This is a genomic window from Microbacterium sp. NPDC056736 (assembly GCF_042790415.1).
In the GTDB taxonomy this organism is placed as follows: domain Bacteria; phylum Actinomycetota; class Actinomycetes; order Actinomycetales; family Microbacteriaceae; genus Microbacterium.
This window is the reverse complement of sequence record NZ_JBHTZE010000002.1, coordinates 57,237-282,932: the sequence shown is the minus strand read 5'-3', so window position 1 is coordinate 282,932 and position 225,696 is coordinate 57,237. Positions and strand designations below refer to the sequence as shown.

The 225,696-nt window shown below is 70.9% G+C and carries 222 protein-coding genes and 2 tRNA genes (2 of these 224 running past the window's edge); 74 read left to right on the top strand and 150 right to left on the bottom strand.

Annotated elements, in window-relative coordinates; genetic code table 11:
• The 5 genes from ACFRAL_RS05885 to ACFRAL_RS05865 form a co-directional block, all read right to left on the bottom strand.
• Positions 1-685, bottom strand: partial view of an ABC transporter permease gene (locus ACFRAL_RS05885; protein WP_336397953.1) — the 5' portion only. Its footprint begins 83 nt before the window's first position; the window shows 685 of its 768 coding nt (coding positions 1-685); the start codon lies at positions 683-685; its stop codon lies off the left edge, out of view.
• Complete coding sequence (locus tag ACFRAL_RS05880) at positions 682-1,497, bottom strand: ATP-binding cassette domain-containing protein (RefSeq protein ID WP_336397952.1); 816 nt, start codon at positions 1,495-1,497, stop codon at positions 682-684. The genes ACFRAL_RS05885 and ACFRAL_RS05880 overlap by 4 nt, the downstream gene beginning before the upstream one ends.
• Positions 1,494-1,862 carry a DUF1048 domain-containing protein gene (locus ACFRAL_RS05875; protein WP_336397951.1) on the bottom strand — a complete coding sequence of 123 codons (369 nt, stop codon included), beginning with the start codon at positions 1,860-1,862 and terminating at the stop codon, positions 1,494-1,496. Before ACFRAL_RS05875 ends, ACFRAL_RS05880 begins: the two co-directional genes overlap by 4 nt.
• 2 nt (positions 1,863-1,864) lie before the next feature.
• Positions 1,865-2,218: a PadR family transcriptional regulator gene (locus tag ACFRAL_RS05870; RefSeq protein WP_336397950.1), complete on the bottom strand. Its 354-nt coding sequence runs from the start codon at positions 2,216-2,218 to the stop codon at positions 1,865-1,867.
• A 161-nt stretch (positions 2,219-2,379) separates the two neighbouring features.
• Positions 2,380-2,462 (bottom strand) — tRNA-Leu (locus tag ACFRAL_RS05865).
• 46 nt (positions 2,463-2,508) lie between these two features.
• Between ACFRAL_RS05865 and ACFRAL_RS05860 the strand changes: the two genes are divergently transcribed.
• Positions 2,509-3,132 (top strand): response regulator, encoded by a 624-nt coding sequence (locus ACFRAL_RS05860; protein WP_336397949.1) that lies wholly within the window; start codon positions 2,509-2,511, stop codon positions 3,130-3,132.
• Between the two features lie 59 nt (positions 3,133-3,191).
• Here the strand turns inward: ACFRAL_RS05860 and ACFRAL_RS05855 are convergent, their stop codons facing one another.
• Positions 3,192-3,623, bottom strand: a complete 432-nt coding sequence (locus ACFRAL_RS05855; RefSeq protein ID WP_336397948.1) for a hotdog fold thioesterase — start codon at positions 3,621-3,623, stop codon at positions 3,192-3,194.
• A gap of 79 nt (positions 3,624-3,702) precedes the next feature.
• On the opposite strand from ACFRAL_RS05855, the gene polA reads away from it, so the two are divergent.
• The gene (gene polA / locus ACFRAL_RS05850) at positions 3,703-6,360 is read left to right on the top strand and encodes a DNA polymerase I (protein WP_378880747.1); all 2,658 of its coding nucleotides are present in this window, start codon (positions 3,703-3,705) and stop codon (positions 6,358-6,360) included.
• 74 nt (positions 6,361-6,434) lie between these two features.
• Complete coding sequence (locus ACFRAL_RS05845) at positions 6,435-8,108, top strand: DUF885 domain-containing protein (protein WP_378880746.1); 1,674 nt, start codon at positions 6,435-6,437, stop codon at positions 8,106-8,108.
• A gap of 13 nt (positions 8,109-8,121) precedes the next feature.
• On the opposite strand, the gene ACFRAL_RS05840 is transcribed toward ACFRAL_RS05845, so the two are convergent.
• A complete protein-coding gene (locus tag ACFRAL_RS05840; RefSeq protein WP_378880744.1) occupies positions 8,122-8,778 on the bottom strand; it encodes a phosphoribosyltransferase in 657 nt (218 codons plus the stop codon).
• Positions 8,779-8,867: 89 nt separating this feature from the next.
• On the opposite strand from ACFRAL_RS05840, the gene ACFRAL_RS05835 reads away from it, so the two are divergent.
• From ACFRAL_RS05835 to ACFRAL_RS05825, 3 genes are read left to right on the top strand one after another with little or no spacing between them, the layout of a single operon-like run.
• Positions 8,868-9,911: an LLM class flavin-dependent oxidoreductase gene (locus ACFRAL_RS05835; RefSeq protein WP_378880741.1), complete on the top strand. Its 1,044-nt coding sequence runs from the start codon at positions 8,868-8,870 to the stop codon at positions 9,909-9,911.
• A gap of 36 nt (positions 9,912-9,947) precedes the next feature.
• On the top strand, positions 9,948-11,300 hold the full coding sequence (locus ACFRAL_RS05830) for an MFS transporter (protein ID WP_336397943.1): 1,353 nt from the start codon (positions 9,948-9,950) through the stop codon (positions 11,298-11,300).
• A gap of 25 nt (positions 11,301-11,325) precedes the next feature.
• Positions 11,326-12,087 carry an SGNH/GDSL hydrolase family protein gene (locus tag ACFRAL_RS05825; RefSeq protein ID WP_378880738.1) on the top strand — a complete coding sequence of 254 codons (762 nt, stop codon included), beginning with the start codon at positions 11,326-11,328 and terminating at the stop codon, positions 12,085-12,087.
• A 30-nt stretch (positions 12,088-12,117) separates the two neighbouring features.
• Here ACFRAL_RS05825 and ACFRAL_RS05820 read toward each other — a convergent pair whose 3' ends face one another.
• Positions 12,118-12,687, bottom strand: a complete 570-nt coding sequence (locus tag ACFRAL_RS05820; RefSeq protein ID WP_336397941.1) for a dihydrofolate reductase family protein — start codon at positions 12,685-12,687, stop codon at positions 12,118-12,120.
• Positions 12,688-12,780: 93 nt separating this feature from the next.
• Here ACFRAL_RS05820 and ACFRAL_RS05815 point away from each other — a divergent pair, with 93 nt between their 5' ends.
• Both ACFRAL_RS05815 and ACFRAL_RS05810 read left to right on the top strand, forming a co-directional pair.
• Positions 12,781-13,158, top strand: coding sequence for a metalloregulator ArsR/SmtB family transcription factor (locus tag ACFRAL_RS05815; RefSeq protein WP_336397940.1), 378 nt, complete (start codon positions 12,781-12,783; stop codon positions 13,156-13,158).
• Entirely contained in the window at positions 13,151-13,597 is a 447-nt protein-coding gene (locus ACFRAL_RS05810) for an SRPBCC domain-containing protein (RefSeq protein ID WP_336397939.1), read from the top strand. Before ACFRAL_RS05815 ends, ACFRAL_RS05810 begins: the two co-directional genes overlap by 8 nt.
• A 30-nt stretch (positions 13,598-13,627) precedes the next feature.
• On the opposite strand, the gene ACFRAL_RS05805 is transcribed toward ACFRAL_RS05810, so the two are convergent.
• On the bottom strand, positions 13,628-14,917 hold the full coding sequence (locus ACFRAL_RS05805; RefSeq protein ID WP_378881298.1) for a nitrate/nitrite transporter: 1,290 nt from the start codon (positions 14,915-14,917) through the stop codon (positions 13,628-13,630).
• Positions 14,918-15,128: 211 nt separating this feature from the next.
• On the opposite strand from ACFRAL_RS05805, the gene ACFRAL_RS05800 reads away from it, so the two are divergent.
• Positions 15,129-15,392, top strand: a complete 264-nt coding sequence (locus ACFRAL_RS05800; protein WP_336397938.1) for a DUF6458 family protein — start codon at positions 15,129-15,131, stop codon at positions 15,390-15,392.
• A gap of 108 nt (positions 15,393-15,500) precedes the next feature.
• Here ACFRAL_RS05800 and ACFRAL_RS05795 read toward each other — a convergent pair whose 3' ends face one another.
• Positions 15,501-15,998 (bottom strand): hypothetical protein, encoded by a 498-nt coding sequence (locus ACFRAL_RS05795; RefSeq protein ID WP_378880733.1) that lies wholly within the window; start codon positions 15,996-15,998, stop codon positions 15,501-15,503.
• Between the two features lie 227 nt (positions 15,999-16,225).
• Between ACFRAL_RS05795 and ACFRAL_RS05790 the strand changes: the two genes are divergently transcribed.
• The 3 genes from ACFRAL_RS05790 to ACFRAL_RS05780 all read left to right on the top strand — a co-directional run bounded on the left by ACFRAL_RS05790 (position 16,226) and on the right by ACFRAL_RS05780 (position 17,902).
• Positions 16,226-16,453, top strand: a complete 228-nt coding sequence (locus tag ACFRAL_RS05790; protein WP_378880730.1) for a hypothetical protein — start codon at positions 16,226-16,228, stop codon at positions 16,451-16,453.
• Positions 16,454-17,076: 623 nt separating this feature from the next.
• A complete protein-coding gene (locus tag ACFRAL_RS05785) occupies positions 17,077-17,406 on the top strand; it encodes a hypothetical protein (protein WP_378880727.1) in 330 nt (109 codons plus the stop codon).
• A gap of 115 nt (positions 17,407-17,521) precedes the next feature.
• Complete coding sequence (locus ACFRAL_RS05780) at positions 17,522-17,902, top strand: nitroreductase family deazaflavin-dependent oxidoreductase (RefSeq protein WP_378880724.1); 381 nt, start codon at positions 17,522-17,524, stop codon at positions 17,900-17,902.
• Between the two features lie 284 nt (positions 17,903-18,186).
• Here ACFRAL_RS05780 and ACFRAL_RS05775 read toward each other — a convergent pair whose 3' ends face one another.
• Positions 18,187-18,636: a pyridoxamine 5'-phosphate oxidase family protein gene (locus ACFRAL_RS05775; RefSeq protein ID WP_378880721.1), complete on the bottom strand. Its 450-nt coding sequence runs from the start codon at positions 18,634-18,636 to the stop codon at positions 18,187-18,189.
• Positions 18,637-18,724: 88 nt separating this feature from the next.
• On the opposite strand from ACFRAL_RS05775, the gene ACFRAL_RS05770 reads away from it, so the two are divergent.
• Entirely contained in the window at positions 18,725-19,645 is a 921-nt protein-coding gene (locus tag ACFRAL_RS05770; RefSeq protein ID WP_336397931.1) for an AEC family transporter, read from the top strand.
• 11 nt (positions 19,646-19,656) lie between these two features.
• Here the strand turns inward: ACFRAL_RS05770 and ACFRAL_RS05765 are convergent, their stop codons facing one another.
• The 3 genes from ACFRAL_RS05765 to ACFRAL_RS05755 are packed head-to-tail and all read right to left on the bottom strand — an operon-like array spanning position 19,657 to position 21,241.
• Positions 19,657-19,926 carry a DUF6510 family protein gene (locus ACFRAL_RS05765; protein ID WP_378881296.1) on the bottom strand — a complete coding sequence of 90 codons (270 nt, stop codon included), beginning with the start codon at positions 19,924-19,926 and terminating at the stop codon, positions 19,657-19,659.
• On the bottom strand, positions 19,926-20,651 hold the full coding sequence (locus tag ACFRAL_RS05760; protein WP_336398059.1) for a ferredoxin reductase: 726 nt from the start codon (positions 20,649-20,651) through the stop codon (positions 19,926-19,928). Before ACFRAL_RS05760 ends, ACFRAL_RS05765 begins: the two co-directional genes overlap by 1 nt.
• The gene (locus ACFRAL_RS05755) at positions 20,648-21,241 is read right to left on the bottom strand and encodes a sulfite oxidase-like oxidoreductase (protein WP_336397929.1); all 594 of its coding nucleotides are present in this window, start codon (positions 21,239-21,241) and stop codon (positions 20,648-20,650) included. Before ACFRAL_RS05755 ends, ACFRAL_RS05760 begins: the two co-directional genes overlap by 4 nt.
• A 184-nt stretch (positions 21,242-21,425) precedes the next feature.
• Between ACFRAL_RS05755 and ACFRAL_RS05750 the strand changes: the two genes are divergently transcribed.
• Positions 21,426-21,983 carry a DUF308 domain-containing protein gene (locus tag ACFRAL_RS05750; protein ID WP_336397928.1) on the top strand — a complete coding sequence of 186 codons (558 nt, stop codon included), beginning with the start codon at positions 21,426-21,428 and terminating at the stop codon, positions 21,981-21,983.
• A gap of 57 nt (positions 21,984-22,040) precedes the next feature.
• Here ACFRAL_RS05750 and ACFRAL_RS05745 read toward each other — a convergent pair whose 3' ends face one another.
• On the bottom strand, positions 22,041-24,017 hold the full coding sequence (locus ACFRAL_RS05745; protein ID WP_378880716.1) for a S9 family peptidase: 1,977 nt from the start codon (positions 24,015-24,017) through the stop codon (positions 22,041-22,043).
• 3 nt (positions 24,018-24,020) lie between these two features.
• Positions 24,021-24,794, bottom strand: a complete 774-nt coding sequence (locus tag ACFRAL_RS05740; protein ID WP_336397926.1) for an SDR family oxidoreductase — start codon at positions 24,792-24,794, stop codon at positions 24,021-24,023.
• Between the two features lie 44 nt (positions 24,795-24,838).
• Between ACFRAL_RS05740 and ACFRAL_RS05735 the strand changes: the two genes are divergently transcribed.
• The 4 genes from ACFRAL_RS05735 (at position 24,839) to ACFRAL_RS05720 (ending at position 27,593) form a co-directional block, all read left to right on the top strand.
• Positions 24,839-25,333 carry an NfeD family protein gene (locus ACFRAL_RS05735; RefSeq protein WP_378880713.1) on the top strand — a complete coding sequence of 165 codons (495 nt, stop codon included), beginning with the start codon at positions 24,839-24,841 and terminating at the stop codon, positions 25,331-25,333.
• Positions 25,330-26,313, top strand: coding sequence for an SPFH domain-containing protein (locus tag ACFRAL_RS05730; RefSeq protein ID WP_336397924.1), 984 nt, complete (start codon positions 25,330-25,332; stop codon positions 26,311-26,313). The genes ACFRAL_RS05735 and ACFRAL_RS05730 overlap by 4 nt, the downstream gene beginning before the upstream one ends.
• Positions 26,310-27,086: a glycerophosphodiester phosphodiesterase family protein gene (locus ACFRAL_RS05725; protein WP_336397923.1), complete on the top strand. Its 777-nt coding sequence runs from the start codon at positions 26,310-26,312 to the stop codon at positions 27,084-27,086. Before ACFRAL_RS05730 ends, ACFRAL_RS05725 begins: the two co-directional genes overlap by 4 nt.
• Positions 27,087-27,212: 126 nt before the next feature.
• On the top strand, positions 27,213-27,593 hold the full coding sequence (locus ACFRAL_RS05720; protein ID WP_336397922.1) for an RNA polymerase-binding protein RbpA: 381 nt from the start codon (positions 27,213-27,215) through the stop codon (positions 27,591-27,593).
• 23 nt (positions 27,594-27,616) lie between these two features.
• Here the strand turns inward: ACFRAL_RS05720 and lnt are convergent, their stop codons facing one another.
• The 9 genes from lnt to ACFRAL_RS05675 form a co-directional block, all read right to left on the bottom strand.
• The gene (gene lnt / locus ACFRAL_RS05715; RefSeq protein WP_378880708.1) at positions 27,617-29,173 is read right to left on the bottom strand and encodes an apolipoprotein N-acyltransferase; all 1,557 of its coding nucleotides are present in this window, start codon (positions 29,171-29,173) and stop codon (positions 27,617-27,619) included.
• Between the two features lie 58 nt (positions 29,174-29,231).
• The gene (locus ACFRAL_RS05710; RefSeq protein ID WP_336397920.1) at positions 29,232-31,730 is read right to left on the bottom strand and encodes a DEAD/DEAH box helicase; all 2,499 of its coding nucleotides are present in this window, start codon (positions 31,728-31,730) and stop codon (positions 29,232-29,234) included.
• Positions 31,727-32,485 carry a twin-arginine translocase subunit TatC gene (tatC, locus tag ACFRAL_RS05705; RefSeq protein WP_336398058.1) on the bottom strand — a complete coding sequence of 253 codons (759 nt, stop codon included), beginning with the start codon at positions 32,483-32,485 and terminating at the stop codon, positions 31,727-31,729. The genes ACFRAL_RS05710 and tatC overlap by 4 nt, the downstream gene beginning before the upstream one ends.
• 66 nt (positions 32,486-32,551) lie before the next feature.
• Positions 32,552-32,812, bottom strand: coding sequence for a Sec-independent protein translocase subunit TatA (tatA, locus tag ACFRAL_RS05700; protein ID WP_336397919.1), 261 nt, complete (start codon positions 32,810-32,812; stop codon positions 32,552-32,554).
• Positions 32,813-32,884: 72 nt separating this feature from the next.
• A complete protein-coding gene (locus ACFRAL_RS05695) occupies positions 32,885-33,847 on the bottom strand; it encodes a WYL domain-containing protein (protein WP_336397918.1) in 963 nt (320 codons plus the stop codon).
• The gene (locus tag ACFRAL_RS05690; protein ID WP_336397917.1) at positions 33,844-34,836 is read right to left on the bottom strand and encodes a WYL domain-containing protein; all 993 of its coding nucleotides are present in this window, start codon (positions 34,834-34,836) and stop codon (positions 33,844-33,846) included. Before ACFRAL_RS05690 ends, ACFRAL_RS05695 begins: the two co-directional genes overlap by 4 nt.
• A gap of 44 nt (positions 34,837-34,880) precedes the next feature.
• Positions 34,881-35,846, bottom strand: coding sequence for an FKBP-type peptidyl-prolyl cis-trans isomerase (locus ACFRAL_RS05685; protein WP_336397916.1), 966 nt, complete (start codon positions 35,844-35,846; stop codon positions 34,881-34,883).
• A 44-nt stretch (positions 35,847-35,890) separates the two neighbouring features.
• Positions 35,891-36,904, bottom strand: a complete 1,014-nt coding sequence (locus ACFRAL_RS05680; protein ID WP_378880703.1) for a tRNA (adenine-N1)-methyltransferase — start codon at positions 36,902-36,904, stop codon at positions 35,891-35,893.
• Positions 36,901-37,578, bottom strand: a complete 678-nt coding sequence (locus ACFRAL_RS05675) for an HAD family phosphatase (RefSeq protein WP_336398057.1) — start codon at positions 37,576-37,578, stop codon at positions 36,901-36,903. Before ACFRAL_RS05675 ends, ACFRAL_RS05680 begins: the two co-directional genes overlap by 4 nt.
• 130 nt (positions 37,579-37,708) lie before the next feature.
• Here ACFRAL_RS05675 and ACFRAL_RS05670 point away from each other — a divergent pair, with 130 nt between their 5' ends.
• Positions 37,709-38,584, top strand: coding sequence for a PAC2 family protein (locus tag ACFRAL_RS05670; protein ID WP_336397914.1), 876 nt, complete (start codon positions 37,709-37,711; stop codon positions 38,582-38,584).
• A 37-nt stretch (positions 38,585-38,621) separates the two neighbouring features.
• Here ACFRAL_RS05670 and ACFRAL_RS05665 read toward each other — a convergent pair whose 3' ends face one another.
• The 5 genes from ACFRAL_RS05665 to ACFRAL_RS05645 form a co-directional block, all read right to left on the bottom strand.
• A complete protein-coding gene (locus ACFRAL_RS05665; RefSeq protein ID WP_336397913.1) occupies positions 38,622-39,443 on the bottom strand; it encodes an undecaprenyl-diphosphate phosphatase in 822 nt (273 codons plus the stop codon).
• Positions 39,444-39,499: 56 nt separating this feature from the next.
• A complete protein-coding gene (locus ACFRAL_RS05660; RefSeq protein ID WP_378880698.1) occupies positions 39,500-40,801 on the bottom strand; it encodes a M20/M25/M40 family metallo-hydrolase in 1,302 nt (433 codons plus the stop codon).
• 140 nt (positions 40,802-40,941) lie between these two features.
• Positions 40,942-41,026: transfer RNA gene (locus tag ACFRAL_RS05655), tRNA-Leu, on the bottom strand.
• Positions 41,027-41,109: 83 nt separating this feature from the next.
• On the bottom strand, positions 41,110-42,198 hold the full coding sequence (locus ACFRAL_RS05650) for a VIT1/CCC1 family protein (protein WP_336397911.1): 1,089 nt from the start codon (positions 42,196-42,198) through the stop codon (positions 41,110-41,112).
• 195 nt (positions 42,199-42,393) lie between these two features.
• Entirely contained in the window at positions 42,394-44,211 is a 1,818-nt protein-coding gene (locus tag ACFRAL_RS05645; RefSeq protein ID WP_336398056.1) for a DEAD/DEAH box helicase, read from the bottom strand.
• A 237-nt stretch (positions 44,212-44,448) separates the two neighbouring features.
• Between ACFRAL_RS05645 and ACFRAL_RS05640 the strand changes: the two genes are divergently transcribed.
• Complete coding sequence (locus ACFRAL_RS05640; protein WP_378880694.1) at positions 44,449-45,339, top strand: SGNH/GDSL hydrolase family protein; 891 nt, start codon at positions 44,449-44,451, stop codon at positions 45,337-45,339.
• Between the two features lies 1 nt (position 45,340).
• Positions 45,341-46,030: an SDR family oxidoreductase gene (locus tag ACFRAL_RS05635; protein WP_378880691.1), complete on the top strand. Its 690-nt coding sequence runs from the start codon at positions 45,341-45,343 to the stop codon at positions 46,028-46,030.
• Positions 46,031-46,057: 27 nt separating this feature from the next.
• On the opposite strand, the gene ACFRAL_RS05630 is transcribed toward ACFRAL_RS05635, so the two are convergent.
• Both ACFRAL_RS05630 and ACFRAL_RS05625 read right to left on the bottom strand, forming a co-directional pair.
• Positions 46,058-46,861, bottom strand: coding sequence for a TrmH family RNA methyltransferase (locus ACFRAL_RS05630; RefSeq protein ID WP_378880688.1), 804 nt, complete (start codon positions 46,859-46,861; stop codon positions 46,058-46,060).
• A 30-nt stretch (positions 46,862-46,891) separates the two neighbouring features.
• Positions 46,892-47,665: a class I SAM-dependent methyltransferase gene (locus ACFRAL_RS05625; protein WP_378880685.1), complete on the bottom strand. Its 774-nt coding sequence runs from the start codon at positions 47,663-47,665 to the stop codon at positions 46,892-46,894.
• A 91-nt stretch (positions 47,666-47,756) separates the two neighbouring features.
• Here ACFRAL_RS05625 and ACFRAL_RS05620 point away from each other — a divergent pair, with 91 nt between their 5' ends.
• Positions 47,757-48,602, top strand: a complete 846-nt coding sequence (locus ACFRAL_RS05620; protein ID WP_378881292.1) for a Sir2 family NAD-dependent protein deacetylase — start codon at positions 47,757-47,759, stop codon at positions 48,600-48,602.
• A 23-nt stretch (positions 48,603-48,625) separates the two neighbouring features.
• Positions 48,626-49,231 (top strand): histidine phosphatase family protein, encoded by a 606-nt coding sequence (locus tag ACFRAL_RS05615; protein WP_378880683.1) that lies wholly within the window; start codon positions 48,626-48,628, stop codon positions 49,229-49,231.
• Positions 49,232-49,245: 14 nt separating this feature from the next.
• Here ACFRAL_RS05615 and ACFRAL_RS05610 read toward each other — a convergent pair whose 3' ends face one another.
• From ACFRAL_RS05610 to ACFRAL_RS05590, 5 genes are read right to left on the bottom strand one after another with little or no spacing between them, the layout of a single operon-like run.
• Positions 49,246-50,055, bottom strand: coding sequence for an HpcH/HpaI aldolase/citrate lyase family protein (locus tag ACFRAL_RS05610; protein WP_378880681.1), 810 nt, complete (start codon positions 50,053-50,055; stop codon positions 49,246-49,248).
• Positions 50,052-50,597, bottom strand: coding sequence for a MaoC family dehydratase (locus ACFRAL_RS05605; RefSeq protein WP_378880678.1), 546 nt, complete (start codon positions 50,595-50,597; stop codon positions 50,052-50,054). Before ACFRAL_RS05605 ends, ACFRAL_RS05610 begins: the two co-directional genes overlap by 4 nt.
• Positions 50,598-50,613: 16 nt before the next feature.
• Positions 50,614-51,774, bottom strand: coding sequence for an acyl-CoA dehydrogenase family protein (locus tag ACFRAL_RS05600; RefSeq protein ID WP_336397902.1), 1,161 nt, complete (start codon positions 51,772-51,774; stop codon positions 50,614-50,616).
• Between the two features lie 17 nt (positions 51,775-51,791).
• Complete coding sequence (locus tag ACFRAL_RS05595) at positions 51,792-53,888, bottom strand: biotin carboxylase N-terminal domain-containing protein (protein ID WP_378880673.1); 2,097 nt, start codon at positions 53,886-53,888, stop codon at positions 51,792-51,794.
• A 5-nt stretch (positions 53,889-53,893) separates the two neighbouring features.
• Complete coding sequence (locus ACFRAL_RS05590; protein ID WP_378880671.1) at positions 53,894-55,498, bottom strand: carboxyl transferase domain-containing protein; 1,605 nt, start codon at positions 55,496-55,498, stop codon at positions 53,894-53,896.
• 136 nt (positions 55,499-55,634) lie between these two features.
• Between ACFRAL_RS05590 and ACFRAL_RS05585 the strand changes: the two genes are divergently transcribed.
• Both ACFRAL_RS05585 and ACFRAL_RS05580 read left to right on the top strand, forming a co-directional pair.
• Positions 55,635-56,231, top strand: a complete 597-nt coding sequence (locus tag ACFRAL_RS05585) for a TetR/AcrR family transcriptional regulator (protein WP_336397899.1) — start codon at positions 55,635-55,637, stop codon at positions 56,229-56,231.
• 29 nt (positions 56,232-56,260) lie between these two features.
• Positions 56,261-58,081: an alkaline phosphatase family protein gene (locus tag ACFRAL_RS05580; protein ID WP_378880666.1), complete on the top strand. Its 1,821-nt coding sequence runs from the start codon at positions 56,261-56,263 to the stop codon at positions 58,079-58,081.
• Between the two features lie 58 nt (positions 58,082-58,139).
• On the opposite strand, the gene ACFRAL_RS05575 is transcribed toward ACFRAL_RS05580, so the two are convergent.
• Genes ACFRAL_RS05575 through pdhA form a run of 3 tightly spaced genes read right to left on the bottom strand, consistent with a single transcriptional unit; the run spans position 58,140 to position 61,707 of the window.
• Complete coding sequence (locus tag ACFRAL_RS05575; RefSeq protein WP_378880663.1) at positions 58,140-59,564, bottom strand: dihydrolipoamide acetyltransferase family protein; 1,425 nt, start codon at positions 59,562-59,564, stop codon at positions 58,140-58,142.
• Positions 59,561-60,574, bottom strand: coding sequence for an alpha-ketoacid dehydrogenase subunit beta (locus ACFRAL_RS05570; protein WP_336397896.1), 1,014 nt, complete (start codon positions 60,572-60,574; stop codon positions 59,561-59,563). The genes ACFRAL_RS05575 and ACFRAL_RS05570 overlap by 4 nt, the downstream gene beginning before the upstream one ends.
• Positions 60,575-60,576: 2 nt before the next feature.
• Entirely contained in the window at positions 60,577-61,707 is a 1,131-nt protein-coding gene (gene pdhA, locus ACFRAL_RS05565; RefSeq protein ID WP_378880661.1) for a pyruvate dehydrogenase (acetyl-transferring) E1 component subunit alpha, read from the bottom strand.
• A 165-nt stretch (positions 61,708-61,872) separates the two neighbouring features.
• Between pdhA and ACFRAL_RS05560 the strand changes: the two genes are divergently transcribed.
• Positions 61,873-62,343 carry an Lrp/AsnC family transcriptional regulator gene (locus tag ACFRAL_RS05560; protein WP_336397894.1) on the top strand — a complete coding sequence of 157 codons (471 nt, stop codon included), beginning with the start codon at positions 61,873-61,875 and terminating at the stop codon, positions 62,341-62,343.
• Between the two features lie 18 nt (positions 62,344-62,361).
• Here ACFRAL_RS05560 and ACFRAL_RS05555 read toward each other — a convergent pair whose 3' ends face one another.
• Positions 62,362-63,357 carry a DMT family transporter gene (locus tag ACFRAL_RS05555; protein WP_336397893.1) on the bottom strand — a complete coding sequence of 332 codons (996 nt, stop codon included), beginning with the start codon at positions 63,355-63,357 and terminating at the stop codon, positions 62,362-62,364.
• A 75-nt stretch (positions 63,358-63,432) separates the two neighbouring features.
• Between ACFRAL_RS05555 and ACFRAL_RS05550 the strand changes: the two genes are divergently transcribed.
• Positions 63,433-63,987 (top strand): CGNR zinc finger domain-containing protein, encoded by a 555-nt coding sequence (locus ACFRAL_RS05550; protein WP_336397892.1) that lies wholly within the window; start codon positions 63,433-63,435, stop codon positions 63,985-63,987.
• Here ACFRAL_RS05550 and ACFRAL_RS05545 read toward each other — a convergent pair.
• Positions 63,947-64,846, bottom strand: coding sequence for an alpha/beta hydrolase (locus ACFRAL_RS05545; RefSeq protein WP_336397891.1), 900 nt, complete (start codon positions 64,844-64,846; stop codon positions 63,947-63,949). The genes ACFRAL_RS05550 and ACFRAL_RS05545 overlap by 41 nt on opposite strands.
• Before the next feature lie 86 nt (positions 64,847-64,932).
• Between ACFRAL_RS05545 and ACFRAL_RS05540 the strand changes: the two genes are divergently transcribed.
• A complete protein-coding gene (locus tag ACFRAL_RS05540) occupies positions 64,933-65,664 on the top strand; it encodes a 3'-5' exonuclease (RefSeq protein ID WP_378880656.1) in 732 nt (243 codons plus the stop codon).
• A gap of 76 nt (positions 65,665-65,740) precedes the next feature.
• Here ACFRAL_RS05540 and ACFRAL_RS05535 read toward each other — a convergent pair whose 3' ends face one another.
• The 3 genes from ACFRAL_RS05535 to glgA all read right to left on the bottom strand — a co-directional run bounded on the left by ACFRAL_RS05535 (position 65,741) and on the right by glgA (position 68,117).
• Positions 65,741-65,992: a type B 50S ribosomal protein L31 gene (locus ACFRAL_RS05535; protein WP_336397889.1), complete on the bottom strand. Its 252-nt coding sequence runs from the start codon at positions 65,990-65,992 to the stop codon at positions 65,741-65,743.
• Between the two features lie 136 nt (positions 65,993-66,128).
• Positions 66,129-66,914 carry an ABC transporter ATP-binding protein gene (locus tag ACFRAL_RS05530; protein WP_336397888.1) on the bottom strand — a complete coding sequence of 262 codons (786 nt, stop codon included), beginning with the start codon at positions 66,912-66,914 and terminating at the stop codon, positions 66,129-66,131.
• 9 nt (positions 66,915-66,923) lie between these two features.
• Positions 66,924-68,117, bottom strand: coding sequence for a glycogen synthase (glgA, locus tag ACFRAL_RS05525; protein WP_336397887.1), 1,194 nt, complete (start codon positions 68,115-68,117; stop codon positions 66,924-66,926).
• A gap of 77 nt (positions 68,118-68,194) precedes the next feature.
• Here glgA and ACFRAL_RS05520 point away from each other — a divergent pair, with 77 nt between their 5' ends.
• From ACFRAL_RS05520 to ACFRAL_RS05510, 3 genes are read left to right on the top strand one after another with little or no spacing between them, the layout of a single operon-like run.
• Positions 68,195-69,439 carry a glucose-1-phosphate adenylyltransferase gene (locus tag ACFRAL_RS05520; RefSeq protein ID WP_336397886.1) on the top strand — a complete coding sequence of 415 codons (1,245 nt, stop codon included), beginning with the start codon at positions 68,195-68,197 and terminating at the stop codon, positions 69,437-69,439.
• 43 nt (positions 69,440-69,482) lie between these two features.
• On the top strand, positions 69,483-70,124 hold the full coding sequence (gene serB, locus ACFRAL_RS05515; RefSeq protein ID WP_336397885.1) for a phosphoserine phosphatase SerB: 642 nt from the start codon (positions 69,483-69,485) through the stop codon (positions 70,122-70,124).
• 43 nt (positions 70,125-70,167) lie between these two features.
• Entirely contained in the window at positions 70,168-70,875 is a 708-nt protein-coding gene (locus tag ACFRAL_RS05510) for an alpha/beta fold hydrolase (protein ID WP_378880649.1), read from the top strand.
• 22 nt (positions 70,876-70,897) lie between these two features.
• Here the strand turns inward: ACFRAL_RS05510 and fabG are convergent, their stop codons facing one another.
• Positions 70,898-71,608, bottom strand: a complete 711-nt coding sequence (fabG, locus tag ACFRAL_RS05505; RefSeq protein WP_336397883.1) for a 3-oxoacyl-ACP reductase FabG — start codon at positions 71,606-71,608, stop codon at positions 70,898-70,900.
• 130 nt (positions 71,609-71,738) lie between these two features.
• On the opposite strand from fabG, the gene ACFRAL_RS05500 reads away from it, so the two are divergent.
• The 4 genes from ACFRAL_RS05500 (at position 71,739) to ACFRAL_RS05485 (ending at position 73,800) form a co-directional block, all read left to right on the top strand.
• Positions 71,739-72,242: a DUF4190 domain-containing protein gene (locus ACFRAL_RS05500; protein WP_336397882.1), complete on the top strand. Its 504-nt coding sequence runs from the start codon at positions 71,739-71,741 to the stop codon at positions 72,240-72,242.
• A 66-nt stretch (positions 72,243-72,308) separates the two neighbouring features.
• Positions 72,309-72,677: a DUF3099 domain-containing protein gene (locus tag ACFRAL_RS05495; protein ID WP_336397881.1), complete on the top strand. Its 369-nt coding sequence runs from the start codon at positions 72,309-72,311 to the stop codon at positions 72,675-72,677.
• Positions 72,674-72,904, top strand: a complete 231-nt coding sequence (locus tag ACFRAL_RS05490) for a hypothetical protein (protein ID WP_378880644.1) — start codon at positions 72,674-72,676, stop codon at positions 72,902-72,904. The genes ACFRAL_RS05495 and ACFRAL_RS05490 overlap by 4 nt, the downstream gene beginning before the upstream one ends.
• A 17-nt stretch (positions 72,905-72,921) precedes the next feature.
• On the top strand, positions 72,922-73,800 hold the full coding sequence (locus ACFRAL_RS05485; RefSeq protein WP_378881289.1) for an SURF1 family protein: 879 nt from the start codon (positions 72,922-72,924) through the stop codon (positions 73,798-73,800).
• 27 nt (positions 73,801-73,827) lie between these two features.
• Here the strand turns inward: ACFRAL_RS05485 and ACFRAL_RS05480 are convergent, their stop codons facing one another.
• Positions 73,828-75,426, bottom strand: a complete 1,599-nt coding sequence (locus tag ACFRAL_RS05480; RefSeq protein WP_378880642.1) for an ABC-F family ATP-binding cassette domain-containing protein — start codon at positions 75,424-75,426, stop codon at positions 73,828-73,830.
• 202 nt (positions 75,427-75,628) lie between these two features.
• Here ACFRAL_RS05480 and ACFRAL_RS05475 point away from each other — a divergent pair, with 202 nt between their 5' ends.
• Positions 75,629-76,276 (top strand): biotin transporter BioY, encoded by a 648-nt coding sequence (locus ACFRAL_RS05475; RefSeq protein ID WP_336397877.1) that lies wholly within the window; start codon positions 75,629-75,631, stop codon positions 76,274-76,276.
• Between the two features lie 62 nt (positions 76,277-76,338).
• On the opposite strand, the gene ACFRAL_RS05470 is transcribed toward ACFRAL_RS05475, so the two are convergent.
• The 12 genes from ACFRAL_RS05470 to sufB all read right to left on the bottom strand — a co-directional run bounded on the left by ACFRAL_RS05470 (position 76,339) and on the right by sufB (position 87,927).
• A complete protein-coding gene (locus ACFRAL_RS05470; RefSeq protein ID WP_378880639.1) occupies positions 76,339-77,370 on the bottom strand; it encodes an ABC transporter substrate-binding protein in 1,032 nt (343 codons plus the stop codon).
• 21 nt (positions 77,371-77,391) lie between these two features.
• Entirely contained in the window at positions 77,392-78,216 is an 825-nt protein-coding gene (locus ACFRAL_RS05465; RefSeq protein WP_336397875.1) for an ABC transporter ATP-binding protein, read from the bottom strand.
• Positions 78,213-79,229, bottom strand: a complete 1,017-nt coding sequence (locus ACFRAL_RS05460; RefSeq protein ID WP_336397874.1) for an iron ABC transporter permease — start codon at positions 79,227-79,229, stop codon at positions 78,213-78,215. Before ACFRAL_RS05460 ends, ACFRAL_RS05465 begins: the two co-directional genes overlap by 4 nt.
• On the bottom strand, positions 79,226-80,236 hold the full coding sequence (locus ACFRAL_RS05455) for an iron ABC transporter permease (RefSeq protein ID WP_336397873.1): 1,011 nt from the start codon (positions 80,234-80,236) through the stop codon (positions 79,226-79,228). Before ACFRAL_RS05455 ends, ACFRAL_RS05460 begins: the two co-directional genes overlap by 4 nt.
• A complete protein-coding gene (locus ACFRAL_RS05450) occupies positions 80,233-81,177 on the bottom strand; it encodes a siderophore-interacting protein (RefSeq protein WP_378880634.1) in 945 nt (314 codons plus the stop codon). The genes ACFRAL_RS05455 and ACFRAL_RS05450 overlap by 4 nt, the downstream gene beginning before the upstream one ends.
• A gap of 57 nt (positions 81,178-81,234) precedes the next feature.
• Positions 81,235-82,596 carry an MFS transporter gene (locus tag ACFRAL_RS05445; protein ID WP_378880631.1) on the bottom strand — a complete coding sequence of 454 codons (1,362 nt, stop codon included), beginning with the start codon at positions 82,594-82,596 and terminating at the stop codon, positions 81,235-81,237.
• Positions 82,593-83,747 carry a MalY/PatB family protein gene (locus tag ACFRAL_RS05440; RefSeq protein WP_378881286.1) on the bottom strand — a complete coding sequence of 385 codons (1,155 nt, stop codon included), beginning with the start codon at positions 83,745-83,747 and terminating at the stop codon, positions 82,593-82,595. Before ACFRAL_RS05440 ends, ACFRAL_RS05445 begins: the two co-directional genes overlap by 4 nt.
• Positions 83,748-83,842: 95 nt before the next feature.
• On the bottom strand, positions 83,843-84,172 hold the full coding sequence (locus ACFRAL_RS05435) for a metal-sulfur cluster assembly factor (protein ID WP_019179282.1): 330 nt from the start codon (positions 84,170-84,172) through the stop codon (positions 83,843-83,845).
• 9 nt (positions 84,173-84,181) lie between these two features.
• On the bottom strand, positions 84,182-84,979 hold the full coding sequence (gene sufC, locus ACFRAL_RS05430) for a Fe-S cluster assembly ATPase SufC (RefSeq protein ID WP_378880626.1): 798 nt from the start codon (positions 84,977-84,979) through the stop codon (positions 84,182-84,184).
• A gap of 15 nt (positions 84,980-84,994) precedes the next feature.
• The gene (locus ACFRAL_RS05425) at positions 84,995-85,324 is read right to left on the bottom strand and encodes a non-heme iron oxygenase ferredoxin subunit (protein WP_336397869.1); all 330 of its coding nucleotides are present in this window, start codon (positions 85,322-85,324) and stop codon (positions 84,995-84,997) included.
• On the bottom strand, positions 85,321-86,508 hold the full coding sequence (sufD, locus tag ACFRAL_RS05420) for a Fe-S cluster assembly protein SufD (protein ID WP_336397868.1): 1,188 nt from the start codon (positions 86,506-86,508) through the stop codon (positions 85,321-85,323). Before sufD ends, ACFRAL_RS05425 begins: the two co-directional genes overlap by 4 nt.
• On the bottom strand, positions 86,509-87,927 hold the full coding sequence (sufB, locus tag ACFRAL_RS05415; RefSeq protein WP_336397867.1) for a Fe-S cluster assembly protein SufB: 1,419 nt from the start codon (positions 87,925-87,927) through the stop codon (positions 86,509-86,511).
• Positions 87,928-88,182: 255 nt separating this feature from the next.
• Between sufB and ACFRAL_RS05410 the strand changes: the two genes are divergently transcribed.
• Together ACFRAL_RS05410 and ACFRAL_RS05405 are read left to right on the top strand one after the other, a co-directional pair.
• On the top strand, positions 88,183-89,157 hold the full coding sequence (locus ACFRAL_RS05410; protein ID WP_336397866.1) for a COX15/CtaA family protein: 975 nt from the start codon (positions 88,183-88,185) through the stop codon (positions 89,155-89,157).
• A gap of 94 nt (positions 89,158-89,251) precedes the next feature.
• Positions 89,252-89,623, top strand: coding sequence for a dinucleotide-utilizing enzyme (locus tag ACFRAL_RS05405; protein WP_336397865.1), 372 nt, complete (start codon positions 89,252-89,254; stop codon positions 89,621-89,623).
• Between the two features lie 55 nt (positions 89,624-89,678).
• Here ACFRAL_RS05405 and ACFRAL_RS05400 read toward each other — a convergent pair whose 3' ends face one another.
• Positions 89,679-90,620 (bottom strand): heme o synthase, encoded by a 942-nt coding sequence (locus ACFRAL_RS05400; RefSeq protein ID WP_336397864.1) that lies wholly within the window; start codon positions 90,618-90,620, stop codon positions 89,679-89,681.
• Between the two features lie 336 nt (positions 90,621-90,956).
• On the opposite strand from ACFRAL_RS05400, the gene tkt reads away from it, so the two are divergent.
• From tkt to pgl, 6 genes are read left to right on the top strand one after another with little or no spacing between them, the layout of a single operon-like run.
• Positions 90,957-93,059 carry a transketolase gene (tkt, locus tag ACFRAL_RS05395; protein ID WP_378880619.1) on the top strand — a complete coding sequence of 701 codons (2,103 nt, stop codon included), beginning with the start codon at positions 90,957-90,959 and terminating at the stop codon, positions 93,057-93,059.
• 18 nt (positions 93,060-93,077) lie between these two features.
• Positions 93,078-94,199 (top strand): transaldolase, encoded by a 1,122-nt coding sequence (gene tal / locus ACFRAL_RS05390; RefSeq protein ID WP_336397862.1) that lies wholly within the window; start codon positions 93,078-93,080, stop codon positions 94,197-94,199.
• The gene (locus tag ACFRAL_RS05385) at positions 94,196-95,818 is read left to right on the top strand and encodes a glucose-6-phosphate isomerase (RefSeq protein ID WP_378880616.1); all 1,623 of its coding nucleotides are present in this window, start codon (positions 94,196-94,198) and stop codon (positions 95,816-95,818) included. The genes tal and ACFRAL_RS05385 overlap by 4 nt, the downstream gene beginning before the upstream one ends.
• A gap of 14 nt (positions 95,819-95,832) precedes the next feature.
• Entirely contained in the window at positions 95,833-97,383 is a 1,551-nt protein-coding gene (gene zwf / locus ACFRAL_RS05380; RefSeq protein ID WP_378880613.1) for a glucose-6-phosphate dehydrogenase, read from the top strand.
• Positions 97,380-98,339 carry a glucose-6-phosphate dehydrogenase assembly protein OpcA gene (locus ACFRAL_RS05375; protein WP_336397859.1) on the top strand — a complete coding sequence of 320 codons (960 nt, stop codon included), beginning with the start codon at positions 97,380-97,382 and terminating at the stop codon, positions 98,337-98,339. The genes zwf and ACFRAL_RS05375 overlap by 4 nt, the downstream gene beginning before the upstream one ends.
• A 30-nt stretch (positions 98,340-98,369) precedes the next feature.
• Positions 98,370-99,149: a 6-phosphogluconolactonase gene (pgl, locus tag ACFRAL_RS05370; protein WP_336397858.1), complete on the top strand. Its 780-nt coding sequence runs from the start codon at positions 98,370-98,372 to the stop codon at positions 99,147-99,149.
• Between the two features lie 80 nt (positions 99,150-99,229).
• On the opposite strand, the gene ACFRAL_RS05365 is transcribed toward pgl, so the two are convergent.
• The 12 genes from ACFRAL_RS05365 to ACFRAL_RS05310 form a co-directional block, all read right to left on the bottom strand.
• Positions 99,230-99,586 (bottom strand): RNA polymerase-binding protein RbpA, encoded by a 357-nt coding sequence (locus ACFRAL_RS05365; RefSeq protein WP_378880608.1) that lies wholly within the window; start codon positions 99,584-99,586, stop codon positions 99,230-99,232.
• Positions 99,586-99,834 (bottom strand): preprotein translocase subunit SecG, encoded by a 249-nt coding sequence (gene secG / locus ACFRAL_RS05360; protein WP_336397856.1) that lies wholly within the window; start codon positions 99,832-99,834, stop codon positions 99,586-99,588. The genes ACFRAL_RS05365 and secG overlap by 1 nt, the downstream gene beginning before the upstream one ends.
• A gap of 105 nt (positions 99,835-99,939) precedes the next feature.
• Positions 99,940-100,731, bottom strand: a complete 792-nt coding sequence (gene tpiA / locus ACFRAL_RS05355) for a triose-phosphate isomerase (RefSeq protein WP_336397855.1) — start codon at positions 100,729-100,731, stop codon at positions 99,940-99,942.
• Positions 100,722-101,936, bottom strand: coding sequence for a phosphoglycerate kinase (locus tag ACFRAL_RS05350; protein ID WP_378880604.1), 1,215 nt, complete (start codon positions 101,934-101,936; stop codon positions 100,722-100,724). Before ACFRAL_RS05350 ends, tpiA begins: the two co-directional genes overlap by 10 nt.
• 9 nt (positions 101,937-101,945) lie before the next feature.
• Positions 101,946-102,956 (bottom strand): type I glyceraldehyde-3-phosphate dehydrogenase, encoded by a 1,011-nt coding sequence (gene gap, locus ACFRAL_RS05345; protein WP_378880601.1) that lies wholly within the window; start codon positions 102,954-102,956, stop codon positions 101,946-101,948.
• Between the two features lie 104 nt (positions 102,957-103,060).
• Positions 103,061-103,687, bottom strand: coding sequence for a Fe-Mn family superoxide dismutase (locus tag ACFRAL_RS05340; RefSeq protein WP_336397852.1), 627 nt, complete (start codon positions 103,685-103,687; stop codon positions 103,061-103,063).
• Between the two features lie 140 nt (positions 103,688-103,827).
• Positions 103,828-104,805 carry a DNA-binding protein WhiA gene (whiA, locus tag ACFRAL_RS05335; RefSeq protein ID WP_378880598.1) on the bottom strand — a complete coding sequence of 326 codons (978 nt, stop codon included), beginning with the start codon at positions 104,803-104,805 and terminating at the stop codon, positions 103,828-103,830.
• Between the two features lie 73 nt (positions 104,806-104,878).
• A complete protein-coding gene (gene rapZ / locus ACFRAL_RS05330; protein ID WP_336398054.1) occupies positions 104,879-105,760 on the bottom strand; it encodes an RNase adapter RapZ in 882 nt (293 codons plus the stop codon).
• A gap of 22 nt (positions 105,761-105,782) precedes the next feature.
• On the bottom strand, positions 105,783-107,765 hold the full coding sequence (uvrC, locus tag ACFRAL_RS05325) for an excinuclease ABC subunit UvrC (protein ID WP_336397850.1): 1,983 nt from the start codon (positions 107,763-107,765) through the stop codon (positions 105,783-105,785).
• A 20-nt stretch (positions 107,766-107,785) separates the two neighbouring features.
• Positions 107,786-110,749, bottom strand: coding sequence for an excinuclease ABC subunit UvrA (uvrA, locus tag ACFRAL_RS05320; protein ID WP_378880594.1), 2,964 nt, complete (start codon positions 110,747-110,749; stop codon positions 107,786-107,788).
• 116 nt (positions 110,750-110,865) lie between these two features.
• The gene (locus tag ACFRAL_RS05315; protein WP_378880592.1) at positions 110,866-113,157 is read right to left on the bottom strand and encodes a 5'-nucleotidase C-terminal domain-containing protein; all 2,292 of its coding nucleotides are present in this window, start codon (positions 113,155-113,157) and stop codon (positions 110,866-110,868) included.
• Positions 113,158-113,372: 215 nt separating this feature from the next.
• Positions 113,373-113,846: a MarR family winged helix-turn-helix transcriptional regulator gene (locus tag ACFRAL_RS05310; protein ID WP_378880589.1), complete on the bottom strand. Its 474-nt coding sequence runs from the start codon at positions 113,844-113,846 to the stop codon at positions 113,373-113,375.
• A 38-nt stretch (positions 113,847-113,884) separates the two neighbouring features.
• Between ACFRAL_RS05310 and ACFRAL_RS05305 the strand changes: the two genes are divergently transcribed.
• On the top strand, positions 113,885-114,145 hold the full coding sequence (locus ACFRAL_RS05305; RefSeq protein WP_378880586.1) for a hypothetical protein: 261 nt from the start codon (positions 113,885-113,887) through the stop codon (positions 114,143-114,145).
• Between the two features lie 66 nt (positions 114,146-114,211).
• On the opposite strand, the gene uvrB is transcribed toward ACFRAL_RS05305, so the two are convergent.
• Both uvrB and ACFRAL_RS05295 read right to left on the bottom strand, forming a co-directional pair.
• Positions 114,212-116,293: an excinuclease ABC subunit UvrB gene (gene uvrB / locus ACFRAL_RS05300; RefSeq protein ID WP_378880583.1), complete on the bottom strand. Its 2,082-nt coding sequence runs from the start codon at positions 116,291-116,293 to the stop codon at positions 114,212-114,214.
• Between the two features lie 89 nt (positions 116,294-116,382).
• A complete protein-coding gene (locus ACFRAL_RS05295) occupies positions 116,383-117,054 on the bottom strand; it encodes a hypothetical protein (protein ID WP_336397845.1) in 672 nt (223 codons plus the stop codon).
• 102 nt (positions 117,055-117,156) lie between these two features.
• Here ACFRAL_RS05295 and ACFRAL_RS05290 point away from each other — a divergent pair, with 102 nt between their 5' ends.
• Positions 117,157-117,792 (top strand): DUF4126 domain-containing protein, encoded by a 636-nt coding sequence (locus ACFRAL_RS05290; protein ID WP_336397844.1) that lies wholly within the window; start codon positions 117,157-117,159, stop codon positions 117,790-117,792.
• Here the strand turns inward: ACFRAL_RS05290 and coaE are convergent.
• Positions 117,789-118,412 carry a dephospho-CoA kinase gene (gene coaE, locus ACFRAL_RS05285; protein WP_336397843.1) on the bottom strand — a complete coding sequence of 208 codons (624 nt, stop codon included), beginning with the start codon at positions 118,410-118,412 and terminating at the stop codon, positions 117,789-117,791. The genes ACFRAL_RS05290 and coaE overlap by 4 nt on opposite strands.
• 526 nt (positions 118,413-118,938) lie before the next feature.
• On the opposite strand from coaE, the gene ACFRAL_RS05280 reads away from it, so the two are divergent.
• Positions 118,939-119,682 (top strand): response regulator transcription factor, encoded by a 744-nt coding sequence (locus ACFRAL_RS05280; RefSeq protein WP_378880578.1) that lies wholly within the window; start codon positions 118,939-118,941, stop codon positions 119,680-119,682.
• A gap of 20 nt (positions 119,683-119,702) precedes the next feature.
• On the opposite strand, the gene ACFRAL_RS05275 is transcribed toward ACFRAL_RS05280, so the two are convergent.
• The 8 genes from ACFRAL_RS05275 to ACFRAL_RS05240 form a co-directional block, all read right to left on the bottom strand.
• Entirely contained in the window at positions 119,703-120,869 is a 1,167-nt protein-coding gene (locus tag ACFRAL_RS05275; RefSeq protein WP_378880576.1) for a hypothetical protein, read from the bottom strand.
• A complete protein-coding gene (locus ACFRAL_RS05270; protein WP_378880574.1) occupies positions 120,866-122,536 on the bottom strand; it encodes a sensor histidine kinase in 1,671 nt (556 codons plus the stop codon). The genes ACFRAL_RS05275 and ACFRAL_RS05270 overlap by 4 nt, the downstream gene beginning before the upstream one ends.
• A 91-nt stretch (positions 122,537-122,627) precedes the next feature.
• On the bottom strand, positions 122,628-123,341 hold the full coding sequence (locus tag ACFRAL_RS05265) for a hypothetical protein (RefSeq protein WP_378880571.1): 714 nt from the start codon (positions 123,339-123,341) through the stop codon (positions 122,628-122,630).
• Positions 123,342-123,445: 104 nt separating this feature from the next.
• Positions 123,446-124,015 (bottom strand): GIY-YIG nuclease family protein, encoded by a 570-nt coding sequence (locus tag ACFRAL_RS05260; protein WP_378880568.1) that lies wholly within the window; start codon positions 124,013-124,015, stop codon positions 123,446-123,448.
• A 137-nt stretch (positions 124,016-124,152) separates the two neighbouring features.
• A complete protein-coding gene (gene rpsA / locus ACFRAL_RS05255; RefSeq protein WP_336397837.1) occupies positions 124,153-125,601 on the bottom strand; it encodes a 30S ribosomal protein S1 in 1,449 nt (482 codons plus the stop codon).
• 269 nt (positions 125,602-125,870) lie between these two features.
• On the bottom strand, positions 125,871-126,641 hold the full coding sequence (locus ACFRAL_RS05250) for a PH domain-containing protein (protein ID WP_378880564.1): 771 nt from the start codon (positions 126,639-126,641) through the stop codon (positions 125,871-125,873).
• 2 nt (positions 126,642-126,643) lie between these two features.
• Positions 126,644-126,811 carry a hypothetical protein gene (locus tag ACFRAL_RS05245; RefSeq protein WP_336397835.1) on the bottom strand — a complete coding sequence of 56 codons (168 nt, stop codon included), beginning with the start codon at positions 126,809-126,811 and terminating at the stop codon, positions 126,644-126,646.
• Between the two features lie 118 nt (positions 126,812-126,929).
• Complete coding sequence (locus ACFRAL_RS05240; protein WP_378880561.1) at positions 126,930-127,979, bottom strand: zinc-dependent alcohol dehydrogenase family protein; 1,050 nt, start codon at positions 127,977-127,979, stop codon at positions 126,930-126,932.
• A 121-nt stretch (positions 127,980-128,100) separates the two neighbouring features.
• On the opposite strand from ACFRAL_RS05240, the gene ACFRAL_RS05235 reads away from it, so the two are divergent.
• Positions 128,101-128,394 (top strand): DUF503 domain-containing protein, encoded by a 294-nt coding sequence (locus ACFRAL_RS05235; RefSeq protein ID WP_378880558.1) that lies wholly within the window; start codon positions 128,101-128,103, stop codon positions 128,392-128,394.
• 2 nt (positions 128,395-128,396) lie between these two features.
• On the opposite strand, the gene ACFRAL_RS05230 is transcribed toward ACFRAL_RS05235, so the two are convergent.
• Both ACFRAL_RS05230 and ACFRAL_RS05225 read right to left on the bottom strand, forming a co-directional pair.
• A complete protein-coding gene (locus tag ACFRAL_RS05230; protein ID WP_336397832.1) occupies positions 128,397-129,041 on the bottom strand; it encodes an SDR family oxidoreductase in 645 nt (214 codons plus the stop codon).
• A gap of 114 nt (positions 129,042-129,155) precedes the next feature.
• On the bottom strand, positions 129,156-129,560 hold the full coding sequence (locus tag ACFRAL_RS05225; RefSeq protein ID WP_378880555.1) for a VOC family protein: 405 nt from the start codon (positions 129,558-129,560) through the stop codon (positions 129,156-129,158).
• A gap of 68 nt (positions 129,561-129,628) precedes the next feature.
• On the opposite strand from ACFRAL_RS05225, the gene ACFRAL_RS05220 reads away from it, so the two are divergent.
• Positions 129,629-130,210: a TetR family transcriptional regulator gene (locus ACFRAL_RS05220; protein ID WP_336397830.1), complete on the top strand. Its 582-nt coding sequence runs from the start codon at positions 129,629-129,631 to the stop codon at positions 130,208-130,210.
• A 3-nt stretch (positions 130,211-130,213) separates the two neighbouring features.
• Here the strand turns inward: ACFRAL_RS05220 and ACFRAL_RS05215 are convergent, their stop codons facing one another.
• Genes ACFRAL_RS05215 through ACFRAL_RS05200 form a run of 4 tightly spaced genes read right to left on the bottom strand, consistent with a single transcriptional unit; the run spans position 130,214 to position 132,974 of the window.
• Entirely contained in the window at positions 130,214-131,302 is a 1,089-nt protein-coding gene (locus ACFRAL_RS05215) for an NAD(P)-binding domain-containing protein (RefSeq protein ID WP_378880551.1), read from the bottom strand.
• Between the two features lie 50 nt (positions 131,303-131,352).
• Positions 131,353-132,129: an isocitrate lyase/phosphoenolpyruvate mutase family protein gene (locus ACFRAL_RS05210; protein ID WP_378880548.1), complete on the bottom strand. Its 777-nt coding sequence runs from the start codon at positions 132,127-132,129 to the stop codon at positions 131,353-131,355.
• Between the two features lie 40 nt (positions 132,130-132,169).
• A complete protein-coding gene (locus ACFRAL_RS05205) occupies positions 132,170-132,607 on the bottom strand; it encodes a YchJ family protein (RefSeq protein ID WP_378881283.1) in 438 nt (145 codons plus the stop codon).
• A gap of 1 nt (position 132,608) precedes the next feature.
• Positions 132,609-132,974, bottom strand: coding sequence for a TraR/DksA family transcriptional regulator (locus tag ACFRAL_RS05200; protein WP_378880546.1), 366 nt, complete (start codon positions 132,972-132,974; stop codon positions 132,609-132,611).
• A gap of 364 nt (positions 132,975-133,338) precedes the next feature.
• Between ACFRAL_RS05200 and ACFRAL_RS05195 the strand changes: the two genes are divergently transcribed.
• Entirely contained in the window at positions 133,339-133,866 is a 528-nt protein-coding gene (locus tag ACFRAL_RS05195) for a hypothetical protein (RefSeq protein WP_378880543.1), read from the top strand.
• A 287-nt stretch (positions 133,867-134,153) separates the two neighbouring features.
• Positions 134,154-134,633 (top strand): hypothetical protein, encoded by a 480-nt coding sequence (locus ACFRAL_RS05190; protein ID WP_378880540.1) that lies wholly within the window; start codon positions 134,154-134,156, stop codon positions 134,631-134,633.
• Here ACFRAL_RS05190 and ACFRAL_RS05185 read toward each other — a convergent pair.
• From ACFRAL_RS05185 to ACFRAL_RS05170, 4 genes are read right to left on the bottom strand one after another with little or no spacing between them, the layout of a single operon-like run.
• Positions 134,552-135,913, bottom strand: coding sequence for a DUF6716 putative glycosyltransferase (locus tag ACFRAL_RS05185; protein WP_378880538.1), 1,362 nt, complete (start codon positions 135,911-135,913; stop codon positions 134,552-134,554). The two genes, ACFRAL_RS05190 and ACFRAL_RS05185, sit on opposite strands and share 82 nt — an antisense overlap.
• The gene (locus tag ACFRAL_RS05180) at positions 135,910-136,782 is read right to left on the bottom strand and encodes an N-acetylneuraminate synthase family protein (RefSeq protein ID WP_336397823.1); all 873 of its coding nucleotides are present in this window, start codon (positions 136,780-136,782) and stop codon (positions 135,910-135,912) included. Before ACFRAL_RS05180 ends, ACFRAL_RS05185 begins: the two co-directional genes overlap by 4 nt.
• Positions 136,779-138,038 carry a cytidylyltransferase domain-containing protein gene (locus ACFRAL_RS05175; protein ID WP_378880535.1) on the bottom strand — a complete coding sequence of 420 codons (1,260 nt, stop codon included), beginning with the start codon at positions 138,036-138,038 and terminating at the stop codon, positions 136,779-136,781. The genes ACFRAL_RS05180 and ACFRAL_RS05175 overlap by 4 nt, the downstream gene beginning before the upstream one ends.
• On the bottom strand, positions 138,035-138,946 hold the full coding sequence (locus tag ACFRAL_RS05170) for a hypothetical protein (protein WP_378880533.1): 912 nt from the start codon (positions 138,944-138,946) through the stop codon (positions 138,035-138,037). The genes ACFRAL_RS05175 and ACFRAL_RS05170 overlap by 4 nt, the downstream gene beginning before the upstream one ends.
• Positions 138,947-139,097: 151 nt before the next feature.
• Between ACFRAL_RS05170 and ACFRAL_RS05165 the strand changes: the two genes are divergently transcribed.
• Entirely contained in the window at positions 139,098-140,021 is a 924-nt protein-coding gene (locus ACFRAL_RS05165; protein WP_378880530.1) for a 5'-3' exonuclease H3TH domain-containing protein, read from the top strand.
• A gap of 54 nt (positions 140,022-140,075) precedes the next feature.
• Here the strand turns inward: ACFRAL_RS05165 and ACFRAL_RS05160 are convergent, their stop codons facing one another.
• The 3 genes from ACFRAL_RS05160 to trpD all read right to left on the bottom strand — a co-directional run bounded on the left by ACFRAL_RS05160 (position 140,076) and on the right by trpD (position 142,734).
• Positions 140,076-141,071, bottom strand: coding sequence for a PHP domain-containing protein (locus ACFRAL_RS05160; RefSeq protein WP_378880527.1), 996 nt, complete (start codon positions 141,069-141,071; stop codon positions 140,076-140,078).
• An 18-nt stretch (positions 141,072-141,089) separates the two neighbouring features.
• The gene (locus ACFRAL_RS05155) at positions 141,090-141,578 is read right to left on the bottom strand and encodes an aromatic ring-opening dioxygenase LigA (protein ID WP_336397817.1); all 489 of its coding nucleotides are present in this window, start codon (positions 141,576-141,578) and stop codon (positions 141,090-141,092) included.
• Between the two features lie 94 nt (positions 141,579-141,672).
• Positions 141,673-142,734 carry an anthranilate phosphoribosyltransferase gene (gene trpD / locus ACFRAL_RS05150; protein WP_336397816.1) on the bottom strand — a complete coding sequence of 354 codons (1,062 nt, stop codon included), beginning with the start codon at positions 142,732-142,734 and terminating at the stop codon, positions 141,673-141,675.
• Between the two features lie 187 nt (positions 142,735-142,921).
• Here trpD and ACFRAL_RS05145 point away from each other — a divergent pair, with 187 nt between their 5' ends.
• The 5 genes from ACFRAL_RS05145 (at position 142,922) to ACFRAL_RS05125 (ending at position 147,948) form a co-directional block, all read left to right on the top strand.
• Positions 142,922-143,563, top strand: coding sequence for a heme-copper oxidase subunit III (locus ACFRAL_RS05145; RefSeq protein WP_336397815.1), 642 nt, complete (start codon positions 142,922-142,924; stop codon positions 143,561-143,563).
• A gap of 20 nt (positions 143,564-143,583) precedes the next feature.
• Positions 143,584-144,387: a cytochrome c gene (locus tag ACFRAL_RS05140; RefSeq protein ID WP_336397814.1), complete on the top strand. Its 804-nt coding sequence runs from the start codon at positions 143,584-143,586 to the stop codon at positions 144,385-144,387.
• Positions 144,388-144,424: 37 nt separating this feature from the next.
• Positions 144,425-145,504, top strand: coding sequence for a Rieske 2Fe-2S domain-containing protein (locus ACFRAL_RS05135; protein WP_336397813.1), 1,080 nt, complete (start codon positions 144,425-144,427; stop codon positions 145,502-145,504).
• Positions 145,501-147,351, top strand: a complete 1,851-nt coding sequence (locus ACFRAL_RS05130; protein ID WP_378880524.1) for a cytochrome bc complex cytochrome b subunit — start codon at positions 145,501-145,503, stop codon at positions 147,349-147,351. Before ACFRAL_RS05135 ends, ACFRAL_RS05130 begins: the two co-directional genes overlap by 4 nt.
• A 177-nt stretch (positions 147,352-147,528) precedes the next feature.
• Complete coding sequence (locus ACFRAL_RS05125) at positions 147,529-147,948, top strand: rhodanese-like domain-containing protein (RefSeq protein WP_378880521.1); 420 nt, start codon at positions 147,529-147,531, stop codon at positions 147,946-147,948.
• Positions 147,949-147,977: 29 nt separating this feature from the next.
• Here ACFRAL_RS05125 and ACFRAL_RS05120 read toward each other — a convergent pair whose 3' ends face one another.
• From ACFRAL_RS05120 to ACFRAL_RS05095, 6 genes are all read right to left on the bottom strand, one after another.
• Positions 147,978-148,715, bottom strand: a complete 738-nt coding sequence (locus ACFRAL_RS05120) for a PP2C family protein-serine/threonine phosphatase (RefSeq protein WP_378880518.1) — start codon at positions 148,713-148,715, stop codon at positions 147,978-147,980.
• A 118-nt stretch (positions 148,716-148,833) separates the two neighbouring features.
• A complete protein-coding gene (locus tag ACFRAL_RS05115) occupies positions 148,834-149,298 on the bottom strand; it encodes a cytochrome c oxidase subunit 4 (protein WP_336397810.1) in 465 nt (154 codons plus the stop codon).
• On the bottom strand, positions 149,299-151,062 hold the full coding sequence (ctaD, locus tag ACFRAL_RS05110; protein WP_336397809.1) for a cytochrome c oxidase subunit I: 1,764 nt from the start codon (positions 151,060-151,062) through the stop codon (positions 149,299-149,301).
• A gap of 2 nt (positions 151,063-151,064) precedes the next feature.
• On the bottom strand, positions 151,065-151,961 hold the full coding sequence (coxB, locus tag ACFRAL_RS05105) for a cytochrome c oxidase subunit II (protein WP_336397808.1): 897 nt from the start codon (positions 151,959-151,961) through the stop codon (positions 151,065-151,067).
• 187 nt (positions 151,962-152,148) lie between these two features.
• Positions 152,149-152,514, bottom strand: coding sequence for an iron-sulfur cluster insertion protein ErpA (gene erpA, locus ACFRAL_RS05100; protein ID WP_336397807.1), 366 nt, complete (start codon positions 152,512-152,514; stop codon positions 152,149-152,151).
• A 113-nt stretch (positions 152,515-152,627) separates the two neighbouring features.
• Positions 152,628-154,031 (bottom strand): dipeptidase, encoded by a 1,404-nt coding sequence (locus tag ACFRAL_RS05095; protein ID WP_378880513.1) that lies wholly within the window; start codon positions 154,029-154,031, stop codon positions 152,628-152,630.
• 46 nt (positions 154,032-154,077) lie between these two features.
• Between ACFRAL_RS05095 and ACFRAL_RS05090 the strand changes: the two genes are divergently transcribed.
• Complete coding sequence (locus ACFRAL_RS05090; RefSeq protein ID WP_378880511.1) at positions 154,078-154,659, top strand: DUF3043 domain-containing protein; 582 nt, start codon at positions 154,078-154,080, stop codon at positions 154,657-154,659.
• A 36-nt stretch (positions 154,660-154,695) separates the two neighbouring features.
• On the opposite strand, the gene ACFRAL_RS05085 is transcribed toward ACFRAL_RS05090, so the two are convergent.
• The 7 genes from ACFRAL_RS05085 to ACFRAL_RS05055 all read right to left on the bottom strand — a co-directional run bounded on the left by ACFRAL_RS05085 (position 154,696) and on the right by ACFRAL_RS05055 (position 163,531).
• Complete coding sequence (locus ACFRAL_RS05085) at positions 154,696-155,721, bottom strand: quinone-dependent dihydroorotate dehydrogenase (RefSeq protein WP_378880509.1); 1,026 nt, start codon at positions 155,719-155,721, stop codon at positions 154,696-154,698.
• 40 nt (positions 155,722-155,761) lie between these two features.
• Positions 155,762-156,247 (bottom strand): transcriptional regulator NrdR, encoded by a 486-nt coding sequence (gene nrdR / locus ACFRAL_RS05080; RefSeq protein ID WP_336397803.1) that lies wholly within the window; start codon positions 156,245-156,247, stop codon positions 155,762-155,764.
• Positions 156,248-156,259: 12 nt separating this feature from the next.
• A complete protein-coding gene (hisD, locus tag ACFRAL_RS05075; RefSeq protein WP_378880506.1) occupies positions 156,260-157,597 on the bottom strand; it encodes a histidinol dehydrogenase in 1,338 nt (445 codons plus the stop codon).
• 46 nt (positions 157,598-157,643) lie between these two features.
• Entirely contained in the window at positions 157,644-158,747 is a 1,104-nt protein-coding gene (locus ACFRAL_RS05070) for a hypothetical protein (RefSeq protein WP_378880503.1), read from the bottom strand.
• 126 nt (positions 158,748-158,873) lie between these two features.
• Positions 158,874-162,344 (bottom strand): DNA polymerase III subunit alpha, encoded by a 3,471-nt coding sequence (dnaE, locus tag ACFRAL_RS05065; RefSeq protein ID WP_378881281.1) that lies wholly within the window; start codon positions 162,342-162,344, stop codon positions 158,874-158,876.
• Positions 162,345-162,502: 158 nt separating this feature from the next.
• The gene (locus tag ACFRAL_RS05060; RefSeq protein ID WP_378880500.1) at positions 162,503-162,952 is read right to left on the bottom strand and encodes a DinB family protein; all 450 of its coding nucleotides are present in this window, start codon (positions 162,950-162,952) and stop codon (positions 162,503-162,505) included.
• A gap of 9 nt (positions 162,953-162,961) precedes the next feature.
• On the bottom strand, positions 162,962-163,531 hold the full coding sequence (locus ACFRAL_RS05055) for a GNAT family N-acetyltransferase (RefSeq protein ID WP_378880497.1): 570 nt from the start codon (positions 163,529-163,531) through the stop codon (positions 162,962-162,964).
• Positions 163,532-163,579: 48 nt separating this feature from the next.
• Between ACFRAL_RS05055 and ACFRAL_RS05050 the strand changes: the two genes are divergently transcribed.
• Positions 163,580-164,056 carry an NUDIX domain-containing protein gene (locus ACFRAL_RS05050; RefSeq protein WP_378880494.1) on the top strand — a complete coding sequence of 159 codons (477 nt, stop codon included), beginning with the start codon at positions 163,580-163,582 and terminating at the stop codon, positions 164,054-164,056.
• A gap of 96 nt (positions 164,057-164,152) precedes the next feature.
• Here the strand turns inward: ACFRAL_RS05050 and ACFRAL_RS05045 are convergent, their stop codons facing one another.
• The 19 genes from ACFRAL_RS05045 to ACFRAL_RS04955 form a co-directional block, all read right to left on the bottom strand.
• Positions 164,153-165,073: an RluA family pseudouridine synthase gene (locus ACFRAL_RS05045; RefSeq protein WP_336397796.1), complete on the bottom strand. Its 921-nt coding sequence runs from the start codon at positions 165,071-165,073 to the stop codon at positions 164,153-164,155.
• A 1-nt stretch (position 165,074) separates the two neighbouring features.
• Positions 165,075-165,674: a signal peptidase II gene (gene lspA, locus ACFRAL_RS05040; protein ID WP_336397795.1), complete on the bottom strand. Its 600-nt coding sequence runs from the start codon at positions 165,672-165,674 to the stop codon at positions 165,075-165,077.
• 9 nt (positions 165,675-165,683) lie between these two features.
• On the bottom strand, positions 165,684-166,262 hold the full coding sequence (locus tag ACFRAL_RS05035; RefSeq protein ID WP_336397794.1) for a DivIVA domain-containing protein: 579 nt from the start codon (positions 166,260-166,262) through the stop codon (positions 165,684-165,686).
• A gap of 141 nt (positions 166,263-166,403) precedes the next feature.
• Positions 166,404-166,703, bottom strand: a complete 300-nt coding sequence (locus ACFRAL_RS05030) for a YggT family protein (RefSeq protein ID WP_378880489.1) — start codon at positions 166,701-166,703, stop codon at positions 166,404-166,406.
• A 9-nt stretch (positions 166,704-166,712) separates the two neighbouring features.
• Complete coding sequence (locus ACFRAL_RS05025) at positions 166,713-167,177, bottom strand: cell division protein SepF (RefSeq protein ID WP_336398050.1); 465 nt, start codon at positions 167,175-167,177, stop codon at positions 166,713-166,715.
• 32 nt (positions 167,178-167,209) lie between these two features.
• Positions 167,210-167,896: a YggS family pyridoxal phosphate-dependent enzyme gene (locus ACFRAL_RS05020; protein ID WP_378881279.1), complete on the bottom strand. Its 687-nt coding sequence runs from the start codon at positions 167,894-167,896 to the stop codon at positions 167,210-167,212.
• A 35-nt stretch (positions 167,897-167,931) separates the two neighbouring features.
• Positions 167,932-169,086 (bottom strand): cell division protein FtsZ, encoded by a 1,155-nt coding sequence (ftsZ, locus tag ACFRAL_RS05015; RefSeq protein ID WP_336397791.1) that lies wholly within the window; start codon positions 169,084-169,086, stop codon positions 167,932-167,934.
• A 171-nt stretch (positions 169,087-169,257) separates the two neighbouring features.
• Entirely contained in the window at positions 169,258-170,274 is a 1,017-nt protein-coding gene (locus ACFRAL_RS05010) for an FtsQ-type POTRA domain-containing protein (protein WP_378880486.1), read from the bottom strand.
• Positions 170,275-170,280: 6 nt separating this feature from the next.
• The gene (murC, locus tag ACFRAL_RS05005; RefSeq protein ID WP_378880484.1) at positions 170,281-171,687 is read right to left on the bottom strand and encodes a UDP-N-acetylmuramate--L-alanine ligase; all 1,407 of its coding nucleotides are present in this window, start codon (positions 171,685-171,687) and stop codon (positions 170,281-170,283) included.
• 75 nt (positions 171,688-171,762) lie between these two features.
• Positions 171,763-172,848, bottom strand: coding sequence for a glycosyltransferase (locus ACFRAL_RS05000; protein WP_378880481.1), 1,086 nt, complete (start codon positions 172,846-172,848; stop codon positions 171,763-171,765).
• 148 nt (positions 172,849-172,996) lie between these two features.
• Positions 172,997-174,292, bottom strand: a complete 1,296-nt coding sequence (gene ftsW, locus ACFRAL_RS04995) for a putative lipid II flippase FtsW (RefSeq protein WP_336397789.1) — start codon at positions 174,290-174,292, stop codon at positions 172,997-172,999.
• On the bottom strand, positions 174,219-175,796 hold the full coding sequence (murD, locus tag ACFRAL_RS04990) for a UDP-N-acetylmuramoyl-L-alanine--D-glutamate ligase (RefSeq protein ID WP_378880477.1): 1,578 nt from the start codon (positions 175,794-175,796) through the stop codon (positions 174,219-174,221). Before murD ends, ftsW begins: the two co-directional genes overlap by 74 nt.
• A complete protein-coding gene (mraY, locus tag ACFRAL_RS04985) occupies positions 175,793-176,905 on the bottom strand; it encodes a phospho-N-acetylmuramoyl-pentapeptide-transferase (protein ID WP_336397787.1) in 1,113 nt (370 codons plus the stop codon). Before mraY ends, murD begins: the two co-directional genes overlap by 4 nt.
• Positions 176,902-178,317 carry a UDP-N-acetylmuramoyl-tripeptide--D-alanyl-D-alanine ligase gene (gene murF / locus ACFRAL_RS04980; protein WP_378880473.1) on the bottom strand — a complete coding sequence of 472 codons (1,416 nt, stop codon included), beginning with the start codon at positions 178,315-178,317 and terminating at the stop codon, positions 176,902-176,904. Before murF ends, mraY begins: the two co-directional genes overlap by 4 nt.
• Before the next feature lie 41 nt (positions 178,318-178,358).
• Positions 178,359-180,146, bottom strand: a complete 1,788-nt coding sequence (locus ACFRAL_RS04975) for a peptidoglycan D,D-transpeptidase FtsI family protein (protein WP_378880469.1) — start codon at positions 180,144-180,146, stop codon at positions 178,359-178,361.
• 49 nt (positions 180,147-180,195) lie between these two features.
• A complete protein-coding gene (locus tag ACFRAL_RS04970) occupies positions 180,196-180,798 on the bottom strand; it encodes a hypothetical protein (RefSeq protein ID WP_336397784.1) in 603 nt (200 codons plus the stop codon).
• Positions 180,795-181,748 (bottom strand): 16S rRNA (cytosine(1402)-N(4))-methyltransferase RsmH, encoded by a 954-nt coding sequence (rsmH, locus tag ACFRAL_RS04965; RefSeq protein WP_336398048.1) that lies wholly within the window; start codon positions 181,746-181,748, stop codon positions 180,795-180,797. The genes ACFRAL_RS04970 and rsmH overlap by 4 nt, the downstream gene beginning before the upstream one ends.
• 123 nt (positions 181,749-181,871) lie before the next feature.
• Complete coding sequence (gene mraZ / locus ACFRAL_RS04960) at positions 181,872-182,303, bottom strand: division/cell wall cluster transcriptional repressor MraZ (RefSeq protein ID WP_336397783.1); 432 nt, start codon at positions 182,301-182,303, stop codon at positions 181,872-181,874.
• Between the two features lie 197 nt (positions 182,304-182,500).
• Positions 182,501-182,866, bottom strand: a complete 366-nt coding sequence (locus ACFRAL_RS04955) for a DUF3040 domain-containing protein (RefSeq protein WP_336397782.1) — start codon at positions 182,864-182,866, stop codon at positions 182,501-182,503.
• Positions 182,867-182,929: 63 nt separating this feature from the next.
• On the opposite strand from ACFRAL_RS04955, the gene ACFRAL_RS04950 reads away from it, so the two are divergent.
• Complete coding sequence (locus ACFRAL_RS04950; RefSeq protein ID WP_378880464.1) at positions 182,930-184,024, top strand: polyprenyl synthetase family protein; 1,095 nt, start codon at positions 182,930-182,932, stop codon at positions 184,022-184,024.
• 33 nt (positions 184,025-184,057) lie between these two features.
• On the opposite strand, the gene ACFRAL_RS04945 is transcribed toward ACFRAL_RS04950, so the two are convergent.
• The gene (locus ACFRAL_RS04945; RefSeq protein ID WP_378880461.1) at positions 184,058-184,408 is read right to left on the bottom strand and encodes an Rv2175c family DNA-binding protein; all 351 of its coding nucleotides are present in this window, start codon (positions 184,406-184,408) and stop codon (positions 184,058-184,060) included.
• 140 nt (positions 184,409-184,548) lie between these two features.
• On the opposite strand from ACFRAL_RS04945, the gene ACFRAL_RS04940 reads away from it, so the two are divergent.
• Positions 184,549-185,790 carry a LysM peptidoglycan-binding domain-containing protein gene (locus ACFRAL_RS04940; RefSeq protein WP_378880458.1) on the top strand — a complete coding sequence of 414 codons (1,242 nt, stop codon included), beginning with the start codon at positions 184,549-184,551 and terminating at the stop codon, positions 185,788-185,790.
• A gap of 89 nt (positions 185,791-185,879) precedes the next feature.
• Entirely contained in the window at positions 185,880-187,832 is a 1,953-nt protein-coding gene (gene pknB / locus ACFRAL_RS04935; RefSeq protein WP_378880455.1) for a Stk1 family PASTA domain-containing Ser/Thr kinase, read from the top strand.
• Positions 187,833-187,923: 91 nt separating this feature from the next.
• On the opposite strand, the gene ACFRAL_RS04930 is transcribed toward pknB, so the two are convergent.
• The 3 genes from ACFRAL_RS04930 to ACFRAL_RS04920 form a co-directional block, all read right to left on the bottom strand.
• Positions 187,924-189,261 (bottom strand): class II 3-deoxy-7-phosphoheptulonate synthase, encoded by a 1,338-nt coding sequence (locus ACFRAL_RS04930; RefSeq protein WP_336397777.1) that lies wholly within the window; start codon positions 189,259-189,261, stop codon positions 187,924-187,926.
• A 75-nt stretch (positions 189,262-189,336) separates the two neighbouring features.
• The gene (locus tag ACFRAL_RS04925; protein WP_336397776.1) at positions 189,337-190,038 is read right to left on the bottom strand and encodes a lysophospholipid acyltransferase family protein; all 702 of its coding nucleotides are present in this window, start codon (positions 190,036-190,038) and stop codon (positions 189,337-189,339) included.
• Positions 190,039-190,045: 7 nt separating this feature from the next.
• Entirely contained in the window at positions 190,046-190,981 is a 936-nt protein-coding gene (locus ACFRAL_RS04920; protein ID WP_378880450.1) for an ROK family glucokinase, read from the bottom strand.
• A 153-nt stretch (positions 190,982-191,134) separates the two neighbouring features.
• Between ACFRAL_RS04920 and ACFRAL_RS04915 the strand changes: the two genes are divergently transcribed.
• On the top strand, positions 191,135-192,961 hold the full coding sequence (locus ACFRAL_RS04915; protein WP_378880447.1) for an AMP-dependent synthetase/ligase: 1,827 nt from the start codon (positions 191,135-191,137) through the stop codon (positions 192,959-192,961).
• 169 nt (positions 192,962-193,130) lie between these two features.
• Entirely contained in the window at positions 193,131-194,186 is a 1,056-nt protein-coding gene (locus ACFRAL_RS04910; RefSeq protein WP_378880444.1) for a zinc-dependent alcohol dehydrogenase family protein, read from the top strand.
• A gap of 23 nt (positions 194,187-194,209) precedes the next feature.
• On the opposite strand, the gene ACFRAL_RS04905 is transcribed toward ACFRAL_RS04910, so the two are convergent.
• Genes ACFRAL_RS04905 through ACFRAL_RS04895 form a run of 3 tightly spaced genes read right to left on the bottom strand, consistent with a single transcriptional unit; the run spans position 194,210 to position 200,240 of the window.
• Positions 194,210-194,701, bottom strand: coding sequence for a peptide deformylase (locus ACFRAL_RS04905; RefSeq protein WP_336397772.1), 492 nt, complete (start codon positions 194,699-194,701; stop codon positions 194,210-194,212).
• Between the two features lie 6 nt (positions 194,702-194,707).
• The gene (locus tag ACFRAL_RS04900; RefSeq protein ID WP_378880441.1) at positions 194,708-196,774 is read right to left on the bottom strand and encodes an AAA family ATPase; all 2,067 of its coding nucleotides are present in this window, start codon (positions 196,772-196,774) and stop codon (positions 194,708-194,710) included.
• A 58-nt stretch (positions 196,775-196,832) separates the two neighbouring features.
• On the bottom strand, positions 196,833-200,240 hold the full coding sequence (locus tag ACFRAL_RS04895) for a pyruvate carboxylase (RefSeq protein ID WP_378880438.1): 3,408 nt from the start codon (positions 200,238-200,240) through the stop codon (positions 196,833-196,835).
• 88 nt (positions 200,241-200,328) lie between these two features.
• Here ACFRAL_RS04895 and ACFRAL_RS04890 point away from each other — a divergent pair, with 88 nt between their 5' ends.
• Both ACFRAL_RS04890 and ACFRAL_RS04885 read left to right on the top strand, forming a co-directional pair.
• On the top strand, positions 200,329-201,138 hold the full coding sequence (locus tag ACFRAL_RS04890) for a ParA family protein (protein WP_336397769.1): 810 nt from the start codon (positions 200,329-200,331) through the stop codon (positions 201,136-201,138).
• A 139-nt stretch (positions 201,139-201,277) separates the two neighbouring features.
• Positions 201,278-202,492: a trans-sulfuration enzyme family protein gene (locus tag ACFRAL_RS04885; RefSeq protein ID WP_378880434.1), complete on the top strand. Its 1,215-nt coding sequence runs from the start codon at positions 201,278-201,280 to the stop codon at positions 202,490-202,492.
• 16 nt (positions 202,493-202,508) lie between these two features.
• Here the strand turns inward: ACFRAL_RS04885 and ACFRAL_RS04880 are convergent, their stop codons facing one another.
• The 3 genes from ACFRAL_RS04880 to ACFRAL_RS04870 form a co-directional block, all read right to left on the bottom strand.
• Positions 202,509-203,051, bottom strand: coding sequence for a MerR family transcriptional regulator (locus tag ACFRAL_RS04880; RefSeq protein ID WP_336397768.1), 543 nt, complete (start codon positions 203,049-203,051; stop codon positions 202,509-202,511).
• 126 nt (positions 203,052-203,177) lie between these two features.
• Positions 203,178-203,870 carry a MerR family transcriptional regulator gene (locus ACFRAL_RS04875; protein ID WP_336397767.1) on the bottom strand — a complete coding sequence of 231 codons (693 nt, stop codon included), beginning with the start codon at positions 203,868-203,870 and terminating at the stop codon, positions 203,178-203,180.
• Positions 203,870-204,373, bottom strand: a complete 504-nt coding sequence (locus ACFRAL_RS04870) for an FHA domain-containing protein (RefSeq protein WP_336397766.1) — start codon at positions 204,371-204,373, stop codon at positions 203,870-203,872. The genes ACFRAL_RS04875 and ACFRAL_RS04870 overlap by 1 nt, the downstream gene beginning before the upstream one ends.
• A 206-nt stretch (positions 204,374-204,579) precedes the next feature.
• On the opposite strand from ACFRAL_RS04870, the gene ACFRAL_RS04865 reads away from it, so the two are divergent.
• Complete coding sequence (locus ACFRAL_RS04865; protein WP_378880429.1) at positions 204,580-204,930, top strand: hypothetical protein; 351 nt, start codon at positions 204,580-204,582, stop codon at positions 204,928-204,930.
• Positions 204,931-205,003: 73 nt separating this feature from the next.
• Here the strand turns inward: ACFRAL_RS04865 and ACFRAL_RS04860 are convergent, their stop codons facing one another.
• Entirely contained in the window at positions 205,004-205,405 is a 402-nt protein-coding gene (locus ACFRAL_RS04860; protein ID WP_336397764.1) for a hypothetical protein, read from the bottom strand.
• A gap of 105 nt (positions 205,406-205,510) precedes the next feature.
• On the opposite strand from ACFRAL_RS04860, the gene ACFRAL_RS04855 reads away from it, so the two are divergent.
• Together ACFRAL_RS04855 and lpdA are read left to right on the top strand one after the other, a co-directional pair.
• Entirely contained in the window at positions 205,511-206,200 is a 690-nt protein-coding gene (locus tag ACFRAL_RS04855) for a copper resistance protein CopC (protein WP_378880426.1), read from the top strand.
• Positions 206,201-206,209: 9 nt separating this feature from the next.
• Entirely contained in the window at positions 206,210-207,610 is a 1,401-nt protein-coding gene (lpdA, locus tag ACFRAL_RS04850; protein ID WP_336397762.1) for a dihydrolipoyl dehydrogenase, read from the top strand.
• A gap of 89 nt (positions 207,611-207,699) precedes the next feature.
• On the opposite strand, the gene ACFRAL_RS04845 is transcribed toward lpdA, so the two are convergent.
• On the bottom strand, positions 207,700-208,353 hold the full coding sequence (locus ACFRAL_RS04845; RefSeq protein ID WP_378880421.1) for a CYTH domain-containing protein: 654 nt from the start codon (positions 208,351-208,353) through the stop codon (positions 207,700-207,702).
• A complete protein-coding gene (locus ACFRAL_RS04840; protein ID WP_336397760.1) occupies positions 208,340-208,573 on the bottom strand; it encodes a response regulator in 234 nt (77 codons plus the stop codon). Before ACFRAL_RS04840 ends, ACFRAL_RS04845 begins: the two co-directional genes overlap by 14 nt.
• A gap of 150 nt (positions 208,574-208,723) precedes the next feature.
• Here ACFRAL_RS04840 and glgP point away from each other — a divergent pair, with 150 nt between their 5' ends.
• Positions 208,724-211,279 (top strand): alpha-glucan family phosphorylase, encoded by a 2,556-nt coding sequence (gene glgP, locus ACFRAL_RS04835; protein ID WP_378880418.1) that lies wholly within the window; start codon positions 208,724-208,726, stop codon positions 211,277-211,279.
• 136 nt (positions 211,280-211,415) lie between these two features.
• Here the strand turns inward: glgP and ACFRAL_RS04830 are convergent, their stop codons facing one another.
• Positions 211,416-212,246: a DUF559 domain-containing protein gene (locus ACFRAL_RS04830; protein WP_378880415.1), complete on the bottom strand. Its 831-nt coding sequence runs from the start codon at positions 212,244-212,246 to the stop codon at positions 211,416-211,418.
• Between the two features lie 364 nt (positions 212,247-212,610).
• Between ACFRAL_RS04830 and ACFRAL_RS04825 the strand changes: the two genes are divergently transcribed.
• The 3 genes from ACFRAL_RS04825 (at position 212,611) to ACFRAL_RS04815 (ending at position 216,437) form a co-directional block, all read left to right on the top strand.
• Positions 212,611-215,136 (top strand): rhamnogalacturonan lyase, encoded by a 2,526-nt coding sequence (locus ACFRAL_RS04825; protein ID WP_378880412.1) that lies wholly within the window; start codon positions 212,611-212,613, stop codon positions 215,134-215,136.
• Between the two features lie 89 nt (positions 215,137-215,225).
• On the top strand, positions 215,226-215,957 hold the full coding sequence (locus tag ACFRAL_RS04820; protein WP_378880409.1) for a glutamine amidotransferase: 732 nt from the start codon (positions 215,226-215,228) through the stop codon (positions 215,955-215,957).
• A gap of 99 nt (positions 215,958-216,056) precedes the next feature.
• Positions 216,057-216,437 carry a hypothetical protein gene (locus tag ACFRAL_RS04815; protein ID WP_336397755.1) on the top strand — a complete coding sequence of 127 codons (381 nt, stop codon included), beginning with the start codon at positions 216,057-216,059 and terminating at the stop codon, positions 216,435-216,437.
• Positions 216,438-216,475: 38 nt separating this feature from the next.
• Here ACFRAL_RS04815 and ACFRAL_RS04810 read toward each other — a convergent pair whose 3' ends face one another.
• Complete coding sequence (locus ACFRAL_RS04810; RefSeq protein WP_336397754.1) at positions 216,476-217,243, bottom strand: NAD(P)H-hydrate epimerase; 768 nt, start codon at positions 217,241-217,243, stop codon at positions 216,476-216,478.
• A complete protein-coding gene (locus ACFRAL_RS04805; protein WP_378880405.1) occupies positions 217,240-218,352 on the bottom strand; it encodes a YhjD/YihY/BrkB family envelope integrity protein in 1,113 nt (370 codons plus the stop codon). Before ACFRAL_RS04805 ends, ACFRAL_RS04810 begins: the two co-directional genes overlap by 4 nt.
• A 259-nt stretch (positions 218,353-218,611) precedes the next feature.
• On the opposite strand from ACFRAL_RS04805, the gene ACFRAL_RS04800 reads away from it, so the two are divergent.
• Positions 218,612-220,279, top strand: coding sequence for a GspE/PulE family protein (locus ACFRAL_RS04800; RefSeq protein ID WP_378880402.1), 1,668 nt, complete (start codon positions 218,612-218,614; stop codon positions 220,277-220,279).
• 20 nt (positions 220,280-220,299) lie between these two features.
• On the opposite strand, the gene ACFRAL_RS04795 is transcribed toward ACFRAL_RS04800, so the two are convergent.
• The 6 genes in view from ACFRAL_RS04795 to ACFRAL_RS04770 are tightly spaced (at most 14 nt apart) and all read right to left on the bottom strand, a layout consistent with a single transcriptional unit that may run on beyond the window.
• The gene (locus tag ACFRAL_RS04795; protein ID WP_378880399.1) at positions 220,300-221,535 is read right to left on the bottom strand and encodes a type II secretion system F family protein; all 1,236 of its coding nucleotides are present in this window, start codon (positions 221,533-221,535) and stop codon (positions 220,300-220,302) included.
• Position 221,536: 1 nt separating this feature from the next.
• Positions 221,537-222,829: a type IV pilus twitching motility protein PilT gene (locus ACFRAL_RS04790; RefSeq protein ID WP_378880396.1), complete on the bottom strand. Its 1,293-nt coding sequence runs from the start codon at positions 222,827-222,829 to the stop codon at positions 221,537-221,539.
• Between the two features lie 5 nt (positions 222,830-222,834).
• Positions 222,835-223,497: a type 4a pilus biogenesis protein PilO gene (gene pilO / locus ACFRAL_RS04785; RefSeq protein ID WP_378880393.1), complete on the bottom strand. Its 663-nt coding sequence runs from the start codon at positions 223,495-223,497 to the stop codon at positions 222,835-222,837.
• A complete protein-coding gene (locus ACFRAL_RS04780) occupies positions 223,497-224,147 on the bottom strand; it encodes a hypothetical protein (RefSeq protein ID WP_378880390.1) in 651 nt (216 codons plus the stop codon). Before ACFRAL_RS04780 ends, pilO begins: the two co-directional genes overlap by 1 nt.
• Positions 224,144-225,175 (bottom strand): pilus assembly protein PilM, encoded by a 1,032-nt coding sequence (gene pilM / locus ACFRAL_RS04775; protein ID WP_378880387.1) that lies wholly within the window; start codon positions 225,173-225,175, stop codon positions 224,144-224,146. Before pilM ends, ACFRAL_RS04780 begins: the two co-directional genes overlap by 4 nt.
• Positions 225,176-225,189: 14 nt before the next feature.
• On the bottom strand, positions 225,190-225,696 hold the 3' portion of the coding sequence (locus ACFRAL_RS04770; RefSeq protein ID WP_378880384.1) for a prepilin peptidase. The gene runs 348 nt beyond the window's last position; 507 of the gene's 855 nt are visible here — the last part of the coding sequence; its start codon lies beyond the right edge, outside the window; the stop codon is at positions 225,190-225,192.

Here is a 225,696-nt window from a genome sequence, read left to right as displayed (position 1 = left end):
AGATCTCGCTGCCCACGGGCTCGCCGGCGAACAGTGCCCGCATCGAGTCGACGATCGACGTCACCGGTTGGTTCTCGGCGAACCACTGCACCGGGGCCGGCATGCTCTCAGTCGGCACGAAGGCCGAGCTGATGAACGGCAGGAAGATCAGCGGGTACGAGAACGCGCTCGCGCCGTCGACGGTCTTCGCGGTCAGTCCGGGGATCACCGCGAGCCACGTGAGCGCCAGGGTGAACAGCACGAGCATGCCCGCCACGCCGAGCCAGGCGCCGAGGCTCGCCCCGGTGCGGAAGCCCATGAGCAGCGCGACGCCGATGACGATCGCGAGCGAGACGACGATCGACACGAGCGACGTCAGCACGTGCGCCCACAGCACCCCCGACCGCGAGATCGGCAGCGACTGGAACCGCTCGAAGATGCCGCTCTTCATGTCGAGGAACAGCCGATAGGCGGTGTATGCGATGCCCGAGGCGATGGTGATGAGCAGGATGCCGGGCAGCATGTAGTCGATGTACGACCCGCGGTCGGCACCGGTGTCGATCGCGCCGCCGAAGACGTAGACGAACAGCAGCATCAGGGCGATCGGTGTGACCGCCGTGGTGATGATGGTGTCGGGGCTGCGCAGGATGTGGCGCAGCGACCGACCGGTGAGTACGGCGGTGTCGCCGATGGCGTGAGAGGTCATCGCCCTTCCTTCCGTGTCGTGGCGGTGCCGGTCCCGGCCTCGCCGGCTTCCGCGGCGCCGTCCTCGCCCGTCAGGGCGAAGAAGACGTCCTCCAGGCTCGGCTGCTTCTCGACGTACTCGACCTTCGCCGCGGGGAGCAGCTGCTTGAGCTCGCTCAGGGAGCCGTTCACGATGATCCGGCCCTTGTGGAGGATCGCGATCCGGTCCGCGAGCTGCTCGGCCTCTTCGAGGTACTGGGTGGTGAGCAGGACGGTCGTGCCGCCCCGCGCGAGCTCTCTGACGGCATCCCACACCTCCAGGCGGGCCGCCGGGTCGAGGCCCGTGGTGGGCTCGTCCAGGAAGATCACCGGCGGGTCGCCGATGAGGCTCATGGCGATGTCGAGCCGCCGGCGCATACCGCCGGAGTAGGTCGCGACCTTGCGCGAACCCGCGTCGGTGAGCGAGAAGCGCGCGAGGAGGTCGTCGGCCACGGCGCCCGGATCGGGCAGGTGGCGCAGCTGCGCGATGAGCATCAGGTTCTCGCGCCCGCTGAGGACCTCGTCGACCGCCGCGAACTGCCCCGTGAGGCTGATCGTCTCCCGGACCTTCTGGGACTGCGCGACCACATCGAAGCCGGCGACCGCGGCCTTGCCGGCGTCGGCCTTCAGCAGCGTCGACAGGATTCGCACGACGGTGGTCTTGCCTGCTCCGTTGGAGCCGAGAAGGGCGAAGATGCTGCCCCTCTTCACATCGAAGTCGACGCCTCGCAGCACGTGCAGGTCCTTGTACGACTTCTCCAGGCCGGCGACCTGGATGACGGTGGCGGCGGTCATCGGTTCTCTCCTCGCTCTGCGTCGTCGATCGCCTTGTTGAGGCGCTCGCGCTCCTTGTCGATCCACTGCCTGCCCGAGTAGGCGGCGGTGAACTCCTGCGCGAACGCCGACGGGTCCTCGCCCACGATGTCGCGCACGGGGGTGTGGTCGGCGGCGGCGCGCTCCCACATGTCGGCGGAGTCGCTGAGCATCTGGACCATGGATTCGCCGTCGGTCATGCCGCCGACGGTCATGAAGTACCGCTCCACGGCCTTCGCCGCGGCACGGTAGGGCTCCGGCAGGGCCTCGATGCGTGCCTTGTACTGCTTGTACTGCTTCTTCTGCTCGAGCGAGCCGGTGACGACCTCGTACCACTTGGCGGCCATGATCAGACCTCTTCCTTCCTGTTGTTGTCTTCGTGCTGGCGGTGGAGCTGTTCGATGCGCTCTGCGAGGAAGCTCCACGTCCGCCAGAACTCCGTGAGCTGTTCGCGCCCCTGCGCATTGAGGGAGTACACCTTGCGCGGCGGCCCCTTCTCGGACGGCACCTTCTCGACGTCGACGAGACCGCGCTGCTCGACCCGCACGAGCAGGGCGTAGACCGTGCCCTCGGCGATGTCGCTGAAGCCCTGGTCGCGCAGCCACGTGGTGATCTCATATCCGTAGGCCGGGCGGCCCGAGAGGATCGCGAGCACGATGCCCTCCAGCGTGCCCTTGAGCATCTCGGTCTCCTGCTTGCCCATCACGCGCCTCCTCTGACTACTCAGTGTTGCTGACTACCAGTACAAAGTAACACTAGGTACCAGTACCTAGCAACACCGAATACCGAGAAGTCTCGGGTGCCGGAAACGCCGAAGAGCGGATGCCTCGAATCCGAGGCATCCGCTCTCCGCGACAGATGGGGTGCCGGTGGTGGGAGTCGAACCCACACGCCCTTGCGGGCAACCGAGTTTGAGTCGGTCGCGTCTGCCATTCCGCCACACCGGCCCGCGGGCATGCCGCGCGTCCGCGATTGACCATACCGTAGGATTCAATGGTGACTGAGCAGGAGCAGAACGCCGCCCCCACGGCCTCCACACCCCGTCGTGTCGTCGTCGCGGAGGATGAGTCGCTCATCCGCCTCGACATCGTCGAGATCCTCCGCGACAACGGGTTCGACGTCGTCGGCGAGGCAGGCGACGGCGAGACGGCCGTCCAGCTGGCGACCGAGCTGCGGCCGGACCTGGTGATCATGGACGTCAAGATGCCGCAACTCGACGGCATCTCCGCCGCCGAGAAGCTCAGCAAGAACCACATCGCCCCCGTGGTGCTGCTGACGGCCTTCAGCCAGAAGGAACTGGTCGAGCGCGCCAGCGAGGCCGGCGCGCTGGCGTACGTGGTGAAGCCGTTCACGCCGAACGACCTGCTTCCCGCCATCGAGATCGCCCTCGCCCGCTACGAGCAGATCATCACGCTCGAGGCTGAGGTCGCCGACATGGTCGAGCGCTTCGAGACCCGCAAGCTCGTCGATCGCGCCAAGGGCCTCCTCAACGAGAAGATGGGCCTGAGCGAGCCCGAGGCCTTCCGGTGGATCCAGAAGGCGTCGATGGACCGCCGCCTCACGATGCAGGACGTCGCCAAGGCGATCATCGAGCAGCTCGCGCCGAAGAAGGGCTGACCGCGCACGCTTTGCAGGAGCGGATGCCTCGATCGGGGCATCCGCTCTTCGCGTGAGGATCAGCGCTGCGGCCGCTGCGTGATGTGGTTCGTGATGCGCACCGTCGAGCAGCGGCGCCCCTGGTCGTCCGTGACCACGATCTCGTGGACAGTGATGCCGCGCCCGAGGTGGACGGGCGTGCACACTCCCGTGACGACCCCGGACGTGGCCGAGCGCGTGTGCGTGGCGTTGATGTCCACGCCGACGGCCAGACGTCCGGGCCCGGCATAGAGGTTCGCCGCCATCGAGCCGAGGGACTCGCCCAGCACCACATACGCACCGCCGTGCAGGAGCCCGACGGGCTGCGTGTTGCCCTCGACGGGCATGGTCGCCACCGCGCGCTCCACCGAGAACTCGGTGAAGACGATCCCCATCTTCTCGGCCAGCGCGCCCATGCCGCGATTCGCCGCCCACGCGAGTCCGTCGACGGCGGAGGGGGAGTGCTCGGGCATGGCAGGACTCTCGGTTCGGGCGGCGGGACGGGCGTTCCGCGCGGGAGGGACTGTCGCCGCCCCTGGCTAGGCTTGCAGGGTGACGGACACCGCAAAGCCTACCCTTCTCGTCGTCGACGGCCATTCGCTGGCGTACCGGGCCTTCTACGCCCTCCCGGTCGACAACTTCTCGACGAAGGACGGCCAGCACACCAACGGGATCTACGGATTCCTGGCGATGCTGATCAATCTCATCAAGGCGGAGAAGCCCACCCACCTCGCCGTCGCGTTCGACACGTCCCGGCAATCCTTCCGCACGCGGGAGTACAGCGAGTACAAGGCCAACCGCTCCGAAACGCCCAGCGAGTTCAAGGGCCAGATCCCGCTCCTGCAGGACTGCCTGGCGGCGATGAGCATCCGCACGCTCTCGCAGGAGGACATCGAAGCCGACGACATCCTGGCGACTCTCGCCACCCAGGGTGCGGCGCAGGGCTTCCAGGTCCTCGTCTGCTCCGGCGACCGGGACACCATCCAGTTGGTGAACGACGACATCACACTGCTGTACCCGAACGTGCAGGGCGTCTCGCAGCTCAAGCGCTACGACCGGGAGGCCGTCATCGAGCGCTACGGCGTGCCGCCCGAGCAGTATCCCGACATCGCCGCCCTCGTCGGCGAGACCAGCGACAACCTCCCCGGCGTTCCGAAGGTGGGCGAGAAGACCGCGGTGAAGTGGCTGACCCAGTTCGGCTCGCTCGACGCCCTGCTCGAGGGCGCGGATTCCATCAAGGGCGTCGTCGGCGGCAACCTGCGCGAGCACCTCGACGACGTGCGCCGCAACCGGCGCCTCAATCGCCTGCTGACAGACGTCGAGCTTCCGTTCGGTCCCGACGACCTCGAGGTGCAGCCGATGGACGCCCAGGCGGTGCGCGACATCTTCTCCCGGCTCGAGTTCAAGACGCTCATCCCGCGCGTCGCCGAGCTGGCCGGCATCGAGCAGCAGATGGCCGCGGTCACGTCGGCAGCGGCCGAGCTCGCCCCCGTCGCACAGGAGCTCTCGCCGACGGACTTCGCCGCCTGGCTCGCGGCCACCACGAGCGAGGTCGGCGTGACGGTCGTCGTCGAGGGCGGGCAGCCGGCGCGCATCGGGGCGGCGATCAGCGATGCCGCCGCCGAAGCGGCATGGACGCCCGAGCTGCAGGAGGCGCTGACCCCCTGGCTGACGTCCGACGAGCCGAAGGTCCTCGCCGACGCCAAGCCGCAGGTCAAGGCGCTCCGCCGCGCCGGACTGCGGCTGGGCGGGCTCGTCTTCGACGTCATCCTCGGCGGCTGGCTGCAGCGGCCCAGCCTCCCCGACAAGAACCTCGCCGACCTCGTCGACCGCTACCTCGACGAGCGACTGCCCGAGTCCGATCCCGCACAGCTCGTACCCGAGACGGAGGGCGCGACCACCGGGCAGCTGTCGTGGTACACGCTGCGCGTGGCCCGCGCCCTGCAGTCCGAGATGCCCCCGAGCGTCACGAAGGTGCTCACCGACATCGAGCTTCCGACCCTGCACACGCTCGCCGACATGGAGCTGGCAGGCGTCGCGGTCTCGCACGAGCGCCTCTCGGCCTTCTCCGGAGAGCTCGGCGCGCGCGCCGACGCCTTGGCTGCGCAGGCGTATGCGGCGATCGGCCGCGAGGTGAACCTCGGCTCGCCGAAGCAGCTGCAGGAGGTGCTCTTCGAAGAGCTGCAGCTGCCGAAGACCCGCAAGACGAAGACCGGATACTCCACGGACGCCGCGGTCCTCGCCGACCTGCAGGAGACCAACCCGCACCCGTTCCTGGACCTGCTGCTCCAGCACCGCGAGGCGACGAAGCTGCGCCAGATCATCGAGTCGCTCGACACGGCGATCGGCGCAGACCGCTCGGCGGGCGCCGACGGGCGCATCCACACCACGTACGTGCAGACCGGCAGCCAGACCGGCCGGCTGTCGAGCACCGACCCCAACCTGCAGAACATCCCGATCCGCACCGAAGAGAGCAGGCGCATCCGCTCCGCCTTCACGGTGGGCGAGGGATACGAGACGCTGCTGACCGCCGACTACTCGCAGATCGAGATGCGCATCATGGCGCACCTGTCGGAGGACCCCGGTCTGATCGAGGCCTTCAACTCGGGGGAGGACACCCACCGCTTCGTGGGCTCCCGGGTGTTCGGCGTCGCGCCCGAGGACGTCACCCCCGCCATGCGCACCAAGGTCAAGGCGATGTCGTACGGTCTCGTCTACGGCCTGTCCGCCTTCGGGCTCTCCAAGCAGCTGCGCATCGAACAGGCCGAGGCGAAGCAGCTGATGATGGAGTACTTCGCCCGTTTCGGCGCGGTGCGCGACTACCTGCGCTCGTCGGTCGAGCAGGCCCGGATCGACGGGTACACCGAGACGATCTTCGGCCGCCGTCGCCCGTTCCCCGATCTCTCCAGCCCCAACCGCGTGCTGCGCGAGAACGCCGAACGGGCGGCGCTCAACGCGCCCATCCAGGGCAGCGCCGCCGACATCATGAAGATCGCGCTGTTCCACATCCACGACGACTTCGCCGCCGAGGGTCTCACCTCACGGGTGCTGCTCCAGATCCACGACGAGCTCGTGATCGAGGTGGCGCCGGGGGAGTGGGAGGCGGCGGAGCGCATCGTCCGCTCGCGCATGGGCGACGCCGCGCAGCTCTCGGTGCCGCTCGACGTGCAGATCGGCCGCGGAGACGACTGGAACGCCGCCGGCCACTGAGCCTGCGCCGGGCGCGGGGAAGAGACTCGAAGTCCCGTTTGGCGGCACCACGTCTCGTCCCTAGGCTCGGAGCCATGACTGACGAAACCCGCACACCCACGCAGATCGACAAGATCGCAGATGCGTGGGTCGACACCCTCGCCGAGCTCGAACCGACGCTCGCGACGTACATCGGCCGCTCGGAGTACAACGACCGGTTCGGCGACTACAGCCCGCAGGGGCACGAGCGCCTGGTCGAAGAGGGCCGCAAGACCCTGACCGCGCTGCAGGCCGCCACACCGGCCGATGATGTGGACGCCGTCACCCAGGACGACCTCGCGCGCGAGATCCAGCTCGGACTGGACCTCCACGACGCGAAGTGGCACCTGCGCGACCTCAACGTCATCGCATCGCACGCGCAGAACATCCGCTCGGCGTTCGACCTCATGCCCACGGCGACGGCCGACGACTGGTCCGTCGTCGCCACGCGCCTCGGCGCGGTGCCCGGCGCCATCGACGGCTACGTCGCATCGCTGCGCGAGGGCATCGCCCAGGGCGTCGTGCCGGCCCGCCGCCAGGTGGTGGAGGTCGCGACGCAGATCGCCCGCTACACCGCCGACGGCGGCTTCTTCGCCACATTCGCGGCCGAAGCGGCCCCGGCGGAGGGCCAGCTGCCCGCGTCGCTCGCGCGAGAGGTCGCCGACAACGCCAACGCCGCCCGCGTCGCCTACGACGAACTCGCGTCGTTCCTCACCGCCGAGCTGGCGCCCGCGGCGACGGAGAAGGACGCCGTCGGCCGCGAGCTGTACGCGCTGCACTCCCGCCGGTTCCTGGGAGCGACCGTCGATCTCGACGAGACGTACGAGTGGGGCATCGAGGAGCTGGCCCGCATGGTCGCGGAGCAGGAGTCGATCGCGAACGAAATCAAGCCCGGGGCATCCGTCGAGGAGGCGGTGGCCTTCCTCGAGCAGGACGCCAGCCGCAAGCTCCACGGCACCGATGCGCTCCAGAAGTGGATGCAGGAGACCAGCGACCGCGCCGTCGCCGAGCTGGGCAGGACCCACTTCGACATCCCCGAGCCGATCCGCACGCTGGAGTGCATGATCGCGCCGACGAAGGAAGGCGGGATCTACTACACCGGCCCAACCGACGACTTCTCGCGGCCCGGCCGTATGTGGTGGTCGGTGCCGGAGGGCGTGGAGGAGTTCGACACCTGGCGCGAGCTCACGACGGTCTATCACGAGGGCGTCCCCGGTCACCACCTGCAGATCGCCCAAGCGGTCCACAACCGCGCGCAGCTCAACACGTATCGCCGGCTCCTGGCGGGGACGTCGGGCCACGCCGAGGGATGGGCGCTGTACGCCGAGCGCCTCATGGAGCAGCTGGGCTACCTCTCCGACCCCGCGGACCGGCTGGGCATGCTCGACGGCCAGCGCATGCGCGCCGCGCGCGTGGTGCTCGACATCGGCGTGCACCTCGAGAAGCAGCGCCCCGACGAGCAGGGACCGTGGGACGCGGACTTCGCGCTGGACTTCATGCTGCGCAACGTCAACATGCCCGAGGAGTTCGTGAAGTTCGAGGTCAACCGCTACCTCGGCTGGCCCGGCCAGGCGCCGTCCTACAAGGTCGGCCAGCGCATCTGGGAGCAGCTGCGCGACGACGTGGCCGAGCGCGAGGGCGACGCGTTCTCGATCAAGCAGTTCCACAAGCGGGCGCTCGACATCGGAGGCGTCGGACTCGACACGCTTCGCGCCGCGCTGTCCCGCTGACGTGCGACGAGGCTCAGCGATCGTCCTCAGCGCCGGTCGCTGAGCCTCCTCCGTCGCCGGCGAGCAGGGCGACGACCTCGGCGTCGGTCGTCTGGCCGAAGTCGTCGTAGTACTGACCCACGGCCCAGAAGTCCGCCTCGCGGTGCGGGCACACGAACTCGTCGACGGCATCCGCGGGCGCCCGCCACCGGTGCGGCGCGACGGGCACCGCGAGGACCACGCGCGCCGCGCCGCGCGCCCTGACCGCCCGGCAGGCGGCGACCGCGCTCGCGCCCGTCGCCACGCCGTCGTCCACGACGAGCGCCGTGCGGCCGGTCAGATCGACCGGACGCGAGCCGTAGGCATCCGTCCGCCGTTGCAGCTCCTCGCGTTCGGCCTCCTCGACGCGCTCGACGTCGCCCTCGGACATCCCCGCCCACCGGACCGCCCCGGGGGTGACGATCCTGACGCCCTCGGCGATGGCCCCGACGGCGAACTCCTCATGGCCGGCCGCCCCGAGCTTGCGCACCACGACGGCGTCGAGGGGGAGGCCGAGCTCCTGTGCCACGGCGGCGGCGACCACGACACCGCCGCGGGCGATGCCGAGCACGACGGCATCCGTTCCCCGCCACCGGCTGAGCGCGCCCGCCAGCTCCCGCCCGGCTGCCCGTCGATCCGCGAAGAGGGCCATGCCCCACACGCTACGCCCATGCGGTCTGCACGTCTCGGGAATGCCGCGCCGACCGGCAAGGTTCATGCAATCGCATAGAAGGAGACGCAATGACCTATGTCGACCCTGCCACCATCGAGCTCGGACTGGACACGTTCGGCGACGTGACCCGCGATGCGTCGGGCGAGCTGCTCAGCGACGCGCAGACCATCCGCAACGTCGTGGAGCAGGCCGTGCTCGCCGACCGCGTCGGACTGTCGTTCTTCGGGGTGGGGGAGCACCACCGCCGGGAGTTCGCCATCTCGAGCCCCGAGATCGTCCTGGCGGCAGCCGCCGCGCGCACGGAGCGGATCCACCTCGGCACCGCCGTCACCGTGCTCTCCAGCGACGACCCCGTGCGGGTCTTCGAGCGCTTCGCCACGCTCGATGCCGTCTCCCACGGCCGCGCCGAGGTGATCCTCGGCCGCGGGTCGTTCATCGAGTCGTTCCCGCTGTTCGGGTTCGACCTGCGCGACTACGAGGCCCTCTTCGACGAGAAGCTCGACCTCTTCTCGCAGCTGCTGACGGAGAAGCCGGTCACCTGGAGCGGCACGATGCGCGCTCCACTGGAGGGCGCCGACGTGTTCCCGAAGACCGAGAACGGGCTCCGGGCGTGGGTGGGCGTCGGCGGCACACCCGAGTCGGCGGTCCGCGCCGCGCGGTACGGCTACGGGCTCATGCTTGCGATCATCGGCGGCCCCGCCGCCCGCTTCCGGCCGTTCGCCGACCTGTACCGCCGGTCGCTCGAGACGTTCGATCAGCCGCAGCTGCCCGTGGGCGTGCACTCGCCCGGCCACATCGCCGAGACCGACCAGCAGGCCTGGGACGAGGCCTACGAGGGCTTCGAGGCGATGAACAACTCGATCGGACGGGAGCGCGGCTGGCCCACGTACAACCGGCTCCGCTTCCAGCACGATGTCGGGCCCGACGGCGCACTGTACGTCGGTTCGCCCGAGACGGTGGCCCGCAAGATCGCCGACACGGTGCGAACGCTCGGCGCGTCGCGGTTCGACATGAAGTTCTCCACCGGCATGCTGTCGCACGAGAAGATGATGCGCTCGATCGAGCTCTTCGGCACCGAGGTGGCCCCGCTCGTGCGCGACATGCTGTCGTGAGCCCCGCCGGGTGCGCGGCATCCGTAGCATGACGCTATGACGGATGCCGGAACCCGTATGTCGTCGACGCTCTCGCAGCGTCTCGACCGCCTCCCGTTCACCCGCGCGCACCTGCGCGTGCTCACCGGCTCGGGGGTCGGCTGGGCACTGGACGCGATGGACGTCGGTCTCATCTCGTTCGTGATCGCGGCCCTCGCCGCCCAGTGGAGCCTCCAGCCGAGCGAGACCGCGTGGATCGCGTCGATCGGGTTCGTGGGCATGGCCATCGGCGCGAGCGTCGGCGGCCTGCTGGCCGACCGCTTCGGCCGGCGGCAGGTGTTCGCCCTGACTCTGCTCGTCTACGGCGTGGCGACCGGCGCGAGCGCGCTCGTCGGCGGGCTGGCGGCTCTGCTCGTGCTGAGGTTCCTCGTCGGCCTCGGCCTCGGCGCCGAGCTCCCGGTGGCCAGCACCTACGTGAGCGAGTTCGCTCCCGCGCGCATCCGCGGGCGCCTGATCGTCATCCTGGAGGCGTTCTGGGCCGTCGGGTGGACGCTCGCTGCGCTGATCGGCTACTTCGTGATCCCGTCCTCCGAGAACGGCTGGCGCTGGGCGTTCGCACTGGGCGCCATCCCGGCCGTCTACGCGCTCGTCGTGCGCTGGGGGCTGCCGGAATCGGCGCGGTGGCTGGAGCGGCGCGGGAGGTTCACGCAGGCGGAGTCGGTCGTGCGCACCTTCGAGGAGGCGGCGGGCGTCACGGCGGCTCCGGCCGCCGGCAGGCCTGTCGCGTCACCGGCGAAGGCGACCTCCCTCGGGGAGCGGCTCGGTGCGCTGTGGTCGGCCGAGTTCCGCGTGCGCACGGCGTGCCTGTGGCTGGTGTGGTTCTGCGTCAACTTCTCGTACTACGGCGCGTTCATCTGGATCCCGTCGATCCTCGTCGCGCAGGGATACGACCTGGTGCGCTCGTTCGGCTTCACGCTCATCATCACGCTGGCGCAGCTGCCCGGCTACGCCGTCGCGGCCTGGCTGATCGAGGTCTGGGGCCGGCGGGCGACGCTCTCTGTGTTCCTCATCGGCTCCGCAGCATCGGCGGTCTTCTTCGGCACGGCCGGATCGCCGGGCGTGATCATCGCGGCCGGCATGGCGCTGTCGTTCTTCAATCTCGGGGCGTGGGGCGCGCTCTACGCGGTGAGCCCGGAGATGTACCCCACGTCGCTGCGCGCCACCGGCACGGGCTGGGCGGCCGGCGCCGGCCGCATCGCGTCCATCGTCGCGCCGCTCGTCGTGCCGCCGCTGCTGATGGCGGGCGGGGCGCCGACGCTGTTCGTGGTGTTCGCGGTGTTCTTCGCCGTCGCGGCCGCCGCGGCGTGGGGCCTCGTCGACCGGCGGGGGGCGGCGCTCGACGACCGGTGACCGGTGGCGGTCGTAGGCTGGGGTCGTGGCATCCGTTCGATACGTCGCCATCGGCGACTCCTTCACCGAGGGCGTGGGCGACGAGCTTCCCGACGGACGCGTGCGCGGCTGGGCGGACCTCGTGGCGCAGGGGTGGGCGGATGCCGCCGGCGAGGCGATCGACTACGCCAATCTGGCCATCCGGGGCAAGCTCGTGTGGCCGATCGTCGAGGAGCAGCTCGAGCCTGCTCTGGCTCTCAAGCCGACGCACCTGTCGTTCAACGGGGGCGGCAACGACATGCTGCGCCCGCGCACGAGCGTGGCACGGGTCGTGGAGGCGTTCGACACCGTCCTGCGTCGCTGCGACGAGGAGGGCGTGCAGCTCATCGTCCTGTCGGGCGCGAACCCGACGCGCCAGCTGCCGCTGCGACGCGTCATCCAGCGCCGGGGGGACCTGCTCTCGCACGCGGTCGAGGCGCGGCTGTCGACTCGGTCCGACATCGTCCGGGCTTACAACTGGTTCGACGAGGAGCTCGCGAGCCCGCCGTACTGGTCGGAGGACCGCCTCCACATGAACTCGCGCGGGCATCACCGCGTCGCGGCACGCGTGCTCGACGCCCTCGGACTCGAGGTGCCTGCCTCATGGTGGTCGCTCGATCCGCTGCCGGGCGCCGGCGCGCGCGGAGCGGCCTACTACCGTGACCACGTCGGGCCTTGGGTGCGGCGCCGGCTCACCGGAACCTCGTCGGGCGACGGCCGGACCGCCAAATTCGCTCAGTGGACCGCGTTCGCCCCCTCAGCCGCCTGACGCGGCCCCCGACCGGGCCGACTGCAGCCCTCAGCCCGGTTCGCCCTTCAGCCGGTAGGTGAGCTCGGCGAAGGCGCCGGCCTGGCGCGCGGAGAGCAGCTCGAGCCGATCGGCGCCGAGGCGGCGGGGGAGGAGCGGCTTGCCCGATGGGAGCGTGGCCGGCGCGACGGACACGCGGATCTCGTCGAGGAGCCCGGCATCGGCGAACTGTCCGGCGAGATCGCCCCCTCCCACGACCCACACATCGCGGTCGCCGGCGGCGTCGCGGATCTGCGGCCAGGCGTCACGCACGTCTCCGGCCGCGAAGCGGACGTCTGCCCCCGGGACCACCGGCAGCTCCCGCGTGGTGAAGACCCACGTGGGCCGCTCGCCGTAGTACGCCGGCCATTTCTCCGGATGCGCGACGAGGTCCTCGTGCTCGAGCACCCACCGGTAGGTCGACGACCCCTGCACGAGTACGCCGATGCCCGCGAGGAACCGCTGGAAGTCGGCGTCGCCGCCCTCGCCGCCCGGGGCGGCGAACAGCCACTCGAGCGAGTCGTCGTCGTCGGCCAGGAACCCGTTGAGGGTGGTCGCAGTGTAGAAGATGACGCGAGGCATGTCGTGACGGTATCGCGGGGGTACGACACCGGGTCTTGACGTTTGTTCAACCGATCGGTATTGTACCTACCGGTTGAACAAAGGAGGAGTCCCGTGGCCGACACCCTGAGCCGCACGTTCGCGGCTCTCGCCGACCCCACGCGTCGTGCCATCCTGGCGCGGCTCGCCGACGGGGAGGCGACGGTGGGCGAGCTCGCAGAGCCGTTCGACATGACGTTCGCCGCGATCTCGAAGCACCTCCGGGTGCTCGAGGGGGCGGGCCTCGTCACGCGGGGCCGTAACGCCCAGTACCGGCCCGCGCGGCTCGATGCACGACCCCTGGCCGCGGCATCCGACTGGATCGGCGGTTACGCGCGGTTCTGGGAGGACAGTCTGGGCGCACTCGACCACTACCTCAACGCCCTGCAGCAGCTGGGCGCCGCAGACGGCAGGGCCGTCGCATCCACCGAGAAGGAGAACGACCATGACTGAGTACTTCACCGTGACCCGCACCCTGCAGGCGCCGCGCGACCTCGTCTTCGAGGCCCTCACCAGGCCCGAGCACTTCGCCGTGTGGTTCGGCACCGCGGCGGTGGAGGTCCCGCAGGAGACGCTGACCATGGACGTGCGACCGGGTGGGGCCTTCCGCGCCGTCATGCATCTGCCGGACGGTGGTCTCATCCATTGGGCGGGCGAGTACCGGGTGGTCGAGCCGCCGTCGCACCTGGCCATGACGCTCACCGATCAGCCCGGCGACGACGCAGGCCTGCCCGTGCTGTTCGACCTGGAGGAGAGCGACGGCGCCACGGTCCTCACGATCCGCCAGGACCGGTCGGACTTCACCGACGAGCAGGTCGCGGCGACGATCGCCGGCTACAACGCGTTCGTCGACGACATCGAGCGCGTGCTGGAGCGCCTGCAGACCGCGTGACCACGCCGCGGTGTCGATCCGGATGCCGCGTCAGCGGCGCGGCCCGCGTGGCCGGCGGGGCGGATCCAGGCCGAGCCGGATGCGGGTGCGCTTGCGCTCGATCACGATGAACACGGCTCCGAGCAGCCACAGCGGCATCTGCGTCAGGAACGCGACGCGGAAGGCGTCCAAGCTGTAGGTGTCGGGCGTGCCGGCACCCTGCAGGTCGAGGGCGAGACCGATGAGGAGGATGGCGATCAGTGCCGCCAGGAACCCGCCGGCGTTCGTCACGCCCGTCGCGGTGCTGAGCCGGTGCGACGGGTTGTGGGTGCGGGCGTGGTCGAACGCGATCATCGAGGCGGGGCCGCCGGTCGCGAGCGCGACCGCGAGCACCAGGAGCAGCCACAGCGGCGCCGGCCCGGGGTAGGCGATGACCGCGAGCCACGCGAGCGCCTGCACGGCGACCGTGGGCAGCACGAGGGCCTGCGACCGCAGATGCGGGACGCGGCGGGACAGTTCGCCCATCACCGGCCCGAGCAGCATGCCGACCACGACGTAGAGCGACATGACCGAGGCCGCCTGGGCGGTGGTGAGGCCTTCGCCGGCGGTGAGGAAGGGCATTCCCCACAGCAGGACGAAAGCCGTCCCGGCGAACGGGGTGGTGAAGTGGGACCAGAACGCCAGCCGCGTGCCGGGGTGCGCCCACGCCGCGCGGATCCCGACGCCGGTGTCGACGGCGGAGGTCACGACCCGGATCGCTCCGGTGTCGGTGTCCACCGACACGTCGTCGTCGCGGTCGGGCGGATGGTTGCGGATGAGCAGGAACACCAGCACCGCGAACAGGATGCCGAGCCCGGCGATGCTGCCGAACGTGATGGTCCAGCTCGTCGCGTGGAGGAGAGCCGCCAGCGGCACCAGCGACACGAGCTGCCCGGACTGGCCGACGATACCGGTGAACTGCACCATGAGCGGTCCCCGCTGAGCGGGGAACCAGGTGGCGATGAGACGCAGCACCCCGGGGAAGATCGCCGCGTCGCCGGCTCCCAGAAGCATCCGCGCGAGGATCGCGATGCCGACGCTGGGGGAGAGGGCCATGGTGAGCTGCCCCACCGCCATCAGGATCATGCCGACCGTCATGATGGGCCGAGCGCCGTATCGGTCCAGCAGCACCCCGATGGGGATCTGCATCCCGCCGTACACCGCCAGCTGGACGACCGCGAACATCGACAGCGTCGCCGCGTCGGCGTCGAACCGGGCGGCCGCGTCGACGCCGACGGCGCTGAGGGAGGACCGGTTCGTGATCGCGAGCACATAGGCGGCCACCCCGACGGTCCAGATCACCCACGCGCGCAGCCCGGGCCCCGCCGCGGGAGGACGCGAGAGGCTGGGCACGATTCCACAGTAGCCGCCGGCATCCGCGGCTCTTTGAGTGCTCACGCGTCGTTTGTCAAGACCCTCCTCGCGCGGTGGCGACTGCGTCACGGTTGTCGAGGGACAACTCGTCCCACAGCAGGGGAGGGCCCATCGCCGCGCCCCGGAAAGGACACCTCGCATGAGTATCGGAGCTGGCATCGCCCTCTTCGCCATCGGAGCGATCCTCGCGTTCGCGGTGAACGTGGAGGTCGAATGGGTGAACCTCGACATGATCGGCTACATCCTGATGGCCGCAGGAGCCGTCATCTTCATCATCGGCCTCGTCCTCATGGCGCGCCGCCGCCGCTCGGACACCGTGACGCGCACCGCGGTGGACCCCGTCGCGAACGAGCGCGTGACGCGCCAGAGCACGGCTTCCACCGACGACGCCGCCGGACTCTGACGAACACACCTGACCGCGGGCGCTACGGCGCGCCCGCGGTCAGTGCCCTCCGCCCTCCGCGAGGACGACCTCTCGTAGTGCCCGGAGGCCCGCGACGCTCGAGAACGGCTATCCGCCCGGCATGCCGACGGCTGTGATGGTGTCGGGAAGGGTATCGCCGCTGTCCGGAACGACCCGCCGGAACTCGTCGTCCTGCCGGATATAGAGACCTGCGACTGCTCCGGTGACGAAGTACTGACCGCCGGCCTCTCCTGGCAGCATCGTCGGAGTCAGGAACAGCAAGTACTCCTCGCCCAGGCCGAGCGCCGGCGGAAGATCCTGTCGAACCTCGACGGTGTCGCCCACCGCGGCGGGCTCCGGGCGGTCAACGAGAGCGGCGCCCAGCTGCGGGTTGCTGGGCGCGTTGGTGACCTCGACGGAGGAGATGGTCGCACCGCCTTCCGTCGTCTGCGTCGACACTGTGCCCACGACGATCGACGAACTGTCAGCCGCGAGCGATTCGACGCTGTCGTACAGCGTGTGCCGGCTGCCCGAGCTCGTCTGGGAGCAACCGGCCAGAAGGCCGGCCACGACGATGCCGACCGCGAACAACCCGGCCGTCGTCAACCGCGGTCGCGTACCAGGCAATGCCACTCCTCTGTTCAGCTAAGGGTTGATCTGCAGAATTTCGCGACGTTGAACGTGACCGCGGCGAGACTCATAACGACGAACGTAATGGGACGAGGTGTTCCAAAGCCAGCGGGTCGCAGGACGAGGAGCGGCTGGAGCGTCGGCGTCCGACGCGGGGGAGGGACCGGCTTTCGGTCGGGTTCATCCGGTGCAATGGTGGCCGCATGGGAACCATCGAGTGGTGGGCGAAGGTGGACTCCGACGCCAAGGCGTGGCTCATTGCCCATAACGGCGAAGCGGTATCGTCCGAAGTGCTGAGCAAGATAGCGGCGGCAGGCGGCGCCGACACCTCGAGCGCATGGTGGGTCGGCGAGTCAGGACCTGACGGCATCTTTCTCTCGGATGAAGCCGTCGACTGGATCGAAGCAGCAGCGAACGACGAGTCCGGCTGAATCCCGCGCGGCGGAGGACCGGCGCGCGAACGCACGAGAGCGAGCTTCGAGAACGGGCAGCGATTGCACGCTGGCTGATGCGTGGGCGTCGACGCGATGACCGTCAGCATGTCGGCGACGCTGTGGCGGAACCCGGTGAACAAGTCCGACCCGGTGAACCTCGCGGACCTCGACGAGGCCACGCGCCGCGCGCTCGACGAGGTGCCGCCCTGGCCGCGCCCGGCCTGGTTGGTCGAGTCCGTCGAGCGGATGCGGTATCCGATGCTCTGGGAGGCGGTGCAGACGACCTGGCATCGTGAGGAGACCGAGCGCAGCACCCTCGATTCGTTGCTGGTGCAGCACACGAATCACATCCTCATGAACCAGTTCCGTGAGCAACTCGGGCTTCGTCTATGCAGTGGGTGCAAAGCTCCCCGGCGGCGGCGCCCTTACCGCCGTCGTTCCGCGAGATCACCTTCCGTTTCTCACGCTGGCGTTCGTGCGGCGCCCCCGCTGACATACACGTCCCGCACAGCGCCGCCCGCAGGGCGATCCGCTGCGTACCGCGCGACTGAAGGCAGGCGAGGACCGTCTAACGCCCGTCGTGATTGAATCCTCTTCATCCCAGAGTGTTGGATGGTCTCATGAATTCGGCGGAGATGGACCGGCACATTCCGTTTCCATTCCCCGGAGGCGCGTTCCCGGCAACGTTGGGTGCCGTCGTTCAACTTACGGTGTTGCATCAGGTTGAACCCGCGCGGCTTGTCGTCCATGACATCGACGGGGACTGGGCGATCGGCGATGGCGTGAACGACCCCAACCTCCCTGACGCTTGCGTTGCCACACACATCGCGCACGCGCTGACACTCGATCCCACGTTGGCCGCCCTGGCCACGCTTCCGCCCGGACATATGGCTGAACGCGCGAGCCCCGCTGATGAATGGCAGATTTCCGCCCACAGTTACGACCTGTAATGCCCGTGCCGACTCACGTGGCTTTGCTGCAGGGAACGTTGGCCATCAGCGTTGCGCGCGGAATATCTCACCGGTCGTGTGGAATGTGTGCAGCAGCGAGATTGCTTCACCAGGTGTGGACAACGACGTCAGCACCGCTCTGCACCGAAGTCAGCTCATCGACTTGACGACGACCGGTCGCCGTAGCGGGCTACCGCGCCGCATCGAGATCTTCCTGCACGACGAGGACGGCGTGCTGTTCATCACCGGGATGCCGCGTCGAGACCGCGCAAGGGACTGGATACACAACGTCACCGCAGACCCCAACGTCATCGTGCATCTGAAGACAGACATCGAGGCCGACGTTCCTGCCACGGCGCGGGTGATCACCGATCCCCGCGAAGCACGGCCGCTCATCGAGGCCGCCGCACGCCGATGGCGCAGAGACGATGTCGACGAGATGATCGCGCACAGTCCGCTCATCGTGCTGACTCCGGCTGCCGCGCCCGCCGTCTGACCGCATCCCGAGGCACTGGCCGCGGCCCCCGGCGCGAAGGGGAGATGCGGCGATCACCGTGACGCTCGAAACTGCCGGAGCCGAGATGGGCAGTGACATCGCCGTCACGCCTGACAGCGACATGGACGCACTCCGCGACCATCGCCGACGCACCGACGAGTGGGCTCGTCCGGCGCCAACCAAACGAGGTCGAGGGGAGAGGCCAATTCGAATCAGACGCGATGAGGTCGTCCTGAACTGACATAATGTGCATTATCGGCGCTCAGTCGACCAGCGCGCCGGCCTCAGACGAGCCACTCGCCATTCCGCATCAGCAGGCGGCCTGCGAGCTCATTCGACTCGCGCCAGGCCTGGATGCGGACAGGACGCAGCACGAGGAAGACGTAGGCGGCCAGTCCGCGCGGATCCCAGTCGGCCTGCGCGGCGTACGCCGCGCCGATGCGCGCGTCGTCGTCGACGCCGAGCGACCGCTCGAGCGCGACGTCGATGATCGCGACGTCACGCGTCGGCCCCAGGGCGAGCCGTGCGACGTTCGACGCGGCGAGGTTCCGCGCCGTCACGGATGCGCCCTCGAGGGCGATGACGGCGCGCTCGTCGATCCACGCGAGCGACAGCGGCACCAGATACGGCGTCGCGTCCGCGGACGCAGTGGCCACCCAGACGTCGGCGGCCGGAGCGGTCAGCGCGGCGAGCAGGTCGGCCTTGCGCGCGGCACGGTCGCGGGGCTGCGGCATCCATCGCTCCTTCGTCTCGGCGGGTGCCAGTCTGACAGACCGTGACGAGCGATTCGGAGCGACAGAACGTTGTCCCTAAGCTCGGAGCGTGCTGGAATCGCTCACCGGGTTCGTCGTGGTGGGCGTCGCGATCCTCGTCGGGTGGATCCTTGGACGCATCGACCTCCTCGGCGAGCACGCCCGGCCGGTGCTGGCGCGCCTGACGTTCTTCGTGCTGTCGCCCTTCCTGCTGTTCGTCGTGCTCGCCCAGGCGGACGTGCGAACGCTGTTCTCGGCGCTGCTGCCGGTGTCCGCGATCGCCGCGGTCGCCGTGATCCTGGTGTACGCCGTGGTCGCCCGCCTCGCCTGGAGGCGCTCGGTCGGCGAGACGGTCATCGGCGCCCTGAGCGCCGGGCAGGTGAACTCCAACAACATCGGCATCCCGCTGTCGCTGTACCTGCTGGGCAGCGCCGCGTATCCCGCCCCCGTGATCCTCATGCAGCTGCTGGTGTTCACGCCCATCACGATGGCGATCCTGGATGCCGTCACCACCGCCCGCGCCTCGCTCTGGCGGGCCGTCGCCCGCGTGGTCACCAACCCCATCGTCGTGGGATCGGTGCTCGGCACGCTCGTGTCGGTGCTGGGGGTCGACCTGCCGCCGATCGTCATGGAGCCGGCGGTGCTCATCGCGAACGCCTGCGTCCCGATCCTCCTGATCGCGTACGGCATCTCGCTGCACGGCCAGCGCGTCCTCGGTCCGTCCGGACGCCGCCAGGACATCGTGCTGGCGACCGTGCTCAAGCTCGTGGCGATGCCGATCGTCGCGTGGGCCGTGGCGGAGTTCGTGTTCGGCCTCAGTGCCCACGACGTGCTCGTGGTGACGGTGCTGGCCGCTCTCCCGACCGCGCAGAACGTGTTCAACTACTCGCAGCGATACGACGTCGGCGAGACCATCTCGCGCGACACGGTGTTCCTCACCACGATCGGGTGCGTCCCCGTCCTGATCCTGGTGACGCTGCTGCTCGGGTGAACGGTCGCCGGCTACACCCGCATGAGTTCGCGCAGCGCACCGATCACGACTCTGGCGCCGTGCTCGTCGCGCAGCACCGTGATGAGGGTGTGCGTGCATCCGCGGCACCGCACGATCGCGGCCGTCTCGTCGAGCTCCACGATCGCCTCGGCCATCGGCGCGGCCGCGCCGCACCCTCCGCAGACTCCGATGAGCGCGGTGACGTCAGCGCCGAACACGTCCCACAGCATCCCCGCGGCGGCATTGCCGTCCACGGTGCTCGTGGCGATATCTGCCCGCATCACGCACCTCCGAAGCGCTCGGTCCTGATCCGCGCCGGCGGATGACCCAGCTCGACCAGCGCGTCGGCGACGTGCTCGACGAAACCCGTCGGACCGCAGACGTACACGATCGGCTCCCGTCCAGGGTCCCACGTCGACTCGCGCAGCGCATCGAGGTCGACCCGTCCCACCGCCGCGCCCCACCCGGGCGGCGCGGAGCGGGTGTAGCGCCAGGCGACCGCCACTCCCCCGTCCGCCGCGCCGCGCTCCAGCTCATCGCGATATATCGCGTCCTCGGCACGGCGCACGGAGTACAGCAGGCGAACGGATGCCGCGGCTCCGGCATCCGTCGCCGCCCTCGCGATCGCCATCAGCGGCACGATGCCCGAGCCGCCGGCGATCAGCTGCACGAGCCCCTCTCCCCCGGGCCGCCAGACGAAATAGCCGCCCAGCGGTCCCTTCACCTCGAGCTCGTCGCCGGGGAGCACATCGCGCACCAGATAGGGCGAGACCTCGCCGTCGGGGATCTCGTCGACCGCCAGCTCGATGGTGTCCGAGGCGCCGTACGACCCCAGCGAGTACGAGCGCTCGGCCTGATAGCCGTCCTCGGCGGTCAGGCGGACGTCCACGTGCTGGCCGGCCACGCTCCCCGGCCAGCCGGGCACCGCGAGCCGGAGGATCCGCGCCGAGCGTGTCACCGGAACGGCGTCGACGACCCGTGCCGGACGCCAGTCCCCGACCGTCACCAATACCGCTCCTCGGTCCACGGGTCGCCGTGCATGTTGTAGCCGTTCTGCTCCCAGAAGCCGGGCGCGTCGTCGTCCATGAGCGTCAGCCCGCGCACCCACTTCGCGCTCTTCCAGAAGTACAGATGGGGAACCAGCAGACGCGCCGGACCCCCATGCTCCGGATCCAGCGGCTCACCCTCGAACTCGAACGCGACCCACGCCCGGCCGTCGCGCAGCTCGTCGAGCGGGATGTTCGTGGTGTACCCGCCATACGAGTGCGCCATCGCGTAGCCGGCGTCCGTGTCGACGCCCTCGAGCAGCGTGTCGAGCGAGACGCCCCGCCACGAGGTGCCGAGCTTGGACCAGCGGGTGACGCAGTGGATGTCGGTGTGCACATCCTCGATCGGGAGGGCCAGGAACTCCTCCCACGTCCAGGAGACCACGCCGCCGGCCTCGTCGCGGATGCCGAAGCGCCACTCCCCCGTGTCGACGCGCGGTGTCGGCCCCGCCGACAGCACCGGGAAGTCCTCCGTCAGATACTGCCCCGGCGGAAGGCGCGGATCGCTCTCGCGACGGCGTGCGCCGAAGCCCCTCGAGATGACGGCCATTCCAGCTCCCTCCGACGGCTCGCCCGGCGCATCGCCATCGCGGGGCGACGCACGCTCACGGTAGCGCGGAGAGCTGCCGCCGGGCGAGCACTGTCACGACACACGAACGATGTTGCGCCGGAGTTCGACATGAGGTCTAAGCTTTAGCCGCACCACGTACAGGAAACTTTCAGAAAGGCCGCACATGTCCACTGCATCCGAGGCCGAGAAGTCGGCCGTCAACGGGATCCGCACGGCGCTCGGGATCGGCGGTGTCCTCGCCGTCATCGTCGGCATCCTGGTCCTGGTCTGGCCGGGCAAGACCGCCGCCGTCGTCACCGCGATCATCGCGATCTACGCGATCGCCGCCGGCCTCGTCTACGCCGGTCTGGGGATCTTCTCCAAGACCAAGGGCGGTTGGGCGCGCGTCGGGCACATCGTGCTCGGCATCCTGTTCATCATCGCGGGCATCGTCGCGCTGCTGAACCTCGGACAGGCCACCGCCTGGCTCGCCCTGTTCCTCGGCATCCTCGTCGGCATCATGTGGATCGTCGAGGGCATCGTCGCACTGTCCACCCTCGGCGACGCCGCATCCAAGGTGTGGTCGGTCATCTTCGCCATCCTGAGCATCATCGCGGGCATCATCCTGCTCTTCTCGCCCATCTGGGGCGCCGCCGTGCTGTGGTGGCTGCTCGGGATCGCGCTGATCGTGCTCGGCATCATCAACATCGTCCGCGCCTTCACCTTCAAGGGCGACCTCTGATCAGGCACTGACGACGACGGCCCCGGGAGCGATCGCTCCCGGGGCCGTCCGCGACGATCAGGTCACCGGCAGGTGACGCCGCCACCAGTCCAGCACGGCATCGAAGCGCTCGACCCGGTGGCGCGGCTGACCCGAGCGGGTGAGCTCGTGATCCTCACCGGGGAAAACCAGCAGCTCAGCCTCGGTGCCCTGGCGCTTGAGCGCGGAGTAGTAGCGGGTGGCCTGCTCGAGCGGGCAGCGGAAGTCCAGCTCCGAATGCATCACCAGCGTCGGGGTGGTGACCTGGCCGACCACCGCCATCGGGCTCTGCCGGGCGATGTCGTCGGGCGAGACGCCGACGTACTCGTCGCCGAAGAACGACCCGATGTCGCTCGTGCCCTGGAAGGAGACCGGCTCGAGGAACCCGCGCTCGACGATGGCCCCGGCGAACCGGTGGTCGTGCGCGATCACCCACGCCGTGAGATAGCCGCCGTACGAGCCGCCCTGCACGCCGACGCGGCCGCCGTCCAGGCGATCGTCATCGGCGATCGCTCCCTCGAGGAAGTCGATCACGTCGGCGAAGTCCACCGTCCCCATCTGCTGACGGATGCTTCGCCCGTGCGCGCGCCCGTAGCCCGCCGAGCCGCGGGGGTTGCAGTAGACCACCGCGTAGCCGGCGTCGACGAGCACCTGCGTCTCGTCGAACAGGTGCACCCCGTACGCCGCGAACGGCCCGCCGTGGATCTGGAGGATCACCGGGAACGGACCCTCGCCCTCGGGCGTCGCCACCCAGCCGTGCACGGGGTAGCCGTCGCGGCCGGTCACGGTGAGCTCCCGGGGCAGGACGATGCCGGATGCCGCAGCCGCTGCACCGAATGCCGTGAGCGTCCGCGGCTCGTCGCCGACGAGCACCAGCTCGCCGAAGGAATCGGGCCGCGACACCGCGGCGACCACCTGGCCGCCGACGGCGGCGTGCCCGCCGACCTCGACGTCGCCGCCGAGCACCTCGGCGATGACCCCCTCGCGGGAGATGCGCAGCAGCCGGACGCGGCCGCGCGTGGTGTCCTGGGCGAGGAAGTCGGCGTCGACGGCGGTGAGATGCCCCTCGCCGAGGTGGATCGTCTCCGCGTCGGTGAGGCGCCGCGGACCGGTGTCCTCGAGGAGGAAGACCCCGACGCCGGGGGCGACGAAGTCGAGACCATCGCCGACCTCGTGGGCGAGGATGCCGATGGCGCCGTCTCCGGCGACCGCGACGTCGAGCACCGAGAGCCCCGCGTCTGCGCCGAGCACCTCGCGGACGCCCGATCCGTCGAGCGCGACGGCGACGAGACGGCTGCGCAGATCGCGGCGCTCCGTCTCGATCTCATCGGGCACCGTGAGCAGCTCGCGGCCGTCCGCCGTGAACACGATCCTGCTGTGCGACGTCGGCCCCGAGGTGAGCGCCCGTGCCTCGGCCGCGAGGACCCGCTTGCGGACAGGCTCGGCGTCGTCGGCGCGCACGGCTGCCGCAGGCTCATAGAACGGTTCGCTGTCGGGCTGCGGCGCCGCGACCACGAACAGGTGCGCGGGGCGGTCGGCGGCGTAGCCCAGGCCGTTCGCGTGCCAGCGGACGCCGGTGATCCGGCGCGGCGCCTCGGCGTGGGGCTCCAGACCCTCGACGCTCCCGTACCGCCCCTTCTCGGGCACGCGCGCGAGGAACGCGATCGTGGCGCCGTCCGGCGACCACGCGAACTGCTCCACCCCGAGAGGGGCGTCGGTCGCCTGCACGGGCTCCCCGCCGCTCGCCGCGACGACGTGCACCTGCGGCTTGCGCGCGCCGTCCGCGCGCAGGAACGCCAGCTGAGAGCCGTCCGGCGAGAGCCGGGGCGCGGTGTCGGCGGTGCCCCGGGTCAGCCGACGCGGTGTGCCGCCCGGCAGCTCGACGCGCCACACCTGGCCGACGGTCCGGTTGGCGTCGAGGTCGGGCCGCGAGGTCGCGAAGACGGCGAAGGAGCCGTCAGCGGCGACATCCGGACGCCCGACCGAGATGAGGGTCTCGATGTCGCGAGCCTGCACCGATCACTCCCCCGCGAACGACGACGTGTCGCCGATGAGACGCGTGTTGCCTGACGGCACCGGCTCGACGGCCGCGGCGGCGACCTCGGCGGCGAACTCCGACACGTTGTAGAGCTTGCCCGCGTCCTCGCGGCGCGCCGCGATGGCGCCGGGGTTGGCCCGTTCGAGCAGCGTGGCCGTGATGGTGCCCTCGATCATGTCGCCGGAGACGACGACGAACTCCACCCCGCGTTCCGTGAGGGCAGGGATGCGCTCGCGCAGGGCGTCCTCGCCGGCCCGCTTGGACAGCGCGACGGGCTCGTACTCGGGCATCGTCGGCGTGGTGCGGATGAAGTGCGCCTGGTGGCTGGTGACGAAGACCACCCGCGAGCCTTCGCGCAGCACCGGCAGCGCGGTCTCGAGCACGCGCACCTGCGCGTCCCGGTTGAGCTGCAGGGCGTAGTCCTCTGCCATGCCGGACTCCATGCCGCCCGATGCGTTGAGCACGAGGATGTCGAGGCCTCCGAACGCGGCGGCGACCTCGTCGAACATCGCCTGCACCGACTCCGCGTCGGTCAGGTCGGCGCCCACGACGAGCACCTCGACGCCGAGCTCGCGCAGCTCCGTCGCGAGCTTCTCGGCCCGCGGGGCCTTGTTGCGGTAGTTGATGACGACGTTCGCGCCGCCCTGCGCGAGGTACCGCGCGGTGTCGGCGCCGATGCCGCGCGACGAGCCGGTCACGAGCGCGGTCCTGCCGCTCAGGGCACCGGCGGGAATCGGGGTGGGTGTCTCAGTCACACAGCGACCCTACCTGCTAGGTTCGAGGCAAGAGGAGGCGCACCGTGGAGCTCATCCAGACCGTCGAGCAGTGGGCGTGGATCGGCTGGCTCGTCTTGATCCTCGTCTTCCTCGTCATCGAGATGCTCACGCTCGATTTCACCTTCCTGATGCTCGGCATCGGCGGCCTGGCAGGGCTGGTCGCCGACATCCTCGGAGCACCGATCTGGCTCCAGGTCATCATCGCCGCCGGCGTCGCCGCCGTCCTCGTGCTGCTCCTGCGGCCGCCGCTGCTGCGGCGCCTGCGACGCGGCGAGGACCCCACGCCGTCCAACGTCGACGCCCTCATCGGCATCGGCGGCACCGTCGTCTCGTCGGTCGGCGCCCACGGCGGCCAGGTGAAGCTCGCGAACGGCGACGTCTGGACCGCACGCACCGAGGCGGGCGACCTCGACCCGGGCACGCGGGTCCGCGTCAGCCGCATCGACGGCGCCACCGCGGTCGTCCGCTCCGACTCCCCCGAACCTCTCGCCCCCGCTCAGGAAGACCCCTACGCATGAACGACTTCGCCGCGGCCGTCCCCGCCGCGATCGGCTGGCTCCTCGCGATCGCGGTCTTCATCTTCGTGCTGGTCGTGATCGTCCGGTCGATCCGGATAATCCCGCAGGCCAACGCCGGGATCGTCGAGCGCCTGGGCCGGTACCACAAGACCCTCATGCCCGGCCTGAACCTCCTGGTGCCGTTCATCGACCGGCTGCGTCCGCTCATCGACATGCGCGAGCAGGTCGTGTCGTTCCCGCCGCAGCCCGTGATCACCGAGGACAACCTGGTGGTGTCCATCGACACCGTGGTCTACTTCCAGGTCACCGACGCCCGCGCCGCGACGTACGAGATCGCGAACTATCTCGGCGCCGTCGAGCAGCTGACGACGACCACCCTGCGCAACGTCGTCGGCGGGCTCAACCTCGAAGAAGCGCTCACCAGCCGCGACAACATCAACGGACAGCTGCGCGTGGTGCTCGACGAGGCGACCGGCAAGTGGGGCATCCGCGTCTCCCGTGTCGAGCTGAAGGCCATCGACCCGCCGCACTCGATCCAGGACTCGATGGAGAAGCAGATGCGCGCCGAGCGGGAGCGTCGCGCGACGATCCTCACCGCCGAGGGCTCGAAGCAGTCCCAGATCCTCGAGGCCGAGGGCCGCCGGCAGGCCGAGATCCTCAAGGCCGAGGGCGACAAGCAGGCGGCGGTCCTGCGCGCGCAGGGCGAGGCCGAGGCGATCCAGACGGTCTTCGACGCCATCCACTCCGGCAACCCCGACGACAAGCTGCTGGCCTACCAGTACCTGCAGACGCTGCCAAAGATCGCCGACAGCGCCTCGAGCAAGCTGTGGATCATCCCGAGCGAGTTCACCGATGCCCTCAAGGGGCTGAGCGGCTCCTTCGCCGGTGCGGTGACGGATGCCTCGGCCCGCGGCCGTGCGCAGTCCTCGGGTCCCGCCCTCGGCGGCCACACCACGCCGGGCGCCCCTCCGGCTCCGTGACCCACCCGTGGTTCCAGGGCGTCGCCCGACCCCGGGTGCTCGCCCACCGCGGACTGGTGACCTCGTCCGATGCCCGCGACGGCATCGTCGAGAACTCGTTCGCCGCCGTCGCCCACGCCCACTCCGCCGGGATCCGGTACGTCGAATCGGACTGCCATCGCACCGCCGACGGTGTCGTCGTGCTGTTCCACGACGACGACCTGTCGCGCGTGACCGGCGATCCGCGGAAGATCGCCGACGTCACGGTTCACGAGCTGGAGCAGCTCATGACCGGGCGCGGCGGCCTCGTCACGCTCGCACAGGCGCTCGACGCCTTCCCCACCCTCCGGTTCAACCTCGACGTGAAGGCGGCGGATGCCGCGGCCGACGTCGGCGCGACGGTGGCGGTGCATGGCGGGCGGGTGCTCGTGACGAGCTTCTCGGATCAGCGCCGGACCGCGGCGCTGGAGGCCGCGGCGACCGCGAGACGCGGCATCCGTCCTGCCACCTCCGCCGGCAGGAGCACGATCGCGAAAGTGCTCGCGGCCGCCTCGGCCCGCTCGGATCGCCTGCTGGCCAGGGCCCTCGCCGGCGTCGACGCACTGCAGGTGCCCGAGCGGCAGGGACGCCTGCGCGTCGTCACGCCGCGCCTGATCGCCGCCGCCCACCGGCACGGGGTCGAAGTGCACGTGTGGACGGTGAACGACCCTGAGGAGATGCGCAGGCTGGTCGCGATGGGCGTCGACGGCATCGTCACCGACCGCGCCGACGTCGCGCTCGAGGTTCTCGGATAGCACGCCCCGACGAAGGCAGGCAGACGCCCCTGTGCATCGACTGTGAAAGGTCGATGAACAGCCCCCCTTCGGATGATCCGCACAGGTCGTTTCGTTATACCTGTACAGCGACGAGAGGACCACACAATGGCAGACCGCAGTCTGCGCGGCATCCGACTCGGCGCCCAGAGCCTACAGAGCGAAGAGGGCGTCGTGTTCCATGAGCGCGCACAGCACATCTACACCTGCACCGCCTGCGGGCGTGACACCACCCTGACCTTCGCGGCCGACGCCGAGGTGCCCCCGGCCTGGGAGTGCCGCACGTGCGGCGCCGAGGCTCTCCTCCGCGTCGGAGAGGGCACCGCGACCGTCGACCACTCGGGCGACAAGACGCCGCGGAGCCACTGGGACATGCTGCTGGAGCGTCGCACCATCCCGGAGCTCGAAGAGCTCCTCGAGGAGCGCCTCGCCTACCTCCGCGCCCGCCGCGGCGGAGACCAGGCGAACTCCGACAAGCTCAGCGCCTGACGCACGTCCGCGCGACGCCGGCCCTACGGGGCCGGCGTTTTCGCGTTCCGGCGCCGACGCGCGACGACTCCGATGCCCGCCAGCAGCGCCACGCTGCCCCATGACAGCAGCGCGTTCACCCAGCCGCCCGCGATCACCGCCGGCGTCAGGCCGGTGCGCAGCGGGACGTCGGTGAGCATGTGGCCGGGCTCGTCTGCGGGCAGACCCTCGATCGTCGACCCGTCCGGCGCGATCACCTGGCTGGTTCCGACGGTCGAGAGGTTCACCACGGAGCGGCCGGTCTCGATCGCGCGCAGCCGCGCGACCGCCAGCTGCTGCAGGTTCTCGTCGGTCCCCCGGAAGTCGGCGTTGTTCGTCTGGAAGAGGTACACGCGCGCCCCTTCGCGCGCACCCTCCCACACCAGCGCGTCGTAGATGACGTCGAAGCAGATCGCGAGCCCCGCCAGGGTCCCGTCGATGTCGAACACCGGCGGAGTCGTGCCGGGGGTGTAGTCCCGGCCGATCATGCCGATGAGGTCGGGAGCGATCGCCGCGTAGAACGCCCGATCCGGCACGTACTCGCCGAACGGGACCGGGTTGCGCTTGTCGTACGTCTGCTCGATGCCGTCTCGCCACAGGAACGACATGTTGAAGTACTCGTCGCCCCGCTGATCGATCCGGTTCGCGACGAGCGGCGCCCCGACCTCGCGGACGACGCGGTCCAACGCCGCCGCCGCGGCCGGTGAGCCGTCCGGGTCGACGTCCACACTGCCCTCGGGCCAAAGCACGACGTCGACGTCCTCGGCGCCGAAGAGCGGGAGGGTGGCCTCGTACTGCGACTCGAGCACATCCCCGGCCTGCCGGTCGTCGAAGTACCCCGCCGGCCCGTTGCCCTGCACGCCGGCGACGCGGAGGGAGCCGGCGGGCGTCGTCGCCCACGCCGGCACCAGCAGGAGCGCCGTCGCGACGACGGCGAGGACGGCGACGGGGAGGAGACCGCGAACGCCGTTTCCGCGATCGCGGCGCGGGGCGCGCACCAGTTCGATGCCGACCGCGACCAGTCCCACCACGATGAAGGTCACGCCCGCGGTGCCGATCCACGAGACCAGCTCTGCGAAGGGGCCGCTCACCTGGGACGTCCCCACGCGACCCCACGGGAAGCCGCCGTACGGGAACCCGCCGTTGACGGCCTCGCGCGCCGTCCACAGGCCCGCCACGAGCCCCGACGTGAGCATCACGCGCCCCCTCCGGGACGTCGCCCGCGGCACCCACCGGTACGCCAGCGCGATGAGCGCGGCACCCCCGGCGACGAAGGCGGCCTCGAGCACCGAGAGCGCGATCCACGGCAGGGGTCCCACCCACTCGGCGGTGAAGTCCACGTTCAGCAGGTAGAACGCGAGCCCGAACGCCATCCCGACGACGAGCGCACTGCCGACCCGCCTGCCGATGAGGCTGACCAGCGCCAGCGCGACGGCGGCGAAGGCCATGGGCCACCACCCGACGGACGGGAACGACACGTCCAGCAGCACGCCGCCGAGCACCGAGGCCGGGATCGCGGCCCACAGCGGCAGCAGCGGGCGTGTCGCGGGGGCAGGTGGCACGCCATCAGCCTAAGCGAGCGCGCGGACGCCACAGGCGCGGCATCCGTCATCCCCGAGTTCAGACGCCGGAGTACGCGACGATGCCGCGGCGCACCGCATCCAGCGCCTTGCGGGCGGTGCCCGCGACGGGCTGATCGGCCACGAGGGACAGCTGGTCGAGAAGGTCGATCGTCTGCTTCGCCCACCGCACGAAGTCGCCGGCGGCCATGTCCGCCTCGAGCAGCACCCGATCCAGCATCCCGCCGCGCGCCCACGTGTGCATGGCCTGCGCGAGGCCGGCCGAGATCGGCTCCGTGCCCGGCAGCCGGTTCTCCTGCTCGAGATCGTCGAGCTCTTGCCACAGCGTCAGCGTCGCCTCGAATGCCGGGCGGAAGGCGCCCCGGGGAAGCCCGCGCTCGCCCGGCCCGGCATCGTCGCGCCGTGGCTCGTACACCAGCGAGCAGGCGAGCGCGGCGAGCGAGGGGGCATCCAGGTCCTTCCAGATGTCGCGCCGCAGCGACTCCGCCACGAGGAGGTCCCGCTCGCCGTAGATGCGCCGCATCGTCCGCCCCGACGGGGTCAGCGTCGTACGGCCGTCCTCGTCCAGCGAGACGTACTCCAGGGCGGCCAGGACGTCCACGACGCGGTCGAAGATGCGCGCGACCGTGCCGGTGCGGGTATCGATCTGGCGGCGCAGCTTGTCGATCTGGCGCTTGAGCTTCCAGTACCGCTCCGCCCAGCGCGCGTGATGCTCGCGGTCGGGGCACTGATGGCACGGATGCCGCTGCATGCGCCTGCGCAGGCTCGCGATCTGCCGCTGCCGCTCGTCGCGGGTTCGCCGCGAGGCGCCGGCGTCCTTGCGGTTGATCTTCTCCAAGTCGCTGAGCTCGCGGCGGATGCCGGAGTACTCGGCGAAGTCCCCCCGGTCGCACGTCATGGCGCTGCGGTAGCCGGCGAGAGATTCCTCCTGCTCGCGCACCTCGCGTGCGATGCCCACCACGGCGCGATCGGCCTGGAACTGCGCGAACGACGACTCGAGGATCTCGCGCGCCCTGGCGCGCCCGAACTGGTCGATGAGGTTGACGGCCATGTTGTACGTCGGCCGGAAGCTGGAGTTGAGCGGGTAGGTGCGCCGAGAGGCGAGGGCCGCGACCGCCTGGGGATCGAGGCCCTCCGTCCACTGGATGACGGCATGGCCCTCGACGTCGATGCCGCGGCGGCCGGCGCGGCCGGTGAGCTGCGTGTACTCCCCCGACGTGATGGCCACGCGCGCCTCGCCGTTGAACTTCTCGAGCTTCTCGAGCACCACGGTCCGTGCGGGCATGTTGATGCCGAGGGCGAGCGTCTCGGTCGCGAACACGGCCTTCACCAGCTTGCGCTGGAAGAGCTCCTCGACCACTTCCTTGAACGCGGGCAACAGGCCCGCATGATGGGCGGCGACGCCGCGTTCGAGGTTGTCGCGCCACTCCCAGTAGCCCAGGACGGCCAGGTCCTCCTCGAGGAGCGTGCGCGTGCGCTCCTCGACGACCGCGCGGATCTCGCGCCGCTCCTCCTGGGATGTCAGCCGAAGCCCCGAGCGACGCACCTGCTGGACGGCGCCGTCGCACCCTGCACGGCTGAAGATGAAGAAGATCGCCGGCAGCAGGTTGGAGCGCGAGAGCAGCTCGACGACCTCGGGCCGGTCGAGCCGCTCGATGCGCTGCACGTTGGCCGACCGCACCGGCCGTCTGCCGCCCCGCTGGGGACGACGGCGGGATGCCTCGTAGCCGGCGTGGCGGGCACTGCTCGACGCCTGTGCGCGACGGTTGTTCTCGTAGTTCGAGCCCTTGAAGGACCGGATGCGCATGAGCTCCTGGTTCACCTGCGCCGTCGCGATGCCGGCACGGTCGTCGAACAGCGGCAGCAGGTCACCGCGCACCAGGACGTGCTGCTCCAGCGGCACCGGGCGGGTCTCGGAAACGATCACCTCGGTGTCGCCGCGGACCGTGTCGAGCCAGTCGCCGAACTCCTCGGCGTTGGACACGGTCGCCGACAGCGACACGAGCCGGACGCTGGGCGCGAGGTGGATGATGACCTCCTCCCACACCGCGCCGCGGAACCGGTCGGCGAGGTAGTGCACTTCGTCCATGACGACGTAACGCAGGCCGCGGAGGGCGGGTGAGTCGGCGTACAGCATGTTGCGCAGCACCTCGGTGGTCATGACGACCACCCGTGCGTTGCCGTTGATGTTCGTGTCGCCGGTGAGCAGGCCCACCTCGTCCGGACCGTAGACGTCCTGCAGCTCGCGGAACTTCTGGTTCGACAGCGCCTTCATCGGCGTGGTGTAGAAGGCCTTGTCCCCGGGCTCGCGCATCGCCAGGTGCACGGCGAACTCGCCGACGATCGTCTTGCCCGCTCCGGTGGGCGCCGCGACGAGGACGCTGCGGCCGTCCTCGAGGGCGCGGCATCCCTCGAGCTGGAACGGATCCAGGGTGAAGCGCTGTGCCGCGGCGAAGGCAGCCGTGAGGGGATGTGACCGGTCGAGCTGGGCGGACTCGCGTGCTCTCGCGTACCGCTCGGCGGGGCCCGGATCGGTCACGGAGTCGGCTCCGGCGGGAGCAGGGCGGCGTTGCGCTTGGCCTTGCGCCTGTCGAACAGCATCGACAGGCCGGCGGCCGCGAAGAACAGCACGACCAGGATGCCCGCCAGCATGAGCATGCTCACCACGTCGGCGGCCGGCGTGGCCAGCGCCGCGAAGGCGGTGGCGATGAGGACGGCGACGCGCCATCCCTTCACGATCGCCCGGCCGGACATGATCCCCGCCATGTTGAGGGCGACCAGGAAGACGGGCAGCACGAACGAGACGCCGATGACGATCATCAGCTTGAACACGAAGTCGTAGTACTCCGCGGCGGCGTAGAAGTTCACGGCACCCTCGGGCGTGAAGCTCCACATGAGCTCGATGACGTGCGGCACGATGAGCAGGCCCACCCAGCAGCCGATGAAGAACAGCGGCACGGCCGCGGCGACGAAGCCGATCGTGTACTTGATCTCTTTGCGGGTGAGACCCGGCATGATGAACGCCCAGATCTGCCACAGCCAGATCGGCGCAGACAGGAAGAGCCCGATCGTGAACGCGATCCGCATCCGCAGGTCGAAGGACGATGTGACGGTGCCGAAGTTCAGAGCCGAGAAGTCGTCGCCGCGTCTCTCGGAGATGATGCGGATCGGCTCGGTGATCCAGTGGATGATCGGGTCGGTGATGATGAACGCCACGACCATGCCGACGAGCAGGCCGATGGCCGCGAAGACGAGGCGCCGGCGCAGCTCCAGCAGGTGCTGGCCGAGCGACATCCTCTTGTCGCGCTTCGGCAGCTCCGGGCCGTCGATCGGCGCGGAGCCGGTTGCGGCCACCATCCGCTACGGCTTTTTGTCGGGCGCGCTGTCGGTGGCGGGAGTGGCGGGGGTCGTGGCATCCGCGACCGTGGAGTCCGCGACGGTCGACGTCGTCGACGCGTCGGCGGTCTTGTCCTCTTCCTTCATGGCCTTCATCTCGCCCTTGAACACGCGGGCGGACTGCCCCATGCTCTTGGCGAGCGCCGGCAGCTTCGCCGCGCCGAACAGCAGCAGGATGACGACGAGCAGGATCAGCAGGTGCCAGCCGTTCAGATTGCCCAACATGAGTTGCTCCGTCGTTCGCGTCAGCGGGGATCGGCCTAAGTCTAATATGCCGGGGCGGGAGGATGCGGCCGATCAGCGATACTGCGCGAGACCGGCCTCCGCCCACTCGGCTACCGCCCGGCGCGCTCCGGCGGGCTCCAGCACCTCCACGAGCCCGCCGCGCCGCGCCGCGAGCCTGCGCAGGCTCAGCTCGTCGGCGACGCGCATGGTCGCGATCGTCATGCCGTCCCTCGTCTCCACCGTCGCCCGATCGAGGTAGTCGCCCAGGAGCGGCGCGACGCCTTCGGCGAAGCGGACGCGGGCGACCACGTCGCCGGCATCCGTGTCGAACCAGTCGGGGGCCTGGTCGCCCGCGTGCGTGCTGGCGATGTCCGTCAGCTCGAGATCGCTCACCCGATCCAGGTGGAAGGTGCGCATCGCCTCCCGCAGATGGCACCAGCCCTGCAGGTACCACTGTCCGCTCGCGATGTGGACTTTCACCGGATCCACCGTGCGCGTGGTGGGCGCGGCATCCGGCGCCTTGTAGGTGAACGAGACGGCCACCCCGCGGCGCAGCGCATCGGCGACGAGGTCGCGCGCCGTGTCGACGGGCTCGGGGGCGAGGATGACCTCGGCGGGCGTCCCCGACGCGCCGCGGGCGAGCTTGGCGAGCAGGCCCGCGTAGAGCTCGGTGTCGCCGATACCCGGAATCGAGCGCGCGAGCTGGAGGCCGGCCAGCAGCGCCGCCGCCTCGCGTGCGGTGAGCTTGGGCGCCCGCTCGAGTCCGACGGAGTTCGTGATGACGATGAGGTCCCGCTCGTCGAGAAGATCCCAGTCGATGTCGAACAGGTCGTTGGCCATCTGCCAGTAGCCCCGATCGCCGGGGAGACCGATGACGGTGAGCTTCTCGACCATCGAGCGCATCTGCTCGGGCGAGACGTCGAACTCGTCCGCCGCTTCGGCGAGCGAGACCTCGCCCTTGCCCATGAGGTAGGGCACGAGCTGGAGCATGAGGGCCGCGCGGTCCGTCGCGACGAGGGGCCGACGGGCGGTCATGAGGCGCCTCCGTGCAGGTCGCGGGTGGCCGCAAGGCGGTCGATCACCCGGTCGCGCAGGTCGGCGGGCTCCACCACCCGCACTTCCGGACCGTAGGAGGCCAGTTCGTCGGCGAAGATGTGCACGTCCACGTACGGTACGCGGATGCCCTGCTCCGCAGGCCGTGCGCGGCGCGCGAGGCGGAGGGCCGCCTCGGTGCCGGGGTTCACCTCCAGCAGGGCGGAGCTGCGGGCGGCGACCTCCTCGAGCCCGGCCAGCGCCCGCTCCCCCGCGCCCTCGCGCAGCGCGGGATCGAACGGGACGCGGGTGACCGAGACAGGCCCCACGATGCGGGAGAGGAGGAAGGTGCGGTCGGCGCTGACGTCGAGGTCGATGCCGAACACGTGCCAACGCCCCTCGTACTCGACGAGCGCCAGGGGCTGCACGCGGCGCATGCGCGGCGCGCCCTCGCCCGGCTTCAGGTACGGGAAGCCGACCACGCGGCTCTGCTCGATCGCCTGCTGCAACGGGAGGAACGCCGGGTCGTGCATGCTGAGCCGCGGCGAGAAGCCGATGATGGGCTCGTCGACGAGGTCGCCGAGCGCGCGGATCTTGCGCAGGCCGCTGCGGGCGTCGTCCGATATCGAGCTCTCGCTCCACACGCCGCCGGCGAGCGTCAGCAGCGCCAGCTCCGCGGGTGTGAACTCGATGTCCTCGGGCAGCTCGTACTCCGCCGTCGGCACCCGGTACCGCGCCTCGCGCAGGTCGTCCGGGTCGGCCCAGTCCCCGATCGTCTCGATCGGAACCCCGAGGCCGCGCAGCGACTCCTTGTCGCGCTCGAACATCTTCTCGAGCGCGTCCTTCGACGCCCCCGCCTCGCTCTGCTCGCGGTAGCCGGCGACCGAGCTGAGGATGGTGTCCTTGGTCAGCCCCTGATCGGTCGCGATGAGGGCCACCACGAGGTTGACCAGGCGCTCCTCGGGCGGGATCTTGGCGGCGACGGCAGGCACCCGCCCATCTTAGAGCCGGCCGCGCCGCCGCAGCCGATCCTCGATCACTCCGGGGCCGGCGCGTCCACCCCGAGGATGTCGATGACGAAGACGAGCGTCGATCCGCCGGGGATCGCACCCTGGCCCTCGTCGCCGTAGCCCTGCTCCGGCGGGATGACGACCATGACCTGGGAGCCGACGGTCTGCCCCTCGAGCGCCTGGGCGAACCCGGGCACGACGGCGTCGAGCGTGAGCGACGCGGCCTCGGAGTCCCACGTGGTATCGAACGGCTCGTCCTCGCCCCAGACCACGCCGGTGTAGTGCACGCGCACGGGCTGCTCGCCGGTGACCTCCTCGCCGGAGCCCTTCTTCAGGGTCTGGACGACGACGTCCGCGGGAGGGGCGCCCTCGGGGATGATGAGGCCCGGACGGCCGTCGGGCGCACGGACGACGCTGGGAAGCCCGAAGCCGCTGTTGAACTGGTTCTGCCCGTTCGCGGCGGCGAGGTAGACCTTGCGCACGTCGACGACGGTGACGATGCTGTCGCCCTCCTCCAGCTCGAAGCTGCTCGCGACGCCGTCGCCGAGGTCGTCCGGCGACATCGCGATGGCGATGCGGGACCCCTCGGTGGCGCAGTCGAGCGCCTCCTGGAAGCCCGGGAAGGTGGTCGCCCACTGCGCCGGCGACGACACCCGCGAGAGGTCGCCGTCGTAGGCGGTCGAGACGATCGGCTGGCCGGTCGCGCCGTTGACGACCGCGACGTCGACGACCATCAGCTGGTTGTCCGTCGTGATCGCGGTGCCCTCGCCGGTGACGACGTCCTCGAAGGCGAGCTGCTGCACGCTCAGCGGCGTGTAGACCTCCACGTCGGGCTCGTCCGCGACGTCGCCGGTGACCGTGATGAGCTCCATCACGTCGGGGTCGGACACCGCCGGCCGCGAGCAGTCGGAGGCGCCGGGCAGCAGTGAGCAGCCGGCGAGGCCGAGCGTCGTCAGACCGAGGACGGCGAGGGCAGCGGGGATCTTGCGCACCGGAACAGTTTAGATGCGTGCGGGGCGGATACCGTGCATGAGGGTCAGGGGGCGTCCGGCTCGCTCGCGCGTGCCGCGGCCTGCCGCGCGCCCTCGGCCGCCCGCTCCGCCTCCCGCACGCGCTTGCGCAGGTTCTTGTCGGTGATCTGGCGGTCTCCGACGGCACCGGGGGTCCACAGCTCCACGTCCTCGTCGCCGTAGCTGGTCTTCGACGCGCGGCGCTTCACCTCGGGCGGGATCGCCCCCGGCGCGAGTCGCCGCGCCCACACAAGGAAACCGGTGTGCGCGACCATCCGGTGATCCGGCCGCACGGCGAGCCCCTCCACGTGCCAGCCGCGGACCATGGTCTCGTTCGCGTCCGGCTCGGTGAACAGGCCGGTCACGCGGATGTACTCCGCGACGCGGCTGAGCTGCGTCGCGGTGGCCACGTAGCAGACCACGACGCCGCCGGGGGTGAGCGCGTCGGCGACGGCGTCGATGCAGTCCCAGGGCGCGAGCATGTCCAGGACGACGCGATCGACGGATGCCGGTGCCACGGCGTCCCCCAGCTGCTCGGCGAGGTCCCCCACGACCACGTCCCAGTTCTCGGGCACGGCGCCGATGAACGTCTCGACGTTCGCACGGGCGACGGCGGCGAAGTCGTCGCGGCGCTCGAACGACACCAGGCGGCCTTCTGTGCCGATGGCCCGCAGGAGCCACAGCGACAGCGCGCCCGATCCCACGCCCGCCTCCACGACGGTCGCCCCCGGGAAGATGTCGGCCTCGGCGAGGATCTGCGCGGCGTCCTTCGGATAGACGATCGCGGCGCCCCGTGGCATCGACATGACGAAGTCCCGCAGCAGCGGGCGCAGCGCGAGGTACTCGTGACCGCCGCTGTTGGCGACGACCGAGCCATCGGGCTGCCCCACCAGGTCGGCGTGGCGGAGCACGCCGTGATGGGTGTGCAGCTCGCCCCCCTCCCGCAGGGTGATCGTGTGCAGACGGCCCTTCGGCCCGGTGAGCTGAACGCGATCGCCGAGCCGGAACGGCCCGCTCGGTCGCTCGATCGCCCCGGTCATCGCGCGACCTCCTCGGCGTGGTGCACCGCGCCGGCGGCGATCCGGGCGCGATGGGCGGCGTGGAACGCCGCGACGTCGTCGGCCGTCCGGCCGTCCAGGGTGTCCCACAGCGCGTGTGCGCCCGCACCGGTGAGCGACACCATCAGCGGAACGCCGATGACGGATGCCCCGGAGGCGACCGCGGATCGCAGTCCGTTGGGCGAGTCCTCGATGGCCACCGTCTCTTCGGGCGCGACCCCGAGCGCCTCGCACGCCTGCAGGTACGGGTCGGGGAAGGGCTTGGGGCGGGTGGCGTCGTCGCCGGCGATGACGACGTCGAAGGCCTCGAAGTCGATCAGGTCGACCACCGTCTCGGCCATGCGCCGCATCGACATCGTCACCAGGGCCGTCTTGATGCCCGCCGCCCGCAGGCCCGCGAGGAGCTCGCGCGCGCCGGGGCGGAACGGCACACCGGTCCGGGACAGGCTGCTCATGACCTCCGTGGTGAGGTGGTCGACGATGGCGTCGGTGCTCATCCGCACGCCGGTCTCCTGCAGGATCCGGGCCGAGTCCTCGAGCCCGAGCCCGACGAGGCCGAGCGCCTGCTCATGCGACCACGAGCCTCCGAAGCTCTCGACCAGCGGCGTCTCGGCTGCCATCCAATAGGGCTCGGTGTCGACGAGTGTGCCGTCCATGTCCCACAGGACGGCGGCGAGTCGGGGCTGGTTCACCGTCCAATCCTACCGACGGGCCTCGGGCCCCCCGCTGGGAGGGGGCCTATCCTGGAAGAAGCTCGCACCGCCGGATGCGGGCGGAGGAGGTTTCGTGGACGGACTGGGTCGCCGGGTTCTCGTCGCCGCGTTCGACGGGTGGAACGACGCGGGCGAAGCCGCGTCGTCCGCGCTCACGCAGCTGCGCGAGGGCGGCTCGTACGAGACCGTGTTCTCCGTCGATCCCGAGCTGTACTTCGACTACCAGTACACCCGGCCCCATATCTCCGCCGACGGCGACGGCGGCCGGTCGCTGCGCTGGCCCGAGGCGACGCTGCTCCGCCCGGCCCACGCGACGCGCGGCACGCAGCTGTGGCTGCTGACCGGCGTGGAGCCGGCGCGCGCCTGGCAGGCGTTCTCGTCGGAGTTCATCGACGTCGCCCTCCGCGAGGACATCACCGGGTTCGTGTCCATCGGCTCGATGATGTCGGACGTCCCCCACACGCGCCCCATCTCGGTCTTCGCCGGCAGCGAGAACGAGGCGCTCCGCGGCGCGCTGAGCCTCGAGCGCTCCACCTACGAGGGCCCGGTCGGCATCCTCAGCGTGCTGGGCGATGCCGCCGAGCGCGCCGGGATCCCGTCGGCGAGCCTGTGGGCGAGCGTCCCCCACTACGTCGCCGGCCACACGCCGTCGCCCAAGGCCACGCTGGCCCTGCTCGACCGCCTCGAGGACCTCACCGGCGCGTCGGTGTCGCGCGGCGAGCTCGCCACCGAGGCGGCCGCATGGGAGGCCTCGATCGACGCGGCCGCGGCCGACGACGAGGAGATGACGGAGTACATCCGCCAGCTCGAGCGCACCCGCGACACATGGGACTCCCCCGAGGCCTCCGGAGACGCGATCGCGCAGGAGTTCGAGCGCTACCTGCGCCGCACGGACGGCAAGCCGGGCGACGGGCCGAACAAGCCCGGCCGCGACGATCCGCGCCGCTGAGCGGCATCCGTCTGCCGATGCTGCGGCGCGTGCGCCGCTACGGCTGGATGACGCCCATGCTCAGGAGCACGAGCAGGAGCGATCCGAGCGCGACGCGGTAGACCACGAACGGCAGGAAGCTGTGCTTGGAGATCCAGCTCATGAAGAACGCGATCACTCCGAGCGCGACGATGAACGCGACGCCCGTCGCGACCGCGGTCTCGCCGAGCGTGAACACGCCCGGCTCGCCGAGGTTCTTGAACAGCTGGAAGAACCCGCTGCCGAAGACCGCCGGGATCGCGAGCAGGAACGCGTAGCGGGCCGCCGCGGCGCGCTCGTACCCCATGAAGAGGCCGGCGGTGATCGTCCCGCCTGACCGCGACACGCCCGGGATGAGTGCGAGCGACTGCGCGAAGCCGTAGATGACGCCGTGTCCGACCGTCATGTCCTGGAGCTTGCGCTTCTTCGCGCCGACATGGTCGGCGATGCCCAGCAGCACGCCGAAGAAGATGAGCATGCCGGCGGTGATCCACAGCGACCGCAGCACCGTCTCGATCTGGTCCTGGAAGAGCAGTCCGAGCACGACGATCGGGATCGAGCCGATGATGATGAGCCAGCCGAGCCGCGCGTCGGGGTCGTTGCGCGGCACGCGTCCGCCGAGCGACCGGAACCACTGCCCGATGATGCGCACGATGTCGCGCCAGAAGAACACGACGACCGCCGTCTCCGTGCCGATCTGGGTGATCGCGGTGAATGCGGCCCCCGGATCCTGCGCGGAGGGCAGGAACTCCCCGAGGATCCGCAGATGCGCGCTGGAGGAGATCGGCAGGAACTCGGTCAATCCCTGGACGAAGCCGAGGATGATCGCTTCGAGAAGCATGGGCGCCTTTCAGCCGTACAGGGCGGATGCCGCCGGTCGCGGCATCCGCTCGGGTCTCAGTAGGTGCGGAGCAGGTCGGTGAGCACGGCCTGGCCGAACACGAGCGCGTCGATCGGCACGCGCTCGTCGACGCCGTGGAACATGCCCGTGAAGTCGAGGTCCGCCGGCAGCCGCAGCGGCGCGAAGCCGTAGCCGGCGATGCCGAGGGCCGCCAGCGCCTTGTTGTCGGTGCCGCCGCCCATGAGGTACGGCACGACAGGCGCCCCCGGGTCGTGACGGCCGAGGGCCGCCACCATCGCATCGACGAGGTCGCCGGAGAACGGCACCTCGAGGCCGATGTCCTGATGCACGACCTCGACCGCGACGTCGTCGCCGACGATCCGGCGGATGTCGGCGAGAGCGGCGTCCTCGGTGCCGGGGAGCACCCGCACGTCCACGAGCGCCTCGGCGCGATCGGGGATCACATTGTGCTTGTACCCGGCGACCAGGCCGGTCGGATTCGTCGTCGTGCGGAGCGTCGAGCGGAGGAATCCGGATGCCGCGCCCGTCGCGGCGGCGACGGCGTCGGGGTCGGCTGCGGAGCGTCCCATGATCTCGGCGAGCCGGTCGGTCATCTCGCGCGTGGTGTCGGTGAGGGTCACCGGCCACGCGGTGCGTCCCAGCGCCGCGACGGCCTCGGCCAGGCGCGTGACGGCGTTGTCGGCGTGCACGCTCGATCCGTGCGCCGCGCGGCCGCGGGCGACGAGGCGGATCCACACCAGCGCCTTCTCCCCCACCTGGAGGAGGTAGGCGTGCCGGTCGCCGACCGGGATCGAGTACCCGCCGACCTCGCTGATCGCCTCCGTCGCGCCGGCGAACCACTCCGGATGGTCCTGCACCACCAGCGCCGAGCCTTCGATGCCGCCGTTCTCCTCGTCGGCGAAGAACGCCAGCACCAGGTCGCGCTCGGGCTGCTCCCCCGCGCGGAGGAGATCGGCGACGGACGTGAGGATCATGGCGTCCATGTCCTTCATGTCTACGGCGCCGCGGCCCCACAGCAGCCCGTCCTTGACGACGCCTTCGAACGGGTCGACGCTCCAATCCTCCGCGATCGCGGGGACGACGTCGAGGTGACCGTGCAGCACGAGCGCCGGCTTGTCGCGGTCGCGTCCGGGAACCCGCGCCATCACGTTGGTGCGCCGCGGGACGGGCTCGTAGTACTCCGCCTGCAGGCCCAGGCCCTCGAGGTACGCGCCGACGTACTCCGCCGCCTCCCGTTCGCCCGCCGCCCGGCCCCCGCCGTGATTGGTGGTGTCGAAGCGGATGAGGTCTCGCGCCACGGCGGCGACTTCGGGGAGTCCGAGATCGGGTGAGGGCATGCGCTCCAACCTACCTGTCACTCGTTTCCCCTCCGTTTCCAGGCCGGCCGCCGGACCCCTCGTCCGCGACACGCGGATGAGCCGGCGAGGCGCCTGTCGGCGCACGAAAGAAGGCCCCCTTCCGGGGGCCTTCTTCACTGTGCGCGAGGGGGGACTTGAACCCCCACGCCCTATACGGGCACTAGCACCTCAAGCTAGCGCGTCTACCTATTCCGCCACCCGCGCAGGTGGTTTCCGGTTTCGCAACCGAGGAATGACATTACCACGTCACCGACCGTTCAACGAATCGCCGAGAGCTGCCGGGCGCGTCATCCGAGCGACACTCCGAACAGCAGTCCGAGGAGGTAGGTGATGCCGGCGGCGCCGAATCCGATGGCGAGCTGGCGCAGTGCGCGGCGCAGCGGCGGGGCCCCCGACAGGAGCCCGACCGCGGCCCCCGTCGACATCAGCGCGATGCCGACGAGCACCAGTGCGACGACGATCGCCGGGGTGCCCGTGAGCCCGAGGATCCACGGCAGCACCGGGATGATCGCCCCCGACGCGAAGAACAGGAAGCTCGACAGCGCGGCCCCCCACGCGGTGCCCACCACTTCGCCGTCGTCGGCGAGGGCGATGGGGCCGGTCTCGGCCCTCCCCTGCCCGAGGGCGCGAGCCGCCTCGACGGCGCGGCGGGCACGTGCGGACGCCTCGGCCTCCGGCATCCCGCGCGTGCGGTACACCAGCGCGAGCTCGTTGGCGTCGATGTCCAGGTGAGGGATGGCACCGTCGGCGTAGTCGCTGGGCTCGGTGGCGGCGAGCAGCTCCCGCTGGGAGCGCACCGAGACGAACTCCCCGGCCCCCATCGACAGCGCTCCGGCGAGGAGGCCGGCGATTCCGCTGAACAGCACGAACTGTCCCGCGACGCCCGTCGCGCCGATGCCCATCACGAGTGCCAGGTTGGACACCAGGCCGTCGTTCGCACCGAAGACGGCCGCGCGGAACGTGCCCGACAGGCGCCGGCGGCCGCGGGCCGCGAGACCGCGGACGACCTCGTGGTGCACCTTCTCGTCGGCGGCCATCCGCGACGTCGCGAACGGCTCGTCGTCGTACGGCGATCGCGCCTCGGCGCTCTGCGCGAGCGCGAGGACGAAGATCGATCCGAAACTGCGGGCCATCCACCCCAGCAGGCGGGTGCGGACGTCCGGCTGCGGCAGCCGTTGGGGCTCGGCGCCCAGCAGCTCCAGCCAGTGCGCCTCGTGCCTGCCCTCGGCCTCGGCGAGCGCGAGGAGGATCTCTCGCTCCTCGCCGCTGCGCCGCCCGGCGAGCTCGCGGTACACGCGCGCCTCGGCGCGCTCGTTGACGAGGTACCGCGCCCAGCGGCGTCGATCGCGGTCGGTCGGTGCGGCGGGCGCGCTCACTCGTGCCTCCAGTCGGCGGTTCGGGACTCGTCAACGGTAGCCAGCGGCCCGGCCGCGAACCGGCGGAAACCGAGGATTGCCAGCATTTCGGGGATCCGAACGGCATAGGCCTTCAGCGGCCGGCGCCGCCTCCGCTCCGCGCAGCGCCTGACGTGGGGTGGCGCGCAGCGTCTGACGTGCGGGTGGGCGGGCGCGTCAGGAGTGGACGCGCTTGCGGAGCACGTCGATGCGCGCCTGCAGCTGCGCCACCGTCGCGTGCGAGACCGCCGGTCCGCCGCAGATGCGCCGCAGCTCGGCGTGCACGAGCCCGTGGGCCTCGCCGGACTGCCGGGCGTAGAGGCCGACGAGGCTGTTGAGCAGCTGCCGCTGCTCCTTGAGCGTGCGGTGCAGCGCCTGCGGGAGCGCGGGCTCCTCGTCGGCGGTCTCCGAGCCGGGTTCGGCCCGGGCGGCGCGGGCCTCGCGGGCGGCGCGGTGGCGGGACTGCCGCGAGACACGGGACATCAGCACCTCGTGCACCTGGTCGGGCTCCAGAAGACCGGGGATGCCGAGGAACTCCTCCTCCTCGGGGGTGCCCGGAACGGCGAGCTGGCCGAACTCCTTGCCGTCGAACAGCACGCGGTCGAAGTGCGCGAGCGAGCCGAGCGCCTGATACGCGAACTCCTCGGTGAGCGCGTCGGACGCCTTGTCCTCGCGCTCCGCCGCGTCCATGAGGTCTTCTTCGGCGTTCCACTCGTCGTCGCCGTCGGAGTCGCGGTCGAGCGCGTGGTCGCGCTGTCGCTCCATCTCGCCCGCGAGGGCCAGCAGCTGCGGCACGTTGGGCAGGAACACGCTCGCCGTCTCGCCGCGGCGGCGCGCGCGCACGAAGCGTCCGATCGCCTGGGCGAAGAACAGCGGTGTGGAGGCGCTGGTGGCGTACACGCCGACGGCCAGGCGCGGCACGTCGACGCCCTCCGACACCATGCGCACCGCCACCATCCAGCGGCTGGTGCTCTGGGAGAACGCCTCGATGCGGCCCGACGCCTCCGCCTCGTCCGACAGGACCACCGTCGGCGGCTCGCCGGTCAGCTGGTGCAGGATCGCGGCGTAGGCGCGCGCGGCCGTCTGGTCGGTCGCGATGACCAGTCCGCCGGCGTCGGGCACGTGCTCGCGCACCTCGGTGAGCCTGCGGTCGGCCGAGCGCAGGACCGCGGGGATCCAGTCGCCCTCCGGGTCCAGCGCCGTGCGCCACGCCTGCGCGGTGATGTCCTTGGTGTTGTCCTGGCCGAGATGCGCCTCCATCTCGTCGCCGGTCTTCGTGCGCCACCGCATGTGCCCGGCGTAGACCATGAACATCACGGGGCGGACGACCCCGTCCTCGAGCGCGCGGCCATAGCCGTACGCGTAGTCGGTCCGCGAGACACGGATGCCCTTGGCGTCGGGGTGGTACTCCACGAACGGGATGGGCGCGGTGTCGCTGCGGAACGGCGTGCCCGACAGCAGCAGGCGTCGCGTGGCGCGGCCGTACGCCTCGCGCAGGGCGTCGCCCCAGCTCAGCGCGTCGCCGCCGTGATGCACCTCGTCGAGGATCACGAGCGTCTGCGCGTCCATCGTGAGCCGCTGATGGACGGATGCCTTCACCGCGACCTGCGCGTAGGTCACGGCGACGCCGTGGTACTGGCGGGCCGGTGCCACGTGGCGGTTGCTGAACGCCGGGTCGAGCCGGATGCCCACGCGGGCCGCGGCATCCGCCCACTGCGTCTTCAGGTGCTCGGTCGGCGCGACGACGACGACGCGGTTCACGATGCGCCGGCGCAGCAGCTCGCTGGCAAGGCGGAGGGCGAACGTCGTCTTGCCGGCGCCGGGGGTCGCCGCGGCGAGGAAATCGCGCGGTCCGCCCCCGGGGCCGTCGGGGCCGTCCAGCCCGAAGTACAGGTCGAGGGCCTCGGCCTGCCACGCGCGCAGCCGCTGGGCCGTTCCCCATGGCGCGCGCTGCGGATAGGTCGGCGACAGGTGCTCGGCGGCGAAGCTGCCGATGTGCGGCTCGCCGTCGCGCGCGGCGCGCGGGTCGTGGTGCGGTTCGGTGAGTTCGGGCGGCGATTCGATCGTCGTTTCGTCCGTCACCGAATGCACCTCCCCCGTAGACAACGAGTCACCACGATAGACGACCGGGCCGACATCGTGGGTGCCACCTCACCGGATCCGAGGCATCCGTCCGCGTCCGCGGTGCGCGGTAGCCTGTGTGTCGGTCACGAGCCGAGGAACGGAACAGGGATGTCCACGACAGAAGACCCCCGCACTCCCCACGTCGCGAACGCCGGGCCCCACCCCTGGCGTCGCTATGTCGCGATCGGGGACTCGTTCACCGAGGGCGTGGGCGACCCGGAGCCGACCGCGCCCAACGGGTTCCGCGGGTGGGCCGACCGCGTCGCCGAGGTGCTGTCCGAGCAGGTGGAGGACTTCGCGTACGCGAACCTCGCGATCCGCGGGCGCCTCATCGGCCAGATCGTCGCGGAGCAGGTGGAGCCGGCGATCGCGCTCAAGCCCGACCTCGTGACGTTCTCGGCCGGCGGCAATGACGTCATCCGGCCGAACGGCGATCCCGATGCGATCGCGCAGCTCTTCGAGGACGCCGTCGTGCGCCTCTCACGCGACGGCGCGACGGTGGTCGTGTTCACGGGCATCGACACCGCCTTCACGCCTGTGTTCCGCGGCATCCGCGGGAAGGTCGCCATCTACAACGAGAACATCCGCGCGATCGCCGACAGGTACGACTGCGTCGTCGCCGATCAGTGGGCGCTGAAGGAGGTGCAGGACATGCGCTTCTTCGACGACGACCGCCTGCACTACAACGCGCTGGGGCATCACGAGGTCGCCCGCATGGTGCTGCGCGCCCTCGCCGTGCCGAACGACCTCCAGCCGATGCAGCCCGACCCCCTGCCCGTGCGCACGTGGCGCGAGGCCCGCGCGGTCGACTTCGTGTGGGCGCGGGAGTACCTCGTGCCGTGGGTGCTCCGGCGGGTCCGCCACCAGTCCTCGGGCGACACCGTCACGGCCAAGCGCCCTGACCCGCTGCCGATGATCGCGTCGGCGCCCCCGGGCGAGACGTCGGCGCTGCCGGCGCTGAGTCCGGATGCCGCCGCCGCGCGCGAAGACGAGGCCTGACGTGGCGACGCACCTCATCACCGGCGCGGGATCGGGAATCGGGGCCGCCCTGGCCGAGCGGCTCGCCGAGCGGGGCGACGAGCTCTGGCTGCTCGCACGCGACGCGGGCCGGGCCGCGCAGCTGCGTGAGCGCTTCCCCGGGGCGCGGACGCTGGTCGGCGACCTCGCCGATCCGGGGCGCCTGTCGTGGGCCTTCAGCCACCAGAGCGTGCCGGGACGTCTGGACTCGCTGCTGCACGTCGCGGGCGTCGTCGAGCTCGGCGCGGTGGCCGACACCCCGGTGACGACCTGGCAGCACCAGCTCAACGTGAACGCCGTCGCACCGGCCGAGCTGACGCGCCTCCTGCTTCCGGGTCTGCGCATCGCGCGCGGGCACGTGGTCTTCGTCAACTCCGGCGCCGGACTGCGGGTGAGCCCCGAGTGGGGCTCGTACGCGGCGAGCAAGTTCGCGGTCCGCGCGGTCGCCGACGCCCTTCGCGAGGAGGAGCGCGCTCACGGCCTGCGGGTCACGACGGTGTATCCCGGACGGACGGCGACGGCCATGCAGGAGAAGGTGCATCAGCAGGAGGGCGCCGACTACGACGCGACGAAGTGGATCGACCCCGCCTCGGTCGCGACGACGATCCTGGCGGCGCTCGACCTGCCGCGCGACGCCGACCTCACCGAGCTCACCGTCCGCCCCGGCGGCTGAGCCCGGTCTGCCGCGCGGGTGCTCCGCTCAGGGCCGGCGCAGCTCCCACAGCGCCACGGCGCTGGCCGCCGCGACGTTGAGCGAGTCCACGCCGCCGGCCATGGGGATGGTCACCACCGTGTCGGCGGCCTGCAGCGCGGCGCGCGACAGGCCGTCGCCCTCGGCGCCCAGCATCAGCGCCACCCGCTCGGGGCGCCGTGCGCTGTATGCGTCCAGCGGCACCGCGTCGTCGGACAGCGCGAGCGCGGCGAGCTCGAAGCCGACGTCGTGCAGCGCGGCGCGCGCCTCGCTCCACTCGGGCAGCCGCGTCCAGGGGACCTGGAACACCGTGCCCATGCTCACCCGGACGCTCCGCCGGTAGAGCGGATCGGCGCAGCGCGGACTGATCAGCACGGCGTCGGCTCCGAGTCCCGCGGCCGCCCGGAAGATCGCGCCCACGTTGGTGTGATCGACGATGTCCTCCAGCACGACGATCAGACGCGCCCCCGAGATCACGTCGGCGACCGGCGGCAGCGCGGGTCGATGCATCGACGCGAGCACCCCGCGGTGCACGGCATACCCGGTCAGCGACTGCGCGACCTCCGCGGTCACGACGTGGATCGGCACATCGGCGTCGCCCACCAGGGCCTCGGCGTCGGACAGCCACTTGTCCTGCACGAGCACGGAGCGCGGCCGGTGTCCGGCCGCGAGCGCGCGCGAGATCACCTTGGCCGACTCGGCGATGTACAGACCGCCCTCGGGCTCGATGACGCGGCGCAGCGCGACGTCCGTGAGGTCGCGGTAGTCGGCGAGCCGCACGTCGGCGGCGTCGGAGATCCAGGTCGCACCCATCGCGTCCCATCGTCGCACGGGCCCGGCGCTTCACCGGGCGACGCCGACCGCCGCCCAGGCGCGCGCGGTGATCGTGAACGCCCCCTCCCCGAGCTCGTCCCGCAGGGACCGCTCGAGCCGCCTGATCGCCGTCGCGTCGAGACCGGCGATGTAGCGGCCTGCCGGCCCGACGCCGAGGAGGAACGGCTGCCACCAGTCGTCGAAGCCGTCGAACGAGAGGGTGCTCTCGACGACCTGCTGGGTGACGTCGGCGAGCCCGGCACGCTCGAAGATCTCGACGAGCTGCCCCTCGGAGGCGCCGCTGAGCCCGCCCTCGCCGCGGGTGTCGGGGTCGAGCCGCTGCGCGACCCGCCAGAAGTCCGAGAGGGGCCCCCCTCCCCCGCCGTGGTCCCACACGCATGCCGAGACCAGTCCGCCCGTCGTCGTCACCCGCGCCATCTCCGCGACCCCGCGCACGGGATCCGTCATGAAGTGCACGACCAGCTGGGCGAGGGCCGCCCCGAACTCGCCGTCGTCGAACGGCAGCTCCTCGGCGCGGGCGACCCGGGCGTCCACGCCGCGGCACGCCTCGGCCGTGGCCGCCACGAACGCCGGCTCCGGGTCGACCGCGACGACGGCGTCCGCGCCGCGGCGCCGCACGAGCTCCGCCGTGAGCATGCCTGGGCCGCAGCCGACGTCGAGCACCCGCGCATCGGGCGAGACGCCCACGAGCCCGGCGTCGGCGAAGGAGACCGCGAGCGGAGTCGAGAACCGGCCCATGAAGCGCGCGTAGGCATCCGCGCTGACACCTCCGAAGCTGCCCACGCGCTCATCCTGGCACGGCGGCCGACGCCGTAACATCCCGGTAAAGCCCGGACCGTACACTCGACCGCGAAGGGGGTGCACCGTGACCTCGATGGCGACCGGACTGGACGCCCGCGCGACGGATGCCGTGGCGCAGGCGATCGCGACGCTCGCCGGGCGCCGCATCGCGGTGCTCACCGGTGCGGGCGTGTCGACCGACTCCGGCATCCCGGACTACCGCGGTGCGGGCGCGCCCGTGCGCACGCCCATGACCGCGGACCAGTTCCTCGCCAGCGACGCGTCCCGCCGCCGCTACTGGGTGGGCAGCCACCTCGGCTGGAAGGCGTTCGCGGCGGCCGAGCCCAACCCGGGCCACCGCGCGATCGCCGACCTCGAGGCGCGGGGGCTCGCCACCGGCGTCGTCACGCAGAACGTCGACGGCCTGCACGTGCGGGCGGGCAGCCGGCGGGTCGTCGAGCTTCACGGCACGATGCGGCGGGTCTTCTGCACCCACTGCGGCCAGGTCTTCGACCGGCGGGACCTCGCGGCGCGCGTCGAGGACGACAACCCGTGGATCCGCGTGCCCGAGAACGTCCCGCTCGGGCCGGACGGAGACGTGCTCCCCGAGAGCACCGACGGCTTCCGCGTGCCCGATTGCAGCGTGTGCGGCGGCATGCTCAAGCCCGACGTGGTGTTCTTCGGCGAGTTCATCCCGGCCGGGAAGTTCCGCGAGGCCGAGCAGCTCGTGCACGCCAGTGAGGCGCTCGTCATCGCCGGCTCCTCGCTCGTCGTGAACTCCGGCATCCGGCTCCTCGAGCGCGCGCGGCGGCGCCGCCTGCCCGTGGTGATCGTGAACCGGGGGCAGACCAGGGCCGACAGCCGCGCCACGGTGAAGATCGACGCCGGCACCAGCGAGGTGCTGCGTCTCCTCGCGGACGGGCTGCCGGCGCTCGCCTGATGCCGCGCGGGTAGGCTCGAAGCGTGACCGCGCTGATCCTCATCCGCCACGGCGAGACCGATTGGAACCGCGACCGGCGCATCCAGGGGTCGACGGACATCCCCCTCAACGACAACGGACGTGCGCAGGCGCGCGCGACCGCCGCCCTCCTCCGCGAGCGCCTGTCCGGAGCCGACCAGCCGACGATCGTGTCGAGCGACCTCGCCCGCGCCCGCGAGACGGCCGAGATCATCGCCGGCGAGCTGGGTCTCGCCGCGCCGCGGACCTACCGCGGTCTTCGCGAGCGCGCGTACGGGGAGGCGGAGGGCCTCGGCGTCGACGAGTTCCGTGCCCGGTGGGGCGACTGGTACACCGCCGAGGTGCCCGGCGCCGAACCGTGGCCGGACCTGCGCGAGCGGGGCATCGCCGCCCTCGGCCGTGCGGTGCGCGACCATCGCCGCGCGACGGCCCCCGTCGCGGCATCCCTCATCGTCGTGAGCCACGGCGCGCTCATCCGCGAGATCATCCGCCACGCGACGGCGGGCGAGCTGCCGCCGGAAGGCGAGCGCCTGCTCAACGGTTCGGCGCACGACTTCGTCTACGAGCGCGATCACCTGCGGCTCATCGCGTACGCGGGCCTCGTGGCCTAGCCTCGATCCACCGCTCAGCCGTCTGCGCGCACCAGGATCCCGCGCGCGTGCCGCAGGACCGGCTCGTCCACCATGCGGCCCTCGTACGAGAACACCCCGCGCTCGCCGCGCGCCGCCTCCAGCACGCCGCGCGCCCACGCCACGGTCTTGTCGTCGGGGCGGTACGCATCGCGGATGATCGCCACCTGGCTCGGGTGGATGCAGGCCGTGGCGCGGAAGCCGGATGCCGCGGCATCCGCCGCCTCGATCGCCAGGCGCTTCACGTCGGCGATGTCGAGGTGCACGGCGTCGATCGCCGCCTTGCCGCGCGCGCCCGCCGCGAGCAGCACCTGTGCCCGCGCGTGGCGCGCGATGTCGCGGTAGCGGCCGTTCGGCTTGCGGCTGGACGTGCCGCCGATGCTCGCGACGAGGTCTTCCGCCCCCCACATGAGCGCGGCGACGTTGCCGAGCGCCGCGATGCGATCGGCCTGCGCGACCCCCTTGGCCGTCTCGCACAGCGCGACGACCTCGAACCGGGCGTCGATCTTGGCGATCCGCTTGGGGGACTCGGCCTTGGCGACCATGATCCGCCGGTAGTCCGTCTGCGACAGCGTCGCGAGATCGGCGGCGAAGTCTCCCGTCTCGGGCGGGTTCACCCGCACGATGACGCGCGCCGGGTCCAGCTCCGACTCGATGAGGTGTCCGCGCGCAGCGGTCTTGTCGGCCGGCGCGACCGCGTCCTCGAGGTCGAGGATGACCCCGTCCGCGCGCTGCATGGCCTTGGCGTACCGCTCGGGCCGGTCGGCGGGGCAGAACAGCAGCGCGGGCCCCAGCTCGAAGGTCATGACGTCTCCCCCTCCGCCGGCACGGCGCCGGGCGGCTCGGCTGCGGATGGCGGAGCGCACCACATCAGCGCGGTCCGGGTCGCCTCCGCCACGATCTCGCCGCGCTGGTTGCGGCCGGTGTGGCGAAGCGTCACGATGCCCTGCCCGGGCCGCGAGGCCGAGAGCCGCTTGTCGACGACCTCCGACTCGGTGTACAGCGTGTCGCCGTGGAACAGCGGGGCCGGGAAGCGGACGTCGGTCAGTCCGAGCTGCGCCACGAGGGTGCCCTGCGTGATCTGGGTCACCGATGCGCCCACCATCGTCGCCAGCGTCCACATCGAGTTCATGAGACGCTGCCCGAACGGCTGCGCGTCCGCGTACGCGGCATCCAGGTGCAGCGCCTGCGTGTTCATCGTCAGCGACGAGAACAGCACGTTGTCGGCCTCCGTCGCGGTGCGGCCGGGACGATGCAGGTACCGCGCGCCGACCTCGAGCTCGTCGTAGTACAGCCCGCGCTGCACGATCGCGCGGGCGGCGCCGGCGTCGTGGGGGTCGGGGGTCACCTGTGCCACGCTACCCTCACGCGATGCCGAGCGCCCGGGCGATCACGAGGAGCTGCACCTCGTTGGTGCCCTCGCCGATCTCGAGGATCTTCGAGTCGCGGTAGTGCCGGGCCACCGGGTACTCGTTCATGAACCCGTTGCCTCCGAAGACCTGGGTGGCGTCGCGCGCGTTGTCCATGGCCGCATCGCTCGCGGTGAGCTTCGCGATCGCCGCCTGGGTCTTGAACGGCCTGCCGGCGTCGCGCAGCCGCGCCGCGTGGTGCCACGCGAGCCGGGCGAGGTGCACTCGCTGCTGCATCCGGGCGAGGAGGAACTGGATGCCCTGCCGCGTGGCGAGGGCCTCGCCGAACACCGTGCGCTTGCGCGCGTAGTCGACGGCGGCCTCGAGGCATCCCTCCGCCGCTCCCGTGGAGAGCGCGGCGATCGCGATGCGGCCCTCGTCGAGGATGTGCAGGAAGTTCGCGAAGCCGCGCCCGCGCTCGCCGAGGAGGTTCCCCTCGGGCACCCGCGCGTCCTGGAAGGTGAGCGGATGGGTGTCGGAGGCCCGCCAGCCCACCTTGTCGTAGCCCGGCTCCACCGTGAAGCCCGGCGTGCCGTTCGGCACGATGATGGTCGATATCTCCTTGCGCCCGTCCGTCTCGCCGGTGACCGCGGTGACGGTGACGAATCGGGTGATGTCGGTGCCGGAGTTCGTGATGAACTGCTTCGACCCGTTGATCACCCACTCGCCGCCCTCCAGCCGCGCGGTCGTGCGGGTGGCGCCGGCGTCCGATCCCGCCTCCGGCTCGGTGAGGCCGAAGCCCGCCAGCGCACGGCCGGCGAGGAGGTCCGGAAGCAGCTGCTGCTTCTGCTCCTCGGTGCCGAACCGGAACACCGGCATCGCGCCGAGGCTCACCCCGGCCTCGAGCGTGATCGCGAGGGATTGATCGACCCTGCCCAGCGCCTCGATCGCGAGGCACAGCGCGAAGTAGTCGCCGCCCTGTCCGCCGTACTCCTCGGGGAACGGCAGGCCGAACAGCCCCAGCTCGCCCATCTGGGCGACGACGTCCATCGGCAGCGTGTGCGTGCGGTCGGCCTCGTACGAGCGGGGCGCGACCACCTCCTCGGCGAACTGCCGGGCCATCGCGGCGAGCTCGCGCTCGTCGTCGGTGATGTCGTAGGTGTCGTAGCCGTCCATGGTGCTCCTCGGGGGTGTCAGGGGGCGGTCGCAGGCGCCTCGTGGGCGTCCGCGTCGGGCTGTGCGGGATGGTCGGATGCCGCGCCCGCCGCATCAGGGGCTGTCACGTGCGCGAGCACCTGGTCGCGGCGCACCTGGTCGCCGACGCCCACGTCGACGCGCACTACGCCGTCGTGGGGCGCGAGGACGGGGTGCTCCATCTTCATGGCCTCGATGGTGACGATGCGGTCGCCCGTGACGACGTCCGCGCCGTCGGCGACGTGGACGGCGACGACGGCACCCGGCATCGGCGCGCGCAGTTCGGGATCGGATGCCGCGGCCTCGCGTCGGCGGGCCGCCAGGCGGCGCTCCATCGCGGCGCGCCGGGTGAGCGGGCGGAGCGCCGTGGTGACCCCGTCGACGTGGACCCACAGCAGTTCGTCGGCGGCTGTCGCGAGCTCGACCCCCGGCGCAGCCGCGTGGCCGATGCGGAGGGCGCCGCGCGGGTCCGCTCCCGCGCCCACGACCGGTCCGGGCGCATCGGCCTCGGTGACGACGACCCCACCGTCGGAGGTCTCGAACGCGGCCGTCGCCGGCGCCGGCGGAGCGCCCATCCGCCACCCCGACAGCTCGTGCCACACCGCCCCGCTGCGTCGAGATCGCGCGTTCTCGCCGAACGACCACGTCCTCGGCGCCGAGGACGTGCTGTCTCGACGAGATGGTGCGATCTCGGCATGAGCCCGGACGAACGACGCGGCGGCGCGGAGCGCGGTCGGGCCGGGCTGCGGAGCGACGAAGGCGGGCATGCGGTCGATGAGCCCGGTGTCCATGTCGCCGGTGCGCACCCCGTCGTCGGCGAGCAGCGTGCGGAGGAACCCGATGTTGGTGTCGAGCCCGAGCACGACGGTGTCGGCGAGCGCGGCGTCCAGGCACGCGAGGGCGGTCGCACGATCCTCGCCGTGCGAGATGACCTTCGCGATCATCGGGTCGTAGTCGGCCGTGACGACGCTGCCCGTCTCGACGGCGGCATCCGTCCTCACCCCGGCGGCGGGCCGCCACGCGAGCACCTCGCCGGTCGCGGGCAGGAAGCCACGCTCCGGCGACTCGGCGTACACCCGCGCCTCGATCGCGTGGCCGTCGAGGCGCACGTCGTCCTGCGCGAACGACAGGGGCTCCCCCGCCGCGATCCGCAGCTGCTGCTCGACGAGGTCGAAGCCGGTCACGAGCTCGGTCACCGGGTGCTCGACCTGCAGCCGCGTGTTCATCTCGATGAAGAAGAACTCGTCCGGCCGGTCGGCGGCGACGAGGAACTCCACCGTCCCGGCGCCGACATAGTCGACGGATGCCGCGGCGGCGCAGGCCGCGGCGCCGAGGCGTGCGCGCGTCGCCGCGTCGACGGCGGGCGACGGCGCCTCCTCGATCACCTTCTGGTGTCGGCGCTGCAGCGTGCATTCGCGCTCGCCGAGGTGGACCACACCGCCGTGCCCATCGGCGAGCACCTGCACCTCGATGTGCCGGGGCCGCTCGATCAGGCGTTCGAGCAGCAGCGTGTCGTCGCCGAATGCGGCGAGCGCCACCCGTCTCGCGGTCGCGAGGGCGTCGGGCAGCTCTCCGGGAGAGCGCACGACCTGCATGCCCTTGCCGCCGCCGCCCGCGGACGGCTTGACCAGCAGCGGGTAGCCGGACCGTTCGGCGGCGACGGCGATCTCGGCATCCGTCATCTCCGCCGCGCTGAACCCGGGCACGGTCGGCACGCCGTGGGCCGCGACATGCTCCTTCGCGCGGATCTTGTCGCCCATGACTTCGAGGGCTCGCTCGCCCGGGCCGATGAAGACGATGCCGGCCGCGGCGCAGGCCCGCGCGAACGCGACGTTCTCCGACAGGAACCCGTAGCCCGGGTGCACGGCCTGTGCGCCGGCGACGATCGCCGCCTGCACGACGGCGTCGACGTCGAGGTACGAGCGCGCCGCCGCCGCGGGCCCGATGCGCACCGCGGCATCGGCCTCGCGCACGTGCGGCGCCCCGGCATCGGCGTCACTGAAGACGGCCACCGAGCGGATGCCGAGGCGGTGGAGCGTGCGGATCACCCGGCGCGCGATCTCGCCGCGGTTGGCGACCAGGACTGTTTCGAACATGGGTCTCACATCCGGAAGACGCCGAAGCGCGGTTCGGGAAGCGGCGTGCGCGACACGACGTCCAGGGCGAGGCCGAGGAGGTCGCGGGTGTCCAGCGGGTCGACGACGCCGTCGTCCCACAGGCGGGCCGTCGCATAGTAGGGATCGCCCTGCTGCTCGTACTGCGCGCGGATGGGAGCCTCGAACGCGGCCTGGTCCTCGGCCGGCCACTCCTCGCCGTGCGCCTCGATCTGATCGCGCTTGACGGTCGAGAGCACGGACGCGGCCTGGTTGCCGCCCATCACCGAGATGCGGCTCGCCGGCCAGGTCCACAGGAACCGCGGCGAGTACGCGCGACCGCACATCGAGTAGTTGCCCGCGCCGAAGGACCCGCCGATGACGACGGTGAGCTTGGGAACGCGGGTGGTCGCCACCGCGGTCACCATCTTCGCGCCGTCCTTCGCGATGCCCCCGGCCTCGGCATCCCGGCCCACCATGAAGCCCGAGATGTTCTGCAGGAACAGCAGCGGCACCCCGCGCTGGTCGCACAGCTCGATGAAGTGGGCGCCCTTCTGGGCCGACTCGCTGAACAGGACGCCGTTGTTCGCGACGACGCCGACGGGATGCCCGTGGACGCGGGCGAACCCGGTGACCAGCGTGTCGCCGTACTCGCGCTTGAACTCGTGGAACTCGCTGGCATCGACGAGGCGCGCGATGACCTCGCGCACGTCGTAGGGCTGGTTCACGTCGACCGGGACGACGCCGTACAGATCGGATGCCGCCACCGCCGGCTCCCGCGACGGCGCGACGTCCCACGCCGGCTCGGCGGGCCCGGGCAGCGTGGCGACGATGTCGCGCACGATCTCCAGCGCGTGCTCGTCGTCTTCGGCGAGGTGGTCCACGACGCCCGAGCGGCGGGCGTGCAACTCTCCCCCGCCGAGCTCCTCCGCCGTGACGACCTCGCCGATGGCCGCCTTCACCAGCGGCGGTCCGCCGAGGAAGATCGTGCCCTGATCCCGGACGATCACCGTCTCGTCGCTCATCGCGGGCACGTAGGCGCCCCCGGCCGTGCACGAGCCGAGCACGGCGGCGATCTGCGGGATGCCGGCGGCCGACAGCCGTGCCTGGTTGAAGAAGATGCGCCCGAAGTGATCGCGGTCAGGGAACACCTCGTCCTGCATCGGCAGATACGCCCCGCCGGAGTCGACGAGGTAGATGCACGGGAGCCGGTTCTCGAGCGCGATCTCCTGCGCGCGCAGGTGCTTCTTGACCGTGAGCGGGTAGTAGGTGCCGCCCTTCACCGTCGCGTCGTTGCACACCACCATGACGTGGCGCCCCTGCACCAGCCCGATGCCGGCGATCACCCCGGCGGCGGGGGCGTCGCCGTCGTAGAGGCCCTCGGCGGCGAGGGGCGCGACCTCGACGAAGGGACTCCCCTCGTCGAGCAGGCGCGCGACCCGGTCGCGCGGCAGCAGCTTGCCGCGGGCGACGTGGCGCTCCCGCGAGGCGGGAGGTCCGCCGAGGGATGCCGCCGCCAGCCGCTCGCGCAGCTGCTCCGCCAGCTCCCGCTGGGCGTCTCGCGTGCGCGTGAACGCCTCGTCGTGCACCGCGGCGGTGGTCAGCACGCTCATCTCGCCCTCCGTGTCATCCCCGTCGACGTCACGATCGGATCACGCCGGTTGTCCGGACGCGATCGCATTGGTTAGTGTTCACTAACTGAGCTTTAGGTTAGCGGTTGTTAACTCGAACGACAAGCGGAGTGCGGAGATGACGAGCGGCGCCACCGACCGCGAACGCGCGAAGGCAGACCGGCACGCGGCGATCCTCCACGAGGCCGCCGCCCTCTTCGCCGAGCGCGGGTTCAGCGGCGTGAGCCTCGAGGACATCGGCGGCGCCGTCGGCGTGAGCGGCCCCGCGCTGTATCGGCACTTCGCCAACAAGCAGGCGCTGCTGGGCGCCATCCTCGTCGAGGTGAGCGAGCGCCTGCTCGCCGGCGGGCGGGAGGTCCTCGCCGCGCACGACGAACCCGTCGCCCAGCTCGACGCGATCATCGACTTCCACGTCGAGTTCGCCCTCCGCGACGCCGACGTCATCCGCGTGCAGGACCGCGATCTGGCGAGCCTCAGCGACGCCGATCGCCACACCGTGCGGCGACTGCAGCGCGAGTACGTCGAGGTGTGGATCGGCATCCTCGCCGCCGTGCATCCCGATCGCGACGAGGACGACCTCCGCGTCCGCGCCCACGCCTGCTTCGGCCTCATCAACTCGACGCCGCACACCGTGCGCGCGACCCGCTCACGGCCCGGCGCCGGGGACGTGCGCGGCATCCTCCGCACGATGGCGCAGGCCTCCCTCACGGCCTGAGCCGCGGAAGGCCCTAGTCTGGACCCACCATGGCGGGGCATGGGCACGACGACGACGACGGCGGGGCGGGCCGCGTCGAGGCCACCGAGACGCCCGCGACTCCGCCTGCGCCCGAAGCGCTCGATCAGAGCTCCCGGCGCGACTTCCTGAAGCTCGGCGGCATCGCCGCCGCGGGACTCGTCGTCGGCGGCGGCGTCGGAGCGGCCGCCGGCGCCGCGATCGGACACGCGGTCGGCTACCGGGAGGGCTCGCTCGACCTCGGCGCCGTCGCGCCGCGATCCGAGCCGGGCTTCGACCACATCGTCGTCCTGATGGGCGAGAACCGGTCTTTCGACAATCTCCTCGGCTGGCTCTACACGCCCGATACGCTGCCGGACGGCGAGACGTTCGACGGGCTGGCGTTCGGCGACTACGCCAACATCGCGCCCTCCGGCGAGCGCGTGAGCGTGCACGCGTACTCGGGCCCGACCGACGACGTCATGGCGCGCCCCGACCCGGACCCCGGCGAGGAGTTCCCGCACGTCAACACGCAGCTGTTCGGCACGGTGCACCCCGCGGGCAATGCCGCCAGCCAGGTCGGCGACATGGTGGCGCCGTTCAACGCGCCGTCCTCGGGCACGGCCGCGACCATGGAGGGCTTCCTCCGCGACTACTGGAACAACCTGATGCGGCTGCGGCACGGCAAGGCGCCGACCCTCGACGAGGCGTCGCACATCATGGGCGGCTTCTCGCCCGAGCAGCTCCCGGTGCTGTCGACGCTGGCCAGGGGCTTCGCCGTCTTCGATGCGTGGTTCGCCGCCGTGCCGTCGCAGACGTACTGCAACCGGTCGTTCTTCCACGCCTCCACCTCGCACGGGTACGTCACCAACAAGCACGGCGGCGGCTACGACAAGTGGCTCGACGCCGATGCGGCGCCGACGATCTTCAACCGGCTCGAGGACGCCGGGGTGTCCTGGAAGGTGTACTTCGACGAGATGCAGCTCGTCTCGCTCACCGGCATCCTCCACGCTCCGGTGCTGGAGGAGTACTGGCGGACCGGGCGGTTCGGGCACATGTCGGAGTTCTACGACGATGCCGCCGCCGGCCGCCTCCCGGCGTACTCCTTCATCGAGCCCCGGCTGGTCTACAACCACAACGACTTCCACCCGCCGTTCGGGACGCTTCGCGAGAGCGACGTCGAGGGCGAGGACGTCATCGACTCCGCCGTGTCCGACGTGCGCAACGGCGAGAAGCTCGTCGCCGACGTCTACAACGCCGTGAAGACGTCCGCAGCGCCGGACGGATCGAACGCGATGAACACGCTCCTGCTCATCACCTTCGACGAGCACGGCGGCACGTACGACCACGTCCCTCCTCCCCCCGCCACGCCGCCGGTCGCCGACGACGCTCCGGGCGAGATGGGCTTCGCCTTCGACCGGCTCGGGGTGCGCGTCCCGGCGATCGCCGTGTCGGCCTACACGCGCGCGGGGACCGTCGTCCACGACGAGATGCACCACGCCGCCGTGATCGCGACGCTCGCACGCCTGCACGGGCTCCGCCCGCTCACGCGCCGCGACGCCGAGGCGAACGACCTCTTCTCGATCGTCAACCTCGACGCGCCGCGCGACCCGGCGACCTGGCCCGTCGTGCACGCGATGTACGTGCCGCCGAACCCGCACGAGGACGAGGCATCCGACCTGAAGGACGGCCCCCACGGGCACAAGCCGCTCAGCCCGCCGGGCCGCGGCCTCCTCGGCCTGCTGCTCGCGAAGTACGGACCCCCCGGCGCCCCGGAGCCGCAGAGCTACGCGGAGGCGTTCGACGTGCTGCAGAAGCACGGCCTCGGGCTGTTCTATCCCAAGACGTCGTGAACGGATGCCGCCACCGGCGACGCCGCTGCGCGGCAGGCCTCCGGCGGCGGCAGACCGCTCACTGCAGGAGCATCGCCCTCCCCGGCTCACGGAGGATGTCGGCGACCTCCACGAGGAACCGGGATCCCTGCTCCCCGTCGACGAGACGGTGGTCGAACGACAGCGCCAGCGTCATCACGTCGCGCAGCGCGATCTCACCGCGGTGCTCCCACGGCTGGCGCCTCACCGCACCCAGCGCGAGGATTCCGGCCTCGCCCGGGTTGATGATCGGAGTGCCCGCATCCACCCCGAACACGCCGACGTTCGTGATCGAGAAGGTGCCGCCCATCATGTCGGCGGGTGCCGTCTTGCCGGCGCGCGCGGTCTCGGCGAGAGCCCGGATCGCGTCGGCGAGCTCGGCCAGATTCAGCTGCTGCGCGTCGCGGATGTTCGGCACCACCAGGCCGCGGCCGGTGGCGGCCGCGATGCCGAGGTTGACGTAGTGGTGCTCGACGATCTCGCCGGCCTGCTCGTCCCAGCGGGAGTTCAGTCCCGGGTGCCGCGCGAGTGCCAGGCATACGGCCTTGGCGGCGACGGCCATGATGCCGATCCGGTGCTCCTGCAGTGCCCGGTCCGCCTTCAGCGAGGCGATGAGCTCGCTCGTCGCGGTCACGTCGGCGGTGAGGAACGTCGTGACGTGCGGCGCGGTGAAGGCGCTGCGCACCATGGCGTCGGCGGTGAGCCGGCGCACCCCGCGGATCGGGGTGCGCGTGGTCCGTTCGCCGGCGGCGACGGGCCGCGGCGGCTCGGACGCCTCGACCGGCTCGGCGGCGGCCGGCTCCGTGGCGACCGCCCCGACCCGCGTCGCATACGCCTCGACGTCGGCCCGCGTGATCACGCCCGACGCCCCCGTGGCCTCCACGAGGGCCAGGTCGATGCCCAGCTGCTTGGCGTACTTGCGCACCGGCGGCGTCGAGCGCGGCCGCTCGATCGGGCGCTCGACGTCGCCGAGCTGGATGGCGTCGTGCGGCGCCGCCTCGAGCACCGCCGTGTCGGACGCCGCGGCGGCCGAGGCGGCGACGCGCGCACGGCGCTGCGGGCGGGCGGAGCCTCGCGGGGCCGCGCCGTACCCGACGAGGTTCGGCTGGCCCTGCTCGGCCGCCTCAACCGGCTCCGGCCGCCGTGACGCCTCGACCGCGGGGGCCGAGGTGTCGGCGTGCACGACGCCGGCCTCCTGGGCGGGCGCCGAGGGCGAGGCATCCGTCGCCGCGGTGTCGAAGGAGATGAGCACCGATCCGACGGCGATGACGTCGCCGGGCTCGGCGTGGAGCGCCGTGACGGTGCCGGCGTGCGGCGACGGCAGCTCGACGACCGCCTTCGCGGTCTCGACCTCGGCGATCGTCTGGTTGAGCGTCACGGTGTCACCCACCGCGACCATCCACTGCACCAGCTCGGCCTCGGGCAGGCCTTCGCCCAGATCGGGGAGTCGGAAGTCCTGGGTCATGAGTCCAGCACCCCCGAGAGGCTGTTCGGGCGGTCCATCACGCGATCGACGGCGTCGAGGATGCGGTCGAGGTCGGGAAGGTGGTGCTTCTCCAGCTTCGCGGGCGGGTAGGGGATGTCGTGCCCGGTGACGCGCTGCGGCGCTGCCTCGAGGTAGTTGAAGCAGCGCTCGGTCACGCTCGCGATCAGCTCGGCGCCCACGCCCGCCTCGCGCGCGGCCTCGTGCGTGACGACGACCCGGCCGGTCTTGCGGACGGATGCCGTCACGGTGCGGTAGTCCACCGGCGAGATCGATCGCAGGTCGATCACCTCGATCGAGACGCCGTCGTCCTCGGCCGCGGTGGCGGCGTCGAGGGCGGTCCCGACCTGCGAGCCGTACGTCAGCAGCGTCACATCGCTCCCCTCCCGCGCGACGCGCGCGAGGCCCATCGGCGGCGCATCGGCGAGCTGCACGTCCAGATCGACCTCGCCCTTGGAGTGGTACAGGCGCTTCGGCTCGAAGTAGACCACGGGGTCGTCGGAGGCGATCGCCTGGCGCAGCATGACGTACGCGTCCTGCGGATTGGACACGGCGATCACCCGGAGGCCGGAGGTGTGGACGAAGTAGGCCTCGGGGGACTCGGAGTGATGCTCGGCTGCGCCGACGCCCCCCGCCCAGGGGATGCGGATCGTGATCGGCATCGTCACGTTGCCGCGGGTGCGGTAGTGGAGCTTGGCCACCTGGCACACGATCTGGTCGAACGCCGGATACACGAACCCGTCGAACTGGATCTCGACGACCGGACGGTAGCCACGGAACGCGAGGCCGACGGCGGTGCCCATGATGCCCGCCTCGGCCAGCGGCGTGTCGACCACGCGCTGCGCGCCGAACTCGGCCTGCAGACCGTCGGTGATGCGGAACACGCCGCCGAGCTTCCCGATGTCCTCGCCCATCACGAGCACCTTCGGGTCGTCGGCCATCGCACGGCGGAGCCCTTCGTTGATGGCCTTGGCCATCGTCAGCTGCACCATCGTCACGCCCCCTCTGCCGCCGGGGCGAACCCGTCGAGGTAGGCGCCGAACCACTCGCGCTGCTCGTCGATGCCCGAATGGGGCTCGGCGTAGACGTCGTCCAGGACGGTGATCGGCGCGCGCGTCGTGGCGGTCATGGCGGCCTCGCGCACCGAGGCGGCCAGGGCGTCGGCGTCGGCCTCGACGCTCGCGACGAAGGCCTCGTCGAACTCGCCCTGCGTCCGAAGCAGCGCCTCGACGCGGGAGATCGGGTCGCGGCGGCGCCACTTCTCGACCTCCTCCTTGTCGCGGTAGCGCGTGGGGTCGTCCGACGTGGTGTGCGGTCCCATGCGATATGTGACGGCCTCGATGAAGGCCGGTCCGTTCCCGCGGCGCGCGTTGTCGATCGCCCAGCGCATGGCGGCGAGGCACGCGAGGACGTCATTGCCGTCGATGCGCATGCTCGGGATGCCGAAGCCCGGCGCGCGGCCGGCGATCGGGAACTTCGCCTGCACGGTGACGGGCTCGGAGATCGCCCACTGGTTGTTGGTGCAGACGAAGACGACCGGTGCGCCGAAGGACGACGCGAAGACCATCGCCTCGTTGACGTCGCCCTGGCTGGACGCGCCGTCGCCGAAGTACGCGACGGAGACCTGGTCGGTGCCGTCGCGCTGGATGCCCATCGCGTACCCGACGGCGTGGAGCGCCTGCGCGCCGATGATGATCTGCTGGGTCGCCGTGTTGAGCTCGTACGGGTTGTAGGTGGAGTGCTCCTCGCCGCGCCAGGCGAGGACGAAGTCGGAGGGCTTTCCGCCGCGCGCGTACACCACGCCCGTCTCGCGGTAGCTCGGGAAGGCGAAGTCGTCGGCGCGGAGCGCTCTGGCGGTGCCGATCTGCGTGGCCTCCTGGCCCTGGCACGGCGGCCAGAGAGCCAGCTGGCCCTGGCGCTGCAGGGCCACGCCCTCCGTGTCGATGCGCCGGAGCAGGACCATGTCCCGGTACAGGCCGCGCAGCGCGGCCGCGTCGACGTCGGCCACCCAGCGGTCCAGTTCGGGGTCGGCGATGCGCTCGCCGTCGGGGGTGAGCAGCCGCGCGACATCGTCGATGTCGGTGGCGAGATCCGCTGTCGGGGTCAGGGTGTGCGTCATCGTCATCACTCCTCGTTGCGGGCCCCCTCGTGAGGAGCCGCTTCGCGTGCGCCGGCTTCGTCGCCGACTGATTCGAGGCTACGTCCGCCAGGCACCTCGCTCAAGCATCTGCGTTCGACTTGAGCATGTTGACAACTATCACCCCCCGGAGGCGTGCTAACGTTTCGCACTATGGGTGCCCTCGATCACGTCGACCTGGAGCTTCTCGCCGCGCTCTCCGCGGACCCCCGCGCGACCGTCGTCGCCCTCGCGGAGCGGCTCGGACTGTCGCGCAACACCGTGCAGGCGAGGATGGCCCGGCTCGAGCGCGCGGGCGTCTTCCTCTCGTACGAGCGCGCCATCTCCTCCGCCTCGCTCGGCTTTCCCATCGAGGCGTTCATCAGCGTCATCGTGCGCCAGGCGGATCTGCCCCGCATCGCGGTGGAGCTCGCGCGCGTGCCGGAGGTCGTCCAGGCGCACGGCCTGTCGGGTCAGGTCGACCTGCTGGTGCGGGTCGCGTGCCGCGACACGCAGCACCTCTTCGACACCGACGCCCGCATCCTCGCGATCGAGGGCGTCGAGCGCACCGAGACCTCGCTCGTCATGGGCGAGGTCATCCCCCACCGCGTCACGCCGCTGATGGAGCTCGCGCGACGCGAGTGATCGCCGGCGAATACGCGGTCAGGAGATGACCGCGGCCTCGCCCCTCGGATTCCCGCTCGAGGACGCATCGGCGCGCACGAGCACCACGCCCGCGAGGAGAAGCGCACCGCCCACGAACTGGATGGGCGCGGGCACCTCCGCGAGGAAGATCCAGGCGAACGCGAGCGCGAACAGCACCTCCGACAGCCCGACGAAGGACGCCACCCGTGAGCCGATGCGCGGGACAGCCATGACGCCGAACGCGTAGCCGAGCGTCGTGGCGACGCCGGCGACCCAGAGGATCGGCATCCACCACGGCACTTCCACGCCGGCGAGGACGACGTCGACGGCGGGCGCCCGGAACGGCATGAGGCCGGTGAGGCACAGCAGGCCCATCACCAGCGCGCCCGTCAGCAGACCGCTCGCCGCCAGCGCGAGGGGCGGAAGGTCGTCGCCGGTCCGCTCCGAGATCACGAAGTACGCGCACACGCACACGGCCGCCGCGAGCGCGAACAACGTGCCCAGCAGGTCGAACGACGCCCCGGAGATGTCGACGACGAGCACCAGGCCGGCGATCGCGACGACGGACCCCCACAGCACGAGGCCGGACGGGCGCCGGCGGGTGCGCAGCCAGACGGCGGCGACGAGCATGACCGGCGCGAGGTACTGGATCAGCAGCGCGACGGCCACGGGCATCCGCTGCATGGCGGAGAAGAAGAACAGCTGGCAGCCGAGCACCGGCATCAGGCCGAATCCCACGATGAGCCGCCAGTGCCGCCGCAGGAATCCCGGCTGCCGCCTCATCGCGAGCAGCAGCGCCGGCGACAGGACGAGCCCTGCGACCCCCATGCGCACGAGCAGCGCCGCCCCGAGCGACCAGCCCGCCTCGAGCAGGGGTTTGACGAACGGACCGCTCGACGAGAACGCGAGTGCGGACGCGATGCCGAGCAGCAGCCCGGTCGTGCGCAGCCGAGCGCCGGAGGCGACGGCCGCGCCGGGGGCGATGACGGGGAGGGGCGCGGTCGAGGCGGTCATGGGCGGCATCCGACTGTCAGGAGTGAAACGTGCTTACACTGGTGACGGTACTCGCGTCGGACGTCAGGAGTCAACATGGTTTTCATCCATGACACGCAGCAGAGCCTGCGCGCCGCCGCGTATCTGGTCAACACGATGCCCGGACGCGACGGCGACGACACCCTCACCACCGCCGACGACTTCGAGGAGTACCTGCGGGTGAACCCCTACACGGGAGCGATCCGGCGCGACGAGACCGAGCTGTCGGCCCTGCGCGCCATCCGGCCGCGGCTGCGCCGGCTCTGGGAGGTCGACCGCGACGGCGCGGTGCCGCTCGTGAACGGGATGCTCCGCGACGGGCACGCCCTCCCCCGCCTCGTCATCCACGACGGGTTCGACTGGCATGTCCACGCCACGAGCGACGACGCACCGCTGGCCACGCGGGTCCTCGTCGAGGCGGCGATGGCCTTCGTCGACGTCATCCGTGCCGACGAGTACGACCGCGTGCGGATCTGCGCGGCCGACGACTGCGACGGCGTCTACGTGGACTACTCGAAGAACGGCTCGAAGCGCTACTGCGACACCGGCAACTGCGGCAACCGGATGAACGTCAACGCGTACCGGCGTCGGAAGGCGCGAGAAACCGCGTGATGGCGCCGGCCGCGGTCGCCGGCGTCTCGTAGTGGATGAGGTGCCCCACGTCGGCGATCTCGACGAGCTCCGCCGCCGGGAACATGGTCGCCAGGCGCCGCTCCGCCTCGATGGGGGTGATGTCGTCGCGCTGCGCCGCGACCAGCAGCGTCGGCTGCGCGATGCGCGGGGCGAACGCGCGCACGTCGTGCGAGACCGACGCGACGAACGCGTCGCGCAGCACGTCGCGATCGGCGAAGCGCGAGAAGTAGGTGTCGTGCTGATCGTGCACGAAGCGACGGATGCCGCGATCCCTGGTCTTGGCCATCGACTCGCTCATCACGCGCACGATCAGGCCGTTGCGCAGCAGCGCCTCGCCCAGCCGCCGGGGAAGCCGCGCTCCTGCCCAGTAGTAGAACACCGCGAGCCGCGTGAGGATGCCCCGCGGCCCCTCCAGCGCGGGGGCGCCGATGGGGTTGACGAGGATCACCCGCGGGGTGTCCAGCCCGCCCGCCACGGCGGCCGCCACCACGATCGAGCCGAACGAGTGACCGAGGATCACGGCGCCGGGGGCGACGGCACGCGCGAACTCCTCCAGCCACTGCGCATACAGCTCGAGGTCGTGCGTGCGGCCGGGGACGGGCGGCGTCTCGCCGAACCCGGGCAGATCGGGTGAGATGACGCGGATACCGGGAAGGTGCGCCACCACCGGTTCGAGACCGTGGTGCTCGCCGCGGAACCCGTGAACCGCGACGATCGTGGTCGGCGCGTCGGCCGGCCCGTAGACCCAGTACGCGGTGGTCCCTCCCAGCACGCTCGCCTCGTGCCGCTCGACGGGGATCTCATCGAGCAGACGCGCGTACGGGTTGACGGAGGTCACCCGTCGAGTCTACGAGCCCGCCGCGTGCCCGCATCGCGCGGAGCGCCTGACCCGGGATGTCGGAGCCGGCGCATACCGTGAGCGGCATGAGCCACCGGCATCCCGATCAGCTGGCGTTGTGGGATGTCCCGGAGTGGCTCCAGGTGGTCGGGGTCTTCGACCTCGAGACCACGGGGGTCGACGTCACGGCCGACCGCATCGTCACCGCGCACGTCGGGCTCCTCGACGCCGAGGGCGGGGTGATCCGCGCCCGCGACTGGCTCGCCGATCCGGGGGTCGAGATCCCCGACGGGGCCAGCGCCATCCACGGCATCTCCACGGCGCACGCCCGCCGCCACGGGCGCGGCGCGCGCGAGGTCGTCGACGAGGTCGTCACGGCGCTGCGCGCCCTGCTCGACGCCGGCATCCCGGTGGTCGCCTACAACGCGCCCTTCGATTTCTCGATGCTGAAGTACGAGGCGCTGCGCCACGGCGTCCCGCCCATCGAGAGCCCGTCGCCGGTGATCGACCCGCTCGTCGTCGACAAGGCGTACGACCGCTGGCGCCGGGGCAAGCGCACGCTCGAGGTCGTCGCCGCCCACTACGCGGTGCGCCTCGACGCCGCCCACGAGGCCTCGGCGGACGCCGTGGCGGCGGGCCGCGTCGCGCAGGCCCTCGCCGAGCGCTTCGCGCCCTGGCTCCCCACGACCGTGCACGAGCTCCACACCCGGCAGATCGGGTGGGCCCGCGCGCAGGCCGAGAGCCTGACGGAGTACTTCATCCGCGTCGGGCGTATCGACCCCGACGACCGGCTCGATGGCCGCTGGCCGATCCGCTGACGCCGCACACGCAGAAGACCCCGCGGGGCGGGGTCTTCCGGGGCGGCGGACCGTCGACGGTCCGATGCGCGGCGGCTTACTTGGTGCCGAAGTTCTTGAAGCGCTGGTTGAACTTCTCGACGCGGCCGGCCGAGTCCATGATGCGCTGCTTGCCCGTGTAGAACGGGTGCGAGGCCGACGAGATCTCGACGTCGATGACGGGGTACTCGACGCCGTCGAGCTCGATCGTCTTGTCGCTCGACACCGTCGAGCGGGTGAGGAAGGTCTCGCCCGAGCCGAGGTCACGGAACACGACGGCCTGGTAGTCCGGGTGGATGTCAGTCTTCATGATGGTCCTTTGAGGATGGTGCCCTGGATTTTGCCAGGGCGGTCAAAGTCTGCGGTGCTTGCGCACCAAAGAGCGAGTCTACCAGCCCCGGGCCCGCTCGCCGAACCGCCGTTCCACGGCGCGCGAGCCGGACGGGTCAGTGTGCGGCACGGGCGGCGTAGCGGCCGCCGTCCTCGCTCAGCCGGATGGGCACGCCGAAGGTCTCGGTGAGCGCGTCCGCGGTGAGGGTCTCGCCGACGGGGCCGGATGCCACCGCCTGGCCGTCGCGCAGCAGCAGGACGTGCGTGAACCCGACCGGGATCTCCTCGACGTGGTGCGTGACCATGATCATCGCCGGCGTCGTCGGCGCCTGCGCGTACCCGCCCAGCAGGATGAGCAGCTCCTCGCGGGCGCCGAGGTCGAGGCTCGCCGTGGGCTCGTCGAGGAGCAGCAGCTCGGGGTCGGTCATGACGGCCCGCGCGATCTGCACTCGCTTCTGCTCGCCGTCGCTGAGCGTTCCGAACGTGCGATCGGCGAGATGGTCGAGCTTCCACTCGGCGAGCACGCGCAGGGCGCGCCGCTCGTCGATGTCCTCGTAGTCCTCGCGCCAGCGTCCGAGCACCGAGTACGCCGCGGTGAGCACGACGTTCAGCACCGTCTCCTCCGGGGGCACCCGACGGGCCATCGCGGAAGAGGCGAAGCCGATGCGGGGGCGCAGGTCGAAGACGTCGGTGCGGCCGAGCCGCTCCCCCAGGATCGTCACGGTGCCGGACGTCGGGTGCAGCAGCGTGTCGGCCATCTGCAGCAGCGTCGTCTTGCCGGCGCCGTTCGGCCCGAGGATCACCCAGCGCTCGTCGTCGGAGACCGTCCAGTTCAGGTGATCGACGATGTTCCGAGCGTTTCGGCGGACGACGACGTCGGAGAACTCGAGCACCTCAGGCATGCCGACAGCCTATCGGCCGCCGGCGGCCACCTCCGCGTACAGCGCCGCCGTCTGCTCGGCGATGCGCCGCCAGCTGAACTCCTCGGTCGCCCTCCGGCGCCCTGCCGCGCCGTACTCGCGGGCACGCTCGGGATCGCTGACGACCTCGGTCAGCACGCGGGCGAGATCCGCGACGAAGCGCTCGGGATCGGTGGGGGTGCCGGTGCCGTCCTGCACCTGCTCGATGGGCACGAGGCGCCCCGTCACGCCGTCGACCACGACCTCCGGGATGCCGCCGGTCGCCGTGCCGACCACCGCGGCGCCGCACGCCATCGCCTCGAGGTTGACGATGCCGAGCGGCTCGTACACCGACGGGCAGACGAATGTCGTCGCGGCGCTCAGGATCGTGCACAGCTCGTGGCGTGACAGCATGCGGTCCAGCCACACGACGCCGTCGCGGCTCTGCTGCAGGCCGCGCACGAGACCCTCGACCTCGGCCATGATCTGCGGAGTGTCGGGGGCGCCGGCCGCGAGGATCACCTGCACGTCGGCGGGAAGGCGCTCGGCCGCACGGAGGAAGTACGGCAGGCCCTTCTGGCGCGTGATGCGCCCGACGAAGACCACCGACGGCCTCGCCGGATCGATCCCGAGCTCCTCCAGCAGAGCCGGGTCCTCGACCGGATGCCACGCCTCGACGTCGATGCCGTTGTAGATGACGTGCACGCGGTCGGGGTCCAGCGCCGGGTAGCTGCGCAGGATGTCGGCGCGCATGCCGCCGCTCACGGCGACGATCGCGGCCGCGCCCTCGTAGGACGTCTTCTCGATCCAGCTGGAGACCGCGTACCCGCCGCCCAGCTGCTCGGCCTTCCAGGGGCGCAGCGGCTCGAGGCTGTGGGCGGTGACGATGTGCGGGATGCCGTGCAGCAGCGAGGCGAGGTGCCCCGCGAAGTTCGCGTACCAGGTGTGGCTGTGGACGACGTCGGCGCCGGCGACGTCCGACACGATCTCGAGGTCGGTGCCGAGCGTCTGCACGGCGGCGTTGGCGGCCGCCAGCTCGGACGGCACCCCGTAGGACGTCGTCCCCTCCTCGTCGCGGTCGGCGCCGAAGGCGCGCACCCGGACGTCGATCATGTCGCGCAGCGCTTTGACGAGCTCGGTGGCGTGGACGCCGGCTCCCCCGTAGATCTCCGGCGGGTACTCCTTGGTCACGATGTCGACGCGCATGGCACGAAACCTATTACACCGGCGTGCCCGGGTGTAACGGGTACCCCCGAATCACCCGCCGGGCCTAGGGTGGTGCCATGCCAGCAGCGCCCAAGGTCTTCGGAATCATCCTCGCCGGCGGCGAAGGGAAGCGGCTGATGCCGTTGACCGCGGATCGCGCCAAGCCGGCGGTGCCGTTCGGTGGGCAGTACCGGCTCATCGACTTCGCGATCTCGAACCTGATCAACTCGGGGCTGCGCCAGGTCGTGGTGCTCACCCAGTACAAGTCCCACAGTCTCGACCGCCACATCTCCCAGACCTGGCGGATGTCGGCGCTCCTGGACTCGTACGTCGCGTCGGTGCCCGCCCAGCAGCGCCTCGGCAAGCGCTGGTTCTCCGGCTCGGCCGACGCGATCCTGCAGAGCCTCAACCTGATCAACGACGAGCAGCCCGACATCGTCGTCGTGATCGGCGCCGACCACGTCTACCGCATGGACTTCCGGCAGATGCTCGCGGCCCACATCGAGTCCGGCGCGCGCGCCACGGTCGCCGGCATCCGGCAGCCGATCGCACTGGCGAACCAGTTCGGCGTCATCGACGTCGACCCGGAGGACCCGGGCCGGATCCGCGACTTCCTCGAGAAGCCGCAGAGTCCCGTGGGGCTGGCCGACGCGCCTCACGAGGTGCTCGCGTCGATGGGCAACTACATCTTCAACACCGACGCGCTCATCGAGGCGGTCGAGCACGACGGCGAGCTGGCGACCTCCAACCACGACATGGGCGGAGACATCGTCCCCTACTTCGTGCAGCGCGGCGAGGCGGGCGTCTACGACATGAACCGCAACGAGGTGCCGGGGTCCACCGACCGCGACCGGTACTACTGGCGGGACGTGGGAACGATCGACTCGTTCTTCGACGCGCACCGCGACCTCATCTCGACGCTGCCGATCTTCAACCTCTACAACACCGACTGGCCGATCCACTCGCAGGCGGTCAACTCCCCGCCGGCGAAGTTCGTGCGCGACTCGGTGGGCCGCATCGGCAACGCGATCGACTCGATCGTCTCGCTCGGATCGGTGCTGTCGGGCACGCACCTCGAGCGCAGCGTGGTGGGGCCGTGGACGCTCGCCGGCGGCGGTTCCACGATCACCGACTCCGTCCTGTTCGACTACGTGCACGTCGGCGCCGGGGCGCGCGTGCACCGCGCGATCCTCGACAAGAACGTCTGGCTCGAGGACGGCGCGACCGTCGGGGTCGACCGGGAGAAGGACCTGGCCCGCGGCTTCACGGTGACCGACAGCGGCATCACGGTGGTCGGCAAGGGCGTGCGCGTCGAACGATGACGGGCGGTCGGGAGCGGCATCCGCGTCCCGCTAGCGTGGAGTCATGCCCGCAGCGCCCGCCCGCTTCCTGGTCGTCCTCGACGCCGATTCGACGCTCATCCGCAACGAGGTCATCGAGCTGATCGCCGACGAGGCGGGCCGCGGACCGGAGGTCGCCGCGGCGACCGAGGCCGCGATGCGCGGCGAGGTCGACTTCGCGACCAGCCTGCGCTCGCGCGTGCGCGTGCTGGAGGGCGTGCCGCTCGCGGCGTTCGCCCGGGTGCGGGCCCGCATCGAGCCGACGCCGGGCGTCGTCGAGCTGATCGAGGCGGTGCACGACCGGGGCGGGGCCGTCGGGGTGGTGTCGGGAGGCTTCCACGAGATCCTCGACACCGTGGCGCCGCAGCTCGGCGTCGACGTGTGGCGCGCGAATCGTCTCGCCACGCGCGACGGGGTTCTCAGCGGCGTCGTCGACGGGGAGATCGTGGATGCCCCGGGCAAGGCCGCCGCCCTGCGGGAGTGGGCGGCCGAGCGCACCGTCCCGCTGGCACGCACCATCGCGATCGGCGACGGCGCGAACGACCTCGAGATGATGGCGGTCGCGGGCCTGGGCGTCGCGTTCAACGCGAAGCCGGCGGTGCGCGCCCGCGCCGATGTCGTCGTCGGACCGGTGGACCTCGCCGAGGTCATCCCGCTGCTGCCCTGACGGTCCTCGCGCGATGTCGGCGGCGAGGCGTAGCGTCGGCGCCATGCACATCATCCTCATACCCGGACTGTGGCTCGACGCGGCGTCGTGGGGCGACGTCGCCCCGGCGCTCGAGTCGGCAGGCCATCGCACGCACCCGCTCACCATGCCCGGAGTCGGCGCGCCGGCCGACGAGTCCGCCGGGATCGGCATCGCCGACTGGGTCGAGGCGGCGGTCGCGGCGGTCGGCCGGCTCGACGGCGAGATCGTGCTGGTCGGGCATTCCGGCGGGGGCAATGTCGCCTACGGCGCAGTGGATGCCCGCCCCGAGCGTGTCGCGCGCGTGGTCTTCCTCGACACCTTCCCTCCCTCCGACGGCGGGTCCGTGTCGGAGTTCCCCGTCGTCGACGGGGTGATCCCGTTCCCCGGGTGGGACTTCTTCGACGAGCTCGACGTCGCCGACCTCGACCCGCAGACGAGGGCGGATGCCGCGGCCCGCACCCGCTCGGTTCCCGCGCGCGTGCCCACCGACCCGATCCACCTGTCCGATGAGCGCCGGCGCTCCGTGCCCGCGACGATCATCACCGGAACAGTGAGCGAGGCGCAGATCCGCGAGATCATCGCGGCCGCCCCGCAGTGGGCGGCAGAACTCGCGGCGCTGCGGCAGCTCGACATCATCCAGCTCGGAGCAGACGGCGACCCGACCGGTCACTGGCCGCAGTTCTCACGTCCCGGCGCGGTGGCAGAGGCGATCCTGCGGGCCATCGGCTGACCCGTCGACCGGCTCGCGGAGGTCAGTGCCCCATGCCGAGGCCGCCGTCGACCGGGATGACGGCGCCGGAGATGTACGCGGCGTCGTCCGACGCGATCCACGCCACGACGCCCGCCACCTCCTCGGCCGAGGCGAAGCGGCCGGCGGGGATGTTCTTCTTGTACTCGGCCTGCGTCTCGTCGGAGAGCTCGGCCGTCATGTCGGTCTCGATGAAGCCCGGCGCCACGACGTTCGCGGTGATGCCGCGGCCCCCGAGCTCGCGCGTGAGCGACCGGGCGAAGCCGACGAGGGCGCTCTTGGAGGCGGCGTAGTTGATCTGCCCGGCGGAGCCGTAGAGGCCGACGACGCTCGAGATCAGCACGACGCGGCCCCAGCGGGCGCGGAGCATCCCCTTGGAGGCCCGCTTGACCACACGGAAGGTGCCGCCGAGGTTGGTGGCGATGACGCTGTCGAAGTCGTCCTCGGTCATGCGCAGCAGCAGCGTGTCCTTGGTGATGCCGGCGTTGGCGACGACGATCTCCACCGGTCCGAGCGCCTTCTCGACCTCGGTGAAGGCGGCGTCGACGGCTGCGGCATCCGTCACATCCGCGCGCACCGTGAGGGTGCCTTCGGGGCCCTCACCTGACCGCGCCGTGACGGCGACGCGGTAGCCCTCCGCGACGAAGCGCTCGGCGATGGCGCGGCCGATGCCGCGGTTGCCGCCGGTGACGAGGACGACGCGATCGCTGGACATGGTGGTACTCCCAGGGGTGAGCGGGCGGATCCGCACCAGCCTATCGGCGCGCGAGGGCCCCGCCCGGTCGCGTTTGACACCCCCGACCGCCGCTGGGACGCTGGAGCCAGACATCGAGAAAGGCCTCGCCGTGAGCGACAGCACCCCGCAGAGCCCCCAGAACCCCGAGCCCGGTTCCTACCCGCCGGTCCCGCCCCCGCCGTCCCCGGCGCAGGCGTCGCCCGGCGCGTACCCTCCCGCCTCGCAGGGTGCGTACCCGCCGGCCTACGGCTCGGACCCGGCCGCCGCCCCCGGAGCCGCGTACGGCTCGACGCAGGCCTACGGATCGGCTCCGTCGTACGGCTACGGCTACGGCGCGCCGGCGAAGACCAACACGCTGGCGATCGTCTCCCTCATTTCGTCGATCGCGAGCTTCGTCATCCTCCCCTTCATCGGGTCGATCGTCGGAGTGATCACGGGCCACATGTCGCTCAACCAGCTCAAGACGAGCGGCGAGCAGGGCCGCGGCATGGCGCTGGCGGGCACCATCGTCGGGTGGGTCGGCCTGGGCCTCACCATCCTCGGCATCATCGCCGCCATCGTGTTCTTCTCGTTCTTCGCGGCGATCTACCAGCAGTCCGGCGGAAGCGTCTGACGGAGGCGCCCGGGGAGCCGCTCCCCGGGCGCCCGCACGGTGCAACCGGCGTACGCTGGAAGTACCGTGAAGAGCTCAGGCAACGCCCCGTCTGCGACATCCCTGCCGCGCGCACCGCGCGACGAGGTCGGCGCGCGGTCGGCGCGGTATCTCGTGATGATGGGCATCCGCGTCGCGTGCTTCATCCTGATGGTCGTCATCACGCCGTACGGCTGGTACACGTGGGTGTTCGCCGCCGGCGCGATCTTCCTGCCCTATATCGCCGTCGTCTCGGCCAACGTCGGACAGGAGAGCCGTCGCAACCGCCGAGAGGACCCCGAGCCCGCGCTGCCGGCGCCGTCCTCCGCGCCGCCCGCGGAGCCCTCGCCGCCGCGGGTCATCCGCATCGAGGAGTCGCGTCCGGCGGCCGACGACACGACGGACCGGAGCGCATGAGCCTCCCCGAGCCCGATCAGGTCGCCGACGCGATGTGCTCGCGGACAGGATGCCGCGCCGCTGCGCGCTGGCGGATCGACTGGCGCAACCCGCGCATCCACGCCGCCGATCGCCGCAAGACGTGGGTCGCGTGCGACGAGCACGTCGGCTACCTCCGGGAGTTCCTCGCCGCACGGGATTTCCCGCTCTCGGTGGACCCCCTTCTTCCCACGGAGGCCGCGCGATGAGCGGGCGCTCGGTGAGCATGCAGAATCTCCCGCGCGCGGGGCGGTGGGCGATCTACATCACCCTGGCCGTCGTCTTCGCGATCGCGTGCGCGTTCCTGTCCAACTGGCAGTTCTCGCGCAACCAGGAGCGATCCGCCCAGCTCCAGCTGGTGGAGCGCAACTACGACGCCGACGCGGTCCCGCTGGCAGAGCTCATCGCCGACGGCGACGGGCTCGACCCGGCGGACGAGTGGCGTCCGGTCGTCCTTCGCGGGACGTACCTCGCCGACGACGCGCTGCTGGTGCGCAACCGTCCGCACGGCGGCACGTCGGCGTTCGAGGTGCTCGTGCCGTTCCGGCTCGATGACGGCCGCGTGCTCCTGGTGGATCGCGGGTGGGTGCCGCCCGGGCAGGATCAGCCCGTGCCGGACGCCGTGCCCGCTCCACCCGACGGTCCCGCGACGGTCGTCGCCCGGCTCCGGCCGGGCGAGCCTCTCCCGGCGTCGGGCCGCGGCGCGCCCGACGGACAGGTGCCGACGATCAACCTCGGCCTCGTCGCCGAGAGCCTCTCCCCCGCGGCCGGTGACGCCCTCGAGCGCAGTGCCTACGGCGTGATGGTCTCGGAGGAGCCCGCGCCGGCGAGTACGCCCAACGCACTGGAGGCGCCGTCGGACGACCCCGGTCCGCACCTGTCGTACGCCATCCAGTGGATCCTGTTCGCGATCATGGGCTTCGTCTTCATCGGCTACGTCATCCGCACGGAACGCCGCCACCGCCGCGAGGACGCGGAGGACGCGTTGGACGCAGCCGCTGAGAGGGCGGAGGCGACGGATGCCGCGGCCGCGGCGCCATCGCGCCGCCGGCGTGATCGCGATGCGGAGGACGAGGACGCCCTGCTGGACGCCGCCGGGCGCTGACGTCGCCGGCATGCGGCGGCGCGGACGCTACGCGAGGGTGACCAGGTCGGCGTAGTCGCGGCCCCAGATGTCCTCGACGCCGTCGGGCAGGATGAGCACGCGCTCGGGGTTGAGCGCCTCGACAGCGCCCTCGTCGTGCGACACCAGCACCACGGCGCCCTCGTAGTGCGCGAGCGCACCGAGGATCTCTTCGCGCGAGGCGGGATCGAGGTTGTTCGTGGGCTCGTCGAGCAGCAGCATGTTCGCGGACGACACCACGAGCGTCGCGAGCGAAAGGCGCGTCTTCTCGCCGCCGGACAGCACGCCGGCCGGCTTGAGCACGTCGTCGCCGGTGAACAGGAACGATCCGAGCACCTTGCGCGCGTCGGTGGCGGTGATGTCGGGCGCGGCGGACATCATGTTCTCGAGCACCGACCGCGAGACGTCCAGGTTCTCGTGCTCCTGCGCGTAGTAGCCGATCTTGAGCCCGTGGCCCGGCTCGAGCTGCCCCGTGTCGGGCTGGTCGACACCGGCGAGGATGCGCAGCAGCGTCGTCTTGCCGGCGCCGTTGAGACCGAGGATGACGACCTTCGAGCCGCGGTCGATCGCGAGGTCGACGTCGGTGAAGATCTCGAGCGAGCCGTACGACTTCGACAGGCCCGACGCCATGAGCGGCGTCTTGCCGCAGGGCGCAGGCTTCGGGAAGCGCAGCTTGGCCACGCGCTCCTCCTGACGCACCTCGTCGAGCCCGGCGAGCATCTTCTCGGCGCGGGCCACCATCTGGTGGGCCGCCGCGGCCTTGGACGCCTTCGCACCGAACCGCGCCGCCTGCTGCTGGAGCACGGTGGCCTTCTTCTCCACGTTGGCGCGCTCCTTCTTGCGGCGCTCCTCGTCGGCCACCCGTTGGCGCAGGTAGTTCTTCCAGTTCATGTTGTAGACGTCGATGACCTGGCGGTTCGCGTCGAGGTAGAACACGCGGTTGACCGTCTCGCCGACCAGCTCGACGTCGTGGCTGATGACGATGAGCCCGCCCTTGTAGCCCTTGAGGAACTCCCGCAGCCAGACGACGCTGTCGGCGTCGAGGTGGTTGGTGGGCTCGTCGAGGATCATCGTCTGCGCGTCCGAGAAGAGGATGCGCGCGAGCTCGATGCGCCGCCGCTGACCGCCCGAGAGGGTCTTCAGCGGCTGGTCGAGGATGCGGTCGGGCAGCGACAGGTTGTGCGCGATCGAGGCCGCCTCGGCCTCGGCGGCATAGCCGCCCAGCGCCTCGAAGCGCTCGGTGAGGTTCGCGTACCGGCGCATCGCCTTCGCGGCGACGGCCTCGTCGCCGTCGCCCATGGCGAGGGATGCCTCGTGCATGCCGATCGCGAGCGTGCCGAGGCCGCGGGCGTCGAGGATGCGCGTTCGCGCGAGCATCTCGGGGTCGCCGGAGCGCGGGTCCTGCGGCAGGTAGCCCAGCTCGCCGGAGCGCTCGACCTTGCCGTCCGCGGGGATGAGGTCGCCCGCGAGCACCTTCGTGAGCGTCGTCTTGCCGGCGCCGTTGCGCCCGACGAGGCCGATCTTGTCGCCATCGGAGACGCGGAAGGAGACGTCCGACATGAGCACGCGCGCGCCCACGCGGATCTCGAGGTCGTGCACGGCGAGCACAGCGGATGTCCGTTCCGTCGGTGGGTGGTGGGGCGGCCGAGTGGCCAGCCATCCAGTATACGGGCCTTCGTCGGCCGGCGATCGTCCCGCCCTCGCACCGCAGCCCTCACCTCGGCGGGTGTGGAAGCCGGACAGCGGATCGGCCGATCATTGGTGGACTGCGTCCAACTAGCGGCATCCGTCGCCCCCTAGGCTGAGTCCCATGTCATCCATCGCCGCCGTCCCGACCGCCGCCGCAGGCGCGCGCCGCGTGCTCGCAGACGTCATCGCCCGCCCGTCCTCCCGCGCCCGCGCCTTCGCCCTCGACGCCGGGCTCGTCATCGCCGGCGCCGCCGTCGTCGCCCTCCTCGCCCAGGTCGAGATCCCCCTCTGGCCCGTCCCCATCACCGGACAGACGCTGGGCGTCATCGTCGTCGGCGCCGCACTCGGCGCCTGGCGCGGCGCGGCGGCCCTCACGACCTACATGCTCGTGGGCCTCGCGGGCCTCCCCGTGTTCGCCGGCTTCACCGGGACCCTTGCCGCCGTCGGCAAGCCCAGCTTCGGCTTCGTCATCGGGTTCATCGTCTCGGCGTTCGTCGCCGGCTGGTTCGCCGAGCGCGCATGGGATCGGCGACCCGCCCTCGCCTTCATCGGCTTCGCCGCCGCGAGTATCGTGCCCTTCCTCTTCGGCATCCCCTACATGGCGTTCATCCTCAACGTCGTGATGGGGCTGGACTACTCCTTCGCCGGCCTGCTCGAGGTGGGGCTGCTGCCCTTCATCCTCGGCGGCCTGATCAAGGCGGCCCTCGCCGCCGCGATCATCCCCGGCGCGTGGGCGCTGGTGCGCAAGGCCGACGCCTCCAAGGAGTGATCCCGCGCTCGGACGACGAGGGAGCCCCGGCCGATCGGCCGGGGCTCCCCTTGTTCCAGGCGTCAGCCCTGCGCGACGGCGGTCGCCGTGGCGAGCTTCTCCACGAGGGCGTCCAGCCCCCACGGCAGCGTCAGCGGCGTGGGCGACAGCGCCGAGACGTCTTCGGCGCCCACGAGCGAGGCGACCGCGCCGCTCTGCACGGCGGGGATGAGCTTGCCCGCATCTGAGCCCAGGAACGCGTCGAGCGCGTCCTGCGTCTCCGCGAACGTCAGGATGACGTCGGCATCGATCCGGTCGAGGTTCTCCGGGCTGACCGTGGTGTAGAACGTGCTCTCCCCCGTGTCGAGGTCGGCGACGCTCGCGGGCGTCTGGAATCCGAGGTCCTCGAGGATCTCGACGCGCGGGTCGGAGGCCAGGTACAGGTAGTAGGTGCCCGCCGACTCCGTGGGAACGGCGATCGTCGACTCGGCGAACTCGGGATGCGCCGCAGCCGCCTCGGCGACCATCGCGTCGAGGTCCTCGAGCACCTGCTCGGCCTCGTCCTCCTTGCCCAGCGCCTCACCGACGATCGTGACGACATCGCGCCACGGGGTGGTCCACGGACCGTCGGGGTACGCGACGACCGGCACGCCCGCCTCGGTCACGGCGTCGAACTCGTCCTGCGTGAGACCCGAGTAGGGCGCCAGGAGCACGTCCGGGTCGGTGGCGAGCAGCTCCTCGACCGAGAGCTCGTAGGTCGAGTTGTCGAGGATCGCCGGCGCCTCCCCGCCGAGCTCCTCCAGCCCGTCCGCCACCCACGGAGCCATGCGGTCGTCGCCGCCGGAGTAGTCGTCGGACGGGATCGCGACAGGGACGACTCCCAGCGCCAGGACCGCGTCGGTCGCGCCCCATCCCCACGTCGCGACGCGGGTCGGCGCGGATTCGATCACGGCGTCGCCGAGCGCGCTCGGGATCGTCAGCGGGTAGGCGCCGGTCTCGGACCCCTCCTCGGCCGACGTCTCGGCGGCGGGCGCGCCCGCGCACGCGGCGAGGGTCAGGGCCAGCGCCGTGACCGCAGCCGCGCCGGCGGCGCCACGGGTGAGCTTGCGTGACATGTGGTGTTCCTTTCGATGGTGTCAGGCGTGGTCGGCGGCGCTGTGGGCGCCGCCGGGGACGGGGACGATCAGCGGGGTGCCGGTGAGCGGGTCCGGCATGACCAGGGCGTCGAGCGAGAAGGCCTCGGCGACCACCTCCGCCGTCAGCACATCGGCGGGCGCGCCATGCGCCACAACACGGCCGTGCGACATGACGACGAGCTCGTCGGCGTATCGCGCCGCCAGGTTGAGCTCGTGCAGCACCACCACGATCGTCGTGCCCTGCGTGCGGTTGAGCTCTCGGAGCAGATCGAGCACCTCGATCTGGTGGCTGAGGTCGAGGAACGTGGTCGGCTCGTCCAGCAGCAGGATCCGCGGGTCCTGCGCGAGCGCCATCGCGATCCACGCGCGCTGCCGCTGGCCGCCGGAGAGGTCGCCGACGGGGCGGTCGGCGAGCTCGGTCATCCCCGTGCTCGCCAGCGCCGAGTCCACGATCGCGGAGTCCTCCGGGCTCCACCGTTGGAACACGCCTCGGTGCGGATGCCGACCGCGCGAGACGAGCTCTGCCACGGTGAGCCCCTCGGGCGCCGACGGCTGCTGAGGCAGCAGGCCGACCGCTCGCGCGAACCGCCGCCGCGACAGGGTCGTCGCGTCGACGCCGTCCAGCTCGACGGTGCCCGCCATCGGGGGGCGGAGACGGGCGAGCACGCCCAGCAGCGTCGACTTCCCGCAGGCGTTCGCGCCGATGATCATCGTGACGCGACCCGGGGCGATCGTGAGGTCGAGATCCTCGATCACCCGTCGACCCGGGTAGCCGGCCGACAGTCCGCGCGCCACCAGCCGCGGAGAAAGAGTGTCGGTGCTCACAGGTTGCGTCCTTTCGACGTGCCGAGAAGCCACAGGAGGAAGACGGCGCCGAGCGCACCCGTCACGACCCCGACCGGCAGCTGCAGGCCGGGGATGGCGAACTGCGCGACGAGGTCGGCGGCGGCGAGCAGCGTCGCACCGACGACCGCGCTCGAGCCGACGCCGATGGCCCCGTGCCCGAGCAGCGGTCGTGCGATCGCCGGCGCGCACAGCGCGATGAAGCCGACGGGGCCGATGAACGCGCAGGTCGCAGCGGTCAGGAGCACGGCCGCCCCGACCGCCACCAGCTGCACCCGGGAGGGATGGATGCCGAGTCCCGCCGCCGTCGCGGGTCCCATCTGGTTGATCGGGAGCCAGCGGGCGGACGCGATGACGGCGGGGACGGCGGCGACCCCGACCAGCACGAGCGTCACGACCTGCCACCACGGGGTGGAGGACAGGCTTCCCGTGAGCCACAGCAGCGCGGTCTGCGTCTGCTCCACCTGCGCGCGCACCATGAGGAAGTTCGTGATCGCCGTGCACAGGAACGCCACCCCGATGCCGGCGAGGATCAGCCGGTAGCCGCCGGCGCGCTGGCCCCGCCCCGCGAACAGCAGGAGGACCGCGACGGTGAGGCCGCCCGCGAACGCGAAGACCGTCAGGACGGGCCCGGTCGTCCCCAGCACCAGCAGGGCGAACACCGCCGCCACGCCGCTGCCGCCCGAGATCCCGAGGAGATCGGGGCTGGCCAGCGGATTGCGCAGCAGCGCCTGGAGCAGCGCACCCGCGGTGCCGAGCGCGGCGCCGGCGGTGAGGGCCATCGTCAAGCGCGGAGCCCGCACCTGGAACACCACGTAGGCCTCGACGCGCTCGCCACCGCCCCACAGCGTCCGCCAGACCTGATCGGGCGAGAGCGGGTAGTCCCCGAGCGAGAGCGAGAGCGCGGCGATGAGGACGAGCACCGCGCTCAGCGCCAGCACGACCCAGCGGCGACGGGTTCGCGTCCTCGTGCGGACGGCCTCGACGACGCTCACAGCGTGACCTGCTTCCGCCGCAGGACGAGGGCGATGAGCATCGGCGCCCCGAGGAAGGCGACCACGATGCCCGCCTGGACCTCCCCCGGTGGCGCGATGACGCGTCCGATGACGTCCGCCAGCACCAGCACCGCGGCGCCGAGCGGGATGCCGATCAGCACGAGGTCGCGGTAGCTGTCTCCGACGAATGCGCGCAGCACGTGCGGGACCAGCAGGCCGAGGAACACGATCGGCCCGGCGATCGCGGTCGCCCCGCCGCAGAGCAGCACCGTCGCGAGGATCCCCACCACCCGGGTGCGCGTCACATCATGGCCGAGGCCGCGCGCCGTGTCCTCACCGAGCGCCATCAGGTCCAGTCCGCGGATCGAGACGACCGCCAGCGCGAGCCCGACGACGACCGGCCCGGCCACCGCGGCGACGGCGTCGAGGCCGCGAGCGGTGAGGGCTCCGACCGACCAGTAGCGGTAGACCTCCAGCGCGACGATGTCCGTCGTCAGGATGAGGATCGACACCGAGGTCAGACCGGCGGTGACGGCGGCGCCCGTGAGCGCGAGCTTGGCCGGGTTCGAGCCGTCCGCCCCGCGTGAGCCGATCGCGGCGACGAGGACGGCGGCGGCGGCCGCTCCGGCGAAGGCGAACCACACGAACCCGGCGGGGGTGGTGATGCCGAGGAGGGTGATGGCCGCGAGGACGGCGAGCGAAGCCCCCGCGTTGATGCCCAGCAGTCCGGGATCGGCGAGCGGGTTGCGCGTGAGCCCCTGCATCACCGCCCCGGCCGCGGCGAGCGCCGCTCCGGCGAGGATCCCGATCACGGTGCGAGGGATGCGCTGCGTCAGCACGACGGAGTGGTCCGCCATCGTCAGGTCCGGCGCGGTCAGCGCGTCCCAGACCACCCACGGCGGTATCGGCCGCGCCCCGACTGCCAGGCTCAGGAGCACGGCGATCGCGAGCACGACGAGGGCCGCCGCGAAGATGGCCCGCGCGCGCCGCGTGCGGGCGCCGGTCATTCCTGCCGCTCGGACTGACCCAGGCGCCAGTACCCCATGAACGCGACGCGCTTGCGGTCGACGCCGCACCCCTGGACGAGGTGACGGCGCAGTCCCTTGACCATCGCCGCCTCGCCCGCGATCCATGCGTAGAAGTCGCCGTCGGCGTCGGCAGGGCTGTCCCACAGCAGGTCGGTGTCCACGTCGACGTCGACGAGGTCCTGCGTCCGCGGCGCCGCGGCCTTGGCGAGGACGTCCGGCGAGGCATCCGTCCAGGCCGACACCGCGGACATCAGGCTCTCGCCGTGCGGCCGGGCGTCGCGGGCGAGCCACGTGACACGGAAGTGGCCGGGCACGTCGAGGTCCAGGCGATCCGCCGCCGTGGGGACCTCGAGGAAGGCGTCCACGTCGTAGGAGTCGTCCAGCGACTCGAGGATGGCGCAGATCGCCGGCGTCGCCGTCTCGTCGCCGGCGAGCAGCACGCGCTGTGCGGTACCGGGATGCCAGTCCAGACCGGAGCGGCGGTCCTCGCTGCGCTCGTCGGGTCCGACGATGACGAGCTCCTGTCCGGCGGCGGCGGATTCCGCCCACGAACCGGCCGGCCCGGCGTCGTGGTGGACGACGAAGTCCACCACCAGCCGGCGCTCGACGGGGTCGATGCGCCGGACGGTGTACGTGCGGAGGGGGCTGCGGGACGCGCCCGGCACCGAGCGCCAGCGGAGGTACCAGCTCCCGTCGTCGACCGCGGCGGGGTCGTCCTGCCCGATGTCGCTGAGGGAGCCGTCGGGCAGCGGGAGGATGAGCTTGATCCGCTGGTCGAGACCGGCGGTTCCGAAGACGTCGAGGTCGGGGCCGGTGAAGGTCACGCGCACGAAGTGCGGCGCGAGCCGCTCGACCGCGACGACGCTGGTCCGGTAGGGACGATAGGCGGGACGTGTGCGGGTCTCGATCGAAGTGCTCACCCGGTTAGGCTAGCCTTACCTGCCTCGCTCCCCCAAATCGCGCGTCGTCATCCGCCGTCACGCGCGCGCAGCCTCATGGGCGTGGCCGAGACGGAGCCCGGGGATGAGGGCCGCGAGCGCGAGCACGATGCCGATCGCGAACACGGCGGGGAATCCGGCATCCGTCGCCGCCAGCATCGTGAAGACGAGTCCCATCACGGCGATCGACGACGCCGAGCCGACCGCGTCGGAGATCGACAGCGCCGATGAGTTGAACCCCTGGTTCTGCGCCGTCGAGTACGCGAGCGTCAGCACGGTCAGTCGCGGATACATCAGTCCCATGCCGCCGCCGGCGAGCCCCCACCCGGCGATGAGGATCGCCGGGTGCAGCCCGAGGAGCGCTGTGGCCGCGGCGACGGTGAGCGAGGCGACGAGCAGCCCGGTGCCGACGAGCGTGATCCGCGTGTTCCCGATCAGGTCGCCGAACCGGCCCTGCACGTCGGCGGCGGCCGCCCACGCGAGTGCCGCGGCGGTCAGGCCCAGACCGGCCCACGTCGGCGAGAACCCGTAGTCGTCGATGAGCAGGTACGGCACGTAGATCTCTGCTCCGAACAGCGCCCCCGCGATCAGCCCGCGCATGAGCACCACGCTGGGAAGACCGCGCGCCGCGCGCAGGGTCCCGCGCGGCAGCAGAGGTCGCGAGGCGAGGGCGATGACGGCGACGGATGCCGCGACCGCGACTCCGGCCCAGACCCCCAGCTCTCCGGCGAGACTGAGCCCGAGGGCGCCGATCGCCAGGGCGACGGCGCACGCCAGCCGTGGCCCGACGCGCCCCGTCGCAGGCTGATCGGTGTGCAGAGGCAGCCCATACAGGCGCGCCACGACCATGACGAACGCGACGACCGTGAGCGCGGCGACACCGAGGAACACCCAGCGCCAGTGGAGGAACTCGGTGACCGCGCCGGCCAGGAACGGACCGATGAGCGAGGGCACGACCCACGCCGCCGAGAACGCGGCGAACACGCGCCCGTGCACGGCGCCCGGGTACACCCGCGCCACCACGACGTACAGCGCCACCGTCTGCCCGCCGGTGCCGAGCCCCTGCACGAGACGGCCCGCGACGAGCACGGGCATGCTCGGGGCGAGCCCTGACAGCACCAGCCCGACGACGAAGAGTCCCACCGCGGTGGTGAGCGGGGCCAGCACGCCGCCGCGGTCGCACCAGGCGCCGACCGCCACCATGCCGATGACGCTCGTGGCGAGCGTGCCCGCGAACGCCACGGCGTAGAGCCGATCGCCGTCGAGGTCTGCGCTGACGACGGGCATGACCGTCGTGATCGCCAGCGACTGCATGGCCGCGAGGAAGATCAGCGCGACGGCGCCGACGGTCACCCAGACGTAGCGCGCCTGCCAGATGCTCGTCTGCGGCGGGCCGGTCACGACCGCGCCAGGGCGCCCAGGCGCTGCACCGCCTCGCGCAGCACGTCGGGTGAGCAGCCGAAGTTCAGACGGACGTGGCCCCTGCCCTCCTCGCCGAAGAGCGGGCCGAAGTGCAGCGCGACCTTCGCATCCCGGAGCACCTTCACCGCGGGGTTCTCGCCCCAGCCCAACGCGGAGAGGTCGATCCACGCGAGGAATCCGGCATCCGGGATCCGGTACCGCGCCGCCGGCACATGCTCGGCGAGGAGGTCGGCCAGCAGGAGCCGGTTCTCGTCGAGGGCCGCCAGCTGCGCGTCGAGCCAGCCGTCGCTCTCCGGAGAGAAGGCGGCGACGGCCGCGAGTGCTCCGAAGAGGCCTGTGCGCCATTCGACCTCGTCGGGCAGGGAGCGCACGACCGCCGCGGTCGCGTCGTCGGCGGTGACCATCAGCGCGCACTTCAGGCCCGCGAGGTTGAACGCCTTGCTCGCGCTCACGACGGCGTACCCGACCCGCGCGGCCGTCGGCGACGCGTCGAGGAACGGCGTGAAGGTGGCGCCGCGTCCGGTGAGGGGGGCGTGGATCTCGTCGCTGACGACGACGGCGCCGTGCTTCGACGCGATCTCGGCGAGAGCCCCCAGCGTCGCGCGGGAGTGGACGGTGCCGGTCGGGTTGTGCGGGTTGCAGAGCAGGATCGCGCGCGCCCCGTCCGCGAACGCCGCCTCGATGCCGGCCAGGTCGAGCTCCCACGCGTCGCCGGTGTCACGGAGCGGCACCCGTTCCACGACCGCGCCCGCCTCGGGCACGCAGTCGTAGAACGGCGGGTAGACCGGCGGCGTCACGACGACGCGGCTCCCGGGCTCGACGACCCGCCGCAGGATCTCGACGACGCCCATCATCACATCGCACGTGGTGCGGATGCGCGCCGGGTCGACGGTCCATCCGAAGCGTCGCTCCGCGAAGCCCGCGTAGGCGTCGCGGATGCCGGGGTCGGGGGGCGTGTAGCCGGTGTCGCCGAGCTCCACCGCCCGCGCGAGCGCCGCCGTGACGGCAGGGGCGGGCACGAAGTCCGTCTCGGCGACGAACATCGGCAGCACGTCCTCCGGATACCGGCGCCACTTCGTGCTCGAGCGCCGGCGCAGCTGATCGACGGGAAGTGCCTGCAGGGGGGTGATGACGCTCACCGTTCGAGCCTAGCGACGGGTGCGCCGCCGCATCGCCGAGGCGTCACCGTGCGAAACGTCACCGCCGTCGTGGCGACCAGCCTCGGTCAGATGGCGAAGCCGAGCGCGCGCATCATGTCGCGGCCGTCGTCGGTGATCCGCTCGGGACCCCACGGCGGCATCCACACCCAGTTGATGCGGAACCGATCGACGACCTCGTCGAGCGCCTGCGCCGTCTGCTCCTCGAGCACGTCGGTCAGCGGGCAGCCGGCCGATGTCAGGGTCATGTGGATGACCAGAGCATCGTTCTCGTCATCCCAGGCGAGATCGTAGATGAGACCGAGATCGACGACGTTGATCCCGAGCTCCGGGTCCATGACGTCCTTCAGGGCCTCGGTGACCTCGTCGTACTTCTCGGGCGTGAGCGTCGCCGTCATGAGACGATCCTACGCTTCGCTGCCGACGGGGGCCTCGGCCGCCGGCTCTTCTTCGCCCGCGGGCAGGAAGCGGTCGTAGCCCTCGTCCTCGAGGCGGTCGGCGAGCTCGGGTCCGCCCTCCTCGACGATACGGCCGCCCACCATGACGTGCACGAAGTCGGGGTGGATGTAGCGGAGGATGCGCGTGTAGTGCGTGATGAGCAGCACGCCGAGGTCGGTCTCGGCCTTGGCGCGGTTGACGCCCTCCGAGACGACCTTCAGCGCGTCGACGTCCAGCCCCGAGTCGGTCTCGTCAAGGACGGCGATCTGCGGCTTCAGCAGCTCGAGCTGGAGGATCTCGTGGCGCTTCTTCTCTCCGCCGGAGAAGCCCTCGTTGACGTTGCGCTGGGCGAACTTCGGGTCCATGCGCAGGTTCTTCATCGACGCCTTGACGTCCTTGGTCCACGTGCGGATCGACGGCGCCTCGCCGTCGACCGCCGTCTTCGCGGTGCGCAGGAAGTTGGTGACGGTGACGCCGGGGATCTCGACCGGGTACTGCATGGCCAGGAACAGGCCCGCGCGTGCGCGCTCGTCGACGGACATCTCCAGGACGTCCTCGCCGTCGAGCGTGATCGAACCGCTCGTCACGGTGTACTTCGGGTGACCGGCGATCGTGTAGGCGAGCGTGGACTTGCCGGAGCCGTTGGGGCCCATGATCGCGTGGGTCTCACCCGTGCGGATCGTGAGCGTCACGCCGTTGAGGATCGGGGTGGTGCCGGCATCCGTCTCGACCGTCACATGCAGGTCGCGGATCTCGAGGACAGACATTGTTCAGTACCTTCTTCAGTTCACTTCGAGCTTGACGGTCGGGTCGATGAGCACGTCATCGCCGTCGACGGTGACCGCGAAGACCGGGACCGGCTCGTACGCGGGGAGGTTGAGGGGCTTTCCGGTGCGCAGCGAGAACGCCGAGCCGTGGGCCCAGCACTCGAGCGTCTCGCCGTCGACGAAGCCCTCGGACAGCGAGATGTCGCCGTGGGTGCAGACGTCGCCGATGGCGTGCACCTCGCCGTTGGAGTCGAGCACGACGGCGATGGCGACGCCGTCCACCTCGACGCGGCGGGCTTCGTCCTGGACGAGGTCGCTGAGGGCGCACACGCGCTGCGCTGTCATCGCACGACCTCCTTGGCGAGTTCAGCCTCGATCGCGGCGAACAGCTCGGTCTCGAGCTCGGCGACGCCGATCTTCTGCACGATCTCCGCGAGGAAGCCGAGCACGACCAGGCGCCGTGCCTCGTCCTCGCCGATGCCGCGGGACTGCAGGTAGAACAGCTGCTCGTCGTCGAAGCGTCCGGTGGCGCTGGCGTGTCCGGCACCGCGGATGTCGCCCGTCTCGATCTCGAGGTTCGGGATCGACTCGGCGCGCGCGCCGTCGGTGAGCACCAGGTTGCGGTTGGCCTCGTACGAGTCCGTGCCGACGGCATCCGGTCCGATGAGCACGTCGCCGATCCAGACGCTGCGCGCGCCCTCCCCCTGCAGCGCGCCCTTGTACAGGACGTCGCCGCTGGTCTCGGCGCCCTTGTGGTGCAGGTACACCTGGCTCTCGAGGTGCTGACCGGCGTCGGAATAGCTGAGGCCGTACAGCTCGCCGCGCGAGCCGGTTCCGGCGAGCTCGACGCTCGGGTTGACGCGCACGACGCCGCCGCCGAAGCTGACGACCACGTGGCGGAGGGTCGCGTCGCGCTCGACGCGGGCCTGGTGGGATGCCGCGTGCACGGCGTCGTCGTCCCACTCCTGCACCGACACCAGGGTGAGATGGGCGCCGTCGCGGACGATGATCTCGACGTTCTGGGCGTGCTGCGCCGTGCCGGTGTGGCGGAACACCACGGTGGCGTGGGAGTTCGGCAGCGCCTCGACCACGACGTGGGCGTGCGCCAGCCCGCCGGTCCCCCGCAGGTTCACGACGACCGGCTCGGAGAGCTCCACGCCGGCGGGGATGCGCAGCAGCGGCGCCTCGGCCTCCTGCTTCCAGGCGATCGCGGCGGGCAGGTCCTCGGGCTGGAAGACCTCTCCGCGCGGCCGGGTGCCGTGGCCGAGCCGCTCCTGGACCAGCTCGGAGGGCGCCTGGACGTCGACCTGGATCACGCCGTGGGGCGCGGGCTGGTCGGCGAACAGCGGCGCCAGGCGGCTCGTGGGGGTGTGCTTCCAGTTCACCTCACGCCCGGTCGGTGCCTCGAAGGCGGCCGGGTCGTAGGAACGGGGACGCTCGGAGCGCGTCTGCACCGGCACGAACGCACCGGCGCCATCGGAGTGGCCCTTCGCGCCGGGAATGGTGGGGGCCTCGGTGGTGGGGCTCATCTAGCCGACGGATCCTTCCATGCCCATCTCGATGAGCTTGTTGAGTTCGAGCGCGTACTCCATGGGCAGCTCGCGCGCGATCGGCTCGATGAAGCCGCGCACGATCATGGCCATGGCCTCGTCCTCGGGCAGTCCCCGGCTCATGAGGTAGAACAGCTGCTCCTCGCTGACCTTCGAGACGGTCGCCTCGTGGCCGAGCTGCACGTCGTCGACCCGGATGTCGATCGCGGGGTACGTGTCGGAGCGGGAGATCGTGTCGACCAGCAGCGCATCGCAGCGGACGGTGTTGGCCGAGTGGTGGGCGTTGGCGTCGACGCGCACCTCGCCGCGGTAGCCGGCACGGCCGCCCCCGCGGGCGATCGACTTCGAGACGATCGAGGACTGCGTGTAGGGCGCCATGTGGATCATCTTCGCGCCGGCGTCCTGGTGCTGGCCGGGTCCCGCGAAGGCGACCGACAGGGTCTCGCCCTTGGCGTGCTCGCCCATCAGGAAGATCGACGGGTACTTCATCGTCACCTTGGAGCCGATGTTGCCGTCGATCCACTCCATCGTCGCGCCCTCGTGGGCCACGGCCCGCTTGGTGACGAGGTTGTAGACGTTGTTCGACCAGTTCTGGATCGTCGTGTAGCGCACACGGGCGTTCTTCTTCACGATGATCTCGACCACGGCCGAGTGCAGCGAGTCGCTCTTGTAGATCGGGGCGGTGCAGCCCTCGATGTAGTGCACGTACGAGCCCTCGTCGGCGATGATGAGCGTCCGCTCGAACTGGCCCATGTTCTCGGTGTTGATGCGGAAGTAGGCCTGCAGCGGGATCTCGACGTGGACGCCCGGCGGGACGTACACGAACGACCCGCCCGACCACACCGCGGTGTTCAGGGCGGCGAACTTGTTGTCCCCGGCGGGGATCACGGTGCCGAAGTACTCCTCGAAGAACTCCGGGTGCTCGCGCAGCGCCGTGTCGGTGTCCATGAAGATGACGCCCTGCGCCTCGAGGTCTTCGCGGATCTGGTGGTACACCACCTCGGACTCGTACTGCGCGGCGACGCCGGCGACGAGGCGCTGACGCTCCGCCTCCGGGATGCCCAGCTTCTCGTAGGTGTTGCGGATGTCCTCGGGGAGGTCCTCCCACGACTGCGCCTGCTTCTCGGTGGAGCGCACGAAGTACTTGATGTTGTCGAAGTCGATCTCGCTGAGATCAGCCCCCCACGTGGGCATCGGCTTGCGGCCGAAGAGCTGATAGCCCTTCAGACGGGTCTTCAGCATCCACTCCGGTTCGTTCTTGAGAGCGGAGATGCCGCGCACCACGCCCTCGTCGATGCCGCGCTTCGCCACGGCGCCCGCGGCGTCGGCATCGTGCCATCCGAACTCGTAGACACCCAGGCCTTCCAGCTCCGGGCGATCGATCAGCACATCAGTCATCGTCACGTTCTCCTCCGGGCCCTGGCGGTGTCATCCGTCCCGGCATCCGTGATCTCCGGTGGAGATACCGGAGGGGGGATGCCGCTTCTCGGGCCCTCTCAAGTGGCGCCGACCATCGCGCCTAGACTGTCGGTGGTGCGCGGCGCCGAGGGCGCGCGCGACCGACCCCTCGATTCTACAGGTTCCACCCCGCCGCGGACGCGCGACGTCCGTCACACGGGGAGCGCGGAGCCTCTCCCTGGAGGCAAGACCGGCATGTCCGCGCAGCAGACCACCCAGACCGACCCCGGCCTGTGGCAGCGCTTCTGGCGCTGGCTGCCCGATCGGGTCGACCGGCGGATCCGCGTGTTCGCGTGGCTCTCGTTCCTCGCCGAGGTGATCATCATCGGCACCGGCGGCGCCGTGCGCCTCACCGGGTCGGGCCTCGGCTGCCCCACCTGGCCGCTGTGCACGGCCGACTCGCTCGTCCCCACGCCGGGGATCGACGAGGGCATCCATTCGATCATCGAGTTCGGCAATCGGCTGATGACGGGCGTCGTCGGGCTCATCGCCCTGGCGGTTCTGATCCTCCTGCTCAAGCTGCGCACGCGGCGGCGCGACCTGTACGTGCTCGCCGTGGTCGTGGTGGGCGGTGTCGCCGCGCAGGCCATCGTCGGCGGCATCACGGTGCTCACCGGGCTCAACCCGTTCATCGTCGGCTTCCACTACGTCGCGTCGCTCGCCCTGGTGTGCGTGACGGCGGCCTTCCTGGTGCGGATGTCGCAGCCCGCCGGACCGCGCGTACTGCTCGTGCCGCGCTGGCACGAGGTGCTCGCCCACGCGACCTCCCTCGCGATGGCGCTGACCATCGCCTTCGGCGTGCTGACGACCGGCGCCGGGCCGCACTCCGGCGACGCCGACGCCGGCCGCAACGGCTTCGACGCCTCGATCCTCGAGCACGTCCACGCGTGGCCGGGCTATGCGCTGTTCGCCCTCACCGTCGCTCTGCTGGTCGCGGGCCGGCGCTCGCGGACCGCGGCGCCCCGGCTGCTGCGCTGGACGGTCGTCCTGCTCGCGGTCGAGTTCGTCCAGATCGGCGTCGGCCTGTACCAGGCCAGGAACGGCCTTCCCGAACTCGCCGTCGGCGCGCACATGGTGCTGGCGGCCCTCGCCGCGGCCACGATGACCGTCGTGGTGCTGCACCTCAAGGCGCCGGAGCGGGCCGCCGCGGCCGACGCCGCCCACAGCTGATTCATAGCGCGAGGATTGGCGCCGCACGGGCGCGTTTGGGAGGGTGGGATGCCGCGGCCACCCGGGTCGCACATCCCGAGGAGTGATCGACCCTATGCCCACCCGTCCCCGTCTCATCCGCAGCATCCCGTTCTGGGGCCTTCTCGTCGTCTCGCTGGCGACGATCGCCGCCGGCTGGTTCCTCACGACCGGCGAGCTCGCCTCGATGACGACGACGCTGACCGACGGCACCGCGACCGGTGTCGACGTCTACGTCGGCCAGTCGATCGCCCAGCTCGGCGGGACCCTCATCGGCGCGGGAGTCATCGGCGTGCTGCTCACGCTGGCCGTCGCCGCCCTCTCGACGCTGCGTCCCCACCCGCCCGTCGAGGTCGTGGAGCTCACCGACCGGACCGAGTCCGAGATCGCTGACGAGTCGCCCGCCGAGGCGGAGCCGGCCGCCGAGGAGTCCGCGCTCTCGCGCTGATCGCACGTTCACGAAGAGGCCGCCCGGTAAGCCGGGCGGCCTCTTCGTGTTCCTGTCAGAACGGGAGCAGCGGGTCGACCGCGATGGCGACGAAGAGCAGCGTGAGGTACGTGATCGACGCGTGGAAGACGCGCATCGGTCGCGGCTCGGTCCCGCGCACCGCGCGGTTGTACAGAACGTGCGACTCGTAGATGAACCAGCCGCCGAACACCAGCGCCGAGACCGTGTACACCACGCCCATCCCGGCGACGGGGATGAGCAGGAGCGAGCACACCACGGTCGCCCACGCGTACAGGATCACCTGGAGCCCGACCTGCGAGCCGGCGCGCGTAGCCCCCAGCATCGGAACGTCGACCTCTTCGTACTGGTCCTTGTACTTCATCGACAGCGGCCAGTAGTGCGGCGGCGTCCACAGAAACACCAGCGCGAAGAGGATGATCGGCGGCCAGGCCAGCGAGCCGGTCACTGCGGTCCAGCCGATCACCACCGGGAAGCAGCCTGCGATGCCGCCCCACACGATGTTCTGCTCGGTGCGGCGCTTGAGGATCATCGTGTAGATCACGACGTAGAAGAAGATCGCCGCGGCGGACAGGGTCGCGGCGAGCCAGTTGGTGGTCACCCACAGCCACACCGTCGAGAACACCGCGAGCGTCCACGCGAAGATCAGCGCGCCGCGGGGCGACACCTCGCCCGTCACGAGCGGCCGGTTCACCGTGCGCTGCATGTGCGCGTCGATGTCGCGGTCGAGATACATGTTGAACGCGGCGGCCGAGCCCGCGCTCGCGGTTCCGCCGATGACGGTGGCGATGACCAGCCAGATGTCGGGGAGCCCGCCCTCGGCGAGGATCATGACCGGGACGGTGGTCACCAGCAGAAGCTCGAGGACGCGCGGCTTCATCAGGGCGATGTAGGCCCGGACGGTGCGGCCGAAGCTCTGACGCGGCCGGTGCGAACCGTCGACGAGCGCCCCGGCGCCGGCCGTCTTCGTGATGTCCATGGCCCCCGCAATCGCCGCCTGCAGAATCCTCCCAAGTCTATGTCATCGGCGTGTCGCGCCCTGCCCGCCCGCCCCCTTCCCGGTCGCGGCCCGCGGATCACATGACGCCTGCCGCGAGCGTGAGCAGAACGTGACGTCCAGGACACCGCCATGTCACAGGCGGCGACAGGGCCTTCGCAAGACTGCGTCACATAGACCTCTCGCATGGCCTCGGTGGTATACCGCTTCGCTATGCTGAGACCACGCGCGCCCGTCGCCGATTCCCCCTTCTCCGTCCGGACAAGGGCCGCGAGCCGGCCGGCTTCTGGGCGCAACCTCCTCGAGAAAGGCGGCCGGGTGTCGGAACTGCGGTGGGATGAGATTGATCGGCGCGCGGTGGACACCGCACGCGTGCTGGCAGCGGACGCGGTCGAGAAGGTGGGCAACGGCCACCCCGGCACCGCGATGAGCCTGGCGCCGGCGGCGTACCTGCTCTACCAGCGCGTGCTCCGCCACGACCCCGCCGACACCGACTGGCTGGGCCGTGACCGGTTCATCCTCTCGGCCGGGCACTCGTCGCTGACGCAGTACGTGCAGCTCTATCTGGGCGGTTTCGGGCTGGAGCTCGACGACCTGAAGGCGCTGCGCACGTGGGGCTCGAAGACCCCGGGCCACCCCGAGTACGGCCACACCAAGGGCGTCGAGATCACCACCGGCCCGCTCGGCCAGGGGCTCGCGTCGGCGGTGGGCTTCGCGTACGCGGCCCGCTACGAGCGCGGCCTGTTCGACCCGGAGGCGCCCGCGGGCGAGTCTCCGTTCGACCACTTCGTCTACGTGGTGGCCGGTGACGGCGACCTGCAGGAGGGCGTCACCAGCGAGGCGTCCTCGCTGGCGGGCCACCAGCAGCTGGGCAACCTCATCGCGATCTACGACTCCAACCAGATCTCGATCGAGGACGACACCGATGTCGCCTTCACCGAGGACGTCGCAGCGCGCTACGAGGCATACGGCTGGCACGTCCAGACCGTCGACTGGAAGAAGACCGGCGAGTACGTCGAGGACGTCGCCGAGCTGCACGCCGCGATCGAGGCCGCGCAGGGCGAGACCGACAAGCCGTCGCTCATCGTCCTGCGGACCATCATCGGCTGGCCGTCGCCCGGCAAGCAGAACACCGGCAAGATCCACGGCTCCGCCCTCGGCGCGGACGAGCTGGCCGCGACCAAGAAGGTCCTCGGCTTCGACCCCGAGCAGTCGTTCGTCGTCGCCGACGACGTGCTGGCCCGCACCCGTGCGCTGAAGGACCGCGCCGCCGAGGCGCGCGCCGCCTGGCAGGAGTCCTTCGACGCGTGGGCGAAGGCCAACCCCGAGCGCAAGGCGCTGCTGGACCGCCTCGAGGCGGGCGAGCTGCCCGCGGACGTGGCATCCGCTCTCCCCTCGTTCGAGGCGGGCAAGGACGTTTCGACCCGTGCCGCGTCGGGTGTCGTGATCAACGCCCTCGCGGCGGAGCTCCCGGAGCTGTGGGGCGGCTCGGCCGACCTCGCCGAGTCCAACCTGACGACGATCAAGGACGCCAAGTCCTTCATCCCGTCCGAATGGTCGACGCACGAGTGGTCGGGCGACCGGTACGGCCGCGTGCTGCACTTCGGCATCCGCGAGCACGCCATGGGCGCGATCGTCAACGGCATCAAGCTGCACGGCCCGACGCGTCCGTTCGGCGGCACCTTCCTCATCTTCAGCGACTACATGCGCCCCTCGGTGCGTCTGGCCGCGCTGATGGACATCCCGTCGATCTTCGTGTGGACGCACGACTCCGTCGCGCTCGGCGAGGACGGGCCCACGCACCAGCCGGTCGAGCAGCTCGCGACGCTGCGCGCGATCCCGAACTTCACCGTGGTGCGCCCGGCCGACGCGAACGAGACGTCCGCGGCGTGGCTCGAGATCCTGCGCCGCCAGGGCGGGCCGTCGGGCATCGCACTGACCCGCCAGAACATCCCGGTGTTCCCGCGCGGCGAGGGCGAGGCATCCGGTGACGAATTCGCCTCGACCGCGGGCGTCGCCAAGGGCGCGTACATCCTCGCCGAGGCGCCGAACGGCACCCCCGACGTGATCCTCATCGCGACGGGCTCCGAGGTCCAGCTCGCCGTCGCCGCACGCGAGACCCTCGCCGCGGAGGGCGTGAACGCCCGCGTGGTGTCGGCCCCCTCGCTGGAGTGGTTCGACGAGCAGGACGAGGCGTACCGCGAGAAGGTCCTCCCCGCCGCGGTCAAGGCGCGTGTGTCGGTCGAGGCCGGCTCCGCGCTCACCTGGCGCGGCATCGTGGGCGACGCCGGCCGCTCGGTCGCGATCGACCACTTCGGCGCGTCGGCCGACTACAAGACCCTGTTCCAGAAGTTCGGCATCACCGCCGACGCCGTCGTCGAGGCTGCCCGCGAGACCATCGCGGCCGCCGCGGCAGAGTAAGCACGAGGAGAAGGCAGCATGAGCACCCCCACCGAGAAGCTGGTCGCCGAGGGCGTGAGCATCTGGCTCGACGACCTGTCGCGCGAGCGGATCACGTCGGGCAACCTGACCGAGCTCATCTCGACGCGCAACGTCTCCGGCGTCACGACGAACCCGACGATCTTCCAGGGCGCGATCGGCGGCGGCGGGCACGCCTACGCCGACCAGATCGGCGAGCTGGCTCGCGCCGGCGCCTCGGTCGACGACGCGATCTTCGCGGCGACGACCGACGACGTCCGCGACGCCGCCGACATCTTCCGTCCGGTCTACGACGCGACCGACGGGGTGGACGGCCGGGTCTCGATCGAGGTCTCCCCCGACCTCGCCCACGACACCGACGCCACCGTCGCCCAGGCCAAGGAGCTGTGGGCGAAGGTCGACCGCCCGAACGTGCACATCAAGATCCCCGCGACGAAGGCGGGCCTGCCCGCCATCACCGCGGTGCTCGCCGAGGGCATCTCGGTCAACGTGACGCTGATCTTCAGCCTCGAGCGGTACGCCGAGGTCATCGAGGCCTTCCTCGCGGGCCTCGAGCAGGCGCAGGCGAACGGCAAGGACATCTCGAAGATCCACTCCGTCGCGTCGTTCTTCGTCTCGCGCGTGGACACCGAGGTCGACAAGCGTCTCACGGCGATCGGCACCGACGAGGCCGCGGAGCTGAAGTCGCTCGCCGGCGTCGCCAACGCGCGACTGGCGTACGAGCTGTTCGAGAAGGAGTTCGCCACCGACCGCGCGAAGGCGCTGACGGATGCCGGCGCCCACGTCCAGCGCCCGCTGTGGGCCTCGACCGGCGTCAAGGACCCGTCGCTGCCCGACACGCTGTACGTCACCGAGCTCGTCGCCCCGGGAACCGTCAACACGATGCCCGAGAAGACGCTCGAGGCCACGTTCGACCACGGTCAGATCGCCGGCGACGCCGTCACCGGCACCTACGAGGCCGCCCACAAGGTGTTCGCGGACCTCGCGGCGGCCGGCGTCGACTTCGCCGACGTCACTCAGGTGCTCGAGGACGAGGGCGTCGACAAGTTCATCGCCTCCTGGCACGACCTCCAGGGCACCGTGAAGACCGCCCTCGAGGACGCCCTCCAGGGCACCCGATGAGCTTCGACATCCACCTGTCGGGACGCGTCAAGTCGGTCGTCGAGGAGACGCTCCCCGGCCTGGTCTCGAGCCTCGTCGCGTCGGGCATCACGGCCGGCGACGCGTCCCTGTGGGGGCCGGCCGCCGAGGACGAGGCGTCCCGGCGTCTGGGCTGGGTGGAGGCGGTCAGCGTCTCGCGCCCCCTGGTGCCGGAGATCCTCGCGCTGCGCGAGCGCCTCCGCTCGCGCGGGGTCACGCGTGTCGTGCTCGCGGGCATGGGCGGCTCGTCGCTGGCTCCCGAGGTGATCGCGCAGACCGCGGGCGTGCCGCTGGTGATCCTGGACTCGACGGCGCCGGGCCAGGTGCTCGCCGCCATCGATGGCGACGCCGAGAGCGGCGACCTCACGCGGACGGCGCTCGTGGTGTCGTCCAAGTCGGGGTCGACCGTCGAGACGGACTCGGCCAAGCGGGCCTTCGAGGCTGCGTTCCGCGACCTGGGCATCGACCCGGCCGAGCGGATCGTCGTGGTCACCGACCCGGGCTCCCCGCTGGACGAGTCCGCGCGCGCCGACGGCTACACGGTGTTCAACGCCGACCCGACGGTCGGCGGGCGCTACTCCGCGCTCACCGCGTTCGGCCTGGTGCCGGCCGGTCTCGCCGGCGCCGACATCGCCGAGCTGCTCGACGAGGCCGAGGCGTCGCTCCTCGAGGTGGCGATCGACAGCCCCGACAACCCGGCGCTGGTCCTGGCCGCCGCGATCGCCGGCGACGAGCCGCGCCGCGACAAGCTCGGTCTCGTCACCGACGGCACCCACATCGAGGGGCTGCCGGACTGGATCGAGCAGCTCGTCGCCGAGTCCACCGGCAAGGACGGGACGGGTGTGCTGCCGGTCGTCATGCTGCCGGTCTCCCCCGAGGTCGAGACCCGGCCGGACGATGTGCAGATCGTGCGCTTCGTCGACGAGGCCAAGCAGTTCCACCTCTTCGAGCACCACGAGGGCGAGGTCCTCGTGAGCGGCTCGCTCGGCGCGCAGTTCGTCGTGTGGGAGTACGCGACGGCGATCGTCGGCCGGATGCTGGGGATCAACCCCTTCGACCAGCCCGACGTCGAGTCCGCCAAGGTCGCCGCGCGAGGTCTGCTCGACGCACGGCCCGAGCCCACCGCCCCCGCGTTCTCGGCGGAGGGCGTCGAGGTCCGCGTGTCCGACCCCGCTCTGGCGGCATCCGGGACCGTCGCCGGCGTCCTGGACGCGCTCTGGGCGCGGATCCCGGCGGGCGGCTACGTCGCCATCCATGCCTACGTCAACCGTCTCGAGCTGCCGCAGCTCTCGGGACTGCGCGAGCTCGTCGCCGCGGACTCCGGGCGGCCCACCACCTTCGGATGGGGACCCCGGTTCCTGCATTCGACCGGCCAGTACCACAAGGGCGGACCGGCGAACGGCGTCTTCCTCCAGGTCCTCGAGCAGACCGACGTCGACCTCGAGATCCCCGGCCGGCCGTTCACCTTCGGCCAGCTCATCCAGGCGCAGGCCGCCGGCGATGCGAGCGTGCTCGCCGAAGGCCATGACCGCCCGGTCGTCACCCTCACCCTGACCGATCCCCAGATCGAAGTGCTCTCGCTCTTCGAAGCGGCCCAGTAGGAGCTCACCGCCCCATGACCGTCGAGATTGCGCGCGGGCACAACCCGCTGCGCGACCCCGAAGACCGTCGCCTCAACCGCATCGCCGGCCCGAGCGCGCTCGTCATCTTCGGCGTCACGGGAGACCTCTCCCGCAAGAAGCTCATGCCCGCCGTCTACGACCTCGCCAACCGCGGTCTGCTGCCCCCCGGGTTCGCCCTGGTGGGCTTCGCCCGCCGCGACTGGGAGGACCAGGACTTCGCCAAGGTCGTCTACGACGCGGTGCGCCAGCACGCGCGCACCGAGTTCCGCGAGGAGACCTGGCAGCAGCTGCTGCAGGGCATCCGGTTCGTGTCCGGCGAGTTCGACGACCCCGACGCGTTCCGGCGCCTGCGCGAGACCGTCGACAAGCTCGACACCGAGCGCGGCACGATGGGCAACCACGCGTTCTACCTGTCGATCCCGCCCAAGGCGTTCCCCCTCGTCGCCGAGCAGCTGAAGTCATCCGGCCTCGTCGACGACACCGCCGACCGGCCGGACCGCTGGCGCCGCGTGGTCATCGAGAAGCCGTTCGGCCATGACCAGGAGTCCGCGCGCGCACTCAACGACGTGCTGCGCTCGGCGTTCCCGACGGACTCGATCTTCCGCATCGACCACTACCTCGGCAAGGAGACGGTCCAGAACATCCTGGCGCTGCGCTTCGCCAACGAGCTGTACGAGCCGATCTGGAACCGCAACTACGTCGACCACGTGCAGATCACCATGGCCGAGGACATCGGGGTGGGCGGACGCGCGGGCTACTACGACGGCGTCGGCGCGGCACGCGACGTCATCCAGAACCACCTGCTGCAGCTCATGGCGCTGACGGCGATGGAGGAGCCCATCTCGTTCGAGGCCAAGGACCTCCGCGCCGAGAAGGAGAAGGTCCTCGCGGCCGTCACGCTCCCCGCGGACCTCGCGCGCTCGACCGCGCGCGGGCAGTACGCGGGCGGCTGGCAGGGCGGCGAGAAGGTGCTGGGCTTCCTCGAGGAGGACGGCATGAACCCGCACTCCACCACCGAGACGTACGCCGCGGTGACCCTCGAGGTGAACACCCGCCGCTGGGCGGGCGTGCCGTTCTACCTCCGCACCGGCAAGCGCCTCGGGCGGCGGGTGACCGAGATCGCCGTCGTGTTCAAGCGCGCGCCCGAGCTCCTGTTCCCGCGCAGCCAGACCTCGGGACAGGGGCAGAACGCCCTGGTCATCCGCGTGCAGCCCGACGAGGGCGTCACGATCCGCTTCGGCTCGAAGGTGCCGGGTGCCGGCGCCCAGGTGCGCGACGTCACGATGGACTTCGGCTACGGCCACGCCTTCACCGAGGCGAGCCCCGAGGCTTATGAGCGACTCATCCTCGACGTGCTGCTCGGCGACCCGCCGCTGTTCCCGCGGCACGAAGAGGTCGAGCTGTCGTGGAAGATCCTCGACCCCATCGAGCGCTTCTGGGACGCTCAGGGCGGTCCGCTCGAACAGTACTCGCCCGGGTCGTGGGGCCCGGCATCCGCGGACGAGATGCTCGCCCGCGACGGACGGAGCTGGAGGCGCCCGTGATCGTCGATCTTCCCGACACCACCGTCAGCAAGATCTCCCGCGCACTGGTCAACGTGCGCGAGGAGGGCGGCGCGGTCGCGCTCGGCCGTGTGCTGACGCTCATCATCCTGACCCGCGAGGGCGCCGTCGAAGAGGTCATCGAGGCCGCCAACGACGCGTCCCGCGAGCACCCCATGCGTGTGATCGTGCTGATGATCGCCGACGGCTACGACGAGGATCCGCGCCTGGACGCGCAGATCCGCGTGGGCGGCGACGCGGGGGCGAGCGAGGTCGTCACGCTCCGCGCGTTCGGCGACGCCGGGCGCTCGAATCTCGAGAGCCTCGTCACGGGACTGCTGCTGCCGGACGCGCCGGTGGTGGTCTGGTGGCCGAACCGCACGCCCGCCCACATCTCGAAGACCTCGATCGGCCGCATCGCACAGCGACGGATCACGGATGCCGCCGCGCAGGCCGACCCGTCGGCGTGGGTCGCGGACCTCGGCGAGCAGTACGCGCCCGGTGACACCGACCTCGCGTGGACGCGTCTGACGCGGTGGCGCGAGCAGCTCGCCGCGATCCTCGACCAGCCGCCGTACGAGCCCGTGCTCAGCGTGCGGGTGCGCGGCGCATCGGACTCGCCGTCCACCGCGCTGCTCGCGGCCTGGCTGCGGCTCACCCTCGACGTGCCGGTCGACTGGGCGTACCTCGATCCCGAGGAGTGGCCGCACGGCATCAAGTCGGTGGCACTCGTCCGCCCCAGCGGCGAGGTGCTGCTGGAGCGTCCGACGCCCGGTGTCGCGATCCTGACGCAGCCGGGGCAGCCGAGCCACGAGCTGGCTTTCCCGCGCCGCACGCTGCGCGAGTGCCTCGCCGAGGAGCTCCGTCGCCTGGACCCGGACCTCCTGTATGGTCGAGTCATCACGGAGGGCTGGGACCTGCTCGACTCTCCGGCGACGAAGGAGACGCTGGCCAGATGAGCGACGTGCGGGTGACGGACGGGATTGCGAATGCCTGAAGGCTGGGCCGAGAAGCGCGTCATCATCAGTCCTGATCCCGCGGCACTCGCCGAGTCGGTCGCTCCGCGCTTCCTGAGCCGCGTGGCCAAGCGGGTCGACGAGGGCAAGCTCGCCCACGTCTCCCTCACCGGCGGATCGATGGGGGCCGCGGTGCTCGCCGTCGCAGCCCGCAGCCCGCGCGTGGCCGACATCGACTGGTCGCGCGTGCACTTCTGGTGGAGCGACGAGCGGTTCGTGCCGCGCGGGCACGCCGACCGCAACGACGCACCGGCGCGCGCGGCGTTCCTCGACGCCCTCGACATCCCGGCCGGCAACATCCACTCGCCCTTGGGCAGCGACGACGGCGCCGATCTCGACGCCGCTGCCGCCGCGTACGCCGAGGAGCTCGCCGCGTTCCCCGGCAGCGAGGGTGCCTGGCCGTCGTTCGACGTCTGCTTCCTCGGCGTCGGCCCGGACGGGCACATCGCCTCGCTGTTCCCCGATCGAGCCGAGATCCAGATCACCGATCGCGCGGTGGTCCCCGTGCGCGACTCCCCCAAGCCGCCGCCGGAGCGCATCTCGATGACCCGCCCGGTCATCAACAGCTCCAAGCGCGTGTGGCTCGTCCTCGCCGGCGCCGACAAGGCCGCCGCACTGGGCCTCGCGCTCGCCGGGGCGAGCTACGCCAGCGTGCCCGCCGCCGGCGCGAAGGGCCGCAAGCGCACGACCTTCTTCGTCGACGAGGCCGCTGCCTCGCAGGTTCCGCCCGAGCTCATCGACCGGGAGTACTGACGCGGCTCGGATCACATGCGAGCGCATAGGCGGGAAGAGCGGATGCCGTCGGCATCCGCTCTTCTTGTCTGTTCAGGAGGTCACTCCTGGCCGCGACGCTCGCGCAGCTGCTTGAGGGCGTCCTCGAGGAGGCTCTCGGCCTCCTCCTCGGTACGACGCTCCTTCACATAGGCCAGGTGCGTCTTGTACGGCTCGGTCTTGGCGACCGCGGGCGGGTTGTCCTTGTCTCGACCGGCGGGAAGACCCGAGTGCGGCGAGTCGATGATCTCGGGGATCTCCTCCTCGGGGATGCCCGCGGCGAAGTGGCGCACCGTCTCGTTGCCCAGGGCGTCCCAGTACGAGATCGCGATGCGCTCCGCGTGGAAGCCGTGGTCCTGTTCGCCCATCGGGCCCGCGCCGACGCGGGTGCCGCGGATCGCGTTGCCTCCGGTCGCCATCAGAGGGCCTGGAACTTCGTGATCAGGCCGAGCGCGACGATCGAGGCGAACCACGCCAGGGCGAGGACCACCGTGAATCGGTTGAGGTTGCGCTCAGCGAGCCCGGACGAGCCGAGGGCCGAGGTCATGCCGCCGCCGAACATGTCGGACAGGCCGCCACCGCGTCCCTTGTGGAGCAGGATGAGGAGGGTCAGCAGGAGACTCGTGATGCCGAGAAGCACCTGCAGGACGAACTCGAGGATCTGCACAGTCGTTGAAGCCTTTCGCTGCGATCGGTCGCCGATCGCACAAGGGTCAAGTATACGTGTCGGCCGACGGACCGCGAGGAGCCCCGCGGCCCGCCGGCCACGGCGTCAGACGCCGACGTGCTTCTGGTACCGGATGATGGCGGCGAACTCGTCGACGACGAGGCTCGCACCGCCGACGAGGGCGCCGTCGACATCGGGCTCGCGCATGAAGCTGGCGATGTTGGCCGCCTTGACGGACCCGCCGTAGAGCACACGGGTGCGGGCCGCGGCATCCGCCCCGAGCTTGTCCGCGATGACGTCGCGCAGCTTGGCGCAGACGTCCTGCGCCTGCTCCGGCGTCGCGGCCTGACCCGAGCCGATGGCCCACACCGGCTCGTAGGCCACGACGATGTCGGCGTCGGGCTTCAGGCCCTCCAGCGCGACGGACAGCTGGCTGACCGGAACGGCGCTCGCACCGAACTTCTCGAGATCCTCGCTGGTCTCGCCGACGCAGATCACCGGGACGAGCCCGTGCTTGATCGCCGCCTTCACCTTCGAGGCCACGACCTCGTCGGTCTCGGCGTGGTACTGGCGCCGCTCGGAGTGGCCGATGATGACGTAGCGCGCGTCGAGCTTCGCCAGGAACGCGCCCGAGACCTCGCCGGTGTAGGCGCCGGAGTCGTGCGTCGACACGTCCTGCGCGCCGAGCGCGAACGGGATCTTGTCGGCGTCGAGGAGCGTCTGCACGGTGCGCAGGTCGGTGAAGGGCGGGAAGACCGCGACCTCGACCGACGCGTCGTCGTGCTTGGCGTCCTTGAGCGTCCAGTGCAGCTTCTGCACGAATGCGACCGCCTGCAGGTGGTCGAGGTTCATCTTCCAGTTGCCCGCGATGAGCGGGGTTCGCGTGCTCACTGCCATCCGAGGACCTCCAGTCCGGGGAGCTTCTTGCCCTCGAGGAACTCGAGGCTGGCGCCGCCGCCGGTCGAGATGTGACCGAACGCGTCGTCGGCGAATCCGAGCTGGCGGACCGCCGCGGCGGAATCGCCGCCGCCGACGACCGACAGTCCGTCGACCGCGGTGAGCGCTTGAGCGACAGCCTTGGTGCCCGCGGCGAAGGGGGCGAGTTCGAACACGCCCATAGGACCGTTCCAGAACACCGTCTTGGAGTCGCGGACCAGCGCGGCGAAGCGCTCGCCCGTCTCGGGTCCGATGTCCAGTCCCAGGCCGGATGCCGCGAACGGCGTCTCCTCGATCGCGTCGGCCCTGGTCACCACGTGCTCCGCGTCGGCGCCGAACTTCGAGGCGACGACGACATCGGTGGGCAGCACGAGCTCGACCCCGGACTCCTCGGCGCGCGTCATGTACTCGCGCACGGTGTCGAGCTGGTCGGCCTCGAGGAGGCTCGACCCGACCTTGTGCCCCTGCGCCGCGAGGAAGGTGAACAGCATCCCCCCGCCGATGAGCAGCCGGTCCACCCGCGGCAGCAGGTGGTCGATGACGCCGAGCTTGTCGCTGACCTTCGAGCCGCCGAGCACGACCGTGTAGGGGCGCTCGGGGTTCTCGGTGAGGCGGTCGAGGACGTCGACCTCCTTCTCGATGAGGAAGCCGGCGGCCGAAGGGAGGATCTCGGCGAGATCGTAGACGGACGCCTGCTTGCGGTGCACGACGCCGAAGCCGTCGGACACGAGGACGTCGCCCAAGTCGGCCAGCTCCTCCGCGAAGGCACGGCGTGTGGCGTCGTCCTTCGCGGTCTCGCCGGCGTTGAACCGCAGGTTCTCGATGATCGCGACGTCGCCGTCCTCGAGCGCGGCGACGGCCTCATGAGCCGACTCCCCCACGGTGTCCCGCGCGAAGGCGACGGGCTTGCCGAGGAGCTCCGACAGGCGCTGCGCCACCGGCGCGAGGCTGTACTTCGGGTCGGGCGCGCCGTCGGGGCGGCCGAGGTGCGAGCAGACGATGACGCGGGCGCCCTGGTTGATGAGGGCGTTCAGCGTGGGGAGCGTGGCCCGCACACGGCCATCGTCCGTGATGACCGCGTCCTTGAGGGGGACGTTGAGGTCAGCACGGACGATGACGCGCTTGCCGGCCAGCGAACCCAGCGAGTCGAGGGTGCGCAGAGCCATGGTGATCGCTTAGAGGCGCTCGGCCACGTACTCGGTGAGGTCGACGAGACGGTTGGAGTAGCCCCACTCGTTGTCGTACCAGGCCGAGACCTTGACCAGGTTGCCGCTGACGTTGGTCAGCTCCGAGTCGAAGATCGACGAGTGCGGGTTGCCCTGGATGTCGCTGGAGACGATCGGGTCCTCGGTGTACTGGAGGTAGCCCGCGAGGCGACCGTCGGCCGCGGCGGCCTGGTAGGCGGCGTTGACCTGGTCGACCGTGAGGCCCTCGGCCGGGGTGACGATCGTGAGGTCGACGATCGAGCCGGTGGGCACCGGCACGCGATAGGACGAGCCGCTGAGCTTGCCGTTCAGCTCGGGGAGCACGTGGCCGATGGCCTTGGCGGCGCCCGTCGAGGCGGGCACGATGTTGATCGCGGCGCCGCGCGCACGGCGGAGGTCGCTGTGCGGGCCGTCCTGCAGGTTCTGGTCGGCGGTGTAGGCGTGCGCCGTCATCATGAAGCCGCGCTCGATGCCGAAGGCGTCGTTGAAGACCTTCGCCAGGGGCGCGAGGCAGTTCGTCGTGCACGACGCGTTGGAGATGATGACGTGGTTCGCGGGGTCGTAGTCGCCCTCGTTGACGCCCATCACGACGGTCACGTCGTCACCGGTCGCGGGTGCCGAGATGAGGACCTTCTTCGCGCCGCCCGCGACATGCTTCTTGGCGTCGTCGGCCTTGGTGAAGCGGCCGGTGGACTCGATGACGATGTCGACGCCCAGCTCGCCCCAGGGCAGGTTGGCGGGGTCGCGCTCTTCGAAGACCTTGATCTTCTTGTCGCCGACGGTGATCGAGTCCGCGTCGTACGAGACGTCGGCGTCGAGCACGCCGCCCACCGAGTCGTACTTGAGCAGGTGGGCCAGGGTCTTGTTGTCGGTGAGGTCGTTCACCGCCACGATGTCGAGGTCCGCGCCCTGCGCGAGGGCCGCGCGGAGGTAATTGCGTCCGATTCGGCCGAAGCCGTTGATGCCGATCTTGACAGCCACGGAGTTTCTCCTGAGTGTGTCGTGCGCGAGTGCGCGGTTGTTGCGATTCGAACGAGGACAACGGCGTCCCGGCGGGCATCATCCCGCCGGGACGGCCGCGCCTACTAGGACAGTACCAGCAGGCCAGAGGTCTTCTGACGGGCGGCGTCGAGGCGCTGCGCGACGTTCTGCCAGTTCGCGATGTTCCAGACCGCCTTGACGTAGTCGGCCTTGACGTTGAGGTAGTCGAGGTAGAACGCGTGCTCCCACATGTCGAGCTGGAAGATCGGCACGGTGCCCTGCGCGGTGTTGCTCTGCTGGTCGAAGAGCTGCTGGATGATCAGCTGCTCGCCGATCGGGTCCCAGCTGAGCACGGCCCAGCCCGAGCCCTGGATGCCGGTCGCAGCGGCGGTGAAGTGCGCCTGGAACTTGTCGAAGCCGCCGAAGAACTCGTCGATGGCGGCGCGCAGCTCGCCCTCGGGCTCGCCGCCGCCCTCCGGAGAGAGGTTGGTCCAGAAGATGGAGTGGTTCACGTGTCCGCCGAGGTTGAACGCGAGGTCCTTCTCGAGCTTGTTCACGTTCGCCAGGCTGCCGGTTTCGCGGGCCTCCGCGAGCTGCTCGAGCGCGGTGTTGGCACCGGTGACGTACGCCTGGTGGTGCTTGCTGTGGTGCAGCTCCATGATCTTGCCGCTGATGTGCGGCTCGAGCGCCGCGTAGTCGTAGGGGAGGTCGGGCAAGGTGTACTTCGCCATGTTCTCTTCTTCCTGTCGGCGCGCGCCGATTCCCCGGCGCAGCGAGGGTGACGGACTCATCCTACTGAGCGGCAACGCGCGCGCGCCGGGGTTGCTTCCCTCCATGACGTGTGGAAGACGGATGCCTCGCCGGCGGCGGATCAGTCCTCCATGCCGGCGGGGACGGCGGACTCCGTGCCGGGGAGGCCCTCGGCCTCGGCCTTCTTGTCGGCCATGGCCAGCAGCCGGCGGATGCGACCGGCCACGGCATCCTTCGTCAGGGGCGGGTCGGCGTGGTGGCCGAGCTCGTCGAGGCTCGCATCCCGGTGGGCCAGACGCAGGTCGCCTGCCTGGCGGAGGTGCTCGGGCACCGCGTCGCCGAGGATCTCCAGCGCGCGCTCCACGCGGGCGCACGCGGCGACCGCGGCCTGGGCGGAGCGCCGCAGATTGGCGTCGTCGAAGTTCACGAGGCGGTTGACCCCCGCCCGCACCTCGCGGCGCTGGCGCATCTGATCCCATTCGGCCGCCGCGCGGACGGCGCCCATGGCTGCCAGGGCGGCGCGGATGGCCTCGCCCTCGCGCACGACCACCCGGGGGATGCCGCGCACCTCGCGGGCCTTCCCCGCGATGCCGAGGCGGTGGGCGGCGCCGACGAGCGCCATGGCGGCCTCCGAGGACGGGCAGGTGATCTCCAGCGCCGCCGAGCGGCCGGGGTCGCTGAGGCTGCCGGCGGCGAGGAACGCGCCCCGCCAGATGGCGGCGAGGTCGCCTCGGGAGCCGGTCGTGAGCTTGTTGGGCAGGCCGCGGACGGGGCGGCGGCGCTGGTCGAGCAGTCCGGTCTGACGGGCGAGCGTCTCGCCGCCCTCGATGACGCGCACGGCGTAGTGGCTGCCGCTGCGGGCCCCGGAGCCCTGCACGTGCACGAGCTCGGGGCGCACGCCGTAGAGCTCGACGAGATCGCGCGCGGTGCGGCGCGCGAGGATGTCGGAGTCCAGCTCCGCCTCGACCGCCACGCGGTTCGCGATCGAGTGCAGGCCTCCCGAGAACCGCAGCAGCGACGTGAGCTCGGCCACCCGCGCGGTGGGGCGCGGGTCTCGCACGGTGATCAGCTCGGCCTTCACGTCAGCGGTCAGCGACACGACTCTCCTTCTCAAGGGTCTTCCGGGAACGACCGTCAAGCCTACCCGGCCGGGTCGGCCGGGTCGGCGGGCATCACTCGCGACCGAGGTCTCGGTCGGTCATTCGCACGGCCACGCCCGGCACGGCGGCCAGGCGACCGGCGAGCTCGCGCACCATCACGACCGAGCGGTGCTTGCCGCCCGTGCACCCGACGGCGATCACGGAGTGGCTCTTGTTCTCTCGCTGGTACCCCTCCAGGACGGGCCGCAGCGCCGCGCTGTAGGCGTCGAGGAACTCCTTCGCGCCCTCTTGCGCCAGCACGTACTCGCGCACCTCGGCGTCCTCGCCGGTGAACGGCCGCAGCCGCTCGTCCCAGAACGGGTTCGGCAGGAACCGCATGTCGGCGACGATGTCCGCGTCGGCCGGCAGCCCGTACTTGAAGCCGAAGCTCTGCAGCGTCACGGTGTGGCGCGCGGCGCCCTCTTCGGTGAAGAGATCGGCGACCTTCGTGGCGAGCTGGTGGATGTTGAACGAGGACGTGTCGATGATCACGTCGGCGCTCTCGCGGACGGCTGCCAGCCGGGCGCGCTCGCGACGGATGCCGTCCAGCAGCGTCCCGTCCGCCTGCAGCGGGTGCGGGCGGCGCACAGCCTCGAACCGACGCACCAGCACCTCGTCGGACGCGTCGAGGAACATCAGGCGGATCTGCCGGCGCTCGCGGAGCGCCCGCATCGCGTCGGGCAGATCGAAGAACAGGTCCCGGCCGCGCACGTCGACCACGACCGCCACGCGGGGCAGCACTCCCCCGGCGAGCTCGGTGAGCTCCAGCAGCGGCTTGAGCATCTGCGGGGGGAGGTTGTCGACGACGTACCAGTCGAGATCCTCGAGCGCGTTCGCCGCGGTCGACCGACCGGCGCCCGACATGCCCGTGACGATCAGCACTTCTCCGACGTCGTGACGCGTCGCCTCGACCATGACCACCCCCGTCCTCACCAGCCTAGTCACTGGTGGCGGCGGCATGCTCGCGCGCGGGTGCCTCCTGGCCGTCCGGCAGGGCCGGCGACTGCGCGAGGTGCGCATGGATCGCCGCGGCGAGCTTCGGCCCGACTCCCGGAAGCTCGGTGATCTCGTCCGCCGTCGCATTCTTCAGGGCCGTCACCGAGCCGAAATGCCGCAGCAGCGCCTTGATCCGGGCCTCGCCGAGACCCGGCACCTCGGCGAGCACGCTCTGGATGTCGCGCCGCCGCCGCCTGCGCTGATGCGTGATGGCGAACCGGTGCGCCTCGTCGCGGAGGCGCTGCAGGAGGTAGAGGGCCTCGGAGGTGCGCGGCAGGATCACCGGGAAGTCCTCCCCCGGCAGCCACACCTCCTCCAGGCGCTTCGCGATCCCGCACAGCGCGATCTCCTCGTGGCCGGCGTCGCGGAGGGCGCGGGCGGCCGCCTCGACCTGCGGTCTGCCGCCGTCCACGACGAGGAGCTGCGGCCGATAGGCGAAACGGGGACGCTTGCGCGTGGTGACGACCGGCTCTTCGCCGTCCGGGATGGCGCGGGATGCGGCATCCGTCGTCTCGTCCTGCTCATCCGGGCGGTCGAGGTAGGCGAGCCGGCGGGTGAGCACCTGGTAGAGCGAATCGGTGTCGTCCGTCGTCTCGCCGACGCCGAAGGAGCGGTACTGGTCCTTCCTCGGCAGTCCGTCCTCGAAGACCACCATCGACGCGACGACGTTGGTGCCGCTGAGGTGCGACACGTCGAAGCACTCGATGCGCAGCGGCGCCTCGGCGAGGTCCAGCGCCTCCTGAAGATCGGTGAGCGCCTGCGTGCGGGCGACGTAGTCGCTGGTGCGACGGGTCTTGTGCAGCATCAGCGCCTGCTGCGCGTTGAGGCTGGCGGTGCGCATCAGATCGGCCTTGCGGCCTCGCTGGGCCACCTGGATGGTCACGGCCTTGCCCCGGCGGCCGCGGAGCCATTCCTCCAGGTCCGCGGCGTCCTCGGGCATCGCGGGCACGAGCACCTGGCGCGGGATGTCGGCGCCGGCGGCGTTGCCGTACGTGCGCTGCAGCACCTGGTCGACGAGGTCCCCGCCCGAGATGTCGATCTCCTTCTCGATCGTGGTCGCCCGGACGCCCCGCACGCGGCCACCGCGGACGACGAAGTGCTGCACGGTGGCGGCCAGCTCGTCCTCGGCGATGCCGAACAGGTCGGCGTCGGTGTCGGCGGCGAGCACGAGCGCGCTCTTGTTCAGCACGGCGTCGATGGCCTGCAGCCGGTCTCGGTAGACGGCGGCCGCCTCGTAGTCCATCGCGGCGGACGCCTCGCGCATGCGGGCCGTCAGCTCCTTGGTGAACCGCTGATCGCCGCCGGACATGAACGCGATGAAGTCCTCGACGATCGCGCGGTGCTCCTCGATCGTGACCTTCATCGAGCAGGGGCCTCCGCACCGCCCGATCTGACCGGGGAAGCAGGGGCGTCCGGTCGACATCGCCTTCTTGTACGACGAGTCGCTGCAGGTGCGGATCGGGAACACCCTGATCATCAGGTCGATGGTGTCGTGGACCGCCCACACCTTCGGGTAGGGCCCGAAGTACTTCGCCCCGGCGATGCGGCGGTTGCGGGTGACGATCACGCGCGGCGCCTCGTCGGCGAGGGTGATCGCCATGAACGGATACGACTTGTCGTCGCGGTACCGCACGTTGAAGGGCGGATCGAACTCCTTGATCCACTGGTACTCCAGCTGCAGCGAGTCGACGTCGGTCGCGACGACCGTCCACTCCACGGAGGCCGCGGTCGTCACCATGCGCCGCGTGCGCTCGTGCAGCGTGTGCAGCGGTGCGAAGTAGTTCGACAGGCGGGCACGCAGGTTCTTCGCCTTGCCGACGTACAGCACGCGGCCGTCGCGGTCGCGGAAGCGGTAGACCCCGGGATTGGTGGGGATCTCGCCGGGCTTCGGCTTGTACGGGACCGTGGGAGCGGATCGCGCCATGGTGTCAGGCCTCGCCCGGCTCAGCCGGCCTTGCGGGCCCCGACGAGCTCGGCGACCGGGCCTGCCGGCGCACGGACGCCGAGCACCTCCGCGAGGAAGGCGCCGGTGTGGCTGCCCTCGGCACGCGCGACCTGCTCCGGCGTGCCGGTGGCGATGACCTGACCGCCGCCGGCGCCGCCCTCGGGCCCGAGGTCGATCACCCAGTCGGACGACTTGATGACGTCCAGGTTGTGCTCGATGACGATGACCGTGTTGCCCTTCTCGACGAGGCCGTTCAGCACCTCGAGGAGCTTGCGCACGTCTTCGAAGTGCAGACCCGTCGTCGGCTCGTCGAGCACGTAGATCGACCGGCCGTTCGTGCGCCGCTGGAGTTCCGTGGCGAGCTTGACGCGCTGCGCCTCGCCGCCCGAGAGCGTCGTGGCCGACTGCCCGAGCCGCACGTAGCCCAGCCCGACGTCGACGAGCGTCTTGAGATATCGGTGGATCGCCTGGATCGGCTCGAAGAACTCCGCCGCCTCGGCGATCGGCATCTCGAGCACCTCGGCGATGTTCTTGCCCTTGTAGTGCACGGCCAGCGTGTCGCGGTTGTACCGCTTGCCGTGGCACACCTCGCAGTCGACGTACACGTCGGGCAGGAAGTTCATCTCGATCTTGATCGTGCCGTCGCCCGAGCACGCCTCGCAGCGGCCGCCCTTGACGTTGAAGCTGAACCGCCCCGGCTGATAGCCGCGCACCTTCGCCTCGGGCGTCTCGCTGAACAGCGTCCGGATCCGGTCGAAGACGCCGGTGTAGGTGGCGGGGTTCGATCGGGGCGTGCGGCCGATCGGCGCCTGGTCGACGTGCACGACCTTGTCGAGGTTGTCCAGACCCGTCACGCGGGTGTGCTTGCCGGCGACCCGGCGGGCGCCGTTGAGCCGCGTCGCGAGCACCTGGTACAGGATGCCGTTGACGAGCGACGACTTGCCCGACCCGCTCACCCCGGTGACCGAGGTGAGCACGCCGAGCGGGAAGTCCACCGTCACGTTCTTGAGGTTGTTCTCGCGCGCGCCGACGACGCTCACCTGACGGCTCTTGTCGATCTTGCGGCGCTTCTTCGGCGTCGGGATCTCGCGGCGCCCCGCGAGGTAGTCGCCGGTGATCGAGTCGGGGTCCGTGAGGAGCTCTTCGATCGGCCCGGAGTGGACGACCTCGCCGCCGTTGACGCCGGCACCGGGCCCGATGTCGACGACCCAGTCGGCGGCGTGGATGGTCTCCTCGTCGTGCTCGACGACGATGAGTGTGTTGCCGAGGTCGCGCAGCGCGACGAGCGTCTCGATGAGCCGCCGGTTGTCGCGCTGGTGCAGGCCGATCGACGGCTCGTCGAGCACGTACAGCACTCCGGTCAGGCCCGAGCCGATCTGCGTGGCCAGCCGGATCCGCTGCGCCTCACCGCCGGACAGGGTGCCTGCCGCGCGGCTGAGGCTGAGATAGTCCAGCCCCACGCGGATCAGGAAGTCCAGGCGGACGCGGATCTCACGAAGCACCTGCGCCGCGATCGTCGCCTCGCGCTCGGTCAGGGTCAGCTTGGCGAAGTACTCGCGCGCCTCGCCGAGGCTGAGGTGCGAGGCATCCGCGATCGAATGCCCGTGGACGAGCACCGCGAGCACCTCGGGCTTCAGGCGGTCGCCGTTGCAGACCGGGCACGGCACCTCGCGCAGGTACTCCGACCAGCGCTGGCGCTGCGTGTCGGACTCTGCCTGGGTGTACTGCCGTTCGATGTAGGGCACGACCCCCTCGAAGCCCGACGAGTACCGCATCTCACGGCCGTAGCGGTTCTTCCACTTCACCGTGACCTTGTAGTTCTCGCCGCGCAGCACGGCCTCGCGCACCGCCGACGGGAGGCGCTTCCACGGGGTGTCCAGCGAGAAGCCGAGGTCGTTCGCCAGACCCTCGAGCAGTCGCTCGTAGTACTGGAAGAGCCCCTTGCCCTGCGTCGTCCACGGGATGAGCACGCCCTCGCGGATCGAGAGGTCCTCATCGCCGAGCATCAGCTCGACGTCGACCGACATGCGGGTGCCGAGGCCGGAGCAGGCGGGACAGGCGCCGAAGGGCGCGTTGAACGAGAAGGTGCGCGGCTCGATCTCGGTCAGCTGCAGCGGGTGCCCGTTCGGGCACGCGAGCTTCTCGGAGAAGGACTGCCATGCGGCATCGCCCTCCTCGTCGACGAAGTTGATCTGGAGCACGCCGCCGGCGAGCGACAGCGCGGTCTCGACCGAGTCGGTGACGCGGTCGAGGATGCCGGGCGCCGCCACGAGGCGGTCGACGACCACGGCGATGTCGTGCTTGTAGCTCTTCTTGAGCGTCGGCGGCTCGGCCAGCTGGATCAGCTCGCCGTCGACGATGGCGCGGGCGTAGCCCTTGGCGCCGAGCTCCTTGAAGAGGTCGACGAACTCGCCCTTCTTCTGCGTGACGACGGGCGCGACGATCTGGTACCGCGTGCGCTCGGGCAGCTCCATGAGCTGGTCGGCGATCTGCTGCACGGTCTGGCGCTGGATGACCTCGCCGCACTCCGGGCAGTGCGGGACGCCGATGCGCGCCCACAGCAGGCGCATGTAGTCGTGGATCTCGGTGATCGTGCCCACCGTCGAGCGCGGGTTGCGGTTCGTGGACTTCTGGTCGATCGAGACGGCGGGGCTCAGTCCCTCGATGAAGTCGACGTCGGGACGGTCGACCTGGCCGAGGAACTGGCGCGCGTACGCGCTGAGCGACTCGACGTAGCGGCGCTGGCCCTCGGCGAAGATCGTGTCGAACGCGAGGCTCGACTTGCCCGAGCCGGACAGGCCGGTGAACACCACGAGCGAATCCCGCGGGATGTCGAGGTCGACATCCTTCAGGTTGTGCACTCGGGCACCGCGGACGCTGAGCTTTCCGCTGGTGCCGCCGAGGGCGGTTCCGGGCGTGTTGCCAGGCATGTTTCCGGGCAGGGCGACAGGGACGATGGGCACCAGACAAGTCTAGGCGGGGCCTCCGACATAGGGCCTGTGAGCCGTTCGCCGCGGGCGAAGACGACGGATGCCGCGGGGCCCGGGCCCCGCGGCATCCGCCGTCGATCACATCCGGGTCACTTCACGTTCGCCTTGACCGTGGTCTCCGCTGCGATGAAGACGCCGTTTCCGGGGTAGGAGACGGTGATCTCCGTCTTACCGGCAGGCAGCGCGGGCAGCTCCACCGACGCGGTGCCGTCGGTGAGCGGCGCGACGATGGGGTCCAGGCCCGGGACGGTGATGGTGACCGAGCCCGGGGCGAACATCCCCCGCGCCTTCACCGTGACGTCCAGGACGTACGGCTCGCCCTTCTTGCCGCCCGTGAGCTTGCCCGAGACGGTCGTCTTGACGCCCTCCACGACCGTGAGCGGGACGAGGACCTCGGTGCCCGTCGTCGCTCCGGAGAGCACCAGCGTCGCCTGACCGGCCGGCAGGCCGGCGGGAAGCTGGACCGACACGCGCGCGGTGCCCAGGTTGTCGTACGGGTCGGTTCCCAGCACGGTGGCCACCGGGAAGGTGCCCAGCGTCTGGTCGCCGAGGGTCACGACGATCTCGCTGTCCGTGAGATCGGCGGCGGTGGACATCGACCACGACTTCACGTCGAAGGCGACGGTCGACCCGCCCGCGTACTCCGTGGCGGCGCCTTCGCCGAAGGTGACCTCGACGGCGCGCTGCGAGTAGTCCACCGGCACCGCGCCGGTCGCCGCCGCGTCCTCCATGTAGTCGACCATCCCGGCGAGGTCGATCTTGCCGGTGTCGCGCTTGCCCGTCGCGTTGCCGAACTCGCGGAAGTTGTCGCCGCCGGCTGCGAGGAACGCGTTCGCGGTCACCGAGTACGTCGCGGCCGGGTCGATCGGCTGGCCGTTCAGCCACATGCCGGTGATGAACCCGCGCGGCGCCGTGTACGGCGTGAGCGACTCGTCGACGTCGGCGGTCGCCGGGTTGTCGAGCGGGTACTCCGTCACCATGCGCTGCGTGTACGTGTACTCGAAGCCCTCCGAGACGCCCAGCCGCAGGAACGGACGCGTGCCGACCCGGTTGAGGCTGTCACGCTGCCACTGCTGCTCGAGGAGCGTCTCGATCTGAGCGCCCGTGAGCGACATGTTGACCAGCGTGTTCGCGAACGGCTGCACCTCTGCGGCCTCCCGGTAGGTGAGCTCTCGCGGGTACGGGTCGCCGGCAGGCGTCCCGACCATGTCGGCCCGAAGTCCGCCAGGGTTCATGAAGGCGATCTGGGCCGCCCCGGACTCCGCGCTCTCCGTCGCGGTCTGCTGGACCTCGGCGACCAGGTTGCCCAACGTCGACTCGCCGCCGCGGTTCTCGTTCGGCAGACCCGTCGTCGGGTTGATGGTCGAGAGCTGGGCACGGTTGAACGCACCGGCGATCTCGCCGATCGGGACCGAGCCCAGGTCCTCGGCGACAGCCTCGGCGTCGGCGACGAGCGCCGCCACCTCGGAGTCGGCCGGGTAGCCGGCGACGGCCAGGATGTCGTGTGCCTTCGCCTTCACCTCGCCGGTCGCGCCGTCCACCGTGAAGATGAGCCGGTTCAGGCTCGTGCCGTACTGCCCCGCCGAGACCACGGGCCGCTCCGTCACGGCCCGCCCCTCGGTCGCCCACTGGGCGACGGGGAAGGCGCAGTTGTACGCGAGGTGGGTGTGGCCCGACACGATGGCGTCGACGTCCGGCGACACGGTGTTGATGATGTCCGCCCACCGCCCGGAGTCGTCCATCGTCTCGCACGAAGTCGACGGGGCGCCCTCGTGCACGAGCATGACGACCAGGTCGGCCCCCTCTGCCACCAGGGCGGCCGCCTCGGTGTTGACCGACTCCACGATGCCGTCGACCTGGATGTCGGCGATGCCGTCAGGGCTGACGAGCGTGGGAAGGTCTTCGGTCACCGCGCCCACGAAGCCGACCTCGACGTCGCCGAACTCCTTGATCCACGTGGCGGGCACCGCCGGCTCACCCGTCGCGCGCATCTTCAGGTTCGCCGCGATGTACTCCCACTCGGCCCCGCCGTACGGGTTCGTCTCGGGATCGTACGGGGCGAGCACGCGGTTCACCAGGTCGTCGTAGCCCTGGTCGAGCTCGTGGTTTCCGACAGCCGAGACCTCGAGGCCCGCGGCGTTCAGCGAGTCGATCGTCGGCTTGTCATTCTGGATGAACGACTCGAACGTCGAGGCGCCGATCAGGTCGCCCGCCGCGGCGAAGACCGTGTTGGGGTTGGCGGCGCGCAGCGCGTCCAGCGCGCCGGCGAGCTTCGCCGCTCCGGCCTGCGCCCCCTCGTCGAGGATCCGGCCGTGGAAGTCGTTGGTGGCGACGATCTGGATCTCGGTGTCGGCGGCGTAGGCGGGGGGCGCGGCGAGCAAGCCCGCTCCGAGTGCCGCGGCAGCGGCGGCCGCGGTCGCGGCTCGCCGGATGGCGGGTGAGCGGTCTGGGTGTGACCTGACGTGCATGGGCGGGATCTCCTCTGTGAAGGACGGGACGGGCTCGGGCGAATCCTCGGGACACCCTCGCACCGATGTCGAGCCTAAGAACTTCCTGGGAATTCGGGAAGAGTCATCGGCAGGAGTTCACACATTGGTCAGCCGTCGCGCAGCGAAGACCCCCATTTCGGCTCCGCGCCGGCGAAGTCCTTGAGCGTATCGCGCAGCGTCGCCAGGTCGTCGACCGTCATGCCGGTACGCGCCATGACCTGCTCCGGCACCGCCAGCGCGCGGCGGCGGAGCGCCCTTCCGTCGTCGGTGAGCGCGACGTCAAGGACGCGTTCGTCCCCTTCGCGACGCGCGCGGGTGACGAGCCCCTGCGCCTCGAGCCGCTTCACCAGGGGCGACAGCGTGGCCGGCTCGAGCGCCAGCTCCCCCGCCAGCTCGCGCAGGGAGCGCGGCGACCGCTCCCACAGCGCCAGCATGACCAGGTATTGCGGATGCGTGAGCCCCAGCGGCTCGAGGATCGGGCGGTAGAGCCCGACGACGTTGCGCGCTGCGGTCACGAGGGCGAAGCACAGCTGGTTGTCGAGTTTGAGCAGATCGTCGGGCGTCGGCGGGGCGGTCGTCACGCGGATGAGTCTATCGCGCACGAATCGTTAGTACACTAATGAGTATGCCGACACCGGATGCCGCAGCCCCTGACCGCCGACCGCTCCGCGAGCGCGTCCGCGAGGCCGGCGGCTGGTACGCCTTCCTCAACGCGAATCTGATCCGCCTCGCGGGACCCGCCGCCGTGGGACCGTACGAGACGGCTCCGCCGCCGAGTCCCGCGCAGCGTGCGGAGCGGGCGTGCCCCCTGTGCGGTGCGCCGATCACGCAGCACACCTTCGACCGGTCCGGCCCGAAGCCGCTCATGCACTGCCCGTAGCATCCGCACAGCCCCGCGGCAGCCGTCGCGGCATCGACGTCGTCGCGTCGACCGCTTGAGCGGGCGCTACGCGTGGCCGGCCCGCTCCATCGCGCGCAGCTCCTTCTTGAGGTCCTGCACCTCGTCGCGCAGCCGGGCTGCGAGCTCGAACTTCAGCTCCCCCGCCGCCGCGAGCATCTGCTGGCTGAGGTCGGCGATCGTCGCCTCGAGCTGCTCCGCACCCTCGGCGGCGATCCCCTCCCGGCGCAGCTGCGGGGTCGGGCTCTTGCCGACGCCCGACTTCGTCTTGGCGGCGGCCTTGCCCCGGAGCATCCGATCGGTGTCGGAGGCCTCCCGTGCGAGGACCTCGGTGATGTCGGCGATGCGCTTGCGCAGCGGCTGCGGATCGATGCCGTGGGCCGTGTTGTACGCGACCTGCTTCTCGCGGCGACGGTCGGTCTCTTCGATCGCGTTGCGCATCGAGTCGGTGACGGTGTCGGCGTACATGTGCACCTGGCCCGACACGTTCCGGGCCGCACGGCCGATCGTCTGGATGAGGGACGTGCCGCTGCGGAGGAAGCCCTCTTTGTCGGCGTCGAGGATCGACACCAGCGACACCTCGGGCAGGTCCAGGCCCTCGCGGAGGAGGTTGATGCCGACCAGCACGTCGTACACGCCGGCCCGCAGCTCGCTGAGCAGTTCGACACGGCGCAGCGTGTCGACGTCGGAGTGGAGGTAGCGCACGCGCACGCCGTGCTCACCGAGGAAGTCGGTGAGCTCCTCGGCCATCTTCTTGGTGAGCGTCGTCACCAGCACGCGCTCGTCTCGCTCGACGCGCAGGCGGATCTCTTCGAGCAGATCGTCGATCTGGCCCTTGGACGGCTTGACGATGATCTCGGGGTCGACCAGGCCCGTCGGCCGGATGATCTGCTCCACCACGCCGTCGGCGATCCCCATCTCGTAGCGCCCCGGTGTGGCCGACAGGTAGACCGTCTGCCCCACGCGCTCCTTGAACTCGTCCCACCGCAGCGGCCGGTTGTCCATCGCGCTCGGCAGCCGGAAGCCGTGCTCGACGAGCGTGCGCTTGCGGGAGGCATCCCCCTCGTACATCGCACCGATCTGCGGCACGGTCACGTGCGACTCGTCGATCACCATGAGGAAGTCGTCGGGGAAGAAGTCCAGCAGCGTATGGGGCGGCTCCCCCGCCATGCGACCGTCGAGGTGGCGGGAGTAGTTCTCGATGCCCGAGCAGAAGCCGAGCTGCTGGAGCATCTCGAGGTCGAACGTCGTGCGCATCCGCAGGCGCTGCGCCTCGAGGAGCTTGTTCTGCGACTCGAGCTCTTTCAGACGCTGCTCGAGCTCGTGCTCAATGGTGCCGATCGCGCGCTGCACCGTCTCGGTGCCGGCCGCGTAGTGCGTCGCAGGGAAGATCGGCACGGAGTCCAGGCGCTGCACGACGTCGCCGGTGAGCGGGTGGAGCATGAAGAGGGCCTCGATCTCGTCGCCGAACATCTCGACGCGGATGGCGTACTCCTCGTAGACCGGGATGATCTCGATCGTGTCGCCGCGGACGCGGAAGTTGCCGCGCGAGAAGTCGACGTCGTTGCGGTTGTACTGCATCGCGATGAACTTGCGGATCAGCGCGTCGCGCTCGTACCGCTCGCCGACCTGCAGCGCCACCATCGCGCGCAGGTACTCCTCGGGCGAGCCGAGGCCGTAGATGCACGAGACGGTGCTGACCACGACGACGTCGCGGCGGCTCAGCAGCGAGTTGGTGGTGGAGTGCCGCAGGCGCTCGACCTCGGCGTTGATCGAGGAGTCCTTCTCGATGAAGGTGTCGGTCTGGGGGACGTACGCCTCGGGCTGGTAGTAGTCGTAGTAGCTGACGAAGTACTCGACGGCGTTGTGAGGCATGAGCTCGCGGAACTCGTTCGCGAGCTGCGCCGCCAGCGTCTTGTTGTGGGCGAGCACGAGCGTCGGGCGCTGGACCGCCTCGACGAGCCACGCCGTGGTGGCGGACTTGCCGGTACCCGTCGCCCCGAGCAGCACGACGTCCGTCTCGCCGGCATTGATGCGCGCCGCCAGCTCGGCGATCGCCTGTGGCTGATCGCCCGACGGGGCGAATTCGCTCACGACCTCGAACGGTCGCACGGATCGTGTGGTCTGCACTCGATCCAGCGTAGGCGTCACCACCGACACCGGGGCGGCGTTCGCCGCGAGCGGATGCCTCGCCCGGGGAGGGCCCGCGGTCTCACCGGCTATCCGCCGAAGCCGCCCCCGCCGTCGAAGCCTCCGCCGAAGCCGCCGGCGTCGAAGCCTGCGAACCCGCCGCCGTCCGCTCCCCCGGATCCGCCGCCGTCGAAGCCTCCGCCGAAGCCGCCGTCGAGCCCCGCCGAAGCCGGGTCGAAGGTCTCGCCCACCCAGCCGGGCTCGGACCCGATCTGGAGCGATCCCGCGCCGACCGTGTAGTACGCGGCCACCGAGCTCGACAGCAGGAACTGATTCGCGACGAAGGCCATCACGCCCACGTTCATCAGCATCGCGCGCGCGTCGACCCCGTCCCGAGGATCACCGTCCTCGACGCCGACGGCCGTGCGCGCCGTCTCGGGCGCAGCGCGGGTCGCGGCATCCGTCTCGGCGGCCTGCGCGCGCCGCGCCCGGTGCTCCTCGGCCCTGCGGACGAGCCGCGCGATGACGGTGGGGTCCTCGGCGGCGGCGTCCCGCTCGGAATCGGACAGGAAGGGCCGGAGCTGCTCGAACATCTCACGGCGTCGCTCGGGCGGCACGTCCTTGAACGCCGACGCGTGCGCGCTCTCGATCACCGACGCGGGCAGTGTGTTGAGCAGATAGACGTAGCGCGAGATGCGCTCCTCCTCCGTCACCGACCGGTACGGGTCGCGACGCCGCCTGAGTCTCGAGAACACGCCCATGTGACACCCCCTGGATCCGCTCCCAGGCTACGCCGCGCGGCCCCGCCGCGGTACGCGCGCGTGCGCGGGTCGGTCCGGGCGGCGGGAATCTAGAGTGGACGCGTGCTGGAGTTCATCGTCGGATCGGGGCTGGCCACCGCGGCGGGCCTGAACGCGTGGATGCCGCTGTTCGTGCTGGGGATCGCCGATCGCTTCGTTCCGGCCGTCGAGCTGCCCGCCGGCTGGGCGTGGCTGTCGTCGGATGCCGCACTGTGGATCGTCGGCGTGCTCCTCGTCGTGGAGATCGTCGCCGACAAGATCCCCGCCGTCGACTCCGTCAACGACGTGATCCAGACCGCGGTGCGGCCGGTGGCGGGAGGCATCGCGTTCGGCGCGGGCTCGAGCGCCGAGACGGTCCGGGTGGACGACCCGGACCTGTTCGCGGGGACGGCCTGGATCCCGATCGTCGTCGGCGTCGTCATCGCACTGGCCGTCCACGTCGCGAAGACGGCCGTCCGTCCGGCGGCCAACCTGGCCACGGCGGGCATGGCCGCGCCCGCCGTCAGCACCGCCGAGGACGCCACAGCGCTCGGCCTGTCGGTGTTCGCGATCCTGCTGCCCCTCGTCGCGCTCGTCATCATGATCGCGCTCGTCGTCGCGGTCGCGCTCGCCCTGCGGGCACGGCGCCGGCGGCGGCTCGGTACGACGACGGATGCCGCTCCCCCGCCCCCTCCGGACACAGAGAGCTCCCGAGGCTAACCCCGGCCCGTGCGTCCGCCGACGTGCTCCGGCAGGCGGTTCCACAGCTCGTCGGTCTGGCGCAGCGTCTCGTCGAGGGTTCCCGCGGTGTCGATCACCACGTCGGCGATGCGAAGGCGCGCCTCGTCGGGAGCCTGCGACGCGATCCGCGCGGCGGCCTCCGCCTCGCTGAGCCCGCGCAGCTCGACGAGCCGCGCGGCCCGGATGTCTGCGGGAGCGTGCGCCACGACGACGAGCTCCCACGGGTCCTCCGCGCGGGCCTCCACCAGGAGCGGCACGTCGTAGACGACGATCGCGGCAGGGTCGGCCGCGAAGGCCTCGGCGAAACGGCGCGCCGACTCCGCCCGGACGGCGGGATGCACGATGGCGTTGAGCCTGCGGATCGCCGCCTCATCGCCGAAGACACGGCTGCCCAGCGCCGCGCGGTCGAGGGATCCGTCGGGTCGCAGCATCTCGTCGCCGAAGGCGTCGGCGATCGCGTCGAGCACCGGCGAGCCGGGTGCCTGCACTTCGCGCACGAGCTGGTCGGCGTCGATCACGACGGCGCCGTGCTCGGCCAGGCGGCGGGCGATCGTGGACTTTCCCGAGGCGATGCCTCCGGTGAGGGCGACGAGCGGCATGAGTCGAGGATGCCACGTCCGCGACCGTCCCCGGCGCCGGCAAGCCTGCGGACTTCTTGAGGCTGCGCTGAGCGGGAGTTGAGGGGCCGGGAGTAGCGTCGGGGGCACCCGAAGGACAGGATCCGCAGGTGCGGAGCTGGGGAGGGCGGAGGATGAGCGCCGGACGCGACCACGTTGCGCACGACGCCGATCCGCCCCTCCGCACACGCCGCGCCGCCCGTCAGCTCGATGGCAGGCGCGGAGGGATCGTCCGGGAGTGCGGGCCGGCCGCTCGCGTGGGGACGAAAGCGGCCGGGCCCCGCACGTCGAGGACGCGCGTGGGGCGGGGAATGGGGGCATCTCCCGCCCTCCGCGCGCCCTGTCTTCCAGCCGCGACGAGCCGCCGTGCGCTCGCCGCCGCCGGCTTCCTTCCTCGCCGCGTCCGCTGATGGACGATCGGCCCCGCGGATTCCAGACCGTGTTCTGGGATATCATTTCGGACGTCCAGGACCGGTCGTCCGCAACACCGTTCGGGGAAGGTGCAACGGTGCAGGAATCTCGTATCGCCGTCGTCATCGAAGACGAGGCAGACATCCGGTCGCTGCTGTCCACCGTCCTCGGACAGGCCGGATTCGAGGTTCACGGCGCGGCCAACGGTGCCGACGGGGTCCAGCTCGTGCGCGAGCGCCGACCGCTGGTGACGACACTCGACGTCAACATGCCCGGCATGGACGGCTTCGAGACGGCCAAGCGCATCCGCGCCATCAGCTCGACCTACATCGTCATGCTGAGCGCGCGCACGGAGGAGATCGACGCCCTGCAGGGCCTCGAAGCGGGAGCCGACGACTACGTCGCGAAGCCGTTCCGGCCCCGCGAGCTGCGCGCGCGGATCGACGCCATGCTGCGCAGGCCCCGCCACGTCGCGCCGGCCGAGTCAGCGGATGCCGCGCCGCCCGCCGCCGACGACGGTTCGTGGCTCGAGCACCGCGGCCTCAGGCTCAACGCCGAGACGCACATCGTCACCGTCGACGGCCACGACATCGAGCTGACGCGCAGCGAGTTCGACATCCTCGCCGACCTGCTGGTCGCCGGCCGGCGCGTGCGCGCGAAGTCGGACCTCGCGATCATGCTGCGCGGCGACCAGTACGTGGCGAATGACTTCGTCAGCGACAGCGACGCCCGCGCCATCGAGGTGCACATGGCCAATCTGCGGCGCAAGCTCGGCGAGTCGCCGTCTCAGCCGCGGTGGATCGAGACGGTGCGGGGCGTCGGCTACCGGCTCACCGCCTGATCACCCGCCGTCCACGCCGGTCACTCGCCCTCGTCGACCAGCACCGAGGTCTCGACGTTCGCAGCCGCCCGGCTGGCGGCGTCGCGCGCCGCGCCGACGAGGCGGGCGGGCTCGTAGCCGGCGGAGTCGCTCAGCGCGACCCCGACGCCGACGACGGGGATCACGCCTTCGCCGACCTTCGCGAGGTCGTCGAACAGCGCGCGGTAGATCGCGCCGGCCTGGCGGCGCGCCTCCGGCCCGGAGGCGACCGCGAGGGCCACGACGAACCCGGTGGGGCCGTCCTCGGCGACGACCGCGTTGGTGGGCGCGTGCCGCCGGACCCCTGCACGCCACGTCTCCGAGACCGCGCCGGCCACATCGCTTCCGAAGGCCGTGGAGATGTCGTCGAGGTCGTCCAGTCGCACGGACGTCACGGCCACGAGCTCTCCGCGCCGCGACGCCCGGTCGCACAGCACCTCGAGGAAGGCGGGGAAGGACGACCCGTCGACGATGCCCGATTCGGCGTCGCCGGACGGAGCGCGCATGAGGTAGCCCCGCATCGGCGCACGGCTCGCCCGCAGCACCGAGGTCACGACGACCGCGACGATGGTGAGGGTGACGGTGAGGAAGCTCGTGCTGATGGTGCCGAACGCGGTCCGGAACAGGGCGCTGTCGGGTCCCGAGGTCACGAATGCCGTCGTGCGCGACACGTAGTACAGCGATTGGAAGCCGAGGACCGCGCCCAGCACCCACGCGGTGCGCGACTCCCGCATGTCGCCACGGAAGCACTCTGTCGCGCCGGCCGCGGCGAAGGCCAGCAGCGGCACGAACATCCACAGCGCGCCCGCCCAGTCCCCGCCCTGCGCGCCCTCAACCGCGACCGCCACAGCGGCCCCGATCACCCCGGCCGCGACCACGAGCGACGCCCACTGCATCCGGCGGCCGTTGAAGCGGCGGCATCCGAGCCACATGCACCCCGTGCCGGCGACGAAGGAGGCGTTCCCGACGGCGATGGCCCACCAGGCGCCCTCCGACAGCACCCAGACGGTGTAGGCGAGCGTCGTGAGCATGCCGGCGAGGAAGGCGAGCGACCAGATCCGGCCGGCGCCCTCGTCGCGGCGGAGGATCGTCTCGATGATGAACAGCACGCCGCTGACATTGACCACGAGCGCGGTGATGAGGTGGACGCTGGCGAGGTCGAGCGTCATGATCTGTCTCCTTCCGGGGCGACCGCGGGCAGCTTGACGATGAACGTCGAGCCCACGCCGGGAGCGGTGTGCAGGGCGAGCTCGCCCCCGTGGGCCCGCACGATGTCGCGGGTGATCGCCAGGCCCAGCCCGGTCCCGGCGCGGCGCTCCCCTCCCGCCTTGTAGTACCGCTGGAACAGGCGCGAGCGATCGGCGTCCGAGATGCCGACGCCGGTGTCGCGCACCAGGATCCAGCTCGACGTCCCGTCACTGGTAGTCCCGACGAACACGGTGCCGCCGTCCTTGTTGTACGCGATGGCGTTGGAGACCAGGTTGTCGACGACCTGCCGGAGCCGCAGCGGGTCCGCCCACGCCGCCGCCGGCTCCAGCCCCGTCTGGTCGATCGTGATGGCGCGTGCCGCGGCACGAGGCGCCGCATCGGCTGCGGCGGCGCCGACGAGCTCGCGCGCGTCGAGCAGCTGGGGCACGAGCGAGGCCTCCACCGAGGACGGGGACGAGCTCGACGCCGCCAGGATGTCGGCGACGATCCGCAGCAGTCGCTCGGCGTTGCGCTCGGCGATGTCGAGCCCGGCACGCACGGTCTCGGGGGTGTCGGGGTCCTCGATCGCCAGATCGAGGTAGCCGAGGATCGACGTGAGGGGGGTGCGCAGCTCGTGCGAGACCGAGGCGACCAGGTCGTCCCGGGCACGGAGGGCGGTCAGCTCGGCGGTCACGTCGCGCGATACGACCACGGCGCCCGCGTCGCCCCCGTCCGGGTCGGTGATGCGCCGCGCCGTGATGTTCAGCGCGCGGCGCGGGCCGGGTTCCTCACCGAACCACACCACCTGATCGTCGAACGCCTCGCCGCGCCGCGCCCGTTCGAGCGGAAGCTCGTCGTGCGGCATCCGGGAGGTGCCGTCGTCGCGGAAGGCGGGCACCTCGGACGCCTCGTCCGGTTCGAGGCCCAGCTGCAGTCTGCCGTGCGCCTCGTTGGTGATCGTGACCCGCCCGTCGGGGCGCAGCCGCACGACTCCGAAGTCGACGGCGTCGAGCACCTCGGTGACGACCTGCTCCTGTCGGCGGGTACGGGCCAGGACGCTCCGCAGCAGCTCGGACTGCTTGGCCAGCAGCATCCGCTGCGCGTCCGAGCGCCGCGCGTTGAGGTGGCTCGTCGCCGCCAGCGCGGTCAGCACGAGCGGGAGCAGGAAGGTGAGGTACGTGACCTCCGTCGCGCTGAGCGCGGCCAGCACGCTGGCGATGCCCGCGATCGCCACGATCACCCCCGACAGCCCCATCAGCCCGAAGCCGCCGGCGAGCCAGGTGGTGGGGAAGATCCACAGGAGGCCGATGACGGTGTCGGGTGCTGCGACCTGCATCAGTGTGATCGCGAGGATGTCGACGGCCGGCACCAGCGCGACCCAGCCGTAGCTGATGCGGCCCCACGGGATGACGACGGTCGCCGCCGCGACGACGACCACGATCACCACGCCGAGGAAGAACAGCTGCGGGTCGCCCGTGAACGGCCCGATCGCCACGAACACGCCGAGGACGAAGACGACGGCCGCCAGCAGCAGCTGATTGAGCGTCGCCGTGCGACCGCGCGTGCGGTCGGCCGCGTCGGGTGCCGTCACTCCCGGGCGCGGGCGGCCGGTGAGCACGCCCGGTTCGCGCGGTCTCGCGGCGGTCATACCGCGACGCTAACGGATGCCCGCCCGCGCGTGTGCGGGGCGCGCGCGGCATTCCCGTCCCGCGACAGCGGGCGGGACGCCCCGCGAGGGGTCAGAACCCGAAGTCGCCGCCGAAGTCGCCGCCCATGTCTCCGAATCCGCCCATGTCGCCGGCCGCGTCGCCGCCCCACCCGGAGCCGGGGTCGCCCCAGCCGGCGTCGCCCGCCCCGGCGTCGCCCGCCCCGGCGTCGCCCGCGGCATCCGCTCCGGTGTCTCCCCCGCCGTCGCCGGAGCCGTCCTCGGCGGCCGAGCCGTCCTGGTAGCCCTGGTCGTACGCCATGCCGGGCGCCAGGAACGAGCTCACGAGCGCGGAGCCGATGACGTAGCCGACGACGGTGCCGAGGATCGACGAGCCGAGCATCGACCCGAACGAGGGGCCGCCGCCCTGTCGCTGCGGCCCGAGGGTGCGCTCCATGAAGCCGGGGTTCTGGTACTCGGCCCGCGTCGCCGCCCGCGCCATCGCCTGCGGGTCGGTCGACCGAGGCTGCTCGTACGGCGGCAGGCCCGCGGAGAGCTCGGCGAGCACCTGCTGCCGCTGCGGCTCGGTGAGCTTCGCGAAGGCCTCCGCGTGCACCTGTTCGATCGTCTCGGGCGGCGCCGTCCGCAGCAGGTAGCGGTAGCGCTCGACCGCGATCTCGTCCTGGCTGCGCGGCGGCTGCATGCCCGGCCGGGACGGCGGAGTCTGCCCGCCGTAGGAGTTCTGCGGCACCGGCGGGGCCTGGCGCGCGTCGTCCGAGGCTCCGAAGAGTCGATCGAGGAATCCCATGGTCTGCTCCGTCCTGCGGGGTGGTGCGGTGTCTCACACGCTAGAGGCGGTTCCTCTGAGCGGGCTGGAGGGTCGACCGCCGCCGTCCGCCCAGCGTAGGGTTGCTACCCGCGCGCGGCGAGCGCCTCGCTCAGCCACCGGGCGTGCTGATCCCACGGGTCGTCGACCCCGGCGGCCAGCACGGCGATGTGGGCGGTGAGGGCTTCGGAGCGTCGGAACCACTCCGTGCGCGGGTGGCGGTCGGCCGCGAACTGCGCGTGCCGACGCTGCTCGAGCGCGCGCCCGCCGCGTTCGAAGGCGAGGAGCTCGTCGTGCCAGATCGCCGACAGGCGCTGCCTCGGGTTCGAGCTCGTTCCGATCTTGATGCGGTCGGCATAGCCGAGGTAGTAGACGACGTCCACGCGCGGGGGCGCCAGCTCGCCGTCGGGTATCTCGCCGTGGCGCCACTCGCACACCGCGCACAGCCATCCTGATGCGTAGTGCACTCCCAGGCGCGACCCGCAGAGCAGGCAGGGCGACGGCAGCACGTCGGTGAGACCGTACTTTACCCCGGCCCACTCCCCCGCCATCGCCAGGTGGGCCTCGCACAGCGGCACCGGAGCGCCGGCGGGCACCGGGCCGCGGCATCCGTCGTCATCCACGGCGCAGCGGACGGGAGCGGGGTTCACGGGCACACCGCGACACTACCCAGGACCACCGACGCCGCTGCCGAGGCGACGGCGGATGCCCGGCAGGCAGGCGAAAGGGCCGCCACCGGCAGGTGACGGCCCTTCGACCAGAGGTTCAGCGAACCGCGGGGCTCAGCCCGGGATCAGCGACCCGAGAGCTTCTCGCGCAGAGCGGCGAGCGCCTCGTCGTCGGCCAGCGTGCCCACCGGGCTGCTGTCGGACGAGAAGGTCGACGAGCCGGTCTCGGCCGGGGCGGCAGCCTCGGCCTCGAGAGCCTTCGTGACGGCGGCCTTGTGGGCCTCCCAGCGAGCGTGGGCGGCGGCGTACTCCTGCTCCCACTTCTCGCGCTGCTCGTCGAAGCCGTCGAGCCACGCGTTGGTCTCGGGGTCGAAGCCCTCGGGGTACTTGTACTCCCCGTTCTCGTCGTACTCCGTGACCATGCCGTAGAGGGCCGGGTCGAACTCGGTGCCGTTGGGGTCGACCGACTCGTTCGCCTGCTTGAGCGAGAGCGAGATGCGGCGACGCTCGAGGTCGATGTCGATGATCTTGACGAAGACCTCTTCACCGACCGACACGACCTGCTCGGCGAGCTCGACGTGCTTGCCCGACAGCTCCGAGATGTGCACGAGGCCCTCGATGCCGTCCGCGACGCGCACGAACGCGCCGAACGGAACGAGCTTGGTGACCTTGCCCGGCGCGACCTGGCCGATCGCGTGCGTGCGGGCGAAGACCTGCCACGGGTCCTCCTGGGTCGCCTTGAGCGACAGCGAGACGCGCTCGCGGTCCAGGTCGACCTCGAGGATCTCGACGGTGACCTCCTGGCCCACCTCGACGACCTCGGACGCGTGCTCGATGTGCTTCCACGACAGCTCCGAGACGTGGACGAGACCGTCGACGCCACCGAGGTCGACGAACGCACCGAAGTTGACGATCGACGAGACCGTGCCCTTGCGGACCTGGCCCTTGTGGAGGTTGTTGAGGAACGTCGTGCGCGACTCGGACTGCGTCTGCTCGAGCAGCGCGCGGCGCGAGAGCACCACGTTGTTGCGGTTCTTGTCGAGCTCGAGGATCTTCGCCTCGATCTCCTGGCCGAGGTACGGCGTGAGGTCGCGGACGCGGCGGAGCTCGATGAGCGAGGCGGGGAGGAAGCCGCGCAGGCCGATGTCGACGATCAGACCGCCCTTGACGACCTCGATGACGGAGCCGGTGACCACACCGTCGTTCTCCTTGATCTTCTCGACGTCGCCCCACGCGCGCTCGTACTGCGCACGCTTCTTGGAGAGGATGAGGCGGCCTTCCTTGTCCTCCTTCTGGAGAACGAGGGCTTCGACCTCGTCGCCGACCTTGACGACCTCGTTGGGGTCGACGTCGTGCTTGATGGAGAGCTCGCGCGAGGGGATGACACCCTCGGTCTTGTAGCCGACGTCGAGGAGGACCTCGTCGCGGTCGATCTTCACCACGGTGCCCTCGATCAGGTCGCCGTCGTTGAAGAACTTCAGAGTCTTCTCGACCGCGGCCAGGAAGTCCTCAGCAGAGCCGATGTCGTTGATCGCGACCTGCTTGGTGGCCGTGGCGGTCGTTGCGCTAGTCATGTAGTGGGTTGTCCTTGTTGGGTTGGGAGTCGGGCCGCGGCTTTCAGCGGCAGCCGGCCACGCGAGCGCGAACGGATGCCTCGAGCCGAGGCGAAGCGGATTGTGTAAAGCGATGCCACCCGGCCCTTGCGGGGTCCGGTCACCGGCGCGAACCGGTACTCAGGCGTGGCGAAACAGCCACACGAGTGACGATCCAGGGTATCAGAACGACGGGGTCGCCCGCGATGTTCCCGCGAAGCGCGGCTCGGGCGCCGCCGGCGCCCCGCGGCTCACCGCGGCAGGTCGATCGGCGCGGTGCTGGTGCGGTCGGGATCGAAGGCCTCGGCGGCAGGGGCGGGCTCTCCGCGCAGCTGCGCCAGCCGCTCGTCCTCGCGCCGCTGCGCCTCGGCGAGCCAGTCCCACCCCGAGGCCGCGGCGGCGTGCCGGACCCCGGGCACCGGCGCCGTGGCATGGGTCTCGTGCGCAGTCTCGGCGGTGGTGAGCGAGGCGGCGGGCGCCGGCTGCGGAGCGGGCATCATCGGCGCGCCGGCGAAGTCGGGCCGCCCGGCGGCGCCGCGCAGGCCCGCCTGCTGGATCACCCGCTGGATCGTCAGACCGCGTCCGTCGGGATCGCCCACGTAGCGGATGTCGCGAAGGCCCTGCTCCTGGGCGGCCGATTCGAAGACGAAGTGCCCATAGCCGAAGATGCGGCCGATGGCGGGCTTGTGCACCGAGATGTCGAGGATGCGCGTGAGCGGCATCGTCGCGATGCGCTGCGACACGATGCCGTGCACGCGGAACACCCGCATGTTGGTGATCACGAACCGGTCGGTGTGCTGTTCGAAGAGGCGCCAGACGGCGTGCACCATCACCGCGCCGCCGAGCACCGCGGGCACCCACCACGCCTGCGCGGGGACGGAGAACGTCAGGAGCAGCACGACGATGCCGGCGAACAGCTCGAGCGCGGCCGAGGCGCTGGCGGCCCAGTGCTTGCGCACCTCGTCGACGATCCGCTCCCCCTGATCCGTGATCAGGTGCTTGTCGATCCGCGGATCGAACACGGTCAGCCCTGGGCGAGGGCCACGAAGAAGTCGACCACGGCGGCACCCGCACCCCACACCGCACCGATGGCGCCCTGCACGGCGTTCGCCGCGTCCTGCGGCCTGGTGATGAGGTAGAAGACCGCGAACGCGATGACGAGCAGCAGCACGATGCGCTTGACGAGCTTCACGGTTCGGGTGTCCCTTCGACTTCTGCTGTTCTACCGCACGCGCGGCCGGTCGCGCGCAGGCGCGCGGGCGCGTCGCGGATCGCCGGCGCACCGGATCGGCCGCTGCGCGCGTCCCTGCTCACGGCCGCAGGAGCACCTTGACGGCGCGTCGTTCGTCCATCGCGGCATACGCCTCGGCGGCCTCCGACAGCGGGAGCACGAGGTCGAACACGCGCCCGGGCCGGATCGCGCCCGAGCGGACGTCGGGCAGCAGCTCCTCGATGTAGCCGCGGACCGGCGCGACGCCGCCGTTGACCCCGACGTTGCGACCGAACATCTCACGCACCGGCAGCTCGGGGCCGCCGTTGGGCACGCCCACGTATCCGACCATCCCGCCGGGCCGGGTGGAGCGCAGCGCCTGATCCATCGACTCCTTGGTGCCGACGCACTCGAGCACGCGGTCTGCGCCGACGCCGTCGGTGAGCTCGCGGACGGCCTCGACGCCCGCATCGCCGCGCTCCTGCACGATGTGGGTGGCGCCGAGCTCGCGGGCGAGCGCCTGTCGCTGCGGGTGGCGCGACATCGCGATGATGGTCCCGGCGCCCAGCCGCTTGGCCGCGATGATCGCGCACAGTCCCACCGCGCCGTCGCCGACGACCGCGACGCTGTCGCCGGGCCGGACTCCGGCAGAGACGGCGGCGTGGTGGCCGGTGCCCATGACGTCGCTGAGCGTGAGCAGACCGGGGATCTCGTCGTCGGCCACCGGTCCCGGGACGACGGCGAGGGTGCCGTCCGCGAGCGGCACGCGGACGCGCTCGCCCTGGCCGCCGTCGGCGAAGCCGCCGAAGCGGTCGTCGCTCCCCCACCAGCCGCCGGTGAGGCAAGAGGTGCTGACGCCGTTGCGGCAGTTCGCGCAGGTGCCGTCGCACACGTAGAACGGCGCGATCACGAAGTCGCCGGGACGCACGATCCTCACGTCGGGGCCGACCTCCTCGACCACGCCGACGAACTCGTGGCCGATCCGGTGCGGCTCGGTCGTCGGGGTCACGCCGCGGTACGGCCAGAGGTCAGAGCCGCACACACAGGCGGCGACGACGCGGACGATCGCATCGCCGCCGGTGGACAGCACCGGATCGGGGACGGACTCGACGCGGATGTCTCGGGCTGCGTGGATGACGGTGGCGAGCATGCGTCCGAGCCTAAGGGCCCCGGTGGGGCGGCGGGCTGCGCTGCCGCTCGACGCGAGACGCGAGACGCGAGACGTCCCGACGATAGGGCGTCCCGGGCCCGCCCCCTGTCAGCATGTACCCATGTGGATCGGATGGATCGAGTTCGACCTGCTCCTGGGCGACGTGCGATCGCTGAAGGAGAAGCGCAGCGTGCTGCGGCCGCTGATCGCCGAGCTCAGCCGCCGCACCGAGGCGGCCGCGGCCGAGGTCGGCGAGCACGACCTGCACCGACGCGCCCGGATCGGCGTGTCGGTCGTGGCATCCGGGGCGTCGCACGTGCGCGACGTCCTCGACCACGCCGAGCGGCTGGTGGCCGAGCGGCCCGAGGTGACCCTGCTCTCGGCCCACCGCGGGCTGCATTCGAGCGAGGACTGAGCTCAGCCGGCCACCGCGTGGCCGATGGCCTCGTCCCCGGCTCCGAAGCGGATGGTGCGGCCGATGGTCGAGTCGTCCGCGATCGCCGCCGCGATCACCGCCGCGACGTCGGCACGCGGCACCTCGCCGGAGCCCTCGGGGTCGATCGCGATGCGTCCGGTGGGCGGGTCGAGCGTCAGCGTCCCCGGGGCCAGGATGGTCCAGTCGAGGCCGCTCTGCGCGAGGTGCGCGTCGGCGGCCCATTTCGCGTCGGCGTACGGGAAGAACGAGCTGTCGCGGGCGACGCCGTGGTCCTGCCGGGAGCCGATCCACGACACCATCACGTACCGCAGCGCGCCCGCGGCCGCGGCGGCGTCCATCGAGCGGATCGCCGCATCCCGGTCGACGGCGTACGTGCGCGCCGGGTCTCCTCCGCCGGCGCCGGCGGACCACACGACGACGTCGTTCCCCGCGACGAGGTTGGTCAGCTGGTCGAGGTCGAAGGTCTCGATGTCGGCGACGAGCGCCTGCGCGCCGGTCGCCGCGACCTCGGCGGCATGGTCGGGGTTGCGGATCACCGCGGTCACGGTGTGTCCTCGCGACACCAGCAGCGGCTCGAGCAGCAGCGCGACCCTGCCGTGGCCACCGAGGATCAGGATGCGGGCCATGGGACTCCCTCCGTCGGACCACCCACGCTACGCCAGCGGGCCATCGGCCGGGTCACCGCCTCCGGTCCGCGGGCGCACGCAGGCCGCCCCTCCCGGCACCGTCGCGGTCGCTGCTCACGCGAACGCCGCGGCGAACTCCTCCGAGGGCTCGATCGGCTCGATGACGTCTACGAGCACGCCGCCGGGTGCGGCGAGGATGAAGTGCCGCTGTCCGAACGGCTCGTCGCGCAGCGCCAGCACGCATTCCGCTCCGCCACCGGTGACCAGGCGCTCGTACGCCGCCCGCGCGTCGTCGACCTCCACGTTCAGCAGCACGCCCCGCACCGGCGCGCCGAAGCCTGCCGGGATCGAGTCGTGGTCGCTCGCGAGGAACGCCAGCTCTGCTCCGTCCCGCACGAGGCTGACGTACCAGTCGGCCGCGAACGTCCGCGTGAAGCCGAAGCGCTCCTCGAAGAAGCGCGCGGCGGCCGCGGCATCCGTCGTCATGACCACCGGGTAGAAGCTCGTCATCGTCTCCATCGGCCGGCTCCTTTACATACGATGAGTTCGTAAGCAACGATACATACACCACGCACGTAAAGGAACCCATGCCCCGAGCAAGTGCTGCCGACGCCGCCGAGACTTCACGCCGCGTGCTCGAGGCGGCGCAGGAGCGCTTCGCCGCGGATGGCTTCGCCGCGGCATCCGTCGACGACATCGCCCGCCGCGCGCGCGTCACCCGCGGGGCCGTCTACCACCACTACGGCAGCAAGCCCGGGCTGTTCCGCGCCGTCGCCGAGCGGCTGCAGGGCGAGATCGCCGCGCGGGTCGTCGCGGCGGCGGAGAGCGAGACGGATGCCGCGGACCAGCTGCGCGCCGGAAGCCATGCCTTCCTCGACGCGATCACCGACGATCGCGCGGTGCGCGTGCTCCTCGTCGACGCACCCGCCGTCCTGGGGTGGGCGCAGTGGCGGGAGCTCGACGCGCAAGCCGCGGGGCGTGAGCTGCGCGAGGCGATCGCGGCGCTCGGCACCGTTCCGCCGGGTCTCGTCGACGCCGTGACCCGCCAGCTGAGCGGCGCCATGAACGAGGCGGCGCTGTGGCTGGCTGACGGGCCGGGCGACGCCCGGGCCCGGGCGTCCGCGCATGACGCCCTCGACCTGCTTCTGGACGCCGTCGCGCCCCGCTGAGGATCAGGCGGCGAGCGCCTCGCGCTCGGCGACGATCGCCCGCACCGCGTCGCGCCCGGCGCGATTGGCGCCGACCGTCGACTGCGACGGTCCGTAGCCGATGAGGAACAGCCGTGGCTCGTCGATCGACCGGCCGTTCTCGACACGGACGCCTCCCTCGGGGGTGCGCAGCCGCAGCGGGGCGAGGTGGTCGAGCGCAGGCCGGAAGCCCGTGGCCCACAGGATCGCGTCGGCCGGCTCGAAGGACCCGTCCGGCATGCGCACGCCGTGCTCCTCGATCCCGGTGAACATCGGATGGCGCACGAGCACGCCACGCGCCTCGGCGGCGCGCGCCCACGGCGTCCAGCGCATGCCCGTCACCGAGATGACGCTGCCCGGCGGCAGACCGCGACGGACCCGATCCTCGACCCCGGCGATGGCGGCGACGCGGGCGGGGACGTCGAAGTCCTCGTCGACCCAGTGGGGTTCCCGCCGGGTGACCCAGAACGTGTCGGCCACGTGCGAGATCTCGTCGAGCAGCTGCACGGCCGAGATCCCGGCACCGACGATCACGACACGCTTGCCGCGGAACTCCTCCGCCGAGACGTAGTCCGCGACGTGGAGCTGCCGGCCGCGGAACCGCTCCTGCCCGCGATAGTGCGGCCAGAAGGGACGTCGCCACGTGCCGGTGGCGTTGACGACGTGCCTTGCGGCCCAGGAGCCGCTGTCGCTCTCGACCACGAGGCGGCCGTCCGAGTCGGCGCGTCGCACCGCCCTCACCCTCACCGGGCGGAGCACGTCGAGCGCGAAGCGCTCCTCGTACGCGGCGAAGTACGCCGGCAGGACGTCGCGGCTGGCTGCCGCCGGGTCGGCGGGCGGAACCGGGAAGCCCGGCAGCTCGTGGATGCCGTTGACCGTCGCCATCCGCAGCGACGCCCACCGGTGCTGCCACGCGCCGCCCGGCCGCACGTCGGCGTCGAGGACGACGAACGACGGATCGGAGGCCGCCGCTCGCGCGAGCGGCACGAAGCCGCGCCGCTGCAGGTGGTAGGCGGCGGACAGACCCGCCTGCCCGGCGCCGATCACGACGACGTCGACGGGTGCGGGCTCCATACCCCCGACAACCTTCCCCGGCCCGAGGGGATTCCCGGGCCGGGCCGGTGTCAGTTGAGGGCGCGCGTCGACGACGGGATGACGCCACCCCGGTAGAGATCGGCCGCGGTGTCCTGCAGCGCCGTCAGCGCCACGCGCTGCGTCGTCGGGCCGTACGAGATGCGAGCGACCCCGAGCTGCTCGTACTCCGTCGACGAGAGGGCGCCGGGCAGGCCGATGACGCTGATCTTGCGCTCCCCGATGCCGTCCACGAGCTGCCGGGTGACGTCGGCGTTCAGCACTCCCGGTACGAACACGAGGTCGGCGCCGGCGTCGAGGTAGGCGCGCCCGCGCTCGATCGCGTCCGCGATCGACTCCTCCACCGGCCGGTCCCCCGCACGCACGAAGGCGTCGGTGCGGGCGTTGAGCACGAACGGCACGCCCTCGGCCTCACCGGCGGCGACGATGGCCTTCACGGCCGCGACGGCTTCGTCGAGGGGTCGCAGCCGGTCCTCGACGTTGCCGCCCACCACGCCCACGCCGATCGCCCGGCGGACGGTCTCGCCCGCGTCGTCGTAGCCGGCGTCGAGGTCGGCGCTCACCGGCAGGTCGCCGGCGGCTTCGACGATGCGGCCGAGCATGTCGAGGGAGACGTCGAGGGGGATGGTGCCGTCACGGTAGCCGAACGACGCGGCGATCGAGTGCCCGGCGGTCGCGATGGCCCGCGTCTCGGGGAGCGCGGCGATGGTCCGGGTCGACACGGCATCCCAGACGTTCACCAGGCGCAGGATCTCGGGGGCGGCGTGCATCCGGGCGAGGGTCAGTGCTTTCTCGGCGTGAGTGGTCATGGGTTTCACGCTATCGGCGCCCGAGCATGCCGCGGCCCGGTCAGCCCGGATCGATGCGTCCGTCCAGGTACCACCACCGCCCGCTCTGCGTGACGAACCGGCTGCGCTCGTGCAGCACGCCACGCTCGGCGCCGGACCGCCAGCCGGCGCGGAACTCGACGATGCCGCGCTTGTCGCCCTCCGCCCCGGCGTCCACCTCGATGATCTCCAGGCCCGTCCAGCGCTGCGCGGGGTCGAGGGTCAGCTCCTCGGGCCGGGTGCCCGGATGCCACGTGTCGGACAGGTGACGCTCGTCTCCGACGACGAAAGCGGTGTAGCGCGAGCGCATGAGGCGCTCGGCTGTCGGGGCCGGAGTCCCGCGCAGCAGCGGGGCGCAGCATCCGCCGAAAGCGTCTCCGCTGCCGCACGGGCAGGGGTCGGTGTCTGCGACGCGCGGGAAGCCGGTTCCCGGCCCGCCGCGGGCGGCGCCGGACGGCATGTCACGCACCCGCCTTCTCGGCGCACGAGACGCAGCGGGTCGCGAAGGGGCGCGCCCGGAGGCGTGCGATCGGGATGCCTCGCCCGCAGTCCACGCAGACCCCGTAGGTGCCCGCCTCCCAGCGCCGGACAGCCTCGTCGATCTCCCCGATCTCCCTGCGCGCGGCCTCGGCCAGACCGACGGCGCGCGCCCACTCGCCCGACAGCGTGACACCCTCGGGGTCGTGCTCGTCGTCGGCGACATCGGCACCGCGGTCGGCGCGGAGCTCGGCGAGCGTGTCGTCCAGGGTGGCCAGGCGGGCCGTCGCCGCGTCGTGCAGCTCGTCGAGGAGCGCGCGCAGCTCGCGCCGGCCCGCGGCGGTGGTCATCGCACGAGGATACGCCCGGATGCCGCGACCGCCGCGGCGGCGTGCCGTGGACGGTCCCGGCGCGGCCGCGTGGCGGCGCCCCGGCAGTGCCCGCGCGCGCGTCCGGTGTTTGCACGGCGGAGGCATGGCCGGCTCCCAGGCGGGAGTGCCACCATGGTTGCGTTCACGAGGCGGAGCTGTCCGGTTTCGTCTCGTGCACCGAACGGCGATGCGTCTCGCCCGGACCGTGCGTCCCCCTAGCGCCGGCTTCCCGCGGACCCGCCCGAAGCCGGCGATCCGAGCCCCCGTCGTGATCGCCGGCTTCTCTGTCTTCGGGTGTGGATAACTCGCGAGCGGCTCCGGGCCTGCCGGTTACCGTGGGGGCGTGAGGAATCGCGCGCTCGCAGTCATCGGCACTGCGGTGCTGCTCGCCCTGTCCGGGTGCACGACCCCCGAGCCGGCCACCCCTACCCCCACGGCGGCCTTCTCCAGCGAGGAAGAAGCCTTCGCCGCCGCCGAGGAGACCTACCGGGCGTACGTGGATGCGCTGAACCAGGTCGATCTGAGCGACCCGGAGACGTTCGAGCAACTGTATTCACTGACGGTCGCTGATCTCAACGCGTCGGATCGCAAGCAGTTCTCCGAATGGCATGCCGATGGGTTGACCAAGACCGGTGACGCGGTGGTCTCGCGAGTCGAAGGTAAGAGCTACGAGGAGGAATCCGGTCGCGTGGAGATTGACGCCTGCTACGACGTCGGTGCGGTGGACATCAAGAATGCGCAGGGTGAGTCACTTGTGTCGGCAGAGCGGCCTGACATCCAACCACTGACGGTGGTCCTCGTTTCGGAAACGGGGCAACCTACCGGGCTTTCGATCGCCGCGATCTCAGCGTCGGAGCGACTGCAGTGCTGACGGCGGCGTCACTCGCTGCGGTGCTGCTCCTTGGCGGTCCAGTAACAATGGGAGAAGGCACATGCGCGACCGGAACACCGCTCCTGACAGGCTGCCCATCGGTCAGCAATAGCGGTAGAGAAGTAGTCGTTTCAGCTGACAGTTCACACAACGGCGCTGCTCCGGGCTTACGGACGCCCGGTTCCGAAGGCTCGGCGGTTGCACCAGCTTCTCCATCCCCCGCGCCGCCCGAGGACTGCGGGCCGCTGAACCGCTGCATCGAGTACAGCGTGGTCGGGATCCCCGACGTGACGCTCGCCGATCTCGCCTCGTTCCGCCCCTCGCCGCCGACCCTCGGCGGCGAGCCGGCCGGCTTCGGGGTCGTGGGCATGCCGACGAACCTGGTGGCGACGGCATCCGAGGAGCGCATCCCGGGGACCGTGCTGGGCTGGGACGTGACGGTGCGGTTCCTGCCGACCGCGTACGTGTTCGACCACGGCGACGGCACCGTCGGACGCTCCACGACCGGGGGCGCGTCGTGGACGTCGCTCGGACAGGGGCAGTTCACGCCGACCGCGACGAGCCACGTGTACCGGGAGCGCGGCACCTACGACGTGTCGGTGACCGTCGAGTACGCGGCATCCGTCGACTTCGGCAGCGGCGCGTGGCACGCCGTGCCGGGTGTCGTCCGCGCGGCCGGGCCGGGCTACGGCGTCCGCATCGTCGAGGCGCGCACGGCGCTCGTCGACCGGACGTGCGCCGAGGACTCCTCCGCGGCGGGCTGCTGAGCGCCGAACCCGATCGCAGCGCGCAGCCGGCCGGCGAGGCGCGCGAGCGCCCGCAGCGGCACTCCGATGACGAGGGCGACCGCACCCGCCGGAGAGGTGTCGCTGCGTCCCAGGGCGACCTTGCGCTCCCACGCGTCGCGGAGGGCGCCGCCGCGCCGTGCGAAGGCGGCGCGCCCCGGCAGCATCCCGGCCCGGCGCGCCGTGACCAGCTTCTCGACCCGGTCGGCCCAGTCGTCCTCGGCCGGATCGTGGAAGTAGTTGTCGTCGAGCCACTCCGGGTCGGGATGGCGGAACCGCCGCGCGACGACGTCGTGCTCGGAGGCCAGCAGATCCGCGTCGGCGAGCGTCTCGTTGATCAGCTGCGGCGACACTCCGTAGGTGTCCAGCGCGATGACGGGGATGCCGCGGGCGACCGCCTCGATCGCGGCGGTCGAGCTGACCGTCACGAGCCCCTCGGCCGTCGAGAGCGCCTCCCCCATCGGGCCCGTCGAGGTGACGAGGTTGGGCGGCAGCGGCCCCAGCGAGGCGAGCAGCTCGGGGTATCCGTCCTGCTCGAGGTGGGTCTGGTGCTCCCCGCTCGCGGCCCGCAGCTTCACGACCACCCGCCGCGACGGATCGGCGACGGCCGCCCGCACCATGAGCCGCGCGATCCCGAGTCGGTCGGAGCGGCCGGCGGGCACTTTGGCCTGCGGGGCGAAGACGAGGTCGGTGCCGCCCGTCGCCCCGCGCTCATCGCGCGCGCCTGTCCCCGCCACCGCCGCGCCGCGTGCGAACGGCAGCGTCGCGAGGGCGTAGCGGTGCGCGTAGCCGGTGCGTGCCGACAGGGCGGCGAACTCGCGCAGCTCGCGTCGGGAGTGCACCACGAACAGGTCGCACTGCAGGCGGTACACGACGGCCTTGCGCGTGGCGGGGATCGAGATCCCGGGCAGCCCCGTGACGACGACAGGGCGCGGCAGCAGGGCGGCGACATCGCGGGCGAGCACACGGACGAGCGGCCCGCGCGCACCGAGGACGACGACGTCGGCGCGCAGCTCCGACAGCCGCGCGGCGAGCCCGTCGTACGTCACGCGCTCGACCCGGTCCCGATCCACGCCGCTGCCCCGGAGCGCCGCGCCCAGCTGCGGTGCGCTGACCACGAGCGGCGTCTCGAGCACCAGGAGCGAGGCATCCCACCGGCCCGCGACGCCGCCGAGCAGCGCCGCGGCCCACTTCACGTACGAGTCGGTGTCGGCGATCGCGACGATCCGCAGCCGCGCGCCGTCGCCGGTCGTCGCCGTCACGCCGGCACGCGGCGCAGCTTCGCCATCGGCGCGAGCTCGCCGGGGTACACCCGCTTGACGCCGTCGCCGAGCGCGGCCTCGATGACGCGGATGTCGCGCACGAGGTGCGCGAGGCCCGTCGGCTCGAGGGACGCCGCGTGGTCCGAGCCCCACATGGTGCGGTCGAGGGTGATGTGCCGCTCGACGGCCACCGCGCCGAGGGCGACCGCGGCGAGCGAGATCTGCAGGCCGCGCTCGTGCCCCGAGTACCCGACGGGCACGCCCGGATACCGGTCGCGCAGCGTAGGGATCATGCGCAGGTTCGCCTCGGCAGGCTCCATCGGGTAGGTCGAGGTGGCGTGCATCAGCAGCAGGCGGTCGGTTCCCACGATGTCGATCGCCGCGTCGATCTGCTCGATCGTCGACATGCCGGTGGAGAGGATCACGGGCTTGCCGGTGTCGCGCAGCGCCTCCAGCAGCTCGCGGTCGGTCACCGATGCCGACGCCACCTTGTGGGCGACGACGCCGAGGTCCTCGAGGAACGCGATGCTCGGCACGTCCCACGGCGAGGCGAACCACTCGAGGCCGCGCAGCAGCGCGTGATCGGAGATCTCGATGTACTGATCCCGGTCGAACTCCACGCGCCGGCGGTACTCGAGGTACGACATCGTGCCCCACGGGGTCTCGCGGGCGACGTCGCGCATGTGCTCGGGCGTCGCGATCTCGGGGGTGCGCTTCTGGAACTTCACCGCGTCCGCGCCGGCGTCGGCGGCGACGTCGATGAGCCGCTTGGCGAGCTCGACGTCGCCGTTGTGGTTCAGTCCGATCTCGGCGATGACGTAGGCGGGGCGTCCGCCCCCGACGACGCGGGATCCGATGGTGACGGTCATGAGGCCTCCAGTGGTGCGGTGGGGTGATCGGATGCCGCATCGGCGGCGCGTTCGTGGACCTGTCGGGGTGCTCCTGCGGGCGTCGCGGGGCTGCGTCCGGCGAGCACGCGCTCGGCGAGGTCCCGGACGGCGCCGGAGCCCCCGGGCCGGTCGAGGACGACGCGCGCGGCGGAGAGCACGAGCGGGTGCGCGTCGGGGACGGCGACCGGCCATCCGACGATCTCGAGGCAGGAGAGGTCGTTGACGTCGTTGCCGAGATAGGCGATGCGGGAGAGCGGGATGCCGCGCCCCTTCGCCCAGTCGCGCAGGACGGCCGCTTTGTCGGCCGCTCCCTGCCGCACCTCGACACCGAGCTTGCGGCCGCGCGCGGCGACGACCGGGTTCGCCTCGGTGGAGAGGATGAGGAAGGGGATGCCGGCCGCACGCAGCAGCGACACGCCCATGCCGTCGGACCTGCTGACGGCGACCGACTCGATGCCGTCCTGATCGACCCGCACCCGGTCATCGGTGTGCACGCCGTCGAAGTCGGTGACGACGGCGTCGGCGGCGATCGCCGCACCGTGGCCGTCGGGCGCCCGGTCGATCAGGCCGGCGACCGCGCGGGCCGTCTCGAGCTCCTGGAGGGTGTCGATCTCGATCGCCGTGCGCGGGTCGACCTCGACGATGCCGATGCTTCCGAAGAAGCGGTGGCGCGCGGCGCGGAGACCGGAGGCCCGCAGGACGTAGAAGCCGCCCGTCTCGAGGTGGTGCGGATCGCGGTCCTGGCGGCGCGGGCGCACGTCGGCGTCGTGGTTGATCGCCTCGGCCGCGCCCCCGCCGCCCTTCCGCCACAGGAACCCGTAGGTCTCGACCGCGGAGAAGACGCTGTCGCGCCGGCGGGAGCGCACGAGCTGCACCGCGGTGGTCAGCGCGTCGACGTCGAGGAACGGCGACGTCGCCTGCAGGAAGGCCACGATCCCCGCATCCACCCGCCGCGCCTCGAGCACGTCGAGGGCGTGCAGCAGCGCGCTCTCGGAGCCGGCCTCGTCGCCCGAGAGGTCGGCGGGGCGCTCGACGATCTCGGCGCCCCACTCGGCGGCGACGGCGGCGATGTCGGCGTCGTCGGTGGTCACCACCACGCGGTCGATGGCGGGGCATCGGCGGGCGGCGTCGACGGCGCGCGCCACCAGCGGCACCCCGCCCACGCGCTGCAGGTTCTTGCGCAGGATGCCCTTCGACCCGCCCCGCGCGGGGATGATCGCGACGGCCTCGCTCATGCGGCCGCCCTTCGCGCGGAGGGCCGCGCGGCGCCCGTGCGCACGACGGCGCCCGTGCCCGCCAGCACCAGCGGAAGCGTCGTAGCGGTGCTCGACGGCAGCGTATGGACGTCCAGCGCCTCGCGGGCGCCCGCGAGCACCAGCTCGACCGGCAGCCCTGTCGTATGGATCCGCACTCCGGGCAGCGTCGCGACGGCGTCGAGCTGCTCCTGCGACTCGCGGCGATGCGGCAGATAGACCGCGGCGCCGGCCGTGGCATCCCGCACCCAGCGCAGGTAGTCCACCAGCATCATGCGGCCGTCGACCGGCAGCGCACTGCCGAGCACGATGCGCGGCCCGAGCTCGGGCGCGGCGGGCGCCGTCGCGCGCGTCCAGGAGAAATCGTGTCGACGGATGCCGAAGCCGCGGTCGGCCAGCGCGTCGAAGCGGTCCCCGCCCAGGTCGAAGGCGGTGAACACGCTCACCCGCCGCGCCGCGGCGCGACGGTGCACCAGCTCCGCGGCCAGCGGGGCGACCATCGTCGTGAGACCTCGCTCGTCGACGTGCGGCCGCGCGTACGGGCGCCGGCCCAAGAGCGTGTCGGCGAACGCGACGGCGAGTCCGCCGTCGTCGAGGAACGTGATCCGACGCGGCCGCAGGACGGCGGCGGCCAGACGGAACTGCCCTGAGAAGCCGTCGCCCACGAGCCAGTGGTCATGGCGGGCGAGCAGGCTCCACGGGATGCCGAGGTAGGGCGCGAGCTCGCCGAACGCGGCCCCGCGGGCGAGCATCTCGTCGGCGGTCGCCGAGATCTGCGCCGTGAGGCGCCCGGCGACCGGGACCGCCGTGCGATGCGCGGCGGCCCACTCGGCGGCGCCGATGAGCTGGAGCGGCGACTCCACCCACGCCAGCACGTCCTCGCGGCCCATGGCGTCTCCTCTCACCGCTGTCTCCCCACGGTGGGCGCGAGACGTGAACGCGACGGGTGCCGGCAGGCGACCGACGGACGTCCGGCGGGTGAACGACGCGTGCCGCGGCCCCGGTGGGCGCGCCGTCGGACCCGCGTGCCAGGATGAACGCGTGACAGAACGCCTCATGCTGCTGGACTCCGCCTCGCTGTACTTCCGCGCGTTCTACGGCGTCCCCGACACCGTGCGGGCGCCCGACGGCACGCCCGTGAACGCGGTGCGCGGCTTCCTCGACATCATCACGAGGCTCGTGTCCACCTACCGCCCCTCCCACCTCGTCGCCTGCTGGGACGACGATTGGCGGCCGCAGTGGCGGGTCGATCTCATCCCCACCTACAAGACGCACCGCGTCGCCGAGGTCGTCGCCGGCGGGCCCGACGTCGAGGTCGTCCCCGACCCCCTCGAGGTGCAGGTGCCGGTGATCCGCGAGGCGCTGGACACCCTCGGCATCCGGATCGTCGGCGCGCCGGCGCATGAGGCCGACGACGTGATCGGCACCCTCGCGACGACCGCGGCGATGCCCGTCGACATCGTCACGGGCGACCGCGACCTGTTCCAGCTCGTCGACGACGGACGCGACGTGCGCGTGGTCTACACCGCCCGGGGCATGAGCAACCTCGAAGTGCTCACCGACGCGTCGGTCGTGGCGAAGTACGGCGTCCTCCCCTCGCAGTACGCCGACTACGCGACGCTGCGCGGCGACTCGTCGGACGGGCTGCCGGGCGTCGCCGGTATCGGCGAGAAGACCGCGGCCGGCCTGCTCGCGACCCACGGCGATCTCGAGGGCATCATCGCCGCCGCGCAGGCGGGCGAGGGCATGTCGGCGGGGGTGCGCTCCAAGGTGCTGGCGGGTCTGCCCTATCTGGCCGTCGCACCACAGGTGGTCGCGGTCGTCCGCGACCTGCCGCTCGAGGTCCCCGATCCCCGTCTGCGCCCCCTGGACGACAGCGCGAGAGCGGATGCCGCCGCGCTGGCCGAGCGGTGGGCCCTCACCAGCGCGATGACGCGCATCGTCGACGCCCTGGACGCGCTGTAGGCAGCGGTCGGGCTGTCGTCAGCGGTCGCGCTGCCGTCAGCCGTCGCGCTGCCGTCAGCGGTCGCGGCCCGTCCACGCGCGCAGCCGCTCCAGCGGCCACGACGTGACGATGCGCTCGGCGGGCACGCCCAGCCGCTCCGCCCGTTCGGCGCCGTAGTCCAGCAGCGAGAGCTGCCCGGGCGCATGGGCGTCCGAATCGATGGAGAAGAGGCATCCGATCTCCAGCGCCAGCGCCATCAGCTCGTCCGGCGGGTCCTGCCGCTCGGGGCGCGAGTTGATCTCCACGGCGACGCCGTGCTCGGCGCACGCCTCGAAGACCGCGCGGGGGTCGAACGTCGAGGGTGGGCGCGTGCCGCGGGAGCCCTCCACCAGACGCCCGGTGACGTGCCCGAGCACGTCGACGTGCGGGTTGCGCGCAGCCGCGACCAGGCGTCTGGTCATCGGCCCGCGCTCCATGCGCAGCTTCGAGTGGGCCGAGGCCACCACGACGTCGAGCTCTCCCAGCAGCTCCGGCTCCTGGTCGAGCGCGCCGTCCTCGAGGATGTCGACCTCGATCCCCGACAGCAGCGTGAACCCGTCCCCGCTCATCCCCCCGACGACCTCGAGCTGCGCCCGCAGGCGCTCGGGCGACAGTCCGTTCGCGACCCGCAGCCGGGGCGAGTGGTCGGTCAGGGCGAGGTACTCGTGCCCGAGCGACCGCGCGGCCGCCACCATGAGGTCGATCGAGGTCAGGCCGTCGGACCAGTCGCTGTGCGAGTGCAGGTCACCGCGCAGCAGGGGCCGCAGCGACGACGTCCGCTGCACCCCGGCGCGCTCCCGCAGGTCGGCGAGGTACCCGGGCACCTCGCCCGACAGCGCCTGCTGGATGACAGCGAACGTGGACTCGCCGATGCCCTTGCGCCGGCGCAGCGATGCGGCATCCCGCAGCTCCTCGTCGCTCAGCCCCGCGATCGCGTCGGCTGCGGCCCGGAACGCCTTGGACTTGTACCGCGACGACCGCTCGCGCTCGAGCAGCGTCGCGATCTCGGTGAGCGCGTCGTGCGGGTTCACGCGTGGCTGCGGGCGAGGTCAGACGACATTCGCCCGCTTGATCACGACGGGGACGTCGGCGAGGCGGTGGATCGCCCACCCGAACAGGATCGCCAGCACTCCCATGCCGGCGGCGAAGAGCGCGACCCCGTAGGCGACCACGGAGGTGAAGAGCGACGCCCGGAGGAAGGACGCCTGCATCACCGTCGCGCGCACCGGGTCGTCCTGGTCGAGCTCGGCGTAGGTCTTCCCGCCGGACGCCTCCAGCGCGTGCTGGTTGATGATGTCGGCCTGCACATAGGCGGTGAAGGGCCCCGTCACCTGCTGCCCCTGGAACGCCGCGGCGTCATCGGGGATCGTGATGTTCTCGGCCGTCAGCTGGGTGGTGACGCCGATCCAGGCGATGATGCCCACGACGATCAGCAGGATGCCGCCGACGATTCCGAGGATGCCCACGGCCTTCACGAGGCCGACCTTCTTCTCGGGGGGTTCGATCACGTCGGCGGTGCGGGGCTCAACCTGGCTCATGCTGCCTCCTCGGAACGGGACGTCTTGCGCCACACGCTAGCGGGGACGCCGCGCGCCGCGGAAGACCACGCGCCGGGAGGGGTCGCGCCGGGGCTCAGGCCGCGAACGACCGCGTGGCCTCGACCCAGCGGTCGAGCGTCGCCGTCGCGGCGCCGCTGTCGATCGCCAGCGCGGCGTCGTCCCGGGCCTCGGCCAGGCGCTCCAGGATGGGCCGCTGCACCTGCGTCGCATCGCGGAACAGCCGGTACGCGACGATTCCGGCGGCGGCATTCAGCAGCACGATGTCGCGCACGGCGCCCGCCTCGCCGTCGAGCACGCGCCGCACCACCTTCGCGTTGTGCGCCGGGTCGCCGCCGAGCAGGTCGTCGATGTCAGCGAGCGGGATGCCCAGATCGCGCGGGTCGAGGTCGTGCTCGTGGATGTCGCCGCGGCTGACCTCCCACAGCCGGCTGTGGCCGGTCGTGGTGAGCTCGTCCAGCCCGTCGTCGCCGCGGAAGACGAGCGCCGTGGCGCCCCGGGTGCGGAAGACGCCCGTGATGAGGGGCACCCGGTCGAGGTGCGCGACGCCGACGGCGTTGGCCTCCGCACGCGCCGGGTTGCACAGCGGGCCGAGGAAGTTGAACACGGTCGGCACGCCCAGCTCGGCGCGCGTGGCGCCGGCGTGACGGAAGCCGGGGTGGAAGGCCGCCGCGAACGCGAACGTGATGCCCGCGCGGGACAGCGTCTCGGCCACCGCCTCGGGCGGGAGCGCGAGGTCGACCCCGAGGGCGGCCAGAACGTCCGACGAGCCCGACGACGAGCTCGCCGCCTTGTTGCCGTGCTTGACCACGGGGACGCCGGATGCCGCGGCCACCAGTGCGGCCATGGTCGAGACGTTCACCGTGCCGAAGCGATCGCCGCCGGTGCCGACGATGTCGAGCACCGCGGCGTCGACGGGGAGCGGGAGGGCCGCCTCGAGGATCGCGTCGCGGAAGCCCACGATCTCGTCGACCGTCTCGCCCTTCGCCCGCAGCGCGACCAGGAAGCCGGCCAGCTGCGAGGGCGTCGCACTGCCCGACATGATCTGCCGCATCGCCCACGTCGACTCCGACACGCTGAGGTCGCGGCGCTCGAGGAGCGCGGTCAGGATCGCCGGCCAGGTGTACAACTCCGCCATAACGAAGAAGCCTAGCCGGGCCCGTGAATCAGGACCTTTTCGTGACACGGCGTCCCGGAGGCGGCGATTCCGCGTCTTCACCACGGGTTCAGGGCAGAGTCGCAGGGAACTCTTAGGTTCCCCTAACTTCACATCCGGCCGAAGAGATGGTCCGCGGTGCGGAACTCTGCTTCCCGAATCGGCCATAATGGGGAGCGTGACGACCTCCACAGCGACCTACTCCCAGGCCATGCGGTCCGTCAAGCGGCCGGATCCGGTCGCTGTCGGCACCATCGTGTGGCTCGGCAGCGAGGTGATGTTCTTCGCGGGCCTGTTCGCGATCTACTTCACCCTCCGAAGCACCTCCCCCGAACTGTGGGCGGAAGAGACGCAGCTTCTGAACATCCCGTACGCGACCGTCAACACGATCATCCTCGTGCTGTCGTCCGTCACGTGCCAGATGGGCGTGTTCGCCGCCGAGCGCTTCCAGCCCTATTCGACCAAGAAGCGCGGCTGGCTGGGCTGGGGCATGGTCGAGTGGTTCTGGCTGACCTTCGCACTCGGTGCGATCTTCGTCTCGGGCCAGGTGTGGGAGTACGCACAGCTCGTCGCCGAGGGCATGCCCATCACGGCCAACGCCTACGCGTCCGCCTTCTACCTGACCACCGGCTTCCACGCCCTCCACGTCACCGGCGGCCTCATCGCGTTCCTGCTCGTCATCGGGCGCGCGTACGCCGTCAAGAACTTCGGGCGCAAAGAGATGACGTCCTCGATCGTCGTGTCGTACTACTGGCACTTCGTCGACGTCGTCTGGATCGCCCTCTTCCTCGTCATCTACTTCCTCAAGTGAGAGCGGAGCTGAACCCCGACATGGCACGAGAGACCACGCGCCGCTCGAAAGGCCGCCGCAGCCCCTGGGCCGCCGCAGCGCTCATCGGCATCGGCCTGCTCATCACCGGCGGCGTCTATGCGGGCGCCTCCGCCGCGATGGCCGCCACGACCACCGAGACCGCGGTGGACTCCGCGCTGACCGTCGAGGACGGCGAGCGGCTGTTCCAGGCCAACTGCGCCACCTGCCACGGGCTCGACGTGCAGGGCACCGAGGACGGCCCGTCGCTCTACGGCGTCGGCGAGCTGGCGGTGCACTTCCAGATGAGCACGGGCCGCATGCCGCTGCAGGCGCAGGGGCCGCAGGCCCCGCAGAAGCCGGTGCAGTTCACCGACGAGCAGATCGAGGCGATCGGCGCCTACATCCAGTCGATCGCACCCGGACCGACCTTCCCCGACGAGGAGGTCCTGGACGGCGAGGGCAACGCGGCCGAGGGCGGCGAGCTGTTCCGCATCAACTGCGCGATGTGCCACAACGTCGCCGGCGCCGGCGGTGCGCTCACCGAGGGCAAGTACGCCCCGGCGCTGCACACCACGACGCCTCTCAACATGTACGCGGCCATGGTCACCGGTCCGCAGAACATGCCGGTGTTCAACGACATGACGCTGACCACCGAAGAGAAGCGCGACATCATCACCTACCTGCTCTACCTGCAGGACAACGAGTCCGCGGGCGGGTTCTCGCTCGGCTCGCTCGGCCCGGTCTCCGAGGGCCTCTTCATCTGGATCTTCGGGATCGGTTCGCTGATCGCCATCACCGTGTGGATCACGGCGAAGTCCAACTGATCGACGAACACCACAGCAACACTTGACGAGGAGCAGCATGGCCCACGTGGACGACCCGCTCGAGCACGAGAGGGCTACCTGGAAGCCCTCCCCCGGGCTCGCCGTCGCGGTCCCCGACCCGGTCACCAACCCTGGCCTCCCCCCGCACCGCGAGCGGATGACCGACAAGGACCCCGCTTCGATGAAGCGCGCGGTCCGGACGGTCTACACCCTGTTCTACCTGTCGATCGCGGGCAGCATCTGGGCGGTCGCCGCCTACATGCTGTTCCCCATCGAGAGCGGGCGGATCGTCGACATCCGCGCGAACAACCTCTTCATCGGTCTCGGCATCGCGTTCGCGCTGCTGGCCATCGGCATCGGCGCGATCCACTGGTCGAAGGCCGTCATGTCCGACAAGGAGTTCGTCGAGCCCCGCCACGCGACCCGCGGACGCGACACGACGCGTGCGGCCGCCATCCAGGCGTTCGCCGACGCCGACGCCGACTCGGGCTTCGGTCGCCGGGTCATGATCCGCAACTCGCTGTTCGCCGCACTGGCCGCCTCGATCGTGCCCGGTGTCGTGCTGTTCCGCGGCCTCGCGCCCTTCAGCTCCCCCGAGCACCCGCACGCGGGCGACCCGGTGTTCCTCCTCGAGCACACCATGTGGACCGAGGGAATGCGTCTCGCGCACGACCCGACCGGCGAGCCGATCCGCGCCGCCGATCTGACCCTCGGCTCCGCCGTGCACGTCATCCCCGAGGCGCTGGCCGAGCTGTCGCACAGCGAGGGCTACCTCGAAGAGAAGGCGAAGGCCCTCGTCCTCCTCGTCCGTCTGCTCCCCGAGCAGCTGACCGAGCCCGAGGACCGCAAGGACTGGTCGTACGACGGCATCGTCGCCTACTCCAAGGTGTGCACGCACGTCGGATGCCCGGTCGCGCTGTACGAGCAGCAGACCCACCACCTGCTGTGCCCCTGCCACCAGTCGCAGTTCGACGTGACCGACCAGGCGAAGGTCATCTTCGGCCCGGCCGCCCGCCCGCTGCCGCAGCTGCCCATCACCGTCGACGATGAGGGCTACCTCGTCGCGCGCAGCGACTTCACCGAACCCGTCGGCCCGAGCTTCTGGGAGCGTCATTGAGCACCCCAACCGTCACCCAGCCTGAGGCTCCCGGCGCTCCCGTCTCCTCGAACGGGCGCGACAAGCCTCTCGGCGGCCGCTTCATCGGCGCCACCGCCAATTACATCGACGAGCGCACGAGCCTCTCCGGCTTCGTGAAGGAGCTCGGACGCAAGATCTTCCCCGACCACTGGTCGTTCATGCTGGGCGAGATCGCGATGTGGGCGTTCGTCGTCGTCCTGCTCTCGGGAACGTTCCTGACGTTCTTCTTCCAGGCCTCGATGACCGAGACGCACTACGACGGCGCGTACCTGCCCATGCGCGGCATCGAGATGTCGGCGGCGATGGCCTCGACGCTCGAGATCTCGTTCGACCTGCGCGGCGGCCTCCTCGTCCGCCAGATCCACCACTGGGGCGCGCTCGTGTTCGTCGCCGGCATCGGCGTGCACATGCTCCGCGTGTTCTTCACCGGCGCCTTCCGCAAGCCGCGCGAGCTCAACTGGGTGATCGGCTTCGTCCTGTTCGTCCTGGCGATGGGCGAGGGCTTCACCGGATACTCGCTCCCCGATGACGTCCTGTCGGGCAACGGCCTGCGCATCATCGACGGCATGGTCAAGGGCATCCCGCTGATCGGCACGTGGACCTCGTTCCTGCTGTTCGGCGGCGAGTTCCCCGGCACCGCCATCGTCGGACGCCTGTACACCCTGCACATCCTGCTGCTGCCGGCGATCCTGGTGGCCCTGCTGGTCGTGCACCTCATGCTGATGGTGATCAACAAGCACACGCAGTTCGCGGGGGCCGGTCGCACCAACAGCGTCGTCGTCGGCTACCCGATGATGCCCGTGTACATGTCGAAGATGGGCGGCTTCCTGTTCATCACGTTCGGCGTGATCGTGCTGATCGCGTCGCTGTTCACGATCAACCCGATCTGGAACTACGGGCCCTACGACCCGTCCCCCGTGTCCGCCGGCACCCAGCCGGACTGGTACATCGGCTTCGCGGACGGCATGCTGCGCCTCATCCCGCCGGGCTGGGAGGTCGTCTTCCTCGACCGCACGTGGTCGTTCAACATCCTGGTTCCGCTCGGCATCATCGGCATCTTCCTGGTGCTGGTCATCATCTACCCCTTCATCGAGGCGTGGGTGACCGGCGACAAGCGCGAGCACCACATCGCCCAGCGCCCGCGCAACGCGGCCACCCGCACCGCCATCGGCGCGGCCGGTGTCACGTTCTACGCGGTCATGTGGGCGGCGGCCTCGTCCGACATCATCGCCACGCACTTCTGGCTCACGATGGAAGGTGTCATCCACACCCTCCAGGTGCTGCTGATCATCGGCCCGATCATCGCGTACTTCGTCACCAAGCGCATCTGCATCGCCCTTCAGAAGAAGGACCGCGAGATCGTGCTGCACGGCTACGAGTCGGGCCGCATCGTCCGCCTCCCGGGCGGCGAGTACATCGAGGTGCACCAGCCGGTCGACGAGTACGAGCGCTTCAAGCTCGCCGACTTCGACTCCTACGAGCCGCTCGTCGTGCGTCCGAACGCCAAGGGCCGCATTCCGTGGCACGAGAACCTCCGCGCGTCCATCTCGCGCTGGTTCTTCGAGGACCGCCTCACCCCGGTGACGCAGAGCGAGCTGGACGCGGCGCTGGCCCACCAGCACCACGACCTCGAGCACATCGCGGCGGAGGAAGACCTCGAGCTGCAGGGCGCCCACGAGCGCGCCGGTGTGCCGGATGCCCCGCACAAGCCGATCGATGACGGCAAGCACGGCGAGATCCCGGTGCGCCCCTCGAACGTCATCGTCCCCGAGCCGGATGCAGGCACCAAGGCGCCGCGCAACCGCGAGAAGGAGCCCGGCGCGTAGAGCTCGACGCTTCGCCGACGGATGCCTCGGCACGATCGCCCAGATCGTGCCGGGGCATCCGTCATGTCGGCCTGATAGGTGCGCGACGACGCCACCTCGTCTCGAACGGCAGGAATCGCACGGCCGGTGTCCGACGTCCGGACGGCCGCCGCGGCGTGCCTGCCTTAGCGTGGAAGCATGATCGACGCGCTCTCGTACTTCTCCGCCAAGCTCGCCCTCGAGACCGATGCCTCCGACGTGTACGCCGCCCAGAAGGCCGGCGAGCAGTTCGTGCTCGTCGATGTGCGGGGCGACGAGGCGTGGGCGCAGGGACGCGTTCCCGGGGCCGTCCACATGCCGTACCGCGAGATCGCCGAGCGTGCTCCGCAGGAGATCGACCGGTCGACACCGGTCGTCGTGTACTGCTGGAGCCCCGGCTGCAACGCCGGAGCGAAGGGCGCGGTGGAGTTCGCGAAGCTCGGGTACAGCGTCAGGGAGATGATCGGCGGCTACGAGTACTGGGTCCGCGAAGGACAGCCCGTCGAGAACGACGAAGGCCCGCTCCCCCGCGTCTTCGACGCGCAGGTCATGGTCGTGCGCGCGCCCGTGGCCGGCTGAGCGTACCGCTCCCCGGGTAGCGGCTCGTCCTACAGCCCTTCCATGAAGCGCACGGCGGCGGACCCGTAGAACGCCGTGCCCGCCGTCTCGCCGGCATCGGCCCCGGAGTCCGGGAGCACGTCGCACACGACGACCGTCACGTTGTCGTGCGTTCCGGCGGTCAGCGCCAGCTCCACGCACGCACGTGCGGCCACGGCGGGATCGGCGTGCCAGGCGAGCATCGCGTGGATCTCGGCCTCGGGAACGTAGTCGGTGAGCCCGTCGCTGCACAGCATCCACCTGTCGCCGATGCGCGCCTCGTGCACGTCGACACTGGCCGCGTCGCGCTCCCTGCCGCCCAGCGACGCCGTGATGATGTTCCGGTGCGGATGCGCCAGCGCGTCCTCCGCCGACACCAGGCCCTGCTCCAGCAGCGCCTGGACGAGCGAGTCGTCGCGGCTCTGCTGCACGAGCGCGGCGTCCCGAAGCCGGTACGCACGGGAGTCGCCCGTGTGCGCCAGGAGGAGATCCCCGGCACTCGACACGAACAGTCCGGTGAATGTGGTGGCCATGCCGCTGAGGGTCACGTCCCGCTCCACGTGCGCACGCAGGTCCCAGTTCGCCGCCCGGACGCTCGTCGCCAGCGCCTCCGGCTCCACAGCGCCGACGCGTCCGGCGGCCAGCCGGTGGACGAATGCGGCCGAGGCGAGGTCGCCTGCGGGGCCGCCTCCGACGCCGTCCGCCACGGCAGCGCCCCAGGGGGCCGTGAACGCCGCATCCTGGTTCACCGCCCGGTGCGGGCCGATGTCGGAGGATGCGGCCGCATGCAGCCGTACGCGGGGTCCCGTCGGTGACGGGACCCCGCGTACGTCGCGCGAGAAGTCGCTCAGTTCGGCTGATCCCGGATCAGCGGGCGAAGTAGCCGCGGTAGTACTCGTAGACCCAGCCGACGATCGCGACGACGAAGACCGCGATGCCGATCGGCATGAGCCAGGCGCCTACCGCGAGGCCGATCATGGCGAGAGCCGCCGAGAACGCCAGGACGATCGGCCACCACGACCACGGGCTGAACTCGCCGAGCTCGGGGTCGCCGTCGTCGATGTCCGCCGTGAGCAAGTCCTCGGGCAGCTCACCGCCCTGCGCCTTGTGCACCTTGCCCACGTAGAACGCGATGAGCGCGGCCATGAAGGCGGTGAACAGCAGGGCGATGCTGCCGACCCACTCGATCGAGAGGGTGACCGTCTCCCACATCTGCTGGCCGCCGGTGGCGTTGGTGTCCCAGTGCGACAGCAGGTTCCACGCGGTGTACACCACCGCGACGACGAGGAAGAAGGCGGACAGCAGCCACCAGAGTCCGGCGTTGGTACGCACTTACTTCACCTCTCCCTCGGCGAGGTCGACAGTCGGGGCTTCGGGAGCGTCCTTGGCCGGCCCCACGCCCACGGGGATGCCCGCCTCGGGGTGGTTCAGGTCGAACGCGGGACGCTCGCTGCGGATGCGCGGGATCGACGTGAAGTTGTGGCGCGGCGGCGGGCAGGAGGTCGCCCACTCGAGCGATGCCCCGTAGCCCCACGGGTCGTTCACGGTGACCTTCGGCGCCTTGCGGGCGGTGATCCACACGTTGAACAGGAACGGGATCATCGAGGCGCCGAGGAGGATGGCGCCGACCGTCGAGACCTGGTTCTGCCACGTCCAGCCGTCCGCCTCCGAGTAGTCGGCGTAGCGGCGGACCATGCCGTCCACGCCCAGCCAGTGCTGGATGAGGAAGGTCATGTGGAACCCGATGAAGAGCATCCAGAAGTGGACGTACCCCAGACGCTCGTTCAGCATCTTGCCCGTCCACTTGGGCCACCAGAAGTAGAAGCCGGCGAACATCGCGAACACGACGGTGCCGAACACGACGTAGTGGAAGTGCGCGACCACGAAGTACGAGTCGGACAGGTGGAAGTCCAGCGGCGGCGACGCCAGGATGACGCCGGTGAGACCGCCGAACACGAACGACACCAGGAAGCCGAGCGCGAACACCATCGGCGTCTCGAACGTCACCGAGCCTCGCCACATCGTGCCGATCCAGTTGAAGATCTTCACGCCCGTGGGCACCGCGATGAGCATCGTCATGAGGGCGAAGAACGGCAGCAGCACTCCACCGGTGACGTACATGTGGTGCGCCCACACGGCGACCGACAGCGCCGCGATGGCGATCGTCGCGTAGACGAGCGTCTTGTAGCCGAAGATCGGCTTGCGGCTGAAGACCGGGAAGATCTCCGACACGATGCCGAAGAACGGCAGCGCGATGATGTACACCTCGGGGTGGCCGAAGAACCAGAACAGGTGCTGCCACAGCAGCACGCCGCCGTTCTGCGGGTCGTAGATGTGGGCGCCGAGCACGCGGTCGGCGGCGGCGGCCAGGATCGCCGCGGCGAGCACGGGGAACGCCATCAGGATCAGGATGCTGGTGACCAGCGTGTTCCACGAGAAGATCGGCATCCGCCACATGGTCATGCCGGGCGCGCGCATCGTGATGATCGTCGTGATGAAGTTCACGGCACCGAGGATCGTGCCGAAGCCGCTCATGCCGAGCCCGAGCATCCAGAGGTTGCCGCCGGCGCCGGGCGAGAACGAGGCGTTCGCGAGCGGCTGATAGGCGAACCAGCCGAACGACGCGGCGCCCTGCGGGGTGAGGAAGCCGGCGACCGCGATGGTCGAGCCGAACAGGAACAGCCAGAATGCGAACGCGTTCAGGCGCGGGAAGGCGACGTCGGGGGCGCCGATCTGCAGCGGCAGGATCGCGTTGGCGAAGCCCGCGAACAGCGGCGTCGCGAACATCAGCAGCATGATCGTGCCATGCATGGTGAACAGCTGGTTGTACTGCTCCTTGGTCGGGATGATCTGCATCCCCGGCTCGAACAGCTCGGCGCGGATGATCAGCGCCATCACCCCGCCGAGGAGGAAGAACAGGACCGACGAGATGAGGTAGAGGTAGCCGATCGTCTTGTGGTCGGTGGAGGTGATCCACTTGACGATGATGTTGCCCTTGTCCTCGACGCGCGTGGCGCTGAGCAGCGCAGCCTGACGCGGCGGCAGCGTGGTCGGGCGACCCTGCGTCGGTTCCTGAAGCGGAAGCGTCGTCGCCATGATCAGTTGTCTCCCTCTTCCTCGGACGCCTCGCCCGATCCCGTGCCCGGGAGGTTCTGGAGGCGGTCGTAGGCGTCGTTGATGTCGCCGGTCTGGCCGGCGTCGCGGAGCGTCGCGAGGTACTCGTCGTACTCGGCCTCGCTCACGACCTCCACGTTGAACAGCATCATGGAGTGGTACTCGCCGCAGAGCTCGGCGCACTTGCCGGCGTAGCTGCCCTCGCGGGTGGGCGTGAAGGACCAGTAGTTGTCCTTCCCGATGTACATGTCCTTCTTGTACAGGAAGTCGATGATCCAGAAGGAGTGGATGACGTCGCGCGACTGGAGCTTGATCTTCACCGTCTGGTCGACGGGGAGGACCAGTGTCGGCAGGTCGCTGACGACGTCACCGCGCTCGTCGGTCTCGGCCTGGACGCCCATGGTCCACACCGTGTCGTCCTCGGACTCGCCCTCGTACTGGAAGTCCCACGACCACTGCTTGCCGATCGCCGTGATCTCGACGTCCGGGTCGTCGTACTGCGTCTCGAGGATCGTCTGGTCGCGCGCGGTGAACGCGAAGAACCCGATCACGAGGATGAGCGGCACCACCGTGTAGAAGATCTCGATGGGCATGTTGTAGCGCAGCTGGACCGGAAGTCCCATCTGGCCCTTGCGACGCCGGTACGCGATCGCCGCCCAGCCCATGAGACCCCACGTGATGACGCCCACGACGAGCAGCACGATCCACGAGTTGACCCAGAGCCCGCTCACCATGTCGGTGCGGTTCGTGGCCGCCTGGCCGTCTTCGGTGAACCCGGGCAGGAAGCCGTTGAGCTCGGTCGGGGTGCATCCGGCGAGGACTGCAGCCGCCGCGATCCCGAGCGGGAGAACGGCCCAGCGGATACGGCGTTTCGAAGGCACGTTGCACCTTTCCGATCACGAACAGGACTCCTGCAAGTCTAGGGCAAGCGCCCAGGCCATTCAGGCCATTCACTCAGGCTGAATCGGCGTGCGAAGACGAAAAAGGCGGGCCCGGGCGCCATAAAAAGGCGCACCGGACCCGCCGCGAAGTGCTCGGATCCTCAGCCGACCGTCGGTCGGCGCTGACTCAGTGGAAGCTGTCGCCGCACGCGCACGAGCCGGCGGCGTTCGGGTTGTCGATCGTGAAGCCCTGCTCCGAGATCGTGTCCTTGAAGTCGATGGTGGCGCCGTCGAGGTACGGGACGCTCATGTCGTCGATGATGACCTCGACGCCGTCGAAGTCCACCGTCTTGTCGCCGTCGAGATAGCGCTCGTCGAAGTAGAGCTGGTAGATCAAGCCGCTGCATCCGCCCGGCTGGACGGCGACGCGCAGACGCAGGTCGTCGCGTCCTTCCTGCTCGAGCAGGCTCTTCACCTTTCCGGCGGCGGCATCGGTCAGCAGCACACCGTGGTCGCGGGCGGTCTGCTCGGTCGTCAGTGCGGTGTCGGTCATGGCACTCCTCCGGACGGGCCGCCGAGGCGATCGGCGGCGGGATGCCTCGATTGTACGCGCGCCCGCCGGGAGGAGGCTCCGCGACTGCGGTTTCCGGTGCGGCGGCCCACGGCCTACCCCTCGTGCGGGGTCCGGCCGTCGAGCTTCTCCAGCAGGAGCGCCTCCGCGAGCACCGCGTTGCGGAACGTGTCCAGGTGCAGGGACTCGTTGGGGCTGTGCGCCTTCGAGTGCGGGTCCTCCACGCCGGTGACGAGGATCTGCGCACCAGGGAACTCGCGCACGAGGTCGGCGATGAACGGGATCGACCCGCCCACGCCGATGTCGACCGGCGCGACCCCGTAGCCCTCGTGGAGCGCCTCGCGTGCCGCCGCGACGGCCCAGCCGCTCGTGTCGACGAGGAAGGCGTCTCCGTAGTCCTGGTCGCTGAACTCCAGCTGCGCGCCGAACGGCGCGTGTGCGCGCAGGTGCGCCTCGATGGCGGCGTAGGCCTCGCGCGCCGGCTGCCCAGGGGCGATGCGAGCGCTGATGACCACCGAGACCTCGGGCGTGAGCGTGTTCGAGGCGTTCACGACGCTCGGCGCGTCGATGCCCGTCACCGTGATCGACGGCTTGTTCCAGATGCGGCCGAGGATCGTTCCGCGGCCGACGGGCGAGACGCCGTCGGGAAGGCCCGCCTCGTCGCGCAGGGTCTCCTCGCTGTACGGAGGGGTCTCGGCATCCCGCTCGGTCAGGCCCGCGACGGCGACCGCGCCGTCGGCGTCCCAGAGCGTCGCGAGGAGCTTCACCGTCGCCATCATGGCGTCGGGCACCGCTCCCCCGAACATCCCGGAGTGGGATGCATGCTCGAGCGTGCGCACGCGCAGCGTGAACCGGGTGTTGCCGCGCAGCGACACCGTGAGCGCCGGCGTCTTGTCGTCCCAGTTGCCGGAGTCCGCCACCACGATCACATCGGCGCTCAGGGCGGCGGCGTTGTCCGAGAGGAACTGGGCGAAGGAGCGGGATCCCGCCTCCTCCTCGCCCTCGAAGAAGAGTGCGACCCCGAGGTCGAAGTCCTCGCCCAGCGCCTCCTTGAGCGCGCGGAGCGCGGCGACGTGCGCCATGATGCCGGCCTTGTCGTCGGCGGCGCCGCGCCCGTAGAGACGGCCGCCGCGCACCGTGGGCTCGAACGGCGCCGACTCCCAGAGCGCCTCGTCGCCGACGGGCTGCACGTCGTGGTGCGCGTAGAGCAGGATCGTCGGGCGGCCGTTGCGGGCCGCGCGCGTCGCCAGCACGGCGGGGTTGCCCTGCTCCCCCGTCTCCGGGATGGTCGCGCGGCGGATCTCGACGGTCTCGAACAGCCCGGTCTCGCGAACGAGCTCGGCGACCGCCTCGGCGCTGCGCTGCACCGTTGCCGGGTCGAATCCGGGGAAGGCGATGGAGGGGATGCGCACGAGGGTGCCGAGATCGGCCAGGGCGGAGGGGATGCCGGAGGCCGCCGCGTCACGCACAGCATCCTGTCGGGAGAGCTCAGAGGTCATGCGGGTAATCTTAAGTGCACCCCTTCTCCGCACTCGAGGATGATCCGTGGCCAAGAACTCCGCCCCCGTTCCGAACGACGCTCCCAGCGAGGGAACCGTCCTGAACGGCACGCCCGCCGGCAAGGGCCGCGCCACGCCGTCCCGCGCCGAGCGGGAGGCCGCCCGCAAGCGGCCGCTCGTGCCCGACACGAAGGAGGCGAAGGCCCGCGCCCGCGCCGACCTCGCCGCCCAGCGCGAGAAGGCCCGTCTCGGCATGGCGGCCGGCGACCCCCGCTACCTCCCGGCGCGCGATCAGGGCGCCCAGCGCAAGTTCGCCCGCGACTGGGTGGACGCCGGATGGCACCTCGGTGAGGCCGTGATGCCGGCCATGGTGCTCGTCATCCTCGCCACGTTCCTGCCCATCGCCGCGCTGCAGTACTACGCGTTCGTCGGTCTGTGGATCTTCATCCTCTTCGTCATCGGCGACATGGTGATCACCTCGGTCTCGGTCAAGCGCGCCGTGAAGAAGAAGTTCGGCGCCGACAAGATGGAGAAGGGCCTCGGCTGGTACGCCGCGATGCGCACCGTCCAGATGCGCTTCCTCCGCCTGCCCAAGCCGCAGGTCAAGCGCGGCCAGAAGCCCGCCTGAGCGAGGCGCCTCCCCGGCCCAGCGCGCTCAGCGCGCTCAGCGTCGCCCGACGAGCCCGCGGTTGATCTGACGCGCCCAGAGCGGGCCGCGGTAGAGGAACGCCGTGTAGCCCTGCACGAGCGTGGCACCGGCATCCAACCGTTCCTGCACGTCGGCGGCCGTCTCGACGCCGCCGACCGAGATGACGCAGAAGTCCGCGGGAACGCCCGCGCGCAGCAGCCTCAGCACCTCGAGCGAGCGCACCTTCAGCGGCGCACCCGACAGTCCCCCCTCACCCGCCGCGACGACGGTCCCGGGGTCTGTGATCAGCCCGTCGCGCGAGACCGTCGTGTTGGTGGCGATGATGCCGGCGAGGCCCGCGTCCACGGCGAGCCCGGCGATCGCGACGATCTCGTCATCGGGCAGATCGGGGGCGATCTTCACCAGCAGCGGGGTCGCGCCGGCCGCCTCGCGGACCGCCTCCAGGAGCGGACGCAGCGTCTCGACGGCCTGCAGGCCGCGCAGGCCGGGCGTGTTCGGGGACGAGACGTTCACGACGAGGTAGTCCGCGAGCGGAGCCAGGAGCGTCGCGCTGCGCACGTAGTCGGCGGTCGCGTCGGCCACCTCGACCACGCGGCTCTTGCCGATGTTGACCCCGATCACGCCACGGCGCCTGCGTGCACGCAGCTTGCGCAGGCGGTCCGCGGCCGCCTCCGCCCCGTGGTTGTTGAACCCCATGCGGTTCACGACGGCGCGGTCGGGGATGAGCCGGAAGAGCCGGGGTCGCGGGTTGCCCTCCTGCGGGATGGCCGTGACGGTGCCCACCTCCACGTGCCCGAATCCCAGCGCGAAGAGCCCCGAGGCGCCCTTCACGTCCTTGTCGAATCCGGCGGCGACGCCGAACGGCGAGTCGAACCGGAGGCCCAGCGCGGTGGTGGCCAGCTCAGGCGCGGGGCGCGTCACCGCACGGGCGGCCCATGAGAACGGCGGCACGCCGAGCACCCGGATGACCCGCATCGCGGCGTGGTGGGCGGATTCGGGATCCATGCGCGACAGCACGGTGCGGAAGAGGAGGGGATACATCCCCCCTAGATTATCGGCTCGGCACTCCGGGCCTCGGCCGTCAGTCCCCGGCGACGCCCTCGGCGCGCGCGGGAGCGCGTCCGTGGTCGACGCGGAGCTGCTCGATCGCCGACTCGAAGTCCTCCAGCGAGTCGAACGCCTGGTAGACGCTCGCGAAGCGCAGGTAGGCCACCTCGTCGAGGTCGCGCAGCGGACCCAGGATGGCCAGCCCGATCTCGTTCGCATCCAGCTGCGACGCTCCGGTCTGGCGGATGCTCTCCTCGACGGTCTGCGCGAGCACCGCGAGGTCGGCCTCTGTCACCGGGCGGCCTTGGCAGGCCTTGCGTACCCCCGACATGACCTTCTCGCGGCTGAACGGCTCGATCACGCCGGAGCGCTTGATGACGTTCAGGCTCGCCGTCTCGACGGTGGTGAACCGGCCCCCGCACTGCGGGCATTGACGACGGCGACGGATGCTGAGCCCGTCGTCGCTCGTGCGGGAGTCGATCACCCGCGAATCGGCGTGACGGCAGAAGGGGCAGTGCATGGTGCAGACAGCCTACGCCGGGTCCTCGACGACGGGCTCCTGGCCCTGCCGAGCGCCGAACCTCGCGGTGATCGCCTCGCCGTGCGCGGGGAGCGCCTCCGCCTCGGCGAGGGTGACGATCGCGTCGCGGACGGCCGCCAGCGCACCGCGGTCGTACTCGATCACCTGCTGCGGGCGCAGGAACGTGGCGGCGGAGAGCCCCGCCGAGTAACGCGCCTGCCCGCCGGTCGGCAGCACGTGGTTGCTCCCCGCCAGGTAGTCGCCGAGGCTCACCGGCGAGTCGGCGCCCACGAAGACGGCCCCGGCGTGCACGAAGTCCTGCGGGCGCGGGTCGGTCACGTGCAGCTCGAGGTGCTCGGGGGCGTACGCGTTGCTGAACGCGGTCGCGGCGGCGAGGTCGTCGACCAGGACGATCGCGGACTGCGGTCCACCGAGCGCGGCCGCCACACGCTCCGCGTGGCGGGTCGCCGCTGCGCGCGGCGCGATCGCGGCGACCACGTCCTGCGCGAGGCGCTCCGACGTGGTCACGAGCACGGCAGAGGCCTGCTCGTCGTGCTCGGCCTGGCTGATGAGGTCGACGGCGACGAGGTCGGCGTCGGCGCTGTCGTCCGCGACGATGAGGATCTCGGTGGCGCCGGCCTCGGCATCCGTCCCGACCAGGCCCGCCACGGCGCGCTTGGCGGCGGCGACGAAGTTGTTTCCGGGACCCGTGACGACGTCGACGGGCTCGAGGCGGAGCGCCGGCACGCCGTGCGCCAGCGCGCCGATCGCGCCGGCGCCTCCCATCGCATAGACCTCGGTGACGCCGAGGAGGCGCGCGGCCCCCAGGATCACCGGGTGCACACGGCCCCCGAATCCGCGCTGCGGCGGCGAGGCCAGGGCGATCTCGGCGACGCCGGCGACCTGCGCGGGGACGACGTTCATGACGACGCTCGACGGGTAGACCGCCTTGCCGCCCGGCACGTAGAGGCCGACGCGGCGGACCGGCTGCCACCGCTGCGTCACCCGGGCGCCCGGGCCGAGCTCGGTCACCGTGGGCGACGGCACCTGCGCGGCGGATGCCTCCCGCACGCGCTGGATGGCCTCCTCCAGTGCCGCACGGACGGCGGGATCGAGCGCCCCCAGCGCCTCGTCGAGGTGCTCCGCCGGCACCCGCAGGTCGTGGCCGGCCACACCGTCGAAGCGCTCGGCCTGCTCGCGGAGAGCTGCTTCGCCGCGCGCCGCGACGTCGTCGACGATGTGCGCCGCGGTGGCGAGCGCCTCCTCGCGGGCGGCGGCGGCGCGGGGAACGGTGGCGGGGAGTTCCGCGGGAGACAGCGTGCGTCCCCGCAGGTCGATCGTCCGGAGCATCCTTCTACGGTATCGCGCGGTCGCCGCGGGATCGGTCGTCGTGCCGTCAGCCCCGCGTGACGCCGGAGACGTCGTGCAGGTAGCCGATGCGGCCGTCCTCGTGGCGGACGACGAACGCGTCTCCGCGGTCCTCGATCACGAGGGCCCACGCGGTCGGGCCGATGCGGAACACCGGGATGCCGATCTCGTCGACGACGTCGCGCTCCTCGGGCACGAGCGCCCAGAAGGCCTGGCTCTGGGGCGTCGTCGCGGCCGCCGGCTCGACCGTGGAGCTCGGGTTCTCGACGTGCTCGAACGACTCGCGCGTCTGCACCGGCTCGGCCACGGTGGGCGCCGTGTCCGCGGCGGCGGCGTCGTCCGCGGCGACGGCATCCGTCTCGCGGTCGACCGGGATCACCGTGGTGGTGGCCTCGGCGCTCGAGGCACCGCGGGCGGCGGCCGCATCCTCGCGATCGGGCACGTACGCCGGAGCCGGCTCGTTCGCCGCCGGAGCCGCCTCGGACGCGGAGGGCGACGCCTCGGGCGGGTACGGCGCGGCGGCCGTCGCATCGTACGGCGCGGGCTCGGGCTGCTCGGGCGCTCGCTCGGGGCGCTCGACGGGCGGACGCGGGGTGACCGGACGGACCTGCCGCGCGTTGCGGTGCGCCGGAGCCTCGGGGCGCCCCTGGAAGTCCTGGGCGAACGGGGCGATGAACGGCGCGACGACGGTCAGCACCACACCGGCGAGCATGAGGAAGAACTCGACCCACACGACCCACGTCGCGATGAAGAAGCGCTCTTCGGCGAGGGAGACGAAGGAGTGCCACAGGATGTTCAGCCACGTCACGGCGGCGACCGAGAAGGCCACCGACGCGAACTGGTCGATGCCGAGCGAGCCGACGCGGCGGATGCCCTGCGGGGAGAGGCGGCGCAGCACGATGAGGAAGACCGCCACGGTGGGAAGGCCGATGGTCAGCACCCAGTCGATCCCGTGGGTCCACACCGACGGCCCCTCGCCGAGCTCGCCGATGATGGGGAAGAACGAGACGACGAACGCGACGAGCCAGGTGCCGACGAGTGCGACCTCCCGGATCGAGAACGGACCCACCCCGTACTGCGGCTCGTCGGCTGCCGTTCTGTCGACCTGCACGTTCTGATTCTCGTCCGTCACGATGTCTGTTCCTTCCGGCGGGCCCGCGAGGCCCGCGTCGAGCCGATTTTACTCAGCGCGCATGAGACCGCGATGAGACCACGCGATCCAATGCCACATCACGGACGCTCGAACGCGGGCGGGAGCTCAGCCCAGGCACTGCGGCCCCAGCAGGCCCTTGAGCTCGCCGTAGAGGTCCGGGGTGATCCGCACGGTGTGGGGCACCTCGAACACCTTCGCGACGCTGCCGCTGTGGAGCTTGAGCGATACCTCCGTATCGCCGCCGTGACGCTGCAGCGTCTGCAGCAGCTCGCCGATCACGTCCTCGCTCGCCCGTCTCTCGGGCATGACGAGCACGAGGGAGCCGGATTCGTCCAGCGACCCGAGGTCGGGGGTGAAGGCCGACTGCGCGTGCAGGTTCATGCCGTCGTCGCGGCGCGACACCCGTCCCCGCACGACCAGGATCGCATCGCCCTGCAGCATGTGCTGGAACTCGGTGTAGGTCTTGCCCATGAACATGACGGTGATCTCGCCGTCGAAGTCCTCGACGGTGATCATGCCGTACGGGTTGCCGCTCTGCTTGGCCACGCGATGCTGGACGCTCGTGACCAGGCCGGCGACCGTGACCTGGTCGCCGTCGCCGATGTCCTCGGAGGCGAGGAGGTCGTGGATGCTCGTGGAGGCGTGCTTCGCGAGGGGGATCTCGAGCCCGGCCAGCGGGTGGTCCGACACGTACAGGCCCAGCATCTCGCGCTCGAACGCCAGCTTGTCCTTCTTGGTCCACTCGGGACGCTCGGGGACCTTCGCCGCCTGCTGCGGCTCGTCCTCGCCCCACAGCGAGTCGAAGTCGAAGCCGACCTCGCCGTTGGCCTCGCGGCGCTTGTCGAGCACGGCCGCCTCGGTGGCGTCCTCGTGGATCTCCATGAGCGCGCGGCGGGTGGAACCGAGCGAATCGAACGCCCCCGCCTTGATGAGCGACTCCACCGTGCGCTTGTTGGCGACGGGGACGGGCACCTTGGCGAGGAAGTCGTGGAACGACGTGAACGGCGCATCGGCCCGCGCCTCGACGATCGCGTCGACGACGTTGGTGCCGACGTTGCGGACGGCGCCCAGCCCGAAGCGGATGTCTTCGCCGACGGCCGCGAAGTACCGGATCGACTCCCCGACGTCGGGCGGCAGCACCTTGATGCCCATGCGACGGCATTCGTTGAGGTACACGGCCATCTTGTCCTTCGAGTCGCCCACACTCGTCAGCAGCGCGGCCATGTACTCGGCCGGATAGTGCGCCTTCAGGTACGCGGTCCAGTACGACACCAGGCCGTAGGCGGCCGAGTGCGCCTTGTTGAAGGCGTAATCGGAGAACGGGAGCAGGATGTCCCACAGCGCCTTGATCGCGGCGTCGCCGAACCCGCGCTCCTTCATGCCGCCGGAGAAGCCCTCGTACTGCTTGTCGAGCTCGGACTTCTTCTTCTTGCCCATCGCGCGGCGGAGGATGTCGGCCTGTCCGAGGGAGAAGCCCGCCACCTTCTGGGCGATCGCCATGACCTGCTCCTGGTAGATGATCAGGCCGTAGCTGATGTCGAGGATCTCTCGCAGCGGCTCCTCGAGCTCGGGGTGGATGGGCGTCACCTCCTGCTGGCCGTTCTTGCGCAGGGCGTAGTTGATGTGCGAGTTCGCGCCCATGGGCCCGGGCCGGTACAGCGCGATGACGGCGGAGACGTCCTCGAAGTTGTCGGGCTTCATCAGGCGCAGCAGCGACCGCATCGGCCCGCCGTCGAGCTGGAACACCCCGAGGGTGTCACCCCGCGTGAGCAGGTCGTACGCGGCGCGATCGTCGAGGGCGAGATGCTCGAGGTCGAGCTCTTCGCCCCTGTTCATGCGGATGTTGTCGAGCGCGTCGGAGATGATCGTGAGGTTGCGCAGCCCCAGGAAGTCCATCTTGATCAGGCCCAGCGTCTCGCACGACGGATAGTCGAACTGCGTGACGATCTGGCCGTCCTGCTCGCGGCGCATGATGGGGATGATGTCCAGGAGCGGCTCGCTGGACATGATGACGCCCGCCGCGTGCACGCCCCACTGCCGCTTCAGCCCTTCCAGACCGAGCGCGCGATCGAAGACCGTCTTGGCCTCGGGGTCGGTGTCGATGAGGGCACGGAACTCGCTGGCCTCTTTGAACCGCGGATGCTGCGGGTCGAACATGCCGCTCAGCGGCATGTCCTTGCCCATGACGGCCGGGGGCATCGCCTTGGTGAGCCGCTCCCCCATGCTGAACGGGAAGCCGAGCACGCGGCCGGCGTCCTTCAGCGCCTGCTTGGACTTGATCGTCCCGTAGGTCACGATCTGCGCAACCCGCTCGGAGCCGTACTTCTCGGTGACGTAGTCGATCACCTCGCCACGGCGACGGTCGTCGAAGTCGACGTCGAAGTCGGGCATCGAGACGCGGTCGGGGTTGAGGAAGCGCTCGAAGATCAGTCCGTGCTCGAGCGGGTCGAGGTCGGTGATGCGCATCGCGTACGCGACCATCGACCCGGCTCCGGAACCGCGGCCCGGACCCACGCGGATGCCGTTGTCCTTGGCCCAGTTGATGAAGTCGGCGACGACGAGGAAGTAGCCGGGGAACCCCATCTGGAGGATGATTCCCGTCTCGTACTCGGCCTGCTTGCGCACCCGGTCGGGGATGCCCTGGGGGTACCGGTAGTGCAGCCCCGCCTCGACCTCTTTGACGAGCCAGCTGTCTTCGGTCTCGCCGTCGGGCACCGGGAAGCGGGGCATGTAGTTGGCCGACGTGTTGAACTCGACCTCGCACCGCTCGGCGATGAGCAGCGTGTTGTCGCAGGCCTCCGGGTGGTCGCGGAAGATCTGCCGCATCTCCTGCGCGGTCTTGACGTAGTAGCCGTCGCCGTCGAACTTGAAGCGGTTGGGGTCGTCGAGCGTGGAGCCGGACTGCACGCAGAGGAGGGCCGCGTGCGCGTCCGCCTCGTGCTGGTGCGTGTAGTGGGAGTCGTTGGTCGCGACCAGGGGGATGTCGAGGTCCTTGGCCAGCCGGAGCAGGTCGGTCATCACGCGACGCTCGATGGACAGCCCGTGGTCCATGATCTCGGCGAAGTAGTTCTCCTTGCCGAAGATGTCCTGGAACTCCGCGGCGGCCGCGCGGGCGGCGTCGTACTGGCCGAGCCGCAGCCGCGTCTGCACCTCGCCGGAGGGGCATCCCGTCGTGGCGATGAGCCCTTTGCCGTACGTCTCGAGCAGCTCCCGGTCCATGCGGGGCTTGAAGTAGTAGCCCTCCATGCTCGACAGCGAGCTCAGCCGGAAGAGGTTGTGCATGCCCTCAGTGCTCTGGCTCCACATCGTCATGTGGGTGTAGGCGCCTGAGCCCGAGACGTCGTCGCTCTTCTGCTCGGGTGTGCCCCACGCGACGCGCGACTTGTCGCTGCGGTGCGTGCCGGGCGTGACGTACGCCTCGAGCCCGATGATCGGCTTGACCCCGGCCGCCTTGGCCGCGTTGTAGAACTCGAACGCGGCGAACGTGTTGCCGTGGTCGGTCACGGCGATCGCGGGCATGCCGTAGTCGGCTGCCGCCTGCGTCATCGCGCCGATCTTGGCGGCTCCGTCGAGCATCGAGTACTCGCTGTGGACGTGCAGATGAACGAAGGAGTCGGATGCCACGCAACGAGTCTACGAACCGGCGCCGACATGGGCGGGCCGCTGTCGGCGGGTCCGCGAGCCGCCCGGCGGATACGCCTCACCCTCGAGTGGAGGGTGAGGGTCGCCCCGCGTCAGAACTCCTCGTCGAGGGCGTACTGCTGCTGCCACGTGTGCGGACGGTCGATGCCCAATCCGTACAGGTAGCGGATGAGCTGGCCCTGGTGCTGCGTCTCGTGCTCGAGGAGGGCGAGCACGTACCGCAGGGACTCCTCGTCGTCGGCGGCGAGGCCGGCGATCCACGCGTCGAGGTCGGCGGCAGTCTGGACGAACGCGGATCGCAGGGCCCCGGCATCCGTCGTCTGCTCCGCCGTGACGGGGCTCGTGAAGCCCTGCCACTGGCCCGCCTTCGCCGCGCGCGGGTAGCTCTCGCGCGCGCCGAGCACGCACCACAGCTGATGCCCGATCGTGTCGGACGGAAGGTCGGCCAGCCTCGAGCCGAGGCGGCTCTCGGGCACGGTGTCGAGGAAGTCGAGGTACAGGGTGTTCGAGCGCTCGAAGCGCCGGCGCAGCAGGTCGTTCACGCGTCCACGCTAGAGGTCGCGTCGCATCAGCACGCGCGGAAACCCCGAGAGCACCGACGCGGTGTCGGCCGCCTTGGCGAAGCCTGCCTTCTCGAACAGGCCGCGGGTTCCGACGTACGCCATGGTGAGGTCGACCTTCTCGCCGCCGTTGTCGACCGGGTACCCCTCGATCGCCGGGGCGCCCTGCGCACGGGCGAACTCCACCGCACCGTCGATGAGGGCGTGCATGACGCCCTTCTTGCGGTGCCCGGGGCGCACGCGGAAGCACCACAGCGACCACACGTCGAGGTCGTCGACGTGCGGGATCTTGCGGAAGGTGGCGAAGTGCGTCCGGCGGCGCGGTGCGACGGCCGCCCACCCGACCGGCTCGTCGCCGTCGTACGCGAGCACGCCGATGGGTCCTTCCTCCGCCATGAGCCGGCGCACGCGGTCTGCCCGCTCCGGGCCCTTGAGCGCGACGTTCTCCTTCGAGGGGATGCGGTAGCTCAGGCAGAAGCACACGCTCGACTGCGGGTTCTTGGGGCCCACCAGCGTCGCGACGTCTTCGAACACCGTCGCCGGCCGCACCTCGATCGCCATGCCCCCAGTCTGACCGGCGGCTCCGACATCCGCGCCTAGGGTGGGTGCGTGCCCACCCCCGACTTCGTCCTCGACCTCCGCCGCAAGATCGGCACCGACCCGCTGCCGCTGGTGGGCGTGACGGCGGTGGTGCTCCGCGACGACCGCGTGCTCCTCGGCCGCCGCAGCGACAACGGCCACCTCACGCCGGTCACGGGCATCGTCGACCCCGGCGAGGAGCCCGCCGACGCCGCCGTCCGCGAGACCCTCGAGGAGGCCGGCGTCCGCTGCCGCGTGGAGCGCCTCGCGTGGGTGCACCAGATCCCGCGGATCACCTACAGCAACGGCGACCAGAGCGACTACCTGGATCTGACCTTCCGCTGCCGCTGGGTGTCGGGCGACCCGTTCCCGGTCGACGGCGAGATGACCGAAGTCGGCTGGTACGACCTGGGCGCCCTGCCGGCGTTCGAGCAGGATGACATGCGGCGGCGCATCGAGTCTGCGCTGACCGACGACGACGTCGCCCGGTTCGAGGGCGGCCGCTGACACGGAATCGGAGGGTTCCGCCGACACGCCGGGCCGCGGCATCCGTTCGCCGCGTGTCGCACGAAATGTCCGATTCCGTGCTCGACGGCCCCGGGCTCAGTCGCCGCGCAGCACGTCCAGCGCGTGCGCCAGGTCGGCCGGGTACTCCGACGTGTAGGTGGCCCATTCGCCGGTCGCCGGGTGGACGAACGACAGCTCGCGCGCGTGCAGCCACTGGCGCGTGAGCCCCAGCCGGGCCGAGATCGTCGGGTCCGCCCCGTACAGCGGATCGCCGACGCACGGATGCCGGTGCGCGGCCATGTGCACGCGGATCTGGTGCGTCCGCCCCGTCTCGAGGTGGATCTCCAGAAGCGACGCCCCCGGGAACGCCTCGAGCGTCTCGTAGTGCGTGATGGAGTCCTTGCCGTCGGGTGTGACCGCGAACTTCCAGGAGTGGGACGGATGCCTCCCGATCGGCGCGTCGATCGTGCCGACGAGCGGGTCGGGGTGGCCCTGCACGACCGCGTGGTAGATCTTCTCGACCTCGCGCTCCTTGAACGCCCGCTTCAGCGCGACATACGCGCGCTCGGTCTTGGCCACGACCATCAGCCCGCTGGTGCCGACGTCGAGGCGGTGCACGACCCCCCGGCGCTCGGCCGCGCCCGTCGTGGCGATGCGGAAGCCGCCCGCGGCGAGGGCGCCGAGCACCGTCGGCCCCTCCCACCCGAGCGAGGGATGGGCCGCGACGCCGGCCGGCTTGTCGACCACCACGATGTCGTCGTCGTCGTGGGCGATGCCGAGGTCGGGGACCTCGACGGGCACCACCCGCGGCTCCTCCTTCGGCGCCCACGAGACGTCCAGCCAGGCGCCGCCGCGCAGCTTGTCGGACTTCGCGAGCGTGCGGCCGTCCATCGACACCCCGCCGGCCTCGGCGACGTCGGCCGCGAAGGTGCGCGAGAAGCCGAGCATCTTGGCCAGCGCGGCGTCGACGCGGGCGCCGTCGAGGCCGTCGGGCACGGGAAGGCTGCGCGACTCCACGTCAGTCCTCGGGAGAGCCGGATGCCGCGGCATCCGCCTGCTCGTCATCGGCCGCAGCGGCCCCGCGGCGAGGCTCGCGCGTGCCGTCGAGGTGCAGGCCCACCACCACGAGGATCGCGACGCCGATCATCATCGACACGATGAAGATGTCGGCGATGTTGTAGATCGCCGGCGACATCCCCGGGAAGAACCAGAGCCACGGCGTGTTGATGAAGTCGATGACATGCCCGACGGCGAAGCCCGGCTCACGCAGCAGACGGTCGGTCAGGTTGCCGAGGACGCCGCCGAGGAGGAGTCCCAGCGCGACCGCCCAGAGACGTGAGCGAACCCGCGTGGCCGCGAGCCAGCCGATCACGACGGCGACGGCGGCCAGGGCGATGGTGAAGATCCACGTGACCTCGGCGCCCAGCGAGAAGGCGGCGCCCGGGTTGCGCGTGAGGTAGAAGATCAGGAAGTCGCCGATGACGTGCACCGGCTCCTGGTACGGGAGGTTCTGCAGAGCGGATTGCTTCGCCAACTGGTCGGCGGCCAGCACCAGCACCGCGAGAGTCGCGATGATGGTGCCGGCCGCCGCCTGACGAAGGGGAGGTCGGCCCGTCAAGGACCGGGCCTAGAGACCGAGCGCCGAGACCGGCTGTGCGCCGGACGTCGTCGCCGTGGTCTCGAGGTCGCGCAGCTTGCCCTCGATGTAGCTGCGGAGCTGCGCGCGGTAGTCGCGCTCGAAGTTGCGCAGCTCGGAGATGCGGCCCTCGAGGTTGGTGCGCTCGCGCTCGAGACGGGCGACCTCCTCGCGACCGCGGGTCTCGGCCTCCGACACGATCGAGGCGGCCTGCGCCTTGGCGTCGGCGATGAGCTGGTCGCGCTGGGCGATGCCCTCGGCGACGTGCTCGTCGTGGAGACGCTGCGCGAGCTCGATGATGCCGGCGCTCGCGGCGGGGCCGCCGGCGGTGGCGGCGGCGGCAGGAGCGGCCTCGACGGGGGCAGGGGCCGGGGCGGCGGCCGGCGCGGGAGCGGAGCCCGACTCGTACGCCGCCAGCTTGGCCTTCAGCTCCTCGTTCTCAGCCAGAGCCTTACGCCACTCGACGACGATCTCGTCGAGGAAGTCATCGACCTCGTCCGGGTCGAAGCCCTCCTTGAAGCGGACGTGCTGGAACTGCTTGGTGACGACGTCATCGGGGGTCAATGCCATGGTGATTCCTCTTTCGAGCGCTCTGGTCGCTGGCCGATGTCGGGGCCGACCGCCGGTGGACGGCGGTGCGTATCAGGCAAGCATAGTCACCGGTCCGGAGAGTGTCGAAGGGCACCGGCGCGTCGGATGCCGCCCTTCGGCTCAGCCCGCGACGGTGCGCGTGACGCTGAGCAGGATGAACACGAGCAGCATCGTCAGCGCGAATCCGAAGTCGATCGCGATCGCGCCCACGCGGAGCGGCGGAATGAAGCGGCGGAACAGCTTGATCGGCGGATCGGTGACGGTGTAGACGATCTCGGCGGCCACCAGGCCGGCGCCGCGAGGGCGCCACTCCCGATTGAAGAACGGGATCCAGTCGAGGATCAGCCGGGAGAGCAACACGAAGACATAGAGCAGCAGCGCGAGGTTGAGGATCGCTGCGATGAGTTGGACGACTGCCACGTAGCCAGATTACGGCTGCGCGAAGGGAACCGACTCCGGATCCGCCTGTGCAACCGCCCCATCGCCCGACACGGCGACGTTCTCGGGCGACAGCAGGAAGACCTTGCTCGTGACGCGCTCGATGCGCCCGTAGAGCCCCAGCGAGAGTCCGCTGGCGAAGTCGATCAGGCGGCGCGCGTCGGCATCGCTCATCTGCGAGAGGTTGATGATCACCGGGATGCCGTCGCGGAAGTTCTCGGCGATGATCTGCGCATCGCGATACTGCTTCGGGTGCACGGTGAGGATCTCGTTGATCGTCGCGGGCGCCGGCTGCCGCACGACGGCAGGGCGGTGGATCGGCGTCACCGGGGCGGCCGGCTTCTCGACCGCCTTCTCGGACGTGCGAGCACGGGGCTGCGGGGCCGGCTCTTCGTAGACCTCTTCCTCGTCCGCGAGTCCGAGGTACACCATGGTCTTCTTGAGCGGGTTCGACATCTGATCCTCCGTAGTGCTCATCTGTTCCGAGGTTAACCGCGTTGTGGTCTGGGGCCCGTGATTGCCGAGCCGATGCGTAGGTGTGTCGCGCCGGCCGCGATGGCTTCGGCGAAGTCGGCGGTCATGCCGGCCGAGATCCAGCCGGCGTCGGGCACCACGGTGCGCAGCGTCTCGGCGAGGCCGCGCAGACGCTCGAACGCGGGCGCGGGCGGCTCGTCGAGGGGGGCGACGGCCATGATCCCGCGCACGCGCAGCGACGGGAGCCCGGCGGCATGTGCGGCCAGCGACTCCAGCTCCGCCGGGGCCACGCCGCCGCGGCCGGGATCGTCGGTCAGGTTGACCTGCAGGAGCACGTCCAGCGCCGGCTCCCCCGGCTCTGCGGCGGCGTGGAGCGCGTCGGCGAGGCGGGCACGGTCGACGGAGTGGACGACGGATGCCGCGGCCCGGATCGCCCGCGCCTTGTTGGTCTGCGCCTGCCCGATGAAGTGCCACCGCAGGCCGTCGAGGTCGCCGGCCTCGACGGCCTTGCGGCTGAGCTCCTGCTGGCGGTTCTCCCCCACGTCGCGGACGCCGAGCCGATGCAGCTCGGCGACCAGCGACGCCGGGTGGAACTTCGTGACGACGATGCGGGTCAGCGCCGCGGGATCGCGACCGGCCGCGCGCGCGGCATCCGCGATCCTGTCGTCGACCGCCGCGAGGCGCGCCCGGAGATCTCCCATCACCTTCTGAGCCTGTCCTGAGCGCGCCGCAGGGCTTACTTCAGGAAGTCGGGGATGTCGAGGTCGTCGTCGCCGAAGGCCGTGTCGTACGACGACTCGGTGACCGCGCCCACCGAGACGGGCACCGGCGCCTGCTCGGTCGTCTCGCGGTGGTCCTTCGCCGCCTCCTCGGCCGGGGTGACGGGGATCGCGGGCGTGGAGACCACGCGGGCGGCCGTGATCGGCTCGATGCGCGTCTGCGGCTCGCCGCCGTCGAATCCCGCGGCGATGACGGTGACGCGCACCTCGTCGCCGAGCGTGTCGTCGATGACCGTTCCGAAGATGATGTTGGCCTCGGGGTGCGCGGCCTCCTTCACCAGCTGGGCGGCGTCGTTGATCTCGAAGATGCCGAGGTTCGATCCGCCCTGGATCGACAGCAGCACGCCGTGCGCACCCTCGATCGACGCCTCGAGCAGCGGAGACTCCACGGCGAGCTCGGCGGCCTTGATGGCGCGATCCGCCCCCCGCGCCGAGCCGATGCCCATGAGGGCGGACCCCGCTCCCTGCATGACGGACTTGACGTCGGCGAAGTCGAGGTTGATCAGACCCGGCGTGGTGATGAGGTCGGTGATGCCCTGCACACCGGCGAGGAGCACCTGGTCGGCCGTGGCGAACGCCTCGATCATCGAGATGCCGCGGTCGCTGATCTCGAGCAGGCGGTCGTTCGGCACCACGATGAGGGTGTCGACCTCTTCCTTCAGGCGCGAGACGCCCGTCTCGGCCTGCTGCTGGCGGCGACGACCCTCGAACGAGAAGGGCTTCGTCACGACACCGATCGTGAGCGCTCCTATCGACTTCGCGATCTTCGCGACGACGGGGGCGCCGCCGGTGCCGGTTCCGCCGCCCTCGCCCGCGGTGACGAAGACCATGTCGGCGCCGCGCAGGGCCTCCTCGATCTCTTCGGCGTGGTCCTCCGCGGCCCGACGGCCCACCTCGGGGTCGGCGCCTGCGCCGAGCCCGCGCGTGAGCTCGCGCCCGACGTCGAGCTTGACGTCGGCGTCGCTCATCAGCAGCGCCTGGGCGTCGGTGTTGATGGCGATGAACTCGACGCCCCGCAGGCCGAGCTCGATCATGCGGTTGACCGCGTTGACACCACCGCCGCCGACGCCGACGACCTTGATCACGGCGAGGTAGTTCTGGTTCTGGCTCATGCCGGCCTCCGTAGCCCTGGACCTTCTAAACCTTCAACCTCTAGTAGAGGTATAAAGAATTGCCCGGTATGCAATTCCTCGACTCGAAAGTATGCGGACGCCGCCCCCGCGCCGGGAGCGGATCGGCGTGTCGCGGCATCCGGTGCCGAACTTTCGCGGAGACGTGCTCGATCAGCGGACGACGACGACGTCGGGCGACGACACGTCGTACGTGGAGACCTCCGCCGGGGGCCGGGCGGCCATCATCTTGGCGAGGTTCACGGCCTTCTCGGCCGAGTCCGCGGCGCTTCCCCACACGATCTGCGCGTTGGAGCCGCCGAGCGCGAGGGTCACGTCGTCCGGGGTGGTCGCCGAGACCTCGGTGACCTGGGCGCGGATGTCGGCGGGGAGCGAGCGCATCACCTGTCCGGCCGCGGCGAACGCGTCGGAGTCGACGCCGCCCTCGATCGACAGCAGCGGCGTCCCCGCCGCCGGCGTGGCGGTGGTCGACAGCGCGACTCCCGCGGCATCGACCAGCGTGTAGCCCGCGCGCGTCTCGATGAGCCCGATCGGCGTGCGCTCGACGATGCGCACGACGAGCTCGTGCGGCGGACGCGCCTCGAGGGCGTACGTCTCGATGAGGGGGAAGGCGACGAGCTCCGCCTTGACCTCGCTCTCGTCCACCAGCGGAAGCGGCGTGCCCAGCTGACCGGCCAGGGCCGTCTCGACCGCGGCGACGTCGAGCTGCTGCGCCCCGGTGACGGTGATCTCCTCGACGGCGAACAGCGGGCTGTAGGCGGCACCGAGGGTTCCGAGCGCGAGGACCAGCACGGATGCCGCGGCCCCGACCCACATCATGCGGCGACGTCGCTGGCGCGCGGTGAAGCGGCGGATCTCGGCGCGCAGCGCCCTGCGTCGCGCGTGCGCCGCCCTCCACACCTCGCGGAAGCCGACCTCGGCCGCCTCCGCCGGATCGGCGGCCTCGCCGCGGACGTCCGGGCTGGACCCGGGCGCGGCGGGCGTCGGTGCCGCGAGCGGGATGACGGGCGCCGGCGCGCCCTCGTCCACGCCGGTGCCGGCGTGATCCTCGGGGGCGGCTGCGGCCGGTGCCGCCTCGGCCCGCTCGCGCGACCGGCGCGCCGGCGCGGCCGGCTGCGCAGGGGTGCGCGAGGCGACCGGCGGCTGCGGCAACGGCGACGGACGGCGCATCGGCTGCTACTCCCCCGTGCGCGTGCGGCCGAGAGCCTCGAGGACCTGCGGGATGATCTGGTAGACGTTGCCGCAGCCCAGGGTGATGACGTAGTCGCCGTCGCGGGCCACCGACGCCGTGTAGTCGGCCGCCTGCTGCCAGTCGGGCACGAAGTGCACGTGCGACGGGTCGGCGAACGCGCCGCTGACGAGCTCGCCCGTCACGCCGGGCACCGGGTCCTCGCGCGCCCCGTACACGTCGAGCATGACGGTGTGGTCGGCGTACCGCTCGAGCACCTCGGCGAACTCGCGGTACATCTCCTGCGTCCGCGAATAGGTGTGGGGCTGCTGGATCGCGATGATGCGGCCGTCGCCGACGACGGTCCGTGCGGCGGCCAGCGCCGCGGCGACCTCGGTGGGGTGGTGGGCGTAGTCGTCGAAGACGCTGACGCCGCGCTCGACGCCGTGCAGCTCGAACCGGCGGACCGTGCCCGCGAACCCCTCGACGGCACGGACGGCCGGATCGAGGTCGTGGCCGAGGGTCAGCAGCACCGCGACGGCGCCGGCGGCGTTGATCGCGTTGTGCGCGCCGGGGACCGGCAGCTGCGCGTCGACGGTGCGCCCGTCGTAGGTGACGCGGAACGCCACGGGGCCGTCGGTGACGATGTCGCTCACGCGCACGGCGGCGTCGTCGGCCTCGCCGAACGTGACGACGTGCGCGTGCGTGAGGCGGGCGGCGACCAGCTGCGCACCGGGGTCGTCGGACGAGATCACGACGGCCTCGCGTGCCTCGTCGGCGAAGCGCGCGAACGCCTCGTAGAACGCCTCGCGGGTGCCCCAGTGGTCGAGATGGTCGGGGTCGACGTTCGTGATGAGCGCGACCGACGTGTCGTAGAGCAGGAACGTGCCGTCGGACTCGTCGGCCTCGATGACGAAGAGGTCGTCCGAGCCGCTGCCGCTGGACACGCCGAGCTGGGCGATGACGCCGCCGTTGACGAACGTCGGCTGGACGCCGAGGTCGTGCAAGGCCGTGACGATCATGCCCGTCGACGTCGTCTTGCCATGGGCTCCGGCGACTGAGACGAGGCGCCGCCCGCCGATGAGCCAGTACAGCGCCTGGGAGCGGTGGATGACGTGCAGGCCGCGCTGCTTCGCCAGCACGAACTCCGGGTTCTCGGGCCAGATCGCACCGGTGTGCACGACGGTGTCGACGTCGTCGGCGAGGTTCGCCGCGTCGTGCCCGACGTGCACCGTGGCTCCGAGTCCGGCCAGCTCGCGAAGCGCCGCGCTGTCGGCACGGTCGGACCCCGACACGCGGATGCCGCGCTCGAGGAACATGCGGGCCAGCCCCGACATGCCGGATCCGCCGATGCCGATGAAGTGGGCCGCGGAGATGTCGTCGGGAATGGGGAGGGTGAGATCGGGTCTGATCATGACCGTCCAATCCTAAGTTGGGCGGCCGGCGCCTCGGGCAGGGCGCGCTGACCGTCCCCGGCTCGGTGGTCCTCGTCAGCCCCGGAGTGCGGCGTCGATCATCGCGACGACGTTCTGCGTCCCCGAGCGCGTGCCGACGGATGCCGCGGCCGCCGCCATCGCCGCACGCCGGGCGTCGTCGCCCAGGAGCGGGATGACCTCGGAGCGGACGCGCTCCCCCGTGAAGTCGGCATCCGGGATCAGCACGGCCGCGCCCGCGCGGACGGCGGACGACGCGTTGAGCGCCTGCTCGCCGTTGCCGACGGCGTAGGGGACGTAGACCGTCGGGATGCCGAGGGCGCTGATCTCGCTGACGGTCGCGGCGCCCGCGCGCGACACGATCGCGTCGGCGAGGGCGAACGCGAGGTCCATGCGGTCGACGTAGCGGCGCACGACGTAGCCGGGCGCACCGGGGTCGGAGAGTTCGGAACGCTCCCCCGTGATGTGCAGCAGCTGCCAGCCGGCGTCGAGGACGTCGCGCCAGGCGGCGCCGTGGCCCTCGCCGAAGGCCTCGTTGAGACGCTGAGCCCCGAGTGACCCGCCGAACACCAGCAGCACGGGCCGGGCGGGGTCGAGCCCGAAGTGGGCGGCCGCCTCGGCGCGGAGTGCGACGCGGTCGAGAGTGACGATCTCGCGGCGCAGCGGCATCCCCACCACCCGCGATCGCTTGAGCGGGGTGCCCTCGAAGGCCACGCCGACGCCGGCGGCCCGGCGGGCGCCGAGCACGTTCGCCAGTCCCGGGCGCGCATTCGCCTCGTGGACCACGAACGGCACGCGCTCACGGCGCGCCGCGACGTAGGCGGGTGCCGAGGCGTAGCCGCCGAAGCCCACGACGACGTCGACGCCGCGTGCGCGGATGTGGGCGCGCACCTGTGCGATCGCGCGCGGGAACCGCGCCGGAAAGGCTGCGGCGGCCTTGTCGGGGCGCCGCGGGAACGGCACCTTGTCGACGAACAGCAGCTCGTAGCCCCGCTCGGGCACGAGGCGCGCCTCGAGCCCTTCTCGGGTGCCGAGGACGAGCACCACGGCCTCCGGGTCACGGGCGCGCAGTGCATCGGCGACCGCCAGGAGCGGGTTCACGTGTCCGGCGGTGCCGCCGCCGGCCAGGAGGTACGTCGTCACTCCCCGAGCCTACCCGGCTCGGTCCTTCCGGGTTTGGGGCGCACCGCGTCCGTTCGGGGCGCACCTCGCGCGCCCCGAGCGCACAGGGCGCGCCCCAAACCTGGGAGAAGAGACCGGGGGCGTCCGAGGCCGGCGGCAACGACCGCGGTCAGCGGACGGCGCGCAGCTTCGCCCGCTCGCGCGCGGCGCGCACCTCGGCGATGCGCGCCTCGCGTCGCGCGACGGAGGCCGGCAGGGTGCGGGCGAAGGCCAGCAGGACGCCGGCCGCCACGAGCACCGACAGCAGCGACGTGCCGCCCTGCGACATGAACGGCAGGGGCACGCCCAGCACCGGGAAGACGCGCAGCACCACGCCGATGTTGATGAGCGCCTGGCCGACGATCCAGACCGTGATGCCGCCGGCGGCGATGCGCACGAACGGGTCGTCCGTCTTGCGGATGATGTGGAACGCGCCGACCGCGAAGAGGGCGAACAGCGTCAGCACCACCGCGCAGCCGATGAGCCCGAGCTCCTCGCCGACGATCGCGAAGATGTAGTCGTTGGCCGCCGCGGGCAGCCAGTCGTACTTCTCGCGCGAGTTGCCGAGCCCGAGCCCGAAGATGCCGCCGCTGGCGAGACCCCAGATGCCGTGCAGCGGCTGGTAGCAGTCGTTGAAGTAGTCGTCGAGGCAGTTGGGGTTGAGGAAGCTCATGAACCGCCGCATGCGGTCGGGGCTCGTCAAGAAGTAGAACGCGACGAAGCCGACCGCGGCCACCATCGGCAGGATGAACACGCGCAGCTTCACGCCGGAGAAGAAGAGCCCGCCGAGCACCACCAGGACGAGGATCATCGCGGTGCCGAGGTCACGGCCCGCGATCACGGTCGCGATCGCCAGCCCCGCCACCGGCACGAGCGGGATGTAGACGTGGCGCCAGTCGGCCAGCAGCGTGCGCTTGCGGAACAGCACGAACGCCACCCACAGGGCGAGGGCGAGCTTGAGGAACTCCGACGGCTGCGCCTGCACGCCGCCGACGTTGATCCAGTTGCGGTTGCCGTCCATGTCGATGCCCAGCGGCGTGAACACCAGGAGCTGCAGCGCGATCGCCGCGATGAGGGCCGGCCAGGCCACCCGTTTGAAGAAGGTCAGCGGCAGCCGGCTGGCGATGAGCATGAGCGGGATGCCGATCGCGGCGAAGGCGACCTGCTTGATGACGTCCTCCCACGGCGCCACGCCGCGCGCGGTCGCGATCGCCGACGTCGCCGACAGCACCATCACCAGCCCGAAGACCGTCAGCAGCAGCGTCGTGGACGCGATGAGCAGGAACTCGCTCGGCACCGGGGCGAAGATGCGCCCGAGGGAGACCCGCGCGGCGAGCCCGCGGCGCGCGGAGTCAGTGTCCTCGGCGCTCGTCGGTGTCGGACCCGTCCGGGTCGGCCGGGTCCGAGGCGGCTGCGTCGTGGTCACCCGTCTCCCCTGTCCCGATCCGATCCCGTACCGCGGCGGCGAACCTGCGGCCGCGGTCTGCGTATGACGTGAACTGGTCGAAGGATGCTGCGGCGGGAGCGAGGAGAACCACGTCCCCGTCGCGCGCCACCGCCGCCGCCAGTTCGACGACCTGCGCCATGACCTCTTCAGTCTCATCGGCCTCGACCTCGAACACGGGCACCGCCGGCGCGTGTCGCTCGAACGCGGCGACCACCTCCGCCCGCTCGAGGCCGATGACGATGGCCGCCTTCGTTCCGGCGCCCCTGCCGGCGACGAGAGCCGAGATGTCGACGCCCTTCAGCAGGCCGCCGACCACCCACACCGCACCGGGATACGCCGCGAGCGACGACGCGGCGGCGTGCGGGTTCGTGGCCTTCGAGTCGTCGATCCAGGTGATGCCGGCGTGCCGGGCGACCACCTCGATGCGGTGGGGGTCGAGGCGGAAGCCGCGCAGCGCGTCGCGGATCGCGAGCGGCGGCACGCCCAGCGAGCGCGCGAGGGCGGCGGCGGCGAGGATGTTCGCCACGATGTGGGGTGCCGCCAGCCCGAGCTGCGTCAGCTCGTCGACCGTCGACAGCTCCAGTGCGCTCTTGTGCCGGTCCTCGAGGAAGGCGCGGTCGACGAGGATGCCCTCGACGACGCCGAGGTCGCTCGGGCCGGGCACGCCGAGATCGAAGCCGATGGCCCGCGCGCCCTCGATCACATCGGCGTCCTCGACCATGCGCCTGGTCGCGGCATCCGCCTTGTTGTACACGCACGCGACGCGGGTGTTGTCGTAGACGTGCGCCTTCGCGTCGCGGTAGTCGTCGAACGAGCCGTGCCACTCGAGGTGGTCGTCGGCGAGGTTCAGGCACACCGCCGCGTGCGGCGAGACCGGCTCGGGACCGCTCTGCAGGCCCAGGTACCAGAGCTGGTGGCTCGAGACCTCGACCACGAGCGCGTCGAATCCCGAGGGGTCGCGCACCGCATCGAGGACCGGCGTGCCGATGTTGCCGACCGGCGCCGCCCGCAGCCCGCCGCCGACGAGCATGGCGGCCGTCAGGCGCGTCGTGGTCGTCTTGCCGTTCGTCCCGGTGATGAGGATCCAGTCCGCCGGGGTGCCGTCCGCGCGCAGCACCTTGTCGCGGACGCGCCATGCCAGCTCGACGTCGCCCCACAGCGCGATGCCGCGCTCGCGCGCCCACGTGATGACCGGATGCCTCGGCGAGAAGCCCGGGGAGGCGACGACGACGTCGGGCTCGAACCCGGAGAGCTCGGCCGGCACGGAGCCGAGGGGCCCGGTCCAGAGCCGGACGCCGATGACGGGCAGCAGGCGCTCGTACTCCTCGTCGGCCCTCTCGGTCACGACGAGGACGTCGGCGCCGAGCTCGGCGAGCGTGTCGGCGACCGAGAAGCCGGTGACCGAGAGCCCGAGCACGGCGACCCGCAGCCCCTTCCAGTCGGCGTTCCAGCTGGTCAGGGTGGCCAGGCGTTCCGAGGTCATGTGCGGGAGAGCCATTCGACGTAGAAGAATCCGACACCCGACACCGCGAGCAGGCCGGCGATGATCCACATGCGGACCACGATGGTCACCTCGGACCAGCCGCGCATCTCGAGGTGATGGTGGAAGGGGCTCATCAGGAAGAGCCGCTTGCCGCGGGTGATCTTGAAGTACAGCCGCTGGAGGATCACCGAGCCGGGGGCGATGACGAAGACGCCGGCGACGAGGACCGCCAGCAGCTCGGTGCGGGTCAGGATCGCCATGGCGGCCAGGACTCCGCCGATCGCCATCGATCCGACGTCGCCCATGAAGACGTTCGCCTTGGGCGCGTTCCACCACAGGAAGCCGACCAGGGCGCCGACGAACGACGCGGAGACGATGGCCAGGTCGAAGGGGTCGCGCGTCGGGTAGCACGCGGCCTTCGCCGCGGCCGACAGCGCCTCGCCTCCCCAGCACGCCTGGTTGAACTGCCAGAAGGCGATCAGGCTGTAGGCGCCCGCGACGAAGATGCCCGAGCCGGCCGCGAGCCCGTCGAGCCCGTCGGTCACGTTGGTGCTGTTCGAGAAGGCGACGCCGATGAACGACACCCAGGCGAGGTAGAGGATCCAGCCGACGATGAGACCGAGCGCCATGAACGAGAGCACGGGCACGTCTCGGAAGACGGAGATGTAGGGCGAGGCGGGGGTCTGCCCGTACTGGTTGGGGAAGCTGAGCGCCACGATGCCGAACGGCACCGTCACGATCACCTGGCCGAGGATCTTGCGCCAGCCGCTCAGTCCCATGAACTTCTGCTGACGAACCTTCATGTAGTCGTCGATGAAGCCGACCGCGCCGAGGCCGACCATCATCCATATCACCAGCAGGCCCGAGATCGTGGGCGGGTTGTTGCCCGCGAAGCCGCCGACGAGGTATCCGACGATGGTTCCGACGATGAAGATCGTCCCGCCCATGGTGGGCGTGCCGCGCTTGGTCTGGTGATTGGGGTTGCGGATGTCCTCCGGGGTCCGGATCACCTGGCCCCAGCCCCATCGGCGGAAGAGCCGGAGGAAGACCGGCGTGAGGAACAGGGTGAATGCCAGCGAGATCGCTGCCGCGGTAAGGAGTGATCTCACGAGAACGATTCTCCCAGACGATCGCCGAGGAACCGCAGTCCCGCCGAGTTGGAGGACTTCACCAGCACGCGGTCGCCCTCGCGCAGCTCGCCCCGCAGGTAGTCGAACGCCTCGTCGGCGGTCGAGAAGAAGACCGCCTCGTTGTCCCACGAACCCTGCGCGACGGCCTCGAGGTACATGCGGCGCGCCGCGTCGCCCACCACCACGATCCGCTGGATGCCCAGGCGCACCGCCAGCAGCCCGACGCGGTCGTGCTCCTCCTCGGAGTACTCGCCGAGCTCGCTCATCGCGCCCAGCACCGCCACCGTGCGCTCGCCCGGACCGGTGATCTGCGCGAGTGTGCGCAGGGCTGCCGCCATGGAGTCGGGGCTGGCGTTGTAGGCGTCGTTGATGATGCGCACGCGGTCCGAGCCCAGCGGCTGCATCCGCCAGCGCTCGGCGATCTCGACCGTCTCCAGGCTCTCGACGGCGTCGGCGAGGGACACGCCGAGCGTCGTGGCCGCGGCGATGGCGGCCAGCGCGTTCATCACGTGGTGCTCGCCGAGCACCCGCAGTCGCAGCGGCAGCGAGACGCCGTCGGCGGTCACGGTGAACGAGGTTCCGGATGCCGTCACCACGACGTCGTCCGCCCGCACGTCGGTCGCACCCTGGCCGCGGCCGAACCAGCGGACACCCGCACCCGCCTCGGACGCGATGGGCGCCATCGCGGCGACCCGGGCGTCGTCGGCGTTGAGGACGGCCACGCCGCCCGCCCGCAGCGACTTCACCAGCTCGGACTTCGCGTGGAAGGTCCCCTCGATCCCGCCGAACCCGCCGGCGTGGGCCATCCCGACCATGAGCACGACGGCGACGTCCGGGTCGACGAGGCCGGCGAGGCGCGCGATGGCGCCGGGGCCGCTCGCCCCGAACTCGCTCACGAGGTACCTCGTCGACGCGGTCACGCGGAGCATGGTCAGGGGCGCGCCGACCTCGTTGTTGAACGACGCCTTCGGCGAGACGGTCTCGCCCTCCCCCTCCAGGATGCGGGCGAGCAGGTTCTTCGTCGTCGTCTTGCCGTTGGACCCCGTGATGCCGACGACGCGGAGGTCACCGGCATCCTTCACCCGCTTCACGACGTCGCGGGCGAGATCGGCCAGCGCCTCGACGGCGTCGGCCACGACGATCTGGCTCACCGGAGCCTCGACCGTCCGCTCCACGATCGCGAGGGCCGCGCCCTTCCCGGCGGCGGCGTCGACGAACAGGTGGCCGTCGGTCTCCTCGCCGGGCTTCGCGACGAACACGCCGCCCGCCTCGATGAGCCGGGAGTCGGTGTCGACGGCGCCCGAGATGACGGTGTCGGCGGTGGCGCCGGGGGCGAGATGAAGCTCGCCCGAGACGGCGTGGGCGATCTGGGCGATGGTGAGCGCGATCATGTGGGGAGTACTCCGGCCCTCAGCTGGAATCCGGCACGGGACTACCCGAACTTGGGCAGCAGCTCCGGCGACGACGTCGAGGGCATGACGCGATACGTCTTCAGAACCTGGGTCATGGCCTTCTGGAACGCGGTCGCATTGGCCGCAGACGATGTTACCTTCGTCGGCTCGTCGAGGGTGACGACCACCACGTACTCGGGATCGTCGGCGGGCGCGAACCCGACCATGGTCGTGTAGTAGACACCCGCCTTGTAGCCGCCGTTGACGAGGTCGGGCTTCTCACCGGTGCCCGTCTTGCCGCCCAGGCGATAGCCCGGGATCTCGACCGTCTTGGCGTACGGCGCCTGCAGGAAGACGTTCTCGAGCATCTCGCGCATGTGCGCCGACGTGGTCTCGCTGATCACCTGCTCGGGCTCGGCGAGCTCCGGCGTCACCACGGTGCCGTCGGGCCGGGTGCACGACTCGACGATCGTCAGCGGCATCATCACGCCGTCGTTCACGATCGCCCCGTAGGCCCGGGCGAGCTCGGGCATCGTGGTCGTGACGCCCTGCCCGAACGACGTGTTGTACGCCGTCTGCGCGCCCCACTCCGACACCGGGTGGATCAGCCCGTTGCCCTCGAGCGGGTAGGTCGAGCCGGTGCCGGCGCCGATGCCGAAGCGCGTCAGGTAGTCGAAGCGCGTCTGGTTGTCGACCCGCTCGCTGAACTTGGAGATGCCGACGTTCGAGGAGTCGATGAGCACGCCGGTCAGCGTGTAGAGGTTCGCGGGGTGCTGGAACGCGTCGCGCACGCGCGCACCGTTCGGGAAGGTCTCCAGCCCCGACGCGGTGACCGTGGAATGCGGCGTCTGACCGCCGGCGTCGATGACGGTGGCGGCGGTGAGCGCCTTGAACGTCGACCCGGGCTCGAAGGAGCCGCGGAAGATCTCGCTGGTCCGGTCCTCCGCATCGGTGGCGTCCACGTCGTTGGGGTCGACGGTCGGGTACTCCGCCGCCGCACGCACCTTGCCGGTCTTCACCTCGTAGACGAGGACCGACCCGTGCTGGGCGGCCATGTTCTGCGTCTGCTCGGCGATGAGCTGCTGCAGGTACCACTGCAGGTCGCGGTTGATGGTCAGCTGCAGCGTGCCGCCGTCCTGCGCGGGCACCTCCGTCTCGGTGCCGGGGATGACGACGCCGTCCTTGCCCTTCTCGTAGCTGCGGCTGCCGTTCTCGGCGGCCAGGCAGTCGTTCTGCGACTTCTCCAGTCCCTCGAGCGCCTCGCCGTCGGTGCCCATGAACCCGACGAGGTTGCCCGCGACGGCGCCGTCGGGGTACGCGCGCGCCGGGTGGGAGATGCACGTGATGTACGGTGCCTCGAGGTCGGCGAGAGCCCGGAACTGCTCGGTCGATACGCCCTTCTTCAGCTGCGCGTAGCGCGAGTACTGGTCGGCGGCCAGGGCGGTGCCGACGATCTCGCGCACCTCCTCCGGAGTCTGACCGGTGATGCGGGCGACGTCGCTGGACAGGTCCCCCCACAGCGGCGCGTCGGACTCGCCCTCCAGCACCTGGGCGTCGATCTGCGTGATCAGCAGGGGGTCGAGCTGGCAGTCGTAGCGGAGGATGCTGCCGGCCAGCGTCTGCCCGCTCTCATCGACGATCTGCCCGCGCGTCCCGTAGAGGGTCTGGGAGCTTGCGAACGCCGTGTCCAGCGAGTCCTGGATGTGCTCGTCGGCGTTGACGACCTGGATGTCGACCAGGCGCACGATGAAGCCGGCGAGGACGGCGAGGACGACGGCGAGGGCCACGACGGTCCGGCGGCGGGGGCTTCTCGTGCTGCGTGTCGTCATCTGCGTGAGTCGTCGTCTCGGTCTCGATCGCCGTGGGGTGTGTCCGGGTTCAGTGTGTGCTCGGGACCGGCAGTCCCTCGGTGATCGGCGGCGGTGTGTTGCCGACACCGGCGTCGCCGGGACCCGCCGTCTGCACCGGGACGCCGTCGATGGTGGCGTCGGGGACGGTGACCAGCGGTGTGTCGGTGATGAGGGCGTTGGGCACCGCGCCGCGGCCGATCGCGTCGACCGACGAGGCCCCCATCGCGACCTCCGAGGGCCCGAGGATCGCACCGTCGCTCAGCCGCAGGTAGCTCGGCGCCTCATTGATCACCATGCCCAGCGCGGCGGCGTTGGCCGCGAGGTACTGCGGCGAGCTGAGGCCCGCGACGTCGTCGTAGAGGATCTGCTTCTCGTACGTCAGGTCGCGCTGCTGGCTCGTCAGGGCGGCGATCTCGTACGTCCCCTGGGTCGTCATGATCGACAGCGCCATCTGCGCGCCGGCGATGAGGAACGCCCCGAGCACCGCGATGACGCCGTAGAGGAGCTTCGGGCGGCGGCGCCGGGCGGGAGCCTCGACGACCCGCAGTCCGCGGCGCGGGTCGCCGACGCGATCCGGCGCGACGGCACCCCTGGTCCGCGCGGGAGCGGCGAGGGCGTTCGCGGTGCTCATGAGTCCTCCTTCACTCGCTCGGCGGCACGCAGGCGCACCGGCGTCGCGCGCGGGTTGACCGCGCGCTCTTCGTCGGTGGCCAGCTCGGCGCCTTTGACGAGCAGCCGGAACCTGGGGGCGTGCTCGGGGAGCTCGACCGGCAGGCCCCGGGGCGCGGTCGAGGCCGAGGCATCCGCGAGGGCGCGCTTGACGAGCCGGTCCTCGAGCGACTGGTACGACAGCACGACGATGCGACCGCCGACCGGCAGGATGCCGAGCGCCGACGGGATGGCCCGCTCGAGCACCGACAGCTCGCGGTTGACCTCGATGCGCAGCGCCTGGAAGACCCGCTTGGCGGGGTGCCCGGTGCGCTGCGCGGCCGCCGGCGTCGCCGCCTGGAGGATCTCGACCAGCCGGCCGGAGCGCTCGATCGGCGCCTCCGCCCGGGCGGCGATGATGGCGCGGGCGTAGCGTCCGGCGAGCTTCTCCTCGCCGTACCGCTCGAAGATGCGGCGCAGGTCGCCCTCGCCGTAGGTCGCGAGCACCTCGGCCGCGGTGGTGCCGGCGGACTGGTCCATGCGCATGTCCAGCGGCGCGTCCTGCGCGTAGGCGAAGCCGCGATCGGCCACGTCCAGCTGCAGCGACGAGACGCCGAGGTCGAACAGGATGCCGTCGGCTGCGGCGAAGCCGGCCGAGGCGACGGCATCCGCGATCCCGTCGTAGACGGTGTGCACGAGGTGCACGCGGTCGCCGAAGCGGGCGAGCCGCTCCCCCGCGATCCGCAGCGCGTCGGTGTCGCGGTCGAGTCCGACCAGGTGGAGCCCGGGGAATCGCTCGAGGAACGCCTCGGAGTGCCCACCCATGCCGAGGGTCGCGTCGACGAAGACCGCGCCGTCCCGCTTGAGGGCGGGGGCGAGCAGCTCGATGCAGCGCTCGAGCATGACCGGGGTGTGGATGTCGCGCAGGTTCATGATCGACAGGGCATCCGCGGATCCCGTCCCCTGGAGCCTGATCCCCATCCGCTCTGACCTGGCACCGGGGAAGTGGCGTCAGGGCGGGAGCGGCTGGGAGTCGGGCTTCAGGCGACGTGAGCCTCAGAACAGGCCCGGAATCACCTCCTGCTCCAGCTCGGCGTAGCTCTCTTCGTTGGCCTCTGCGTAGGTGTTCCACGCAGCGGCGTCCCAGATCTCGGCATGAGCGCCCACGCCGGTGACGACGAGGTCGCGCTCCAGGCCGGCATATGCGCGCAGCGGAGGGGGGATCGTGATGCGGTTCTGACCGTCGGGCTTCTCGGCACTGGCACCCGAGAGGAACATGCGCAGGAAGTCGCGCGCCTGCTTGTTCGCGAGCGGCGCCTCGCGGATGCGGTCATGCACCCGCTCGAACTCCTTCTCGCTGAACACGTACAGGCAGCGGTCCTGTCCGCGCGTCACGACGACACCCCCACCAAGGTCGTCGCGGAACTTGGCCGGGAGGATGACGCGCCCTTTGTCATCCAGCTTGGGTGTGTGGGTACCCAAAAGCATCGGTACATCACACCCCCTTCAATCCGGCCCCCCGGGATGTCCGCCACTTTACTCCACTCTCCTCCACTTGACCACCATTTCTCGCTACCGGTTCTCCGCCGCCCCCACTCGGCACCGCTCGGGGTGCCTGCGGGCACGAAAAAAAGCACCGACCCGAAGGTCGGTGCTTTGTTCTGCTGCTCAGGCGGCGGGGACGCTCAGCGCTCCTCCTGCCGCCTGTCCCAGCGATCGTTCATGCGATCCATGAACGAAGAGTTGGACTGCGCTCTGGGGGGCCGCTCGGGCTCGACGCGCGCCTTGCCGGGACCGCGGCCGGGGGTGATCGCGAGGATCACGCCGCCCAGCATCACGACGAACCCGATGACGCCGACGACGATCAGCTGCTGCGAGACGCCGACGATGAGCCCACCGAGGCCGAGCAGCACGAGGATCGTGCCGTAGACGATGTTGCGATAGCTCAGTGAGCGTCCGCCGCGGGGCGCGCTGACGACGTCCGCGTCGTTGCGCATGAGATGGCGTTCCATCTCGTCCAGCAGGCGCTGCTCCTGTTCGGAGAGTGGCATGCATCCCCCTCTGTACTTCGGTGGCTCGATTGTACGCGTGCCTTTCGTCACTAGGCTAGGCCCGTGTCCGCCCTCGCAGAGCCGATCGAAGCCATTTCCCAGCGAGTGGACATGTTCGTCACGGTCAGGCGACAGGATGTCGCCGACGCCGGCCCCGAGGCCGCCCGTTTCGTCGATGCGGCCGCCGATGCGGTGACGGGCGGGAAGCGCCTGCGCGGCCGATTCTGCATCGCCGGGTGGAGGGCGGTGGAGGAAGCGGCGTCACCCGCGGGCGACGCCCCCGAGCCGGTGCTCGCGGCCGCCGCGGCACTGGAGGTCTTCCACGCCGCGGCGCTCGTGCACGACGACCTCATCGACAACTCCGACACCCGCCGCGGCCGCCCGTCCGCGCATCGCGCGCTGGAGGAGGGCCACCGCCGCGCCGGCTGGGCCGGCGACGCGGACGACTTCGGCCGCTCGGCGGCGATCCTGGTCGGCGACCTGCTCGTGGCGTGGAGCGACGACCTCCTCGAGGAGGGCCTGACCGGGCTCTCCCCCGACCGCGCCGCCGCCGCCCGCCGCCAGTACGCGCTGATGCGCCGCGAGGTCACGCTCGGGCAGTTCCTCGACATCGCCGAGGAGTCGGCGTTCGTGAGCGAGCCGGACGACCGCCACGCGGAGCGCGCGCTGCGCGTCGCGTCGTACAAGTCCGCGCGGTACAGCGTGCAGCAGCCGCTCGCGATCGGTGCCGCGATGGCCGGGGCGGATGCCGCGCAGGAGGCCGCCCTCGCCGCGTTCGGGCATCCGCTCGGCATGGCCTTCCAGCTGCGCGACGATGTGCTCGGGGTGTTCGGCGACGAGGCCGCGACCGGCAAGCCGTCCGGCGACGACCTGCGCGAGGGCAAGCGCACGGTGCTGATCGCCTACGCGCGAGAGGCCCTGGCGGCCCCCGCACGGCGGATCCTCGACGAGATGGTGGGCGATCCCGGGCTGGACGCGCAGCAGATCGCCTCGCTGCAGCAGACGATCGTCGACACCGGCGCGCTGGACCGGGTCGAGCAGCTCATCGCGCAATACGCCCATGAGGCCGACCGCGCGCTCTCGGGCGCCCGCCTCGGCAACGCGGCGGTGGGTGCGCTGCGCGACCTGGCACACGCCGCGACCGTCCGGACGACCTGAGGCCCGCCTCTTCCCCGGCGGAGACGCCCCCGATCAGGCGAGGGTGCGGGCGACCCGGCGGACCTCGCTCTTGCGACCGGCCAGGAGCGCCTCGATCGGCGCGGCGCCGATGGTCTCCTCCGGCGTCAGCAGCCAGTCGATCACCTCGTCGTCCGAGAAGCCGGCGTCGTGGAGCACGATCGCGGTGCCCCGCAGCGACGACAGCGGGTGCCCGTCGACCACGAAGACGGCCGGCACCTTGAGCACGCCGTCCCGGCGCGAGCCCACCAGGTGGGACTCGTCGAGGAGCCGGCGCACCCGGCCCAGAGGTTCGCCCAGCACCTCCACGAGCTCAGGAAGGGTGAGCCAATCGGTCTCGAAACGCGAAGAGTCGTCAGCGGTCACGAATGCAACTATCCCAGATCGCGCGCGGGCCGGATCCGGCGACTCCTGTCCCATCAGTCACACAAGCCCCTTTATCCACAGGCGTTGACACCAATAGACATCCGTGACAGCGTTTTCGGAGTCGACGGAGGGGGAGTCTCGTGCGATCAGTCCGGAGTACCAGCAACCAGGTCCACCAGGGCGTCGCCGCCTCGCGCGGCATCCCCGTCGGCGTCTCGGCGGCCGTCGTCGGCTCGATCGCGCTCGCGCTCTCGGCAGCTCCGGCTCACGCCGTGGGGACGGATGCCGCCTCCCGCGGCCCCCTCCCCGCTTCGCTGCACGGGCCCGGCGCGCCGGCGACCGTGCGGGCACTGCCGACCCCCGTCTCCGTCGCGGTGGGCGTGAACGCCTCCGTGCGCCCGACCCACGCGGCGTCGGCGACCTACACGGTTCAGCCGGGCGACACGGTCAGCGCGATCGCCGCGCGCTTCGGCCTGAGGGTCGCCGATGTCCTCGCCTTCAACGGACTCGGCTGGTCGTCGATCATCCAGCCGGGTCAGGTGCTGAAGCTCACCGGAACGGCGAGCCCCGCCCCGGCACCGACCACGCCGGCGCCGGCCGCACCCGCAGCCGGCGCGTACACCGTCGCCGCCGGCGACACCGTCAGCTCCATCGCCCGGCGGCACGGCACCACCGTCGGCGCCGTGCTGTCGGCCAACGGCCTGGGGTGGTCGTCGATCATCTACCCCGGACAGACGATCTCGATCCCGGGTGCGTCGGCGCCGGCGGCATCCGCCCCCTCCCCTGCTCCGGCTCCGGCCCCGGGCGCCGCGGCCGGGTCGTACACCGTCGCCGCGGGCGACACCGTCAGCGCGATCGCGGGCCGCCACGGCGTCTCCGTCGACGCGGTGCTCTCGGCCAACGGCCTCAGCCGGGCGTCGATCATCTACCCCGGCCAGACGCTGAAGATCCCGGCATCGGGTCCATCCGTCCCCGGGCTGACATCCGAGCAGGCGGCCAACGCGCACCTCATCGTGCGGATCGGCCGCGAGCTCGGCGCCTCGGACCGCGCCATCGCGATCGCACTCGGCACCGCGATGCAGGAGTCCTCGCTGCGCAACGTGACGTGGGGCGACCGGGACTCGCTGGGGCTCTTCCAGCAGCGTCCCAGCTACGGCTGGGGCAGCGAGGCCGAGGTGCAGGACGCGGCGCGCGCGACGCGGGTCTTCTTCGGCGGCGCGGGCGACCCGAACGGCGCGCGCACGCGCGGTCTCCTGGACATCCCCGGCTGGGAGGGCATGTCGTTCGCCCAGGCCGCGCAGGCCGTGCAGATCTCGGCGTACCCCGACGCGTATGCCCAGTGGGAGGCGCCCGCCTTCTCGTGGCTCGCCGCCCTCGGGTGAGGCCCGAGCCCGCCGAACCGTCGGTAACGGTACGGTCGCAGGGTGAGGCGCTCCGCCGGCTCGCAGGTGCGCGTCCGTAGACTCTCAGCGTGAGCACGAGTCAGCAGACGGACCCGCTGATCGGCCGTCTGGTCGACGGCCGGTACCGGGTGCGTGCTCGCATCGCGCGCGGCGGCATGGCCACCGTGTACGTCGCGACCGACCTGAGGCTGGAGCGCCGCATCGCCCTCAAGGTGATGCACGGGCACCTCAGCGACGACACCGTGTTCCAGAGCCGGTTCATCCAGGAGGCCCGCGCGGCCGCCCGACTGGCCGATCCGAACGTCGTGAACGTGTTCGACCAGGGCCAGGACGGCGACATGGCGTACCTCGTCATGGAGTACCTGCCGGGCATCACCCTGCGCGAGCTCCTGCGCGAGCAGCGCCGGCTGACCGTCCCGCAGGCGATCTCGATCCTCGACGCGGTGCTGTCGGGCCTCGCCGCCGCGCACAAGGCCGGCATCGTGCACCGGGACGTCAAGCCCGAGAACGTCCTGCTGGCCGAGGACGGCCGCATCAAGATCGGCGACTTCGGGCTCGCTCGCGCCACGACGGCCAACACCGCCTCGGGCGCCCAGCTCCTCGGCACGATCGCGTACCTCGCCCCCGAGCTGGTCACTCGCGGCACCGCCGACGCGCGCAGCGACATCTACGCCATCGGCATCATGCTGTACGAGATGCTCACCGGCGAGCAGCCCTACAAGGGCGAGCAGCCGATGCAGATCGCCTTCCAGCACGCGACCGACTCGGTCCCCCGCCCGAGCGTGAAGAATCCGGGCGTTCCCGAGCCGCTCGACGAGCTCGTGCTGTGGGCGACCGAGAGGTCGCCCGACGACCGTCCCCTCGACGCGCGCGAGATGCTGCAGCGCCTGCGCGAGATCGAGCGGGAGCTCGGCGTCGCGCCCGTCGTCGCCCGCACCGGCCCCATCGGGATCGTGCGCGACGACGGCGCCTCGACGGGCGAGCTCACGGCGGTCCTGCCCGGCACGCCGACCGGACCCACCACCGCCATGGGCGACGTCGACAACGCCGGGCGCCTGCGCCGGGCGACCCAGCGCCGGCGCACGCGCGGCGCCTGGCTCCTGATCGCGGTGCTCTTGCTGGCGACGCTCGCCGGCGGGCTCGGCTGGTACTTCGGGTCCGGTCCCGGGTCGCTCGTGGCCGTCGCCGACGTGTCCGGCATGACGTATGAAGAGGCATCCGCCCGCCTGCAGCAGGACACGCTCGTCGCCGTGCAGCAGGGTGAGAGCAGCCTCGACGTCGCCGCCGGTCTCGTCATCCGCACCGATCCGCCGCAGGGCTCGCGCGTCGACCGCGAGGCCCAGGTCAACGTCTTCGTCTCGCTCGGCCCGGCCGAGGCGACGTTCACGTCGTTCGCGGGCATGTCCGAGACCGACGCCCGCAGTGTGCTGAGCGAGCAGTCCGTCCAGACGGTCGACGAGAACGCCGAGTTCTTCACCGACGACGCTGCCGGCACGGTCGTCAACGTCTCGATCCGTCCGGCCGGAGCGCCGGAGGACGGCTCGCAGGACGTCGCCTGCTTCGAGGGATGCGTCGTGCACCAGGGCGACACCGCGCGGCTCTCGGTCTCGGTCGGACCGGTCCCGGACGTGGTGGATCAGAGCGAGGGCTCCGCGCGGAGCGCGCTCGAGGGTGTCGGACTCGTCGTGGCCGACGAGAGTGCCACCGAGGCGAGCGACGCGATCGAGGAGGGCCGCGTGATCCGCGTCAGCGGCCCCGAAGGACGCTCGTGGCAGCCGAACGACACGGTCACCCTCGTGGTGTCGACCGGTCCCCCGCTGTTCGAGGTGCCGAACGTCGTCGGCGACAGCCGTGACGAGGCGATCGAGAAGCTCGAGGGAGCCGGGTTCCAGGTGGACTACGCGGCGTTCTTCGGCGTCGTGCCCGACGACATCACCGAGGTGACGGCATCCGATCCCGCCGCCGGTGAGTTCCGGGTCCGCGGCACGCGCGTGTACATCCAGCTCACCGTCACCGGCTGAGCCGCCGCGCACCCCCACCCGGCCGACAGCACGGATCCCGGATGCCTCGGCGAGAGGCAGCCGGGATCGTCGTCGTGTCAGCGGCGTGAGATCAGCGCTTCTCGAGCTCCTCGGCCACGAGGAAGGCGAGCTCCAGGCTCTGCATGTGGTTCAGGCGCGGGTCGCACAGCGACTCGTAGCGGGTGGCGAGGGTGGCCTCGTCGATCTGCTCGGAGCCGCCCAGGCACTCGGTGACGTCGTCGCCGGTGAGCTCGACGTGGATGCCGCCCGGGAACGTGCCGACCGCGCGGTGCGCCTCGAAGAAGCCGCGGACCTCGTCGACGACGTCGTCGAAGCGACGCGTCTTGTAGCCGGTGGGCGTGGTGATGCCGTTGCCGTGCATGGGGTCGGTGACCCACAGCGGCACGGCTCCGGAGTCCTTGACGGCCTCCAGCAGCGGCGGCAGCGCATCGCGGATCTTGCCGGCGCCCATGCGCGTGATGAACGTGAGCCGGCCGGGCTCGCGTTCGGGGTCGAGCTTGTCGATGAGCGCGAGGGTCGTCTCGGGCGAGGTCGTCGGGCCGAGCTTCACGCCGATCGGGTTGCGGATCTTCGAGAAGTAGTCGACGTGAGCGCCATCGAGCTCGCGGGTGCGCTCGCCGATCCACAGGAAGTGCGCCGACGTGTTGTACGGCGTGTTCGTGCGGGAGTCGATGCGCGTCATCGGGCGCTCGTAGTCCATGAGCAGGCCCTCGTGGCCGGTGTAGAACTCGACGCGCTTGAGCTCGTCGAAGTCGGCGCCGGCAGCCTCCATGAACTTGATGGCCCGGTCGATCTCGGTCGCGAGGCGCTCGTACTGCTGGTTGGCCGGGTTCTGCGCGAAGCCCTTGTTCCACGAGTGCACCTCGCGGAGGTCGGCGAAACCGCCGGTCGTGAAGGCGCGGATCAGGTTGATCGTCGACGCCGCCGTGTGGTACCCCTTCAGCAGCCGCTCGGGGTTTGCCTGCCGCGAGTTCTCGGTGAAGTCGTAGCCGTTGACGATGTCGCCGCGGTACGCCGGCAGGGTGACGTCGCCTCGCGTCTCGGTGTCGCTCGAGCGGGGCTTGGCGAACTGACCGGCCATGCGCCCCATCTTCACGATCGGCATGGAGGCGCCGTACGTGAGCACGACCGCCATCTGCAGCACCGTCTTGATGCGGTTGCGGATCTGCTCGGCCGTGGCGCCGGCGAAGGTCTCGGCGCAGTCGCCGCCCTGCAGCAGGAACGCGTTGCCCGATGCGGCGCGCGCGAGCCGGTCGCGCAGGTTGTCGACCTCGCCGGCGAAGACGAGCGGGGGCAGCGTGGCCAGCTCAGCGGACACCGCAGCCACCGCCTCTGCGTCGGGCCACGCGGGCTGCTGCTTGATGGGCAGGGTCCGCCAGTGGTCGAGGGCATCGAGCTGCTGAAGCATCCCTCGATTCTAGCCGCGGGGCGCGGCGCCCCGGTGCGCTGTGACGCGCTGTTCGCCGAGGCGTCAGGGGCGCGGCTATCGGGCGTCGGTCCGCGTGCGCGTCGACAGCCGGTCCTTCACCGTCGAGGCGTAGACGTCCTCGTACTCCTGCTCCCCCAGCCGCTGCAGGGCCACCATGATCTCGTCGGTGATGGAGCGCAGGATGTACCGGTCGCCCTCCATCCCCTGGAAGCGCGAGAAGTCCAGCGGCTCGCCGATCACGATGCCCACGCGCACGATGCGCGGCACCGTGGTTCCGATCGGCATCATCGTGTCGGTGTCGACCATGACCACCGGCACGACGGGCACGTGCGCCTCCAGCGCCATGCGCGCGATGCCGGTGCGGCCGCGGTAGAGCTTGCCGTCGGGGCTGCGGGTGCCCTCCGGGTAGATGCCGAGCAGATCGCCGCGTCCGAGCACCTGGAGACCGGTGTTGAGGGATGCCTCGGACGCCTTGCCGCCGGACCGGTCGATGGGCAGCTGGCCGGTGCCCTTGAAGAACATGCGGGTCGCCCAGCCCTTGAGGCCCTTGCCCGTGAAGTAGTCGCTCTTGGCGAGGAACGCGACGGGCCGGTCGATCATGAGCGGCAGGAACACCGAGTCCACGAACGACAGATGGTTGCTCGCGAGGATCGCCGCACCCTCGGCGGGGACGTTCCGGCGGCCGATGATCCACGGGCGCCAGATCGCCTTGACGATCGGTCCGATCACCACGTACTTCATCAGCCAGTAGAACATCGCGCGCTCAGCCCTCCGGCGTGGCCAGGTCGGCTGCGCCGATGAGCCCGGCGTCGTTGACGAGCTGGGCGATCGCGAACTGCGCGACGGGGCGGTCGCCATACCCCGGCAGCGACGTCTCGTAGGCGAGGCGGACCGGCGCGAGCAGGTCCTCGCCGAGCTGCGCGACGCCGCCGCCGATGACGAACAGCTCGGGGTCGAGGACGGCCTGGAACCCGCCGCACGCCTCGCCGAGAGCCGTCGCCACACGCCGCAGCGCCTCGATGGCCCCGGGGTCGCCGGCCAGCACGAGCCGGGAGACGGCCGGGCCCGAGATCGAGCCCTTCTCCGACCGCAGCCGCGCGAGGGCGTCGCCGATGCCGCCCGCATCGGCGATGTCGTTGGCCTCGCGCTGCAGGGCGCGTCCGGACGCGTACTGCTCGAGGCATCCGCTCTGTCCGCAGCCGCACAGGATGCCGCCGCGGATGAAGCGCATGTGGCCGAGCTCCGCCGCGATGCCGTGGCCGCCGCGGAAGAGCTCGCCGTCGAGGACGATGGCCCCGCCGACGCCGGTCCCCATCGTGAGCATGACCATGTGCCCGACGTCCCGGCCGGCGCCGAACCGGTACTCGGCCCAGCCGGCCGCGTTGGCGTCGTTCTCGATGGCGACGGGCAGGCCGATGCCGGCCTCCAGCGTGGCCTTGAGGGGCTCGTTGCGCCACGCGATGTTGGGCGCGTGGATGACGGTCGCACGCCGGCGGTCGATGAAGCCGGCCGCGGCGACGCCGACGGCGGCGATGTCGTGGCCGGCGCGGAAGTGGCGAGCCATGTCGATGACAGCCTGAGCCAGTGCTGCGGTGTCGGCGGGGGTGTCGACGCGGACCTTCTCGACGATGTGCCCGTCGGGGTCGACGACGCCTCCCGCGATCTTGGTCCCGCCGATGTCGATGCCGACTTTGAGCACAGTCTCCCTCTCCGGCCGGCGCGCCCGCGACGGCGCCTTGAAGTCTATCCAGGCGGCGCTGTCCACATCCGCCGGTGAGTCGGATGTGACAGCCGATTAGACTCTGCTCAGACCCACCCGAGATTCCCGCAATCCGGTACCGAAGGAGCTGCCGTGGTCCAATTCGAAGTCCCTGCCATCGTCCCCGCCGATCCGCAGGCGAACGTCACCGACCTGCTGGTCGAGCGTGTCAAGAAGACGCCCGGCCTCGCGCTCTTCGCCGTCCCCGAGGGCGACGGCTGGCGCGATATCACCGCGTCGGAGTTCCAGAAGCAGGTCATCGCCCTCGCGAAGGGCTTCGTCGCCGGCGGCATCCAGCCGGGTGACAAGGTCGGATTCGTCGCGCGCACCACCTATCAGTGGACGCTCGTCGACTTCGCGCTGTTCTATGCCGGCGCCGTGATGGTCCCCGTCTACGAGACGAGCTCGGCGTCGCAGATCGCCTGGATCCTCACCGACTCCGGCGCCGTGGCCATCATCACCGAGAGCCCGGAGCACACCGCCCGCTTCACCGAGGTGAAGGGGGAGCTGCCCCTCGTGCGCTCGGCGTGGGAGATGCAGGCCGGTGACCTCGACACGCTCATCGCCGAGGGCGCCTCCGTGGCCGACGACGAGATCGAGCGCCGGCGGAACATCGCCAACGGCGCCGACATCGCCACGCTCATCTACACGTCCGGCTCGACCGGGCGCCCGAAGGGCTGCGTGCTGACCCACAGCAACTTCGTCGAGCTCACGCGCAACTCGGCCAAGGCGCTGCACGAGGTCGTCGAGGTGCCCGGAGCATCGACGCTGCTGTTCATCACGACGGCGCACATCTTCGCGCGCTTCATCTCGATCCTCGACATCCACGCCGGCGTCAAGACGGGCCACCAGCCCGACACCAAGCAGCTCCTGCCCGCGCTCGGGTCGTTCAAGCCCACGTTCCTCCTCGCCGTCCCGCGCGTGTTCGAGAAGGTGTACAACTCGGCCGAGCAGAAGGCCGAGGCGGGCGGCAAGGGCAAGATCTTCCGCGCCGCCGCGCACACCGCGATCGAGCACTCGCGTCTGCAGCAGGAGGGCAAGAAGGTGCCCCTCGGCACCAAGATCAAGTTCGCGCTGTTCGACCGGCTCGTCTACAGCAAGCTGCGCACCGCGATGGGCGGCCGCGTGGTCTACGCGGTGTCGGGTTCGGCACCGCTCGGACCGCGTCTCGGTCACTTCTTCCACAGCCTCGGCGTGACGATCCTCGAGGGCTACGGCCTCACCGAGACCACGGCGCCCGCGACGGTGAACCTGGCGACGAAGTCGAAGATCGGCACGGTGGGCCCGGTGCTCCCCGGTGTCGGCATGCGGCTCGCCGACGACGGCGAGCTCGAGGTCCGCGGCATCAACGTCTTCAAGGAGTACTGGCGCAATCCCGAGGCGACCGCGGCCGCCTTCGACGGCGAGTGGTTCAAGACCGGCGACCTGGGCTCGTTCGACGACGAGGGGTTCCTCACGATCACCGGCCGCAAGAAGGAGATCATCGTCACGGCGGGCGGCAAGAACGTCGCCCCCGCCGCCCTCGAGGACCCCATCCGCGCCAACCCGATCGTGGGCCAGGTCGTGGTGGTCGGGGACCAGAAGCCGTTCATCGCGGCCCTGGTCACCCTCGACCCCGAGATGCTGCCGGCCTGGCTGGCGAACAACGGCCTGCCCGCCGACATGTCCCTCGAGGACGCCGCCAAGAACGACGCCGTCCGCGCCGAGGTGCAGCGGGCGATCGACCACGCGAACAAGTTCGTCTCGCGCGCCGAGTCCATCCGCAAGTTCACGATCCTCCCCAGCGAGTGGACCGAGGCCAGCGGACACCTCACGCCGAAGATGAGCATCAAGCGCAACGTGATCCTCGCGGACTTCGCGTCCGACATCGAGGAGCTCTACGCCGTGCCGGTCAGCACATCGAACGTGTCGCTGAGCTGATCAACGACGAAGAGAGCGGATGCCGGGGCTCCCGGCATCCGCTTTCTTCATTCGTCCCTGTGCCGTCTGTCGCCGCGAATCACCGCAGGTCGAAGGTCCCTGCCGAGGACTCGCCGCGAAGCGGACGATGAGTATCCCGGCCCTGTGCGGGGACATCCAAGGAGCAGACATGAAGGCACTGGTGTATCAAGGTCCGGGATCGATCGTCTGGCAGGAGAGACCTGCTCCGCGGGTTCAGAAGCCGACGGATGCGGTCGTGAAGATCGAGACGACGACGATCTGCGGAACGGATCTGCACATCCTCAAGGGTGACGTTCCCACGGTCGAATCCGGGCGCATCCTCGGCCATGAAGGCGTCGGCGTGGTGACCGAGGTCGGTGCGGCTGTGACGGAGGTCGCCGTCGGCGATCGCGTCATCATCTCGTGCATCTCGGCGTGCGGGAAGTGCGGCTACTGCGTCGAGGGAATGTACTCCCACTGCCTCGCGGACGAAGGCGCATCCGGAATCGGTTGGATCCTCGGACACCTCATCGACGGCACGCAAGCCGAATACGTGCGGGTGCCCTTCGCCGAGACCTCGCTGCACAAGGTGCCCGAAGGGGTCGCCGCCGAAGAGGCCGCGATGATCAGCGACATCCTGCCCACCGGGCACGAGATCGGCATCCGCTACGGCGCCGTCGAGCCGGGTGATGTCGTCGCGGTCATCGGTGCCGGCCCCGTCGGCCTCGCCGCGATGACGACAGCCTCGCTCTACGGGCCGAGCCGGGTCATCGCGATCGACATCGACGCCAACCGGGTCGAGCAGGCGAGGCGCTTCGGCGCGAGCGACGGCGTCGTCTCGTCGGACGAGGACTGGAAAGAGCAGGTGTTGGCTCTCACGGACGGGCTCGGCGTGGATGTCGCCGTCGAGGCTGTCGGTGTGCCGGCGACGTGGGACATGTGCCTGGCGATCGTGCGGCCGGGTGGCCACGTGGCCAACGTCGGTGTCCACGGCAAGCCCGTGAGCTTCCCGCTGGAGTCGGCGTGGATCCAGAACCTCACGATCACCACCGGACTGGTCAACACCGACACCTCGCGCATGCTCATCAAGCTGCTCGCGCAGGGACGGCTCGCTGTGGGCGGCTTCATCAGCCACCGCTTCTCGCTCGAGGACATCATGGACGCCTACGACACGTTCGGCCGCGCGGCCGAGACCAAGGCGCTCAAGGTCATCCTGACGGCCTAGCGGCTCGACCCGTCCGCCGCGCGTCAAAACCAGTCGGACTCGCGGATCTCGCGCATGGCGACGCGACGGTGCTCGGGCGGGAGCCGGTCGATGTAGAGCGTGCCGTCGAGGTGGTCGGTCTCGTGCTGCAGCGCCTGCGCGAGCAGCCCCTCCCCCTCGATGACGACCTCGCCGCCGTCGAGGTCGATGCCGACGACCTTGGCCCACGGGTAGCGGAGGGCCTCATGCCACAGGCCCGGCACCGACAGGCAGCCCTCGCCGACGGGCTCGGGCTCGCCCGACACCTCCACGAGCACGGGGTTCAGGACGTACCCGATGTCGCCGTCGATGTTGTAGCTGAAGGCGCGGAGGCCGACGCCGATCTGGGGTGCTGCGACACCGGCGCGCCCGGGCAGCTCGACGGTGTCGACGAGGTCGCGCACGAGGGCGCGGACGCCGTCGTCGATGTCATCGATGGGGGCGCTGACGGACTTCAGGACAGGGTCGCCGAAGAGGCGGATGGGACGGACGGCCATCTGCGCTCAGGCCGCCGGCCGCAGCGAACGGAGACCCTCGACCACGATCGCGGCGAGCTCGCGGGCCGCCAGGCGCGTCGCCGGCTGCAGCTCGCGGAACACGATGGCGCTGCCGGCCGCGATGTGAGGGTCGTACGGCACGCGCACCACCGCGCGCACGCGGGTGCGGAAGTGCGTCTCGAGCTCGTCGAGCTGGACGAGCGGATGCCCCGGCCGGGCGCTGTTGAGCACCACCACCGCGTTGCGCACCTTCTCGGAGTGCCCATTGGTCTCGAGCCACGTGAGCGTCTCGGACGCCAGCCGGGCCTCGTCGACGCTGAGGCCCGCCACGATGACGAGCTGGTCGGCCAGATCGAGCGTGGCCTCCATGACGGAGTGGACGATGCCCGTGCCGGTGTCGGTGAGGACGACCGAGTAGTAGTGCGCGGCGAGGCTCGCCACGTCGCGGTAGTCGGCGTCGTTGAACGCCTCCGAGACGCGCGGGTCGGCGTCGGAGGCGACGACGTCGAGCCTGGTCTCGTCGCGGGCCACCATGTTGGAGAGGTCGTTGAAGCCCACGACCTCGCCGCGGATGCGCACCAGGTCGCGCACGGTCTTGCCGCTCTCGCGGGTGATGCGCTCGGCGAGGGTGCCGCGGTCGGGGTTGGCGTCGACGGCGATGACGCGGTCGTCACGGGCGTCGGCGAGCGCCATGCCGAGCAGCGTGGTCACGGTCGTCTTGCCGACGCCGCCCTTGCGCGAGACCACCGGCACGAAGCGTGCCCCGCCGGGCAGCGGCGCGGCGATGCGGCGGTCGAGCTCCTTGCGCGCCCGCGCGCGCTTGCTGTCGCCGAGGTTGATGCGCCGGCCCGAGATCGAGTAGACGAACTGCTGCCAGGCACCCTCGGGCTCGGGACGCACCACCTGATGCGGGTCGAGCAGTCGGTCGGCGGTGAGCAGGTCCGCGGTCTCGCGGCTCGACTCGAGCTCGCCGAGCCGCTTCGACGCGAGCGCCACGTCGGCGCGCGGGACCGAGCGCTCGACCGCGCGCTCGGCGGAGCGATCAACGACCGGCTGCGCGCCCGTGCCGTGCGTCGACCGGCGCCGGCTCGACACCGGCCCCGTCGCCGGGCTCGCGGCCGCCGCAGCGGCGGCGGGAACCGACGGCGCCGCCGGAGGGGTCACCGGGGCGGGCGCGGCATCCTTCGCGTCGTCGGCCGGGGTCTTCGCAGTCATGGGGTCCTCCGCGGTGTCGTCGGTCGCGATGACATCGTCTCCTGCGGCGGGATTCTCCGCCAGGGCGGCGTCAGCCAGAGCGGCCTCTGCGCCGTCGTCGTCGAGCACGAGCTCGAACTCGGCGGGGTCGAACTCCCCGTCGAAGTCGGCGTCCTCGAACTCCACGTCCTCGAAGTCCACCGGGAAGTCCTCGGCCCGGGTGTGGGAGTCGCCCGGCACCGGTGCCGGCGCCGCCTCGGGCTCGGGCTCCGGCTCGACGTGAACCTCGGGCTCGGGCTCGGGCTCGACGTGAACCTCGGGCTCGGCGACGAACACAGGCTCGGGCTCGGCGTGCGCGTCGGCCGCGGGCTCGTCCTGCACCTCGGGCTCAGGGTCGACGGACTCCGCGGCGTGGTGCTCGTCGGCGACAGGCTCACCCTCCCCCTCGCCGTACGTCTCGGGCTCGGCGGCGGAGTCGTGCGCGACGACGGATGCCTCGTACTCCACGATGTCGGCATCCGCGACGTCCTCCGCGGGAGCCTCCGAACCGAAGCCCTCGCCCTCCACGGTCCACTCCTCGAGGTCGGCGGTGCCGTCCACGATCTCGGCCTCGGTGGTGTGCGTGCCGGGCTCCTCGACCGCGACCGGCACGATGACCGGCAGGTCCGCGTCGGCCGGGATCTCGATGACGAAGGGGACCTCGCCGTCGATCACCGCGTCGTCGTCGAGGTCGTCCTCGGACTCCGTCGGCAGCTCGACGTTGACCTGTGCCGTCCCACCGCCGAGGATGCCGAGGCCTGTGGTGTCGAGACTCCCCGTGTCGGAGAGCACGCCGTTCTCAGGCTCGTCGTGCGTGTGGTCGTTGCGGTCGGGCGTCACTGGGCGGTACTCCTGGGCAGGGCGGAACGGCGCATACGGGCATATGCCGCCTTCCAGGCTACTGCGAGGGGCGGATCACGACCAAAAGGTCGCCGGCATCGACCTGCGTCGTCTCGGCGATCGCGAGGCGCTCGATGACCCCGTCGATGGGTGCGGTGATGGCCGCCTCCATCTTCATCGCCTCGATCGACGCGACCGGCTGACCCGCCGAGACCTTGTCGCCGACGCCCGTCTTGAGGGTGACGACGCCAGAGAACGGCGCGGCGACCTGCCCCGGCTTCGACGTGTCGGCCCTCTCCGCCTGACGCGTCTCGACCTTGATGCTGCGATCGCGGACGAAGACCGGCCGCAGCTGGCCGTTGAGCGTCGTCATGACGGTGCGGATGCCCTTGTCGTCGGCTTCACCGATCGCCTCGAGTCCGACGTACAGCTGCACGCCGGGGTCGATCTCGGCGACGTGCTCCTCGCCGGGCTTGAGGCCGTACAGGTAGTCGGGGGTGCCGAGCGCGGTGAGATCGCCGTAGGTCTCGCGGTTCTTCTCGAACTCACGGGCAGGGCCGGGGAACAGCAGCCGGTTGAGGGTGCGCCGGCGGCTCGCCGCGTCTCCGGCCAGGCCGTCGCGCTCCTCGTCGGTCAGCGGCGGCACGTCGATCGAGATCGTGCGCCCCTCGAGCACCTTCGTGCGGAAGGGCTCGGGCCAGCCGCCCGGCAGGTCGCCCAGCTCGCCCGCCATGAAGCCGACGACGGAGTCCGGGATGTCGTAGCCCTGGGGGTTCGCCTCGAAGTCCGCGGGGTCCGCGCGCACCGCGACGAGGGCGAGCGCGAGGTCGCCGACGACCTTCGACGACGGCGTCACCTTCGGGATGCGCCCGAGGATGCGGTCGGCCGCGGCGTACATGTCCTCGATGAGCTCGAAGTCGTCGGCCAGCCCCAGCGCGATCGCCTGCTGGCGCAGGTTGGAGAGCTGACCGCCGGGGATCTCGTGGTGGTACACGCGGCCCGTCGGCGCGGGAAGGCCCGACTCGAACGGCCGGTAGAGCTGCCGGACGGCCTCCCAGTACGGCTCCAGGTCGCTGACGGCCTGGAGGTCGAGCCCGGTGTCGCGGTCGGTGTGCGCGAGCGCCGCGACGAGGGCCGAGAGCGACGGCTGGCTCGTGGTTCCCGACATGGGCGCAGCCGCGGCATCCACCGCATCCACTCCCGCGGCACTCGCCGCCAGCAGCGTCGCGAGCTGGCCGCCCGCGGTGTCGTGGGTGTGCAGGTGCACCGGCAGGTCGAAGTTCTCGCGCAGCGCGCTGACGAGCTTCGCCGCCGCTGCCGGCCGGACGAGCCCGGCCATGTCCTTGATGGCGAGGATGTGCGCCCCCGACTGCACGATCTGCTCGGCCAGGCGCAGGTAGTAGTCGAGCGTGTACAGCTTCTCCGACGGGTCGAGCAGGTCGGCGGTGTAGCACAGGGCGACTTCGGCCAGCGCGGTGCCGGTCGAGCGCACCGCGTCGATGGCGGGCCGCATCTGCGACACGTCGTTGAGCGCGTCGAAGATGCGGAAGATGTCGACCCCCGTGGCCGCGGCTTCGCGCACGAAGGCGTCCGTCACCTCGACCGGCCGAGGGGTGTATCCCACCGTGTTCCTGCCACGCAGCAGCATCTGGATCGGGATGTTGGGCATCGCGGTGCGCAGGGCCTCCAGGCGCTCCCACGGGTCCTCCGCGAGGAAGCGCAGCGCGACGTCGTAGGTCGCACCGCCCCACGCCTCGACCGACAGCAGCTGCGGCGTCATGCGCGAGACGTGCGGCCCGACGCGCACGAGGTCGCGCGTGCGCACGCGGGTGGCCAGCAGCGACTGGTGCGCGTCGCGGAAGGTGGTCTCGGTGACCGCGAGGCTGCGCTGCTCGCGCAGCGCCTTCGCGAAGCCCTCCGGCCCGAGCTCGCGCAGGCGGTCGAGCGTGCCTGCGGGCGGGGCCGAGGCGAGGTCGATCTCGGGCAGCTTGCTGCCCGGCGACACCGACAGCGGCTTCTCACCATACGGGCGGTTGACCGTGACGTCGCCCAGCCAGTTCAGCAGCTTCGTCGCACGGTCGCGCGACGGGTTGCTCGTGAGCAGCGCGGGCCGTTCGTCGATGAAGGAGGTGCTGACGTCCCCCGCGACGAACGCCGGGTCGTCGAGCACCGCGCGGAGGAACGGGATGTTGGTCGCGACGCCGCGGATGCGGAACTCCGCCAGCGCCCGGCGCGCACGCGCGACGGCGGCGGGGAAGTCCCGTGCCCGGCAGGTGAGCTTCGCGAGCATCGAGTCGAAGTGCGGGCTGATCTGCGAGCCGGCGGCCGTGGTGCCGCCGTCGAGGCGGATACCGGCGCCGCCGGGCGAGCGGTACGTGGTGATGCGCCCGGTGTCGGGGCGGAAGCCCTGCGCCGGGTCCTCCGTGGTGATGCGGCACTGCAGTGCCGCGCCGCGCAGCTGGATGCGGTCCTGGGTCAGGCCGAGGTCGGCGAGGGTCTCCCCCGCCGCGATGCGGATCTGCGACTGTACGAGGTCGACGTCCGTCACCTCTTCGGTGACGGTGTGCTCCACCTGGATGCGCGGGTTCATCTCGATGAAGACGACCTCGCCGGTGCGCGGACCGGCCGTCTCGAGCAGGAACTCGACGGTTCCGGCGTTCTCGTAGCCGATGGAGCGCGCGAACGCCACCGCGTACCCGTGGAGCGCGTCGCGCACAGCGGGGTCGAGGTTCGGCGCGGGCGCGATCTCGATCACCTTCTGGTGACGGCGCTGCACCGAGCAGTCGCGCTCGAAGAGATGGACGGTCTCGCCCGTGCCGTCGGCGAGCACCTGCACCTCCACGTGCCGCGGCCGCTGCACCGCCTGCTCGAGGAAGACGCGGGCGTCGCCGAACGCGCTGCCCGCCTCGCGCATGGCCTCGGCGAGGGCGGGTGCGAGCTCCTCGGGCCGCTCGACGCGGCGCATGCCGCGCCCGCCGCCTCCGGCGACAGCCTTGACGAAGATGGGGAATCCGATGTCGTCGGCCTGGCCGAGCAGCTCGTCGACGTCGTCGGATGCCTCGGTCGAGCGCAGCACCGGCACGCCGGCGGCGATGGCGTGCTGCTTCGCGGTGACCTTGTTGCCCGCCATCTCCAGCACGTGGGACGGGGGTCCGATGAAGGCGATCCCGTTCGCGGCGGCCTTCTCGGCGAGCTCGGGGTTCTCCGAGAGGAAGCCGTAGCCCGGGTAGATGGCGTCGGCGCCGGCCTCCTTGGCGACCCGCACGATCTCGTCCACGTCGAGATAGGCGCGGACGGGATGCCCCTTCTCGCCGATCTCGTACGATTCGTCGGCCTTCTGGCGGTGCAGAGACCCGCGATCCTCGAAGGGGAACACCGCGACGGTGCGGGCTCCGAGCTCGTAGGCCGCGCGGAATGCGCGGATGGCGATCTCGCCTCGGTTCGCGACCAGGATCTTGCGGAACATTCGACCTCCGTGTGCGGCGACGCAGGCGGGCCCCTGAATAATCAGGCTGAGTGTGCTCTCAGCCTAGGGGACGGTAACGTGGTGCCTTGTGCACGTCCTATCCGTCAGCTCGCTCAAGGGTGGAGTCGGCAAGACGACCGTGACTCTCGGACTCGCGTCGGCGGCTTTCGCCCGCGGGGTCCGCACGCTCGTCGTCGACCTCGACCCGCAGTCCGACGTCTCGACGGGCATGGACATCCAGGTCGCCGGGCGCCTCAACGTCGCCGACGTCCTCGGGAATCCCAAAGAGAAGACGGTCCGCCAGGCCATCACCTCCAGCGGCTGGGCCAAGGTGCATCCCGGCACGATCGACGTGCTGATCGGCAGCCCGTCCGCGATCAACTTCGACGGCCCGCACCCGAGCGTGCGCGACGTCTGGAAGCTCGAAGAGGCCCTGGCGACCATCGAGGCCGACTACGACCTCGTGCTGATCGATTGCGCCCCGTCACTCAACGCGCTGACGCGCACGGCCTGGGCGGCCTCCGACCGCGTGATCGTCGTCACCGAGCCGGGCCTGTTCTCGGTGGCCGCCGCCGACCGCGCCCTGCGCGCCATCGAGGAGATCCGCCGCGGCCTCTCCCCCCGTCTGCAGCCGCTGGGCATCGTGGTCAACCGCGTGCGCCCGCAGTCCATCGAGCACCAGTTCCGCATCAAGGAGCTGCGCGACATGTTCGGCCCGCTGGTGCTCTCGCCGCAGCTGCCCGAGCGGACGTCGCTGCAGCAGGCGCAGGGCGCCGCGAAGCCCCTGCACATCTGGCCCGGCGATTCCGCGCAGGAGCTCGCGGCCGACTTCGACTCGCTGCTCGACCGCGTCATGCGCACCGGCCGCATCCCGGTCCCCGAGGACACCCGCTCCTGACCATCCCCAGCACGGATGCTGCGGCCCGCGGCATCCGTCTGCTGATCAGTCTGCTCAGCAGATGATCAGTCTGCACGCTTTGTGCACGCTGCGCTGAACACGATTTGCCTTTCGCGGCGAACTCGCTGACCATATCGCCATGGCACCGATGACGTTGCACCCCGACAGCCTTGCCGTGCACGCCGGCCGCGAAGACCTCGCGAGCCTCGGCGTCCACGCCCTCCCCCTCGACCTCTCGTCGACGAACCCTCTTCCCGGCATCGAGCTCGGCGGCATGTCGTACGAGGTGCTCGCGACCGGCGGGCATCCGTTCGAGGGCGGGTCCCACGTCTATGCCCGACTGTGGAACCCGACGGTCGCCCGGTTCGAGGAGGCGCTCGCACGACTCGAGCACGCGGAGGAGGCCGTGGCGTTCTCGTCGGGGATGGCGGCCGTCACCGCGGTGATCCTCGCGATGGCGCACGAGTCGAAGCGCCGGCACATCGTCGCCGTCCGCCCGCTCTACGGCGGCACCGACCACCTGCTGGCGTCGGGCCTGCTCGACGTCGAGACGACGTACTGCGCTCCGGATGCCGTCGCCTCCGCCGTCCGCCGCGACACCGCGCTCGTCGTGCTCGAGACGCCGGCGAACCCGACGCTGGACCTCGTCGACATCGCCGCCGTCGTGGCCGCGGCGGGCTCGGTGCCGGTGCTCGTCGACAACACGTTCGCGACGCCGGTGCTGCAGCGGCCGCTCGACCTCGGCGCATCGCTCTCGCTGCACAGCGCGACGAAGTACCTCGGCGGGCACGGCGACGTGGTGGGCGGCGTGGTCGCCTGCGACGCGCGGACGGCCGCAGCTCTTCGCCGCACCCGCGCCATCACCGGCGCGATCATGCATCCCCTCGCGGCCTACCTCCTGCACCGGGGACTCGCGACGCTGCCGGTGCGGATGCGCGCGCAGCAGGCGGGTGCCCGCACGGTGGCGGAGTGGCTCACGACGCGCCCCGATGTCTCGCGCGTGCACTTCCCCGGGTTCTCTTCCAGCGACCCGCTCGGGCTGGTCGGGACGCAGCAGGACGGCCCGGGCGCGATGATCGCGATCGAACTGGCCGAGGGCTTCGATGCGGCGGCCGCGCTCACGGCATCCGTCCGCCTGTTCACCCACGCGGTGTCGCTCGGCAGCGTGGACTCGCTCATCCAGCACCCCGCGGCGCTCACCCACCGCCCCGTCGCGTCGGAGGCCAAGCCCTCGGATGCGCTCGTGCGGCTGTCGATCGGACTGGAGGACCCCGCCGACCTCATCGCCGATCTCGCTCAGGCGCTCACCGTCGGCGCATCGGCGACCGCCGGCGTCGAAGCGGTGCGCGGCTGAGCCGGGCCGTCGCGCGTCAGGCGGTGCGGGCGGCGCGGCGCACCGCGAGCTCGTCCATGGCGTCGGGCTTCTCGACCTCGAACTCGACGAGCTCGGACTCGACCTCGCGCAGCACCTTGCCGACGGCGATGCCGAAGACGCCCTGGCCCCGGCTGACGAGGTCGATGACCTCGTCGTTGGACGTGCACAGGTAGACGGACGCGCCGTCGCTCATGAGGGTCGTGCCGGCGAGATCGCGGATGCCGGCGGCACGGAGCTGGTCGACGGCGGTGCGGATCTGCTGGAGCGAGATCCCGGTGTCGAGCAGACGCTTGACGAGCTTGAGCACGAGGATGTCGCGGAAGCCGTACAGACGCTGCGACCCGGAGCCGCTCGCGCCGCGCACGGTCGGCTCGACCAGTTCGGTGCGGGCCCAGTAGTCGAGCTGACGGTACGTGATGCCGGCGGCGCGGGCTGCGACCGCCCCGCGGTACCCGACCTCGTCGTCCATCGCCGGCAGGCCGTCCGTGAAGAGGAGGTCTGCACCGAAACGCTCGCCTTCAGCAGCATCTCCGGTCATGCTCGTTCCCCCCTCCGGATCGAATACCTCAACGCTAGATCAGCCTCCCCCTCGCGGCAACGACATCCGCTGTTCGGAGGTCGGCGTGTCGCGCGGCTCCGGCCGGCGACGTCCGTCGCGTGGGCGTCAAGAGAGCATGCGATCCAGCGCGCTGCGCACGAACATGGCCCGCACGTCGTCGAGCCGGCGGACGAGCTCGGGCGCGAGCTCGCCGGCGCGGCCCCGGGACGAGGCATCCGTCCGGCGCAGCAGCGGAGCGAGAGCCGACTCGACGAGCGCGACGTCGCGCTCCGCGCTCTGGCGCAGGGCCCTGACGTGCCGCGGCTCGATGCCGTGACGGTCCAGCGCCACGAGGGCGCGCAGCAGCGTGACCGACTGCTCGGTGTAGCTCTCGGCTCCCGCGAGGATCCCGGTGCTGATGGCGTCGTTGAGCAGCTGCGGCGCGGCGCCCGCGGCGGAGAGCAGTTCCTCGCGGCGGTACCGGCGCGGTGCGGGCACGATCGACGGCGGCGGCACGGCAGTCGGGGTCGCCGGGTCGCGTCCGGCGTCGACGTCCTCGAGGTACTCGCGGATCACCGACAGCGGCAGGTAGTGGTCGCGTTGCAGCGTGAGCGCGAGGCGCAGGCGCTCGAGGTCGTCCTGCGAGAACTTGCGGTAGCCGGATTCGGTGCGAAGCGGCGTCACGATCCCCTGCACCTCGAGGAAGCGCAGCTTGCTCGAGGTCAGCGACGGGAACTCCGGCGACAGCCGGGCGAGAACCTGACCGATGCTGAGAAGACCCGCGGACGACGCCCGCTCACGGGCGGATGCCGCGGGCATCAGGCCTCCGCTGCCTGCGTAAGGTCGGCCGGTGAGACGAAGAAGTTGAGGCGGAACTTGCCGACCCGCACTTCGGCGCCGTTGGTGAGCGTGGCGCGGTCGACCCGCTCGCCGTTGACGTAGGTGCCGTTCAGCGAGCGCTGGTCGACGAGCTCGAACGACGTGCCGTTGCGCGTGATCTCCGCGTGCCGACGCGAGACGGTCACGTCGTCGAAGAAGATGTCGGCCTCGGGGTGACGCCCGACGGTGGTCACGTCGGAGTCGAGGAGGTAGCGGGCGCCGGCGGTGGGTCCGGAACGCACGAGCAGCAGAGCGGCACCGGACGGCAGGGCATCGATCGCGTCGAGCTCTGCGTCTGCCAGTTCGCTGCCGAACGGGACGAACGACAGATCGGAATCATGGCCGAACGTCTGGGTCGTGTCGGATGCGCGGTCGGAATCCCGTGCGTCGGCCCCGGCTGCGCGGCGGATCTCGCCCTCATCGGGTCGGCGGTCGTGCTCCACGGTTTCCTCCTCTTGTCTGTTCAGCCTATCCGATCGCCCCAGCCTCGGAAGAGGCCTTCACCGGTTCGCTTCGCCGTGCCGCCCCAGCCGCGCAGGAAGAACTCGTACACGCAATGTTTCGCCACGTGTCACCTGAGATGCCATGAAAAGCATGCCCGCCTAGCCTGGCAGAAACCTCAGCCGCTCAGCGACCCAAGGAGTCGATCGTGTCCAGCCAGCACCGCCACATCCCGCCCCTCGAGGTGCGTGAGCGTGCGGCGTGCATGTGCGACCACGGCGACAGCTGCTCCTCGTTCGCGCCCGGCCACGCGCTGCACCTGATCCAGGCGCGCCTCGCGTCGGCCACGCCGTCCGAATGGGCAGACGCGATCGTCGAGGCATCCGACGCCCGCTCCGGCTTCGTGATCATCCGCACGGTCGCCGACGGCACGGCTGTCGCGCTGTGGAACGGCACGGGGGCCGCAGCGGTCGCGACCGCGGGCACCCCCGTCGCGCTCCACGAGCGCTACCACGTGCTCGCCGTCGGCGGGGCGCGGTTCAACGTCCTCCAGGGCTGACGCCTCGCACCGACCGGGCCCGCGGGCTCAGCGTCCGTGGCGCGCCGCGCCCGTCATGACGAAGGCGACGGGCTCAGCCCATCGCCATCATCGACTCGCGCATCTTCATGCACGCGTCCATGCACGCCTGGCACGACTGCGCGCACATCTTGCAGACCTCGCTGTGGTCGGCGTGCTCCATGCACTCGTCCATGCAGACCTGGCACATCGCGATGCACGCGTCGAGCATCGACATCATGGCGGCCGGGGTCATGCCCTGCGGGCGCATCATGGCGCGCATCATCGTGTTGCACATGTCGGCGCAGTTCATGCACGCCGGAGCGCACGACATCATCTGCGTGGAGCAGACCGTGCATGCCTGCTCGCAGGCCGAGCAGGCGTCCATACACGCCTGCATCACCGACATGTCCATGGTCTCCATGCCGGGCATCGACATCATGTCCTTCGACATGGCGCCCATCATCATCGCGTCCATCGCCGCCGTCCTTCCAACGTGGGGATGGCGGGCAGGTGACCCGCCTGCGGCCAGGCTAGACCTCTCAGGGTCGGGAGCAAAGGGCCGGTTAGGCTCGATCGGGTGATGTCACTCGCAATTCACACGCCCCTCCGAGCGCGCCTCTCGGCGCTGGCCGCCGCACTGCTCGTGGCGTTCGGCGTCGCCCTGGCGGCGGCATCCCCCGCGCAGGCCCACGACGACCTCATCGGCAGCGACCCGGCCGCCGGTGCCGCCCTCGACGCCCTGCCCGCGCAGCTGACGCTGACCTTCAGCGCCGGGATCGCCGCCGACGAGGGAGCCTCGGTGGTGGAAGTGACGGATGCCGCGGGCACGACGCTCGTGGACGGCTCGCCGAGTGTCAGCGACAACGTGCTCACCCAGCCCCTCGCGGGTGAGGCATCCGGTGCCGTCACCGTGCTGTGGAAGGTCGTCTCCAGCGACGGACACCCCATCTCGGGCGAGTACTCGTTCACCGTCGCGGCCGCCGCACCCACCCCGACCGAGACGGCCACCCCCGCGCCGACCGAGACCGCCGCGCCCGACGAGACGCCGGCTCCGAGCACCGCCCCCACGGTCGCCCCGGAAGACGCCGCGGCCGACGCCGCCGCGGTGTGGCCGTGGGTGCTGTTCGGCCTCATCGCGGCCGCCGCCGCGGGCGTCGTCGTCTACCTCCTCGTCGCCCGCGGGCGCCGCGACGGACGCCCCGGCGAGGCCGGTGACGGCGCGGCGGGAGGCGCCTCCGGGCCCGGTTCCGAGCCCCCGGCCGCCCACTAGGCTGGAAGCATGCCTCACTACGACGTCGCCATCCTCGGCGCGGGTCCCGGCGGGTACGTCGCGGCCGTCCGCGCTGCTCAGCTCGGCCTCACGGTCGCGATCATCGAAGAGAAGTACTGGGGCGGTGTCTGCCTCAACGTCGGCTGCATCCCCTCGAAGGCTCTGCTGAAGAACGCCGACCTCGCGCACCAGTTCCACCACAAGGCCGACCTGTTCGGCATCTCGGGTGACGTGCACTTCGACTTCGGCGTCGCGTGGGACCGCAGCCGCAAGGTGGCAGAGACCCACGTCAAGGGCATCCACTACCTGATGAAGAAGAACAAGGTCACCGAGTACGAGGGCCGAGGCTCGTTCACGGGCCCCAACGCCCTGCGGGTGACCAAGGCCGACGGCTCCACCGAGGACGTCACGTTCGACAACGCGATCATCTCGACCGGCTCCAGGGTGCGTCTCCTCCCGGGCGTGCAGCTCGGCGGCAACATCGTGACGTACGAGGAGCAGATCCTCGCCCGCGACCTCCCGAAGTCCATCGTGATCGTCGGCGCCGGTGCCATCGGCATGGAGTTCGCGTTCGTGATGGTGAACTACGGCGTCAAGGTGACGATCATCGAGTTCCTCGACCGGGCGCTCCCCAACGAGGACGCCGACGTGTCGAAGGAGATCGCGAAGCAGTACAAGAAGTACGGCGTCGACATCCTCACCTCGACCAAGGTCGAGACGGTCACCGACCACGGCGACCGCGTCACCGTGACCTACACCCCGGCGGCGGGCGGCGAGACGCAGTCGATCGACGCCGACAAGGTCATGATGTCGATCGGCTTCGCCCCGAACGTCGAGGGCTTCGGGCTGGAGACCACGGGCGTCAAGCTCACCGACCGCGGCGCCATCGACATCGACGACCACATGCGCACGAACGTGCCGCACATCTACGCGATCGGCGACGTCACCGCCAAGCTGCAGCTGGCGCACGTGGCCGAGGCGCAGGGCGTCGTCGCCGCCGAGACGATCGGCAAGGCCGAGACCATGACGCTCGGCGACTACCGCATGATGCCGCGCGCCACGTTCTGCTCGCCGCAGGTCGCGTCGTTCGGGCTCACCGAGCAGCAGGCCCGCGACGCCGGTTACGACGTCAAGGTCGCGAAGTTCCCGTTCTCGGCCAACGGCAAGGCGAACGGCCTCGGCGAGCCGATCGGCTTCGTCAAGCTGATCGCCGACGGCGAGCACCTCGAGTTGCTCGGCGGCCACCTCATCGGCCCCGACGTCTCGGAGCTGCTGCCCGAGCTGACGCTCGCCCAGAAGTGGGACCTCACCGCCCTCGAGGCGGCGCGCAACGTCCACACGCACCCGACGCTGTCGGAGGCCGTGCAGGAGGCCTTCCACGGTCTCGCCGGCCACATGATCAACCTCTGACGCGCGCCGGATCGCGCTGACGAGACGCATCCCGCGCAGCAGCCGCAGAAAAGCCCCGGAGCCGTTCGGCTCCGGGGCTTCTCGCATGCTCAGTAGCCGAGCGTACGGGCGAGCTTGGAGGCGGATGCCGCGGGCCGGCCGCCCGCGGCGAGCACGGCGCTGCCCGCCTTGGCGAAGAGGCGCCGGCGGTCGGGACCCGGCTCGGGCGCCGCCGGTCCGAGCTCGAACTCCCATTCGCGCCAGGTGCGCTCGGTTCCGGCCCGCTCGTCGGTGGCGACGACGTGGTCGTCGACGAACTCCGCGACCACTCCCCCGTCGGCATCCCGCAGCGCGTAGGCGACCCGTCTGTTGCGGATGCGGGCGATCGGCGCCAGCTCGCGGACGGTGGCGACCGACGCGAGGGCGGCGGCGACGGCATCCGGGATCTCGTCCGCAGGGCCCAGCGGCCACTGCTGCTCGAGGCGTCCGCCTTCGCCGTGACGCGGTCCCTTGATGTGCCAGCCCTCGTCGGGACCGCCGGTGCGCCGGCGCACCGCGTACCCGGCGTGCGCGAGGGCGAGGTCGTCGCTGTCGAGGTAGACGGCGTCGAGCTCGCGGACCTCGGGCTCGCCGACCGACGCGACGCCCGGCAGCGGGGACCAGTCGGGCAGCGGCGTCGACTCGTCGACGTCGAACTTCAACTCGATCTCGACCGAGTGCGTCGCACCGGCGTCGTCGGGCGAGGACGGGTCAGCGGCGCTCACGGGGCTGGTCGCTGTCGGGGTCGATGTCGTCCTCGGCCTCGACGAACCAGAACTCGGCCTCGGTCGGCCCGTCGTGGTCGCCCGTGCGCTCGAGGTCGCCTCGGCGTTCGTAGACCACCTGGGTCTCGCTGTACGGGACGATCATGCGGTCGAGGTCCGGGTCTTCCAGCGGGAGGAGCTGCCCGTCGAGCGGGCCTCCGTGCAGTCGTGCGATGGCCATACGGTCAGCGTAGACCCGGCGCCCGGCGCGAGCCCGCTCCGTTGCGATTTGGCGCCGGACGTGTCACGGGCACAGCCCTTGCACGATCCTGAGGTGTCCGAGCGGCAACTGGTGCAAGCGCTTCCAGCTTGTACCCCTAGAATCGCTCGCGTGAAGGCCATCCGAACGTTCACGGTCCGCCCCGTCCTCGCCGACTCCCTCGCCCCGCTCGACCGCCTCGCGTCGAACTGGCGCTGGTCGTGGAGCCGGGCGACCCACTCCCTCTTCGCCTCGATGGATCCGCAGCTGTGGGACGAGATCGGCGCCAACCCGGCCCGCATGCTCGGGGCGCTCGGCCAGGAGCGCCTCGACGAGCTCGCCCGCGACGACGAGTTCGTCGCCCGCGTGGCCGCCGAGGACGAGCGCCTCACCGCGTACCTCACCGGCGACCGCTGGTTCCAGCACCTCGAGGGCGACAAGCCGGCGCACATCGCGTACTTCTCCCCCGAGTTCGGCGTCGACGGCTCGCTGCCGCAGTACTCCGGCGGCCTCGGCATCCTCGCCGGCGACCACCTGAAGAGCGCCTCCGACCTCGGCGTGCCGCTGACCGGCGTCGGCCTCTTCTACCGCGCCGGCTACTTCCGTCAGTCGATCGGCGACGACGGCTGGCAGCGCGAGGCGTATCCGCTGCTCGACCCGTACGGCCTCGGCCTGACGCTGCTGCGCGATCGCAGCGGAGCCCCGGTCGAGATCGCACTCGACCTCCCGGCCGACCGCCGCCTGCACGCGCGCGTCTGGGTCGCCGACATCGGCCGCATCCCGCTGCTGCTGCTCGACTCCGAGACCCCGTCGAACACCGACGAGATGCGTCGCGTGACCGACCGCCTCTACGGCGGCGGCGGCGAGCACCGCCTGCTGCAGGAGCTGCTGCTCGGCGTCGGCGGCGTCCGCGCCGTGCGCGCGTGGTCGGAGCTCACCGGCCGCCCCGCGCCCGACGTCTACCACACGAACGAGGGCCACGCCGGGTTCCAGGGCCTCGAGCGGATGTCGGAGCTGATCACCCACGACGGCCTGGACTTCGACCAGGCGCTCGCGCAGGTGCGCGCGGGCACGGTCTTCACCACCCACACCCCGGTGCCGGCGGGCATCGACCGCTTCTCGCGCGACCTCATCGCGGACTACCTCGCGAGCGGCCTCTTCCAGAACCTCGACGCCGGGCGCGCCATCGCGCTCGGGCTCGAGACGTGGGCGGGCGGCGACCAGGGCGTCTTCAACATGGCCGTGCTCGGTCTGCGCCTGGGCCAGCACGCCAACGGCGTCTCGGTGCTGCACGGCGAGGTGAGCCGTGGGATGTTCGGGATGCTGTGGCCCGGCGTCGACGCCGACGAGGTGCCCATCACCTCGATCACGAACGGCGTGCACGCGCCGACGTGGGTGCACCCGGCGCTGAAGTCCGTGAGCGAGCGCGCGTGGGGCGACGCCCACTCCGACGCGCACGACTGGACCGACCACGCCGTCGTCACCGACGCCGAGCTGTGGGGCGTCCGCCAGCAGATGAAGGGCGAGCTCGTCGCCGAGGCGCGGCGGCGGGTCGCGGCATCCGTCACCAACGGCAGCGGCCGCGCACCGTCGTGGGTCGAGGACCTCCTCGACCCCGAGGTGCTCACGATCGGCTTCGCGCGCCGCGTGCCGACGTACAAGCGCCTGACGCTGATGCTGCGCGACCCGGAGCGCCTCACGAAGCTGCTCACCGACCCCGAGCGGCCGGTGCAGATCGTGATCGGCGGCAAGTCGCACCCGGCCGACGACTCGGGCAAGATCCTGATCCAGCAGCTGGTGCGCTTCAGCCGCGACCCCAAGGTGCGCGGGCGCATCGTGTTCCTGCCGGACTACGACATCACGCTCGCCAAGGACCTGTATCCGGGCTGCGACGTGTGGCTCAACAACCCGCTGCGCCCGCTCGAGGCGTGCGGCACGAGCGGCATGAAGGCGGCGCTCAACGGCGCGCTCAACCTCTCGATCCTCGACGGCTGGTGGGACGAGTGGTTCGACGGCGAGAACGGCTGGGCGATCCCGAGCGCCGACACCGCGTCGAACGACGAGGAGCGCGACGACGCCGAGGCGGCCGCCCTGTACGACCTCATCGAGCACCAGCTCGTGCCGCGGTTCTACGACCGCGAGGGCGGCATCCCGACGGCGTGGCTGCGCATGGTGCGCCACACGATGACCGACCTCGGCAAGAAGGCGACGAGCGACCGCATGGTGCGCGACTACGTCGAGCGCCTGTACGTCCCCGCCGCTCAGCACGACGTCGCCCTGCGCGCCGGCGACTTCGCCGAGGCGCGCGCGGTGTCGGCGTTCATCGCGCGCGTGAAGGCGGCGTGGAGCCGGGTGTCGATCGCGAGCGTCGACAGCACGGGCATCCCGCAGCAGGCGCAGGCCGGTGACACGCTCGAGGTGCGCGCCGACGTGCGCCTGGACGGTCTGTCGCCCGACGACGTCGCGGTGGAGCTGATCTACGGACGCACCGACGAGGACGACGCCCTCGACCGCGACCACTCGGTGTACCGTCTCACGCCGGGCGCCGCTGTCGACGGCGTCACGACGTTCACGGCCACGCTCCCCCTCACGGTGACCGGCACGTTCGGCTACACGGTCCGCGTGCGTCCGGCGCACCCGCAGCTGGTGTCGCCGGTGGAGCTCGGCCTGGTGACGTACGCCTCGTAGTCCGTCTCGCCGGGTCGAGGCATCCGTCGTCGTGCGGGCCGGCGGGGCACACAATCGGAGGTTCTGACCGACACGCCGCGAACGGATGCCGCCACCCGGCGAGTCGCCGAAGACCTCCGACGCTGTGCACACGAGGTCACGCCCGGTGGAGCCCGCGGTCGACGAGTCCGAGGATGGCGAGCTCGACCGTGTCCCAGTCGTGGACGACCATCGCGTAGTCGAAGCGGAGGGTGACGTATCCCCACGCCGCGGCGTTGGCGTCGCGGACGAGGTCCTTGTGACGGTGCGACTCGCCGTCGTGGTTGTCTGCGCCGTCGACCTCGACGATCAGGCGCTCGCCGATCACGAAGTCCACGCGGCCGACCGAGGTGATCGCCTGTTGCGTCCGCACACTGAGCCCATGCGGCCGCAGCCGCCATCGGAGCAACGACTCGAGGCCGCTGTCGGCGTCGCGACGGGCGAATCCGATCGCGTCCCGGGCCGCGGCATTCGTGTGCTGCCGAAGCCACACGAGGTCGGCGCTCGAGAGCTTGCGCAACCGGAGCGCGGACTCCAGCACCACGAAGAACGACTCGAGCCCTTGGCATCGAAGCACTTGCCGCACCACCGCTCGAATCGATGGCACTCCGAAGGCGCTGCGCTTCGCGCCGTCGTCGCTCCAGTGGACGACGCACGAGCAGTCGTCGTGGGCATAGGCGCGCCCGTGGGCGCGAAGTCCGACGTGCAGGCCGTCGTCATGGTCGGTCACCCAGAGCCCGTGGTGGCGCGCGGCGCTCACGCACGCGATCCAGCCGCCATGGGCCGTCGCGGCCTTGACCTCGTCACAGACGCCGAGGCGTTCGTACACTCCTCGCCGCGGCGACGAGAGAACGCCGTCCCGCACCGCGGCCGCGATCTTCGACCGCGACAGCCCGGATCCTCTGAGTTCGCGGAACGTCACGACGGCGGGCGAGGCAGCGGTGCACATCCGGCCAGACTCACGGTCGCGGCATCCGACTTCTGTGCATCCGGTCGGATATGTGAGCGCTCGGACGACTCCGCATCGCTGGGGAGGAACCCCGCACCCGGTGCACAGAATCGGAGGTTCTGACCGACACGCCGGGAACGGATGCCGCGACCCGGCGTGCCGCGCACAACCTCCGATCCTGTGCCCCGGCAACGCACGCGACCGCACCGGCCCGGCACATTAAATCGTTCCAATCTCCCCGAAAGGGTGGTTGACCGGGCCGCGTCCAGTGACTAACGTCGCTCGGGAAAACGCATTCCTCGCGTCTTCACGATGGACGGTCCGTACCCCACGCGGGCCACTGACTCGGGAGAACGATTCGACGATGAATCTCCGCAGAACATCCGTCCGCGCGCTCGTGGCAGGCACTGCCGCGTGCGCACTCACCCTGGGCCTCGCGCAGCCGGCGCTGGCCGAGGAGGCTCCGAGCGCCCCGCAGCTCGAGGCGCTCGACCGCGGTCTGGTCGCGGTGTCCACCGGCGAGGGCGTCTTCCTCAGCTGGCGGCTGCTCGGGACCGAGGCGGGGCCCGCCACCGACACGGGCGTGAGCGGCCCGTCGTTCGCGGTGTTCCGCGACGGCGAGCGCATCGCGACGGTCGACGACAGCACGAACTACTCCGACCCCGACGGCACCGCCGACTCGGAGTACACCGTCGCGCCGGCGTGGCACGACATCACCGGCGACCAGTCGGCGCCGGTGTCGGTCTGGGGCGACGGGTTCTACGACCTGCCGCTGCAGAAGCCCGCCGACGGCGTGACCCCCGTCGGCGAGGCGTACACCTACTCGGCCAACGACGCGTCGGTCGCCGACGTCGACGGCGACGGCGCGCTGGAGTTCGTGGTCAAGTGGGACCCGTCCAACTCGAAGGACGTGTCGCAGAAGGGCTACACCGGCCCGGTGTACGTCGACACGTACGAGCTCGACGGCACGCTGCTCAACCGCATCGACCTCGGCGTCAACATCCGCGCGGGCGCCCACTACACGCAGTTCATGGTCTACGACTTCGACGGCGACGGCCGGTCCGAGACGATGCTGAAGACGGCGCCGGGCACGACCTCCACGCGGTACGACGCCGACGGAACGGCCCAGACGCCGGCCCCCATCACGATGCTCGCCGAAGACCTCGCCGCGGGGTACGCGCACACCGACGACTACCGCACGAGCGCCGCCGACTACCGCGAGCACCTCATCGAGGTGTTCGAGGGCTGGTCGGAGCACCCCGAGGTCGTCGCGGGCAACTGGCCGGCGACGCTCGAGGAGGCGTTCGGCATCCCGGTCGCCCACGAGTACCCGCTGTCGACCGAGTCCGCCACCGAGCTCGTCGACTACTTCATCACCACCTACGCGCCGTCGCGCAGCGGCCGCAACGACCTCACGACGTTCGAGGGCTTCATCGTCGACGGCCCGGAGTACCTGACGGTCTTCGACTCGGCCACCGGCGAAGAGCTCGAGACCGTCCGCTACGAGCCGGGCCGCGGCGACGACGGCCTGCTGTGGGGCGACTACGCGATGTCGCGCATCGAGCCGGGCAACCGGGTCGACCGGTTCCTCGCGGGCGTGGCGTACCTCGACGGCACGCACCCGTCGGCGATCTTCGCCCGCGGCTACTACACGCGGTCCACGATCGCGGCGTACGACTGGGACGGCGAGAGCCTCAGCACCCGCTGGTTCGTCGACAGCGGCCACGTGCCCATGACGAACCCGTTCAACGACGGGCCGCACGGCCGTGACGGCACCGATCCGGTGTACGGCTCGATCACGACGCAGGGCTTCCACTCGCTGAGCGCGGCCGATGTCGACGGCGACGGCAAGCACGAGATCGTGTACGGCGCGGCGACGATCGACGACGACGGCGGACTGCTGTACAGCTCGTTCGACGTGCTGCCTGAGGGCAGCGCGGCACCGGGTGAGAACGTGCGCCTCGGCCACGGCGACGCCATGCACGTCACCGACATCGACCCGAGCCGCCCCGGCCTCGAGATCTGGACGGCGCACGAGGGCGGCACGTACGCGCCCTACGGGTCGGCGATGCGGGATGCCGCGACCGGCGAGGTCCTGTTCGGGGCGTACTCCGGCCGCGACACGGGCCGCAGCATGATCGGCGACGTGCGGGCCGACGTCTCGGGCATCGAGGTGTGGGCGAGCATGCCGAACGGCAGCGAGGGCTCGGGCCTCCTGAGCGCGACGGGCGAGTCCGTGCAGCCGGGCAGCACGCCCGGCACGAACCAGTCGATCCGGTGGGCGGCCGACCTCACGACGCAGATCGTGAACGGCAGCATCGATCAGACGCCGACCATCGACGACTGGACCCGCGGCCGCCTGCTGACTGCCGACGGCACTCGCACGAACAACTACACGAAGGGCAACCCGTCGCTCGTGGCCGACGTGCTCGGCGACTGGCGCGAGGAGCTGCTGGTGCGCACAGCCGACTCGAGCGCGCTGCGCATCTTCACCAGCACCGAGGTGACGACGCACAAGCTGCCGACGCTGCTGCACGACGTGCAGTACCGCGCCGAGGTGGCCCGCCAGAACACCACCTACAACCAGCCGTCGTACACGAGCTACTACCTCGCGAGCGACATGGACTTCGCGAACGTGCCCGTGCTCACCACGGCGGCGACGCCGAAGGAGCCGAGGTTCGTCGAGCGCCGCGGCGCCGCCACCGACCTCGTCGTCGTGGCGCCCGACGCGGCGTTCGACGTCTACCTGGACGGCGAACTCGCCGCCAAGGGGCCGAACGAGGTCGCCGACGGCAGCGAGGTCACCGTGACGGCCGTGCCGAAGGCCGGCTTCGCGGTCGACACCGGCGCCGAGTCGAGCTGGACCCACCAGTTCCAGACCAGGGACTGACGATCGGGAGCGGATGCCTCGGCCCGGCGACTCGCGCCGGGTCGGGGCATCCGTCATTCTCTGCTCCCGCGCCCACGTAGGCTGGTGCGGTGAAGCCGTTCGTCCTCCTCGCCACGCGCGCCGAGGATCTGCCGGCCGACGAGGAGTACGCGCTGTTCCTGCGCTACTCCGGTCTCACGCCCGACCAGCTGGTGCGGGTACGGCTCGAAGCCGGGCCCATGCCGCGGCTGGATCTCGACGCGCTGTCGGGCATCTTCGTGGGCGGCGGGCCGTTCAACGCGTCGGACCCCTTCGAGAAGAAGTCGCCGGTCCAGCGACGGGTGGAGGCGGAGTTCCAGACCCTCCTCGACGAGGTGGTGGTGCGCGACTTCCCGTTCCTCGGCGCCTGCTACGGCGTGGGCACCGTGGGCGCTCATCAGGGCGCGGTGATCGACCGCACCTACGGCGAGCCGATCAGCGTCGTGCCGGTGACCGTGACCGAAGCGGGGGCATCCGATCCCCTGCTGGCCGGCATGCCCGCCACGTTCAACGCGTTCGTCGGGCACAAGGAGGCGATCACGCGCCTGCCGTCGTCGGCCGTGCTGCTGGGGTCGTCGCCGGGATGCCCGGTGCAGATGTTCCGGGTGGGAGAGAACGTCTACGCGACGCAGTTCCACCCCGAGCTCGACGTCGAGGGGATCACGACGCGGATCCACGCGTACGCCGGCCACGGCTACTTCGGCGCGGGCGAGCTGGAGCTGACGCTGTCGGCCGTGCGACGCGCGGCCGTGTCGCATCCGAGCCGCATCCTCCGCGCGTTCGTCGAGCGCTACGCGCGCTGAGCCCCGCGTCCGCGAGCGCCTCGGCCTCTTCGCACGGCCCGTGGGCGGTGGTACGCTCCCCGCACCGGCTGCCTCCGCCGCCCGAGAACGAGGTGCGTCATGGGTTCGAAGAAGCTGCTCATCACCGGAGCGGTGATCGCGGGCGTCGCTGCGACGGCGATCCTCGTGCCGAGCATCGCGGCGGGTGTTCCGCTGACGTCCCTGGTGCCCTCGTCGCTCCTCGTCTCGCACGACGACGGACCGGGCGAGAACGGGCGCGGGAACGCGTTCGGGCACGACAAGGACTCCCCGGGCTTCCCCGGCGACAACGGCGCCCGCGACGACGACGACCGCGGTCGCGACGACGACGACGCGCGCGGACGCGGTGCCGAGAAGCACGAGGACGGCCCTGGCGGCAACGGACGCGGAAACGCGTTCGGGCACGACAAGGACTCTCCCGACTTCCCGGGGAACAACGGCGACCGCGACGACGACGACTAGCCCCGTCCGGCGCCCCGCGGGCTGCCGGGCTGCGGGCGTCAGCGCTGGGCTGTGACGACGCGGGAGACGGATGCCTCCCCCGCCGGTTCCACCGAAGCCAGGGCGTCCGAGAGTCCGATGTCGACGAGCACGATGTCGCCGGCGAGGTCCGGTCCGCGGCCGGTGACGAGCCCGGCCTTGACCGCGCCGAACGTGACGGTGACGGATGCCGGCAGCACGGCGTCGTCGGCCGCGCCGGTGTCGGGGTGGAGGCCACTGGGGATGTCGACGGCGACGACGCGCGGCATCCGCTCGAGCTCCCCCCATCCGAGAAGGGTGGTGACCGCGTCGCGGGCGGCGCCGCGCAGACGCGAGTCGCGGGAGGCGCCGATGCCGACGACGCCGTCGACGAGCACGGCGTACGCGTCGCCGGCGTGCTCGGCCTCGTCGAGCTCGATGCGGCGGGCGCCGGATCCGATGGCGGCGGTGAAGGCGGCTTCATGGAAGCGGTCGCCGACGAGCACGAAGTCGACGTCGGCGACGTCGGTGAGTCCGGCGGCGGCGTAGAGCGCGTCGCCGCCGTTGTCGCCGCCGCCGGCGAGAACCAGGATGCGCGGGCGATGCTCCTGCGGCGCTCCGGGCACGGTCGGCTCCAGCGCCCGCCAGGCAGGGGCGGCCCCTCCGGACTTCATGCTGCCGAGTTCGGCGCGGATGATCTGCGACAGGGCACCGGCCGCGCGCTGCATGAGCGGCACGCCCTCGTCGAGCAGGGGTCGTTCGGCGGCGCGCACCTGCTCGGCCGTGTAGACGGGAACCTCGGTGCTCATGACTTCTCTCCTGCGTCCTGTTCGGCCTGCTTCTTCGCGTCCTGTTCGGCCTGCTTCTTGCGCGCCTGCTCGCGTTCGCGATCGGCGTCGGCGCGGGCGTGCGCGAGCTCCTCGGTGGTGACGCGCACGGCGTCCTCGGCCTGACGGACGCGGCGGAGCGCGAACGTCGGCGACCCGAACCGCTCGCGCACCCGGTCGACGCGTTCGCGCTCCCCGACGATGATCCAGGTGCCGGCGAGGAGGATCACCTGGGCCGAGAGGTTCAGCCAGATGAGCAGTGCGATGAGGGCGGCGAAGGAGGCGAGCAGGGGGTTGGCTCCGGCGCCCCGCACGAAGAGGCTCGACAGCTGCTGCAGCACGATGAGGCCGACGGCGCCCAGGAAGGCGCCCGTCCACAGCGACCGGGCGCGAGGGCGCACGCCGCTGAGCGTGCGGAACGCGACGGCGACGAGCGCCATGTCGAGCACGAAGACCACGAGGATCGACACGGTGCGGGTGGCGAGTTCCGCGAACCAGCTCTGGCTGAGGCCGAGCCAGTCGAGCACGCCGCCCACGAAGGATGTGCCGATGAAGGTGGCGCCGGCCGACAGCACGAAACCGCCGCCGATCGCGATCGCGAGGAGCAGGTTGCGCAGCAGCACCCAGACGAAGAAGACGTCGTCGTGCACCTTGTCGGCGAGGGTCCGGAGGGCGACGCGGAGCGAGCCGATCGCGCCGATGGCCGCCGCGAGCAGACCGATCAGGGCGATGATGCCGGTGACGGTGAGGCCCGCGGGCGCCTCGATGTCGGAGACGTCGACGAGGCCGTCCTCGCCGACGAGGCCGGGGATCGCCGCATCCACCGCCGACACCAGCGATCGCCACGCCTCCGGGTTGTCGCTCAGCCAGAGCGCGGCGAACGAGAAGCCCAGCAGCACGCCGGCGAAGACCGAGAACAAGGCGCGGTAGGTGACGCTGTCGGAGAGCATCGGTCCGCGGCGCTCGGCGTAGTGCAGCCACACCCGCACCGGCTTGAGCGAGAGCGCCCACGCGGTCGCCTTCGGGATGAACCCGCTGGCGGGGACCGCTCCCCCGGCCGGCGCGCCCGGCGGGTTCGTGTCTTCGGTCACTGAACCTGTCGACGTCGCCATGGCGCCACACTAGTCAGTGCGTTTTCTCAGCGCGCCGGTCTTGACGGCATGCGTATTATGTCGTCTAGGGACTGGGGAGTCTCTTGGCGATTGGGGAGATCGCTGCTGGGGGGTCTTGGGCATAATGACAGGCATGGCTGCACCGTTTCGCTCACGTCGCGAAGCTCGCGGTCGTCTGTCAACCCCTCCCGCAGTTCCGCCCGTCGTCGTACCATCTGGGGATTCAATGGGGGACGCTGTGAGGGGATTGGCACAAACACTTGTACTGACTGGGGCGGTACGGGCGGCAGACATGTCAGCGGCGCTGGCGCAGACGGGCGAAGGGCCCGAGCTGCAGCGCCTGCTGGTGAGCTCGCATCTGGTGACCGAGGGGCAGGTGGCCGAGGCGATCGCTCTGCACACCGGCCACCGGTATGTCGATCTGGCGAACACGCCGCTCGACCCGAGCGTCGTGGCACTGGTTCCCGGGAACCTGTGTCGCAAGTACAGCCTGATCCCGGTGGATCGCAAGGGTGACCGCCTGACCGTCGGCGTGCTCGACCCCACGGATATCGTCGCGCTCGACGATGTGGCGAGCATCACCGATCTGTTCGTCGAGCCGGTGGTCGTCGCCGAAGACGCGCTGACGAACATGTTCGAGCGGTTCCTGCGCTCCGACGAAGAGCTCAGCGAGCTGTCGATGTCGATCGAGGAGTCGAGCGAGGCCAATCAGGCCGCGTTCACCGAGAGCCTCGAGGAGCAGGACGACGCCGCGCCCATCGTGCGGTTCGTGAACCTGCTGATCGCGCAGGCGATCAACGACCGTGCGAGCGACATCCACGTCGAGCCGGGCGAGAAGCAGCTGACGGTGCGGTTCCGCATCGACGGCGTGCTGCACGAGATGCAGAAGGCCGACCGGGCGATTCAGGACGGCATCATCTCGCGCCTGAAGATCATGTCGTCGATCGACATCGCCGAGAAGCGCAAGCCCCAGGACGGCCGCCTCTCGGTCACGCACGAGAACCGCACCGTCGACCTCCGCGTGGCCACGCTGCCCACCGTGTGGGGCGAGAAGATCGTCATGCGAATCCTCGACAACACCGGTCAGACGATGGCGATGCGCGACCTGCTGTTCTCGGGCGTCAACGACCGGCGCTTCCGTGAGTCGATCACCAAGCCGCACGGCATGATCCTCGCCACCGGCCCGACCGGTTCGGGCAAGTCGACAACGCTGTACACGGCGCTCCGTTCGATCGCGAACCCGAAGATCAACGTCATCACCGTCGAAGATCCGGTCGAGTACCGCATCGCCGGCATCAACCAGGTGCAGGTGAACAACCGCGCGGGCCTGACGTTCGCGTCGGCGCTGCGGTCGATCCTCCGGTCCGACCCCGACGTTGTGCTCGTCGGTGAGATCCGCGACTTCGAGACCGCGAACATCTCGATCGAGGCGGCGCTCACCGGTCACCTCGTGCTGTCGACGCTGCACACCAACGACGCACCGTCGGCGCTCACGCGTCTCACCGAGATCGGCTGCGAGCCGTTCCTCGTCGCGACGGCGCTCTCGGCCGTGATCGCCCAGCGCCTTGCGCGTCGGCTGTGCATGCGCTGCCGCGAGCCGCTCGTCGAGACGACCGAGGTGCTGACCTCACTCGGCTTCCCGCACGACCCGCACGACCTCCCCGAGCTGTACAAGGCGGTCGGATGCCCCGCCTGCAGCAACACCGGCTACCGCGGCCGCGTCGCGCTCCACGAGATCATGACGTTGAGCGACGAGATCGAGTCGCTGGTCACGACGCGGTCGACCGGTTCGGAGATCCGTCAGGTCGCGCTGGAGCAGGGCATGGTCTCGCTCCGTGAAGACGGCTGGTCGAAGGTCGCGCAGGGTCTGACGACGATCGAAGAGGTGCTCCGGGTCACAATCTGACGCGGCGCCGCCTCCGACGCCTACTGCTTGGCGAGTTCGCCGTACAGGGTGAAGATCGGCAGGTAGAGCGAAATCACCATTCCACCGATGATCACACCCAGGCCAACGATGAGAATCGGTTCGATGGTAGACGAGAGCTGGGAGGTGGCTGTCTCCACCTCGTCCTCATAGAAGTCGGCGACGCTGGCCAGCATATCGACAAGCGTTCCTGATTCCTCACCAACAGAAACCATCTGTGGCACCATCGCGGGGAACACGTCGGCCTTAGCCAGCGGTGCAGCAAACGATCGACCTTGCCGGATGGACTCCTGCACATCGCGTACGGCTTGCTCAATCTTCCAGTTATTGGACGCCTGTCCCACAATGGACAGGGCTTGGATGATCGGGACGCCTGCGTTGAGCATCATCGACAGGTTGCGTGTGAATCGCGCAACCGCGATCTTGGTCGCCAACTTCCCGAATATCGGGATCTTGAGCTTGATCGGGTCAACGACGCGCCTCATCTGCTCCGTGTGGCGGTTGGCTCGCCACCAGATAATGGTCGCGATTAGGATGATCGCGATCAAGGGAAATATCCACCACATGTTGTTGGAAAGGTTGATGAGAATCTGAGTCGGCACGGGAAGGGCCGACCCTAGACCAGCGAACATCTGGGCGAACACCGGAACCACAAACGTCACCATCAGGAAGACGCCGATCATCGCGATGATGAGCACAATGATCGGGTACGTCACCGCCGCACGGATCTTGTTCTGGAGCTCCGCCTCGCGCGAGTAGTTCTCCGCAATCGAGGACAGCGCTGCGCCGAGGAAACCGCCAGCTTCACCAACCTTGATGATGCTGAGCATTAGCGGGGGGAACGTCTTTGGGTACCTAGCCAGGGCGCCGGAGAAGGAGGAACCAGCTTCTACATCGGCCCGCACCTGCACAAGCGCAGGCTGCAGCTTCTTGTCGTCGGTCTGCTCGATAAGGATGGTGAGTGTCCGCATGAGCGGCAGGCCAGCATTGATCAGGCCAGCCATCTGACGCGAGATCACGGCGAGCGAACGGGCGCTGACGTGCCCGCTCCGACCTGGCAGCTTGATCTCTCTGCTAAGGCCAGTCTGTGACTTAGGCGTGACCTCAAGCGGCGTCAGTCCCTGCGATCTCAGCTTGCCAGCGACCGCGGACTCGTTCGCCGCCTCGATAGTCCCTTTGACAACCGCTCCGCCTCGTGCATCGACAGCGCGGTACACGTATTCCTGCACGCTCGCCACATCACACCTCCTTGCCCGACACGTCCCAGGCGTCGAAGTCCTCTGCTGCACTCCAGTCGACTTGACGTGCGGTGGGATCAACGCGACCCCCAACAGTCGGCGTGCCGAAGCGCGACCCCATCCCTACACCTGAGCCGGCCGAGGCATTCGCAGGTGCTGATTCGAGATCTCCTTGCCGCCACTCGCCAGCATGATCAGCCCAATCCTCGGCGTCGAGTTCGCGCGGTCGAATATGCACACCATCGAGGCTGCGTGGATCGACCGCAAAGTCCTTCGCCACGTTGGCCGCGATTGTACCGTCCGAGACGAGCCTCCGGAGGTCTTGGTCAAGCGTATGCATGCCGACCTGCGAGCCAGCCTGCATGGCCGAGTAGATTTGAGCGACCTGGCCCTCGCGGATCATGTTCGCCACTGCGGGTGTATTAATCAGTACCTCGGTGGCGATCGTTCGACCGTTGACTTGCGCCAGCGGAAGCAATGTCTGGCTGATGATTCCTTGAAGCGTGTCGCCGAGCTGAGTTCGAATCTGATGTTGCGCATCGGCCGGAAACACATCGATGATGCGGTTGATGCTCTTCGCCGCTCCCTGAGTGTGAAGCGTGGAAAGCACGAGGTGACCAGTCTCGGCAGCTGACAGGGCAGTGGAGATCGACTCGGGATCTCGCAGCTCGCCGATGAGGATCACGTCGGGGTCCTGACGGAGAACTCGGCGCAAGGCCTCGGCGAATGAGTTTGTGTCGCGGCCGACCTCGCGCTGGTGGATGAGTGCCCGCTTCGACTCATGGTGAAACTCGATCGGATCCTCGATCGTGATGATGTGCGCCGGCACCAACTGGTTGACGATGTCTACCATCGCCGTGAGCGTCGTCGACTTGCCCGAGCCAGTCGGCCCGGTCAGGAGCACGAGACCCCGGGGACGTAGAGCAAGGTCGCGAGCGATCGCTGGTGCACCGAGCTCTTCGAGCGAGTACACGCGGTCGGGGATGTAGCGCAGGGCGATCGCAATCGAGCCGAGCTGCCGGTAGACGTTGGTGCGGAATCGACCGATACCGGCGGTGGCGTGTGCGAGGTCAACCTCTCCTCGCTCCTGAAACTCCGTTCGCTGTCCCTCACCCATAAGCGCGAAAGCGTTGTACTCGACCCACTCCTCAGAGAGCGGCTCCGGGTGACCCGGCACCGGGACGAGGTCACCGTCGACGCGGAACAGAGGGGGTGCACCTGCTGTGATATGAACATCGGATGCCCGCTGTCGCGCACCCATTGCGAGCAGGGCTTCGAAGTCGAGGTCTTCCATCGCCATTACCCTTCCCCGTCGAAGTAGGTGAGCGCGGCGACCTGCACGGCGATAGTGCCATCGCCGGCTTCGATGATGGTCGCGGTGACGCTGTTCAACAACCGCGGCCCGGCGCGAAGCGCGTCGATGAACGCTGTCGCCTGTTCCATGCTGGTCGCTGAAGCGCTAATTGCGAACTCCGCCTGCTGTCGACCTGCGGAACTGGTGTCCTCCGAAGAAGCTGGAGGGGACGTTGTCGCGTCGGCATCTGTTGCCTGAGCATCTTCGCCAGTCGAGCCCGCGGGCGGGTTTACTGGAGCCGATTCAGTCGACGCTCCGGCGCGGGGTTCGAATGGAACCTGTTCTCCTGCCGCGATGGAGGAGAGCCGAGCTCCGCTTGTCTGCGACGCCCGTCCAATCACCTCGAACACATCGTCAAGTTGCGCAGCTGCCGGGATCTGCGACCGAAGCTCTTGCACATCGGCGTTGATCGTGTCCAGGTTCTTCTCCTGCTCACGCAGGTTGTCGACCTGTGACTGGTACGTCGCATTCGTGCTCGCGACCGTTGCCGTCTGCGAATCGACTCCAACAGCTTGAATGTACAGAGGAAAAGCCACGAGCGAGATCCCCAGGGCGATGATGCCCAGCGAGACTATGAGACCGATCGCCGTGACGATTTGCTTCGGCATCAGTCGTCCCCCGCCTCATCGCCGGCCCACGCACCGGAGTAGACCGTTTGATCGAAATGAACATTCAGCAGGTACACGAAGCGACCTTCAGACAGGGAGCTGGTCGTCACCGACTGGCCATCGACGAAAAGTACACCGTCGACATTACGTAGCGCCCGGATGATCGCGACGATGTCCAAAGGAGTCGGGCTTTCGACGGTGACGGTGCCGACGAGCCCCTGTTCGGACTCGGGCTCTTCGCCGGTTGGTGCCCCACCAACGGCGAAATCGAACCCGTTAAGCGTCGAACCAGTGGGCAGAACTCCGGCCACCTTAGCAACCACGGGCGTCCAGATGAGGTCGGTGGCCATCGCTTCAGTACGGTACGAGGTGAGCTCGGACTCGGTCGCGAGCGCCTGGCTGACTTCAGACAGTGAGGCAATCTCTGTAATCAGTACGTTGGTCTTTGCCTGCTCGCTGGCCAGTCGCTGGTCAGCGATGATCTTGAACACGAACGCGGCGGCGATGATCAAGCCCGCGACGACCACGGCGCCGAAGACGATCCACACCCATAGCCGAACGAGCTGATCTCGTTCACGTCGTGCGATTTCGGATCGCGGCATCAGGTTAACGCGCGGAGCACCAGCCAGCGGCGGGGCGAGAACGGTCATCGGGTTGCCTCCCCCAGTGCGATGCCCACCGTGCCGACGAGGTTAAGTGAGACCTCGCCGGCCGGCGGGGCAGCAGATGTGGAGATGACGTCGGTCACATTCACCAGGCGCAATGGAATATCGATCGCGGAGGCCAGCGCGGGCATGGTTGCATCCGCGGCGCCGGCTCCTGTTACGAACACCTGCGAGGGTGCGCTCGCCCCAGGACGGCTAGCGAAGAAGGACAGCGTGCTGCGTAGACGAGCGGCCAAGTCTGACAGTCCAGGGGATGTGGCGGACCGCAGCAAGCCGCGAGTGCGGGTCTGCTGAGTGCTTCCGGCGGATCCTGCATACTCCAACGCCGGCGTCTTCGAGCCGTCCACATCCACATCCAAGTCGAGGCTGTGACGCCGGGACGCTGCAGTTTCGACGTCGATGGGCAAGATGCGTACGAACTGGGGAATTCCAGCGCGGGACACCACGACCTGCGTCGTGTGATCTCCGATGCTCACGGTCGCAACGGTCTCATCAGGTGATGCGAGTGGCGCGGTCACGCGCGCGAGACCGAAGGCCGCGAGATCAACGGCCTGGGTGCGCACCTTCACCCTGCTCAGAGTTGAGATGATCTGCTCGATGCTTTCTGCAACGGCGGCGACGAGCAGGCCGGAGACCTGGTCACCTTGCTGCGACAGCGGATAGAAGTCGAGGACCGCTTGGCTTGCCGGGACCGGAAGCAGATCTTGCACCTGGTACGGCAGTGCTTCACGAAGCAAGTCAGGCCGCATCGCCTGGGTAGTGTACTCCCGCACCAAGATCCGACGGCTGGCGACTCCGAGCACGGCCGCCCGGCTCTTGAATCTCGCCCCCGTCCATAACTGCCGCAGCGCAACGGCAACCGAACCCTGGTCCAGCACTTCGGAGTCACGGGCCGAGCCGGGTGCCAGCGGCACCTCTCCATAAGCGATGAGCTGCGGTTTTCGCCCCAGCGTCACTTCGGCGGCACGCACACTCTCTTCGGTCACCTCCAGGCCGACGATTGTCTTCGTCATGCTTTCTGCCCTTCCTATGCCCCTATGAACAAGTCTGTGTACCACTGCCCGACTACTTCACCTGTGAACACGCCAGTCCACGCCCCGAGGATCATCCACGGGCCGAAGGGGATGGCAGTCTTTCTGTCGGCGCGGCGCACGGCCATCAAAGCGATGCCAAAGACTCCTCCGAACACAAATGCCGCGAACGCCCCAACGACCAGAACGCCCCAGCCCAGCCATCCGAGGTGCAACCCGATCACACCGGCGAGCTTCACATCTCCGCCCCCCATGCCGCCCGGCCGCACGAGCCGCAGCAAGAAGTAGAAGACGTAGAGGATGACCATGCCGCTAGCGGCGCGTAGAAGCGCGGCCCAATCGCCGAGCAACCACGAGGCGACCGTAAAGAGAACACCTGCTACCACATAGCTAGGGAGAACGATGCCGTTCGGCAACCGATGGGTTTCCAGGTCTATCAGGGTCAAGGCGACGCTGATAGACGCGAAGTAGAGGAAGGCGACGACGATCAGCACGAACGCGAA

Bases quoted from the DNA above. Each gene is read 5' to 3' on its own strand.
- ACFRAL_RS05880 (WP_336397952.1), bottom strand. From the start codon at position 1,497: ATGACCGCCGCCACCGTCATCCAGGTCGCCGGCCTGGAGAAGTCGTAC.
- ACFRAL_RS05875 (WP_336397951.1), bottom strand. From the start codon at position 1,862: ATGGCCGCCAAGTGGTACGAGGTCGTCACCGGCTCGCTCGAGCAGAAG.
- ACFRAL_RS05870 (WP_336397950.1), bottom strand. From the start codon at position 2,218: ATGGGCAAGCAGGAGACCGAGATGCTCAAGGGCACGCTGGAGGGCATC.
- ACFRAL_RS05860 (WP_336397949.1), top strand. From the start codon at position 2,509: ATGGTGACTGAGCAGGAGCAGAACGCCGCCCCCACGGCCTCCACACCC.
- ACFRAL_RS05855 (WP_336397948.1), bottom strand. From the start codon at position 3,623: ATGCCCGAGCACTCCCCCTCCGCCGTCGACGGACTCGCGTGGGCGGCG.
- ACFRAL_RS05845 (WP_378880746.1), top strand. From the start codon at position 6,435: ATGACTGACGAAACCCGCACACCCACGCAGATCGACAAGATCGCAGAT.
- ACFRAL_RS05840 (WP_378880744.1), bottom strand. From the start codon at position 8,778: ATGGCCCTCTTCGCGGATCGACGGGCAGCCGGGCGGGAGCTGGCGGGC.
- ACFRAL_RS05835 (WP_378880741.1), top strand. From the start codon at position 8,868: ATGACCTATGTCGACCCTGCCACCATCGAGCTCGGACTGGACACGTTC.
- ACFRAL_RS05830 (WP_336397943.1), top strand. From the start codon at position 9,948: ATGACGGATGCCGGAACCCGTATGTCGTCGACGCTCTCGCAGCGTCTC.
- ACFRAL_RS05820 (WP_336397941.1), bottom strand. From the start codon at position 12,687: ATGCCTCGCGTCATCTTCTACACTGCGACCACCCTCAACGGGTTCCTG.
- ACFRAL_RS05810 (WP_336397939.1), top strand. From the start codon at position 13,151: ATGACTGAGTACTTCACCGTGACCCGCACCCTGCAGGCGCCGCGCGAC.
- ACFRAL_RS05800 (WP_336397938.1), top strand. From the start codon at position 15,129: ATGAGTATCGGAGCTGGCATCGCCCTCTTCGCCATCGGAGCGATCCTC.
- ACFRAL_RS05790 (WP_378880730.1), top strand. From the start codon at position 16,226: ATGGGAACCATCGAGTGGTGGGCGAAGGTGGACTCCGACGCCAAGGCG.
- ACFRAL_RS05785 (WP_378880727.1), top strand. From the start codon at position 17,077: ATGAATTCGGCGGAGATGGACCGGCACATTCCGTTTCCATTCCCCGGA.
- ACFRAL_RS05775 (WP_378880721.1), bottom strand. From the start codon at position 18,636: ATGCCGCAGCCCCGCGACCGTGCCGCGCGCAAGGCCGACCTGCTCGCC.
- ACFRAL_RS05765 (WP_378881296.1), bottom strand. From the start codon at position 19,926: ATGCGGGCAGATATCGCCACGAGCACCGTGGACGGCAATGCCGCCGCG.
- ACFRAL_RS05755 (WP_336397929.1), bottom strand. From the start codon at position 21,241: ATGGCCGTCATCTCGAGGGGCTTCGGCGCACGCCGTCGCGAGAGCGAT.
- ACFRAL_RS05750 (WP_336397928.1), top strand. From the start codon at position 21,426: ATGTCCACTGCATCCGAGGCCGAGAAGTCGGCCGTCAACGGGATCCGC.
- ACFRAL_RS05730 (WP_336397924.1), top strand. From the start codon at position 25,330: ATGAACGACTTCGCCGCGGCCGTCCCCGCCGCGATCGGCTGGCTCCTC.
- ACFRAL_RS05720 (WP_336397922.1), top strand. From the start codon at position 27,213: ATGGCAGACCGCAGTCTGCGCGGCATCCGACTCGGCGCCCAGAGCCTA.
- tatC (WP_336398058.1), bottom strand. From the start codon at position 32,485: ATGTCGCTCGGCCAGCACCTGCTGGAGCTGCGCCGGCGCCTCGTCTTC.
- tatA (WP_336397919.1), bottom strand. From the start codon at position 32,812: ATGTTGGGCAATCTGAACGGCTGGCACCTGCTGATCCTGCTCGTCGTC.
- ACFRAL_RS05695 (WP_336397918.1), bottom strand. From the start codon at position 33,847: ATGACCGCCCGTCGGCCCCTCGTCGCGACGGACCGCGCGGCCCTCATG.
- ACFRAL_RS05680 (WP_378880703.1), bottom strand. From the start codon at position 36,904: ATGACCGGGGCGATCGAGCGACCGAGCGGGCCGTTCCGGCTCGGCGAT.
- ACFRAL_RS05675 (WP_336398057.1), bottom strand. From the start codon at position 37,578: ATGGACGGCACACTCGTCGACACCGAGCCCTATTGGATGGCAGCCGAG.
- ACFRAL_RS05665 (WP_336397913.1), bottom strand. From the start codon at position 39,443: ATGCTTCTCGAAGCGATCATCCTCGGCTTCGTCCAGGGATTGACCGAG.
- ACFRAL_RS05660 (WP_378880698.1), bottom strand. From the start codon at position 40,801: ATGCCCTCACCCGATCTCGGACTCCCCGAAGTCGCCGCCGTGGCGCGA.
- ACFRAL_RS05640 (WP_378880694.1), top strand. From the start codon at position 44,449: ATGTCCACGACAGAAGACCCCCGCACTCCCCACGTCGCGAACGCCGGG.
- ACFRAL_RS05630 (WP_378880688.1), bottom strand. From the start codon at position 46,861: ATGGGTGCGACCTGGATCTCCGACGCCGCCGACGTGCGGCTCGCCGAC.
- ACFRAL_RS05620 (WP_378881292.1), top strand. From the start codon at position 47,757: ATGGCGACCGGACTGGACGCCCGCGCGACGGATGCCGTGGCGCAGGCG.
- ACFRAL_RS05610 (WP_378880681.1), bottom strand. From the start codon at position 50,055: ATGACCTTCGAGCTGGGGCCCGCGCTGCTGTTCTGCCCCGCCGACCGG.
- ACFRAL_RS05600 (WP_336397902.1), bottom strand. From the start codon at position 51,774: ATGGACGGCTACGACACCTACGACATCACCGACGACGAGCGCGAGCTC.
- ACFRAL_RS05595 (WP_378880673.1), bottom strand. From the start codon at position 53,888: ATGTTCGAAACAGTCCTGGTCGCCAACCGCGGCGAGATCGCGCGCCGG.
- ACFRAL_RS05590 (WP_378880671.1), bottom strand. From the start codon at position 55,498: ATGAGCGTGCTGACCACCGCCGCGGTGCACGACGAGGCGTTCACGCGC.
- ACFRAL_RS05585 (WP_336397899.1), top strand. From the start codon at position 55,635: ATGACGAGCGGCGCCACCGACCGCGAACGCGCGAAGGCAGACCGGCAC.
- ACFRAL_RS05580 (WP_378880666.1), top strand. From the start codon at position 56,261: ATGGCGGGGCATGGGCACGACGACGACGACGGCGGGGCGGGCCGCGTC.
- ACFRAL_RS05575 (WP_378880663.1), bottom strand. From the start codon at position 59,564: ATGACCCAGGACTTCCGACTCCCCGATCTGGGCGAAGGCCTGCCCGAG.
- ACFRAL_RS05570 (WP_336397896.1), bottom strand. From the start codon at position 60,574: ATGGTGCAGCTGACGATGGCCAAGGCCATCAACGAAGGGCTCCGCCGT.
- pdhA (WP_378880661.1), bottom strand. From the start codon at position 61,707: ATGACGATGACGCACACCCTGACCCCGACAGCGGATCTCGCCACCGAC.
- ACFRAL_RS05560 (WP_336397894.1), top strand. From the start codon at position 61,873: ATGGGTGCCCTCGATCACGTCGACCTGGAGCTTCTCGCCGCGCTCTCC.
- ACFRAL_RS05555 (WP_336397893.1), bottom strand. From the start codon at position 63,357: ATGACCGCCTCGACCGCGCCCCTCCCCGTCATCGCCCCCGGCGCGGCC.
- ACFRAL_RS05550 (WP_336397892.1), top strand. From the start codon at position 63,433: ATGGTTTTCATCCATGACACGCAGCAGAGCCTGCGCGCCGCCGCGTAT.
- ACFRAL_RS05540 (WP_378880656.1), top strand. From the start codon at position 64,933: ATGAGCCACCGGCATCCCGATCAGCTGGCGTTGTGGGATGTCCCGGAG.
- ACFRAL_RS05535 (WP_336397889.1), bottom strand. From the start codon at position 65,992: ATGAAGACTGACATCCACCCGGACTACCAGGCCGTCGTGTTCCGTGAC.
- ACFRAL_RS05530 (WP_336397888.1), bottom strand. From the start codon at position 66,914: ATGCCTGAGGTGCTCGAGTTCTCCGACGTCGTCGTCCGCCGAAACGCT.
- glgA (WP_336397887.1), bottom strand. From the start codon at position 68,117: ATGCGCGTCGACATCGTGACCAAGGAGTACCCGCCGGAGATCTACGGG.
- ACFRAL_RS05520 (WP_336397886.1), top strand. From the start codon at position 68,195: ATGCCAGCAGCGCCCAAGGTCTTCGGAATCATCCTCGCCGGCGGCGAA.
- serB (WP_336397885.1), top strand. From the start codon at position 69,483: ATGCCCGCAGCGCCCGCCCGCTTCCTGGTCGTCCTCGACGCCGATTCG.
- ACFRAL_RS05510 (WP_378880649.1), top strand. From the start codon at position 70,168: ATGCACATCATCCTCATACCCGGACTGTGGCTCGACGCGGCGTCGTGG.
- fabG (WP_336397883.1), bottom strand. From the start codon at position 71,608: ATGTCCAGCGATCGCGTCGTCCTCGTCACCGGCGGCAACCGCGGCATC.
- ACFRAL_RS05490 (WP_378880644.1), top strand. From the start codon at position 72,674: ATGAGCCTCCCCGAGCCCGATCAGGTCGCCGACGCGATGTGCTCGCGG.
- ACFRAL_RS05485 (WP_378881289.1), top strand. From the start codon at position 72,922: ATGCAGAATCTCCCGCGCGCGGGGCGGTGGGCGATCTACATCACCCTG.
- ACFRAL_RS05475 (WP_336397877.1), top strand. From the start codon at position 75,629: ATGTCATCCATCGCCGCCGTCCCGACCGCCGCCGCAGGCGCGCGCCGC.
- ACFRAL_RS05470 (WP_378880639.1), bottom strand. From the start codon at position 77,370: ATGTCACGCAAGCTCACCCGTGGCGCCGCCGGCGCGGCTGCGGTCACG.
- ACFRAL_RS05455 (WP_336397873.1), bottom strand. From the start codon at position 80,236: ATGACCGGCGCCCGCACGCGGCGCGCGCGGGCCATCTTCGCGGCGGCC.
- ACFRAL_RS05435 (WP_019179282.1), bottom strand. From the start codon at position 84,172: ATGACGGCGACGCTCACGCCCGAGAAGTACGACGAGGTCACCGAGGCC.
- sufC (WP_378880626.1), bottom strand. From the start codon at position 84,979: ATGTCTGTCCTCGAGATCCGCGACCTGCATGTGACGGTCGAGACGGAT.
- ACFRAL_RS05425 (WP_336397869.1), bottom strand. From the start codon at position 85,324: ATGACAGCGCAGCGCGTGTGCGCCCTCAGCGACCTCGTCCAGGACGAA.
- sufD (WP_336397868.1), bottom strand. From the start codon at position 86,508: ATGAGCCCCACCACCGAGGCCCCCACCATTCCCGGCGCGAAGGGCCAC.
- sufB (WP_336397867.1), bottom strand. From the start codon at position 87,927: ATGACTGATGTGCTGATCGATCGCCCGGAGCTGGAAGGCCTGGGTGTC.
- ACFRAL_RS05410 (WP_336397866.1), top strand. From the start codon at position 88,183: ATGTCCGCGCAGCAGACCACCCAGACCGACCCCGGCCTGTGGCAGCGC.
- ACFRAL_RS05405 (WP_336397865.1), top strand. From the start codon at position 89,252: ATGCCCACCCGTCCCCGTCTCATCCGCAGCATCCCGTTCTGGGGCCTT.
- ACFRAL_RS05400 (WP_336397864.1), bottom strand. From the start codon at position 90,620: ATGGACATCACGAAGACGGCCGGCGCCGGGGCGCTCGTCGACGGTTCG.
- tal (WP_336397862.1), top strand. From the start codon at position 93,078: ATGAGCACCCCCACCGAGAAGCTGGTCGCCGAGGGCGTGAGCATCTGG.
- ACFRAL_RS05385 (WP_378880616.1), top strand. From the start codon at position 94,196: ATGAGCTTCGACATCCACCTGTCGGGACGCGTCAAGTCGGTCGTCGAG.
- zwf (WP_378880613.1), top strand. From the start codon at position 95,833: ATGACCGTCGAGATTGCGCGCGGGCACAACCCGCTGCGCGACCCCGAA.
- pgl (WP_336397858.1), top strand. From the start codon at position 98,370: ATGCCTGAAGGCTGGGCCGAGAAGCGCGTCATCATCAGTCCTGATCCC.
- ACFRAL_RS05365 (WP_378880608.1), bottom strand. From the start codon at position 99,586: ATGGCGACCGGAGGCAACGCGATCCGCGGCACCCGCGTCGGCGCGGGC.
- tpiA (WP_336397855.1), bottom strand. From the start codon at position 100,731: ATGGCAGTGAGCACGCGAACCCCGCTCATCGCGGGCAACTGGAAGATG.
- ACFRAL_RS05350 (WP_378880604.1), bottom strand. From the start codon at position 101,936: ATGGCTCTGCGCACCCTCGACTCGCTGGGTTCGCTGGCCGGCAAGCGC.
- ACFRAL_RS05340 (WP_336397852.1), bottom strand. From the start codon at position 103,687: ATGGCGAAGTACACCTTGCCCGACCTCCCCTACGACTACGCGGCGCTC.
- rapZ (WP_336398054.1), bottom strand. From the start codon at position 105,760: ATGGTCGAGGCGACGCGTCACGACGTCGGAGAAGTGCTGATCGTCACG.
- uvrC (WP_336397850.1), bottom strand. From the start codon at position 107,765: ATGGCGCGATCCGCTCCCACGGTCCCGTACAAGCCGAAGCCCGGCGAG.
- ACFRAL_RS05305 (WP_378880586.1), top strand. From the start codon at position 113,885: ATGAGTATGCCGACACCGGATGCCGCAGCCCCTGACCGCCGACCGCTC.
- ACFRAL_RS05295 (WP_336397845.1), bottom strand. From the start codon at position 117,054: ATGGGCGTGTTCTCGAGACTCAGGCGGCGTCGCGACCCGTACCGGTCG.
- coaE (WP_336397843.1), bottom strand. From the start codon at position 118,412: ATGCCGCTCGTCGCCCTCACCGGAGGCATCGCCTCGGGAAAGTCCACG.
- ACFRAL_RS05275 (WP_378880576.1), bottom strand. From the start codon at position 120,869: ATGACGCTCGACCTCGCCAGCGTCCACCTCATCACCGCGCTCGTGGTC.
- ACFRAL_RS05270 (WP_378880574.1), bottom strand. From the start codon at position 122,536: ATGACCGCCGCGAGACCGCGCGAACCGGGCGTGCTCACCGGCCGCCCG.
- ACFRAL_RS05265 (WP_378880571.1), bottom strand. From the start codon at position 123,341: ATGGGATTCCTCGATCGACTCTTCGGAGCCTCGGACGACGCGCGCCAG.
- rpsA (WP_336397837.1), bottom strand. From the start codon at position 125,601: ATGACTAGCGCAACGACCGCCACGGCCACCAAGCAGGTCGCGATCAAC.
- ACFRAL_RS05240 (WP_378880561.1), bottom strand. From the start codon at position 127,979: ATGCTCGCCACCGTCATCCACGCAGCCCGAGACATCCGCGTCGAGTCC.
- ACFRAL_RS05235 (WP_378880558.1), top strand. From the start codon at position 128,101: ATGTGGATCGGATGGATCGAGTTCGACCTGCTCCTGGGCGACGTGCGA.
- ACFRAL_RS05230 (WP_336397832.1), bottom strand. From the start codon at position 129,041: ATGGCCCGCATCCTGATCCTCGGTGGCCACGGCAGGGTCGCGCTGCTG.
- ACFRAL_RS05225 (WP_378880555.1), bottom strand. From the start codon at position 129,560: ATGGAGACGATGACGAGCTTCTACCCGGTGGTCATGACGACGGATGCC.
- ACFRAL_RS05220 (WP_336397830.1), top strand. From the start codon at position 129,629: ATGCCCCGAGCAAGTGCTGCCGACGCCGCCGAGACTTCACGCCGCGTG.
- ACFRAL_RS05215 (WP_378880551.1), bottom strand. From the start codon at position 131,302: ATGGAGCCCGCACCCGTCGACGTCGTCGTGATCGGCGCCGGGCAGGCG.
- ACFRAL_RS05210 (WP_378880548.1), bottom strand. From the start codon at position 132,129: ATGACCACTCACGCCGAGAAAGCACTGACCCTCGCCCGGATGCACGCC.
- ACFRAL_RS05205 (WP_378881283.1), bottom strand. From the start codon at position 132,607: ATGCCGTCCGGCGCCGCCCGCGGCGGGCCGGGAACCGGCTTCCCGCGC.
- ACFRAL_RS05200 (WP_378880546.1), bottom strand. From the start codon at position 132,974: ATGACCACCGCCGCGGGCCGGCGCGAGCTGCGCGCGCTCCTCGACGAG.
- ACFRAL_RS05180 (WP_336397823.1), bottom strand. From the start codon at position 136,782: ATGACCGTCACCATCGGATCCCGCGTCGTCGGGGGCGGACGCCCCGCC.
- ACFRAL_RS05175 (WP_378880535.1), bottom strand. From the start codon at position 138,038: ATGAGCGAGGCCGTCGCGATCATCCCCGCGCGGGGCGGGTCGAAGGGC.
- ACFRAL_RS05170 (WP_378880533.1), bottom strand. From the start codon at position 138,946: ATGGGCCGCGAGGACGTGCTGGCGTGGGTGGAGTCGCCGCTCCAGCTC.
- ACFRAL_RS05155 (WP_336397817.1), bottom strand. From the start codon at position 141,578: ATGAGCCAGGTTGAGCCCCGCACCGCCGACGTGATCGAACCCCCCGAG.
- trpD (WP_336397816.1), bottom strand. From the start codon at position 142,734: ATGGCGGAGTTGTACACCTGGCCGGCGATCCTGACCGCGCTCCTCGAG.
- ACFRAL_RS05145 (WP_336397815.1), top strand. From the start codon at position 142,922: ATGGGGAGCGTGACGACCTCCACAGCGACCTACTCCCAGGCCATGCGG.
- ACFRAL_RS05140 (WP_336397814.1), top strand. From the start codon at position 143,584: ATGGCACGAGAGACCACGCGCCGCTCGAAAGGCCGCCGCAGCCCCTGG.
- ACFRAL_RS05135 (WP_336397813.1), top strand. From the start codon at position 144,425: ATGGCCCACGTGGACGACCCGCTCGAGCACGAGAGGGCTACCTGGAAG.
- ACFRAL_RS05125 (WP_378880521.1), top strand. From the start codon at position 147,529: ATGATCGACGCGCTCTCGTACTTCTCCGCCAAGCTCGCCCTCGAGACC.
- ctaD (WP_336397809.1), bottom strand. From the start codon at position 151,062: ATGGCGACGACGCTTCCGCTTCAGGAACCGACGCAGGGTCGCCCGACC.
- erpA (WP_336397807.1), bottom strand. From the start codon at position 152,514: ATGACCGACACCGCACTGACGACCGAGCAGACCGCCCGCGACCACGGT.
- ACFRAL_RS05095 (WP_378880513.1), bottom strand. From the start codon at position 154,031: ATGACCTCTGAGCTCTCCCGACAGGATGCTGTGCGTGACGCGGCGGCC.
- ACFRAL_RS05085 (WP_378880509.1), bottom strand. From the start codon at position 155,721: ATGTATCCCCTCCTCTTCCGCACCGTGCTGTCGCGCATGGATCCCGAA.
- nrdR (WP_336397803.1), bottom strand. From the start codon at position 156,247: ATGCACTGCCCCTTCTGCCGTCACGCCGATTCGCGGGTGATCGACTCC.
- hisD (WP_378880506.1), bottom strand. From the start codon at position 157,597: ATGCTCCGGACGATCGACCTGCGGGGACGCACGCTGTCTCCCGCGGAA.
- dnaE (WP_378881281.1), bottom strand. From the start codon at position 162,344: ATGCTCGACGGAGCCGCCAAGATCGGCGCGATGACGCAGGCGGCAGCC.
- ACFRAL_RS05055 (WP_378880497.1), bottom strand. From the start codon at position 163,531: ATGGCGATCGAGGTGCGGCCGGCGACGGTGTTCGAAGACGTCGCGACG.
- ACFRAL_RS05035 (WP_336397794.1), bottom strand. From the start codon at position 166,262: ATGGCATTGACCCCCGATGACGTCGTCACCAAGCAGTTCCAGCACGTC.
- ACFRAL_RS05025 (WP_336398050.1), bottom strand. From the start codon at position 167,177: ATGTCGAACCCGCTCAAGAAGACCATGGTGTACCTCGGACTCGCGGAC.
- ACFRAL_RS05020 (WP_378881279.1), bottom strand. From the start codon at position 167,896: ATGGGAGATCTCCGGGCGCGCCTCGCGGCGGTCGACGACAGGATCGCG.
- ftsZ (WP_336397791.1), bottom strand. From the start codon at position 169,086: ATGAGCCAGAACCAGAACTACCTCGCCGTGATCAAGGTCGTCGGCGTC.
- ACFRAL_RS05010 (WP_378880486.1), bottom strand. From the start codon at position 170,274: ATGCGCCGTCCGTCGCCGTTGCCGCAGCCGCCGGTCGCCTCGCGCACC.
- murC (WP_378880484.1), bottom strand. From the start codon at position 171,687: ATGATCAGACCCGATCTCACCCTCCCCATTCCCGACGACATCTCCGCG.
- murD (WP_378880477.1), bottom strand. From the start codon at position 175,796: ATGACCTCGGAACGCCTGGCCACCCTGACCAGCTGGAACGCCGACTGG.
- murF (WP_378880473.1), bottom strand. From the start codon at position 178,317: ATGATCGCGCTCACCATCGCCCAGATCGCCCACGCCGTCTCGGGCGAG.
- ACFRAL_RS04975 (WP_378880469.1), bottom strand. From the start codon at position 180,146: ATGACGACACGCAGCACGAGAAGCCCCCGCCGCCGGACCGTCGTGGCC.
- ACFRAL_RS04970 (WP_336397784.1), bottom strand. From the start codon at position 180,798: ATGAGCACCGCGAACGCCCTCGCCGCTCCCGCGCGGACCAGGGGTGCC.
- rsmH (WP_336398048.1), bottom strand. From the start codon at position 181,748: ATGAACCTGCGCGACATCCACACCCCGGTCATGCTCGAGCGCTGCATC.
- mraZ (WP_336397783.1), bottom strand. From the start codon at position 182,303: ATGCTTTTGGGTACCCACACACCCAAGCTGGATGACAAAGGGCGCGTC.
- ACFRAL_RS04955 (WP_336397782.1), bottom strand. From the start codon at position 182,866: ATGCCACTCTCCGAACAGGAGCAGCGCCTGCTGGACGAGATGGAACGC.
- ACFRAL_RS04930 (WP_336397777.1), bottom strand. From the start codon at position 189,261: ATGCTTCAGCAGCTCGATGCCCTCGACCACTGGCGGACCCTGCCCATC.
- ACFRAL_RS04925 (WP_336397776.1), bottom strand. From the start codon at position 190,038: ATGTTCTACTGGCTGATGAAGTACGTGGTGATCGGACCGATCGTCAAG.
- ACFRAL_RS04910 (WP_378880444.1), top strand. From the start codon at position 193,131: ATGAAGGCACTGGTGTATCAAGGTCCGGGATCGATCGTCTGGCAGGAG.
- ACFRAL_RS04905 (WP_336397772.1), bottom strand. From the start codon at position 194,701: ATGGCCGTCCGTCCCATCCGCCTCTTCGGCGACCCTGTCCTGAAGTCC.
- ACFRAL_RS04895 (WP_378880438.1), bottom strand. From the start codon at position 200,240: ATGTTCCGCAAGATCCTGGTCGCGAACCGAGGCGAGATCGCCATCCGC.
- ACFRAL_RS04885 (WP_378880434.1), top strand. From the start codon at position 201,278: ATGGCACCGATGACGTTGCACCCCGACAGCCTTGCCGTGCACGCCGGC.
- ACFRAL_RS04880 (WP_336397768.1), bottom strand. From the start codon at position 203,051: ATGACCGGAGATGCTGCTGAAGGCGAGCGTTTCGGTGCAGACCTCCTC.
- ACFRAL_RS04875 (WP_336397767.1), bottom strand. From the start codon at position 203,870: ATGCCCGCGGCATCCGCCCGTGAGCGGGCGTCGTCCGCGGGTCTTCTC.
- ACFRAL_RS04860 (WP_336397764.1), bottom strand. From the start codon at position 205,405: ATGGACGCGATGATGATGGGCGCCATGTCGAAGGACATGATGTCGATG.
- ACFRAL_RS04855 (WP_378880426.1), top strand. From the start codon at position 205,511: ATGTCACTCGCAATTCACACGCCCCTCCGAGCGCGCCTCTCGGCGCTG.
- lpdA (WP_336397762.1), top strand. From the start codon at position 206,210: ATGCCTCACTACGACGTCGCCATCCTCGGCGCGGGTCCCGGCGGGTAC.
- ACFRAL_RS04840 (WP_336397760.1), bottom strand. From the start codon at position 208,573: ATGGCCATCGCACGACTGCACGGAGGCCCGCTCGACGGGCAGCTCCTC.
- ACFRAL_RS04830 (WP_378880415.1), bottom strand. From the start codon at position 212,246: ATGTGCACCGCTGCCTCGCCCGCCGTCGTGACGTTCCGCGAACTCAGA.
- ACFRAL_RS04825 (WP_378880412.1), top strand. From the start codon at position 212,611: ATGAATCTCCGCAGAACATCCGTCCGCGCGCTCGTGGCAGGCACTGCC.
- ACFRAL_RS04815 (WP_336397755.1), top strand. From the start codon at position 216,057: ATGGGTTCGAAGAAGCTGCTCATCACCGGAGCGGTGATCGCGGGCGTC.
- ACFRAL_RS04810 (WP_336397754.1), bottom strand. From the start codon at position 217,243: ATGAGCACCGAGGTTCCCGTCTACACGGCCGAGCAGGTGCGCGCCGCC.
- ACFRAL_RS04790 (WP_378880396.1), bottom strand. From the start codon at position 222,829: ATGGAAGACCTCGACTTCGAAGCCCTGCTCGCAATGGGTGCGCGACAG.
- pilO (WP_378880393.1), bottom strand. From the start codon at position 223,497: ATGCCGAAGCAAATCGTCACGGCGATCGGTCTCATAGTCTCGCTGGGC.
- ACFRAL_RS04780 (WP_378880390.1), bottom strand. From the start codon at position 224,147: ATGACCGTTCTCGCCCCGCCGCTGGCTGGTGCTCCGCGCGTTAACCTG.
- pilM (WP_378880387.1), bottom strand. From the start codon at position 225,175: ATGACGAAGACAATCGTCGGCCTGGAGGTGACCGAAGAGAGTGTGCGT.